Origin of the sequence: Pantoea sp. GL120224-02, from assembly GCF_900215395.1 — a bacterium.
Taxonomy (GTDB): domain Bacteria; phylum Pseudomonadota; class Gammaproteobacteria; order Enterobacterales; family Enterobacteriaceae; genus Pantoea; species Pantoea communis.
On record NZ_OBEC01000002.1, the window covers coordinates 114539 to 345224 of the forward strand.

217 protein-coding genes, 9 tRNA genes, 1 other RNA gene, 1 pseudogene and 1 other annotated feature (2 of these 229 cut by a window edge) are annotated in these 230686 nt (G+C 54.0%); of the genes and pseudogenes, 107 read left to right on the forward strand and 121 right to left on the reverse strand.

The genetic code is table 11. From position 1 onward, the window contains the following. From CRO33_RS05395 to sdhC, 21 genes are all read right to left on the reverse strand, one after another. A tRNA-Lys gene (locus CRO33_RS05395) sits at positions 1 to 16 on the reverse strand (it extends 60 nt beyond the left edge of the window). Between the two features lie 52 nt (positions 17 to 68). Then, a tRNA-Lys gene (locus CRO33_RS05400) sits at positions 69 to 144 on the reverse strand. A 165-nt stretch (positions 145 to 309) separates the two neighbouring features. Next, a complete protein-coding gene (gene cpoB / locus CRO33_RS05405; RefSeq protein ID WP_058962357.1) occupies positions 310 to 1119 on the reverse strand; it encodes a cell division protein CpoB in 810 nt (269 codons plus the stop codon). A 9-nt stretch (positions 1120 to 1128) separates the two neighbouring features. Further along, on the reverse strand, positions 1129 to 1644 hold the full coding sequence (gene pal, locus CRO33_RS05410) for a peptidoglycan-associated lipoprotein Pal (RefSeq protein WP_034829168.1): 516 nt from the start codon (positions 1642 to 1644) through the stop codon (positions 1129 to 1131). Between the two features lie 64 nt (positions 1645 to 1708). Then, positions 1709 to 3004, reverse strand: a complete 1296-nt coding sequence (gene tolB / locus CRO33_RS05415; protein WP_097117411.1) for a Tol-Pal system beta propeller repeat protein TolB — start codon at positions 3002 to 3004, stop codon at positions 1709 to 1711. Between the two features lie 115 nt (positions 3005 to 3119). Next, on the reverse strand, positions 3120 to 4382 hold the full coding sequence (gene tolA, locus CRO33_RS05420) for a cell envelope integrity protein TolA (protein WP_097117412.1): 1263 nt from the start codon (positions 4380 to 4382) through the stop codon (positions 3120 to 3122). Positions 4383 to 4407: 25 nt separating this feature from the next. After that, entirely contained in the window at positions 4408 to 4836 is a 429-nt protein-coding gene (gene tolR / locus CRO33_RS05425) for a colicin uptake protein TolR (RefSeq protein WP_034829164.1), read from the reverse strand. A gap of 13 nt (positions 4837 to 4849) precedes the next feature. Next, positions 4850 to 5536 carry a Tol-Pal system protein TolQ gene (gene tolQ, locus CRO33_RS05430; protein WP_034829162.1) on the reverse strand — a complete coding sequence of 229 codons (687 nt, stop codon included), beginning with the start codon at positions 5534 to 5536 and terminating at the stop codon, positions 4850 to 4852. Next, entirely contained in the window at positions 5533 to 5955 is a 423-nt protein-coding gene (ybgC, locus tag CRO33_RS05435) for a tol-pal system-associated acyl-CoA thioesterase (RefSeq protein WP_202404442.1), read from the reverse strand. The genes tolQ and ybgC overlap by 4 nt, the downstream gene beginning before the upstream one ends. Positions 5956 to 6133: 178 nt before the next feature. Then, the gene (ybgE, locus tag CRO33_RS05440) at positions 6134 to 6427 is read right to left on the reverse strand and encodes a cyd operon protein YbgE (protein ID WP_045833524.1); all 294 of its coding nucleotides are present in this window, start codon (positions 6425 to 6427) and stop codon (positions 6134 to 6136) included. Next, entirely contained in the window at positions 6427 to 6540 is a 114-nt protein-coding gene (gene cydX / locus CRO33_RS05445) for a cytochrome bd-I oxidase subunit CydX (RefSeq protein WP_058962355.1), read from the reverse strand. Before cydX ends, ybgE begins: the two co-directional genes overlap by 1 nt. A gap of 15 nt (positions 6541 to 6555) precedes the next feature. Continuing rightward, on the reverse strand, positions 6556 to 7695 hold the full coding sequence (gene cydB, locus CRO33_RS05450) for a cytochrome d ubiquinol oxidase subunit II (RefSeq protein WP_058962354.1): 1140 nt from the start codon (positions 7693 to 7695) through the stop codon (positions 6556 to 6558). 11 nt (positions 7696 to 7706) lie between these two features. Further along, a complete protein-coding gene (cydA, locus tag CRO33_RS05455; protein ID WP_097117413.1) occupies positions 7707 to 9278 on the reverse strand; it encodes a cytochrome ubiquinol oxidase subunit I in 1572 nt (523 codons plus the stop codon). 702 nt (positions 9279 to 9980) lie between these two features. Then, a complete protein-coding gene (gene sucD / locus CRO33_RS05460; RefSeq protein ID WP_034829155.1) occupies positions 9981 to 10856 on the reverse strand; it encodes a succinate--CoA ligase subunit alpha in 876 nt (291 codons plus the stop codon). Further along, positions 10856 to 12022 carry an ADP-forming succinate--CoA ligase subunit beta gene (gene sucC / locus CRO33_RS05465; RefSeq protein WP_097117414.1) on the reverse strand — a complete coding sequence of 389 codons (1167 nt, stop codon included), beginning with the start codon at positions 12020 to 12022 and terminating at the stop codon, positions 10856 to 10858. The genes sucD and sucC overlap by 1 nt, the downstream gene beginning before the upstream one ends. A gap of 61 nt (positions 12023 to 12083) precedes the next feature. Beyond that, positions 12084 to 13304 carry a 2-oxoglutarate dehydrogenase complex dihydrolipoyllysine-residue succinyltransferase gene (gene odhB, locus CRO33_RS05470; RefSeq protein WP_034829152.1) on the reverse strand — a complete coding sequence of 407 codons (1221 nt, stop codon included), beginning with the start codon at positions 13302 to 13304 and terminating at the stop codon, positions 12084 to 12086. A gap of 15 nt (positions 13305 to 13319) precedes the next feature. Then, the gene (sucA, locus tag CRO33_RS05475) at positions 13320 to 16127 is read right to left on the reverse strand and encodes a 2-oxoglutarate dehydrogenase E1 component (protein WP_097117415.1); all 2808 of its coding nucleotides are present in this window, start codon (positions 16125 to 16127) and stop codon (positions 13320 to 13322) included. 209 nt (positions 16128 to 16336) lie between these two features. Then, positions 16337 to 17053 carry a succinate dehydrogenase iron-sulfur subunit gene (locus CRO33_RS05480; protein WP_034829149.1) on the reverse strand — a complete coding sequence of 239 codons (717 nt, stop codon included), beginning with the start codon at positions 17051 to 17053 and terminating at the stop codon, positions 16337 to 16339. A gap of 14 nt (positions 17054 to 17067) precedes the next feature. After that, positions 17068 to 18834, reverse strand: coding sequence for a succinate dehydrogenase flavoprotein subunit (gene sdhA / locus CRO33_RS05485; RefSeq protein ID WP_097117416.1), 1767 nt, complete (start codon positions 18832 to 18834; stop codon positions 17068 to 17070). Continuing rightward, positions 18835 to 19182, reverse strand: a complete 348-nt coding sequence (gene sdhD / locus CRO33_RS05490) for a succinate dehydrogenase membrane anchor subunit (protein WP_058962135.1) — start codon at positions 19180 to 19182, stop codon at positions 18835 to 18837. Then, positions 19176 to 19565: a succinate dehydrogenase cytochrome b556 subunit gene (gene sdhC / locus CRO33_RS05495; RefSeq protein ID WP_034829146.1), complete on the reverse strand. Its 390-nt coding sequence runs from the start codon at positions 19563 to 19565 to the stop codon at positions 19176 to 19178. Before sdhC ends, sdhD begins: the two co-directional genes overlap by 7 nt. A 632-nt stretch (positions 19566 to 20197) precedes the next feature. Here sdhC and CRO33_RS05500 point away from each other — a divergent pair. Then, a complete protein-coding gene (locus CRO33_RS05500) occupies positions 20198 to 21481 on the forward strand; it encodes a citrate synthase (protein ID WP_034829145.1) in 1284 nt (427 codons plus the stop codon). Between the two features lie 77 nt (positions 21482 to 21558). On the opposite strand, the gene nei is transcribed toward CRO33_RS05500, so the two are convergent. The 11 genes from nei to CRO33_RS05555 form a co-directional block, all read right to left on the reverse strand. Continuing rightward, positions 21559 to 22347: an endonuclease VIII gene (gene nei, locus CRO33_RS05505; protein ID WP_097117417.1), complete on the reverse strand. Its 789-nt coding sequence runs from the start codon at positions 22345 to 22347 to the stop codon at positions 21559 to 21561. An 11-nt stretch (positions 22348 to 22358) separates the two neighbouring features. Further along, positions 22359 to 23006 carry a pyroglutamyl-peptidase I gene (gene pcp / locus CRO33_RS05510; RefSeq protein WP_058962137.1) on the reverse strand — a complete coding sequence of 216 codons (648 nt, stop codon included), beginning with the start codon at positions 23004 to 23006 and terminating at the stop codon, positions 22359 to 22361. 7 nt (positions 23007 to 23013) lie between these two features. Next, on the reverse strand, positions 23014 to 24030 hold the full coding sequence (locus CRO33_RS05515) for a DUF979 domain-containing protein (protein WP_097117418.1): 1017 nt from the start codon (positions 24028 to 24030) through the stop codon (positions 23014 to 23016). Beyond that, the gene (locus CRO33_RS05520; protein WP_034829137.1) at positions 24030 to 24758 is read right to left on the reverse strand and encodes a DUF969 domain-containing protein; all 729 of its coding nucleotides are present in this window, start codon (positions 24756 to 24758) and stop codon (positions 24030 to 24032) included. The genes CRO33_RS05515 and CRO33_RS05520 overlap by 1 nt, the downstream gene beginning before the upstream one ends. 57 nt (positions 24759 to 24815) lie before the next feature. Then, on the reverse strand, positions 24816 to 25553 hold the full coding sequence (gene pxpA / locus CRO33_RS05525) for a 5-oxoprolinase subunit PxpA (protein WP_097117419.1): 738 nt from the start codon (positions 25551 to 25553) through the stop codon (positions 24816 to 24818). Continuing rightward, complete coding sequence (gene pxpC / locus CRO33_RS05530; RefSeq protein WP_038648230.1) at positions 25543 to 26475, reverse strand: 5-oxoprolinase subunit PxpC; 933 nt, start codon at positions 26473 to 26475, stop codon at positions 25543 to 25545. The genes pxpA and pxpC overlap by 11 nt, the downstream gene beginning before the upstream one ends. Then, complete coding sequence (pxpB, locus tag CRO33_RS05535) at positions 26469 to 27125, reverse strand: 5-oxoprolinase subunit PxpB (RefSeq protein ID WP_097117420.1); 657 nt, start codon at positions 27123 to 27125, stop codon at positions 26469 to 26471. The genes pxpC and pxpB overlap by 7 nt, the downstream gene beginning before the upstream one ends. Before the next feature lie 150 nt (positions 27126 to 27275). Continuing rightward, positions 27276 to 28019 (reverse strand): type 2 GTP cyclohydrolase I, encoded by a 744-nt coding sequence (locus CRO33_RS05540; protein WP_097117421.1) that lies wholly within the window; start codon positions 28017 to 28019, stop codon positions 27276 to 27278. Positions 28020 to 28041: 22 nt separating this feature from the next. Beyond that, on the reverse strand, positions 28042 to 29469 hold the full coding sequence (phrB, locus tag CRO33_RS05545) for a deoxyribodipyrimidine photo-lyase (protein ID WP_097117422.1): 1428 nt from the start codon (positions 29467 to 29469) through the stop codon (positions 28042 to 28044). 12 nt (positions 29470 to 29481) lie between these two features. Then, positions 29482 to 30438: a YbgA family protein gene (locus CRO33_RS05550; protein ID WP_097117423.1), complete on the reverse strand. Its 957-nt coding sequence runs from the start codon at positions 30436 to 30438 to the stop codon at positions 29482 to 29484. 153 nt (positions 30439 to 30591) lie between these two features. Continuing rightward, positions 30592 to 30792, reverse strand: coding sequence for a YbfA family protein (locus CRO33_RS05555; protein ID WP_058962143.1), 201 nt, complete (start codon positions 30790 to 30792; stop codon positions 30592 to 30594). Between the two features lie 245 nt (positions 30793 to 31037). Here CRO33_RS05555 and kdpE point away from each other — a divergent pair, with 245 nt between their 5' ends. After that, positions 31038 to 31712 carry a two-component system response regulator KdpE gene (gene kdpE / locus CRO33_RS05560; protein ID WP_034829121.1) on the forward strand — a complete coding sequence of 225 codons (675 nt, stop codon included), beginning with the start codon at positions 31038 to 31040 and terminating at the stop codon, positions 31710 to 31712. A gap of 79 nt (positions 31713 to 31791) precedes the next feature. Here kdpE and pgm read toward each other — a convergent pair whose 3' ends face one another. Together pgm and seqA are read right to left on the reverse strand one after the other, a co-directional pair. Next, complete coding sequence (pgm, locus tag CRO33_RS05565) at positions 31792 to 33432, reverse strand: phosphoglucomutase (alpha-D-glucose-1,6-bisphosphate-dependent) (RefSeq protein WP_097117424.1); 1641 nt, start codon at positions 33430 to 33432, stop codon at positions 31792 to 31794. Positions 33433 to 33457: 25 nt separating this feature from the next. Beyond that, the gene (gene seqA / locus CRO33_RS05570) at positions 33458 to 34003 is read right to left on the reverse strand and encodes a replication initiation negative regulator SeqA (RefSeq protein WP_058962146.1); all 546 of its coding nucleotides are present in this window, start codon (positions 34001 to 34003) and stop codon (positions 33458 to 33460) included. Positions 34004 to 34251: 248 nt separating this feature from the next. Here seqA and ybfF point away from each other — a divergent pair, with 248 nt between their 5' ends. From ybfF to fur, 4 genes are all read left to right on the forward strand, one after another. Further along, a complete protein-coding gene (ybfF, locus tag CRO33_RS05575; RefSeq protein WP_097117425.1) occupies positions 34252 to 35016 on the forward strand; it encodes an esterase in 765 nt (254 codons plus the stop codon). A gap of 168 nt (positions 35017 to 35184) precedes the next feature. Further along, the gene (gene ybfE / locus CRO33_RS05580) at positions 35185 to 35460 is read left to right on the forward strand and encodes a LexA regulated protein (protein WP_097117426.1); all 276 of its coding nucleotides are present in this window, start codon (positions 35185 to 35187) and stop codon (positions 35458 to 35460) included. Positions 35461 to 35595: 135 nt separating this feature from the next. Then, positions 35596 to 36126, forward strand: coding sequence for a flavodoxin FldA (fldA, locus tag CRO33_RS05585; RefSeq protein WP_034829111.1), 531 nt, complete (start codon positions 35596 to 35598; stop codon positions 36124 to 36126). A gap of 355 nt (positions 36127 to 36481) precedes the next feature. Beyond that, on the forward strand, positions 36482 to 36931 hold the full coding sequence (gene fur, locus CRO33_RS05590; protein ID WP_058962149.1) for a ferric iron uptake transcriptional regulator: 450 nt from the start codon (positions 36482 to 36484) through the stop codon (positions 36929 to 36931). Between the two features lie 61 nt (positions 36932 to 36992). Here fur and CRO33_RS05595 read toward each other — a convergent pair whose 3' ends face one another. The 3 genes from CRO33_RS05595 to nagE all read right to left on the reverse strand — a co-directional run bounded on the left by CRO33_RS05595 (position 36993) and on the right by nagE (position 41466). Beyond that, positions 36993 to 37388 (reverse strand): hypothetical protein, encoded by a 396-nt coding sequence (locus CRO33_RS05595; protein ID WP_038648263.1) that lies wholly within the window; start codon positions 37386 to 37388, stop codon positions 36993 to 36995. Positions 37389 to 37622: 234 nt separating this feature from the next. Further along, entirely contained in the window at positions 37623 to 39290 is a 1668-nt protein-coding gene (glnS, locus tag CRO33_RS05600) for a glutamine--tRNA ligase (protein ID WP_097117427.1), read from the reverse strand. Positions 39291 to 39441: 151 nt separating this feature from the next. Next, on the reverse strand, positions 39442 to 41466 hold the full coding sequence (nagE, locus tag CRO33_RS05605; protein ID WP_045816530.1) for an N-acetylglucosamine-specific PTS transporter subunit IIBC: 2025 nt from the start codon (positions 41464 to 41466) through the stop codon (positions 39442 to 39444). 343 nt (positions 41467 to 41809) lie between these two features. On the opposite strand from nagE, the gene nagB reads away from it, so the two are divergent. The 11 genes from nagB to CRO33_RS05660 all read left to right on the forward strand — a co-directional run bounded on the left by nagB (position 41810) and on the right by CRO33_RS05660 (position 48607). Then, the gene (gene nagB, locus CRO33_RS05610) at positions 41810 to 42610 is read left to right on the forward strand and encodes a glucosamine-6-phosphate deaminase (RefSeq protein ID WP_034829102.1); all 801 of its coding nucleotides are present in this window, start codon (positions 41810 to 41812) and stop codon (positions 42608 to 42610) included. 60 nt (positions 42611 to 42670) lie between these two features. Continuing rightward, positions 42671 to 43819, forward strand: coding sequence for an N-acetylglucosamine-6-phosphate deacetylase (gene nagA, locus CRO33_RS05615; RefSeq protein ID WP_097117428.1), 1149 nt, complete (start codon positions 42671 to 42673; stop codon positions 43817 to 43819). Between the two features lie 7 nt (positions 43820 to 43826). Beyond that, the gene (nagC, locus tag CRO33_RS05620; protein ID WP_034829098.1) at positions 43827 to 45047 is read left to right on the forward strand and encodes a DNA-binding transcriptional regulator NagC; all 1221 of its coding nucleotides are present in this window, start codon (positions 43827 to 43829) and stop codon (positions 45045 to 45047) included. Positions 45048 to 45086: 39 nt separating this feature from the next. Next, positions 45087 to 45839, forward strand: a complete 753-nt coding sequence (locus tag CRO33_RS05625; RefSeq protein ID WP_034829095.1) for an HAD-IIA family hydrolase — start codon at positions 45087 to 45089, stop codon at positions 45837 to 45839. A 330-nt stretch (positions 45840 to 46169) separates the two neighbouring features. Next, positions 46170 to 47837 carry an asparagine synthase B gene (gene asnB, locus CRO33_RS05630; protein ID WP_034829093.1) on the forward strand — a complete coding sequence of 556 codons (1668 nt, stop codon included), beginning with the start codon at positions 46170 to 46172 and terminating at the stop codon, positions 47835 to 47837. A 215-nt stretch (positions 47838 to 48052) separates the two neighbouring features. After that, positions 48053 to 48129: transfer RNA gene (locus CRO33_RS05635), tRNA-Met, on the forward strand. Positions 48130 to 48136: 7 nt separating this feature from the next. Then, positions 48137 to 48221, forward strand: a tRNA-Leu gene (locus CRO33_RS05640). Positions 48222 to 48242: 21 nt separating this feature from the next. Beyond that, positions 48243 to 48317 (forward strand) — tRNA-Gln (locus CRO33_RS05645). Between the two features lie 28 nt (positions 48318 to 48345). Further along, positions 48346 to 48422 (forward strand) — tRNA-Met (locus tag CRO33_RS05650). A gap of 6 nt (positions 48423 to 48428) precedes the next feature. Beyond that, positions 48429 to 48503 (forward strand) — tRNA-Gln (locus tag CRO33_RS05655). A gap of 29 nt (positions 48504 to 48532) precedes the next feature. Further along, positions 48533 to 48607 (forward strand) — tRNA-Gln (locus tag CRO33_RS05660). Positions 48608 to 48693: 86 nt separating this feature from the next. On the opposite strand, the gene ubiF is transcribed toward CRO33_RS05660, so the two are convergent. Then, on the reverse strand, positions 48694 to 49866 hold the full coding sequence (ubiF, locus tag CRO33_RS05665; RefSeq protein WP_097117429.1) for a 3-demethoxyubiquinol 3-hydroxylase: 1173 nt from the start codon (positions 49864 to 49866) through the stop codon (positions 48694 to 48696). A gap of 169 nt (positions 49867 to 50035) precedes the next feature. On the opposite strand from ubiF, the gene miaB reads away from it, so the two are divergent. The 9 genes from miaB to CRO33_RS05710 all read left to right on the forward strand — a co-directional run bounded on the left by miaB (position 50036) and on the right by CRO33_RS05710 (position 59344). Further along, on the forward strand, positions 50036 to 51460 hold the full coding sequence (miaB, locus tag CRO33_RS05670; RefSeq protein WP_097117430.1) for a tRNA (N6-isopentenyl adenosine(37)-C2)-methylthiotransferase MiaB: 1425 nt from the start codon (positions 50036 to 50038) through the stop codon (positions 51458 to 51460). Positions 51461 to 51665: 205 nt separating this feature from the next. Next, entirely contained in the window at positions 51666 to 52739 is a 1074-nt protein-coding gene (locus tag CRO33_RS05675) for a PhoH family protein (RefSeq protein WP_058960793.1), read from the forward strand. Beyond that, entirely contained in the window at positions 52736 to 53209 is a 474-nt protein-coding gene (gene ybeY / locus CRO33_RS05680) for an rRNA maturation RNase YbeY (protein WP_097117431.1), read from the forward strand. Before CRO33_RS05675 ends, ybeY begins: the two co-directional genes overlap by 4 nt. Positions 53210 to 53293: 84 nt before the next feature. Next, on the forward strand, positions 53294 to 54175 hold the full coding sequence (gene corC, locus CRO33_RS05685) for a CNNM family magnesium/cobalt transport protein CorC (protein WP_034829075.1): 882 nt from the start codon (positions 53294 to 53296) through the stop codon (positions 54173 to 54175). Positions 54176 to 54179: 4 nt separating this feature from the next. Further along, complete coding sequence (gene lnt / locus CRO33_RS05690; protein ID WP_097117432.1) at positions 54180 to 55706, forward strand: apolipoprotein N-acyltransferase; 1527 nt, start codon at positions 54180 to 54182, stop codon at positions 55704 to 55706. A 439-nt stretch (positions 55707 to 56145) separates the two neighbouring features. Beyond that, positions 56146 to 57039 carry a glutamate/aspartate ABC transporter substrate-binding protein gene (locus tag CRO33_RS05695; protein ID WP_039330499.1) on the forward strand — a complete coding sequence of 298 codons (894 nt, stop codon included), beginning with the start codon at positions 56146 to 56148 and terminating at the stop codon, positions 57037 to 57039. Positions 57040 to 57200: 161 nt separating this feature from the next. Next, complete coding sequence (locus CRO33_RS05700; RefSeq protein ID WP_034829069.1) at positions 57201 to 57941, forward strand: amino acid ABC transporter permease; 741 nt, start codon at positions 57201 to 57203, stop codon at positions 57939 to 57941. Then, positions 57941 to 58618: a glutamate/aspartate ABC transporter permease GltK gene (gene gltK / locus CRO33_RS05705; protein ID WP_058960797.1), complete on the forward strand. Its 678-nt coding sequence runs from the start codon at positions 57941 to 57943 to the stop codon at positions 58616 to 58618. The genes CRO33_RS05700 and gltK overlap by 1 nt, the downstream gene beginning before the upstream one ends. Next, entirely contained in the window at positions 58619 to 59344 is a 726-nt protein-coding gene (locus CRO33_RS05710) for an amino acid ABC transporter ATP-binding protein (protein WP_034829065.1), read from the forward strand. Between the two features lie 74 nt (positions 59345 to 59418). On the opposite strand, the gene CRO33_RS05715 is transcribed toward CRO33_RS05710, so the two are convergent. Beyond that, on the reverse strand, positions 59419 to 59901 hold the full coding sequence (locus tag CRO33_RS05715; protein WP_097117433.1) for a zinc ribbon-containing protein: 483 nt from the start codon (positions 59899 to 59901) through the stop codon (positions 59419 to 59421). Positions 59902 to 60244: 343 nt separating this feature from the next. Between CRO33_RS05715 and leuS the strand changes: the two genes are divergently transcribed. From leuS to lipA, 13 genes are all read left to right on the forward strand, one after another. Beyond that, positions 60245 to 62827: a leucine--tRNA ligase gene (gene leuS / locus CRO33_RS05720; RefSeq protein ID WP_097117434.1), complete on the forward strand. Its 2583-nt coding sequence runs from the start codon at positions 60245 to 60247 to the stop codon at positions 62825 to 62827. A 14-nt stretch (positions 62828 to 62841) separates the two neighbouring features. Continuing rightward, positions 62842 to 63441 (forward strand): LPS assembly lipoprotein LptE, encoded by a 600-nt coding sequence (lptE, locus tag CRO33_RS05725; protein ID WP_097117435.1) that lies wholly within the window; start codon positions 62842 to 62844, stop codon positions 63439 to 63441. Then, positions 63438 to 64469, forward strand: coding sequence for a DNA polymerase III subunit delta (gene holA, locus CRO33_RS05730; protein ID WP_097117436.1), 1032 nt, complete (start codon positions 63438 to 63440; stop codon positions 64467 to 64469). Before lptE ends, holA begins: the two co-directional genes overlap by 4 nt. Next, positions 64462 to 65106, forward strand: a complete 645-nt coding sequence (gene nadD / locus CRO33_RS05735; RefSeq protein WP_097117437.1) for a nicotinate-nucleotide adenylyltransferase — start codon at positions 64462 to 64464, stop codon at positions 65104 to 65106. The genes holA and nadD overlap by 8 nt, the downstream gene beginning before the upstream one ends. Before the next feature lie 91 nt (positions 65107 to 65197). After that, complete coding sequence (gene rsfS / locus CRO33_RS05740) at positions 65198 to 65515, forward strand: ribosome silencing factor (protein ID WP_038648315.1); 318 nt, start codon at positions 65198 to 65200, stop codon at positions 65513 to 65515. Positions 65516 to 65518: 3 nt separating this feature from the next. Further along, a complete protein-coding gene (gene rlmH / locus CRO33_RS05745; protein WP_038648318.1) occupies positions 65519 to 65989 on the forward strand; it encodes a 23S rRNA (pseudouridine(1915)-N(3))-methyltransferase RlmH in 471 nt (156 codons plus the stop codon). A 34-nt stretch (positions 65990 to 66023) separates the two neighbouring features. Further along, entirely contained in the window at positions 66024 to 67928 is a 1905-nt protein-coding gene (gene mrdA / locus CRO33_RS05750; RefSeq protein WP_034829051.1) for a peptidoglycan DD-transpeptidase MrdA, read from the forward strand. 8 nt (positions 67929 to 67936) lie between these two features. Then, on the forward strand, positions 67937 to 69049 hold the full coding sequence (gene mrdB, locus CRO33_RS05755) for a peptidoglycan glycosyltransferase MrdB (protein WP_097117589.1): 1113 nt from the start codon (positions 67937 to 67939) through the stop codon (positions 69047 to 69049). A 10-nt stretch (positions 69050 to 69059) separates the two neighbouring features. Further along, a complete protein-coding gene (gene rlpA, locus CRO33_RS05760; RefSeq protein ID WP_097117438.1) occupies positions 69060 to 70160 on the forward strand; it encodes an endolytic peptidoglycan transglycosylase RlpA in 1101 nt (366 codons plus the stop codon). A 122-nt stretch (positions 70161 to 70282) separates the two neighbouring features. Then, a complete protein-coding gene (gene dacA / locus CRO33_RS05765; protein WP_034829047.1) occupies positions 70283 to 71494 on the forward strand; it encodes a D-alanyl-D-alanine carboxypeptidase DacA in 1212 nt (403 codons plus the stop codon). Positions 71495 to 71653: 159 nt separating this feature from the next. Continuing rightward, positions 71654 to 71917, forward strand: a complete 264-nt coding sequence (gene ybeD, locus CRO33_RS05770) for a DUF493 family protein YbeD (RefSeq protein ID WP_034829045.1) — start codon at positions 71654 to 71656, stop codon at positions 71915 to 71917. 69 nt (positions 71918 to 71986) lie between these two features. Next, on the forward strand, positions 71987 to 72637 hold the full coding sequence (gene lipB / locus CRO33_RS05775; protein WP_097117439.1) for a lipoyl(octanoyl) transferase LipB: 651 nt from the start codon (positions 71987 to 71989) through the stop codon (positions 72635 to 72637). A 176-nt stretch (positions 72638 to 72813) separates the two neighbouring features. Next, positions 72814 to 73779, forward strand: coding sequence for a lipoyl synthase (gene lipA / locus CRO33_RS05780; RefSeq protein WP_034829042.1), 966 nt, complete (start codon positions 72814 to 72816; stop codon positions 73777 to 73779). Between the two features lie 132 nt (positions 73780 to 73911). Here the strand turns inward: lipA and tatE are convergent, their stop codons facing one another. The 6 genes from tatE to CRO33_RS05810 form a co-directional block, all read right to left on the reverse strand. Next, positions 73912 to 74115, reverse strand: coding sequence for a twin-arginine translocase subunit TatE (gene tatE / locus CRO33_RS05785; RefSeq protein ID WP_034829040.1), 204 nt, complete (start codon positions 74113 to 74115; stop codon positions 73912 to 73914). A 106-nt stretch (positions 74116 to 74221) separates the two neighbouring features. Next, on the reverse strand, positions 74222 to 74992 hold the full coding sequence (locus CRO33_RS05790) for an amino acid ABC transporter ATP-binding protein (RefSeq protein WP_038648340.1): 771 nt from the start codon (positions 74990 to 74992) through the stop codon (positions 74222 to 74224). Beyond that, positions 74989 to 75939, reverse strand: coding sequence for an amino acid ABC transporter permease (locus CRO33_RS05795; protein ID WP_097117440.1), 951 nt, complete (start codon positions 75937 to 75939; stop codon positions 74989 to 74991). The genes CRO33_RS05790 and CRO33_RS05795 overlap by 4 nt, the downstream gene beginning before the upstream one ends. Continuing rightward, entirely contained in the window at positions 75936 to 76823 is an 888-nt protein-coding gene (locus tag CRO33_RS05800) for an ABC transporter substrate-binding protein (protein WP_097117441.1), read from the reverse strand. Before CRO33_RS05800 ends, CRO33_RS05795 begins: the two co-directional genes overlap by 4 nt. 21 nt (positions 76824 to 76844) lie before the next feature. Next, positions 76845 to 77639 carry a deaminated glutathione amidase gene (locus CRO33_RS05805; protein ID WP_034829032.1) on the reverse strand — a complete coding sequence of 265 codons (795 nt, stop codon included), beginning with the start codon at positions 77637 to 77639 and terminating at the stop codon, positions 76845 to 76847. A gap of 2 nt (positions 77640 to 77641) precedes the next feature. Further along, complete coding sequence (locus CRO33_RS05810) at positions 77642 to 78601, reverse strand: ABC transporter substrate-binding protein (protein WP_045816520.1); 960 nt, start codon at positions 78599 to 78601, stop codon at positions 77642 to 77644. Between the two features lie 135 nt (positions 78602 to 78736). On the opposite strand from CRO33_RS05810, the gene CRO33_RS05815 reads away from it, so the two are divergent. Then, positions 78737 to 80092, forward strand: coding sequence for an aminotransferase-like domain-containing protein (locus tag CRO33_RS05815; protein ID WP_097117442.1), 1356 nt, complete (start codon positions 78737 to 78739; stop codon positions 80090 to 80092). Here CRO33_RS05815 and CRO33_RS05820 read toward each other — a convergent pair. The 4 genes from CRO33_RS05820 to CRO33_RS25020 all read right to left on the reverse strand — a co-directional run bounded on the left by CRO33_RS05820 (position 80070) and on the right by CRO33_RS25020 (position 82475). Then, positions 80070 to 80501: a GNAT family N-acetyltransferase gene (locus CRO33_RS05820; RefSeq protein WP_034829026.1), complete on the reverse strand. Its 432-nt coding sequence runs from the start codon at positions 80499 to 80501 to the stop codon at positions 80070 to 80072. The genes CRO33_RS05815 and CRO33_RS05820 overlap by 23 nt on opposite strands. A gap of 357 nt (positions 80502 to 80858) precedes the next feature. After that, on the reverse strand, positions 80859 to 81068 hold the full coding sequence (gene cspE / locus CRO33_RS05825) for a transcription antiterminator/RNA stability regulator CspE (protein ID WP_034829024.1): 210 nt from the start codon (positions 81066 to 81068) through the stop codon (positions 80859 to 80861). Between the two features lie 150 nt (positions 81069 to 81218). After that, complete coding sequence (pagP, locus tag CRO33_RS05830; RefSeq protein ID WP_369682969.1) at positions 81219 to 81791, reverse strand: lipid IV(A) palmitoyltransferase PagP; 573 nt, start codon at positions 81789 to 81791, stop codon at positions 81219 to 81221. Between the two features lie 600 nt (positions 81792 to 82391). After that, on the reverse strand, positions 82392 to 82475 hold the full coding sequence (locus CRO33_RS25020; protein WP_017346848.1) for a membrane protein: 84 nt from the start codon (positions 82473 to 82475) through the stop codon (positions 82392 to 82394). 257 nt (positions 82476 to 82732) lie between these two features. On the opposite strand from CRO33_RS25020, the gene CRO33_RS05840 reads away from it, so the two are divergent. Together CRO33_RS05840 and CRO33_RS05845 are read left to right on the forward strand one after the other, a co-directional pair. Then, positions 82733 to 82978 (forward strand): hypothetical protein, encoded by a 246-nt coding sequence (locus tag CRO33_RS05840; RefSeq protein WP_008103719.1) that lies wholly within the window; start codon positions 82733 to 82735, stop codon positions 82976 to 82978. Between the two features lie 108 nt (positions 82979 to 83086). Further along, positions 83087 to 84169, forward strand: a complete 1083-nt coding sequence (locus CRO33_RS05845) for a malate/lactate/ureidoglycolate dehydrogenase (protein ID WP_058960811.1) — start codon at positions 83087 to 83089, stop codon at positions 84167 to 84169. Positions 84170 to 84216: 47 nt separating this feature from the next. On the opposite strand, the gene gntT is transcribed toward CRO33_RS05845, so the two are convergent. Next, positions 84217 to 85533: a gluconate transporter gene (gene gntT, locus CRO33_RS05850; protein WP_045816524.1), complete on the reverse strand. Its 1317-nt coding sequence runs from the start codon at positions 85531 to 85533 to the stop codon at positions 84217 to 84219. A 125-nt stretch (positions 85534 to 85658) separates the two neighbouring features. On the opposite strand from gntT, the pseudogene CRO33_RS05855 reads away from it, so the two are divergent. Further along, positions 85659 to 86970, forward strand: a pseudogene (locus CRO33_RS05855) (iron-containing alcohol dehydrogenase). A gap of 159 nt (positions 86971 to 87129) precedes the next feature. Here the strand turns inward: CRO33_RS05855 and CRO33_RS05860 are convergent. From CRO33_RS05860 to CRO33_RS24390, 3 genes are all read right to left on the reverse strand, one after another. Then, positions 87130 to 87957 (reverse strand): Cof-type HAD-IIB family hydrolase, encoded by an 828-nt coding sequence (locus CRO33_RS05860; protein ID WP_097117446.1) that lies wholly within the window; start codon positions 87955 to 87957, stop codon positions 87130 to 87132. A 108-nt stretch (positions 87958 to 88065) separates the two neighbouring features. After that, positions 88066 to 88539, reverse strand: coding sequence for an RcnB family protein (locus CRO33_RS05865; protein WP_034828301.1), 474 nt, complete (start codon positions 88537 to 88539; stop codon positions 88066 to 88068). A gap of 102 nt (positions 88540 to 88641) precedes the next feature. Then, on the reverse strand, positions 88642 to 89130 hold the full coding sequence (locus CRO33_RS24390) for a hypothetical protein (protein ID WP_141399004.1): 489 nt from the start codon (positions 89128 to 89130) through the stop codon (positions 88642 to 88644). A gap of 214 nt (positions 89131 to 89344) precedes the next feature. Here CRO33_RS24390 and CRO33_RS24545 point away from each other — a divergent pair, with 214 nt between their 5' ends. After that, positions 89345 to 89512, forward strand: coding sequence for a hypothetical protein (locus tag CRO33_RS24545; RefSeq protein WP_176505734.1), 168 nt, complete (start codon positions 89345 to 89347; stop codon positions 89510 to 89512). On the opposite strand, the gene CRO33_RS05870 is transcribed toward CRO33_RS24545, so the two are convergent. Further along, positions 89485 to 89724 (reverse strand): DUF1272 domain-containing protein, encoded by a 240-nt coding sequence (locus CRO33_RS05870; RefSeq protein WP_097117447.1) that lies wholly within the window; start codon positions 89722 to 89724, stop codon positions 89485 to 89487. The two genes, CRO33_RS24545 and CRO33_RS05870, sit on opposite strands and share 28 nt — an antisense overlap. A gap of 182 nt (positions 89725 to 89906) precedes the next feature. On the opposite strand from CRO33_RS05870, the gene CRO33_RS05875 reads away from it, so the two are divergent. Then, on the forward strand, positions 89907 to 91010 hold the full coding sequence (locus tag CRO33_RS05875) for an AI-2E family transporter (RefSeq protein ID WP_097117448.1): 1104 nt from the start codon (positions 89907 to 89909) through the stop codon (positions 91008 to 91010). A gap of 63 nt (positions 91011 to 91073) precedes the next feature. After that, on the forward strand, positions 91074 to 92075 hold the full coding sequence (locus tag CRO33_RS05880) for an AI-2E family transporter (protein WP_034828294.1): 1002 nt from the start codon (positions 91074 to 91076) through the stop codon (positions 92073 to 92075). A 1-nt stretch (position 92076) separates the two neighbouring features. On the opposite strand, the gene CRO33_RS05885 is transcribed toward CRO33_RS05880, so the two are convergent. Then, the gene (locus CRO33_RS05885; RefSeq protein ID WP_097117449.1) at positions 92077 to 94776 is read right to left on the reverse strand and encodes a cation-transporting P-type ATPase; all 2700 of its coding nucleotides are present in this window, start codon (positions 94774 to 94776) and stop codon (positions 92077 to 92079) included. A 739-nt stretch (positions 94777 to 95515) separates the two neighbouring features. On the opposite strand from CRO33_RS05885, the gene CRO33_RS05890 reads away from it, so the two are divergent. Together CRO33_RS05890 and CRO33_RS05895 are read left to right on the forward strand one after the other, a co-directional pair. After that, positions 95516 to 96139, forward strand: coding sequence for a response regulator (locus CRO33_RS05890; RefSeq protein ID WP_034828290.1), 624 nt, complete (start codon positions 95516 to 95518; stop codon positions 96137 to 96139). Positions 96140 to 96146: 7 nt separating this feature from the next. Next, positions 96147 to 99755, forward strand: a complete 3609-nt coding sequence (locus CRO33_RS05895; protein WP_097117450.1) for an ATP-binding protein — start codon at positions 96147 to 96149, stop codon at positions 99753 to 99755. A gap of 13 nt (positions 99756 to 99768) precedes the next feature. On the opposite strand, the gene CRO33_RS05900 is transcribed toward CRO33_RS05895, so the two are convergent. Both CRO33_RS05900 and CRO33_RS05905 read right to left on the reverse strand, forming a co-directional pair. After that, positions 99769 to 100395 carry a response regulator gene (locus CRO33_RS05900; RefSeq protein WP_097117451.1) on the reverse strand — a complete coding sequence of 209 codons (627 nt, stop codon included), beginning with the start codon at positions 100393 to 100395 and terminating at the stop codon, positions 99769 to 99771. A gap of 264 nt (positions 100396 to 100659) precedes the next feature. After that, positions 100660 to 101544, reverse strand: coding sequence for an alpha/beta hydrolase (locus CRO33_RS05905; protein WP_097117452.1), 885 nt, complete (start codon positions 101542 to 101544; stop codon positions 100660 to 100662). A 101-nt stretch (positions 101545 to 101645) separates the two neighbouring features. Between CRO33_RS05905 and CRO33_RS05910 the strand changes: the two genes are divergently transcribed. Further along, on the forward strand, positions 101646 to 102569 hold the full coding sequence (locus CRO33_RS05910) for a LysR family transcriptional regulator (RefSeq protein WP_097117453.1): 924 nt from the start codon (positions 101646 to 101648) through the stop codon (positions 102567 to 102569). A 1-nt stretch (position 102570) separates the two neighbouring features. Continuing rightward, positions 102571 to 102924 carry an acyl carrier protein gene (locus tag CRO33_RS05915; RefSeq protein WP_097117454.1) on the forward strand — a complete coding sequence of 118 codons (354 nt, stop codon included), beginning with the start codon at positions 102571 to 102573 and terminating at the stop codon, positions 102922 to 102924. Positions 102925 to 103211: 287 nt separating this feature from the next. Here the strand turns inward: CRO33_RS05915 and CRO33_RS05920 are convergent, their stop codons facing one another. The 4 genes from CRO33_RS05920 to CRO33_RS05935 are packed head-to-tail and all read right to left on the reverse strand — an operon-like array spanning position 103212 to position 109406. Further along, positions 103212 to 104186, reverse strand: coding sequence for a PD-(D/E)XK motif protein (locus CRO33_RS05920; protein ID WP_097117455.1), 975 nt, complete (start codon positions 104184 to 104186; stop codon positions 103212 to 103214). A 1-nt stretch (position 104187) separates the two neighbouring features. Further along, on the reverse strand, positions 104188 to 106446 hold the full coding sequence (locus CRO33_RS05925) for a Z1 domain-containing protein (protein WP_097117456.1): 2259 nt from the start codon (positions 106444 to 106446) through the stop codon (positions 104188 to 104190). Positions 106447 to 106449: 3 nt separating this feature from the next. Continuing rightward, positions 106450 to 108048 carry an ATP-binding protein gene (locus CRO33_RS05930; protein WP_217992805.1) on the reverse strand — a complete coding sequence of 533 codons (1599 nt, stop codon included), beginning with the start codon at positions 108046 to 108048 and terminating at the stop codon, positions 106450 to 106452. Beyond that, complete coding sequence (locus tag CRO33_RS05935) at positions 108045 to 109406, reverse strand: DNA cytosine methyltransferase (RefSeq protein WP_097117457.1); 1362 nt, start codon at positions 109404 to 109406, stop codon at positions 108045 to 108047. The genes CRO33_RS05930 and CRO33_RS05935 overlap by 4 nt, the downstream gene beginning before the upstream one ends. Before the next feature lie 1628 nt (positions 109407 to 111034). On the opposite strand from CRO33_RS05935, the gene CRO33_RS05945 reads away from it, so the two are divergent. Continuing rightward, positions 111035 to 111298, forward strand: a complete 264-nt coding sequence (locus CRO33_RS05945) for a hypothetical protein (protein ID WP_097117459.1) — start codon at positions 111035 to 111037, stop codon at positions 111296 to 111298. Between the two features lie 294 nt (positions 111299 to 111592). Here CRO33_RS05945 and CRO33_RS05950 read toward each other — a convergent pair. Next, positions 111593 to 111669, reverse strand: a tRNA-Arg gene (locus tag CRO33_RS05950). Positions 111670 to 111830: 161 nt separating this feature from the next. After that, positions 111831 to 112334 carry a DUF1198 family protein gene (locus tag CRO33_RS05955; RefSeq protein ID WP_097117591.1) on the reverse strand — a complete coding sequence of 168 codons (504 nt, stop codon included), beginning with the start codon at positions 112332 to 112334 and terminating at the stop codon, positions 111831 to 111833. Between the two features lie 176 nt (positions 112335 to 112510). Here CRO33_RS05955 and folD point away from each other — a divergent pair, with 176 nt between their 5' ends. Together folD and ybcJ are read left to right on the forward strand one after the other, a co-directional pair. Further along, on the forward strand, positions 112511 to 113377 hold the full coding sequence (folD, locus tag CRO33_RS05960) for a bifunctional methylenetetrahydrofolate dehydrogenase/methenyltetrahydrofolate cyclohydrolase FolD (protein ID WP_034828233.1): 867 nt from the start codon (positions 112511 to 112513) through the stop codon (positions 113375 to 113377). Then, the gene (gene ybcJ / locus CRO33_RS05965) at positions 113377 to 113589 is read left to right on the forward strand and encodes a ribosome-associated protein YbcJ (protein ID WP_097117460.1); all 213 of its coding nucleotides are present in this window, start codon (positions 113377 to 113379) and stop codon (positions 113587 to 113589) included. The genes folD and ybcJ overlap by 1 nt, the downstream gene beginning before the upstream one ends. 174 nt (positions 113590 to 113763) lie before the next feature. On the opposite strand, the gene cysS is transcribed toward ybcJ, so the two are convergent. Further along, the gene (gene cysS, locus CRO33_RS05970; protein ID WP_034828229.1) at positions 113764 to 115149 is read right to left on the reverse strand and encodes a cysteine--tRNA ligase; all 1386 of its coding nucleotides are present in this window, start codon (positions 115147 to 115149) and stop codon (positions 113764 to 113766) included. A gap of 218 nt (positions 115150 to 115367) precedes the next feature. On the opposite strand from cysS, the gene ppiB reads away from it, so the two are divergent. The 4 genes from ppiB (at position 115368) to purK (ending at position 118351) form a co-directional block, all read left to right on the forward strand. Beyond that, on the forward strand, positions 115368 to 115862 hold the full coding sequence (gene ppiB, locus CRO33_RS05975; protein WP_034828227.1) for a peptidylprolyl isomerase B: 495 nt from the start codon (positions 115368 to 115370) through the stop codon (positions 115860 to 115862). Beyond that, complete coding sequence (gene lpxH / locus CRO33_RS05980; RefSeq protein ID WP_097117461.1) at positions 115862 to 116578, forward strand: UDP-2,3-diacylglucosamine diphosphatase; 717 nt, start codon at positions 115862 to 115864, stop codon at positions 116576 to 116578. The genes ppiB and lpxH overlap by 1 nt, the downstream gene beginning before the upstream one ends. A 202-nt stretch (positions 116579 to 116780) precedes the next feature. Continuing rightward, positions 116781 to 117290: a 5-(carboxyamino)imidazole ribonucleotide mutase gene (purE, locus tag CRO33_RS05985; protein ID WP_097117462.1), complete on the forward strand. Its 510-nt coding sequence runs from the start codon at positions 116781 to 116783 to the stop codon at positions 117288 to 117290. Further along, complete coding sequence (gene purK, locus CRO33_RS05990; protein WP_034828220.1) at positions 117287 to 118351, forward strand: 5-(carboxyamino)imidazole ribonucleotide synthase; 1065 nt, start codon at positions 117287 to 117289, stop codon at positions 118349 to 118351. Before purE ends, purK begins: the two co-directional genes overlap by 4 nt. 44 nt (positions 118352 to 118395) lie before the next feature. On the opposite strand, the gene ybbP is transcribed toward purK, so the two are convergent. After that, positions 118396 to 120813: a putative ABC transporter permease subunit YbbP gene (gene ybbP / locus CRO33_RS05995; protein ID WP_097117463.1), complete on the reverse strand. Its 2418-nt coding sequence runs from the start codon at positions 120811 to 120813 to the stop codon at positions 118396 to 118398. Beyond that, positions 120810 to 121496 carry a putative ABC transporter ATP-binding protein YbbA gene (gene ybbA / locus CRO33_RS06000; RefSeq protein WP_097117464.1) on the reverse strand — a complete coding sequence of 229 codons (687 nt, stop codon included), beginning with the start codon at positions 121494 to 121496 and terminating at the stop codon, positions 120810 to 120812. The genes ybbP and ybbA overlap by 4 nt, the downstream gene beginning before the upstream one ends. Here ybbA and tesA point away from each other — a divergent pair. The 5 genes from tesA (at position 121464) to CRO33_RS06025 (ending at position 125265) form a co-directional block, all read left to right on the forward strand. After that, the gene (gene tesA, locus CRO33_RS06005) at positions 121464 to 122090 is read left to right on the forward strand and encodes a multifunctional acyl-CoA thioesterase I/protease I/lysophospholipase L1 (RefSeq protein ID WP_224934094.1); all 627 of its coding nucleotides are present in this window, start codon (positions 121464 to 121466) and stop codon (positions 122088 to 122090) included. The two genes, ybbA and tesA, sit on opposite strands and share 33 nt — an antisense overlap. 31 nt (positions 122091 to 122121) lie before the next feature. Next, entirely contained in the window at positions 122122 to 122895 is a 774-nt protein-coding gene (locus tag CRO33_RS06010) for an SDR family oxidoreductase (protein WP_097117465.1), read from the forward strand. Positions 122896 to 122974: 79 nt separating this feature from the next. Beyond that, complete coding sequence (locus CRO33_RS06015; protein ID WP_034828212.1) at positions 122975 to 123829, forward strand: thioredoxin family protein; 855 nt, start codon at positions 122975 to 122977, stop codon at positions 123827 to 123829. Positions 123830 to 123892: 63 nt separating this feature from the next. After that, complete coding sequence (locus tag CRO33_RS06020; protein ID WP_097117466.1) at positions 123893 to 124807, forward strand: SPFH domain-containing protein; 915 nt, start codon at positions 123893 to 123895, stop codon at positions 124805 to 124807. Continuing rightward, entirely contained in the window at positions 124807 to 125265 is a 459-nt protein-coding gene (locus CRO33_RS06025) for an NfeD family protein (RefSeq protein ID WP_097117592.1), read from the forward strand. Before CRO33_RS06020 ends, CRO33_RS06025 begins: the two co-directional genes overlap by 1 nt. On the opposite strand, the gene cueR is transcribed toward CRO33_RS06025, so the two are convergent. Beyond that, positions 125241 to 125657: a Cu(I)-responsive transcriptional regulator gene (gene cueR / locus CRO33_RS06030; protein WP_058960852.1), complete on the reverse strand. Its 417-nt coding sequence runs from the start codon at positions 125655 to 125657 to the stop codon at positions 125241 to 125243. The two genes, CRO33_RS06025 and cueR, sit on opposite strands and share 25 nt — an antisense overlap. A 110-nt stretch (positions 125658 to 125767) precedes the next feature. On the opposite strand from cueR, the gene copA reads away from it, so the two are divergent. From copA to ybaK, 4 genes are all read left to right on the forward strand, one after another. Next, complete coding sequence (gene copA / locus CRO33_RS06035) at positions 125768 to 128266, forward strand: copper-exporting P-type ATPase CopA (protein ID WP_097117467.1); 2499 nt, start codon at positions 125768 to 125770, stop codon at positions 128264 to 128266. A gap of 71 nt (positions 128267 to 128337) precedes the next feature. Further along, a complete protein-coding gene (locus tag CRO33_RS06040) occupies positions 128338 to 129138 on the forward strand; it encodes a TraB/GumN family protein (RefSeq protein WP_097117468.1) in 801 nt (266 codons plus the stop codon). Between the two features lie 233 nt (positions 129139 to 129371). Then, positions 129372 to 129548 (forward strand): hypothetical protein, encoded by a 177-nt coding sequence (locus CRO33_RS24550; protein WP_160832661.1) that lies wholly within the window; start codon positions 129372 to 129374, stop codon positions 129546 to 129548. A 24-nt stretch (positions 129549 to 129572) separates the two neighbouring features. Next, positions 129573 to 130052: a Cys-tRNA(Pro)/Cys-tRNA(Cys) deacylase YbaK gene (gene ybaK / locus CRO33_RS06045; protein WP_045816347.1), complete on the forward strand. Its 480-nt coding sequence runs from the start codon at positions 129573 to 129575 to the stop codon at positions 130050 to 130052. Here ybaK and CRO33_RS06050 read toward each other — a convergent pair. Beyond that, positions 130049 to 130918: a LysR family transcriptional regulator gene (locus CRO33_RS06050; protein WP_034828200.1), complete on the reverse strand. Its 870-nt coding sequence runs from the start codon at positions 130916 to 130918 to the stop codon at positions 130049 to 130051. The two genes, ybaK and CRO33_RS06050, sit on opposite strands and share 4 nt — an antisense overlap. A 90-nt stretch (positions 130919 to 131008) precedes the next feature. On the opposite strand from CRO33_RS06050, the gene CRO33_RS06055 reads away from it, so the two are divergent. Continuing rightward, positions 131009 to 131440, forward strand: coding sequence for a multidrug/biocide efflux PACE transporter (locus CRO33_RS06055; protein WP_034828198.1), 432 nt, complete (start codon positions 131009 to 131011; stop codon positions 131438 to 131440). A gap of 28 nt (positions 131441 to 131468) precedes the next feature. On the opposite strand, the gene ushA is transcribed toward CRO33_RS06055, so the two are convergent. Continuing rightward, a complete protein-coding gene (gene ushA, locus CRO33_RS06060; RefSeq protein ID WP_097117469.1) occupies positions 131469 to 133220 on the reverse strand; it encodes a bifunctional UDP-sugar hydrolase/5'-nucleotidase UshA in 1752 nt (583 codons plus the stop codon). 162 nt (positions 133221 to 133382) lie between these two features. Between ushA and CRO33_RS06065 the strand changes: the two genes are divergently transcribed. Beyond that, entirely contained in the window at positions 133383 to 134579 is a 1197-nt protein-coding gene (locus tag CRO33_RS06065) for an MFS transporter (RefSeq protein WP_097117470.1), read from the forward strand. 220 nt (positions 134580 to 134799) lie between these two features. Beyond that, positions 134800 to 136488, forward strand: coding sequence for a YbaL family putative K(+) efflux transporter (gene ybaL, locus CRO33_RS06070; RefSeq protein ID WP_034828192.1), 1689 nt, complete (start codon positions 134800 to 134802; stop codon positions 136486 to 136488). Between the two features lie 140 nt (positions 136489 to 136628). Here the strand turns inward: ybaL and CRO33_RS06075 are convergent, their stop codons facing one another. The 4 genes from CRO33_RS06075 to CRO33_RS06090 all read right to left on the reverse strand — a co-directional run bounded on the left by CRO33_RS06075 (position 136629) and on the right by CRO33_RS06090 (position 140691). Then, positions 136629 to 137930, reverse strand: a complete 1302-nt coding sequence (locus CRO33_RS06075) for an inosine/guanosine kinase (RefSeq protein WP_097117471.1) — start codon at positions 137928 to 137930, stop codon at positions 136629 to 136631. Positions 137931 to 137987: 57 nt separating this feature from the next. Continuing rightward, positions 137988 to 138947 carry a ferrochelatase gene (gene hemH, locus CRO33_RS06080; RefSeq protein WP_097117472.1) on the reverse strand — a complete coding sequence of 320 codons (960 nt, stop codon included), beginning with the start codon at positions 138945 to 138947 and terminating at the stop codon, positions 137988 to 137990. A 117-nt stretch (positions 138948 to 139064) separates the two neighbouring features. After that, a complete protein-coding gene (gene adk, locus CRO33_RS06085; protein ID WP_034828185.1) occupies positions 139065 to 139709 on the reverse strand; it encodes an adenylate kinase in 645 nt (214 codons plus the stop codon). A gap of 151 nt (positions 139710 to 139860) precedes the next feature. Then, positions 139861 to 140691 (reverse strand): DUF6024 family protein, encoded by an 831-nt coding sequence (locus tag CRO33_RS06090; RefSeq protein ID WP_097117473.1) that lies wholly within the window; start codon positions 140689 to 140691, stop codon positions 139861 to 139863. Positions 140692 to 140882: 191 nt separating this feature from the next. Here CRO33_RS06090 and CRO33_RS06095 point away from each other — a divergent pair, with 191 nt between their 5' ends. After that, the gene (locus CRO33_RS06095) at positions 140883 to 141752 is read left to right on the forward strand and encodes a LysR substrate-binding domain-containing protein (RefSeq protein ID WP_038648497.1); all 870 of its coding nucleotides are present in this window, start codon (positions 140883 to 140885) and stop codon (positions 141750 to 141752) included. Positions 141753 to 141841: 89 nt separating this feature from the next. Here CRO33_RS06095 and htpG read toward each other — a convergent pair whose 3' ends face one another. From htpG to CRO33_RS06125, 6 genes are all read right to left on the reverse strand, one after another. Further along, entirely contained in the window at positions 141842 to 143716 is a 1875-nt protein-coding gene (gene htpG / locus CRO33_RS06100) for a molecular chaperone HtpG (RefSeq protein ID WP_058962244.1), read from the reverse strand. Positions 143717 to 143815: 99 nt separating this feature from the next. Next, positions 143816 to 144421 carry a recombination mediator RecR gene (gene recR, locus CRO33_RS06105; RefSeq protein ID WP_097117474.1) on the reverse strand — a complete coding sequence of 202 codons (606 nt, stop codon included), beginning with the start codon at positions 144419 to 144421 and terminating at the stop codon, positions 143816 to 143818. Continuing rightward, entirely contained in the window at positions 144421 to 144750 is a 330-nt protein-coding gene (locus CRO33_RS06110) for a YbaB/EbfC family nucleoid-associated protein (protein WP_031377860.1), read from the reverse strand. The genes recR and CRO33_RS06110 overlap by 1 nt, the downstream gene beginning before the upstream one ends. A gap of 52 nt (positions 144751 to 144802) precedes the next feature. Beyond that, on the reverse strand, positions 144803 to 146890 hold the full coding sequence (dnaX, locus tag CRO33_RS06115; protein WP_097117475.1) for a DNA polymerase III subunit gamma/tau: 2088 nt from the start codon (positions 146888 to 146890) through the stop codon (positions 144803 to 144805). Next, positions 145400 to 145461, reverse strand: a sequence feature (DnaX frameshifting element). Its footprint overlaps the gene before it by 62 nt. A 285-nt stretch (positions 146891 to 147175) precedes the next feature. Next, on the reverse strand, positions 147176 to 147727 hold the full coding sequence (apt, locus tag CRO33_RS06120) for an adenine phosphoribosyltransferase (protein WP_097117476.1): 552 nt from the start codon (positions 147725 to 147727) through the stop codon (positions 147176 to 147178). A 153-nt stretch (positions 147728 to 147880) separates the two neighbouring features. Continuing rightward, positions 147881 to 148261 carry a DUF454 family protein gene (locus tag CRO33_RS06125; RefSeq protein WP_097117477.1) on the reverse strand — a complete coding sequence of 127 codons (381 nt, stop codon included), beginning with the start codon at positions 148259 to 148261 and terminating at the stop codon, positions 147881 to 147883. A 57-nt stretch (positions 148262 to 148318) separates the two neighbouring features. On the opposite strand from CRO33_RS06125, the gene priC reads away from it, so the two are divergent. The 3 genes from priC (at position 148319) to rsmS (ending at position 149419) form a co-directional block, all read left to right on the forward strand. Then, complete coding sequence (gene priC / locus CRO33_RS06130) at positions 148319 to 148831, forward strand: primosomal replication protein PriC (RefSeq protein ID WP_097117478.1); 513 nt, start codon at positions 148319 to 148321, stop codon at positions 148829 to 148831. A 174-nt stretch (positions 148832 to 149005) separates the two neighbouring features. Further along, on the forward strand, positions 149006 to 149251 hold the full coding sequence (locus tag CRO33_RS06135; RefSeq protein WP_034828157.1) for a GlsB/YeaQ/YmgE family stress response membrane protein: 246 nt from the start codon (positions 149006 to 149008) through the stop codon (positions 149249 to 149251). 12 nt (positions 149252 to 149263) lie between these two features. Next, positions 149264 to 149419, forward strand: a complete 156-nt coding sequence (gene rsmS, locus CRO33_RS06140) for a pleiotropic regulatory protein RsmS (RefSeq protein WP_064511361.1) — start codon at positions 149264 to 149266, stop codon at positions 149417 to 149419. Here the strand turns inward: rsmS and acrR are convergent. Next, on the reverse strand, positions 149416 to 150054 hold the full coding sequence (acrR, locus tag CRO33_RS06145) for a multidrug efflux transporter transcriptional repressor AcrR (RefSeq protein ID WP_097117479.1): 639 nt from the start codon (positions 150052 to 150054) through the stop codon (positions 149416 to 149418). The genes rsmS and acrR overlap by 4 nt on opposite strands. 142 nt (positions 150055 to 150196) lie before the next feature. Here acrR and CRO33_RS06150 point away from each other — a divergent pair, with 142 nt between their 5' ends. The 4 genes from CRO33_RS06150 to ykgO all read left to right on the forward strand — a co-directional run bounded on the left by CRO33_RS06150 (position 150197) and on the right by ykgO (position 155126). After that, the gene (locus tag CRO33_RS06150) at positions 150197 to 151387 is read left to right on the forward strand and encodes an efflux RND transporter periplasmic adaptor subunit (RefSeq protein ID WP_034828153.1); all 1191 of its coding nucleotides are present in this window, start codon (positions 150197 to 150199) and stop codon (positions 151385 to 151387) included. A gap of 17 nt (positions 151388 to 151404) precedes the next feature. Then, on the forward strand, positions 151405 to 154554 hold the full coding sequence (locus CRO33_RS06155; RefSeq protein WP_097117480.1) for a multidrug efflux RND transporter permease subunit AcrB: 3150 nt from the start codon (positions 151405 to 151407) through the stop codon (positions 154552 to 154554). Positions 154555 to 154713: 159 nt separating this feature from the next. Then, the gene (locus CRO33_RS06160) at positions 154714 to 154971 is read left to right on the forward strand and encodes a type B 50S ribosomal protein L31 (RefSeq protein ID WP_034828149.1); all 258 of its coding nucleotides are present in this window, start codon (positions 154714 to 154716) and stop codon (positions 154969 to 154971) included. 14 nt (positions 154972 to 154985) lie between these two features. Beyond that, positions 154986 to 155126, forward strand: coding sequence for a type B 50S ribosomal protein L36 (gene ykgO / locus CRO33_RS06165; RefSeq protein ID WP_008103894.1), 141 nt, complete (start codon positions 154986 to 154988; stop codon positions 155124 to 155126). Positions 155127 to 155170: 44 nt separating this feature from the next. Here ykgO and CRO33_RS06170 read toward each other — a convergent pair whose 3' ends face one another. The 3 genes from CRO33_RS06170 to CRO33_RS06180 are packed head-to-tail and all read right to left on the reverse strand — an operon-like array spanning position 155171 to position 157563. After that, a complete protein-coding gene (locus CRO33_RS06170; protein WP_097117481.1) occupies positions 155171 to 156049 on the reverse strand; it encodes a metal ABC transporter substrate-binding protein in 879 nt (292 codons plus the stop codon). A gap of 21 nt (positions 156050 to 156070) precedes the next feature. Beyond that, positions 156071 to 156910 carry a metal ABC transporter permease gene (locus CRO33_RS06175; RefSeq protein WP_097117482.1) on the reverse strand — a complete coding sequence of 280 codons (840 nt, stop codon included), beginning with the start codon at positions 156908 to 156910 and terminating at the stop codon, positions 156071 to 156073. Then, positions 156907 to 157563: a metal ABC transporter ATP-binding protein gene (locus tag CRO33_RS06180; protein ID WP_034828143.1), complete on the reverse strand. Its 657-nt coding sequence runs from the start codon at positions 157561 to 157563 to the stop codon at positions 156907 to 156909. Before CRO33_RS06180 ends, CRO33_RS06175 begins: the two co-directional genes overlap by 4 nt. Before the next feature lie 342 nt (positions 157564 to 157905). On the opposite strand from CRO33_RS06180, the gene CRO33_RS06185 reads away from it, so the two are divergent. The 3 genes from CRO33_RS06185 (at position 157906) to CRO33_RS06195 (ending at position 159026) form a co-directional block, all read left to right on the forward strand. Further along, complete coding sequence (locus CRO33_RS06185) at positions 157906 to 158259, forward strand: hypothetical protein (protein ID WP_097117483.1); 354 nt, start codon at positions 157906 to 157908, stop codon at positions 158257 to 158259. Positions 158260 to 158405: 146 nt separating this feature from the next. Beyond that, positions 158406 to 158783 carry an Hha toxicity modulator TomB gene (gene tomB, locus CRO33_RS06190; RefSeq protein ID WP_034828139.1) on the forward strand — a complete coding sequence of 126 codons (378 nt, stop codon included), beginning with the start codon at positions 158406 to 158408 and terminating at the stop codon, positions 158781 to 158783. 24 nt (positions 158784 to 158807) lie between these two features. Beyond that, entirely contained in the window at positions 158808 to 159026 is a 219-nt protein-coding gene (locus CRO33_RS06195; RefSeq protein WP_034828137.1) for an HHA domain-containing protein, read from the forward strand. Between the two features lie 128 nt (positions 159027 to 159154). Here CRO33_RS06195 and ffs read toward each other — a convergent pair. Then, an RNA gene (ffs, locus tag CRO33_RS06200) (signal recognition particle sRNA small type) lies at positions 159155 to 159251 on the reverse strand. A gap of 176 nt (positions 159252 to 159427) precedes the next feature. Here ffs and CRO33_RS06205 point away from each other — a divergent pair. After that, entirely contained in the window at positions 159428 to 159739 is a 312-nt protein-coding gene (locus CRO33_RS06205) for an MGMT family protein (RefSeq protein WP_097117484.1), read from the forward strand. 390 nt (positions 159740 to 160129) lie between these two features. On the opposite strand, the gene CRO33_RS06210 is transcribed toward CRO33_RS06205, so the two are convergent. Then, positions 160130 to 160687 carry a YbaY family lipoprotein gene (locus CRO33_RS06210; protein ID WP_034828134.1) on the reverse strand — a complete coding sequence of 186 codons (558 nt, stop codon included), beginning with the start codon at positions 160685 to 160687 and terminating at the stop codon, positions 160130 to 160132. Between the two features lie 204 nt (positions 160688 to 160891). Here CRO33_RS06210 and tesB point away from each other — a divergent pair, with 204 nt between their 5' ends. Beyond that, positions 160892 to 161755, forward strand: coding sequence for an acyl-CoA thioesterase II (tesB, locus tag CRO33_RS06215; protein ID WP_097117485.1), 864 nt, complete (start codon positions 160892 to 160894; stop codon positions 161753 to 161755). Between the two features lie 72 nt (positions 161756 to 161827). Here tesB and amtB read toward each other — a convergent pair whose 3' ends face one another. From amtB to CRO33_RS06240, 5 genes are all read right to left on the reverse strand, one after another. Continuing rightward, entirely contained in the window at positions 161828 to 163117 is a 1290-nt protein-coding gene (amtB, locus tag CRO33_RS06220; protein WP_038648536.1) for an ammonium transporter AmtB, read from the reverse strand. Positions 163118 to 163150: 33 nt separating this feature from the next. Beyond that, the gene (gene glnK / locus CRO33_RS06225; RefSeq protein WP_007886947.1) at positions 163151 to 163489 is read right to left on the reverse strand and encodes a P-II family nitrogen regulator; all 339 of its coding nucleotides are present in this window, start codon (positions 163487 to 163489) and stop codon (positions 163151 to 163153) included. Positions 163490 to 163748: 259 nt separating this feature from the next. Next, complete coding sequence (locus tag CRO33_RS06230; RefSeq protein ID WP_097117486.1) at positions 163749 to 165524, reverse strand: SmdB family multidrug efflux ABC transporter permease/ATP-binding protein; 1776 nt, start codon at positions 165522 to 165524, stop codon at positions 163749 to 163751. Next, on the reverse strand, positions 165517 to 167286 hold the full coding sequence (locus CRO33_RS06235) for a SmdA family multidrug ABC transporter permease/ATP-binding protein (RefSeq protein ID WP_097117487.1): 1770 nt from the start codon (positions 167284 to 167286) through the stop codon (positions 165517 to 165519). Before CRO33_RS06235 ends, CRO33_RS06230 begins: the two co-directional genes overlap by 8 nt. 24 nt (positions 167287 to 167310) lie before the next feature. Further along, entirely contained in the window at positions 167311 to 167772 is a 462-nt protein-coding gene (locus CRO33_RS06240) for an Lrp/AsnC family transcriptional regulator (protein ID WP_034828126.1), read from the reverse strand. A 115-nt stretch (positions 167773 to 167887) separates the two neighbouring features. Between CRO33_RS06240 and CRO33_RS06245 the strand changes: the two genes are divergently transcribed. After that, entirely contained in the window at positions 167888 to 168922 is a 1035-nt protein-coding gene (locus CRO33_RS06245; protein ID WP_097117488.1) for a PLP-dependent cysteine synthase family protein, read from the forward strand. Positions 168923 to 168956: 34 nt separating this feature from the next. Here CRO33_RS06245 and cof read toward each other — a convergent pair whose 3' ends face one another. Continuing rightward, positions 168957 to 169778: an HMP-PP phosphatase gene (gene cof, locus CRO33_RS06250; RefSeq protein WP_097117489.1), complete on the reverse strand. Its 822-nt coding sequence runs from the start codon at positions 169776 to 169778 to the stop codon at positions 168957 to 168959. A 93-nt stretch (positions 169779 to 169871) separates the two neighbouring features. Between cof and CRO33_RS06255 the strand changes: the two genes are divergently transcribed. Both CRO33_RS06255 and queC read left to right on the forward strand, forming a co-directional pair. Then, positions 169872 to 171587, forward strand: a complete 1716-nt coding sequence (locus CRO33_RS06255) for an SgrR family transcriptional regulator (protein WP_097117490.1) — start codon at positions 169872 to 169874, stop codon at positions 171585 to 171587. 26 nt (positions 171588 to 171613) lie between these two features. Next, a complete protein-coding gene (queC, locus tag CRO33_RS06260) occupies positions 171614 to 172309 on the forward strand; it encodes a 7-cyano-7-deazaguanine synthase QueC (RefSeq protein ID WP_058962234.1) in 696 nt (231 codons plus the stop codon). A gap of 236 nt (positions 172310 to 172545) precedes the next feature. Here queC and CRO33_RS06265 read toward each other — a convergent pair whose 3' ends face one another. The 9 genes from CRO33_RS06265 to bolA form a co-directional block, all read right to left on the reverse strand. Then, positions 172546 to 172953 (reverse strand): acyl-CoA thioesterase, encoded by a 408-nt coding sequence (locus CRO33_RS06265; protein WP_058962233.1) that lies wholly within the window; start codon positions 172951 to 172953, stop codon positions 172546 to 172548. A 101-nt stretch (positions 172954 to 173054) separates the two neighbouring features. Next, the gene (locus CRO33_RS06270; protein WP_034828115.1) at positions 173055 to 173378 is read right to left on the reverse strand and encodes a ComEA family DNA-binding protein; all 324 of its coding nucleotides are present in this window, start codon (positions 173376 to 173378) and stop codon (positions 173055 to 173057) included. A gap of 139 nt (positions 173379 to 173517) precedes the next feature. After that, positions 173518 to 175386, reverse strand: coding sequence for a peptidylprolyl isomerase (gene ppiD / locus CRO33_RS06275; protein WP_097117593.1), 1869 nt, complete (start codon positions 175384 to 175386; stop codon positions 173518 to 173520). Between the two features lie 237 nt (positions 175387 to 175623). Next, complete coding sequence (gene hupB, locus CRO33_RS06280) at positions 175624 to 175896, reverse strand: nucleoid-associated protein HU-beta (RefSeq protein WP_034828113.1); 273 nt, start codon at positions 175894 to 175896, stop codon at positions 175624 to 175626. Between the two features lie 213 nt (positions 175897 to 176109). Beyond that, the gene (lon, locus tag CRO33_RS06285; RefSeq protein WP_034828111.1) at positions 176110 to 178464 is read right to left on the reverse strand and encodes an endopeptidase La; all 2355 of its coding nucleotides are present in this window, start codon (positions 178462 to 178464) and stop codon (positions 176110 to 176112) included. A gap of 186 nt (positions 178465 to 178650) precedes the next feature. Next, the gene (clpX, locus tag CRO33_RS06290; protein WP_034828109.1) at positions 178651 to 179922 is read right to left on the reverse strand and encodes an ATP-dependent protease ATP-binding subunit ClpX; all 1272 of its coding nucleotides are present in this window, start codon (positions 179920 to 179922) and stop codon (positions 178651 to 178653) included. A gap of 127 nt (positions 179923 to 180049) precedes the next feature. Then, the gene (gene clpP, locus CRO33_RS06295) at positions 180050 to 180673 is read right to left on the reverse strand and encodes an ATP-dependent Clp endopeptidase proteolytic subunit ClpP (RefSeq protein ID WP_008103933.1); all 624 of its coding nucleotides are present in this window, start codon (positions 180671 to 180673) and stop codon (positions 180050 to 180052) included. Between the two features lie 336 nt (positions 180674 to 181009). Further along, positions 181010 to 182314: a trigger factor gene (tig, locus tag CRO33_RS06300; protein ID WP_045833927.1), complete on the reverse strand. Its 1305-nt coding sequence runs from the start codon at positions 182312 to 182314 to the stop codon at positions 181010 to 181012. 301 nt (positions 182315 to 182615) lie between these two features. Next, positions 182616 to 182930 carry a transcriptional regulator BolA gene (bolA, locus tag CRO33_RS06305; RefSeq protein ID WP_034828103.1) on the reverse strand — a complete coding sequence of 105 codons (315 nt, stop codon included), beginning with the start codon at positions 182928 to 182930 and terminating at the stop codon, positions 182616 to 182618. Positions 182931 to 183197: 267 nt separating this feature from the next. Here bolA and CRO33_RS06310 point away from each other — a divergent pair, with 267 nt between their 5' ends. From CRO33_RS06310 to CRO33_RS06345, 8 genes are all read left to right on the forward strand, one after another. Beyond that, complete coding sequence (locus CRO33_RS06310) at positions 183198 to 183776, forward strand: lipoprotein (protein WP_034828101.1); 579 nt, start codon at positions 183198 to 183200, stop codon at positions 183774 to 183776. A 54-nt stretch (positions 183777 to 183830) separates the two neighbouring features. Next, entirely contained in the window at positions 183831 to 185318 is a 1488-nt protein-coding gene (ampG, locus tag CRO33_RS06315; protein ID WP_097117491.1) for a muropeptide MFS transporter AmpG, read from the forward strand. Positions 185319 to 185758: 440 nt separating this feature from the next. Beyond that, positions 185759 to 186685: a cytochrome o ubiquinol oxidase subunit II gene (gene cyoA / locus CRO33_RS06320; RefSeq protein WP_034828097.1), complete on the forward strand. Its 927-nt coding sequence runs from the start codon at positions 185759 to 185761 to the stop codon at positions 186683 to 186685. Positions 186686 to 186689: 4 nt separating this feature from the next. Next, positions 186690 to 188672 (forward strand): cytochrome o ubiquinol oxidase subunit I, encoded by a 1983-nt coding sequence (gene cyoB / locus CRO33_RS06325; RefSeq protein ID WP_034828096.1) that lies wholly within the window; start codon positions 186690 to 186692, stop codon positions 188670 to 188672. Next, positions 188672 to 189286 (forward strand): cytochrome o ubiquinol oxidase subunit III, encoded by a 615-nt coding sequence (locus CRO33_RS06330; protein ID WP_038648564.1) that lies wholly within the window; start codon positions 188672 to 188674, stop codon positions 189284 to 189286. The genes cyoB and CRO33_RS06330 overlap by 1 nt, the downstream gene beginning before the upstream one ends. Then, complete coding sequence (locus CRO33_RS06335; RefSeq protein ID WP_034828092.1) at positions 189286 to 189615, forward strand: cytochrome o ubiquinol oxidase subunit IV; 330 nt, start codon at positions 189286 to 189288, stop codon at positions 189613 to 189615. The genes CRO33_RS06330 and CRO33_RS06335 overlap by 1 nt, the downstream gene beginning before the upstream one ends. 13 nt (positions 189616 to 189628) lie before the next feature. Beyond that, a complete protein-coding gene (gene cyoE / locus CRO33_RS06340) occupies positions 189629 to 190516 on the forward strand; it encodes a heme o synthase (protein ID WP_034828090.1) in 888 nt (295 codons plus the stop codon). A 256-nt stretch (positions 190517 to 190772) separates the two neighbouring features. Further along, on the forward strand, positions 190773 to 192137 hold the full coding sequence (locus CRO33_RS06345) for an MFS transporter (RefSeq protein WP_097117492.1): 1365 nt from the start codon (positions 190773 to 190775) through the stop codon (positions 192135 to 192137). Positions 192138 to 192198: 61 nt separating this feature from the next. Here CRO33_RS06345 and adhP read toward each other — a convergent pair whose 3' ends face one another. Beyond that, the gene (adhP, locus tag CRO33_RS06350; protein ID WP_034831060.1) at positions 192199 to 193239 is read right to left on the reverse strand and encodes an alcohol dehydrogenase AdhP; all 1041 of its coding nucleotides are present in this window, start codon (positions 193237 to 193239) and stop codon (positions 192199 to 192201) included. A gap of 30 nt (positions 193240 to 193269) precedes the next feature. After that, complete coding sequence (gene exaC, locus CRO33_RS06355; RefSeq protein ID WP_097117493.1) at positions 193270 to 194790, reverse strand: acetaldehyde dehydrogenase ExaC; 1521 nt, start codon at positions 194788 to 194790, stop codon at positions 193270 to 193272. A gap of 291 nt (positions 194791 to 195081) precedes the next feature. Here exaC and CRO33_RS06360 point away from each other — a divergent pair, with 291 nt between their 5' ends. Next, positions 195082 to 196854: a sigma-54-dependent Fis family transcriptional regulator gene (locus tag CRO33_RS06360; RefSeq protein WP_097117494.1), complete on the forward strand. Its 1773-nt coding sequence runs from the start codon at positions 195082 to 195084 to the stop codon at positions 196852 to 196854. Here the strand turns inward: CRO33_RS06360 and CRO33_RS06365 are convergent. Next, entirely contained in the window at positions 196851 to 197342 is a 492-nt protein-coding gene (locus CRO33_RS06365; RefSeq protein WP_034831052.1) for a YajQ family cyclic di-GMP-binding protein, read from the reverse strand. The two genes, CRO33_RS06360 and CRO33_RS06365, sit on opposite strands and share 4 nt — an antisense overlap. Positions 197343 to 197467: 125 nt before the next feature. Between CRO33_RS06365 and panE the strand changes: the two genes are divergently transcribed. Next, the gene (gene panE / locus CRO33_RS06370) at positions 197468 to 198388 is read left to right on the forward strand and encodes a 2-dehydropantoate 2-reductase (protein ID WP_045833921.1); all 921 of its coding nucleotides are present in this window, start codon (positions 197468 to 197470) and stop codon (positions 198386 to 198388) included. Next, a complete protein-coding gene (yajL, locus tag CRO33_RS06375; RefSeq protein ID WP_097117495.1) occupies positions 198342 to 198953 on the forward strand; it encodes a protein deglycase YajL in 612 nt (203 codons plus the stop codon). The genes panE and yajL overlap by 47 nt, the downstream gene beginning before the upstream one ends. A gap of 121 nt (positions 198954 to 199074) precedes the next feature. Here yajL and thiI read toward each other — a convergent pair whose 3' ends face one another. Further along, positions 199075 to 200523 carry a tRNA uracil 4-sulfurtransferase ThiI gene (thiI, locus tag CRO33_RS06380; protein WP_097117496.1) on the reverse strand — a complete coding sequence of 483 codons (1449 nt, stop codon included), beginning with the start codon at positions 200521 to 200523 and terminating at the stop codon, positions 199075 to 199077. Positions 200524 to 200756: 233 nt separating this feature from the next. On the opposite strand from thiI, the gene xseB reads away from it, so the two are divergent. The 4 genes from xseB to CRO33_RS06400 all read left to right on the forward strand — a co-directional run bounded on the left by xseB (position 200757) and on the right by CRO33_RS06400 (position 204820). Next, positions 200757 to 200999 carry an exodeoxyribonuclease VII small subunit gene (gene xseB / locus CRO33_RS06385; RefSeq protein WP_034831045.1) on the forward strand — a complete coding sequence of 81 codons (243 nt, stop codon included), beginning with the start codon at positions 200757 to 200759 and terminating at the stop codon, positions 200997 to 200999. After that, complete coding sequence (gene ispA, locus CRO33_RS06390; protein ID WP_034831043.1) at positions 200999 to 201898, forward strand: (2E,6E)-farnesyl diphosphate synthase; 900 nt, start codon at positions 200999 to 201001, stop codon at positions 201896 to 201898. The genes xseB and ispA overlap by 1 nt, the downstream gene beginning before the upstream one ends. 19 nt (positions 201899 to 201917) lie before the next feature. Next, positions 201918 to 203783 (forward strand): 1-deoxy-D-xylulose-5-phosphate synthase, encoded by a 1866-nt coding sequence (dxs, locus tag CRO33_RS06395; RefSeq protein ID WP_097117497.1) that lies wholly within the window; start codon positions 201918 to 201920, stop codon positions 203781 to 203783. A 62-nt stretch (positions 203784 to 203845) separates the two neighbouring features. After that, on the forward strand, positions 203846 to 204820 hold the full coding sequence (locus CRO33_RS06400) for an aldo/keto reductase (protein ID WP_097117498.1): 975 nt from the start codon (positions 203846 to 203848) through the stop codon (positions 204818 to 204820). Between the two features lie 149 nt (positions 204821 to 204969). Here the strand turns inward: CRO33_RS06400 and pgpA are convergent, their stop codons facing one another. From pgpA to nrdR, 6 genes are all read right to left on the reverse strand, one after another. Beyond that, entirely contained in the window at positions 204970 to 205458 is a 489-nt protein-coding gene (pgpA, locus tag CRO33_RS06405) for a phosphatidylglycerophosphatase A (RefSeq protein WP_034831038.1), read from the reverse strand. Then, positions 205448 to 206425 carry a thiamine-phosphate kinase gene (thiL, locus tag CRO33_RS06410; protein ID WP_097117499.1) on the reverse strand — a complete coding sequence of 326 codons (978 nt, stop codon included), beginning with the start codon at positions 206423 to 206425 and terminating at the stop codon, positions 205448 to 205450. Before thiL ends, pgpA begins: the two co-directional genes overlap by 11 nt. A gap of 47 nt (positions 206426 to 206472) precedes the next feature. Continuing rightward, the gene (nusB, locus tag CRO33_RS06415; RefSeq protein ID WP_038648596.1) at positions 206473 to 206892 is read right to left on the reverse strand and encodes a transcription antitermination factor NusB; all 420 of its coding nucleotides are present in this window, start codon (positions 206890 to 206892) and stop codon (positions 206473 to 206475) included. 19 nt (positions 206893 to 206911) lie between these two features. Further along, positions 206912 to 207382: a 6,7-dimethyl-8-ribityllumazine synthase gene (ribH, locus tag CRO33_RS06420; RefSeq protein ID WP_034831031.1), complete on the reverse strand. Its 471-nt coding sequence runs from the start codon at positions 207380 to 207382 to the stop codon at positions 206912 to 206914. A 93-nt stretch (positions 207383 to 207475) separates the two neighbouring features. After that, complete coding sequence (ribD, locus tag CRO33_RS06425) at positions 207476 to 208579, reverse strand: bifunctional diaminohydroxyphosphoribosylaminopyrimidine deaminase/5-amino-6-(5-phosphoribosylamino)uracil reductase RibD (protein WP_097117500.1); 1104 nt, start codon at positions 208577 to 208579, stop codon at positions 207476 to 207478. Between the two features lie 3 nt (positions 208580 to 208582). Continuing rightward, positions 208583 to 209032 carry a transcriptional regulator NrdR gene (nrdR, locus tag CRO33_RS06430; protein ID WP_034831027.1) on the reverse strand — a complete coding sequence of 150 codons (450 nt, stop codon included), beginning with the start codon at positions 209030 to 209032 and terminating at the stop codon, positions 208583 to 208585. 172 nt (positions 209033 to 209204) lie between these two features. Between nrdR and lysM the strand changes: the two genes are divergently transcribed. Then, positions 209205 to 209642: a peptidoglycan-binding protein LysM gene (gene lysM / locus CRO33_RS06435; protein ID WP_045833917.1), complete on the forward strand. Its 438-nt coding sequence runs from the start codon at positions 209205 to 209207 to the stop codon at positions 209640 to 209642. A 15-nt stretch (positions 209643 to 209657) separates the two neighbouring features. After that, complete coding sequence (locus tag CRO33_RS06440) at positions 209658 to 210221, forward strand: DUF3251 domain-containing protein (RefSeq protein WP_097117501.1); 564 nt, start codon at positions 209658 to 209660, stop codon at positions 210219 to 210221. Positions 210222 to 210280: 59 nt separating this feature from the next. On the opposite strand, the gene secF is transcribed toward CRO33_RS06440, so the two are convergent. Genes secF through queA form a run of 5 tightly spaced genes read right to left on the reverse strand, consistent with a single transcriptional unit; the run spans position 210281 to position 215724 of the window. Next, on the reverse strand, positions 210281 to 211249 hold the full coding sequence (gene secF, locus CRO33_RS06445; protein ID WP_038648607.1) for a protein translocase subunit SecF: 969 nt from the start codon (positions 211247 to 211249) through the stop codon (positions 210281 to 210283). Between the two features lie 10 nt (positions 211250 to 211259). After that, a complete protein-coding gene (gene secD, locus CRO33_RS06450; protein WP_097117502.1) occupies positions 211260 to 213107 on the reverse strand; it encodes a protein translocase subunit SecD in 1848 nt (615 codons plus the stop codon). Between the two features lie 25 nt (positions 213108 to 213132). Beyond that, positions 213133 to 213465 carry a preprotein translocase subunit YajC gene (gene yajC / locus CRO33_RS06455; RefSeq protein WP_034831018.1) on the reverse strand — a complete coding sequence of 111 codons (333 nt, stop codon included), beginning with the start codon at positions 213463 to 213465 and terminating at the stop codon, positions 213133 to 213135. A 25-nt stretch (positions 213466 to 213490) separates the two neighbouring features. Next, positions 213491 to 214615 carry a tRNA guanosine(34) transglycosylase Tgt gene (gene tgt / locus CRO33_RS06460; RefSeq protein WP_097117503.1) on the reverse strand — a complete coding sequence of 375 codons (1125 nt, stop codon included), beginning with the start codon at positions 214613 to 214615 and terminating at the stop codon, positions 213491 to 213493. Positions 214616 to 214653: 38 nt separating this feature from the next. Beyond that, positions 214654 to 215724 (reverse strand): tRNA preQ1(34) S-adenosylmethionine ribosyltransferase-isomerase QueA, encoded by a 1071-nt coding sequence (gene queA, locus CRO33_RS06465; protein ID WP_097117504.1) that lies wholly within the window; start codon positions 215722 to 215724, stop codon positions 214654 to 214656. A gap of 105 nt (positions 215725 to 215829) precedes the next feature. Between queA and CRO33_RS06470 the strand changes: the two genes are divergently transcribed. From CRO33_RS06470 to CRO33_RS06480, 3 genes are all read left to right on the forward strand, one after another. Further along, positions 215830 to 216411, forward strand: a complete 582-nt coding sequence (locus CRO33_RS06470) for an ACP phosphodiesterase (RefSeq protein ID WP_097117505.1) — start codon at positions 215830 to 215832, stop codon at positions 216409 to 216411. A 165-nt stretch (positions 216412 to 216576) separates the two neighbouring features. After that, complete coding sequence (locus tag CRO33_RS06475; RefSeq protein ID WP_097117506.1) at positions 216577 to 217386, forward strand: inositol monophosphatase family protein; 810 nt, start codon at positions 216577 to 216579, stop codon at positions 217384 to 217386. Positions 217387 to 217668: 282 nt separating this feature from the next. After that, positions 217669 to 219621 carry an acyltransferase family protein gene (locus CRO33_RS06480; RefSeq protein ID WP_097117507.1) on the forward strand — a complete coding sequence of 651 codons (1953 nt, stop codon included), beginning with the start codon at positions 217669 to 217671 and terminating at the stop codon, positions 219619 to 219621. A gap of 127 nt (positions 219622 to 219748) precedes the next feature. On the opposite strand, the gene proY is transcribed toward CRO33_RS06480, so the two are convergent. The 6 genes from proY to phoB all read right to left on the reverse strand — a co-directional run bounded on the left by proY (position 219749) and on the right by phoB (position 227199). Next, a complete protein-coding gene (gene proY / locus CRO33_RS06485; RefSeq protein WP_097117508.1) occupies positions 219749 to 221104 on the reverse strand; it encodes a proline-specific permease ProY in 1356 nt (451 codons plus the stop codon). Positions 221105 to 221171: 67 nt separating this feature from the next. Continuing rightward, on the reverse strand, positions 221172 to 222491 hold the full coding sequence (gene brnQ, locus CRO33_RS06490) for a branched-chain amino acid transporter carrier protein BrnQ (protein ID WP_097117509.1): 1320 nt from the start codon (positions 222489 to 222491) through the stop codon (positions 221172 to 221174). Positions 222492 to 222893: 402 nt separating this feature from the next. Then, positions 222894 to 223997 (reverse strand): cobalamin-independent methionine synthase II family protein, encoded by a 1104-nt coding sequence (locus CRO33_RS06495; RefSeq protein WP_097117510.1) that lies wholly within the window; start codon positions 223995 to 223997, stop codon positions 222894 to 222896. 173 nt (positions 223998 to 224170) lie between these two features. Continuing rightward, positions 224171 to 225091 (reverse strand): PstS family phosphate ABC transporter substrate-binding protein, encoded by a 921-nt coding sequence (locus tag CRO33_RS06500; protein ID WP_045833908.1) that lies wholly within the window; start codon positions 225089 to 225091, stop codon positions 224171 to 224173. Between the two features lie 92 nt (positions 225092 to 225183). Then, entirely contained in the window at positions 225184 to 226494 is a 1311-nt protein-coding gene (phoR, locus tag CRO33_RS06505; protein ID WP_097117511.1) for a phosphate regulon sensor histidine kinase PhoR, read from the reverse strand. Between the two features lie 15 nt (positions 226495 to 226509). After that, positions 226510 to 227199: a phosphate response regulator transcription factor PhoB gene (phoB, locus tag CRO33_RS06510; protein ID WP_034830536.1), complete on the reverse strand. Its 690-nt coding sequence runs from the start codon at positions 227197 to 227199 to the stop codon at positions 226510 to 226512. Between the two features lie 197 nt (positions 227200 to 227396). On the opposite strand from phoB, the gene sbcD reads away from it, so the two are divergent. Together sbcD and CRO33_RS06520 are read left to right on the forward strand one after the other, a co-directional pair. After that, entirely contained in the window at positions 227397 to 228608 is a 1212-nt protein-coding gene (gene sbcD, locus CRO33_RS06515) for an exonuclease subunit SbcD (protein WP_097117512.1), read from the forward strand. Then, positions 228605 to 230686, forward strand: partial view of an SbcC/MukB-like Walker B domain-containing protein gene (locus CRO33_RS06520; protein WP_097117513.1) — the 5' portion only. It continues 1596 nt past the right edge of the window; 2082 of the gene's 3678 nt are visible here — the first part of the coding sequence; it begins with the start codon at positions 228605 to 228607; its stop codon lies beyond the right edge, outside the window. Before sbcD ends, CRO33_RS06520 begins: the two co-directional genes overlap by 4 nt.

Genomic DNA, 230686 nt, shown 5'->3' on the forward strand with positions numbered 1-230686 from the left:
ACTGAGCTAACGACCCATCAAGGTTGTGAAGCTTCTGAAGAAAACATCTAACATACAGCAGGTTAAGATGGTGGGTCGTGCAGGATTCGAACCTGCGACCAATTGATTAAAAGTCAACTGCTCTACCAACTGAGCTAACGACCCATCTTCAGGCTGCCGGACGCTTTGTTAAACTGCCCGGGCAACGGCGGCATATATTACTGATTTAGCGGGAGGGCGCAACCCTTATTTATCACCAAATCACTCAATTGCTTACCTTTCATGCTGCAAGACCAGAAATCATACGAAATCCGGTCTCTGCTGCACGAATTACATCCCAGCCAGACGCTTTTGCGCCAGCTTGGCAGATTCGCTGGTCGGGAATTGTTTGATCACTTGTTGATAGACCGCTTTGGCTTTCGCCGTATCGTTCTTCTCTTGCATGATCACGCCAACCTTAAACAGCGCTTCCGGGGCTTTCGGCGATTTCGCGTAATTCTTTACCACAGTGGCAAAATAATAAGCGGCATCATCTTTCTTGCCCTTGTTGTAATACAACTGACCGAGCCAGTAATTGGCATTGGGCTGGTAGGTGGAGTCAGGATACTTCTTCACCCACGCCTGCAGGGCCGTGATGGCCTGATCGAACTGTTTCTTCTCAAGAATCAGCGCAACTGCCGCATTGTAATCGGTATTCGCATCGCCGGTTTGTGCAGGGGCAGCGGAACTTCCACTGGCATTGCTACCACCTGCATCAGCGTTTCCCGCTGCTGCACCTGCGCCCGCCGCTGCGGCATCACCGCCACCGCTCGCCTGTGCCCCCGCATTACCGCTGCTCAACGTATCGATCTGCTGATAGAGCTGCTTCTGGCGCTCAATCACCTGATTAAGTTGATAGCTGTTCTGCTGGATTTGGCCGCGCAGCGAATCGATATCGCTTTGGTTGTCACTCATCTGCTGCTGCAACTGCTGCAGAAGCTGAGCCTGGGCATTGGAGATACGTTCAAGATTGGTGACACGGTCTTCGACCGAGCCTGAGCCAACGCTACTGATTGACGCCTGGGCATTAGCGGCCCAGGGGGCCGCTACGCCAACCAGTAACGACAGACTCAATAAATGAAGTCTGAAGTTACTCATCATGTAATGCTCTTAGTAAACCAGTACGGCACGACGGTTTTTAGCGTAAGCCGCTTCGTCATGACCCAGTACAGCTGGTTTTTCTTTACCGTAAGAAACGATAGACATCTGGTCAGCAGAAACGCCTTTACCCTGCAGGTACATTTTCACTGCGCTAGCACGACGTTCGCCCAGGGCGATGTTGTACTCTGGGGTACCGCGCTCATCCGCGTGACCTTCGATGGTGACTTTGTAAGACGGGTTGCCGCGCAGGAATGCTGCGTGCTGATCCAGCATCTGAGCATAGTCAGAAGCCACGTCATACTTGTCCAGACCGAAGTAAACGATGTTGTTCTGCTGCAGCTGCTGCATCTGCAGACGCGCTTGCTCATCAGAAGACATGTTACCGTTCTGGCCAGCACCGTAAGCGCCGTTGTCTGCGCCCATACCAGTCTGGTCGTTGTTGTTGTTTTTGTGCGAGCTACATGCAGCTACCGCGATTACCGGCAGAGCCAGCATCAAACCCTTCAGCACTTTGTTCAGTTGCATTTCTTTATCCTATTATTTTGTTTGCTATACATTGTCATCCCCCGCTATGCAGGGGACTCATGCATTACAGATACGGCGACCAGGCAGGGAATTTGACCTGTCCATCAGTTGCCGGAAGACGCGCTTTGAAACGCCCATCTGTTGAAACCAACTGCAACACGGAACCCATCCCCTGAGTAGAGCTATAGATTACCATCGTGCCGTTAGGCGCCAGACTTGGCGTCTCATCCAGGAACGTGTCCGTTATTGTTTGAACGGCTCCCGTTACCAGATCCTGTTTGGCGACATGCTGAGCGCCACCGGCGCTGCTGATCATCACCATGGTTTTGCCGTCAGTTGACACATCCGCATCCTGGTTCTGAGAACCTTCCCAGGTAATACGTTGTGGCGCACCGCCGTTGATACCCACTTTATAAATCTGAGGCGCACCTGCCTGATCCGAGGTATAGGCCAGTGTCTGGCTATCCGGGAACCAGGTCGGTTCGGTGCTGTTGTAGCGACCGTCGGTCACCTGACGCGTCTGACCTGAGGCCAGATCCATCACGTACAAGTTCAGGCTGCCAGTTTTAGACAGCGCGAACGCCAGTTTTGAACCATCCGGCGAGAAGGCCGGTGCACCGTTATGGCGCGGGTAAGAAGCCACCTGACGGATGGCACCGTTTGCCAGCGTTTGTACCACTAACGCCGACTTACCACTTTCAAAGGTCACGTAGGCCACTTTGCTGCCGTCTGGAGACCATGCTGGTGACATCAACGGTTCTGGTGAACGGTGCACGGTAAACTGGTTGTAGCCATCGTAGTCAGATACGCGCAGTTCATACGGGAACTGGCCGCCGTTGGTTTGCACCACATACGCGATACGCGTACGGAATGCGCCTTTGATACCGGTCAGCTTCTCAAACACTTCATCACTGGCGGTGTGGCCTGCATAACGCAGCCATTGCTTAGTGACTTTATAAGAGTTCTGCGCCAGGACTGTTCCAGGTGCGCCGCCGGTGTCCACCAGCTGGTAAGCAATCTGGTAGCTACCATCTGGGTTCGGCGTGACCTGACCCACGACAACCGCATCAATACCCAATGCGCTCCAGGCAGCAGGTTGAACTTCCTGCGCGCTGGCGGGCTGCTGTGGCAGACGTGAACGATCCAGCGGGTTGAATTTACCGCTGTTGCGCAAGTCAGCCGCGACGATGCCGCCAATGTCTTCTGGCGCCGCGCCTGGGCCAGCCCATTTGAACGGCACCACACCAATTGGACGTGCGGTGTTCACGCCCTGCGTAATTTCAATGCGCACTTCTGCGTGCAGCATGGCTGCCCACAGCAGTACAAAAAAACCTAAGGTTACACGAAGTGCCTGCTTCATCTTTTCTCCCTTATCTGAACCTGAGTCCACGATAATTCGCACAGTTCCTGAAAAACACGAGTGTTCATAAATTACGGCAAGCTAACCTTAGTTCAACCTGCCGTGAGTTACTGCATTATTCCGGTTTGAAACGCATTGGGGCGTTTTTAAACACTTCATACACCGCTTGCGATGGCGGCTTAGGAATTCGAGCCTGCTTCGCGGCGGTGATTGCGGCCTGGCACAATGCCGGGTCGCCACCTTCTGCTTTGACATCAATCAGCAAACCGTCAGGTGCCAATTTAATACGCAGATTACACTCTTTACCCTTAAAGGTATCCGCATCGTAGAAGCGACTTTGAATCGCACCAACGACCTGTCCCATGTAAGAGTTAATCTCAGCGCCTGATGCACCCGCTTTCTTCTGATTCCCCTGCCCTGCCGCACCGCCAGAAGCCGTGCCACTTTTCGGTGCATTCTTACCGGACGAGAGACCACCTAACAGGTCATCAACATCACTTTCATTCTTGGCAGCTTCAGAAGCGGCTTTCTTTTTAGCATCTGCGGCTGCTTTCGCTTTGGCTGCTGCATCAGCTTTCGCTTTCGCATCGGCAGCCGCTTTCTCTTTCGCTGCCTCAGCGGCTTTCTCTTTTGCTTCTGCGGCAGCTTGCTCTTTAGCCTCTTTGGCTTCCTGAGCGGCTTTCGCCTTCGCATCAGCTGCAGCCTGCGCTTTGGCCTCTACGGCAGCTTGCGCTTTCGCTTCGGCGGCGGCTTTGGCTTGCTCTACCGCTTTCTCTTTCGCCGCTTCAGCAGCCGCTGCTTTGGCCTGTTCGTCCGCTTTCTTCTTCGCGTCCGCTGCAGCCTGCTTCGCCTCTTCTACCGCTTTGGCTTTGGCATCTGCCGCCGCTTTAGCTTGCGCATCCGCTTCAGCTTTGGCGTCGGCCTTAGCTTTTGCGGCAGCCGCTTCTGCAGCTTTCTGCTGATCCTGCGCCTGCTTCGCGGCCGCTTCAGCGGCTTTCTGTTGCTCAGCTTGCTGTTTGGCCTGCTCTTTGGCTTCCTGCTGCGCCTGCAAACGCTCTTTTTCCAGCTCTTTCAGACGCTGCTGCTCAGCGGCTTGCTTCTGCTGTAACTCTTCGGCCTGCTGCTGCGACTGTTTCTGACGCTGCTGCTCGGCACGCTGGCTGTCGCGTTGCTGATTCTGCTGGCGGTTGTACTGTTCAACCACCGCGCCGGAATCGACCATCACGGCATCAATGTCACTGCCGCCGCCACCGCCGCTGGATTCGATCTTTTCGTTAAACGAGCTCCAGATCAGCAGGGCGATCAGCACGATGTGCAGAATCACCGAAATGATTATCGCGCGTTTTAACTTGTCGTTCTGCTCGGTTACCTTCGACACTCTCGGATCCCAAAAACGGTTCGCTTTAAATCGGCTGTGTCATCAAACCGACAGATTTCACGCCTGCCTGATGTAACAGGTTCAACGCCTTGATGATTTCGTCGTAAGGCACATCCTTCGCGCCACCAATCAGGAATACCGTCTTCGGATTGGCTTCAATGCGGCGCTGTGCTTCGCTTACCACCTGTTCCGGCGGCAGCTGCGTCATACGATCGTGATCCACTACCAGGCTGTATTGCCCGACGCCAGCCACTTCAACAATGACCGGGGGATTATCATCCGTTGAGACCGTTTTCGAGTCGGTCGCATCAGGCAGGTCCACTTCCACGCTTTGCGTAATAATCGGCGCAGTTGCCATAAAGATGAGCAGCAACACCAACAGTACGTCCAGCAGTGGAACTATGTTGATTTCCGACTTAAGGTCGCGGCGCCCGCGACCACGGGTTCTGGCCATCGTTAACCTCGACTTACTTCGTGTTGTCGGTGGAGAAAGCCTGACGATGCAGGATAGCCGTGAACTCTTCCATAAAGTTGTCGTAGCCCTGCTCCAGCTTGTTGACGCGCTGGTTCAGACGGTTATACGCCATAACGGCAGGAATGGCCGCGAACAAACCGATGGCAGTGGCGATCAGCGCTTCGGCAATACCCGGCGCAACCATCTGCAACGTCGCCTGTTTCACCGCGCCAAGCGCGATAAAGGCGTGCATGATCCCCCACACCGTACCGAACAGACCGATATACGGGCTGATGGAACCAACGGTGCCAAGGAAAGGAATGTGGTTTTCCAGCGCTTCCAGTTCACGGTTCATTGAGATGCGCATCGCACGGCTGGCTCCCTCGACCACCGCTTCTGGCGCGTGGTTGTTAGCACGGTGCAAACGGGCAAACTCTTTGAAGCCCGAATAGAAAATTTGCTCAGATCCGCCCAGCTCATCGCGGCGTCCCTGGCTTTCCTGGTACAGGCGCGATAACTCGATGCCTGACCAGAACTTATCTTCAAAGGCTTCGGCTTCGCGACCCGCCGCATTCAGGATGCGCGTGCGCTGAATAATGATCGCCCATGAGGCAATAGAAAAGCCGATCAAAATCAACATGATAAGTTTGACCAGAAGGCTCGCCTTCAGGAACAAATCAAGAACATTCATGTCAGTCACTGCTTGAACTCCGCGACAATAGACTTGGGAAGCGCAATCGGCTTCATTAGATGTGGGTTGATGCAGGCAATCAGGACTTCTGCTTCATTCAGCACTTTGCCTTCTGCATTCACGATACGCTGCGAGAAGGTCATGGTGGCGCGAGTCATGGCGGTCACTTCACTCTGGATATCCAGAAGATCGTCAAGACGTGCTGCGGCAACAAAGTCTATCGTCATGCGTCGTACCACAAACGCCACCTGTTCTTCTAACAGGGCTTGTTGATTGAAATGGTGCTGGCGCAACATCTCGGTACGTGCTCGTTCATAGAAAGCAAGATAACTGGCGTGGTAAACCACACCACCGGCGTCGGTGTCTTCGTAATAGACCCTAACCGGCCAGCGAAACAGCGTTGTACTCACTCTACATCCCGGTCTCATTTTAAACGTTGCTACTATACGCAAGTGAGATCGGCTTGGGAATGGTCCGCCAGAGCCAGGAGAAAATAATTATCACACGTTAACAACTGGAAGGAATTTCAGGATATTTCTTGACCAGGCGCTGACATAAACTCACGTCAGCGCCCGAATGAAGCGGATAAAAAACAGCCTTGGGGGCTCAATGATAGAACCAATAGATTCCCAGAATCAGTACGATCATCGCAGGCAACGGTGAAAACACGGCTCGCCAGCGCGTTTGCAATGGACGGAAGCCCGTACCATGAATCACGCCGGTGCACACCGCCCAAATCATCAATAATCCATGCCAGATGGCTAAGTCGCTCGTGCGGGCGGCAAAGCGTGACGGTTGCCAGATAACACAGCCCGCCAGCCACAGCGCCAGTATCAGCGAAAGGGCCCGTAACGGGCCCTTGTCCATCAGACGATACAGCGTCTGAATCAGTGTGCGCATCAGTGTTGTTTATCCTTTGCGCCACTCTCTTCTGCTTGCTCAATCGCCAGCGCCGTGATCACGCCAAACGCACAGGCCAGCAAAGTGCCAAGAATCCAGGCAAAATACCACATGCTCAATCTCCTTAATCAGTACAGGGAGTGCGTATTGCTCTCAATGTGTTCTTTGGTGATACGGCCAAACATCTTGTAATAACACCACGCGGTATAGGCGAGGATAATCGGGACAAAGATGATGGCGGCGAAGGTCATCACTTTCAGCGTCAGCAGGCTTGAGGTGGCATCCCACATGGTCAGGCTAGTGCCCGGCACGGTGCTGGAAGGCATGATGAACGGGAACATCGCGATGCCTGCAGTCATGATGACGCATGCCAGCGTCAATGAAGAAAAGACAAACGCCCAGGCGCCCTTCTCCATGCGCGAACAGAGCACGGTCAGCAGCGGCAGCACCACGCCAAGCAGCGGGAACAGCCACAGGATTGGCGTCTGTTCAAAGTTCACCATCCACGCACCGGCTTCACGCACCACTTCTTTGCCCAGCGGGTTGGATGCAGCGTGATGATCGATGACGCTTTTCACCACATAGCCATCAATTCCGTATTTCACCCACACACCGGCTAATACGAAGCACACCATCATCACCAGCGCACTGATTTGCGCGGTGCCGCGCGCTCGCAGGTGCAGATCGCCGTTGGTACGCATCTGCAGATAGGTCGCACCTTGTGTCAGGATCATCGCGACGCTGATCACACCCGCCAGCAAGCCAAACGGATTGAGTAACTGGAAGAAGTTACCGGTGTAGAACAGACGCAGATACTCATCCGCATGGAAAGGTACGCCCTGCAGCAAGTTGCCGAAGGCCACGCCAATCACCAGTGGTGGTACAAAGCTGCCGATGAAAATGCCCCAGTCCCAGGTGTTGCGCCAGCGCATGTCCTCAATCTTCGAACGGTAGTCAAAACCCACCGGGCGGAAGAACAGCGAAGCCAGCACCAAAATCATCGCCACATAGAAGCCGGAAAACGCGGCGGCGTAAACCATTGGCCAGGCGGCAAACAGCGCGCCACCCGCGGTGATCAGCCATACCTGGTTGCCGTCCCAGTGCGGGGCGATGCTGTTAATCATGATACGTCGTTCGGTATCGGTACGGCCAAGGATGCGCGTCAGCATACCGACCCCCATATCAAACCCGTCGGTAACCGCAAAGCCAATTAGCAGCACGCCAATCAGCAACCACCAGACAAAGCGCAATACTTCATAATCAAACATGGTTGCTCTCCTTATCCACGAACGGGCTGAGCAGCCGCTTTCACGGTCTCATGATGGTAGCGGCCAGTCTTCAGGCTGCTAGGACCCAGACGGGCGAACTTGAACATCAGGTACATTTCCGCCACCAGGAAAATGGTGTAGAGACCGCAAATCAGAATCATTGAGAACAGCAGATCGCCAACGGTCAGTGAGGAGTTCGCTACGGCGGTTGGCAACACTTCACCAATCGCCCAAGGCTGACGACCGTACTCAGCAACAAACCAGCCCGATTCAATGGCAATCCATGGCAGCGGAATACCGTACAGTGCCGCCTTAAGCAGCCAGCGGCTCTTGCCAATGCGGTTACGAATCACGCTTAGGAATGACAGAGCGATAATGCCCAGCAGCAGCACGCCACACAGCACCATGATGCGGAAGGCGAAATAGAGCGGTGCCACACGTGGAATCGAATCCTGTGTCGCTTTCTGAATCTGCGCTTCAGTCGCATTCGCCACATCCGGGGTGTAGCGCTTCAGCAGCAAGCCATAACCGAGATCCTGTTTGCTGGCTTCGAACTGGCTACGCACCGCAGGATCTTTGCTGCCCGCGCGCAGTTCATTCAGCAACGCGTAGGCTTTCATGCCGTTGCGGATACGCACTTCATGCTGCGACAGCAGATCTTTCAGACCGGTGACCGGTGTATCCACCGATCGCGTCGCGATCAGCCCGAGCAAATACGGGATTTGAATCGCGTACTTGTTCTCCTGCGAATCCTGATCGGGAATACCAAACAGCGTGAAGGCCGCAGGTGCAGGCTGCGTTTCCCACTCGGCTTCAATTGCCGCCAGTTTGGTTTTCTGCACGTCACCCATTTCATAACCGGATTCATCACCCAGCACGATAACGGACAGAATCGCGGCCATGCCAAAGCTGGCTGCAATACCGAATGAGCGCTTAGCGAAAGCCACATCGCGGCCTTTCAGCAGATACCATGCACTGATACCCAGCACGAACATCGCGCCAGCGGTGTAACCTGCTGCCACAGTGTGGACAAATTTCACCTGCGCAACCGGGTTGAGCACCAGCTCGGAGAAGCTCACCATCTCCATGCGCATGGTTTCGAAATTGAATTCAGAAGCGATTGGGTTTTGCATCCAACCGTTCGCCACCAGAATCCACAGCGCAGACATGTTAGAACCGAGCGCCACCAGCCAGGTTACCGCCAGGTGCTGGACTTTGCCAAGGCGATCCCAACCGAAGAAGAACAGACCAACAAAGGTGGATTCAAGGAAGAACGCCATCAAGCCTTCAATGGCGAGCGGCGCACCAAAGATATCGCCGACGTAGTGGGAGTAATATGACCAGTTGGTCCCGAACTGAAACTCCATGGTGAGACCGGTTGCGACACCCAGCGCAAAGTTGATACCGAACAACTTGCCCCAGAACTTGGTCATGTCTTTATAAATTTGCTTACCCGTCAGGACATATACGGTTTCCATGATCGCCAACAAAAACGCCATACCCAGCGTTAAGGGGACGAACAGGAAATGGTACATCGCCGTCAGGGCAAACTGTAAACGCGACAGCTCGACAATATCTAACATGATGACTCCTTGCTCCTCGCATGAATTTACTCTGCGGCTGACAACGGTAAACAGCGAACATTGACGTGCAGAATAAGATCCAGGAACGACTGATTATTGATTCCAGTTTTATTACTGACAGAACAGAGAAATCTGTAGCCCGAAATGAGTGAGTAACAGTGGTGAAAATTTCCCGAAAAACCGATCGCTTCAATCTGTTTCGAGCAGGAGTGTGATCCAAGAAGGCGGCAGAATTGCGCTAACAACGCCTGGCTCAAACTCCTGAAAATTCGCGGAAAAGACTGAATTGATGCAGCGCAATTTATACCGTTTGTCGTGCGTGATGCCAGCAGTAAAGTTTGTTATATCTCACGCTTTATTGATCTGGATTAAGACAATAATTTTTCAGATATGTAGTGTTAGCGTTGTTGTTAATTAGTTGTCATGAACGCGTGATGCAATTAAGGAAATAATTACTTCTCCCGTATTTTTTTAACGTTAATACCGGATACTCAGGTTTAATTTCCCCTGTGAGATCACGCACATTTTCCTATCTTTACCTTACCAACTCAGTAAGCATAGCCGCAGATTGTATCTCCGTTACGGTTTTTCCCTGCTTTTTGTGTGCCTCTGCACAGGGCGCTGTTGCCACTGGCTATCCCTCTCTTCCAGACATAAAAAAAGCCACCCGAAGGTGGCTTCATGCACATCAACAGTGATGACTTATTTGATTGGCAGAACGGCTTTAACAGCGTCACCAATGTCAGCCAGGCTGCGTACGGTTTTCACACCGGCCGCTTCCAGCGCGGCGAATTTCTCGTCAGCGGTGCCTTTACCACCAGCAATGATGGCGCCTGCGTGGCCCATACGTTTGCCTTTCGGTGCAGTTACACCCGCGATGTAGCCGACAACCGGCTTAGTCACGTGCTCTTTAATGAAGGCTGCGGCTTCTTCTTCCGCGCTACCACCGATCTCACCGATCATGACGATCACTTCGGTCTGTGGGTCATCCTGGAACATTTTCAGGATATCGATGAAGTTTGAACCTGGGATCGGGTCACCACCGATACCGACGCAGGTTGACTGGCCATAGCCGATGTCAGTGGTCTGCTTAACCGCTTCATAGGTCAGGGTGCCTGAACGAGACACGATACCTACGCGACCTGGCTGGTGAATGTGACCTGGCATGATACCGATCTTACATTCGCCTGGGGTGATCACACCTGGGCAGTTCGGGCCAATCATGCGCACGCCAGCTTCATCCAGCTTCACTTTCACGGTCAGCATATCCAGCGTTGGGATACCTTCGGTGATGGTGATGATCAGTTTGATGCCTGCGTCGATGGCTTCCAGGATACCGTCTTTGCAGAACGGGGCTGGAACGTAGATCACGGTAGCAGTGGCGCCAGTGGCTTCTACCGCTTCACGCACGGTGTTAAACACTGGCAGACCCAGATGCGTGGTGCCGCCTTTGCCTGGCGTGACACCGCCAACCAGCTGCGTACCATAGGCCAAAGCCTGCTCAGAGTGGAAAGTCCCCTGGCCACCGGTGAAACCCTGGCAAATGACTTTGGTGTTTTTGTCGATAAGAATGGACATTATTTACCCTCCGCGGCAGCAACAACACGCTGCGCAGCGTCTGTCAGGCTGGTTGCTGCAATGATGTTCAGACCGCTGTCCGCCAGTTTCTGCGCGCCCAGCTCGGCGTTGTTACCTTCCAGACGTACCACCACTGGCACGTTCACACCCACTTCTGCAACTGCACCGATGATGCCGTCTGCGATCAGGTCGCAACGCACGATGCCGCCGAAGATGTTAACGAATACTGCTTTAACAGCATCGTCAGACAGGATGATTTTGAAGGCTTCGGTTACGCGCTCTTTGGTTGCGCCGCCGCCGACATCAAGGAAGTTAGCAGGCTGGCCACCGTGGTGTTTCACGATGTCCATAGTACCCATTGCCAGACCAGCACCGTTCACCATACAGCCGATGTTGCCATCCAGCGCAACGTAGTTCAGTTCCCACTGTGTTGCGTGTGCTTCACGTGGATCTTCCTGGCTTGGATCGCGCATTTCACGCAGCTCAGGCTGACGGAACAATGCGTTACCGTCGGCGCCCAGTTTGCCATCGAGGCAGATCAGGTCGCCCTGCTTGGTGATCACCAGCGGGTTGATCTCAACCATCGCCAGGTCGCGTTCCAGGAACATGGTCGCCAGACCCATGAAGATTTTGGTGAACTGGCTAACTTGCTTACCGGACAGGCCCAGTTTGAACGCCAACTCACGACCCTGGTATGGCTGAGGTCCGGCCAGCGGATCCAATGCCATTTTGTGGATCAGGTGCGGGGTTTCTTCCGCCACTTTCTCGATTTCCACGCCGCCTTCGGTGGAAGCCATGAAGATCACGCGACGGGTAGCACGGTCAACGACCGCACCCAGATACAGTTCCTGGTCGATGTCAGTCGCGGCTTCAACCAGAATCTGGTTTACCGGCTGGCCATCAGCATCAGTTTGGTAGGTCACCAGACGCTTGCCCAACCAATGCTCAGCAAATGCACGGATATCTTCCTTGCTGTTCACCACTTTCACGCCACCCGCTTTACCGCGGCCACCGGCATGTACCTGACATTTTACTACCCACGGACCTGCGCCAATTTTAGAGGCGGCTTCTTCTGCTTCACGTGGCGTAGCGCAGGCGTAACCAGTTGGAGCTGGCATGCCATAGCGAGCAAACAACTGCTTCGCCTGGTATTCATGTAAGTTCATGATGTTCTATCCATTCAGATATGAGTTTGGGCGCACCGTTGTGCGATGCGCCCGGCGAAAATTAGACGTCCAGCAGCAGACGCGCCGGATCTTCCAGCATCTCTTTCACCGCGACCAGATAGCCCACGGATTCGCGACCATCGATCAGACGGTGGTCATAAGAGAGTGCCAGATACATCATTGGCAGGATCACAACCTGACCATTGACCGCCATCGGGCGCTCTTTGATCGCGTGCATGCCCAGAATCGCGCTCTGCGGTGGGTTGATGATCGGCGTAGACATCAGGGAACCGAACACACCGCCGTTGGTGATGGTGAAGTTACCGCCGGTCAGCTCGTCAACCGTCAGCTTACCGTCACGGCCTTTCACCGCCAGTTCTTTAATTTTCTTCTCGATGTCAGCCATGCTCAGCGCATCAACATCTTTCAGCACTGGGGTTACCAGGCCGCGCGGCGTAGACACCGCGATGCTGACGTCGAAGTAGTTGTGGTAAACCACATCTTCGCCATCGATAGAAGCGTTCACTTCTGGATAGCGTTTCAGGGCTTCAACCACCGCTTTGATGTAGAAGGACATGAAGCCCAGACGCACACCGTGACGTTTCTCAAACGCGTCGCCGTACTGCTTGCGCAGATCCATGATCGGCTTCATGTTGATTTCGTTGAAAGTGGTCAGCATCGCGGTGCTGTTTTTCGCTTCCAGCAGACGCTCAGCCACACGCTTACGCAGACGCGTCATTGGTACGCGTTTTTCGCTGCGGTTAGCCACAGCAGCCTGTGGTGCCGCGGCCGCTGCTGCAGGCGCCGCTTTCGCGCCGTCAGCTTTCTTCGCGACATGCTTCTCAACATCTTCACGCGTCAGACGACCACCCACACCGGTGCCTTTAATCTGGCTCGCGTCGAGGTTGTTTTCAGCGATCAGGCGACGAACCGCTGGGCTCAGCGCATCGTTGCTCTCTTCTTCCAGAGACGCGGTTTTACGCTGTTCTGGTGTCGCTTCTTTCGTTTCTACTTTCGCAGAGGTCTCTTTACCACCGCTGTTGCCTTCCACCAGGCGGCCTAACAGCTGGCGCGAGAGCACCGTAGCGCCTTCGTCTTCCAGAATCGCTTCCAGTACACCGTCTGCTGAAGCAGGCACTTCAAGCACAACTTTGTCCGTTTCAATCTCAACCAGTACTTCATCGCGACTGACCGCATCGCCGGGTTTTTTGTGCCAGGTTGCAACCGTTGCATCCGCTACGGATTCAGGCAAATCGGGAACCAGAATTTCTACGCTACTCATTTTCTTTCCTTTTAATTAACCAAGGTTCAGCGCGTCGTTAACCAGGTCTTGCTGCTGTTGTTGATGTACGGACATGTAGCCCACGGCTGGTGAAGCAGAAGCCGGACGACCTGCGTAACGCAGTGACGCACCGAAGGGAACCACTTCGCGGAAATGATGCTGACTGCAATACCATGCGCCCTGGTTCAGTGGCTCTTCCTGACACCAGACGAAATCCTGCACATGCGCATAATTTTTCAATACGTCCTGCACCACTTTGTGCGGGAACGGATAGAGCTGTTCGATACGCACGATGGCGACATCGGTCTGCTCATTCTTGCGACGCTGTTCCAGCAGATCGTAATAAACCTTACCGGAACACATCACCACGCGTTTCACTTGTTTCGGATCCAGATCGTCAATCTCGCCAATCGCCGGTTGGAAGCTGCCATTGGCCAGCTCTTCCAGGCTGGAGACCGCCAGTGGATGGCGCAACAGCGATTTCGGTGACATCACAATCAGCGGACGGCGCATACCGCGCAGCGCTTGACGACGCAGCATGTGGTAAACCTGTGCTGGCGTTGACGGCACGCATACCTGCATGTTCTGTTCAGCACAGAGTTGCAGATAGCGCTCCAGACGCGCAGAGGAGTGCTCTGGCCCCTGGCCTTCATAACCGTGTGGCAGCAGCATCACGAGGCCACACATACGGCCCCACTTCTGCTCGCCGGAGCTGATGAACTGGTCGATCACCACCTGAGCACCGTTGGCGAAGTCGCCGAACTGCGCTTCCCAAATGGTCAGCACGCGCGGTTCTGCGGTGGCATAGCCGTATTCAAAGGCCAGTACCGCTTCTTCTGACAGCACGGAATCCCAGACCTTGAACTGACCCTGGCCGTTATGGACATGGTGCAGTGGGGTGTAGGTTGAGCCGTTGGTTTGGTTGTGGATCACCGCATGACGGTGGAAGAAGGTGCCGCGGCCGGAGTCTTCACCCGACAGACGAACAGGAATGCCTTCATCAACCAAGGTCGCGTACGCCAGGTTTTCCGCGCCGCCCCAGTCAAATGGCTTGTTGCCTTCCGCCATTTCTTTACGGTCATTGTAAATCTTCGCCACGCGCGACTGCACTTCGACGGCTTCCGGTACGCTGCTAATGCGACGCGCCAGCTCTTGCAAGCGTTTGTACTCAACCGTGGCAGGATAGTTTTCATCCCACTCGTGGTTCAGGTACGGCGACCATGTGAAGGAGTGCAGGCTCATCGGACGCCATTCTGGCACCACGCATTCGCCTTCATCCAACGCATCACGGTAGAGATTGACCAGTTCGGTCGCATCTTCTAACGTCGCCACACCTTCGCTCTCCAGCTGATCGGCGTAGATCTTACGTGGCGTTGGGTGTTTCTTGATTTTCTGGTACATCAGCGGCTGGGTTGCACTTGGCTCATCCGCTTCGTTATGGCCGTGACGGCGGTAGCACACCAGATCGATAAACACGTCGCGTTTAAAGGTGTTGCGATAATCCAGCGCCAGGCGAGTCACGAAGGCCACCGCTTCTGGATCGTCCGCATTCACGTGGAAGATTGGCGCCAGCACCATCTTGCCGATGTCGGTGCAGTAAGGCGTTGAACGCGCATCTTTCGGGTTCGAGGTGGTGAAACCTACCTGGTTGTTAATCACGATGCGAACGGTACCGCCCACTTCGTAACCGCGCGCCGCAGACATGTTCAGGGTTTCCTGCACCACGCCCTGGCCGATCACCGCCGCATCACCGTGGATGGTGATCGGCAGAACTTTGTTGCTGCCTGGCTCAGCCAGACGATCCAGACGTGCACGCACCGAACCCATGACCACTGGGCTTACGATTTCGAGGTGTGACGGGTTAAACGCCAGCGCCAGGTGCACTAAACCACCTTCGGTTTCAACGTCAGACGAGAAGCCCATGTGGTACTTCACGTCGCCGGTGCCGAGGTGCTCTTTGTGTTTGCCGGAGAATTCGTCAAACAGATCCTGTGGCTTTTTACCCAGTACGTTGATCAGGACGTTGAGACGACCACGGTGTGCCATCCCCAGTACCACTTCACGCGTACCGCTTTTGCCTGCATGGCGAATCATTTCGCGCAGCATCGGCACCAGAGCATCACCGCCTTCCAGTGAGAAGCGTTTTGCACCCGGGAATTTCGCGCCGAGGTATTTTTCCAGACCTTCAGCCGCGGTCAGCTCTTTCAGGAAACCTTTTTTCTCGTCGCTGCTGAATGACGCATGGCCGACCACCGATTCCAGACGCTGCTGAATCCAGCGTTTCTCATCGGTGTTGTTGATGTGCATGTACTCTGCACCAATCGAGCCACAATAGGTCTGCTGCAGTGCCGCGAACAGATCAGCCAGCTTCATGGTCTCTTTACCAATGGCAAAGGAACCTACGTTAAAGCTTTCCTGAAAATCGGCGTCGGTGAGATCGTGATAAGAAGGGTCAAGATCCGCCACCCGATCCTGTTTCCACAGGCCGAGCGGATCGAGGTTAGCGTGCTGATGGCCGCGGAAGCGGAACGCATTGATCAGCTGCAGCACTTTAACCTGTTTGGAATTAGTAGCCGGATCGGTGACTGAGGATGTGTAGCGGGTCGCATCTTTTGCCAGGCGGCGGAAGTAATCACGCGTGGTGGAGTGAAACTGCTCAGGTTTCACGCCAGTGCCGGGCAGCTGTTGGAACAGCTCGCGCCACATTTCATCAACTGAGTCAGGATCGGTCAGGAAATCCTCATAGAGTTGCTCTATGTAGGATTGGTTCGCGCCGGCCAGCCAGGAGGAGTCCAGCCAGGGTTTCATCGCGCTGTTCTGCATTGTGATCCCTTAAGCATTAATCTGCTTTTTATGAGGTTTCATTTGTTGCCGCTTTCGCGGCTTGCCGTAGTGAGTTCAGCGATACGAACCTGTGCGCAACCGGCGCCTGGCCCGTAAGGGAACCTTTATAAGCGTGGTCAGTACCGCGCTTATAAAGGCTTCCGTAAACTGCCGGGAACCTTAAGTTCCCGGACAGTGACTTCAGTGTGTTACGCCCCGCGTTGCAGCAGCATCGACTTAATATGGCCGATAGCGCGCGTCGGGTTTAGTCCTTTCGGGCACACGCTCACACAGTTCATGATGCTGTGACAGCGGAATACACTGAAAGCATCGTTCAGATTGTCCAGACGCGCATCGGTTTCGGTATCGCGGCTGTCGATCAGGAAACGGTAAGCGGCTAACAAACCTGCCGGACCGATGAACTTGTCCGGGTTCCACCAGAACGATGGGCACGAGGTTGAGCAGCAAGCGCACAGAATACACTCGTACAATCCATCCAGGTGCTCACGGTCTGCCGGGGTCTGCAGATGCTCGCGTGCTGGCGGATTTTCCCCATTATTCAACAGGAAAGGCTTAATCTTCTCATACTGCGTATAGAATTGTCCCATATCAACGACGAGGTCGCGGATCACCGGCAAACCAGGCAGTGGACGGATAACAATTTTCTTCGTGCCATTACCCAGCGCGGAGACTGGCGTGATGCAGGCCAGACCATTTTTACCGTTCATGTTGAGGCCGTCAGAACCGCACACACCTTCACGGCATGAGCGACGGAAGGCCAGCGTCGGGTCCTTCTCTTTCAAACGGATCAGCGCGTCCAGCAACATCATGTCACGACCGTCTTCTGACTCCAGCGTGTATTCCTGCATACGCGGTTTGTCATCGACTTCCGGGTTGTAACGATAGATAGAAAATTCGAGTCTCATGATGATCTCCGCAATTAGTAGGTACGCGCTTTCGGCGGGAAGGCCGCACGCAGTTTCGGTTGCATGTTCACCTCACGGCGCGTCATGCTTTCCGTTTGCGGAACATAGAGGCTGTGACACAGCCAGTTAGCATCATCACGTTCCGGGTAGTCGAAGCGGCTGTGTGCGCCACGGCTTTCGGTACGGAAGTTTGCAGCGACCGCCGTGGCGTACGCGGTTTCCATCAGGTTATCCAGCTCAAGGCACTCGATACGTTGGGTGTTGAAATCTGGCGAACGGTCATCAAGACGCGCTGACTTCAGACGTTCACGAATCACTTTCAGCTCTTCCAGACCTTCACGCATCGCATCACCTTCGCGGAATACCGAGAAGTTGTTCTGCATGCAACGCTGCAACGCTTTACGGATTTCAACCGGATCTTCACCCGTGGTGTTATTTTCCCAGCGGTTGAAGCGCGCCATGGCGGCATCAATGTTTTCCTGCGTGGCTTCGCGCAGTTCACCCTGCTCTTCCAGACACTCCAGCAGGTGCACACCCGCCGCGCGGCCAAATACCACCAGGTCGAGCAACGAGTTACCGCCGAGACGGTTAGCGCCGTGTACTGATACACAAGCAATTTCGCCTACCGCGAACAGGCCCGGAATCACTTCGTCTTCACCCTGCTCGTTCACGCGCAGCGCCTGACCGGTCACTTTGGTCGGCACGCCGCCCATCATGTAGTGGCAGGTTGGAATAACCGGAATCGGCTCTTTAACCGGATCGACGTGCGCAAAGGTACGCGACAGCTCAAGGATACCCGGCAGACGCGATTCCAAAACTTCTGCGCCCAGATGATCGAGTTTCAGCTTGATGTGCGGGCCCCATGGACCGTCACAACCACGGCCTTCACGAATTTCCACCATCATGGAGCGTGCGACCACGTCACGACCTGCCAGGTCTTTGGCGTTTGGCGCATAACGCTCCATGAAGCGTTCGCCGTGTTTGTTCAGCAGGTATCCACCTTCACCACGGCAACCTTCAGTGACCAGCACACCCGCACCGGCGATACCGGTTGGGTGGAACTGCCACATTTCCATATCCTGCACCGGCACACCGGCACGCAGCGCCATACCTACGCCGTCACCGGTGTTGATGTGCGCGTTAGTAGTGGACTGGTAAATACGGCCTGCACCGCCCGTTGCCAGAATGGTCGCTTTCGCTTTGAAGTAAACGGTTTCACCGGTTTCCATGCAGATAGCGGTACAGCCGACAATCGCACCGTCTTCATTTTTCACCAGATCCAGCGCATACCATTCGGAGAAGATGGTGGTTTTGTTTTTCAGGTTCTGCTGATACAGGGTATGCAGCAGTGCGTGGCCAGTACGGTCGGCTGCCGCAGCGGTACGCGCCGCCTGCTCACCGCCGAAGTTCTTCGACTGACCACCAAACGGACGCTGATATACGCGGCCGTCATCAAGACGGGAGAAAGGCAGACCCATGTGTTCCAGTTCCAGAATCGCTTCCGGACCGACGTGACACATATACTCGATCGCGTCCTGGTCACCGATATAGTCGGAGCCTTTGACGGTATCGTACATATGCCATTCCCAGTTATCTTCATGGGTGTTACCCAGCGCAACGGTAATACCGCCCTGCGCCGATACGGTATGAGAACGGGTTGGGAAAACTTTGGATAACAGGGCACAAGTCTGGCCCGATTGGGAGATTTGCAGAGCCGCGCGCATTCCCGCGCCACCCGCGCCGATCACCACGGCATCAAATTCTCTGACTGGCAAACTCATTTACACACCCCACACAACAACGATTCCATAAACGGCATACGACAACAGCGCGACCACAATCACAAACTGCAGCAGCAAGCGGGTTGCTACTGGTTTAACGTAGTCGGTCAGGACCTGCCACATACCAATCCAGCCGTGGACCAGAATCGAGAACAGCGTCAGTATCGTAAACACTTTCGTGAAGGCAGAGGCGAAGAAGCCGTGCCAGGCGTCATAGGTCAGGGTGCCGGTCATCACCACAAAACCAAGGAGGTAGATGATGTAGAGCGTCATTAAGATTGCAGCAGCACGCAGTAACAGCCAGTCATGAATACCGTTGCGTCCTAATGCAGAAGCATTGCTTACCATACGAGGACTCCAGCCAAAATTGAGAGCACGACAGTGATACCAAAAGCCGCTTGCGCGGAACGGGTTCCCACCTGCAGGGTTTCTTCCATAAAGCCAAAATCAGCCAGCATATGACGAATACCGCCCACGACGTGGTACGCCAGCGCAGTCAGGATGCCCCACATGATGAATTTGGCGAAGAAGCTGTCCATGATGGAAGCCGCTTGCTGGAAGCCTTCAGGAGAAGAGAGAGAGAGACCCAGTAACCAGAGCAGTATTCCGAGAGCGACAAAGGTGATCACGCCGGAGACGCGGTGGAGAATGGACGATATTGCAGTAACGGGAAACCGGATCGTCGAGAGATCCAAGTTAACAGGTCTTTGTTTTTTCACGGTTTTGCCCACACAGCTCTTTTTTATTTTGCTTCCTCCGGACCTGAGTCGCATCAGAGCACAGCGCGTGTTCAGACTGCAACCGCCACCAAAAAAGCAACATCCAGTGTTAAGTGAAGCGAAAAAAACGCTGGGTGGCTCCTGGTGTCAGGGTATTCCGGAGACCTGGCGGCAGTATAGGAGGATCACATTCTGATTACAATTCCCCTACAATCTCTTTGGTCACATTTAGGCTGAACAGTGATCCGACTCACGAATTTCACAATTCATACATTTTTAATTATCTGATTTGACAAAAGATCAACATTTCAGTTACAAACAAACGCATTAAAGCCCTATGATGCACAAAAGTTATGGGGATACACTTTCCCCTAAGCTCAAGTTATGTAACATTGCCTTTAGGAGCAACACAAAGCATCAGGTTATTGGTTACCAAGAAGTTATGTCGTGACAGGATCTTTAACATCCGCGCTGTTCAGCATGTCATGCCCGAACGCCACCGACTGGCCCTAATACATCTCCCTGTAACCCTGCACGACAAACGTTACCGCAGAGTGATACTGTGAAGATTGTGGTTTTATACAACATGAAGGCTATTCTGGTGTCTAAGATCCTTACCTACTAAGGCGCTATGGAGACGAAAAATGACAGATAAAAAAGTGACGCTAACCCTACAAGATAATGCTTCCGTTGAACTGGATGTGATGCAAGGTACGCTGGGACAAGACGTTGTTGATGTCCGCACACTTGGCAATCACGGCCTGTTCACTTTCGATCCCGGTTTCACCTCTACTGCGTCATGCGAATCTAAAATCACTTTTATTGATGGTGATGAAGGCATTCTGTTACACCGCGGCTTCCCGATTTCCGAACTGGCAACCCACTCCAACTACCTCGAAGTGTGTTACATCCTGCTGAATGGCGAAGCTCCGACCCAAGCCCAGTTTGAAGAATTCCGCACCACCGTTACCCGCCACACCATGATCCACGAGCAAATCACCCGACTGTTCCATGGCTTCCGCCGCGACTCGCATCCGATGGCGGTCATGTGTGGTGTCACTGGCGCCCTGGCGGCGTTCTATCACGACTCCTTAGACGTCAACATTGAACGTCACCGTGAAATCGCTGCCTTCCGCCTGCTGTCCAAAATGCCGACCATGGCAGCGATGTGCTACAAATATTCGATTGGCCAGCCGTTCGTTTACCCACGTAACGACCTGTCCTACGCAGGCAACTTCCTGCATATGATGTTCGCCACACCGTGTGAAGAGTACAAAGTGAACCCGGTGCTGGAACGCGCCATGGACCGTATTCTGATTCTGCATGCTGATCATGAGCAGAACGCCTCTACCTCAACCGTGCGTACCGCCGGTTCTTCTGGTGCAAACCCATTTGCCTGTATCGCTGCGGGTATCGCTTCACTGTGGGGACCGGCACACGGTGGCGCCAACGAAGCTACCCTGCGTATGCTGGAAGAGATCAGCACCGTTGAGCACATCCCAGAATTCGTACGTCGCGCGAAAGACAAAAACGATTCGTTCCGTCTGATGGGCTTCGGTCACCGTGTTTACAAAAACTATGACCCTCGCGCCACCGTGATGCGTGAAACCTGTCACGAAGTGCTGAATGAGTTGGGTATGAAAGATGACCTGCTGGAAGTGGCGATGGAGCTGGAACATATCGCGCTGAACGACCCGTACTTCATCGAGCGTAAACTCTATCCAAACGTCGATTTCTACTCTGGCATTATTCTGAAAGCGATGGGTATTCCTTCTTCCATGTTTACCGTTATTTTCGCGATGGCGCGTACCGTGGGTTGGATTGCACACTGGAAAGAGATGCACGACGAAGGCATGAAGATTGCGCGTCCACGTCAGCTGTACACCGGTTACACCGAGCGTCCATTTAACTCGGCGCTGAAAAAATAATCCACAGCTAAATGAGTGTGAAAGAAAGGCTGCCATTTCATTGAGATGGCAGCTTTTTTATTGATCGCATTATGGCGTCAAAACTGACATCCCGGGCACCAGTAAAATGGCCGCGACGATAGCGTGCCCTTCTCAATCAGCGTGCCGCAGCGCCGACATCTCTTGCCCTGGCGATGAAACACCTCAAAGCGAAACGCCGCATCGGCATGGTATTTCTTCATACTGCCGCGCATCTGATACGACAACCGTGGCACCGCCAGCATCGCCTCACTTAATGCATTGAGCTGTGCCTCAGTGAGATCCTGCGCCCGATGCGACGCCAGCAATCCGGCATGCCATAAAATCTCCACACGCAAATAGTTACCCAATCCCGCCAGAAAGGCCTGATCGAGTAACAATCCGCTGAACTGACGGCGACGAAAACGCGGCGATAGCAGCCGCTCACGCACCTCTGCCACCGTTAAAGTGGCATCGAGCACATCAGGCCCCACGCGCTGCAGAAAGGGATGTGCGCCGACGGTATCTGCATTGAGCAGTTCAATATCCGAAGCGCTATAGAGCAGGATGGTCTGTTCGGCGTTTGCCAGCCGTACGCGCAACTGCCGCGAAGTGTTGGGTTCAGTGCCGGTCGGCACCACACGCCACACGCCGTACAATTGATTATGGCTATAAAGAATTAAGCCATTCGAAAAATGCGTCAGCAGTGCTTTGCCACGTGTTTCAAAAGCCGTAATGGTTTCACCCATTAGTGCCGGTTCGTAGGTTTTCAGTTCAGGAAAGGCAAACCACACATCAGTGAGTGGCCTGCCTTCCATCGCCGCTGCCAGTTGATCCGCCGCACGGCGGATCTCCGGTCCTTCAGGCATAACGTCTCCTGTTAATGCGTCGATCCACCGACCACGCGGATGTCATTTTCAGTGCTCAGCATCACCTGCAACGAGGTTTCCAGCGCCAGGATCACGCTGGCCGTCGCCATACTGGCGACGCCGGGATGGTTCACCGCCTGTTCTGGCATATAGGGAATATGAATAAAGCCCCCGCGCGCCGGACTGTTGGTGGTCTTCAGCCAGTGCAACAGACTGTACATCACGTGGTTACAGGTAAATGTCCCGGCCGTTTGCGATACCGAGGCCGGCACACCCACTTCGCGCAGTGCTGCAACCATCGCTTTAATCGGTAAGGTGGAAAAATAGGCGGCAGGTCCATCCATCACGATGGGCTGGTCGATCGGCTGCTGCTGATCGTTGTCGGGAATACGCGCATCATCCACGTTGATCGCCACACGTTCGACGGTGATATCAACACGCCCACCGGCCTGGCCCACGCACAATACTCGGTCAGGTTGAATCTCATCCAGCGCTTGCGTTAGCACCTTTCCGCAGGTGGCAAACACCACGGGTAGCTGGCGCACCACAATTCGGGCTCCGGCAATCTCTTTACCGTCAAAACTGCGCACCGCTTCCCATGAAGGGTTAATGGTTTCGCCACCGAACGGCTCAAACGCCGTCATCAATACCGTTTTCATTGCGACCTCATAAGAACATCAGGAAGTAGAGCAGGAATACGTTTACCACCAACAGTAGCACACCGGTTGGCACCTGAGCCTTGATCACCCCGTTTCGATCCGGCAACTCCAGTAAGCGCGCGGGTACGATGTTGAAGTTCGCCGCCATCGGCGTCATCAAGGTGCCGCAATAGCCAGAAAACATGCCAATTGCCGCCATGACCGCCGGATTGCCGCCGTGTTGCAGCACCAGAATAGGAATCCCAATGCCAGCCGTCACTATCGGGAAGGCGGCAAACGCATTACCCATCACCATGGTCAGCAGCGCCATGCCAATCGCATACACCGCAACCGCAATCAGGCGATTGTCCACTGCCAGATACTGTTCAGTAAGATGTGAAATCGCAGTGCCGACGCCCGCGCTGGTGAATAACAGACCAAGCGTGGCAAGAATTTGCGGCAGAATAAATGCCCAACCCACTGCATCCAGCAGGCGGCGAGTTTCCTGCATCGACTGCAGCGGTTTTTCATGGGTGATTTGCAGCGCGATTATCCAGCCCAGCACGCAGCCGACCATCATCGAGAACAGGGTCACCAACGTTGAATGATTACCCGGGCCAAACACAGCATCTTGCAAGCCAGGGATGTTATTAAACGCCAGCACACCAATCACGGTGACCACCGGAATCGCCAGCGCGGGCAAAAACAGCTTATTACGCAAACGCTTCGCACTTTCGCGCTTCTGCTGATCGCTGCGCTGATGATAGCTGCCGAGGCGCACGCCGCCGAAACCGGCAATTAACGCCATCAACACCACCGCAATGCCGACGCCAATGTGCAGCATGCGTTTACCCGCAGCGGCATCGCCTGCCCACTGCCCCATTAGTTGATAAGCACCATCACCAATCAGGAACATCAGGCCATACAGCGCCCAGAATAAACCGGTCGTAAAGCGTCTTGGGTTAGCCGCATCACGCCAGGAGAGAACGGCGACCACCAGCAGGATCACCCCTGCCAGCCACATCAGATATTGTTGCTGAAACATTATTTCCCGCCTTTGGCGTGCAACGCCTGCTGATTAATGGCACCCAATTCACGCGCCAGCTGGCGGTCAAGGCGCACCAGTCGCGCCGAATGGATCAGGAAGGCACAGAGTGCGGTGGGAATACCCCACAAAGCGATATGCAGCGGCTCGGTGCTAATGCCTGCCGACTCCTGCATAAAGTTGTGCATGAAGATAATCGCGCCGAATGCGACAAAGATATCTTCACCAAAGAACAGCCCGACGTTATCGGTGGCTGCCGACATGGCGCGCAAGCGATGGCGCACTTCATCGGGCACTTCACCATAGCGGTTTTCTGTGGCGCCTTCTGCCATCGGTGCCAGCAGTGGACGCACCATCTGCGGATGACCTCCGAGGCTGGTTAAACCGAGTGCTGCGGTGATTTCACGCACGAACAGATAGACAATCAGCAAACGGCCCGCCGTCGCGGTTTTGATCTGCGCGATCCAGCTTTGTGCGCGCTCCTTCAAACCGTGGCGCTCCAGCAAACCGATCACGGCCAGCGGCAGCAGCAAAATCAGCGGCAAGTTGCGGGTGTTCAGGAAGCCGGAACCAAGTTTCTCCAGAATATCGGCCAGCGGCAGATGCGCGGCCAGGCCGGTCACAAAACCGGCAACAATCACCACCAGCACCGGGTTAAAGCGCAACACGAATCCCAGAACGATGGCGGCAATGCCGAGTAACGGCCAGAGATTGACCACGTTATCCATGTTTTTCCCCTCATCAGAAATAAAAAGCCCGATACAGATCGGGCGAGTTGTTATTTGTCATGCGCTGGTCACAGTAATTTGATGGTTAGCAAAAGCCGCACGCAACGTGCGCGCAAATTGCAGCGCGTGTGCACCATCGCCATGCAGACACACGGTTTCTGCATTCACCGGCACCCACTCCCCGCTGATACTCTTCACCTGACGCTGCTGCACCATAGTGAGCGTTTGCGCCAGCGCCTGCTCGGCTTCTTCAATCATCGCGCCTGGCTGGCTGCGCGGCACCAGTGCGCCGGTTGCCAGATAGCCACGGTCGGCGAACACCTCTTCCCGCGTGCGCAAGCCATGATGCGCAGCCGCCTTGATGGAAGCACTGCCCGCCAGACCGACCAGAATCAATGCGGGATCGATCGCTTTCACCGCGCGGGCAATCGCGTCGGCGAGCGTTGCGTCCGCCGCGGCCTGGTTGTACAGCATGCCGTGTGGCTTCACATGCACTAAACGCTCACCTTCACTTTCGGCGATGCTCTTCAGTGCGCCGATCTGATAGATCATCTGCGCATACACCGTTTCCGGTGGCAACTGCATCGCGGTGCGACCAAAATTTTCGCGATCCGGGAAGCTGGGATGGGCACCAATCGCCACACCCGAGGCTTTGGCCCAGCGCACCGATTGCAGCATGGTTTGCGCATCACCAGCGTGAAAACCACAGGCAATGTTGGCCGAACTCACCAGCGTCAGCAGTTCCTGATCGCTGGCGCTGCCTTCGCCGAGGTCAGCGTTAAGATCAATCTTCATGTGCAAGCCCCCAGGCAATTTGGTCAAAGGAGCGCTGTTGATGCTGCTTCGCCAGCAGCGCTTCTTCCAGAGTGCAATGGATAAAGTGAATCGGTTCGCCGAGTCGAATCTGCGCCAGTTGATACAGGTCAGCTTCGATAACACAGGCGATACGCGGATAACCGCCGGTAGTTTGCGCATCGGCCATGAGCACAATCGGTTGGCCATTAGGCGGCACCTGCACCACGCCGGGCACTAACCCATGTGACAACAAATCACGCGTGGCTTTACGCTGCAATTGACGCCCCTGCATGCGGTAACCCATACGATTGCTCTGCGGACTCAGCTTCCACGGGCTGCGCCAGAAACCTTCCTGCGCTTCGCGCGTGAACTCGTTATACTCCGGGCCCGGTAAAGCGCGAATGCGGTTGCCCCACAACAACTGACGAACGCCCGCTTTGCCTTTGAAGGTGCGGGAGGGTTTGCCCAACGGCAGCTGATCGCCATCCTGCAGCTTACGGCCCTGGAAACCGCCAAAAGCCGCTTTGAGATCGGTACTGTGTGAACCGAGCATCTCATCAATGGCGAAACCGCCATTGACCGCCAGATAACTGCGCATACCGCGCACCGGCATCGCCAGGGACAGCACCTGACCTTTTTTCACCGGCAGTCGCCAGCCAGTCCACACCGGTTTGCCATCCAGATCGGCATTACAGCCCGCCCCAGTGAGTGCAAACCAGCCGTCACGTTTGAATTCCGCTTTGAACTGGCCGAGCACAATCTCTAATACCGCGCTCTCTTCCGGGTTGCCCACCAGCATATTGGCGGTACGCATTGAGGGTTGATCCAGCGCTCCGCTGACGCTGATGCCATATTGCCGCCAGCCGGTACGGCCCTGATCCTGAATCGAGGTCATCAATCCGGCGCGTAGAATGTTTAACATACGCCCTCCTGTTGCGGCACAAAGCGCACGCTGTCACCGGGGCGCAGCAGTGTCGGCGGGTGTTGTAAGGGGTCAAACAGGCTGACGGGCGTATGGCCAATTAGCTGCCAACCGCCAGGTGCGGCCAATGGGTAGATACCCGTCTGACTGCCACCGATGCCGACTGATCCACTGGGAACGATAACTCGCGGTTCAGCACGGCGCGGCGTGTGCAGACGTTCATCCAAGCCGCCGAGATAGGGAAAACCAGGCTGGAAGCCGATGAAATAGACCACGTAATCAACACTGCTGTGCAGCTCGACGACCTGTTTTGGCGACAGGCTGGCCCCCTCAGCCACCACTTGCAGATCGGGGCCACCCGCGCCACCGTACACCACCGGAATCTCCACCCGACGTGATTCAGGAATCTGTTCCTCACTCTCTTCCCACCAGCGCTGAAGACGCTCAATGGCATCCAGCGCATTCAATTGCGGATCGCGCAGTAGCAGCGTCAGGTTATTCATCCCCGGAATCACTTCCTGAACCTGTTCATTGTGATGCAGGCGCTGGCACAGTCCCCAGATGCGCTGCTGGCTGGCGAGTGAAACGGGGGGGTCCAGCTCCAGCACCACCGCTCGCTCACCCAGTAGATAACAACGTGCTCGTTGCAAAACCCACCTCCCGGTCATGATTGGCGCGGACAAAAAATGTCCACAAATCGCTTTGCTTATAATGAAAGTCAATAAGTTATGCGAAAGTGACAGAGATGTGTCAACAGATTTGCGTCCTTAACGTGGGTTAAGGACGCGGAGAGAGAAAAATCAGGCAGGATTGTCGATATCAATAAAGGTTACGTCGAGGCCATAGCTCTGCGCCAGCCATTCGCCCAGCGCCTTGATACCAGCGCGCTCGGTGGCATGATGTCCGGCGGCGAAAAAGTGCAGACCTTGTTCACGTGCGCTGTGAATGGTTTGCTCAGAAACTTCGCCCGTGATAAATGCATCTACACCAAAAGCAGCCGCGCTATCGATAAATCCCTGTCCGCCGCCACTACACCAGGCGACGCGTTTGATCAGTGCCGGGGCATTATCACCACAGTGCAACGGTTTCCGGCCTAAACGTTCGGCGATTTTCGCTGCCAGCGCTTCACCGCTCAACGGTTCAGTCAATTCGCCCCACGGCACCAGCGGCTGAATTTCCCCTTTCACGTCAATATCAAATAACTTTGCCAGCTGTGCATTGTTGCCGAGCTGTGGATGTGCATCGAGCGGCAGGTGCCAGCCATACAGGTTGATATCATTGACCAGCAGCGTATGCAGACGCTGGCGTTTCATTCCTTTAATCAGCGGCGATTCGCTCTTCCAGAAATAACCGTGATGGACCAGGATAGCGTCAGCATTGCGCTTGACCGCTTCATCGAGCAGCGCCTGACACGCGGTCACGCCCGTGATGACAGTTTTCACTTCCGCGCGACCTTCCACCTGCAAACCATTAGGCGCATAGTCACTGAAGGCGCTGGTGTTCAGCTGCTGATTAACAATGTGTTCTAACTCGACATGATTCATTTAGTAGGGCTCCCTGACCGCCTCAGGCCGCGCTGCGCGCGCGCTCGAAGGCGTCTAGTGTCTTTTTACGTGCGTCCTTATGTTCCACGATTGGTGCGGGATAATCGAGTTTCTTATTATTTTTCTTCGCCCAAATCTGCGGTTGATGAATATCACTCTCCGGCACGTCTTTCAGCTCTGGCAGCCACTGGCGGATAAATTCGCCTTTTTCGTCGAAGCGTTCACCCTGAGTAGTGGGATTAAAAATACGGAAATAAGGTGCCGCATCGGTGCCGGTGGAAGCTGCCCACTGCCAGCCGCCGTTGTTGGCCGCCAGATCGCCATCGATCAATTGCTGCATGAAGTAGCGCTCACCTTCATGCCAGTCGATCAGCAGGTCTTTTACCAGAAAGCTGGCAACAATCATGCGCAGGCGATTGTGCATCCAGCCCAGTGTATTGAGTTGGCGCATTGCCGCATCGACGATGGGATAACCGGTTTTGCCCTGCTGCCAGGCCGTGAGATGTGCATCGTTTTTTTGCCACTGTACGTTATGCGTCCACTCCACAAACGGCTGGTGCTTACACAACGCCGGAAAGGCCACCATCAGATGACGGTAAAACTCGCGCCAGATCAGTTCATTCAGCCAGGTAAAGGCTTTACCTTCGTTCAGTGCATCTGGGTGTTCTTTCAGAATACGATGCAAACATTGGCGCGGAGACAGCACCCCAATCGCCAGATAAGGCGATAAGCGGCTGGTACCATCTAATGCCGGTAAATCGCGCACCTCGGGATAGTGCTGCACCGATTGTTTGCCGAAATGGCGCAATTGCTTCAGCGCTGCCTCTTCCCCAGCCGGAAATAGCGATGCATCGAAATCTTCCTGCGGATAATCAAAAGCAGGGATTTTCTTACCCGCACTGATCGGCGCATCACGGCGCGCTTTCGGTGCATGATGACACTCCGGTAACCCCTGATGCAGTCGACGGACAAAGGCGCGGCTGAACGGCGTGAAGACTTTAAACATGGTGTGATTGCCGGTCTGCACGCTGCCCGGCGGCAATAACAGGCTGTCATCAAAGCCCTGACAAATTACGCCCTGAGCATCGAGACGCTTTTCAGCTGCAGCATCACGTTCGCGCTCATTTATCTCGTACTGATAGTTGTAATAAAGCTCATCCACCTGATGCTGGTCGCAAAACTCACTCAGATAATCCACCGATGCGGCAAAGTCATCGCACTGATGGTAATGCAACGGAATACCTCGCTCGGCCAGTGAGTCTTGCAACGCACACAGATTCTGGTGAATAAAGGCCGCCTGCTTGGGTGCCATATGGTGTTGCTGCCACTGTTTAGGCGTGGCAATAAACAGCGCCAGCACCCTGGCATGGCTGTCGCGGCAAGCGGCAGCCAGCGCAGTGTTGTCATTGATGCGTAGATCGTTTCGCAACCAGACTAAGTGGGTGGTCATAATGCTCCGAAATTATTGTCCGTAGCGCAGACGCAGCGCTTCCGGGTAAGGATCAAAGTAACGTTGCTGCGCCAGCCACGGATGCGGATATTCCGCCATATAGTGTTTCAGCATGGTGATGGGAACCAACAGTGGCTGGACGCCAGTGCGATAACGATCGATTAGCTGCGCCAGTTCCTGGCGCTGTGGTGAGGACAACTGCGGGCGGAAGTAGCCCTGTACATGCATCAGCACATTGGTGTGATTACGGCGCGAAGCCTGGTGGGACATCAAATGCATCAGGCGAATCCGGTATTCAAAGGCGTAATCATCCAGCGAATCCCAATGTTCCATCGCCGCCACAAAACGCCCCATCTCGCGATACTCATCCTGCGCATGCGACAGCAGCAGCAACTTGTATCGACTATGGAAGGCGATCAGCTTGTGGCGGGTTAAACCGCTCCGCCACATTTCATTGAACTCATGCAGCGCATACACGCGCCCCATAAAGTTTTCGCGGATAGCATCATCATGTAAACGGCCATCTTCCTCTAAAGGCAGCCATGGCATCTCTTTTTGCAGAAAGGCAGTGAATACGCCGGTGCCCGCTTTGCGATTGTCATTGGTATCGGGCTGATAGACGCGCACGCGCTCAAGACCGCAGCTGGGTGATTTTGCGCAGAGAATATAGCCGCAAAGGTGATGCAGCGATTTCACACGATCGGCCGACCAGCGTTCCATCTCATCGGTCACCTCTTGCCCGCCATCTTTACTGAAACAAAGATGGATTTGATCATCCGACTCTTTGACCAGACGCAGTGCGGGACGCGGCGTGGGCAAGCCAATTGCCATTTCCGGACACACCGGTTCAAAGCGGATAAAGGGAGTCAGTTCTTCAGTTGCAAAAGCGAAACGCTTGTGGCCACCGTCAAAACGGACCTTATCCCCGAGCAGGCAAGCGCTGATACCGACAGGAATTTTTTCGCTCATACTTGCACAACCTCCAAATTCTTGTAGAGGTTTAAGTGTAGCTGAAACGGCGAGGGATAACAGCGGGTAACCGGGGAATACAGACAAAGTTTAGAATAAAAAAACCCGGCGCTTGATTGAAGCTGCCGGGTTCTTAGAGAGCCAAGAGAGCACTTACCAGTGGATGCTGCCTATCGCTTCTGTCTGCGCCAGCCAGACTGGCTTGGTGCTGGTCTTACACCAGACGCGGTGCAGATAGCTATAGAAACGGGCACGATCCTGGCGGAACAGCATCACGGGCAAGGCAAGTATGCCGACCAATACCGCCAGAAAACGGCGCAACACGATTTTATAGAGTGGATATGCCTGATACATGATTGCCTCCTGGGGTAATTTTTGCGTTGAAATGTGATCTGCCTCAGATATTACGCCTGGTTGTGTAATTTTACTACTCATCCGACCACTAATTTTGGTCTTTTTTTGTGCTTTACGGCTTAAGCTGAAAGTAAGTTACATAATTGTAAACGTAGGGATCTCGCAAGGTTACAAACATCATGACGGACGCGGTGACCAATTCTTGATAAAGTGCCGTGTTAACTTTACCTGTGGCAGGAGTCAGCGTGACGACCATCTTGATTGTTGAAGATGAAAAAGAGATTCGCCGTTTCGTGCGCCTGGCGCTGGAAAGCGAAGGTTTGAAAATTGTGGAAGCGGAGCAATTACAGCGCGGGCTGATTGAAGCAGCGACACGAAAGCCGGATTTAGTGATCCTCGATCTTGGGCTGCCGGATGGTGACGGCAACGACTTTATCCGTGAAGTGCGCCAGTGGAGCAGCATGCCGGTGATTGTGCTATCTGCGCGCAGTGATGAGCAGGACAAAATCGATGCACTGGATGCCGGTGCAGATGATTATCTGACTAAGCCGTTTGGTATCGGCGAGTTACTGGCCCGCGTGCGCGTGGCGTTACGTCGCCATCAAAGCAGCCAGCCTGAGCCGATCGTGAAATTTGGGGAAGTGAGTGTCGATCTGGCTGCGCGCCGCGTGCTGCGTAATGAACAGGAAATTCACCTGACGCCCACCGAGTTTCGCCTGCTGAGTTTGTTGCTGAACAATGCCGGGAAGGTTCTGACGCAACGTCAGTTGTTGAATCAGGTGTGGGGGCCGAATGCGGTGGAGCACAGCCACTATCTGCGCATTTATATGGGACATCTTCGTCAGAAGCTGGAAAGCAATCCCACCCAACCCAGCCATCTGCTGACCGAAACCGGTATCGGCTATCGGTTTATGCCATAAAAAAACGACCCATGTTGTCACATGGGTCGTTCCATAGAAAACGCGTGAAAAGGCGCACATAGCGCGCCTCGACGTTTAATTACGCGTTTTTCAGCACTTCGCTAACAATCTCTACAGCCTCTTTCTCGATCTGCTGGCGATGCTCAGCACCAAGGAAGCTTTCACAGTAGATTTTGTAAGCATCTTCCGTGCCTGACGGACGCGCAGCAAACCAGCCGTTTTCGGTCATCACTTTCAGACCACCGATTGACGCGCCGTTGCCCGGTGCAGCGGTCAGACGTGCAGTAATCGGATCGCCCGCCAGCGTATCAGCACTCACCATTTCCGGTGACAGCTTAGACAGTGCCGCTTTTTGCGCTGAGGTCGCCGGCGCCTGCAGACGGTTATAGCTTGGCGCGCCGAAGCGTGCTGCCAGTTCGTCATAGTGCTGCTGCGGGTTCTTGCCGGTCACCGCAGTGATTTCGGCTGCCAGCAGGCACAGGATGATGCCGTCTTTATCGGTTGACCAGGCGGAACCATCGAAGCGCAGGAAGGAAGCACCCGCGCTCTCTTCGCCGCCGAAACCGAAGCTGCCATCAAACAGGCCATCAACAAACCATTTGAAACCAACCGGCACTTCAACCAGCTTGCGACCAATGTCATTGACCACACGGTCAATCATTGCGCTTGAGACCAGGGTTTTACCCACAGCAACATCTTTGCCCCACTGCGGGCGATGCTGGAACAGGTAATTGATGGCCACGGCCAGATAATGGTTCGGGTTCATCAGGCCCGCAGGCGTGACGATGCCGTGACGGTCGTAATCCGGGTCGTTACCGAACGCCAGATCGAACTTATCTTTGTACGCCAGCAGACCCGCCATCGCGCACTCAGACGAACAGTCCATACGCACCACGCCATCTTTATCCAGATGCATGAAACGGAAGGTCTGATCGACCGCATCATTAACAATGGTCAGATCCAACTTATAGTGCTCAGCAATACGCTGCCAGTAAGCGATACCGGAGCCACCTAATGGATCAACGCCGATTTTCAGGCCCGCTTTCTGGATTGCCGGGAAGTCAATGACTTCAGCCAGACCTTCAACATAGGGCTGAATCAGATCCTGCTCAACGATATGGCCGCTTGCCCAGGCCTGATCCAGCGGCAGACGTTTCACGTCTTTCAGTTCGCCTTTGATCAGCTGGTTAGCGCGATCTTCCACCACCTTGGTGACGTTGGTATCAGCCGGACCGCCGTTTGGCGGGTTGTACTTGATGCCACCATCTTCTGGCGGGTTGTGTGAAGGCGTGATGACGATACCGTCCGCCTGCGCGCCACCGCGTTTGTTGTGTTCCAGAATGGCGTTGGAGATCGCCGGCGTTGGCGTGTAGCCATTATCCTGCTGCACGATCACATCTACACCGTTCGCCGCCAGCACTTCCAGCACCGACAGAATCGCCGGCTCAGACAGTGCGTGAGTATCTTTACCCACGTAGCACGGACCGGTGATGCCATTCTTTTTGCGCTCTTCTGCGATGGCTTGCGCAATCGCCAGAATGTGCACTTCATTGAAGCTTTGGCGTCCCGCGCTGCCGCGGTGGCCAGAAGTGCCAAATTTCACCGCATGGTCCGGGTTAGCCGTATCGGGCTTCAGGACGTAATACTGCGAGGTTAATTGTGCAACGTTAATCAAATCGCTCTGCTGGGCAGGCTGCCCGGCACGGGGGTGATTGGCCATTGACGCTTCTCCCTGACGCTTCAGTTTAAATGGTGCCGCGAACTTTCTCTGTCAGTTCCTGTGGGAACTGCATAGCCAGCATGATGTGTTCCACCATGCTGCATTTGCGGCCTGTATTGGTATTGGTGATCACCCAGTACGGTGTGCCGGGAACGTGCTTCGGCTTAGTATGGGTGCCATTTTGCAGCAGTGTGTGCTCGTCACCCGCAAAATAGACGCGAGTGCGGCCCTGCAGCGAGGCAGTGGCTTCAGCAAAGGCTGCTGGATCAAGACGATAGAGCGTTGACAGTACCAGCATAAAGCGATTAACCGCCTTATTCTGCTCAGCATACTCATCAGAGAGCAGCAGTTCACGCACGGCGCGTACGCGATCCTGAGGACGCGCTTCGCTGCGCACTGGCTGCGCTTCCTTGACCGAAGCCGAAGCCGCAGCGACAGGTGCAGTCGGTGCGGTCTGGCCCGCGGTAAACTTCAGCATGCGGCGCAAAATATCGGAGGCGCTTTCACCAATGTGCTGCGTGTGGCTGGCAATATAACGGTAGAGTTCTTCGTCAACTTCAATCGTTTTCATCTTATTCCGTACAATTCTGGCAAATGACAGAACCACGCATTATTGCAACGGCCTTAGCAAAATCGAGCTGTGCAAAACGTGAGCGGGCTCTAACATAAGGATTATAAAGTTAAATCCGTGGCAGCCGATAGCGCTGGCGTCGTTTCAGGGCAAAAGTCGGAATATGCCCTAATGCCTGGCCGGCTGGCTCCTGGACAGGTGAATCCATGATACCCTAAGCCAAGGTCACAACCGTAAGAACTTTAGCCATGATTTTGAACGCCCGTCTGCAAACTGAACAATCTCCCCCTGAAGCGTCCCCGATTCTGTTAATTCATGGCCTGTTTGGCAGCCTGGATAACCTTGGCGTGCTGGCACGCGGCGTACGGGATGCTCGCCCCACGCTACAAGTGGACGTACGCAACCATGGTTTATCTGAGCGCAGTGAGGTGATGAATTATCACGCCATGGCGCAAGATATCGTGGAGACGCTGGATGCACACCAGATTGAACGCGCTGGCGTGATAGGCCACTCGATGGGCGGTAAGATCGCCATGGCATTGAGCGCAGTGGCCCCCGAACGTATTGAGAAGATGGTGCTGATCGATATCGCGCCCGTGGATTACCAAACCCGCCGCCACGATGAAATCTTTGCCGGTATTCGCGCCGTCACCGCCGCGGGTGTAACGCGTCGTAGCGAAGCGGCCGAGGTGATGCGTCAACATGTCACTGAAGAGGGGGTGATTCAGTTTATCCTCAAGTCCTTTGTCGAGGGTGAATGGCGCTTTAACGTGCCGGTGCTGTGGGACAACTACACCACGATTTCTGGCTGGGAAGAAGTTCCCGCCTGGCCACATCCCGCATTGTTTATCCGCGGTGGCGATTCTCCTTACCTCGACAATCAGCACCGCGATGCACTGCTGCGTCAGTTCCCGCAGGCACACGCACACGTGATTAGCGGGGCCGGTCATTGGGTACATGCTGAAAAACCTGATGCGGTTTTGCGCGCAGTTCGTCGCTTTTTTAACCTGTAAAAGCAAAAGCTTGCCGTATGCGGTTTAGGGTTGGCGTCGCGGATGGTGCTGGAGTATGATGTCGCGCTAAAAATTTGCCGCGGATGATTTTTTCGCCGTGGTCGGGCCGATAATGTATAAATCGCGCAGCGCCTTTCCGCCGTTCGCGCCCACTCAGTTTCACAAATCATGGCAAAAGAACAGACAGACCGTACCACGCTTGATCTTTTTGCAAACGAGCGGCGTCCTGGTCGACCCAAAACCAGCCTGCTGACACGTGACGAACAGTTGCGTATCAACAAACGTAACCAGCTCAAGCGCGATAAAGTGCGAGGGCTGCGTCGTGTTGAGCTGAAAATGTCCAGCGAAGCGGTTGACGCCCTGAACACGCTGGCCGAGCAACAAAACATCAGCCGCAGCGAATTGATTGAACAAATGCTGCTGGCGCAACTCAAACTGTCTTAGCGCGCTGACCGCACGCAGGAACACAAAGTTCAAGCTTTACTCGTTCCGCCCTTTTCAACGGTCTGCTATCATTCGCTAACATGTGCAGTCAATTGACTTACTTTCACAATCAGGCTTTAAGAGGTTACTTAACCCATGGCAATCGTAGGCATTTTCTTCGGCAGCGATACCGGCAACACTGAAAACATTGCAAAAATGATCCAGAAACAACTGGGTAAAGATGTCGCCGAAGTGCATGACATTGCTAAGAGCACTAAAGAAGATCTCGCAGCGTTCGACATCCTGCTGCTGGGCATTCCTACCTGGTATTACGGCGAAGCACAGTGTGACTGGGATGACTTCTTCCCTACGCTGGAAGAGATCGACTTTAATGGCAAACTGGTGGCGCTGTTTGGTTGTGGCGACCAGGAAGACTACGCAGAATATTTCTGTGATGCGATGGGCACGATTCGCGACATCATTGAGCCAAATGGCGCGGTGATTGTGGGCCACTGGCCGACTGAGGGCTATCATTTTGAAGCCTCAAAAGGTCTGGCCGATGACAAACACTTCCTCGGCCTGGCGATTGACGAAGACCGTCAACCTGAGCTGACCAATGAACGTGTTGATGCCTGGGTGAAACAGATTTTTGATGAGCTGCAGTTAAAAGAGATCATTGAAGCCTGATGCCTCGCCTCCCCAATGTGAGCGCTGGCTCACATTGGGACAAAGGAATTTCCTATAAAAATAATAGCTACGGTTTTTTAACTTTTCCCCGCAAATCTGTAGAATACCCGCAATGGTCATCCGCTTATTCCTCTGATTGTTGACTGAGGCTGAGTGAAATGGAAACCCAAACCACACCGTTCCGCGCTGACGTAGGCGATGTTTAACCTTACGACTTTTGTTGATTTGCGCGATACCCCGGTTTTCATTTCACTGCTTGAGTTCTATAATGAGACGCAAATGAGAATACGCGTGACCTAAACATTCAAGGCCCCTGCGCCGTAAGTGACATGCAAAGTAACAGGACAATATCCGAATGACTGACAACAACTCCGCATTGAAGAAGGCTGGCCTGAAAGTCACTCTCCCAAGATTGAAAATTTTGGAAGTGCTTCAGGGACCGGGCCCCGAGTCCCATCACGTCAGTGCGGAAGATTTGTATAAGCGCCTGATCGATATGGGCGAAGAGATTGGCCTGGCAACGGTATATCGCGTTCTTAACCAGTTTGATGACGCGGGTATCGTCACCCGTCATAACTTCGAAGGCGGCAAATCCGTATTCGAACTGACTCAGCAGCATCACCATGACCACTTGATCTGCCTGGATTGTGGCAAAGTGATCGAATTCAGCGATGAATCAATCGAAACGCGTCAGCGTGAGATTGCCACTCGCCATGGCATTAAACTCAGTAACCACAGCCTGTATTTGTACGGCCACTGTGCACTGGGAGACTGCCGCGAAGACGAGACGCTCCACGATAAGTAATTGAGTGTGCTATGCAATATAAAAAAACCGGTGCTGGTCACCGGTTTTTTTATGCCTGTTATCAAGCGATAAAGGTCTCGTGGAGGTAGCGCCAGCGAGGAATGGTGGTGCTGCAATCCAGCACAGCCAAAGAGATGCGCGTTTGATGGGTGCCGTTCAACATCTGCAGTTCACGATACTGAATCGTCACTTCCTGGCTCTGTTGAGAAATGATGGCATGCTCACTGGTGGCAATGCGCAGCCCTTCCCGCTGACCGTGCAGTTTGCGAAACAGCACTTCGGTCTCATTCAGATCCAGCTGCTTACCCAGCGGCGTCACCATTTTGAAATCCGGGTGAAAGTGTGACAAAAGCAGTTCCATGCTGTCATCACTGCCTTCTACCTGGTTAAAAACACGTTCAATAAGCTGATGTAATACCACCACACTATGCTTAGCTTCCAGGGCGAGACTTGTCATTTTTTTTCCTTTGATAACCCGCAGAGCTCTATTTAAAGCGCATAGCCTACCTGAAATACAATTTTTCACACTCGCAAATGGGTTAATTTTGCTAAAGTCAGAATTCTCGCAAAATAGACAACAAGCTCAGCTTCCGGCCTTCAGCATAATTGATTGCCCGTGGCGAATTACAGGCAATAAAAAAGGGCGATTGCTCGCCCTTTCATGATCATATTGTGCTATCGACGAAAGATATTACTCGCCAATCTTCGCGAAAGTATCGCGCAGTCCAACCGTGCGGTTAAACACCAATTTACCCGGCTGTGAGTAGACGCTATCGGCACAGAAATAACCTTCACGTTCAAACTGATAAGCTGCGGTAGTGGCCGCTTCACGCAAACCAGACTCCACGAAGCCCTGTTTGATCTCCAGCGAGTTCGGGTTAATGGTGGTGAGGAAATCCTCAGCCGCCGCGGGGTTTGGCACGCTGAACAGACGGTCGTAAAGACGGAACTCAGCTGGCAGTCCATGAATGGCGGAAACCCAGTGGATCACACCTTTCACTTTGCGACCATCCGCCGGATCCTTGCTCAGGGTGTCAACATCACAAGTGGCATAGATGCAGGTAATGTTACCCTCTTCGTCTTTCGCCACACGCTCAGCACGAATCACATAAGCATTGCGCAGACGCACTTCTTTGCCCAGAACCAAACGTTTGTACTGTTTGTTGGCTTCTTCACGGAAGTCAGCGCGATCGATCCACACTTCACGGCTGAACGACACTTCACGCGTGCCCATCTCCGGCTTGTTTGGATGATTAGGCATGGTCAGCGTTTCTTCGTGGCCGGCGGGCAGGTTTTCGATCACCACTTTCAACGGGTCAAGTACCGCCATCGCGCGTGGTGCGTTCTCATTGAGATCGTCACGAATACAGGATTCCAGTGACGCCATCTCAACGATGTTGTCCTGTTTAGTCACGCCGATGCGGCGGCAGAACTCACGAATTGAAGCTGCGCTGTAACCACGACGGCGCAGGCCTGAAACGGTCAGCATGCGCGGATCATCCCAGCCTTCCACCACTTTCTCGGTGACCAGCTGCGTCAGCTTACGCTTCGACGTCACCGCGTATTCCAGATTCAGACGCGAGAATTCGTACTGGCGCGGATGCTGTGGAATGGTGATGTTGTCCAGCACCCAATCGTACAGACGACGGTTGTCCTGGAACTCCAGCGTACACAGTGAGTGCGTAATGCCTTCGATCGCATCCGAAATGCAGTGGGTAAAGTCGTACATCGGGTAGATGCACCACTTATCACCGGTCTGATGATGATCGGCAAACTTAATGCGGTATAGCACCGGATCGCGCATCACGATAAAGCTGGAAGCCATGTCGATTTTGGCACGCAGACAAGCTTTACCTTCCTCGAAACCGCCATCACGCATTTTCTGGAACAGCGCGAGGTTCTCTTCCACGCTGCGGTCGCGGTACGGGCTGTTTTTACCCGGCGCAGTCAGGGTGCCGCGATATTCACGGATCTCTTCCGCAGACAACTCATCAACGTAAGCCAGACCTTTATTGATCAGCTCAACGGCGTAGTTAAACAGTTGGTCGAAATAGTCTGAGGAGTAACGAATGTTGCCGCTCCACTCAAAGCCCAGCCATTGCACGTCACGCTTGATGGATTCAACGAACTCCAGGTCTTCTTTCACCGGGTTAGTATCGTCAAAACGCAGGTTGCACTGTCCTTGATAATCTTGGGCGATACCAAAGTTCAGGCAGATAGATTTCGCATGGCCAATATGCAGATAACCATTGGGCTCAGGCGGGAAACGGGTATGCACACTGCTGTGCTTACCGCTCGCCAAGTCTTCGTCGATGATCTGACGAATAAAGTTCGTTGGGCGGGCTTCAGCCTCACTCATCTCAAAATCCTCAAAACAATAGCGGGTGATTTGTACCACGAAGTAACGGAGTATGATCCACAAAGCGCAGGAGGGAAACAACCGTTTGTTGGTCGTTTTAAAACAAAAAAGGCAGGAATTGCTTCCTGCCTTCTGGCTAAATCACAAGGACTTAGTTTTTCACTTCATACAACGGTGTCACACCTGCAACCACTGAACCGCTGGCCAGCAGATTCAGTCCGGCGAAATCATCGCTGTTGCTGACCACCACCGGGCTAATCATTGAGCGCGCGTTGGCGTTGAGGAAGTCCAGATCCATCTCCAGAATCGGCTGACCGGCAGTGACGGTTGCCCCCTCTTCCACCAGACGTGTGAAGCCTTTTCCTTCCAGCGCCACGGTGTCCAGGCCCATGTGCACCACGATCTCAACGCCGTTAGCGGCTTCCAGACAGAACGCATGGTTGGTGTTGAAGATTTTCACCACGGTACCGGCAATCGGTGCCACCACGGTTTTGTCGGTTGGTTTGATTGCCAGACCATCGCCCACCGCTTTGCTGGCGAACGCCTCATCCGGCACCGCGTCGAGCGCGACAATCTCACCGGTCACTGGTGCCACCAGCGTAGCAATCACCGCTTTTTCAGTGTTCAGCACGGCCTGGGGTTTAGTCGCGACCGGCGCAGCGGCGGCAGGAGCGGAAGCCGCAGCAACCGGGCCTTTGCTCAATACCGTTTTCATTGCGGAGGCGATGCTTTCAGCCTGTGTGCCGACAATCACCTGTACGCTCTGCTTGTTCAAACGAATCACACCAGACGCACCCAAACGTTTCGCCACGCCTTCATTCACCTGGGCTGAGTCTTTGACGTTCAGACGCAGACGAGTAATGCAGGCATCGATGTTGGTCAGGTTGTCTGAACCGCCGATGGCGGCAATGTAACGACGTGCCAGTGATTCGGTCTGGCTTTCACCATTACCACTATGGTCGACGTTAACGTCATAACCATCAGTTTCATCACCCGCAGACAATTCGCGGCCCGGGGTCATCAGGTTGAATTTCTGAATAGTGAAACGGAACACCACATAGTAGATGGCGAAGAACACCAGACCTTGTGGAATCAGCATCCACCAATTCACCGCCAGCGGGTTACGCGTTGACAGCACCATATCCACCAAACCGGCACTGAAGCCGAAGCCTGCAATCCAGTGCATGCTCGCAGCAATAAATACCGAGATACCGGTCAATACGGCATGGATCACATACAAAACCGGTGCCACGAACATGAAGGAGAATTCCAGCGGTTCAGTGATCCCCGTGAAGAAGGCCGCGAAGGCCGCAGCCAGCATAATACCGCCGACTTTCGCGCGGTTTTCTGGACGTGCGCAGTGGAAGATAGCCAATGCTGCACCCGGCAAGCCAAACATCATGATCGGGAAGAAGCCCGCCTGATAGCGACCGGTGATGCCCGGGATACCCGTGCCATTCGCGATTGATTGTGCACCGCCAAGGAACTTAGGAATATCGTTAATGCCTGCCACGTCAAACCAGAATACGGAGTTCAGTGCGTGATGCAGACCGACCGGAATCAGCAAGCGGTTAAAGAAGGCGTACACGCCTGCGCCCACCGAGCCCATTTTCTGAATGTGCTCACCGAAGTTCACCAGGCCGCCGAAGATGATTGGCCAGATGTACATCAGGATAAACGCCACAACGATCATCAGGAATGAGACAAGGATCGGCACCAAACGGCGCCCGCTGAAGAACGACAGCGCTTTGGGCAACTCAACATGGCTAAAGCGGTTATACACTTCAGCGGAGAGAATACCGACCAGAATACCCACGAACTGGTTGTTGATCTTGCCGAAGGCAGCAGGCACCTGATCGACCGGAATCTTCTGAATCATCGCTACTGCGGCAGGTGAACAGAGTGTCGTCACCACCAGGAAGCCCACGAAGCCGGTTAACGCGGCCGCACCATCTTTATCTTTGGACATACCGTAAGCCACACCGATGGCAAACAGCACTGACATATTTTCGATAATGGCAGAACCGGACTTGATCAGCAGAGCGGCCAGCGCATTGCCTGCACCCCAACTGTCTGGATCAATCCAATACCCTACCCCCATCAAGATTGCCGCTGCCGGCAGTGTCGCTACCGGCACCATAAGCGCGCGGCCGACCTTTTGCAGATATCCTAAAATACTCACCTTTTTCTCCCCCTATGAGACTGGCGTTTTGCCGTAGCGCGGGTTGATTTTATTATCCCTACGCTCGGTACCTTGATGACATCTTTCACCACGAGGCGCAGTGTAAAGATAAATTAATTCGCCTCGCAAATTAAAACCACAGTAACTGTGACTTTAATCACCATAATGGACGTTTATCACTGCGAAATGCTAGCCACCACCACAAACTTATTTTATGATGAAAAATATCAGGTCGCACTTTTCCCTGCTGGTTGCGCTTAAACCGATTACGCTTAATGGCAGCAACCTAAACCAGCATCGGCGACAACATTTTCCTAATCTTAATTGAGGTGAAGACATGAGACTGATCCCTTTGGCCACACCGACCCAGGTGGGTAAATGGGCTGCACGCCACATTGTTAACCGCATTAATGCGTTTAAGCCTAGCGCAGAACGTCCTTTCGTGCTGGGCTTGCCAACCGGTGGTACGCCACTGGAAGCTTACAAGCACCTGATTGATATGCACAAAGCGGGCCAGGTTAGTTTCAAGCATGTGGTGACGTTCAATATGGATGAATACGTGGGCCTGCCAAAAGAGCATCCGGAAAGCTACCACAGCTTCATGTACCGCAACTTTTTCGATCACGTTGATATCCAACCAGAAAATATCAATCTTCTGAATGGCAATGCGCCAGATATTGACGCAGAATGTCGCCAGTACGAAGAGAAGATTCGCTCTTACGGTAAAATTAATCTGTTTATGGGCGGCGTGGGCAACGATGGACACATTGCCTTTAACGAGCCGGCTTCTTCACTCTCTTCCCGCACCCGCATTAAAACCCTGACGCACGATACCCGTATCGCTAACTCGCGCTTCTTTAATGGTGATGTGGATCAGGTGCCAAAATACGCCCTGACCGTAGGTGTGGGCACGTTACTGGATGCTGAAGAAGTGATGATTCTGGTGACGGGCCATCTGAAAGCGCAGGCGTTGCAGGCCGCTGTAGAAGGTAACGTTAATCACATGTGGACCATCAGCTGTCTGCAGCTGCATGCGAAATCTGTGGTGGTGTGTGACGAACCGGCCACCATGGAACTGAAAGTGAAAACCGTGAAATATTTCCGCGAAATGGAAGCGGAAAATATGAAAGGTGTGTGAGAACACGTTGTGAAAAACCTGCTGCCTTAATGCGGCAGGCTTAGCCGGGAGAGAAAAACGATGTACGCATTAGTGAACGGCCGGATTTTTACCGGTCATGAAATTCTGGACAATCATGCAGTGGTGATTGCGGATGGCCTGATTGAGCGAGTGTGCCCACGAGAGGCGCTTGACGCAACGATTGCACAGCAGGATGTGGCTGGTGCGTTTATCGCTCCCGGATTTATTGATTTACAGTTAAACGGCTGCGGCGGCGTGCAGTTCAACGATGATATCGACGCACTGAGCGTGGAAACGCTGGAAATCATGCAGCGTGCCAACGAAAAATCAGGCTGCACCAGCTATCTGCCAACGCTGATCACCAGCACCAATGCTTTGATGAAGCGTGCCATCGAAACCATGCGCGCCTATCTGGCCAAACACCCTAATCAGGCGTTAGGTCTGCACCTGGAAGGTCCATGGCTGAACAAAGCCAAAAAAGGTACCCATAATCCAGATTTGATTCGTCTGCCCGATGCGGAGATGGTCGATTTTCTTTGCGCCAACGCAGACGTGATCACCAAAGTGACGCTGGCGCCAGAAAATGCCGGTGCCGATGTGATTGGCAAGCTGCGCAATGCCGGCATTATTGTCTCTGCGGGCCATTCAAACGCCACTTACGAAGAAGCCAAAGCGGGCTTCAGTGCCGGTGTCTCTTTTGCCACTCACCTTTATAATGCCATGCCAACCTTTGCAGGGCGTGAACCTGGTCTGATCGGTGCGCTGTTTGATTCACCTGATGTATACTGCGGCATCATTGCGGATGGTTTACATGTCCACTACGCTAACGTGCGTAATGCAAAGCGCATCAAAGGTGACAAGCTGGTGTTGGTAACGGATGCGACCGCACCCGCTGGCGCGTCAATTGATAAATTCATTTTTGCAGGCAAAACAATATACTATCGCGACGGCCTTTGCGTTGACGAAAACGGTACCTTAAGCGGTTCTGCGCTCACCATGATTGAAGCGGTGCAAAACAGCGTAGAACATTGTGGTATCGCGCTGGATGAAGCTTTGCGCATGGCAACGCTCTACCCGGCCAAGGCAATGGGTGTGGAAAAACAGCTGGGTTCAGTGACAGCAGGAAAAGTCGCTAACCTCACTGTCTTTACCCGCGATTATCAAATCACTAAGACGTTAGTCAATGGAGACGACGTCCTCAGCGAGTAAGTACTGAATGACCACTGGCGGCCAGACTCAAATAGGAAATGTCGATCTTGTCAAACAACTCAATAGTGCAGCCGTTTACCGGCTAATTGATCAACAAGGGCCGATATCGCGTATACAGATTGCCGATCTCAGCCAGCTTGCGCCCGCCAGCGTCACGAAAATTACCCGCCAGCTTATTGAGCGCGGCCTGATCAAAGAGGTAGAGCAACAAGCCTCTACCGGTGGTCGCCGCGCCATTTCCATCATTACCGAAACTCGCCATTTTCATACCATCGGCGTTCGCTTAGGACGCAATGATGCCACGCTGACATTATTCGATCTGAGCGGAAAATCGCTGGCGCAGGAAGATTATCCCCTGCCTGAGCGCACCCAGGAAACGCTGGAGAATGCGCTGTTCAATGCCATCACGGCATTTATGGCGGCGCATCAACGCAAGATTCATGAATTAATCGCGATCGCGGTGATTCTGCCAGGCCTGGTGGACCCGATTAACGGCATTATTCGCTATATGCCGCACATCGCTGTCAGCCACTGGCCGCTGGTATCCAGCTTGCAGAAACGCTTTAACGTCACCAGCTTTGTCGGTCACGATATCCGTAGTCTGGCGCTGGCGGAGCACTATTTCGGTGCAAGTCGTGACTGTGCAGACTCCATTCTGGTGCGTTTACATCGCGGTACCGGCGCGGGCATCATCGCTAACGGCCATATTTTCCTTGGCAGCAACGGCAACGTGGGCGAAATTGGCCACATCCAGGTCGATCCATTGGGTGAGCGCTGCCACTGCGGCAACTTTGGCTGTCTGGAAACGATTGCCGCCAACGGCGCGATTGAGAATCGCGTGCGCCATCTGCTCAATCAGGGCTATCCGAGCACGTTGACGCTGGATAACTGTCTGATGCCACAAATCTGTCGTGCCGCTAATCAGGGAGACGCGCTGGCCTGCGAAGTGATCGAATACGTGGGACGCTACCTCGGGAAAGCGATTGCGATTGCCATTAACCTGTTCAATCCACAAAAGGTGGTATTGGCGGGGGAAATCACCGACGCAGACAAAGTGCTGTTCCCGGCAATTGAAGGCTGCATTAATACCCAGGCGCTGAATGCCTTCCGCAAAAACCTGCCGGTGGTGCGTTCCGAACTGGATCACCGTTCCGCTATTGGCGCCTTTGCCCTGGCGAAACGTGCGATGCTGAATGGTATTTTGCTGCAGCATCTGCTGGAAGAATAATTGAAGCCTGCCGTCTGGCGGGCCCGACCGGAAGCCAATATGACCATCAAAAGCGTAATCTGTGACATCGACGGCGTGTTGATGCACGACAATACCGCCGTGAAAGGCGCGAATGAGTTTCTGCAGCGTATCCTTGAAAAAGAGATGCCGCTGGTGGTGCTGACCAACTATCCGTCGCAAACCGCTCAGGATCTGGCAAACCGTTTTGCCAATGCGGGTGTCGAGGTACCGGATTCCGTGTTCTATACCTCGGCGATGGCGACAGCCGATTTCCTGCGTCGTCAGGAAGGCAAAAAAGCCTACGTGATTGGCGAAGGCGCGCTGATTCACGAACTGTATAAAGCCGGATTTACCATCACCGATGTGAATCCCGATTTTGTGATTGTTGGGGAGACGCGCTCCTTTAACTGGGAAATGATGCATAAAGCGGCTTTCTTTGTCGCTAATGGCGCACGCTTTATCGCCACCAACCCGGATACCCACGCACGCGGTTTTGTGCCAGCCTGCGGTGCACTCTGCGCCGGTATCGAAACCATCTCCGGTCGCAAACCGTTTTACGTCGGTAAGCCGAGCCCGTATATCATGCGTGCTGCGCTAAATAAGATGCATGCCCACTCGGAAGAGACGGTGATTGTCGGCGATAACCTGCGCACCGATATTCTGGCCGGATTCCAGGCGGGCCTGGAAACCATTCTGGTGCTCTCCGGGGTTTCGACGCTGAGTGACATTGATGCGATGCCTTTCCGCCCTGACTGGATTTACCCTTCAGTGGCCGATATCGACCTGTTCTAAACCTTCTCTTATCGCGTTTACTTATCGCCCTGCCCGTACGTCGTGTGAGCAGGGCGTTTGTTTTTACATCCCTTTATTATGATTCTGTGCACCATTAATTGCGCAGGAAATCATCCAAAACGCCAATTCATTAGACGCCATCTAATTTAATTGACATTTGATTAGATGAAATTCAATTTTTAAGCCATCACAACAATCTTTTTATCAAAAGATCGCAATTTAACTTGCGTTAACACCACCTGATAGCGCATTTTCTTATACATCACGCAGTCAAGGCTGCCGGACAAACGTAGAAATAACATCGCCGCAAGGTGAGATCAGGAGTCAGTTATGTGTTCGATTTTTGGAGTGCTGGATCTGAAATCCGATCCTGTTGAACTGCGCAAGAAAGCGCTGGAGTGTTCCCGTCTGATGCGTCACCGTGGACCGGATTGGTCTGGCGTGTATGCCGATGACAAAGCCATTCTGGTGCATGAGCGCCTGTCGATTGTTGACGTCAACAACGGCGCACAGCCGCTGTACAACGCTGACCACACCCACGTACTGGCCGTGAACGGTGAGATCTACAACCATCAGGCTTTGCGTGCTGAACTGAGCGATCGTTATGCGTTTCAGACCGGTTCTGACTGCGAAGTGATCCTCGCGCTGTACCAGGAAAAAGGTCTCGATTTCCTCGATGATCTGCAAGGTATGTTCGCCTTCATTCTGTGGGACAGCGTGAAGCAGCAGTATCTGATTGGCCGTGACCACATCGGGATTATCCCACTGTACATGGGCAACGATGAGCACGGAAACCTGTTTGTCGCCTCTGAAATGAAAGCGCTGGTGCCGGTTTGCCGCACCATCAAAGAATTCCCGCCGGGAAGCTTCCTGTGCAGCAGCGATGGCGAAATCCGTCGTTACTGGCAGCGCGACTGGATGGATTTCTCTGCCGTTGCCGAGAACACCACTGACGCTGCGGGCCTGAAGCATGCGCTGGAAGAGTCAGTGAAAAGCCACCTGATGTCTGACGTGCCTTATGGCGTGCTGCTGTCTGGCGGCCTCGACTCCTCTATCATTTCTGCCGTGACTAAGCGCTTTGCGGCAAAACGTGTGGAAGATGAAGATAAAAGTGATGCCTGGTGGCCACAGCTGCACTCTTTTGCGGTAGGTCTGGAAGGCTCACCTGATCTGAAAGCGGCCAAATCAGTGGCGGAACATCTGGGCACCGTGCACCACGAGATTCACTTCACCGTGCAGGAAGGTCTGGATGCGATTCGCGATGTGATTTACCACATCGAAACCTATGACGTCACCACCATTCGCGCCTCTACGCCGATGTATTTGATGTCGCGTAAAATCAAGGCAATGGGCATCAAAATGGTGCTGTCTGGTGAAGGCGCGGACGAAGTGTTTGGCGGCTACCTGTACTTCCACAAAGCACCGAACGCTCAGGAATTCCACGAAGAGAACGTGCGTAAACTGCTGGCGCTGCACATGTTTGACTGTGCGCGTGCCAACAAAGCGATGTCGGCATGGGGCGTTGAAGCGCGCGTACCGTTCCTCGACAAGAAATTCCTTGATGTGGCGATGCGCATCAACCCGGAAGACAAAATGTGCGGCAGCAACGGCAAAATGGAGAAACACATTCTGCGTGAATGCTTCTCTTCTTACCTGCCGGAGAGCGTGGCATGGCGTCAGAAAGAGCAGTTCTCTGATGGCGTAGGCTACAGCTGGATTGATAGCCTGAAAGAAGTGGCCGCGAAGCAGATCACCGATCAGCAGTTGTCTACCGCGCACTTCCGTTTCCCGTACAACACGCCGAACTCGAAAGAAGCGTATTTGTACCGCGAAATCTTTGAAGAGCTGTTCCCGATTGCCAGTGCAGCAGAGTGTGTTCCAGGCGGTCCATCTGTTGCCTGTTCATCGGCCAAAGCGATTGAGTGGGATGAAGCTTTCAAAAACATGGATGACCCATCTGGTCGTGCTGTCGGCGTGCATCAGTCCGCCTACAAATAAGCTTGTGAATGAGTAGGATAAGGGGTCTGTAAAGGCCCCTTTTTGTTTTCATCGTCGATGTGACGATAGAAAACTGCTGAATAAATCGCCACCCTGGTTACAAGCCAGTCAAACAGGCGTTTTAAGGCAAAAAACGGCAAAAAACTTGTTGACGCTACAAAGCTCAATACGCATAATGCGCCCCGCAACGCCGATGAAGGTTAGCGAAAAAAGATGGCTACGTAGCTCAGCTGGTTAGAGCACATCACTCATAATGATGGGGTCACAGGTTCAAATCCCGTCGTAGCCACCATCTTTTCGCGGGAGTGGCGAAATTGGTAGACGCACCAGATTTAGGTTCTGGCGCCGCAAGGTGTGCGAGTTCAAGTCTCGCCTCCCGCACCATTTCAGTCTTCGGCAGCCGGATGGGGTATCGCCAAGCGGTAAGGCACCGGTTTTTGATACCGGCATTCCCTGGTTCGAATCCAGGTACCCCAGCCAATACCAGATAAACTAAGCAGTAAACTCAGGCTACGTAGCTCAGCTGGTTAGAGCACATCACTCATAATGATGGGGTCACAGGTTCAAATCCCGTCGTAGCCACCAAATTTTTGGGGTGTCGCCAAGCGGTAAGGCTCTGGTTTCTGATACCAGCATTCCGGGGTTCGAATCCCTGCACCCCAGCCATATTAAAGATAATTTGTAACGCCATTAATTGGGGTGTCGCCAAGCGGTAAGGCTCTGGTTTCTGATACCAGCATTCCGGGGTTCGAATCCCTGCACCCCAGCCAAATTGCACAATAAAGCCCGCTTTTGCGGGCTTTATTGTTTTCTGCATCCGGGAAAATGCCAGGAGCGCCCTGCGACGCTCTGCCATCTATAAGCCCAACGCGTACTTCAGCGCCTTACGTTTCAGCGCTCCGGCATTCTCCGCTGCAATCAATCCCAGATTACGCACAAAACGCAATGGGGCCAGCGTGTTGCTAAAGGCAAAATAGAACAGATCCATCCCACCCTGCATTAGCAAATTATCGTTATAGCGTTGACGATGATAGCGCTTTAACACCGCATCCGATGACCATAACTGAGCCTGGCTGCGCGCCTCCACCAACGTATTGATCAACGCATCAACATCGCGATACCCGAGGTTTACGCCCTGTCCGGCAAGGGGATTGATGGTGTGTGCTGCATCACCCACCAGCGCCAATCCCGGCAAAACATAGCGCGTAGCGTGGCGCCGAACCAACGGGAATGAGGCTGCTTTCTTGACCTGAACCCGCCCAACGCGTGCCGGGAAATGGGCGTGAATCTCTTTTTCAAGCTGTGACAATGGCAACGCCTGTAGCTGGCGAATACGCGCCGGTGCGTCATACCACACCAGAGAAGCGTGGCGATCAAACAGCGGCAGAAAAGCACGTGGCCCCTCTGGCGTAAATTGCTGCCAGGTCGAATCCCCCGCATCATGCTCACATTCGACGCTAATCAGCATGCAGGACTGCGCGTATTGCCAGCCACGGACGCCAATTCCCGCCAGCTGGCGCACGCGCGAGTTGGCGCCATCCGCGCCAACCACCAGCCGCGTATCCAGCGTGGTACCATTATCCAGCTGGACCTGCCAGCCGCCACGATGCGATTGAAGCTGCTGCAGGCTGGCGGGACAAATCAGCGTGATCCCCTCTTCCTGCATCTTTTCCCACAGCGCACGTTGCAGCACGCTGTTTTCCACCATATATCCCAGCTCTGGCAAGCCCAGCGAGGCAGCATCAAAGGTCACATGTGCACTTTGCCACTCCCAGGTTTCGAGCTTGCGATAAGGCGCACAGCGCATCGCCAGCACGCGTTCCCACACATTCAACTGACGCAGCAGTGCTACCGACGATGCTCCAATCGCGGAAATGCGGACATCGGGCGGGCTTTCTGCATCAAACGCAGCGGGTTCGGCACGTTCAATCACCGCCACATGAAATTGCTGCTGTGCCAGTCCACAAGCCAGCGCGGCACCGACCATACCGCCGCCCACCACCACCACATCAAAATGTGAATCCTGCATTGACTCTAATCCTTCTGCTTGTCGTGATAGCTCACGTCATCACGTTGATAGATAAAGTGTACCGGAAATTTGCTGCACAATCTCAGACCCTGCTGTGCTGGTCACAACAGCAGCAAAGCATTACAATACGCGCCCTGCACTTCCCTGCTCTGAATCAATGGCTAGTTAGATGACCAAAAAACTGCATATTAAAACCTGGGGCTGTCAGATGAATGAGTACGATTCATCAAAGATGGCCGATCTGCTGAACAGCACGCACGGTTACACCCTGACCGAGGACGCTGAAGAGGCGGATGTCCTGCTGCTCAACACCTGCTCGATCCGTGAGAAGGCGCAGGAGAAGGTTTTCGCGCTGTTAGGACGCTGGAAGAAATTGAAAGCGATAAATCCTGACGTGATTATTGGCGTCGGCGGCTGTGTCGCTTCGCAGGAAGGTGAACGCCTGCGTGAACGCGCCAATTGCGTGGATATTGTATTTGGTCCACAGACGCTGCATCGCTTGCCAGAGATGCTGAATCAGGTGCGCGGGACGAAAAGCCCGGTGATTGACATCAGCTTCCCGGAAATCGAGAAATTTGACCGTCTGCCAGAACCGCGTGCAGAAGGCCCGACGGCCTTTGTCTCCATTATGGAAGGCTGTAACAAATACTGTACTTTCTGCGTGGTGCCTTACACCCGCGGTGAGGAAGTGAGCCGTCCATGTGACGATATTCTGTTGGAAATCGCGCAACTGGCTGCGCAGGGCGTGCGAGAAGTGAATTTACTGGGCCAAAACGTCAACGCATATCGCGGCACGACCTTTGATGACCAGCTCTGCAGCTTCGCGGAACTGTTGCGTCTGGTGGCGGCCATTGATGGCATCGACCGCATCCGCTTTACCACCAGCCATCCGATTGAATTCACTGATGACATTATTGATGTCTACCGTGACACGCCAGAGCTGGCGAGCTTCCTGCACTTGCCCGTTCAGAGCGGTGCCGATCGTATCCTGACGCTGATGAAGCGTGCGCACACCGCGCTGGAATATAAATCCATCGTCCGCAAACTGCAGAAAGCACGTCCTGATATTCAGATGAGTTCAGATTTCATCATTGGTTTCCCTGGCGAAACGCAGCAGGATTTTGAGCAGACCATGAAACTGGTGGGCGACGTGAATTTCGATGTCAGCTTCAGCTTTATCTACTCGGCACGTCCGGGTACGCCAGCCGCTGACTTGCCTGACGATGTGTCGGAAGAAGAGAAAAAGCAGCGCCTGTATATTCTGCAGGATCGCCTCAATCAGCAGGCGATGGCGTGGAGCCGCCGCATGCTCGGCACCACACAGCGTGTGCTGGTAGAAGGCATCTCACGTAAAAATGTCATGGAACTGACCGGACGCACCGACAACAACCGCGTGGTGAACTTCGAAGCGCCTGTTGAGATGATCGGTAAGTTTGTTGACGTGGAAATTGTCGATGTCCATGCCAACTCGCTGCGTGGCAAACTGATCCGCACTGAAGATGAAATGGCATTGCGTGTCAGCCTCAGCCCCGATGCGGTGATAGCCCGCACGCGCCGTGAAAATGACATCGGTGTCGGTCTTTACCAGCCTTGATACTCCAACTTTGCGCGGCAGTGCACAAGGTGCTGCCGCCTGTTTCATCCCGTGCCCCTTGCATTCCACCTGCAACGCCCAAATATCGCTTCTGTAACTTGCAGCCGGGCCTTGCCCCATAAATAATTCCGTATAGATGCTCAATCTGTGATGGAGCATTGGATACACCTTCTTCAACTGGCCCTGAGTGACCCAAAGGATTCATTTGAATATCGAAACTCGTGAAATCGCCCTTGAACCGGCTGATAACCGCCGACTGATGAGCCTGTGCGGTCCGTTTGATGACAATGTGAAGCAGCTGGAAAAACGCCTCGGTGTCGAAATCAACCGCCGGGACAACCATTTCAAACTGGTGGGCCGATCGCTCAGCGTTGACGCAGCCATCAACATTCTGCGTGACCTGTACGTGAGTACTGCGCCAGTGCGTGGCCAAATCCCGGATATTGAACCGGACCAGGTGCATCTGGCGATCAAAGAGAGCCGTGTACTGGAGCAAACCGCCGAAAGCGTGCCGGAGTTTGGTAAGGCGATTCACATCAAAACCAAGCGCGGTGTGATTAAACCTCGTACGCCCAATCAGGCGCAGTATGTGGCTAATATCCTCGACCATGACATCACCTTCGGTGTGGGTCCAGCTGGTACCGGTAAAACCTATCTGGCGGTGGCCGCTGCCGTTGATGCCCTGGAACGTCAGGAAATCCGCCGTATTCTGCTGACGCGCCCTGCGGTAGAGGCCGGTGAAAAACTGGGCTTCCTGCCGGGTGACCTGAGCCAGAAAGTCGATCCTTACCTGCGTCCGCTCTACGATGCTTTGTTTGAAATGCTCGGCTTTGAGCGCGTGGAAAAGCTGATGGAGCGCAATGTGATTGAAGTGGCTCCGCTGGCTTACATGCGTGGACGTACACTCAACGACGCCTTTGTGATTCTCGATGAGAGTCAGAACACCACCATCGAGCAGATGAAGATGTTTCTGACACGTATCGGTTTCAACTCCAAAGCGGTGATCACCGGTGACGTCACACAGATTGACCTGCCGCGCAGCACCAAATCCGGCCTGCGTCATGCCATTGAAGTTTTGGCGGAAGTCGATGAAATCAGTTTTAACTTTTTCCACAGCGAAGACGTGGTGCGTCATCCGGTTGTCGCACGCATCGTGAATGCTTATGAAGCGTGGGAAGAAGCCGATCAGAAGCGCCGTGACAAACTGGCAGAAGAGCGCAAGCGTGAAACGCTGGCGTCTCAACTTGCCGCCCCATCCAGCCCGCAGGAGCCTTCATGAGCGCGGTGATTTTAGATTTACAGTTGGCCTGTGCCGATGAAAATGGCCTGCCAGCCGAACCTGCTTTCCAGCGCTGGCTCGAAGCCGCCGTGACGCCTTTCCAGCCGGAAAGTGAAGTCACCATCCGTCTGGTGGATGAAGCGGAGAGTCATAAGCTTAATCTGACTTATCGCGGTAAGGATAAGCCGACCAACGTGCTCTCTTTCCCGTTTGAAGCGCCACCAGGGATTGAGCTGCCCCTGCTGGGCGATCTGATTATTTGTCGTCAGGTTGTTGAGCAAGAAGCGGAAGAACAAGGCAAAACCGTTGAAGCCCACTGGGCGCATATGGTAGTCCACGGCACGCTACACCTGCTGGGTTATGACCATATTGAAGATGAAGAAGCCGAAGAAATGGAGGCGCTGGAGACCGAGATAATGCTTGCTCTTGGTTATCCTGACCCGTACATTTCGGAGAAAGAAGACGCCTGATCCCCTTAGGTTCAGGTTATTGCGCTGCTGGCGCGGATGCCAGCAGTTCCTTTCCCTCACCAGAGAGAACGAAATAAAAACGCCATGAGCGACGACCATTCTCAAAACAGCGACGCACCCAGTAGTAAAAAGGGATTTTTCTCCCTGTTAATTAACCAACTTTTTCACGGTGAACCCAAAAACCGTGATGAGCTACTGGGACTGATCCGCGATTCTGAGCAAAAAGAGCTGATCGACCAGGACACCCGCGACATGCTCGAAGGGGTGCTGGATATTGCCGAGCAGCGCGTGCGTGACATCATGATCCCGCGCTCCCAGATGATCACCCTTAAACGCAACCAAAGTCTTGAAGAGTGCCTTGCGGTCATTATTGATTCCGCCCACTCGCGCTTCCCGGTGATCAGCGAAGATAAAGACCACGTCGAAGGCATTTTGATGGCCAAAGACCTGCTGCCGTTTATGAGCAGCGCGTCTGAACCTTTCAGCATTGAGAAAGTGCTGCGCACCGCCGTTGTCGTGCCTGAAAGTAAGCGTGTTGACCGCATGCTGAAAGAGTTCCGTTCCCAGCGCTATCATATGGCGATTGTCATTGACGAATTCGGTGGCGTTTCCGGGCTAGTCACGATTGAAGATATCCTCGAATTGATTGTCGGTGAAATTGAAGATGAATATGACGATGAAGAAGATCGTGATATCCGTCAGTTAAACCGCCATACCTATACCGTACGTGCGCTTGCGCCTATCGAGGATTTTAACGAGGTATTTGGTACCAGCTTCAGTGATGATGAAGTGGATACCATTGGCGGTCTGGTGATGCAGGGATTCGGCCACCTTCCCGCGCGCGGTGAGAGCATCGACATTGATGGTTACCAATTCAAAGTCGCGATGGCCGACAGCCGCCGTATCATCCAGGTGCATGTGAAAATTCCGGAAGACTCTCCACAACCGCAACTGGAAGACGAATAATTTTATGGCTTTAGCCTCTCTCTACTCGCAGCAGCGGGTTCGCCTGCTGCTGGCTTTGATTGCGGGTGCCGTTGGCACCCTTTCCTTTTCTCCCTATGATTTTTGGCCTGCCGCATTAGTTTCCCTGGCGGGACTGCAACTGTTGCTACTGGATCGCCGCAGCCCTCAAGCCGCCGCGATTGGCTTCGTCTGGGGCTTTGGGCTGTTCGGCAGTGGCATTAACTGGGTTTACGTCAGCATCGCCACCTTTGGTGGTATGCCTGGCCCGGTTAACATCTTCCTGGTGATATTGCTGGCCGCTTACCTGGCGATTTATCCGATGCTGTTTGCGGCGGTGCTTAATCGCCTGTGGCCACGTGCGACCTTGTGGCGTCTGGTGCTGGCGGCACCGGCATTGTGGCAAATCAGCGAATTTCTGCGTGGCTGGATCCTGACCGGATTCCCGTGGCTGCAGTTCGGCTACAGCCAGATCGACGGTCCGCTCAAAGGCCTTGCGCCGCTGGCGGGCGTTGAAACCATCACTTTCCTGTTAATGGTGATCGCCGGTCTGATGGTGCATGCGCTTTATCATCGTACGGTGAAGAGCCTGGTGGCGGCCGCGGTATTGCTGCTGCTGCCATGGCCACTGCGCATGTTGCAGTGGTATCAGCCGCTGCCGGAACGCAGCGTGGACGTGGCGATGGTGCAAGGCAACATTCCCCAGTCGATGAAGTGGGACCCACAGCAGTTGCTGAATACGTTGCGTGTGTACACCTCTTACAGCCAGCCTTATATGGGCAAAGCGCCCATCATTATCTGGCCGGAATCGGCGATTACCGACCTTGAAAGCAATCAGCAGCCGTTCCTCAAAGCGCTGGATGCCGAACTGCGCGAGCGCGGCAGCTCGCTAATTACCGGGATTGTCGATTCACGCATTGAAGGGGATAACCGCTACCACGATTACAACTCCGTGATTGTGCTGGGCGGCGAGCAGCCTTACAGCTATCAAAGCCATAACCGATATCAGAAAAACCATCTGGTGCCGTTCGGGGAGTTTGTGCCGCTGGAAGATCTGCTGCGTCCGCTGGCGCCGTTCTTCGATCTGCCAATGTCGTCGTTCAGCCGTGGTGCCTATGTGCAGCCGCAGTTGAAGGTGGCGGGTTATGATCTTACCAGCGCCATTTGCTACGAAATTGTGTTGGGCGAGCAGGTACGAGCCAACTTCCGTCCTGATACCAACTTCCTGCTGACCGTCTCTAACGATGCCTGGTTTGGTCACTCCATCGGCCCGTGGCAGCATTTCCAGATGGCGCGTATGCGTGCACTGGAATTGGGCCGTCCGCTGTTGCGATCCACCAATAACGGTGTCACGGCGGTGGTGAATGCCAACGGCGAGGTTGAAAAAGAGATCCCGCAGTTCACGCGTGACGTGCTGGAAGCCAGGGTAACACCCACCACTGGTGAGACCCCTTATGCCAAAGCAGGCATCTGGCCGGTATGGATTCTGACGTTAATCGGCATCGTCCTGGCGATTATTCGTCGTCGCCACTGACACTCCGATCACATTCTGACAGGCGAAGTGCTCACTTCGCCTTTTTTTTGCGCTGTTTTCCGCTCCCATCGGCTACGCTTTACCAGATTCTCTGCTGGCTTTTTCACGCATTTCACCGTGCTGGCACGATCATTGCTATTTATTTCAGTGATTTTCTCAACATCAGCGTTTTGTCAGCGTAATGCCATGTTCACGCACTATTATTTGGCACTGACACGCACCGAAACGGCGCAATGGCTTTTTATTGCCTCTAAATGGTGCGGAGCGGCTCGCAAAAAACAAACTTTTTTGTTTCATTGCGTTAACAATTCGCTATGTTAATCACTATCCTGCGCGCAGTTGCGCTAAGGGATAACTAAAAAAGCAGCACGAAATACACACAACATCACAATCTGCGCAGTTTATGTTCTGCGCAACATCCATTCAAAGGAGTAGGAACATGCAGACACGCAAAGTGGCATTATCTCTTCTGCTGTTGGGAGCAGCAGCGGGAGCGGCCCAGGCGGAAGATCTCACCGGCACCCTGAAAAAAATTAATGATAGCGGCGTGATCGTCGTTGGGCATCGTGAGTCATCAGTTCCCTTTTCTTACTACGACAACCAGCAAAAAGTGGTTGGCTATTCACAAGACTACTCAAACGCCATCGTAGCGGCGATCAAAGCCAAGCTGAACAAGCCTGATCTGCAAGTAAAAATGCTGCCGATCACCTCTCAGAACCGTATTCCACTGCTGCAAAACGGCACTTACGATTTTGAATGTGGTTCTACCACCAACAACCTGGAACGTCAGCAGCAAGCCGCATTCTCCGATACCGTCTTCATCATCGGTACGCGTCTGCTGGTGAAAAAGGGTGGCGACATCAAAGATTTCGCGGACCTGAAAGGCAAAACCGTTGTCGTGACCTCTGGTACCACTTCTGAAGTTCTGCTGCACAAGCTGAACGACGAGAAGAAAATGGATATGCGCATCATCAGCGCCAAAGACCATGGCGATTCTTTCCGTACGCTGGAAACCGGTCGTGCCGTGGCCTTTATGATGGATGATGCTCTGCTGGCAGGTGAACGTGCTAAAGCGAAGAAACCAGACGACTGGCAGATCACTGGCACACCTCAGTCAAAAGAAGCTTACGGCTGTATGCTGCGTAAAGAAGACCCGCAGTTCAAACAGCTGATGGATGACACCATTGCCAAAGCGCAGACCTCGGGTGAAGCCGCTAAGTGGTTCGATACCTGGTTCAAACAGCCAATCCCACCGAAGAATCTAAACATGAACTTCGAGCTGTCTTCTGACATGCAGGCGCTGTTCAAAGCACCAAACGATAAAGCACTCTGAATTAACAATGAAAACAAGGGCAGTCAGGCTGCCCTCTCGATTGCTGAACACGCGGTGCGGACAGACAGACTGCAACAGGTCGTTCCCCTGAAGCAGGACGCAAGACACCGCTCAACAATCTTATGGGTAGCCTCGCTACCCTTTTTTTACCGGAGCTCGTTATGGGTATCGATTGGAACTGGGGCATCTTTTTACAACAGGCCCCGTTCGGCAATACGACTTACCTCGGCTGGCTGTGGTCCGGATTTCAGGTTACCGTTGCGGTTTCCTGCTGCGCCTGGATTATCGCCTTCCTGGTAGGTTCCTTCTTCGGCATTCTGCGTACCGTGCCCAATCGACTGCTGTCGACCATTGGCACCTGCTACGTGGAACTGTTTCGTAATATCCCGCTGATCGTCCAGTTCTTCTTCTGGTACCTGGTGGCGCCAGAACTGGTGGGCGAAAAACTGGGGATGTGGTTTAAAGCAGAACTGGACCCCAATATTCAGTTCTTCGTTTCCTCAACCATTTGCCTCGGCTTGTTCACTGCTGCGCGCGTTTGTGAACAGGTACGTGCCGCGATTCAATCATTGCCACGCGGTCAGAAAAACGCAGGGTTGGCGATGGGGCTGACGCTGCCACAAACTTATCGCTACGTGCTGCTGCCGAATGCCTATCGCGTGATTGTGCCGCCGATGACCTCGGAAATGCTGAACCTGGTGAAAAACTCTGCCATCGCTTCGACCATTGGTCTGGTGGATATGGCGGCGCAGGCCGGTAAGTTGCTCGACTACTCGGCGCACGCCTATGAATCTTTCACCGCCATTACCCTGGCTTACGTGGGTATTAACCTGGTGATCATGCTGATTATGAGTTTGGTAGAACGTAAAATTCGCCTGCCCGGCAATCTGGGAGGCAAATAATGTACGAGTTTGACTGGAGTTCGATTCCTCCCAGCCTGCCCTATTTGTGGAATGGCTTGATCATCACCTTCAAGATTACCGCCGTCGCCGTGGTGTTCGGCATTATCTGGGGCACGATTCTGGCCGTGATGCGTCTGTCGCCGTTCGCGCCGATTCGCTGGTTCGCTAAGTTGTACGTCAACCTGTTCCGCTCCGTCCCGCTGGTGATGGTGCTGCTGTGGTTCTATCTGGTGGTGCCTGCATTACTGCAACAGGTATTGGGACTCTCTCCCAAAACTGACATTCGCCTGATTTCCGCCATGATTGCTTTTGCACTGTTTGAAGCGGCCTACTATTCGGAAATCATCCGAGCGGGTATCCAGAGCATCTCACGCGGACAGTCGAATGCTGCGCTCGCGTTGGGTATGACGCACTGGCAATCAATGAAATTGATCATCCTGCCGCAGGCGTTCCGCGCCATGGTGCCACTGCTGCTGACGCAGGGCATTGTGCTGTTCCAGGATACCTCGCTGGTGTATGTGCTAAGCCTGGCTGACTTCTTCCGTACCGCCTCGACGATTGGCGAGCGTGACGGTACCCAGGTTGAAATGGTTCTGTTTGCCGGTCTGGTCTATTTTGTGATCAGCCTGAGCGCTTCGCTGTTGGTTAGCTATCTGAAAAGAAAGAGGACGGTTTAAATGATTAGCCTGAAAAATGTTTCTAAGTGGTATGGTCACTTTCAGGTGCTGACCGACTGCTCCACCGAAGTAAAAAAAGGTGAAGTGGTGGTGGTCTGTGGACCGTCCGGCTCAGGTAAGTCAACCTTAATTAAAACGGTGAACGGTCTGGAACCGGTGCAGGAAGGCAGCATTCAGGTTAACGGTACCGAAGTGAACAACAAGAAAACCAACCTGGCACAACTGCGCAGCAAAGTCGGTATGGTGTTCCAGCACTTCGAACTGTTCCCGCACCTCAGCATTGTCGATAACCTGGTGCTGGCGCAGGTCAAGGTGTTAAAGCGTGATAAAGCCGCTGCGCGTGAGAAAGGTCTCAAGCTGCTGACGCGTGTTGGTCTGGCTGCGCATGCGGAGAAGTTCCCTGGACAACTCTCGGGCGGCCAGCAACAGCGTGTGGCGATTGCCCGCGCGCTCTGTATGGACCCCATCGCGATGCTGTTTGACGAACCGACATCTGCGCTCGACCCAGAGATGATCAACGAAGTGCTGGACGTGATGGTTGAGCTGGCGAACGAAGGCATGACCATGATGGTGGTGACGCACGAGATGGGCTTTGCGCGCAAAGTGGCCAATCGCGTGATCTTTATGGATGAAGGGAAAATTGTCGAAGACACTAACAAAGATGACTTCTTTAATAACCCGCAGTCCGACCGCGCAAAAGACTTCCTCGCGAAGATCCTGCATTAATTAGCGCTCTCAATTGCGCCGCTGTATGGATGGGGTTTCCCCATTAATCATGCAGCGGCGCGATTTTCCGCAAATCAAGGCTCAAAAGGCTGACGCTGGAAATGATCGTGCCCACACTCCGGGCAGCGCGTTAAGCTCTCCGGTGTATAGATCGCCCGGGTAAAACCGCACTTCTCACACACCAGGTTACCCAACCCCACCACTTCACCGCTTTGATAAACACCGTGATGTCGTAGATCCTGAAACACCTCGCGCCACTCTAATTGGCTTTTGTCCGTGATATCCACCAGTTCTTTCCATACGCTCTCGCGAATGACGCGCAAGAATACGGAGTCACCGAGCACATCTGAAGATTCCTGATAACTGAGCGCGAACTCATGTAAATCACGCCTGACCGCCCGCATCACCTCATTCACTTCAGAAGAGGTCAGCGTCTTTTTCGCTAATAACTCCTGCCGAGCCTCAGCGACCAGGGCATCAACATCACGCTCGCCCTGTTCCAGCCGCTGGGTTAATGCCGCTATCGTTGCACGATACTCCTGCGCCACGTTATTCATTTTGTTCTCCTTTCCGCGGGAATAGCTGATAGTAAGTTTAGCTGTTCTGTCATATTTGCCGTGACGAAAGCGGAGTAAATCGCAAAAGGGTGAAAGCGGCGGCGCATTGAGTAGAAATCCGCTCAGCCGGGGCGTGAAATGTTGTTGAGGAAGAGCCTTATGGGTATGCTATGCGGATCTAAATGTATGCGAACCCGTCATACTTCAAGTCGCAGGTGCGTTGGCTGCACGTGTTCACGCCGTCGCTTACTTCGTTAAGCGCGAGCGTATTCACACCTTTGCCGCCTGCCTGTGACGTGAACTATTCAGGGTTAACGATTTTCATAAAGGACCACAGGCAGCCATGCAAGAGCAATACCGCCCGGAAGAGATAGAATCCCGCGTCCAACAGCACTGGGACGAAAACGAAACCTTTAAAGTGACCGAGCAGGAAGGCAAAGAGAAATACTACTGCCTTTCTATGCTGCCCTATCCTTCTGGCCGCCTACACATGGGCCACGTGCGTAACTACACCATCGGCGATGTGATTGCGCGCTATCAGCGCATGCTGGGTAAAAATGTCCTGCAGCCGATTGGCTGGGATGCGTTTGGACTGCCAGCCGAAGGCGCTGCGGTAAAAAACAACACCGCGCCCGCACCATGGACTTATGACAACATCGAATATATGAAGAACCAGCTCAAACTGCTGGGCTTTGGCTATGACTGGAGCCGCGAATTGGCGACCTGCCAGCCAGAGTACTATCGCTGGGAACAGTGGTTCTTCACCAAGCTATATGAAAAAGGCATGGTCTATAAAAAGACCTCAGCGGTGAACTGGTGCCCGCATGACCAAACCGTACTGGCTAACGAACAAGTTATCGACGGCTGCTGCTGGCGTTGTGACACCAAAGTTGAGCGCAAAGAGATTCCTCAGTGGTTCGTGAAAATCACCGCTTACGCGGAAGAACTGCTCAACGATCTGGATAAGCTGGAAGACTGGCCTGAAACGGTCAAGACCATGCAGCGTAACTGGATTGGCCGTTCTGAGGGCGTGGAAATCACCTTCGATGTGGCGTACAGCGAAGAGAAATTAACGGTTTACACCACACGTCCGGACACCTTCCTCGGTGCCACCTACGTTGCTGTGGCAGCTGGCCACCCACTGGCGCGCCAGGCTGCGGCCAGCAACCCTGCGCTGTCTGACTTCATCGCAGAGTGCAGCACCACCAAAGTGGCTGAAGCAGATATGGCGACGATGGAGAAGAAAGGCATGGCCACCGGCCTGTTTGCTATCCATCCGCTGACGGGCGAAGAGATCCCAGTCTGGGTCGCTAACTTTGTCCTGATGGAATACGGCACCGGCGCAGTGATGGCTGTTCCAGGCCATGACCAGCGTGACTGGGAGTTCGCGACTAAGTACAACCTGAACATCAAACCAGTAATCCTGAATCTGGATGGTTCAACGCCTGATCTGAGCGAAGCGGCGATGACCGATAAAGGCGCGCTGTTCAACTCGGGTGAGTTCAACGGTCTGGATCATCAGGCGGGCTTCAACGCCATTGCTGATGCATTGGCGGCGAAAGGCGTCGGCGTGCGTAAAGTCAACTATCGTCTGCGCGACTGGGGTGTGTCCCGTCAGCGTTATTGGGGCGCGCCAATTCCAATGGTGACACTGGAAGACGGCACCGTGATGCCAACGCCAGAAGATCAGCTGCCAGTGATTCTGCCAGAAGATGTGGTGATGGACGGTATCACCAGCCCGATCAAAGCCGATCCTGAGTGGGCGAAAACCACGGTTAACGGCCAGCCAGCGCTGCGCGAAACCGATACCTTTGACACCTTTATGGAATCGTCCTGGTATTACGCACGTTACACCTGTGCCAATTACAACGAAGGCATGTTGGATCCTGCCGCTGCGAACTACTGGCTGCCGGTAGATCAGTATGTCGGTGGTATCGAACACGCCATCATGCACCTGATGTATTTCCGCTTCTACCACAAGCTGCTGCGTGACGCGGGCCTGGTGAACTCTGATGAGCCAGCCAAACGTCTGCTGTGTCAGGGTATGGTTCTGGCCGATGCGTTCTATTACACCGGCACGAACGGCGAGCGTAACTGGGTTTCTCCGGTTGATGTTAGCGTTGAGCGCGATGAAAAAGGTCGTATTGTTAAGGCTGTCGACAACGCAGGCCGCGAAGTGGTTTATGCCGGCATGAGCAAGATGTCCAAGTCGAAAAACAACGGCATCGATCCACAGCTGATGGTTGAACGTTACGGTGCCGATACCGTGCGTCTGTTCATGATGTTTGCTTCACCAGCAGAAATGACGCTGGAATGGCAGGAATCGGGTGTAGAAGGTGCGAACCGCTTCCTGAAGCGCGTGTGGAAACTGGCCTACGAACACGTAGCGAAAGGTGCCACCGTGGCGCTGGACCTCAATGCACTGAACGACGATCAGAAAGCGCTGCGTCGCGATCTGCACAAAACCATCGCCAAGGTGGCCGATGACGTGGGTCGTCGCCAGACATTCAACACCGCTATCGCTGCCATCATGGAGTTGATGAACAAGCTGACTCGTGCCCCGCAGGAGAGCGATCAAGATCGCGCACTGATGCAGGAAGCGCTGGTGGCGGTCGTTCGTCTGCTCTATCCGTTCACGCCGCACGCCAGCTATGTTCTGTGGCAGGCGCTGGGCGGAGAAGGTTGTGTCGATGAAGCCAGCTGGCCGGTTGCGGATGAATCCGCGATGGTGGAAGATTCACTGCTGGTCGTTGTACAGGTGAATGGCAAAGTGCGCGGCAAGATTACCGTTGCGCCGGATGCTACGCAGGAGCAGGTTCAGGCGCGTGCTGCGCAGGAGCACATTGTGGCGAAATATCTGGAAGGCGTCACACTTCGTAAAGTGATTTATGTCCCTGGCAAACTGCTTAACCTGGTCGTAGGTTAAGTTCAGGAGGAACTGTGCGACAACTGATTATCAGGCTGTTTGTCCTGCTCGCGGTGATGATCACCGCAGGCTGTGGTTTTCACCCGCGTGACACCACCATGGTGCCTAACGAGATGAAAACGCTGATCGTCCAGAGTGGCGATCCGTATGGCCCAATGGCGCGCACCGTGCGCCAACAGCTGCGTATCAATGATGTCACCATTGTTAATGACAGCAAACAGGCCAGTGCCAAATACCCGACTCTGCGCTTAGGCGCAGAAGTGCAGGGACGTGATACCGCGTCAGTGTTTATCAGCGGTACCACTGCTGAGTATTCACTGGTGATGACAGTGACCGCGCAGGTTCTGATCCCGGGCAAAGGCATCTACCCGATCAGCACCACCGTGTACCGTTCTTTCTTCGACAACCCGAATGCCGCACTGGCGAAGGATGCCGAGCAAGACATGATCGTGCAGGAGATGCGCCAGCGTGCCGCCGAGCAGCTGGTGCGTAAACTGTTAACGGTTCATGCCGCGCAGGAAAGCAACAAAGACACGTTGCCACAGCCGGAGATCATCGCACCAGGTGAGAATTCACCAGAAGTGCCCTCTTCGTCAGCAACCAGTCTGCAATGATCAGGATTTATCCTGAACAACTGAGCGCGCAGCTTCGTGAGGGGCTGCGCGCCTGTTATTTTCTGACCGGCAATGAACCGTTGCTGATTCAGGAAAGTGCCGATGCCATTCGCGCGGCCTCATCTTCTCAAGGCTTTGAAGAACACTTCAGTGTCACTCTTGATGCGCAAACCGACTGGGATGCGATCTTTTCCAGCTGTCAGGCACTCAGCCTGTTCACTCAACGCCAGACCTTAACGCTGCAACTGCCAGAAAACGGTGCCAATGCAGCGATGGCCGAGCAACTGGTTAAACTCGCCAGCCTGCTGCACAGCGATATCCTGCTGGTGCTGCGCATGGCAAAACTGACCAAAGCGCAGGAAAACAGCGCCTGGTTTAAAGCGCTCAGCGCTCATGCCGTGCTGGTTCCCTGCCATACGCCCGAACAAGCGCAGTTGCCGCGCTGGGTCGCGAGCCGTGCCAAAGCCATGAAGTTGAGTGTTGATGACGCGGCGATTCAACTGCTGTGCTACTGCTACGAAGGTAATCTGCTGGCGCTGGCGCAGGCGCTGGAACGTCTGTCACTGCTGTGGCCGGATGGCAAACTCACTCTGCCCCGCGTGGAAGACGCGGTAAATGACGCTGCGCATTTTACCCCTTTCCACTGGGTGGATGCCCTGCTGGCGGGCAAAAGTAAGCGCGCCCTGCATATCCTGCATCAGCTGGAAAAAGAGGATGCTGAAGGGGTGATTTTACTGCGTTCTCTGCAACGTGATTTACTGACGCTGCTGCATTTGCAGCGCAATCAGGGTAAACAGGGCCTACGCGCGCTAATGGATCAACAGCGCATCTGGCAAAACCGTCGCGCACTGTTTACCGATGCGCTGCAACGCCTTGATGCACGTCGTCTGCAACGCGCCGTTCATCTGCTCGCCGAACTGGAGCTGACCATGAAGCAGGATTATGGTCAAAATCTTTGGCCGCAGCTGGAGACCTTGTCGCTGCTGCTGTGTCACCGCGATTTTCCCCTGAGCTTCACTGATGTCTAAACTCTACGCGCTGTTCGGCGGCACCTTCGACCCTATCCACTTTGGCCATCTGCGCCCGGTGGAAGCGCTGGCGCAACAGGTGGGGTTGAAAAAGGTCACGCTGCTGCCGAATAACGTGCCACCGCATCGCCCACAGCCCGAAGCCAGTGCCCGGCAACGCGTGGAAATGCTGCGCTGTGCCATTGCGACCCGCCCCCTGTTTGATATTGATACGCGAGAGTTGGAGCGGGATACGCCGTCATGGACGGTGGCAACCCTTGAAGCACTCCGTGCGGAACGCGGTGCAGAACAGCCCCTCGGGTTTATCATCGGACAAGATTCTCTGCTAACGTTAGCCAAATGGCATCGCTGGCAGGATCTCCTCTCTTTGTGCCATCTGTTGGTCTGCCAGCGACCGGGCTATGCAACGCAGATGGAAACGCCTGAGATGCAGCAGTGGCTGGATGCGCATCGTGCACAGCACGCAGAACAGTTGCATCAAGCACCGGCAGGCCATATCTGGCTGGCTGATACGCCGCTGTTTGACATCTCCGCCACGGAAATACGCCAGCGTCGTCACCTTGGGCAATCCTGCACCGATCTGCTGCCCGATGCGGTTATCGACTACATCGATCGCGCTGGCTTATATCGCGGTTGATCGTTGCGTGCTATACTGCGCCGCTTCATTTTAGGCTATGTTTTCCGGGCATTCAGCCTTCTCGTAATCACCTGTTTTTAAGGGGAACCTTTTGCAAGGTAAAGCACTCCAAGATTTCGTTATTGATAAGATTGACGATATTAAAGGCCAGGACATCATTGCTGTTGATGTGCAGGGCAAATCGAGCATCACCGATTGCATGATCATCTGCACCGGCACGTCGACGCGTCATGTGGTTTCAATCGCCGATCACGTGGTTCAGGAATCCCGTGCCGCGGGTTTAAAACCGCTGGGCGTCGATGGTAAAGCTGCCGCTGATTGGGTCGTCGTTGATCTTGGCGAAGTGATCGTACACGTGATGCAGGAAGAGAGCCGCCAGCTGTATGAGCTGGAAAAGCTCTGGAGCTAAGCCTTGAAACTGCAGCTTGTGGCCGTCGGCACCAAAATGCCTGACTGGGTTCAGACCGGTTTCATGGAGTATCTGCGCCGCTTCCCCAAGGATATGCCGTTTGAACTGACCGAAGTGCCTGCGGGTAAACGCGGCAAGAACGCGGACATCAAGCGCATCCTGGAAAAAGAGGGTGAAGCGATGTTAGCGGCCGTCGGCAAAGGCAACCGCATCGTCACGCTGGATATTCCAGGGCAGCCGTGGGAAACCCCACAGCTGGCGCAACAGCTTGAGCGCTGGAAACAAGATGGCCGCGATGTCAGCTTGTTGATTGGCGGCCCGGAAGGACTGGCGCCGGCCTGTAAAGCCGCTGCCGAGCAGAGCTGGTCGCTGTCCACGTTGACGTTGCCACATCCGCTGGTGCGTGTGCTGGTCGCTGAAAGCCTGTATCGTGCCTGGAGCATCACCACGAATCATCCTTATCACCGTGAATAAACGCCTGACAACCTCCAGACAATAAACGCAGCGGATGAAATTACAGAGCAACGCCTTTCGCGATTACACTGCCGAACAGAAACTCTTTGTCCGCCGGGCTTTGGTGGCTTTTGTTGGCATTTTCCTGCTCTCCAGCGTGCTGGTGGTCAACCTCTATCACCTGCAAATCCTGCGTTTCGACGATTACAGCACCCGTTCCAATGAGAACCGCATCAAGCTGGTGCCTGTAGCGCCCAGCCGCGGCATCATCTTTGATCGTAATGGCGTCCCGCTGGCGCTGAACCGAACCATTTATCAGGCCGAATTGGTACCTGAAAAAGTCGATGACCTGAAGCAGACGCTGCAGGATCTGCGCCCGGTGCTGGATCTGACGGACGACGATCTCGACGCCTTTGAAAAAGAGCGTAAGCGCTCACGTCGTTTCACCTCCATTCCGGTAAAAACCGCACTCAACGAAGTGCAGGTGGCGCGCTTTGCCGTCAATCAGTACCGCTTCCCCGGTGTGGAAGTGAAAGGTTATCAGCGCCGCTATTATCCCTACGGTCAGACGCTGACGCATGTAGTGGGCTACGTCTCTAAAATTAACGACCGCGACGTTAAGCGCCTCGATGATGAAGGTAAATGGCCTAACTATGCCGCGACGCATGATATCGGCAAGTTGGGCATCGAGAACTATTACGAAGATGTGCTGCATGGCAAAACCGGCTACGAAGAGGTTGAAGTGAACAACCGCGGCCGGGTGATCCGCCAGTTGCACGAGCAATCCCCTCAGGCCGGTCGCGATATCTATCTGACCGTTGACCTGAAACTGCAGCAGTACATCGAAACCCTGTTGACCGGCAGCCGTGCCGCCGTGGTGGTCAGCGATCCACGCACCGGTGAAATTCTGGCGCTGGTGTCCACACCGAGCTACGACCCTAATCTGTTTGTCGATGGCATCTCCAGCAAGGATTACAAAGCCCTGCTAAGCGATGAGAACCGTCCGCTGTATAACCGCGCGTTACAGGCATCCTACCCGCCCGCCTCAACGGTGAAACCCTATGTTGCCGTCTCTGCGCTGAGTGCAGGGGTGATTAACCGCAATACCAGTCTGTTTGACCCCGGCTGGTGGCAGTTGCCCGGTTCGGAAAAGCGCTACCGCGACTGGAAAAAATGGGGACACGGCCGTCTGAATGTCACCAAATCGCTGGAAGAGTCTGCCGATACCTTCTTCTATCAGGTCGCCTACGACATGGGCATTGATCGCCTGTCAGAGTGGATGACCAAATTTGGCTATGGCCATCGCACCGGTATTGATTTGCCGCAGGAAAGTCCCGGCAACATGCCAACGCGTGAGTGGAAGCTGAAGCGCTTTAAGAAGCCGTGGTATCAGGGTGACACCATTCCAGTGGGCATTGGCCAGGGTTACTGGACCGCAACCCCGGTGCAGATGAACAAAGCCATGATGATTCTGATCAATGACGGCATTATCAAAGTGCCGCATTTACTGCGCGCTACCCGTGAAGGTCAGGCCATGGTGCCGTATCGCCAGCCGCCGGATGCGCCGATTGGCGACATCCACTCGGGATATTGGGAAATCGCCAAAGATGGCATGTACGGCGTGGCCAACCGCGCGAACGGGACGGCGCACAAAAGTTTTGCTGATGCACCTTACAAAATCGCTGCGAAATCCGGTACTGCGCAGGTATTCGGTCTGAAAGAGAACGAGACCTATAACGCGCACAAAATTGCTGAACGCTTGCGTGACCATAAGTTAATGACGGCATTCGCGCCTTACGACAAACCGCGCGTTGCCGTGACCATGATTCTGGAGAACGGCGGTGCCGGCCCGGCAGTGGGTACGGTGATGCGTCAGATTCTCGACCACATAATGTTAGGCGACAACAATACCGTGCTGCCTGAAGCCGCACCGACGCCGCCTGGCTACGAAGGTGAATAAAGATGTCCATGAACGATAGCCCGCAGAAAAGATCGATCTGGACGCGTATCCATATCGATCCCCTGTTTATGCTGATCATCCTTGCGCTACTGGCTTACAGCGCCATCGTCATCTGGAGCGCCAGCGGTCAGGATCCTGGCATGATGGAGCGTAAGCTCGGTCAGATTGCCATGGGTATCATTATCATGCTGGTCATGGCGCAAGTGCCGCCGCGCGTGTATGAAAGTTGGGCGCCCTATCTCTATATTGTCTGCGTGATATTACTGGTGGCGGTGGATGCCTTTGGCCATATCAGTAAAGGGGCTCAGCGCTGGCTCGATCTTGGCTTTGTGCGTTTCCAGCCCTCGGAAATCGCCAAAATAGCGGTGCCGCTGATGGTGGCGCGCTTTATTAACCGCGATGTCTGCCCACCGACGCTGAAAAATACCGGCATTGCGCTGGTGTTGATCTTCATGCCGACGCTGTTAGTGGCGGCACAGCCTGACCTCGGCACCTCGATTCTGATCGCCGCGTCCGGCCTGTTTGTGCTGTTCCTGTCGGGCATGAGCTGGAAGCTGATTGCCCTGGCGGTGCTGCTGGTGGCGGCCTTTATTCCGGTACTGTGGTTCTTCCTGATGCATGACTATCAGCGCGACCGTGTGATGATGCTGCTCGATCCAGAGAGTGACCCGCTCGGTGCCGGTTATCACATTATTCAGTCCAAGATTGCGATTGGATCCGGTGGTTTACGTGGCAAAGGCTGGCTGCATGGCACCCAGTCACAGCTGGAGTTTTTGCCTGAACGTCACACCGACTTTATCTTTGCGGTACTGGCAGAGGAACTCGGCCTGGTCGGCGTATTAGTGTTACTGGTACTGTATCTGCTGCTGATTTTGCGCGGCCTGATTATTGCGGCGCGCGCGCAAACCACCTTTGGTCGCGTGATGGCAGGTGGTTTGATGTTGATTTTATTCGTCTATGTTTTCGTTAACATTGGTATGGTAAGTGGTATCTTACCCGTGGTCGGTGTTCCGCTGCCGCTGGTGAGCTACGGCGGGTCGGCGTTGATTGTATTAATGGCCGGATTTGGCATCGTGATGTCGATCCATACTCATCGAAAAATGTTATCTAAAAGCGTTTAAGAGGCTGCACATGCGTAAGGATTGGCTTGGGGTTGCACTGGCATCATTGGTACTGGCTGCCTGTTCCGCACCGGAACAGCAGAATAATACTGCGCCACCGCAGCCGGCCTATAATGGCCCGGTGGTGGAAATCCCAGGCGTTGAACCGCGCTATGAACCGATCAATCCTTCTACCAGCCAGGATTACAGCGTTAATGGTAAAAATTATCGCGTAATCAAGGATCCTTCGAACTTCAGCGAAGTTGGGTTGGCCACCTGGTACGGTGCAGAAGCACAAGGTAATCGCACAGCGATCGGCGAAGCTTACGATCCAGACGCCTTAACTGCGGCACACCCTACTCTGCCACTGCCAAGCTATGTGCGCGTCACTAACCTCGCCAATGGTCGCCAGATCGTGGTGCGTGTTAATGACCGTGGCCCGTATACCCCCGGCCGCATCATTGACCTGTCTCGCGCGGCAGGCGACCGTTTGAATATCTCGAATAATTCCCGTGTTCGCGTGGATTACATCAAAGTCGCACCGGATGGTTCTGTTTCCGGCCCCGGCACCATTGGCACCACAGTGGCGAAGCAGAGCTACGCCCTGCCCGCGCGCCCGGATCTTAACGGCGGCATGGTGATGATGGGTGGCAGCGCCAATACCACGCCTGCACCTGCGCCACAGGATGTTCGCGCAGTCGATAACAGCACCCTGCAGAGTAACGGTGGACTCGGTGCCCCGGTGCAGAGCAGCGGTTTCCTCGGCGCGCCTCAGCCTTTAGCAAACGGTGTACTGGAAGGCAGTGAACCGGCCGCCACGCCTGTGCAGGCAACATCCGCTGCGCCTGTCGCGGCATCGGTTTCTGCTCCAGCCAGCGCTGCACCTCAGAGTACGCATACCGCCGGTGGTTATGTCGTTCAGGTCGGTGCGGTCAATGATGCGGCGCGCGCCCGTCAACTGGCGACCAGCCTGGGTAAACGTTTTGGCGTCCCCGGCAATGTGGAAGCCAATGGCAACGTTTATCGTATTCAACTCGGCGGCTACAGCAGCCGGGCGGAAGCCGCTGCGTTACAACAGCGCCTGACCACTGAAGCACAAATGAGCTCATTTATTACAACCGCCCGTCCGTAATGTTACGGGCAGTTACCTTTACTGCTGAAACTGATTTGCAAAGCAAGATGTCGCTCGATCGGGCGTTTGCTATAGTAAGGCACTTTTTTCACTCTTAGCCCACGGATGTTGTAGTCCTTAACATGAATACGCTGAAACCCTCTCGTTTTCTGAAACGCCTGACAGTGGGATCACTGGTCGCCCTTTCTCTCAGCCATGCCGCCTTTGCGGACGATGTTAACCTTAAGACGATGATCCCGGGCGTCCCGGAAATCGATGCTGAAGCTTATGTGCTGATCGATGCCAACTCAGGTAAAGTCCTGGCCGAAAAGAACGCCGATGCGCGCCGCGATCCCGCCAGTCTGACCAAAATGATGACCAGCTATGTGATTGGTCAGGCGGTCAAAGCAGGCAAAATCCATAACGATGATATCGTCACCGTCGGTAAAGACGCATGGGCCACCGGTAACCCGGTGTTCAAAGGCTCGTCACTGATGTTCCTGAAGCCAGGCGATCGCGTACCGGTTTCTCAACTGACGCGCGGTATCGTGTTGCAGTCAGGGAATGATGCCTGTGTGGCGATGGCCGATTACGTTGCCGGCAGCCAGGATGCGTTTGTTAGCCTGATGAACAATTATGTTGGCGCGTTAGGTCTGAAAAACACCCACTTCCAGACCGTGCACGGCCTCGATGCTGAAGGCCAGTACAGCTCGGCGCGTGATATGGCGCTGATCGGCCAGGCATTGATTCGTGATGTGCCGGACGAATACTCGGTCTACCGTGAAAAAGAGTTCACCTTCAACAATATCAAACAGATGAACCGCAATGGTTTACTGTGGGATACCAGCCTGAACGTTGACGGCATCAAAACCGGTCACACTGATGCGGCAGGTTACAACCTGGTGGCTTCTGCCACTGAAGGCCAGATGCGTCTGATCTCTGCCGTCATGGGCGGTCACACTTATAAAGGTCGCGAAACCGAAAGTAAAAAGCTGCTGACCTGGGGCTTCCGTTTCTTTGAGACCGTCGCACCTCTGAAAGCAGGCAAAGAGTTCGCCTCTGAGCCGGTTTGGTTTGGTAACAGCGATCGTGTCCAGTTAGGCGTTGAAAAAGATGCCTACCTGACCATTCCACGCGGCCGTATGAAAGACCTGAAAGCCAGCTATGTACTGACCAATACCGAACTGCATGCACCGCTGCAGAAAAACCAGGTGGTGGGTAGCATCAACTTCCAGCTGGATGGCAAAACCATTGAACAGCGTCCGCTGGTGGTGCTGAACGAAGTGCAGGAAGGCGGCTTCTTCAGCCGTATCATTGATTACATCAAACTGATGTTCCATCACTGGTTTGGCTAAGACGCTTGAAAAATCGTCTGTCTGATACCATATAATTAGAAACCCCCGTTTCAAACGTATAGGGGAGGCTGGAAAGCCTCCCTTATCGATTTTTATGCATCACCTGTTGTAGGGGCGGCCTTCGGGCTTCTCTTCTCAATTTTAAGCACCGGAGCCAACATGAAAACCAAACTGAATGAACTGCTCGAATTCCCTACCCCCTTCACCTATAAAGTAATGGGTCTGGCGCAACCGGAGCTGGTTGATCAAGTGGTTGAAGTGGTGCAGCGCCACGCCCCCGGCGACTATACCCCGGCAGTGAAACCGAGCAGCAAAGGTAACTACCATTCGGTTTCTATCACCATCACCGCAACGCATATCGAACAGGTAGAAACCCTGTACGAAGAACTGGGTAACATCGATATCGTGCGCATGGTCCTGTAATACCCGCGCTGGCAAAGGCGGCTTTGCCAGCGTTATACTCAGCCCTTCACTCTTTACCGGATCTCCGCTTTGTCAGCTAACACGCTTCTTGTTCGTCAACTGGGCCAGCGCGACTGGCAACTTGTCTCCGATGCGATGCATCAGTTTACCGATCAACGTGACAGCAGCACCGCCGATGAAATCTGGCTGGTGGAGCATCACCCCGTATTCACTCAGGGCCAGGCAGGCAAAGCCGAGCATCTGCTGATGCCAGGCGATATTCCGGTGGTACAGAGCGATCGTGGCGGTCAGGTGACCTATCACGGACCGGGGCAACAGGTGATGTACGTTTTGATTGATATTAAACGTCACAAAATCGGTGTCAGAGAGCTGGTCACTGCGCTGGAGGAAACCGTGATCGCCACCCTGGCGGATTATGGTATCGCTGCGCGCGCACGTGCCGACGCACCCGGCGTTTATATCGGCGATGACAAAGTGTGCTCATTAGGCCTTCGCATTCGCAAAGGGTGCTCCTTCCACGGCCTGGCATTAAATGTGGCGATGGATCTGGCACCTTTCCTGCGCATCAATCCCTGCGGTTATGCCGGCATGCGCATGACGCAGTTAAGTGAAAAGCAGCCGGGCGTCACAACCGCCGACGTACAACCCCGTTTGGTACAACATTTCGCCCGCTTAATGGGTTTCACCCAGCTTGAATGGCAAAATGAGGCCAGGGTCTGACCTTGACTGTCTGTGCTCATTTACAAAATTGTAACTTTAGCACTCGCATATCGGCTGCTTATGCGCAGACGAAATGATATAATTTTTGCCATATTTTCAAATAAAGTTGAAAGCCTGGTTCTCAGTTTGAGTGAGGAAGCTTTCAAATCGCAATCCCGACCGGAACCTGCAGATTTATGAGTAAACCAATTCAGATGGAACGTGGCGTCAAGTATCGCGATGCCGACAAAATGGCGCTGATTCCGGTGAAAACCGTGATGGTCGAGCGTGAAGAAATTCTGCGTAAGCCGGAGTGGATGAAGATAAAACTGCCTGCGGATTCCAGCCGCATTCAGGGTATCAAAGCCGCCATGCGCAAAAATGGTCTGCACTCAGTATGTGAAGAGGCCTCCTGCCCTAACCTCGCTGAATGTTTTAACCACGGCACCGCCACCTTTATGATCCTCGGCGCGATTTGTACGCGTCGTTGCCCATTCTGCGACGTCGCCCACGGCCGTCCAAATATGCCTGACGCCAACGAACCGCTGAAACTGGCTCAAACCATTGCCGATATGGCGCTGCGTTATGTGGTGATCACCTCGGTTGACCGCGACGATCTTCGCGACGGCGGGGCTCAGCACTTTGCCGATTGCATCACGGCCATTCGCGAAAAAAGTCCTAACATCAAAATTGAAACGCTGGTGCCTGACTTCCGTGGCCGTATGGATCGTGCGCTGGAAATCCTCACCGCCACGCCGCCAGATGTGTTCAACCACAACATGGAAAACGTGCCACGCGTTTACCGTCAGGTACGCCCTGGCGCCAACTACGACTGGTCGCTGAAGCTGCTGGAGCGTTTCAAAGAAGCGCATCCTGATGTGCCAACCAAGTCTGGCCTGATGGTCGGATTGGGTGAAACCAATGCGGAAATCGTAGAAGTGATGCGTGACCTGCGTCGTCATGGTGTCACCATGCTCACACTCGGCCAGTATTTACAGCCAAGCCGCCATCACCTGCCGGTACAGCGCTATGTGAGCCCGGCAGAGTTTGATGAGATGAAAGAGGAAGCCATGGCGATGGGCTTCACCCACGCGGCCTGTGGCCCATTCGTCCGTTCTTCTTATCATGCGGATATGCAAGCCAAAGGGCTGGAAGTGAAGTAATCGGTTTTGCGGGTCTGACGCCCGCAGCCAGGCTTTTTTCACCCGTGCCAAAAAACAAAAACCAGACTGGAAGCAGTCTGGTTTTTTTATCAACGTCATAAACATTTACACTTATTGACGTTTGAAGTCGGATTACTCTTTGTGGCTCACGCGTTCAGCCGGCGCTTCTTCAGCGGTGCTTTTGGTTGCGGTGGATTCATCGTCTTTCATGGCTTTCTTAAAGCCTTTAATGGCGGAACCCAGATCACCACCCAGTGAACGTAACTTGTTGGTACCAAACAGCAGTACAATAAGTGCACCGATGATCAGCAGTTTGGCAATGCTGAAACCTTCCATACTTTACCTTTCAACCTTAGCGAAAACAGACATAGCTATTAACGCGCAGTTTATCAGCTGTCACAACTGGAATCTGTAACAGATTACGATCAACATCCGCGCAACATTAAATAAAGCGGCTCAAAAAGGCCTGCGTACGCGGGTGCTGTGGATTACCGATCACCTGCTCCGGTGTTCCCTGCTCCACCACCACGCCGCCATCCATAAATACCACCCGATCCGCCGCCTCACGTGCAAAGCCAATCTCATGTGTCACCACGATCATGGTCAGACCACGATCGGCCAGCGTGCGCATCGTCGCCAGCACCTCTCCCACGAGTTCGGGGTCCAGCGCGGAAGTCGGCTCATCAAACAGCATCAACGCCGGTTTGATGGCTAACGCACGAGCAATCGCCACACGCTGCTGCTGGCCGCCGGAAAGATGGCGTGGCCACGCATCGGCTTTGTCACTCAATCCCACCGTTGTCAGCAGTTCGCGCGCATGCTGCAACGCTTCCTGGCGGGGAAACTTATGCACACCAATGGGCGCTTCAATAATGTTCTGCAGCACGGTCATGTGTGGATAGAGGTTGAATTGCTGAAACACCATGCCGATCTTCTGACGCTGGTGAGCAATCCGCCGTGCCGACAGGCGATGCAGAATCCCACGCTTCAATTCGTAGCCAATCTGCTCTTCACCCACCATGATGGAGCCGGCGTTCATATCTTCCAGATGGTTTATACAGCGCAGGAAGGTCGATTTGCCCGATCCCGATGGCCCGAGAATCACCACCACTTCACCTGGAAACACATCCAGATCGATCCCTTTCAATACCTCGTTATCGCCATAACTCTTCTGGACATTGCGCGCAGAGACCAGCGGCTGAATCTCACTCATACATCCTCCTTCAGCTGATGTGTGGCTGCGACAGCCGTGTCTGTCCGGCGTTTATTCACCACGGTACGTTTGGTGCCGCGTGCGTAGTAGCGTTCAATTGCTGACTGCCCAATATTCAGGATCGACGTGATCAGCAGATACCAAATCACGGCGACCATCAGCATCGGGATAATTTCAAAGGTGCGGTTATACACGGCCTGCACCGAGTAAAGCAGATCGCCCATGGCTATTACGCTCACCAGCGAGGTCGCTTTAATCATACTGATCAGCTGATTGCCGGTCGGAGGAATAATGGATCGCATCGCCTGCGGAATGATAATGCGGCGTAATGCACGGCTGCGGCTCATGCCAAACGCCTGAGTGGTTTCCACCTGTCCCTGATCCACAGACAATAGCCCGGCGCGAATGATCTCCGCCATATACGCCGCTTCATTCAGTGCCAGTCCGGCAAACGCAGCGGTCAGCGGCGTAATCAGATCGTTGGTATTCCAGCTGGCGAAGGTAATATCCGTCCAGGGTACGGTAATCGAAATATTCGGAAACAGCGTCGACAGGTTGTACCAAAAGATCAGCTGTACCAGCAGTGGCGTACCCCGGAAAAACCAGATGTAAAGCGACGAGATGCCGCTCAGCATTTTATTTTCCGAAAGACGCCATACCGCCAGCAGCAGGCCCAGCAGCGTACCGAGGATCATCGAGACCACCGTCAGCCCGAGCGTCACCTGCAGCCCTTTCATCACCGAACCTTCGGTGAACCACTGCAACACCACTTTCCATTCAAAATTGGGATTGGTCGCCACCAGCCAGAGAAAGTTGGCCGCGACCACCAGTACCACAATCCATGAGATCCAGCGTCCATAGGTGGGCGCACTGCGGGCGAAAGCGACATCGCGCTGCTGCACGTTGGCCTTATCCCTGGCTCGCGTATTGTGGGTGACCGGATTCATTTTGCTGTCCCCTGCGCCAGATTACGACCCGGCTGCTGCAAGATATTGCCGTCGAGTTTCCACTTCTTCATGATCGCCGCGTAGGTGCCGTTGGCGAACAGCTCTTTATAGGCGTCGAGTACTACGTTGCCCAGTTCGGAACCTTTTGGTACTACCGTGCCCTGGAAAATATCGCCAAAGCCGTTTTTCTGCCCTTTACCGGAAAGCTCCAGCTGGCCATTGGCTTGCTCGATAAAGTAGGTCAGCGGTGCCTGTGAAGAGAAGAATGCATCAGAACGCTTAGATCGTACTGCCAGAATCGATGAAGGCTGATCGGTGAAAGATTGCACCACCACCGCAGGTTTGCCCGCGGCAACGCAAGCGTCCGACTGCTTACGAATCACCTGCTCAGCTGAACCGGCTGCCATCACAGCAATACGCTTGCCGCAGGTGTCTTCCAGACCGTTAATTTTCGCTGGATTGCCCTTCTGCACGCCGAACACCACGAACTCCTGCACAAAATCGATGAAGTCGACTTTCTGCTGACGATCGGGATAGTCGCCAATCGGCCCAATCGCCATCTGATAACGGCCCGAATTAATGCCAGCTAAAACACCCGACAAACCGCTGACTGTGGCATGTTCAATTTTCACACCCAGCAATTGAGCCAAAGCATTCGTCAGGTCGGCTGAGGCGCCGTCCATCGAATGTGGACCGTTCACGATCTCATAAGGAGGAAACGATCCGTTGTTTACCGAAATCATTTTTCCAGCGCTTTTAATCTCTGCTGGCAAGCGGTCATGCAGCGCCTGATCAACTTTCTGCGTTGGGATAGTTTCCGCTGCCTGCACTGCGCTGACTGTCAGCCCCAGCGCCAACGTTATTGCTGTTGTAAGTTTATTCATGAGCCAGTTCCCCAAAATCTATCAAAGTGGTTTCAGTTCAGGACGAGCAAAACGGCGGTTTTCCAGCACCGGCAGTACGCTACGTGCGTAGGCAATACGTTGTGGATCGAGGTCGGCGAACACCAGTGCCGCCGACTCTGGCGCTTTGGCTATCGCCACGCCAAGAGGATCGATGACCAGACTGTTGCCGATGTTACGCGGGCCACATTCGCCCACGGCCACCATGTAACAGGTGTTTTCCAGTGCGCGTGCCGTACACAGCAATTCCCAATGCATCTCTTTCAGCGGGCCTTTGACCCACGCGGCAGGCAATACCAGCACATCAGCACCGTCCAGCACCAGACGGCGCGCCAGCTCCGGGAAACGCACGTCGTAGCAGGTCATCAGGCCCACTTTCATCCCGGCCACTTCCACCAGCGGTGGGATTTCGTTGCCTGGATTCACGCGCTGTGACTCCTGCATCGCAAACGCATCATAAAGATGCAGCTTTTCGTAGGCGGCGATGAGTTCACCGTTGCGAATGGCAATCAGCACGTTGAGCGCTTTGTTGCCTTCAGTTGGCACGTGCACGCTCATCATGGTGGTCAAATCGTTGCCTTTGCTGACTGCCAGCAGCTGCGTGATGAAAGGACCATCCAGCGGTTGTGCGGCTTTCAGTACCAGATCAGGGTCGGCAATATCACGCGCCAGCACGCCTTCTGGCAGGACCAGTAAATCCGCGCCTCCGGCCAGTGCATTGTTCATTAAACCGATGCAGATATCGGTGTTTTCCTGCCATTCCCGGCTGACAGCAAACTGCCCCATTGCAACTTTCATCTTCACTCCCCTTGCACTGCTGCCGGGAAAATCGCTTCCGGCGTCAGTAATGTTTTGGTTAAGCCTTGCTGGAACAGCTCGTTAGCAAAATCGGCGATCATCTTTTTGTTAGCGGAGAATCCGTTTTGATTCCAGTCCGCCGGTAATTCCTGCGCGGTACGTCGCAAATCATCCAGCAGCCACGGTGTGGTGTCGGCGTATTTCTCGCGTTTCTGCATCCACATCTGGTACGAACGATCGATGATTTCGCTTAACGCCTGCGGCAGCCAGGGATGCATTTCCGCCAGTGCCGGTTTCATCGCCAGCAGATGGATACCCGGCACGTAGCCGACGCGATTAAAGTAGTCGCGCTCGGCGGTCACAAAGTCGTTTTGCAATTGACGCAGGCCAGAATTTTTCAGGAAGAAACCTTCTGGCATAAAGGGCGTGAACACCGCATCCAGCTCACCGGCCTTCAGCAGTTCGATCAGCGGGCGCTCACCCGGTGCCGGCTCAATGCGGCCCGGACGACCGAATCCCGCGAGGCGATCCACAATCGGATGTTCTTCGGTCAAACGGCCGGCAAACCAGTACGCATCATCGATCTCCACGCCAGCTTCACGCAGCACGGTGCGCGTCCAGGTGTTGCCAGAATCCTGCCAGCCGGTCACCCCGATTTTCTTGCCTTTCAGTTGAGCGGGCGTGGTAATCGGGCTGTCAGCGGTGGTGATGATGCAGCGCTGGCGGAAGCCGCGCATCAGGAAGTGCGGCAGGCCGAGCAGTGCGTTATCGCCTCTGGCGCATGCCTGAGCATAGCGGCTGAATGACACTTCACCCGCGTCGTATTTGTCGCTGGTCGCGAGGTTATCAACCAGCGTGCCCACGCGGTCAATCTCTAACGTGAAGCCTTCCGGTTTGATGTCGCCGAGTGCCAGCGGGGTGAAATAATCCCAGTCACGCACCGCCAGTCTGATGGTTACCATAATTGTGCTTACCCCGTTTTCGGCCAGAGATCTGGCGCTGTTTATTTATTCAGCAAATAGTGCTTGAATTTGAGTCTAAAACGCGAATACTAATCTGAACAATCAATTCTTTGTTACTGAACAAATGATTTTCTTATGACGCAAACGGTAGATGTCGAGTGGCTTAGCCATCAAATAGACGATGCTTCGGTAAAGGGAATAACGCTTACCGCCTCATCCTTAATTCGGGACGGCCAAATTGCTGTTGGCATGCAAATGCCTGCGGTGCGCGAACTGGCGGAGCGGCTGGGCGTCAGTCCGGCAACCGTTTCTGCTGCCTGGGCGCAACTGAAGAAGCAGAAAGTGCTGGCGGGTAAAGGACGCAGTGGCGTGTGGGTGTGTGGCAACAGCGTACTGCCACGCCCTATCCGCTTTGAGAAGATTGGTAACTACGGCGAGAACATCCGGGCGGCGCTGGCGATGGCGTCACCCGATCCGGCGTTGCTACCCGATCTTAAACGGGCGATCCTCGCGGGGATTGCCTCACCTGAGTTAAACAGCTATCAGCGCGAAGCGATCTCCCCGCAATTGCAAGCGGCCATCAGTCCACGCTGGCCCTATCCGGCGGAAGCCTGGTTAGCCACTGATGGCGGTTTTGATGCCATGAACCTGATTGTGCAGACGCTGTTGTCGCCGGGCGATCGGGTGGTGATTGAAAATCCCACGGCCACCCGTTTGCTGGATATGCTGGAAAATATCGGCGCAGAAATTTTGCCGCTGCCCTGTGATGATCAGGGGCCTATACCCACGGCGCTGGCCGCACATCTGCAAAAATCACCGGCGATGTTTATCTATCAGCCGCGCACGCATTCGGCCACCGGCTACAGCGTGACTCAGCGTCGCAGCGCCGAGTTAGCAAGGGTGCTGGCGAACTGTACCACGATGATTGTCGAGGATGATGGCATTGGCGATCTGTCGCGCTGGCCGGCCTGGAGCCTCGGTTTTCACTTCCCGGAACGGGTCATTCACGTTCATTCTTTTTCCAAAGCCTATGGTCCCGATCTGCGCCTGGCGGCGTTATCCGCGACGGCAGACATGGTGAAACGCTTACAGTCGTGGCGTAACTTCGGCGTCAGCTGGACCAGCCGTATCTTGCAGGATGCGGTGGCATGGATGCTCACCGATGAGGCCACACAGCAGAGCGTTCAACAGGCGAAGACCGTTTACGCGCAGCGTCGCCAGCAGTTACTGGCGGCACTGGCAAAACGCGGAGTGGTGCTGGAAGAGCGAGATGGGTTGAGCGTACAGATCCCGGTGGAATCAGAGCAGTACGCCATGATCACCCTGGCAGCACGCGGCATTGCTGTACTGCCGGGAGAACGCTGTTGCCTTAACGGCGAGCCCTTTATTCGCGTCAGTGCTTCACTGCTCCCGTTCGATCAGCTTGAAAGCATTGCTGACGCGCTGGTCATCGCCACCGGGCGTGAACTTAAAGCGAGCCCAGATCTTTGATGTGATAACGCGGAGATTCTACATAGCCTTCACGCGAGTAGAACTGGTTGGCTTTAAGGCGGGAAGCGTGACAATGCACTTCCATGCGATCGCAGCCCCGTTCACGCGCTAGCTGCTCGGCATGACTGAGCAGCTGTTGGCCACTGCCTTTACTGCGCTCGCCTTCCGCAATGCAAAAATAGCTGATGCGGGCGAAATCACCGGGCAGCGCCAGTTGGGGGATAAAGTGCAAAGAGAGAAACCCCAGAACCTGATTACCGTGTTCTGCCACCAATAAAATTTCGTCGGGATGGCTGCATAACTGCGCCAGACGCGTATCAATAAACTTTTCAGTGCCGCTGTAACCCAGTTCGGTTAACAGCGCACTCAGGGCAAAACTGTCTTTTGCCAGTGCCTGACGTATATTCATCCTGCCTCCTCATGAGTCCTTGCATGCAGTTATATAGCGTTGTTGCGTAAAAAGCTGCAAGTAAGGATTGTTATGAGAATGTTACTGCCACGTTCTGTGAAATACGCCGCAGAATGTGCCCTGTCATCAGACTGTCATCACGGCTTAAGGTTGGCTTAACCTGGCTTTGCGATGCTGAGTGAAATACACCTCTGGGGCGCGCACATGAAAAACCTGATTCCACGTAGCTACAATGAAGTAATGGCGCTTTTCGTCGCCATGGCGGCCGTGTTGGGCTATTCCCTGACCTGGTGGCACATGTAAAAAGGACAAAAAAAACCCGCCATTAGGCGGGTTTTCAAAATTCTAACTGTTAACTTACAGAGCGATAACGTTAGCAGCAGATGGGCCTTTAGCGCCGTCAGTGATTTCGAACTCTACACGCTGACCTTCAGCCAGAGTTTTGAAACCATTGCTCATGATTGCAGAGAAGTGTACGAATACATCTTTGCTGCCATCTTCTGGAGTAATGAAACCGAAGCCTTTCGACTCATTAAACCACTTAACGTTACCTTTGATCTTGGACATCTATATTACCTTTACATGAAAAATGGACACTAAACTGTGTCGGCATCTAGTACAGCAATTGCGGTGACATTTGTCCAGTGAGAATTGATGAAAAAGTGATAAATATTGATTTTTTGCATCCCCTTCACACTTTTTGACGCTTTTCACACGCTAAAACTGGAATCTCAGCCAGGCAAAATAGACGTTGCCGTTATTATAAGTCCCTGGAATATAAGTCATTTGGAAAGTGGCTGGCCCATATCCTATTGATGCTAATGGCAAAACCAGTGGAACCGGGATATAGCGCCAGTTATCTCTCGCGGTGACGCCCGCGGTGTAGCCTGCACCGATGTGGAAATTCTGGTCGTTCAATGGCCGCCAGGTCGCTTCCCAGCCATAGCCAGCTATAGGCTCCCATTTGTTGAACGAGTCTTTGAACACCATGGCATAGAGCCCATGCCAGTTGCCTTTCTCATCCCAACGAGAGACACCGCCACCTGCACCCCACGGCCGCTCGTTGTACTTTTCGATATGCTCGTCATCATAGGTCCAGCGGTTATGCCAGGTGATAGCGGGCAGGTAAAAGTCATGATGCTGTGGCTGCGACCAGGTTTGCTCAACATTGGTGCTAAATGTGTTCCATCCCGCCTCAACGGCTTGCGATGTTGTGACTGCTGATGCCGAAAACGTCATGGGTAACGTCAAAATTCCGCCCAAAAGTGCGGATAAAATGTGCCGATTCACAAAAAAATCCTATTAAGTCATCTCTTAAATTCGCCCCAGTAAAAGGCGCATTCGGTGAGTGGGCGATTATTAGCGCAACAACTTAAAACGATATCTAAAAAAGCGGCTAAAAACTCCAGGGATAGTCTGTGTTACACCATTATTTTCCGATGATTTAGATTAGGTTGTGGTTTTTCTATAGGAAAGAAATATCCCGGTCTTAAGGAAAAATGCACATTAAATGCACTCTCAGCGTGATAATCACCCAGAGAGACAACTTAATTTTCAGCAACTTAACGACAATCATTTATATCTGAAATAAATTAATTAAATTTATGAATTGAACTCTAAGGGTGAATAAGATAAATCTCATCTTTCCAGGATGGAGAGGGAGGAACATTGAAATGACGATTCGCTGTCGACGCTGCGGCTGCGCTAAATTTTATTTCACAGTGCCGAAAGTGGAAGAGGATAGAAATAACCCACACCATGGTGCGTGTTGCGCGGGTTGTGATAAACCGATTGACTGGCGGGACATGATTCCGGCAATGCTGACATTAAGCGAATTCGCCGCGTCCCGGGCAGAATAAAGAATTCAGGCACCTCAGGTGCCTGTTCATGCTAAAAAATCAGTTTGAATACACCCGTAATCGTCAGTAATCCCACGATAAAAATGATGGCAATAATCCACAGAATTATTTTCATTGTTCGCTCCTTCAGTGATGAAAAATAACGCGCCTGTTAACCAGTATAGATGATCCTTCTGCGTTCGCTGTGCAGTGCGAGCACTGTCACGCATGGTGATGAGCGTTGCCTTCCGTTCAGTTTTATTTCTGCGAGACGGGTCGCATGTCGCGATTTTATCTCTCTCCCGCTGCGCACCGCCAGCTCGTGCTGTCTAAACTTACAGCGCCTCTAGCAGGCCTCAATTGTTATTACTGCCTACGTAACAAGGAGATCTTATGAGCACGATTAATACCAGCATGGGGCGTTACAGCCTGAAGGCAAAGGATTACGGCAACCACATCAGTGGCAGCATTGCTATTAACGATGAAGGTGGCACCCAACTCACCATGCAAGAGTTTGAAGAGCATTACCTTGACGATGTCGTCAACAATGTCATTTATCCGGTCACGGGTGGGAACCGTGAAATTACCCGCGCGTTGCGCGATCAGATGGTGAAAGCGGGCTTTGAACAGCCGCATTGAGTTTTTGGGCCACAGATTGTGGCCCTTTGCTTTTGATAACACTCACTTGCGGTAATGATAGCTTTAAGCGCAGGATGCATTATCGAACATGACAAGGAGATTGACCGCGTGAGTGCCCTTTACCGACTTCCCCCTTCCCAGTTACATCAATTTGTTCAGGCCATTTGGTTACATGCCGGCAGCAGCGCCGAAGAGTCACGTTTAGTGGCTGACCATCTGGTGGCCGCCAATCTGGCCGGTCACGATTCCCACGGCGTAGGAATGATCCCGAGCTATATGAGTTCGCTGAAGCAGGGATTCCTGCAACTGAACCAGCACACCACCATTGAAAAGGATGCCGGTGCGGTGCTCACCCTGCACGGTCATAACGGCTTTGGTCAGGTGGCGGCACATCAGGCGATGCAGTTGGGTATTGAGCGTGCAGCGAAGCTGGGTATCGCTGCGGTCGGCTTACACCACTCCCACCATATTGGTCGTATCGGTCATTGGGCGGAACAGTGCGCAGCTGCGGGATTCGTCTCTTTCCATTTCGTCAACGTGATGGGTGATCCGATGGTTGCGCCCTTTAACGGTAGCGACCGTCGTTTTGGCACCAACCCCTTCTGTGCCATCTTCCCACGCCAAAATGCCAAACCGCTGCTGCTCGATTTCGCTACCAGCGGGATTGCTTACGGCAAAACACGCGTGGCGTGGAACAAAGGGCAACAGGTCGCGCCCGGTTATCTGATCGATCATCAGGGGCAGCCCACCACCGAACCCGGTGTGATGCATCAGGCACCTTATGGCTCGCTGATGCCCTTCGGTCTGCACAAAGGTTACGCGCTGGCCACGATGTGCGAAATTCTGGGCGGTGCGCTTTCCGGTGGTCGCACCACGCACGATGCCACGCTGGTCAGCAGCCATGACGCCATTTTCAACTGCATGACCACCATCATCGTTAATCCCGAAGCGTTTGATGCCCCGGCGATGCAGGAAGAAGCAGAATCGTTCCTCGAATGGGTAAAACGCTCGCCACAAAGCGGCGATGCACCGATTCAGGTGCCGGGTGAATGGGAAGAACAGAATCGTATCGAACGCGATCGCGAGGGGATTCCGCTCGACAGCAACAGTTGGGAACAGATTTGTGCAGCCGCATTACAAGCGGGCATGTCCGATGAAGAGCTGGCGGCCTTCCGCGCGCTGGCGCAGTAGACCCCAGTAATAAGAAAGCTGAGGCACATCGCCTCAGCTAATTTCCTTCAGATCACGTTAGCCAGCAGCAAACAGCCGACCAAACCACACACCGAAATAATGGTTTCCAGCGCGGACCAGGAGCGGATGGTTTCACCGATGGTCAGGTTGAAGTATTCCTTGAACAGCCAGAAGCCCGGATCGTTGACGTGAGAGAAGATCACGCTGCCGGAACCCACGGCAATCACCATCAGTTCCGGGCTGGCACCGCTGGTGGCAATCAGTGGTGCAACGATCCCGCCGGCGGTAATCGCCGCCACGGTGGCTGAACCCAATGCGATACGCAACACCGCCGCGATGGACCACGCCATAAAGATCGGCGATACATTGGTCTCGTGCATCATACTCGCGATGTATTTATCGACACCGCTGTCCACCAGCACCTGCTTGAACGCCCCGCCGCCACCAATGATCAACAGCATCATGGCGATGATTTTGATCGAGTCGGTGATGGTGCCCATCACTTCATCCATGCTACGTCCACGGTTCAGACCAAAGGTGAAGATGGCGATCAGTACCGCAATCAGCGTTGCCATAATCGGGTCACCAAAGAACTCCGCATACGGCAACAACAGATGCCCTTTCGGCAACACCATCTCCGCCACGGCACGCAAGGCCATCAGCACTACCGGCACTAACGCCGTCCAGACGCTGACGCCAAAGCCGGGCATTTCCGCTTCGGTAAAGGTTTTCGGGTTCCACAAACCTTCAGGAATCGGTTTGTCGATGCCTTTCAGGAAGCGCGCATACACCGGGCCCGCCAGAATCACGGTCGGAATACCCAGCAGGGTGCCATACAGCAGCGTTTTACCCATATCGGCGTTGAACAGCGTCGCAATCGCGGTAGGGCCAGGATGCGGAGGCAGGAAACCGTGTGTCACAGAGAGTGCCGCAGCCATCGGCACGCCGACGTACAACAGCGGTACGCGCGCGGATGCCGCAATGCTGAACACCAGCGGCAGCATCAACACAAAGCCCACTTCATAGAACAGCGCGAAGCCCACCGTGAAGCCGGTTAAGACCAGCGCCCACTGAATGTGTTTTTGACCAAATTTAGCAATCAGCGTGGTGGCAATACGCTGGGCACCGCCGCAGTCAGCCAGCAGTTTTCCCAACATCGCGCCAAAGCCCATGATCAGCGCCAGACTACCAAGTGTGCCGCCCACGCCGGTTTTGATCGATCCAATCACTTTGTTGACGGGCATACCCTGCATCATGCCCACCGCCAGCGCGACCAGTATCAGCGCAATAAATCCGTTCAGCTTGAAGCGAATCATTAACAGCAGCAGTAAGGCTACGCCAATCGCCACATAGAGTAATGGCATAATTTTTCTCCACTTTTGCGCACGACAGCATGTCGGCAGCGGTTTGTTTTGTTGATCCCAAAGGACAGTCGATTCGTTGACATCGCTGAGAGGCACGCGGTCTGCCGCACAATGTTACGGGTATCATGTTAAGGGTAACATTGCGCACAAAGCATCAGCCGTGCGGGGGGAATTTCTGTTTTGCGAAGGTGATCAACTTTTTGCCAGGCAGTTATCAGAATGTTTGCAGCGGGGGCGTCACCACTTTTGGTTACACTAAGGTCTCTACGCCCTTCAAAAAAGGATCTGCAGGTGAGTGAGAATCTGATCGAGTTGTACAGTAATCAACAAACCCTGTTTGGACGTGGCAGCATTGACCGATTATTGCCGCTGCTGGCTGCCCATCCCCAACCGACATTGCTGTTTTGTGGCCGATCTTTCCTTAACGGTCCCGCCTGGCAAAGACTGGGTGCGGCACTCAATGACCAGATTTTGGGCTATGAAATTGTCAGCCATGAAGCCTCGCCCGATGAAATTGATGCCTGGGTGAATCGCTGGCGCGGCCATGTGGATCGCGTAGTGGCGATCGGCGGCGGCAGCGTGCTGGATGCCGCTAAAGCTTTCAGCGCCATGATGCAGCATCCGCTGAATACCGCACGTTACCTGGAGAAAGTGGGTGATACGCCGGTTCAGGCGATCACTCTGCCGCTGATCGCCATTCCCACCACAGCGGGAACGGGCAGCGAGGCGACGCAAAACGCCGTGGTGACCGATCAGCAGCATATTCAGGTGAAAGCCTCGTTGCGCCATCCGGTGTTTGTACCACAGGTGGCCATTCTGGATGCCGATTTGCTCAAGGGCACACCAGATAGCGTACTCGCCACCTGCGCCATTGATGCATTTACCCATCTGTTTGAAGCGTATCTGTCGCGCAAAGGCAATCTGTTTACCCAACAAACGGCGCTAAATGGGTTGCGGCTGTTCTTTCAGGCGTGGCCAAACCTGAATCGTGACGATGCACAAGGTGATGAAGCACGAGAAGCGATGATGATGGCTTCCTGGCTGGGCGGTGTCTGCCTGAGCAGTGCGGGATTGGGCGTGATTCATGGGATTGCCGGTGAACTGGGCGCCATCAAACCTTTCCATCACGGAGAAGTGTGTGGACGTTTGCTGTTCCCATTCCTCGATGTGCTGGCGGAAACCGAGCACGCTGAACAGCAGCGTTTGATGGCACAGCTGGGGCAAGCGCTACTACCGGACGATCCGGCGCCGCCAGCGTTAGCGCTGAAAGCCTGGCTGCAGCAGCATGCGATTGTGCCCTTCTGGCAGGATGGGCCGACCTTGAGCGCCACCGACGTTGACTGGATTGTCGCGCGCGCCAACAGTAAAAACGGCTGGGTCAGTTACGATGCCCCCACCCTCACCGAGATGATTACTGCGGCCTGGCACGTTGCATAACATCGGTTGATTTAGACGGTGCGGGCGCGCCAAAGCACACCCGCACAACATGACTTTCCCGCCACTTTACAGCGCAATGTCGTGCAGCTTCATCTCGCCGCGCCTGCATACGCCTCGCGCATCGGCTAAGCAAACAATGAATTAAGTGTCAGATGACGCTCAGAGGCTAAACGGCGGTTTGCCCGCCAGCATCTGTTCGATCACCTGCAGCACGCCCTCTTCATTGTTGCTGGGCGCTTCATAGCGTGCGGCATCTTTCACTTTTTGCGGTGCATTCGCCATGGCGAAGCTAAATCCCGATTGCTGCAACATCTCCAGATCGTTACCGCCATCGCCAAACACCAAAATCTCGCTGCGATCGATGCCCCAACGTTTGCCGAGCAGATCGAGCCCATGGCCTTTGTGATTGCCTGGCACAATCAGATCCACAGATCCGTGGCCGCTGGAGGTCGCTGCGGCCGAACCCTGATGCAGGCGTTCGATATCGGCCATTAACGGTTCAACATAATCATCGGAGAGATTGAGGGCGAACTTGAAGAGTTTGTCATCCGCGACCTCATCGAGGCTGCGAATCGGCTTCAGACGGTGGCAGTAGTGGCGCATCTTCACCAGCCAGCTCTCGTCGAGACCTTCGAAGTAGTAAGCACTTTCACGTCCGCAGAGGATATAACGCAGTTCCGGGTAGTGCCCGTTGTGCAGGGTGTCGAGTACCGCATCGATATCGTCACGGCTGAATGCGCCGCAGAACAGCTCTTCATCGCGATCGATGATCCATGCACCGTTTTCGGCGACGAAGGCAATTTCGCTGGAGATATCGGGGAAGAAGGATTTGAGTTGGTAATATTGATTGCCACTGGCGACCACAAATTTGATGCCGCGCCGTTTCATCTCTTCATAACAAGCCTGAAAACGAGCCCGGTTGTACTGCTTTTTATCGTCGAGAAAGGTGCCGTCCTTGTCTACTGCCACCATTTTTACCACGGTCATCATGACTCCTTAGCGCGTTGTAGGGAAAAAAGGGTCGCATAGAGAATAACCTGGTGAGGGCATAAAGCAGAGAGAAACACGGATGGCCGTAGCCATCCGTGGGGGTGATTAGTTAAATGCGCCGTTCAGCAGCAGCGAGGTGATCACGCCAGTGGCGGCAGCAATCAGGACGTAATTACCGTCAATGTAAGACCAGTACTCACCGCGCGGCGGCTCTGGCAGACGGCGTTCACGCCAGTCATCTACGCGATAGTGCGGGCCACGGAATTCTGGCGGCATCGGGTGACCGCGACGGAAGTCATGGCCGTTCCAGGCGAAGTGATCGCCGTCATGGTGTCCATCTGGGCCACGATGGTCGGCATAACGGTCATGGTGATCCGGGCCACGGTCCGGGCCATGGTTGTAGCCATGATCGGGGCCGCGATCGCCGCCATGGTCAGGGCCGCGCCCATGATCCTGATGCTGGTCGCCGCCGTGCTGCTGCCAGCGCTGGTCGCCCGGGCCATCTGCCCAGGAGACGGAAGAGAACAGTGTGCTGCATGCAATAAGTGACGCAATAAGACTTAATGTTGTTTTTTTCATGATGTTGCCTCCAATGATAACGGCAGTTACTGCGCCGTCGAGAGACACTATTCACCAATCAAAAGCAAAAGAGGATTTCCAAAACTCTTAAAAACCGCAGACTTACATTAAATTACTGCAAATTATCGATTTCTTAACGGTTGTGTCTTTTCTGACATTATCTGGTCTTAAAGTCAGCGGATTCATACTACAGCGGAGAGGAAAGAAACCCGATCGCGAGGATCGGGTGGAGAATGCTATTTCCATAAATTGCATAAAGCGGGTAAACCCTAAAATTGAGGGTAAAACTGAAGCACACAACGCCACATCACTAGCATTGCGGATAAACAATACCATTTTAAAATGCAAAATTCTTTTAAAAACCCCTGCTTTTCGGAAAAAACCGTAAAAATAAAATGGCGCAGAAAAATAATCTGCTGTGCGAGGGATCTGATGCACAAATAAGGTCTGTGCTCTGACCAGAATAGCGGTTTGATAAATTTCGCACCGTCGTGGTGATAGAAACGAACCTGCCCCCAACGATAACCACACAACCACCATTCGATAAAACACTGCTAAATCAATACCATTCCCTTCAACCTGCGTCGGCAAACCCTTTCATTAACCAGACTTCAGCGTTATTCATCAATTTACCCGGCATTAATACGTTAGAATCCTGCAGCACCTCGATTAATTCACAATCGTGATTAATATCGCGCTAAATATAGGGCAGGCTTTAACTCGCTTAATGGATTTTTATTTCAACTTCGATATCAGCGTTAGAATATTACGTTACCGCTGCGATTTATTTCCGAAGGATGGAGTCATGGAAAGAATATTAGTCAGTGCCTGCCTGATGGGATTGACGGTTCGTTATAATGGCAGCGATAAGTTGCTCATCTCTCGCACGCTGCTGCGCCAGCACGGCATTGAAGTCTTCAACGAAGCGCAGTTGCGCGAACTCATTCAGCGTGTCGCGGCAGCCGATAAATGACGCGTGGTCGAGGCCGGATGACGTGCTAACGCTGCGGCCGGGCGCACCGGACGGCGCACCAGTTCTCCCTCACAGTTCGGGCAGCGATGATTCAGCGTAGTTTCCACGCAGTCGACACAAAAGGTACATTCGAACGAGCAGATGCGCGCATCGGGTGAGTCCGGCGGTAAGTCTTTATCGCAGCATTCGCAGTTGGGACGCAGTTCCAGCATGGTTCATCTCCAGTCAGATTTTTCACCATCATCACCGTGTTACCTCAAACGCGCCAGCCCGGTTGCAGACATCAGCAGGACAAATCGGGACATCCGATGTCCGCACGCGTGGCTTAAAAGCATTACATTCCGCTAATCACGTTCTATAGTTCAATCGCCACGTTTACTCACGAGACAATTGAATGCGTATTAAAGGACTTAACTTCGGCTTCTTTATTGTTATTTTGGCGATAGTCACCTACGCCTTTTTTGATGTGCTGACACCATACTTCTCTGCCATTTTTTGGGCAGCCATTCTGGCGGTGATCTTCCATCCGCTGAAGTCATTGCTGCGCCGCAAAATGGGTGATCGTAACGGGCTCGCTGCCTTTGCCACTCTGGCGATCATCTGTCTGATCGTGTTCACGCCATTAGCGATTATCACCTCGTCGATGGTAGTTGAAGTCAATACGGTGTACAGCAAACTGCAGAACAGTTCGTCACAGTTCCCGACGGTGTTTGCCGAATTAATGCAGCACTTACCGAACTGGGCACAGAGTTATCTCGCGGAACACAACCTCAACAATGCCGGCCAGATTCAGCAGAAACTGTCTGAATTTGCCCTCAAAGGCGGCCAATACATGGCAGGCAGCGTGTTCATGATCGGTAAAGGAACGTTCACCTTTACGGTTGGCTTCGGCGTGATGCTGTATCTGCTGTTCTTCCTGTTGAAGGATGGCCCATGGCTGGTGAATCTGATACTGGAAGCACTGCCGCTCTCTACCTATGTGAAGCATCACCTGATGGTGAAATTTGCCGCCGTCTCACGCGCTACCGTCAAAGGCACGGTGGTGGTCGCGGTGGTTCAGGGCGTGTTGGGCGGTCTTGCCTTCTGGTTCACCGGCATTGACGGCAGCTTGCTGTGGGGTGCGTTGATGGCGTTCCTGTCGCTGATCCCGGCGGTCGGTTCCGCCATCGTTTGGGTGCCTGCGGCGATCTTCTTCTTCGCCACCAGCGCGATATGGAAGGGTCTGTTCCTGGTCGGCTTCTTTGTGGTAATCGTCGGTCTGGTAGACAACATTTTACGTCCGCTGCTGGTCGGAAAAGACACCAAAATGCCTGACTACTTGATCCTGATCTCGACGCTGGGCGGCATGGAAGTTTACGGTATCAATGGCTTTGTCATCGGCCCGTTGATTGCCGCGCTGTTTATCGCCTGCTGGAACCTGCTCTCCGGGCGCGACAACCGCGACAATGTCGAGGAGATCGACGAAGAGTTTATTGAAGAGGGGAAATCTCGCGAGTAAGGCCTTTCCCTGTCAGGCGGTTGCTGCACACGGCAACCGCCCGTTTACCGGAGAACTGCATCGATGTACCAGGGTTGGTTAAAATCTTTCGCGCCGCTAGCGCAGGCGCTTATTTTGCTCGCATGTCTGACCCTTGTGCTGTTTGGGCTGCGCCTTGGTGCGCCGCTGATCAACCAGGTGCTGCTGGCGATATTTCTTGCCGTGATGCTCGATCCACTGATTAGCCGCCTGGCGCGACGCGGCATCCCACGTACGCTCTCTTCTCTGCTGGTGATTGTGATTTTGCTGCTGCTGATCGTCATCACCATCATGTCACTTAGCGCCTCCGCGCCCGACCTGATCAAACTCAGCCGTCAGGCACCCAATCTGGTAGCAGCCAAGCTGCAATACCTGACGCTCTCTCTGAGCCAGATGGGCATTGCCCTCACCGCCGATGAGATGCTGAATTTTGTCGATGCCGGTGCGGTGGTGCGCTTTGTCACCTATCAACTGTCGTTAATCCCCGGCCTGCTTTCGTGGTGGCTGATGGTGTTCCTGATGCTGCTGTTTATGCTGATTGAGCTGCCGCTGCTGAAACGCACCCTGCGCGCCAGTAAACAGCACACTGCGCTGTTTATCGCTTTGGAAGAAGGGATTCAGAGTGTGATTGTTTATGCGCGGGTGAAAACGCTGACCGGCCTGCTGGGCGGCGTGATTGTCTGGGGCATGGCGCATCTGCTGGGATTGAAGTTCGCCTTTTTGTGGGGCGTGCTGATGTTTATCTTCAACTACATTCCGGTGCTCGGTTCCTTTCTCGCGGCCATTCCGCCGGTGATACAAACCTTTATCCTGTTCGATACTCAAACCAGCCTGATGATGGTGGGATTCTTTGTGGTGCTGAACCTGCTGCTCAGTTCGGTGCTGGAACCGCTGATGCTCGGCAAGCGCCTCAATCTCACCCTGACCGTGCAGCTGCTGGCCTTCCTGTTCTGGCAAGCGCTGCTGGGCATGACCGGTGCGATACTGGCGATTCCTCTCACCTTCTTGCTGAAAAAAGTCTGGCTGGCACTGCGCCAGCCAGAGTGAGTTATCGGGCGACGCGCCAGCCGCGCGTCAGATGCTTCTCAATTTCCACCAGCACAAATATCCCGGCGCTGACCGCCAGCGAAATAAACCAATATTTAACCGGCAGTGGCTCGGTGCCAAACAGCGTATTCATCAGCGGCAGATAAATAATCATCGCCTGCAGCGCCACCAGCACCAGCGTCACCAGCCAGATACCGCGATTTTTCAGCAAGCCAGCATCCAGTGAGAAGCTATTGCTATTGCGGCAGTTGAGCATATACGCCCACTGGGCAGTCACCAGCATCTGCAACAGCACCGTGCGGATAAACTCCGGCGAATAACCACGCGGCTGCAACCAGGCTTCCAGTACAAAGGCGCTAATCGAAATCAGTAACCCGACAAAAACCACTCGCCAGATGGCGTAACCATCCATCACATGGCTGCGTACGTTACGCGGCGGCCGACACATGATATTACGCTCGGCGGCTTCGAATGCCAGCCCAAATGAGAGTGTTGCTGAGGTCGCCATATTCATCCAGAGAATCTGCACCGGCGTCAGCGGTAATAGATTGCCCATCAGAATGGCGATGATGATCAACAGCCCCTGCGCGAGGTTGGTCGGCATCACAAACAGGATAGTTTTCTTCAGGTTATCGTAAACGCGACGCCCCTCTTTCACCGCCGCCGCGATAGTCGCGAAGTTATCATCCGCCAGAATCATATCCGCCGACTCTTTGGTCACCTCGGTGCCTTTGATGCCCATGGCGATGCCGACATTGGCCTGTTTCAGCGCAGGGGCATCATTCACGCCATCGCCGGTCATCCCGACGATCTCCCCGCTCTCTGCCAGCGCTTTCACCAGACGCAGCTTATGTTCCGGGCTGGTGCGTGCGAAAATGTCGTACTCACGAGCCGCTTTGCCCAGTTCCGCATCATCCATGTGCTCCAGCTGATAGCCGGTGACGGCGCTGTCACTGTTGCCGATGCCTAACATCTGACCGATGGCCATCGCCGTTTCCGGGTGATCGCCGGTGATCATTTTGACGCGAATCCCGGCCTGCTGGCAGTCGCGTATGGCGGTAATCGCTTCCGGACGAGGCGGATCCATCATGCACGCCAGACCCAGCATCATCATGCCCTCGCGCAGATCGGCGTGATCGATCTGCTGTCGGCCTTCCGGTAGCCAGCGCCAGGCGGCGGCCACGGTGCGCAACCCTTCGCTGGCATAAGTGGTGATTGCGGCGTTCCAGTAATCACGATCAAGCGCTTCGGCGCCGTTTTCGCCTTGCTGCTGCTGGCACAGCGCGAGCAGCACATCCGGTGCACCGGTCAGCAGCAGACACGCCTTGCCATCAATCAAACAGCTCACGGCCATGTATTTGTAGGCCGAGTCAAACGGCAGCTTGCTCAGTACCTGCACGGATTCCGAGTTGATGCCCGCTTTCGCCGCCAATACTTTGAGCGCGCCCTCGGTGGGGCCACCGACAATCCCCCAGTGCCCCTGATTATCCTGCCTCAGTTGGCTCTCGTTGCAGATATCTACCGTCTGTAAAAAGCCGTTGAGCAGCGCCTCATCACGCTGGCCGCTTTCCAGATGAAACTCCCCTTTCGGCTCATAGCTGTTGCCACTGATGCGCCAGTGACTGTTGGCCAGCACCAGCGCTTTCACCGTCATTTCGTTCATGGTGAGCGTGCCGGTTTTATCGGAGCAGATCACCGACATGGCGCCGAGAGTTTCGACCGTTGGCAGCTTACGAATGATGGCGTGATTGCGCGCCATCGACTGCACGCCGAGTGAGAGAATGATTGAGATAATCGCCGGTAAACCTTCTGGCACCGCCGCGACCGCCAGGCTGATCACCGCCAGCAGCAACTCCGCCAGCGGGATGTCGCGCAGCAGATAACCGAACACGAACAGCGCGGCCATCATCAGCAAAATGATGTAGAAAATCGCCTTACCGAGTTTTTCAATCTGCACCAGCAATGGCGTTTTTGCTTCTTCGATGGAGGAGATCATCGCGTTGATGTGCCCCAACTCGGTATCACCGCCAGTGGCGATCACCACACCTGCGGCAGTGCCAGAACTCACCGTAGTACCGGAATAAGCCAGATTCAGCCGATCGCCGAGCGACTTTTCGCCTTCCAGCGCATCGCTTAATTTGGACACCACCGTGGATTCCCCAGTGAGGATGGCTTCTTCTACCCGCAAATTGTGCACGTCGAACAAACGCAGATCGGCAGGGATTTTGTCGCCAGGACGCAGCAACACCACGTCACCGACCACCAGCTCTTCGGTCGGTACCGTCATCTGCCGTCCATCCCGCAATACCATCGCTTCGTTCGACAGCATGTTCTGAATGCTTTTCAATGACTTCTCGGCGTTACTTTCCTGGATAAATCCAATCAGTGCATTGATGACAGCAACGCCGAGAATGACAAAGGTATCCACCCAGTGGCCCATCACCGCGGTAATCAGCGCTGCCGCCAGCAGGATGTAGATCAGCACATCTTTAAAATGCGCCAGAAAGCGCATCAGCAGTGATTTTTCGGCTTTCTGTGGCAGCACGTTGCGCCCGTTAGCCGCCAGACGCGCCTGCGCCTCTTCGGTCGGCAAGCCACTGGGCGAGCTGTTTAAACGGATAAAAGCGCTGGCACTGTCGAGCTGATATAAGGGTCGATCAGATGAATCCGATCGATCTGGACGAAAAGGAACAACGGTCATATTTCACCCCGTGCGGTTGACAATAAAATGGAAAAAGGAGAGTAAAAACAAAAGCCCAGTTTAATATTGTTTATTTGTAACGAGATGACCGGGGTCATGTTTTGGTTAATTAGACCGTTAATTAACATCGCTAATAACCATTCAGTGTTGAATTAATCACACTCTGGAAATCAGAGGTGATGATGCTTTATTTACCGATAAAAAATCACAACAAAAACATAAATTTAATCATTTAAAACAGCATATTGGTCCAACTTCACTTGTTTATTTATGCAAGGTTACTTACTGGCATGACTATGAGTTTAGTGACATTTTATGACGTTACTCTTAGGATCACATAAATAACTTTACCTTCAGGTAAAATTAAACCCAATCTAAACAAGGTCACACTTCGTCTTTCCGACGCGAGACTCTGATTTCTCTTCTCGCCCCGATAAGACCACTACCTGCACACCTTAACATTTACCCACAGTGATAACTTTTTACTGCTTTCACGTCGAAATCATCACCTTAACACCCAGTGACATCACTGAATTTAAAAGACTCACCGCATAATTAGAAAACTGATTAAAAACCATAGTGAATATATAAATAATCCGTCAGGTCATGATATTTATTGCATCAGGAAAACCTTACAAAATAATTATTTGCGCCATTTAAACTTTACTCTTAAAATCTGCTAACCAATAAAACCAATCCTTATGAATATTCCATTCACCGCAATAAACAGGACAGCCATATGAAGGAAGTTCTTATCGTTGATGACCATCCGGTGGTTCGGATGGCATTAAGACTGCTGCTTGAAACGGACAACATGAATGTGGTGGGCGAAACGGATGACGGATTTGAAGCATTAGCGCTAACCAAAAAACTGTCGCCGGATTTGATCATCGTGGATATCGATATGCCCTCTTACAACGGCATCGATCTGGTACAGAGGCTGCGCCACAACGGCTTTAACGGCGGCATTCTGGTGCTGACCGGCAAGGACGTTGACCACTACATCAAGCGCAGCGCCACTGCCGGTGCCGATGGTTTTATTAGCAAGCGCAATAACATGACCGAATTGCACGATGCCATTCGCGCGATTAATGCCGGTTATGGCTTCTTTCCTTTAAATCGCCGACGTCAGGGTTTACCGGATGATATTCAGGAAGACAAAAATAAAATTGCCGGCCTCTCCAGTAAAGAATTGCAGGTGCTGGTGTATTTATCCAAAGGAATGAAAGTGGTGGAAATGGCACAGCGGATGAAAATCAGTGATAAAACGGTAAGCACTTACAAACGCCGATTAATGGAAAAGCTCGACATTCAAAATATGGTCGGCCTTTACGAGTTTGCCAAACGCAATAATATCGCCTGACAGAGTGATGGTTAAATTACTCCTCCTGATTGGCCTGATGCTCTGCCTGATGAGCCAGCCAGTCAGGGCTGAAGATCCCCGCATCATGCAGTTGGTCAGCCGTGAACAAAATGTCCTGCTGACCTTTGATCTCCCCGACAACGACTGGCGCTGGCTGGGCGAAAAGCGCGAAGTCAGCGTTGCGATTTACGCGCCTGAAAATCCGCCGTTCGATATGGTCATCGATGCCAACACGCTGGAAGGTATCTCCGCCGACTACACCGCTTTAGTTCTGCATTACCTCGGTTTACACATCAACACGCACTATTACAGCAGTCGCAGTGCGGCGCTCGATGCGCTGCAGCAAGGCAAGGTCGATATGCTGGTGGACAGCGCGGGCAGCCCGGAACCCACTGGCGCAGAGCTATTATTAAGTACCCCGTTTGCCTCTGATTACCCTGCGATGGTGTCACGCGATAACATCATGTCTGAAATGAGTGATGATAATTCGCCGATGCAGATCGCCATGCCGCGAGGCTACCTGAGCGACGCCTGGATCGAGGCGCGCTATCCGGAAGCGAAAATCACCCGCTATCCTTCTGCGCTCAGTGCGTTGGCGTCATTAGCCTTTGGCGAAAACGACTACTTTATTGGCAATCTCAACACCGCCAATTACCTGATTGAACGCAACTACGCCTCGACGCTCTCCGTGATACGCATTTTTGAGCCCACCGATGCTGGACCGCGCTTTGTCTTTCCCATCCGCAATGCGCCACTGTATCGGGGCGTCAATGCGGTGCTGAATGCCATTCCCTTGCAGCAGCACAAAGCCATCTTCCATCAATGGGTGCAAAGCATGCCGCCGATGATGGCGGCGGCGCCTCTGCAACTCACTGACCGTGAGCGACGCTGGCTGGCTCAGCATCAGACGCTGCGCGTGGTGATGAACCCGCTCGATGCGCCTTTCACGCTAAAAGATCGGCACAACAAATTTAACGGTATGACTGCAGACTTACTGCGTTTGATTCATCTGCGCACCGGTATCGACTTCACCATGATCGAAGCCTCTTCCGTCAACGCAATGTTCGACCGGCTCAGCCGCCATGAAGTTGAGCTGGTTGGCTCGCTGGCCCACAGCCCGCAGCGTGAAGCGCGCGCCCTCTTCTCCCGCCCTTACGTGCTGCCGCCGTATGTGCTGGTGAGCAAAAACACGCTGGGTGCGCCCAAATCACTCAATGACACCGACACGCTGGCGATTACGCCCCAGCATGAGCTCACCGGCTGGCTGACGGAAAATTTCCCCCACATCAAGTTGGTCACCGTTGAGAACGCCAGTATTGCACTACAGATGGTGAATGAAGGTCGGGTGGATAGCGCGGTGAATAACCTGATTGCCGCGCGCTACATGATCGATCGTTACTTCAGTAATCGCCTGCAGATTGTCTCGCGCCTCGGGGAAAATCCCGCGCGGATCGCCTTTGCCGTAGGGCGCGATAACCCGGAACTGCTGAGCATCCTGAACAAGGTGCTGGCGACCATCCCGCCGCGCGATATCTCGCTGCTGGCGATGAAATGGCAGGGCACGCCCGATGTCAAACTCGACACCTGGATGGCCTATCGACACGAGTTTTACTGGCTGGCGGGAATCTTCGCGGTGCTGGTGATCACCTCACTGTTCTGGAACTACCATCTGCACCGCGCGGTGCGTCAGCGTAAAGAGGCGCAGGCGCGACTGCAGGAACAGGCCACCTTCCAGAAAACCCTGTTCAACGGCACGCCGGTGCCGATTTACGTCATTGACCACAAAGGCGAGATGACCAACAAAAATCCGGCCTGGAGCCAGTTCTTCAACGATGCACACTCCAATATCAGCCAATTGCCGCTCAGCGACAGCGCGCATCCGTTGCACGCTATTTGCCAGGCGCAAATGGCCTTACTGGCGGAACAAACGTCAATGGAGATGACACCACAGCGCGGCCAGATCGATAACGGCCACGAACTGCGTGATGTCATCCACCGCGCAGTGGCGTTTCGCGATAATCACGGCAACATCGCCGGAATGATTTGCAGCTGGCAGGATGTGACGGAACATGAACAACTGACCCGCGATCTGCTGCAGGCCAGCGAGCGCGCCGAACAAGCTAACCGCACCAAAAGTACCTTCCTCGCCACTATGAGCCACGAAATCCGCACGCCGATCAGCGCGATTATTGGCTTACTGGAGCTGGCGGTCGCCAATCGTCTGCAACAACCGTGCGATAAAGAATCGGTGCGCGTCGCCTATGAATCCGCGCAATCGCTGATGGGGCTGATTGGCGATATCCTCGACATGGCGAAAATCGAATCGGGCAAGCTGGAACTGTCGCCGGAATGGGTGCGCTTCGATACGCTGGCCGAACCGGTGGTGCGCGTGTTCGAAGGGCTGGCGCGCCAGAAAGGATTGCTGCTGCACTATCAGATTGATGTGCTGCATCCAGATGAACTGCTGCTGGATCCGATGCGTCTGCGGCAAATCCTTTCCAACCTGATCAGCAACGCCATCAAATTCACCGAGCGCGGCACGGTGGAAGTACAAGTGCGTAGCAAACCTGGAGAAGGCGATCGCGCTACGCTGGAACTCACGGTGCAGGATACCGGCATCGGCATCAGCGAAGAGGATCAGCAACTGATATTCAATCCTTACGAACAGTCCGCATCGGGCAAAAAACAGCGCGGCACCGGACTTGGATTGGCGATTTGCGAACAAATGGTGGCGATGATGGCGGGCAGCCTGACGCTGCACAGCCAGCCGGGGCGCGGCACCCGCATCTGCGTACGCATTCCGGTAGATTGCCGTGAAGCGGTCAGCGTGCCAGTGGAACCGATACGCCAGCAGGATGCCTGTGGCCTGCCGTTAACCATCCTGACGGTGGATGATCATCCCGCCAACCGCCTGCTGCTGAAACGCCAGCTCACCCGACTGGGACACAAAGTGATCGAAGCCGAGGATGGCGAACAGGCGCTGTGGCTGTGGCAGGAAAACCAGATTGATTTGGTGATCACCGATTGCAGCATGCCGGTGATGGATGGCTTCACCCTGACGCGCGAACTGCGTAAAAAACAACGCGAGCCGCTCACCATTATGGGACTGACCGCCAACGCACAGCCGGAAGAGCGTTCCCGCTGCCTCGAAGCAGGCATGGATGACTGCCTGTTCAAACCGTTGCGCCTGCCGCAGCTGGAAGCACTGCTGCAAAGAGTGCCGCGCCCGACTGTTGTGCCCTATCCCGGCCATGTCGCACTGAATCATCTGCTCGACCTCAACGCCCTGCGCGAACTGGCTCATCAGGACAACGAGATGCTGCAGCGCCTGCTCAGCGCTACCCGCGATGAAAATTTGCATGATATGCAGGTTGCCTGCGCCTGTTTCGACAATCGCGACTGGCCCGCGCTGGAGCGCAGCCTGCACCGTCTGGCAGGTTCGGTGCAGATCATCGGCGCAGTCTCGATTGCCGATCAGTGCCGCGAATTAGAGCAAGCCTGTAGCGCCCCAGCCGATGAACGCCATCTCGGCCAGATGCTTGATGAAACGCTGGGCTGCGTGCATGTGTTGAATCAGGCTATCGAAACCTTTCTCAAAGACGAGTTCAGCGCATGATATGCCCAGCGCCTCAATCCAGGTTGTGCCGCTGGGCAAAATCGAGCACATCCACCAGGTTCTTTAACTCCAGCTTCATCATCAGCCGGCTTTTATAGGTGCTGACGGTCTTATCGCTGATGTTCATGCCTCGCGCAATATCCACCACTTTCTCGCCGCGCGCCAGCTGCCGCAATACATTCAGCTCTTTGGGCGACAGTTCGTCAATTTTGCGCTGGTCGCTGTTTTCATCCTCAAGATGCAAGCCCTGACGCGCACAATTCATCGGGAAAAAGGCATATCCTTTGCTGATAGCGCGAATCGCATCTCTCAGCTCGGTTAACTCTTTGCACTTACTGATAAATCCGTTGGCACCCGCTATGGCACAGCGACGGATATAGTGCTCGCTGTCTTTGCCGGAGAGCACCAGAATGCCTCTCTTGTGCCCGCTCTGGCGCACACGCTTGATGACATCGATACCGTTGAGCACCGGGATATCGATATCAATAATCACTAAATCCGGCTGCAGTTTTTTCACAAACTTTATAGCCTGAATGCCATCGCCCACTTCACCTACGACTACCCGATTATCTTCTTCAAGCAGTATCTTGAGCGCTAATCGCGTGATTGGATGATCGTCAACAATCAGTACCTTTTCCATTTTTCACCCCGTCCCGCGCATTGACCGATAAAGTAGAGCGGCTGGGTGAATTGACGTGCGTCATTAACCGTCAGGCATCAGCTTCAAATTGACTCTCCCTTGTCTCGCCAGCCACCACTCTCCGAAAACGATCCCTTAACGGTTATATCGGTGGATGTGGGGATCGCTAAAATAAATGCGTGTGGGGTGTGATGGGACGGGAATGTGAGGAGGGATTTGTGCCCGGCCAGAATTGCGGGAATCACTGACCGGGCACGCGAAGTGTTACTGATGCTGGCGAATAAAGCTGGCGGCGGAATCCAGTGCGTGAAGCGCGGCATCCAGGCGGATATCCCGTTGAAACACGTGGTGCATGCCTTGAAAGATATCCAGCTGCACTTCACCGCCCTGTTCAGCTAATTGAGCCGCTAAGCGCGTGGCGTCATCCAGCAACAGTTCTTCGGTGCCAACCTGAATCATCAGCGGTGGTAAGTGGCTGTATTGCGCCAACAATGGCGAGGCGCGTTGATCCTCCGCCGATGCGCCCTGCAAATAAGCCGCAGCAGCATCCCGCAGGATCGATGGCTGGAAAATCGGATCGCGTGTGCTGGGATCATTAAACGAATCGCCGCTGAAGGTCAGATCGGTCCATGGCGAAAACAGCACGGCAGATCGGATTTTATGCACCAGCTGATGATGTTGTAGCGCCACCAGTGACAGCGCAGCACCGGCTGAATCCCCAACCAGCGCGATATGTTCAATGCCGCTGTCGACTAGCCCGTTTAATATCTCAATCACCCTGTCCGGCGCGGCCGGGAATGGATGTTCCGGTGCTAGCGGATAGTCCAGCACAAAGGTTGAATAGCCGGTGCGCATCGCCAGCTGGCTGGCGAATCCGCGATAGGCCTGCGCGCTGCCAAGCATATATGCCCCGCCATGGATGAACACGATAACCTGCTCGGTACGCGTCTCCTGCGGATACAGCCACCAGCCAGAATCCGCGACGTGCTCACAGTGCACGACTGCTGCCAGCGGTGTCTCTGCAGTCATCTCGTAATAATACTCGCGCATTGTGCCGCTAAAGTGCTCGCGATGCGCTTGCTGCTCGGCCAGTGATTGCTGCACCTGCAAACGGTCGTGATCGGTTAAGGAATGCTGTGTCTTGTTCATAAGTTGCTCCGGTAAAAGGGTGAGAAGCAACCTTATGCCATTCCAATTTCTGCAACTAGCTGGCTTAATGGAATACCATCTATTCCTATCAGGACTACTGAGTGGATCGACTTGATGCTATCCGGCTGTTTCTGCGCGTGGTCGAATGCGGCAGTTTCTCCGCCGCCGCCAAAGAAGCCGGTATCGGCCAATCTGCGGTCAGCAAACAGATCGCCGCGCTGGAGAAGCAGTTCAATCATCCGTTACTGAAACGTTCCTCACGCGGCATCGCCTTAACTGACTCAGGCCGAACCTTTTATGACGGCGCACTGCGCCTGCGTGATGAATTCGACCAGCTAGAATTAAACGTTAAATATGGCGCAGATGAACCGGCTGGCGCGCTGCGCATCTCAGTGGCACCGGTGTTTGGCCGCTTCTACATCGTGCCGCGTCTGCCCGCGCTACTGGCGCGCTATCCTGCGCTGAATGTGGAGCTGCGCGTCTCCGAGCGACATGTGGATTTGATTGAAGAAAATATCGATGTCGCCATCCGCCACGGCGAACTGCAGGACTCGGCGCTGACACAACGCAAGCTGGCTGATAGTCCGCTGATCACGGTGGCTAGCCCGGATTATCTGGCGAAGTATGGCGTACCCGCCTCACCTGCTGAACTGAGTGAGCATCAGTGCATCTCGTTTAATGCCGGACGCGGCATGCATCCGTGGCGGTTTGTGGATGAGCACGGTAAGGCGATTACGCTGATGCCTCAAGGGCGGTTTCAGAGTAATGATGGTGAGCAACAGCGTGCCGCGGCGCTGGCGGGGTTGGGCATTACGCAGTTTCCTGCCTGGCTGGCGGGACCGGATTTGGCATCGGGGGCGTTGGTGCCGGTGCTGAGGGAGTTTGCGGTGGGATCGATGCCGGTGAGTGCGGTGTTCGCAACAAAGCAGACGGCTAATAGTAAGGTAAGGGTGTTTGTGGAGTATTTGCTGGGGACGTTGGATGAGGATTTGCCGTTGGTGGCTGGGGTGAATCGGGGAGGTTAGTGTGAAGCCTACTTTGGAAGAGGTGATTGAGTTTGTGCGTGAGTTTTCGGGGGATCACAAGTCTGTGATCACTGAGCATACCCGGCTGGATGCTGATCTGGGTATTACCGGAGATGATGGAGTTGAGCTGCTGGAGGACGCGGAGAAGAGGTTTGGGGTTTCGTTTGTGACCGAGGAGAGATCGATTCATGAGACTTTTGGGCTTGGGGATAATGAGTATCTGTTTAATTCGGAGGGGCTGGATTTGTTGGGGATTGGGCGGTTAGTGAGTTGGTTGAGGAAGGAGCCACGTCCGGTGGTGAGGGATTTGAGTGTGGGGGAATTGTGGCGGGTTTTGGGAATGGTGAAACTGTAAGGTGCGAAGGCCGGACTCGACTTTCACTCCTAATAGACTGATATTATCGAAATTTACAAGCAGGAATAAATGGCCATACCCGAGGTTTTCCCACAAGATGAAATCCGTATAAAATATAGACATTGCGAGCGGGTATAAAGCCATACCAGCAGAACGCTGATATGGCGATCAAAACAAATTTTAATTTTATTAAAGATTTTATCATCGACACTGAAGTTTCAATAATCTTGATTATTTGCCACTAATAACCAAAATAGAAATTATCTGCTTTAATTTATAACTATCTGTCACAATACAGATTCAAAAATGTCGCACAATGATGGCAAAGCACTTTTTTTAAGTGAGGACGATGTAGCCGTAAGATCTGCGGTAAACCGAATTGCCATCACACGCGGATCATTTGGTTTTTCAGGCCTTGGAACGTCATCCATTGCGTACACAATGACATTACGTTCGGCATAAGAGATATCAAACCGCTTATCCAGTTTTTCAGAAAAATCTCCCCCCAAAGCTTTAGCCAAATTTTTCCAAAGCTTCAGCTTTAGTGCCGATGAATGCTTGACTTCCATTTCAATCAAATTCGCAAGATCAATCAAACCGAATCCTGCGGTCAAAGGTTGTAATAGCAATGACGTAACATAACCAATTCCTTGTTTGGGGTTCATCAATTGTTCAAGTGAAAAGGTATGAAGCCTAGCTGATTGCATGGAAGCCTTCACCTCAAGGCATCCATGCTCCCATGAGAAATCAAAGCGATCGAATGGATCTTCGTGCCAACTTGCCATGGCGCCCGTAATGTTGCCGCTATTTGCGATTACGTAAAGTTCGCCCCACATACCCAGAACGTCTTTCCCACTTGGCTGAGAGAGGGACCTGAAAAGATCCACTAGTTTCTGAATACAAGTATTCAACTCTCGCGTGCCAGAATTTACAGGAAGTTCCTCGATCGCAGCGCTGAAACAACGCACAAATATTTCATGAAGTTCTGTCACAGCGCCATCGCAAGAAACGAGGGCAAATTGATCCTGTAGCACCTTATCATCGGTATGAATTCTGCAAGTAGCATGAAACTGCGCACTCAAATACCTGAACTGCATACTAGGGCTATATTGTGCCTCGCTGGCATCATGCAATAAAAAAATGGGGGAGCCATCAGAGCCTTTTGCGAGAAAATCATTACGGTGTGCGGATAAGGGGACCGCCGTAAAAATCGTCTCTGACGTGGCACAGGGCAAATTTAAGAAATTATCGAAGATACTCATACTAACAGCGCTCCTCGATTAGTAAATCCGTCCTCAACTTGCTTGGCACATGTAATGCAAACCAAGTTATATTTTTAATATCGGCACTAACGGAGTCACGCAGCGTCGTACCTAAATTGAATCGACGTAGCTGAATAGAGACACGTTCATTAGAGCAAAAACTCCTGTCATTAACAGTGTCTGCACTTTGGCTGAAATATTGGTTAATTGGTGCAAAGCGGTGCTTAGCTTCTACACCACGTCCAGTGGATCGTGTTCGATAACCCGCCACTAAGTTGTTCATAAGAAATACATCGGCCTTGAGATCTGGACTCTTCCTGAGAAGTGCTGCTATCGCGAGCAACATCGCACTATGTTCCTCAGCATCTGAGGGATCTTTAACTTTTACCTCAAGCAGAAAATCTTGAAGCACCGATTTTAACGGGATAGGGTCAAACATGAAGTGCGGTGATAAATTTTTACCGCCTTTTAATTGAGAAAATTCTGCTGCGTTAATAGGTGCACCATATTCAGCAGTCCATTTCTTTACCACGCAAGAAAGCAACTCTCGATTGGCTATAACAGCATCATCATCCCTTTGCAGAACATCAGGCACCATCCAGCCATTGGCTGGAATACGACGCGTACCGAGTCCAATTACGTTCGCACGAGTAGCCTTAAGCATGGATGTGAGCACAAAATCTCGGCGCCAGTCAGAAAGAGGTTTGCCCCGCGAATTCTCTAAGGCCTCTCGAACAAACTCCTCATGCTCTACATACTCGGTGAAAGCATCGCTCACATTCCGCTGAACAAAAACACGACAGAGCCCCAAGTATGATTTCTTATATCCGAAAAACCGAGCTCGCTGCTGCAGAGTATCTGCTGCAGGTGAAGTACCTAAGGGACGTGGCATATAGGTCACGCAAAGGCCTTCGATTGTATAACCTCGATCTAGCTTAGCGCCGCCCACTAGAATCCAGTATGGCGTGGCTTTCCAGTCAATATTTTTCTCCGCATCCTTAGTTCCATTGACCACGACATGATTCATTTCGCTGAATACTTCATCAACCATTGCGGAAATCAAGTCACTCAATGGTTTAATTTTGGGATATGTTTTTTTAAGCGAATCATATTCCGATTGAAACATCTGAGTCACAGCATCGATTTTATTAATATATTGCTTTTCGACGAATGACTTTAGCGTCTTTAAGGACTTATCAAGCCAATCCTTATAATGAGTATGGGAAGTGGTCGCCATCGCCGGATGAATCATCATTGAGCGGTTTCTGTCTTTCTTTCGCTCACGCGTCAACGCATGATGAGCACATGCTAATAAGAAGTAACGTAAGGCACTCAGTAAACTTTTAGGTGACGCTTTCAATATATTCGTGGGTCCGGGTACTTCCTCTGATGGAATGTCTCTGACGAGGGGGGTATTCTTTCCGAAGAAAGACTTTCCACCTGTATAAGCCTCACCAGGTGTCACCAGCTCTGCAAACGAAGCATTCAGTAAATCAGTTTGTGCCAATAGAAGATTTGCTTGTGGTGTAGCTGTGTACTGCAGATATGAATGATGTGGGAGTTTGTCACGTAGCTTACAAATTTTTTCGTAGGTCGTACTCATTTCTGAAGGTGCAATTTTACCACTACGAATCTTAGCCGACTTCGTATTTAAACTTGCCTGGTCACTCTCATCATCAATAACCAAAGATGGAACATCTGATACCGACAACTTTTTAACTAAAGTAGCTAAATTTTCCAGATGGCCACCATGTTTGAGTACGGTAACTAAAATGGCTTTTTTTGTAGGTTTTTTCTTCCAAGCAACAAGTTTATCTTCGATCTGTCTTTTAACGTTATCGGTGGGATTGGAATAGTGATACCAATTCTCTCCATCATCGATACCAAGGTCTTTCTTCAAGCGATTTTCAGATTGATCACGAAGGTTATTCTTCGTACCTGCTAAAACAATTACAAGTCCATAACCGTTATCTCGCGCTAGAGAAATTACTGTTTCGAAAGATAATGTTTTGCCGCTTTGCACATAACCCACTACTAATCCAGTTTCTCTCCCTGAGGGCTCTGTCGGAGGCAAGCAACGACCAAGAATTCTTTGTGCTTCTTGAAGCACAGAGTTCATACCATCAGTTAAATCCTCGTAGCTAGGACCATTAGGATCATTGGATTTGCTTCGAAGAAAATCCTCAGTAATGTCTTTTTTTTCCGGCACCCAACGTAAAGGTGGTTGAAGAGTTTTTAAGATTTCGATAGAGGTTGCCATATTTTATTTCTCTAACGAGGTTCTCAACAGAGCCCCTCTCATCAAGTAGTTGAAATGATAAAGAAAACTCTCTGGTGACACTCCTGAAACATCCTCCGTTAAGATCAAAGCAATGCATATCGATGTTGAAACACGCAGCAATACTTCAACGTTCTCATTGTTCACGCCCAAAAATTCAATGGAAAAAGGATGAGCCAATGAAAGATCAATAGTCAAACGCCGGATGTCCTCGCCAGAGTCAGTGGGTTTCTGAGTAACTGCGACTGAAACCCAATCCTCTGTTGCAGGATCTACAGAGGTTCTCAAAGTTATGACCCATTGATAATTGCCATCATTAACTTCGACAATACGCTCAGAAGCCTGGAGTTCTCCAGCAACGAGCTCGGAAGGCAACCCATCTACATCTGTTGGATATTTATTAGCCTCAATCAACAGTGGGGCAACTTCTTTTTCGACGTACTTTGCAACAGCGGCAGTCGCTGCAACAGCTCGTGTCTCAATAGTTTTTCGCGAAGGAAGTGCCCGATAATTTTCGGCTTGAGCGAGTAAATTCAGTGGGGGATCTTCGATTTGAGCTTTCAAATACTCCAGAAAAATATCTTCGTATTCTTCCCAGCGAAAGCCATCTTTCGTATGACTAACCTCGAATCCTTCGACATGCAGTTCACCAAACAATCTTTGATAGGGATAGCTGTTAGTTTGTTTAAATACATAGCTAGGCCGATAGCTCTCGTCCAAGCTACCTTCTATTAATCTGTCACGACGAAATAAAGCAAAGCCGGCCAATGGTGTTGAACCAACTTCACGTAGTGCGGCAAAACCTGTGACACGCTGATTTCCACCAAAATCCAAATCGATATCTTTCCGCCATTCAACAGGTACTACGTTATCACCGTACGCCTGTACCCCGGGAGATGTATAAGCAACAGCAGTGAGTATATTAGGACATTTATATGAAAGCGGTGAACCATTTAATTTTAGTGACAGCCGTCCATCTCTTAGAAACATTCGATAAATACTGGCTAGGTGGTCTCGAATCTTGCTTACCGTTCGCCCTTGTGGAATGTGATGTAGACCTCGGAGAGTCACCACTGTGTAATGTGACGATGGGTCGACCTTACGAACTTCAGTATTCAAAATTTCAATCTTGTTTTCGACAATATTTCTAACATCGAAATATATTGTGCGTTCTATTGATTCGCCAATTGCTTTGGTACGAACACTCCATTTCTCTGCAAACCAGCATGCCGCGCTCTTCATCCCCATGCCGAACTCAGAAAGCCCACTACGATCCTCTGGAACTTGAGCAGCCCGAAATGCTCTAGGAAAATCAACTTCTGATATTCCAGCAGCATTGTCACTAATAACAATCATACCAGGACCAGAAGTATCTATTTTTACATCCACCTTGAGTTGAAATTTACCACCATGCAGCAATCGCAATTGATCGTTGTTGGCGATCATACTTTGAATTGAGTTATCGACGAACTCGGCCATGGCAAACCATGGCTTGTAATTTAGATGGCGTAGCACCGAGAGCATCGTTACTTCGGGCCGGATTTCAATAGCTGGTAATTGACTAGACTTCTGACTATCCGTCATGCATCGACCTTTCCATTGCTAATTTTAATGTCTCCAGTTACCGGAGGTTGTCCTATAAAATCCCCCAAAAGAGCACGGGAAACCAGCTCAACAACTGTCGAGTTAACAGCATTCCCAAGTGCATGGAAAGCCTTAGTAGGTGTAGATGGCAGCGCCTTCAATTCGTCTAAACTCTGCAGACGAGCGCATTCCTCCGGGGTCATGTAACGCCTCTGCCATGCAATTATGGGCACTTGCGTGTCAGTCATTGCAATTAAGCTAGGGGCGGTGTTACGGCGTTTCACCCTTACTCCTGATGCACGGAATTGCAGAACGTACTCCCACAGATCGCGCTTACCACCCTTGACATTCCATTCTAATTTTTGAAGGCTTGACGGAAATTTCAAGATACTTTTCAACCAAGGATCAATCCATTCCTTATTGTCAGAGTAGAACTGGCGGTTCTGGCGAATGAAATCTACCTTCCACTTGGGAAACTTTCGCTGAGGGGTACGGGCATGGCTAGGCAACGCCAACCAACGATCTTCGAGAGTGCGCAGGTAGCCGATTTTGCGTCCATGGCTCCCCGAAAACCCCTTAAGACCGTCAATACCATGATCCTCTTTTAAAGCGTAGGGTGTTTCCTGTTCGTATGGATATGTTGCCCCCCACTCCATTGACCATAGCGGATAAGAAGGCAATTCAACATCTACTGGGCAGCGTTTCAAAAAATCTGCCCAGACATTTAGACAGTCTAAAACCTGCGTAGAAAGCAGCTTCGCATTAGCTGGATGATCATCTAGGATGCTATCAATGTTTGTCTCTACCGGATTTCTTTGAGGCCAAGAAAAATCATTTAGAGGCTTTCGTGAACCAATGATATATACGCGCTCTCGAATCTGCGGGATACCAAAATGGTGCGGTGAGAAGCGTTCAGCAGCAATGTGATATCCTAGTCCCTTTGGACCTAACCCTAAGATCTCCTGAATAGCTTCCCAGGTTCGACCTTCATCATGCTTGAGCAGATTCGGTACATTTTCAAGAATAAAGAAGCTCGGCTTCTTCTGCTCGAGTATTGCTGCCACATTGAAAAACAAGTCACCTTGTTTCGTGCACTCAAACCCAAGCTGCTCTCCAGCTTTGGAGAATGGCTGGCAGGGAAAACCCGCAGTCAGCACGTCATGTGTAGGCACATCACAGGGAGATATCAAAGTGATATCTCCTTCAGGACGAAGATTGAAATTAATCTGGTAAAGATCCTGCAGATGTTTTTGCCACTCAGCTGCAAAAACACACTGCCCACCGAGCCTATTTAGGGCAAGGTGAAATCCGCCCAAACCGGCGAACAAGTCGATAAATTTAAACGATGGTGACTTCATATTTTTTAGCCAATTCTAGTTGATGGAAGTAGCCATCGGATTAACTTATTACAGCAAAAATCGCACAACGATGAAGCTTTTCTATACAGTAACTTATCTCTATAAACATGAATGCCTCACTCGATTAAAGCAGATGTTGCTGCATCGCTCAGGTTACTTTTATCGTCATTGTAAATGGGTTGACACATCTCTTCAAAAACGTGAAACACTTGAAGAAAACATGCCACCTCCATATAACTGTATGCAATCACAGTAGTCAACTCGAGTAAAGCTCTAACATTTAGTGTGCATTTAGACAGCACTCGATGATGTGTATGATAATTTTCGTTTAATGGTGAATCGAAAGCAAGCAACTCCCCACTCGGGACATGGTTACAACTGAACTCAATTTAAAATTGTGGAGTAACCACACAATCGTAGACATATACTGTCCGCGCGACGAGGCGTGTTCGAAGTCCTCTGGACTGTCGCCGCCGAATTGAATGTAAAGGCGGGCCGGTTGTGGAACACTTCAATGTAATCGAAGATGTCAGAGCCTCTTCGACCGACAATGCATAGCTACCATTGCGAGTTACTTCTGCACGGTTTATCAGATCACGTAAACCATGGCAACATTCCAACCCTCTGAAGCGGATTAATGGGTTTGTGTTCTTCAGCTTTACAGCACTTCACCTTGAGGATCATATTCGGGGTCAGGGTCACCTTCCCCCCGTTGTCAGTGGGTTGCATTACCCTGCGGGCATGCCGCAGATCACTACCGCTCATGTTCACCACCGTTACAATCGGCGGGACTTTTGTGTTACTCATCGTGAGTGACCTGTTCAGTATTCCATACAGACTCGTGGTTCATTTGAGCATCCATGCTCGCCCTGAACTCCTGGCACACTATAGGCAAAATCGGTGACACAGACTTGAATGGCCCGCACGACGTTAAACTGCCGCTGTACGCGATTAGGGGAGTCATTATCATGCCGGAGTTCTGTTTCTAAATGGAGCAGGATTTCGGGTCAGGGTCACCTAATAGTGAGATATCATGTTTTGCAAAGGGCTTATGTCGTGAGCCCCTTTTTAAAGCAGAGTAGCTTACATCGCCGACCCAAGCAGGGAACCAGAGAACAGGTTGCAACTTCGGAAGCCTGATTAGCCAAGGATCTCACTGCAAAGCATCGCATTGATCCCTTGGGCTAATTTGCCCCAAAGAAGAGGTTTAACAAAACATATAAAAAACAATAAATTAACAAAAAAACAATTCAAGAACCCAATTCTTGTTGTCTTGAAGTTTCAGCTTCCCCTAACCTACACGACAAAAGCTACCGGAAAAATTGTCGCGCCGAAAAGAGGAGATCCTAGGTTTGGAAGCGCCCCTTTCGGGAATTGCGTTCAAAACTACGGCGGTTGCAGGCTTTTCCTTATATAGGCAAACAGCCTAGAACGTTAAGCGGCGCGGTAAAACTCGCCCAGATTTCTCAGTAATTGCTCGATCTCTGCTATCTGCTGTCACCCTTGATACCCATCAATTCTGTTAGTTCATGTTTTTTTTTATCAAGGCATTGATCTTTAAAACTGTCATCCCCAATTATATTCCGCAGTCGATAACTTTGGGATTCGGACTATTGAAGGGGTGTTAAATGTTTGACCGTGATGCAGATGGTGCCCGCGAAGCTACTGAACGTGGCAAAAGGGATATGCGTTTTAAAGAGCTAATGGATTCAATCTTTTATGAATTAAATGATTGCCAAAAAGTTGGTCAATCTAGCGCAAGCTACAGACTTAGCGAAGAGGATATCAATGAATTTCTCGATGATGTTACCGAGTCATTGCAAGCGCGTGGCTACGAAGTCACCTTCGAGCATCCCTCATTAAAAATTTCTTGGGAGCTATCCGAAGAATAGTCAAAAGTTGCTGAGTTTCAGGCTTATTATTAGCTGTTACTCAGCTTTTGTTCTCCCCACCATATTGATGGGCCTATGCAAGCCTATCGGGATAATTTTTAACAAATGGATAAATAGGATTTTTAGGGTTGAGTGTTGCTAAATCATTTAATTCCCATTCGATGGGGTGAGCCAATCTCTCAACAAACTACTAAATTGGTGCTCATTGAATTAGCATTTATAGGATCTCAACATAAAAAATCAGCTATCAGGGGAAATAAAGAAAAGTTTTTTTGAAATGTGTTATCTGAAATTTGGCACGCCCTACAGGATTCGAACCTGTGACCTACGGCTTAGAAGGCCGGTGCTCTATCCAGCTGAGCTAAGGGCGCATAGTGGTTGCGTCGGATTATACGTTTGCACGCTCTCGCGTCAACGTTTTTGCCGCCCTGCGGCTCCAGAGTGTTGAATCATTGAACAATTCGTCCTAAAGAACGAGCAGTACGCCCCATACCGCGCCTTCCGCCCTCAATTCCCAACAATCCCCATCCCATCAATGCCGCTTACGCCACTCACTCATCGACACCAGATTGCTCACCTCGCCAGACTCCCCTTCCAGCTCGATCCCCTGCTGCGTAAACCGCGCATTATACTGCTCGCGCAGCGCATGCAGTTCCGCACTCTCCGGCTCCAACTGACGCAAAAATCCCAACGCCAGCAAAAGCTGCTGCCGCAAGATCAGCCCCGAAAACCCAGCTTTAGTCAAAATCCCGTGCCAGCGCACTGCGTTCTCGTCGCTGCCATCGACAATCAACACCTGCCAGATCAGCATCACTGCTGCGCCGTTAGCCAAATGGGTTTCGTTATCACCCGCGATGTAATCGGTGAACTCTTTGGCCGCGTCCTTACCCATCAGCGACAGCATCGATTCGATGTGAACTGGCGGCAGTTGCAGCCGTTTACTTAGCCCTTGCGCAGCATGGCGCGAACCGGCCGTCAGTAGTTGAAACCCTACAACAAACACCACCGCCAGCGTGGCGAGTATTAACCAAATCATCACGGCATCCACATAATTTCCTGAGGGACATAATACGCGTTAAGGCGGCCTCACGTCACTGCGGAAAGTCGTGAAACGCACAGGCGAAATGAATCTCTACCTGACAGCCGCACGCGCTTCTGACAGAATAGGCGCCAATCCCCGATTTAACTCTCTACAGATGGATCTCCTCTCTGATGGCAGCAAAAATTATTGACGGTAAAACGATTGCGCAGCAGGTGCGCCTTGAGGTTGCCGAAAAAGTACAGCAGCGTCTGGCAGCCGGTAAACGTGCGCCAGGTTTGGCAGTGGTGCTGGTGGGTGAGAACCCCGCTTCGCAGATCTATGTCGCCAGCAAACGTCGTGCCTGTGATGAAGTGGGCTTTATCTCCCGCTCTTACGATCTGCCTGCGACCACCAGCGAAGCCGAACTGCTGGAACTGATCGATACGCTGAACAATGACAGCGAAATCGACGGTATTCTGGTTCAGCTGCCGCTGCCTGCCGGCATCGATAATGTCAAAGTGCTGGAACGTATCGTGCCGGACAAAGATGTCGATGGCTTCCATCCGTACAACATCGGTCGTCTGTGCCAGCGTGCGCCAAAGCTGCGTCCTTGTACGCCACGCGGCATCGTCACGCTGCTGGAGCGCTACAATATCGATACTTACGGCCTGAACGCCGTGGTGGTTGGCGCATCCAATATCGTCGGTCGTCCGATGAGCATGGAGCTGCTGCTGGCGGGCTGCACCACCACCGTCACGCACCGTTTCACCAAAGATCTGCGTCATCACGTTGAGCACGCCGATCTGCTGGTGGTGGCGGTCGGTAAACCAGGCTTTATTCCGGGTGACTGGATCAAGCCAGGCGCGGTGGTGATTGATGTTGGCATCAATCGTCTGGAGAGCGGTAAAGTGGTGGGCGATGTGGATTTTGCGAGCGCTTCTGAGCGTGCGTCTTATATCACCCCGGTTCCCGGTGGCGTCGGTCCCATGACCGTTGCGACCCTGATTCAAAATACATTAGTCGCGTGCGAAGAGTATCACGACGTGGAGGAGGCATAATGGCCAGTTTTTCTTTGGGCGAACATGCTCACGTTGATTTGTGTGACCTGCTGAAACTCGAAGGTTGGGTGCAGAGCGGTGCGCAGGCAAAAGTGGCTATCGCGGATGGCGAAGTGCGTGTTGATGGCGCAATCGAAACGCGTAAGCGCTGCAAGATTGTGGCAGGCCAGCAAGTTGAGTTCGCCGGTTATAAAATTACCGTTGTAGCTTAAGCATTCAGGCAAATAAAAAAGGGGCGAACTGCGGTTCGCCCCTTTTGCTATTCTGCGGCTGGTAAATTCCGGTACGCATCAACGTGAACCCTGCGACCTGAGAATTTGGGTGCTGATGAAAGCGCACCCTTCAAACTGCCTATTCGAGTGCCGACAAACGCGCACCCGACGCTATCACTTACGACGCCAGCTCGAACCCTGCGGACCATCTTCGACAATCACGCCCAGCTCATTCAGCTTGTCACGCGCCACATCCGCCTGTGCCCAATCTTTTGCGGCACGTGCATCAGAACGCGCTTTGACCCAATGCTCGATCTCTGCCACTTCGTCATCATTCACCTGCGCACTGCTCTGCAGGAACTGCTCTGGATCCTGTTGCAGGATGCCCAGCACGTTCGCCAGCTGACGCAGTTTCGCGGCCAGGGCATCAGAGGCGGCTTTGTCTTCAGTTTTCAGGCGATTCACTTCACGCGCCATGTCGAAGAACACCGAGTAGGCTTCCGGCGTGTTGAAGTCGTCATCCATTGCGGTGCGGAAGCGCGCTTCAAACTCTTCGCCGCCTGCTGGCGTAGCGCTGGCATCGGTGTGACGCAGCGCGGTGTAGAGACGCTCCAGCGCCGCACGTGCCTGATTGAGGTTATCTTCGCCGTAGTTAAGCTGGCTGCGATAGTGGCCCGACATCAGGAAGTAACGCACGGTTTCCGCATCGTAATGCGCCAGTACATCGCGCACGGTGAAGAAGTTGCCCAGTGATTTCGACATCTTCTCGCGGTCGACCATCACCATGCCGGAGTGCATCCAGTAGTTGACGTAATCGCCGTCGTGCGCACAGGTTGACTGCGCCACTTCATTTTCATGGTGCGGGAACATCAGATCCGATCCACCGCCATGGATATCGAAGTGGGTGCCGAGTTGTTTGCAGTTCATCGCGGAACACTCAATGTGCCAGCCTGGACGACCATTGCCCCACGGCGAATTCCACGCGGGCTCGTTAGGTTTGGACATTTTCCACAACACGAAGTCCATCGGGTTGCGTTTGATTTCGGTGATTTCAACGCGCGCGCCCGCCTGCAGCTGAGTCAGATCCTGACGCGACAACACGCCATAACCTTTGTCGCTCAGCACATCGAACATCACGTCGCCGTTATCGGCCACATAAGCGTGTTTGCGTTCGATTAAACGCTCTACCAGTTCGATGATTTCAGGGATATGGCGCGTGGCACGCGGCTCCAGATCCGGCGGCAGAATGCCCAGTGCATCAAAATCTTTGTGCATTTCAGCGATCATACGGTTGGTCAGTGTTTCGATGCTCTCACCGTTTTCGTTGGCACGTTTGATGATCTTGTCTTCAATATCGGTAATGTTACGCACATATTTGAGCTGATAGCCCACATAGCGCAGATAACGTGACACCACATCAAATGCAACGAAGGTCCGCCCATGGCCGATATGACAAAGGTCATAAACCGTAATTCCACAGACGTACATGCCGATCTGACCAGCGTGGATCGGTTTGAATTCCTCTTTCTGACGGCTCAGGGTGTTATAGATCTTCAGCATTGAACGATTCCGTTATTAACGTTTGCGGGATACGCCTTTCCAGCGTAGCTGGGTATTGTGCCGTATTTTTCTCAGTTGTGCATCGCTCGCTTACCTTCTGTGGCTGCCTTACTGACGAGCCATCGGAATTTGTGATATAAGAGGCGTCTACAAAAATGCCCCGCCGCTTAGCAGGCGCGGCAGTTGATACTGACGACACCCGTAACAGGACGAATATAATGGTCACTTTCCAGACGAACCATGGCGACATCGTAATCAAAACCTTCGATGACAAAGCGCCGGCTACCGTGAAAAACTTCCTGGACTACTGCCGTGAAGGTTTCTACGACAACACCATCTTCCACCGTGTTATCAACGGTTTCATGATCCAGGGCGGCGGTTTTGAGCCCGGCATGAAGCAGAAAGACACCAAAGAAGACATTCGTAACGAAGCCAACAACGGCCTGAAGAACACCAAAGGTACGCTGGCAATGGCCCGTACTCAGGCGCCACACTCAGCGACTGCACAGTTCTTCATCAACGTAGCTGACAACGACTTCCTGAACTTCCGTGACGAAAGCCTGCAGGGCTGGGGTTACTGCGTGTTCGCCGAAGTGGTTGAAGGCATGGACGTGGTTGAGAAAATCAAAGCGGTGAAAACGGGCCGCAGCGGCATGCATCAGGACGTTCCGGTTGACGACGTTGTCATCCAGAAAGTGACTGTTAGCGAGTAATGTCGCGCACGCTGTTTATCGCAGATTTGCATCTGTGCACAGAAGAACCGGCAATGACTGCCGGTTTTCTGCATTTTTTGCAGGGTGAAGCGCGCGATTGCGATGCGCTTTACATCCTCGGCGATCTGTTTGAAGCCTGGATTGGTGATGACGATCCTAATCCGCTACATCGTGAAATCGCCGCAGCACTGAAAGCCCTGCCGATCCCCACATTCTTCATCCATGGCAATCGAGACTTCCTGCTTGGTAAGCGTTTTGCGCGTGAAAGCGGGATGACGTTGCTGCCGGAAGAGCAAGTGCTCAGCCTGTACGGCCATCGCGTGCTGATCATGCACGGCGATACTTTATGTACTGACGATGAAGGCTATCTACGCTTCCGCGCCAAAGTGCATCAGCGCTGGTTGCAACGCTTGTTCCTCGCCCTGCCGTTGCGCATCCGCATGCGCATTGCCGCACGTATGCGCGCCGACAGCAAGCAAGCCAACCAGCACAAGTCGATGAGCATCATGGATGTTAATCAGCAAGCCGTGATCGATACGATGACGCGCCAGCAGGTGCGGATTCTGATTCACGGGCATACTCACCGTCCGGCGGTGCATGAGCTGATTGTGCAAGGTGAAAGCGCCCAGCGCGTGGTACTCGGTGCCTGGCATGAAAAGGGCTCGATGATTCAGGTCGATGCCGATGGCGTGCAGCTGATCGAATTCCCGTTTTAAAATCGAATCCTGAAATAGTCGGGCGCGCCAGTGCTCGGCACTCAGCGGGATGAAGATTCATCATCTGCCCATCTTCACGCACCATTGCCCGTTTTCCGGCCACGCAACCGTTTTCCTTGCTCTCTTCTCATGCTATTCTCTGTGCCCTTCTTTACCTGCCCGCCCGGCCAGGTTCGTTTGACTATTCACAGGAGTTGACCGCATGTCATCCAACGCCACCCCGGCTCGTATCGCCATCGTCATGGGTTCTAAAAGTGACTGGGCTACCATGCAGTTCGCCGAGGAAATTCTTAACAGCCTGGATGTTCCGTTCCACGTTGAAGTGGTCTCTGCTCACCGTACGCCAGACAAACTGTTCAGCTTTGCCGAAACCGCCGCAGATAACGGTTTCCATGTGATCATTGCCGGAGCGGGCGGTGCTGCGCATCTGCCGGGCATGATTGCTGCCAAAACCCTGGTGCCAGTGCTGGGCGTGCCGGTACAAAGCGCCGCGCTGAGCGGTGTGGATAGCCTCTACTCCATCGTGCAGATGCCGCGCGGTATTCCTGTCGGCACATTGGCGATCGGTAAAGCCGGTGCGGCTAACGCTGCGCTGTTGGCGGCACAGATTCTGGCGGTGCATGACAAAGAGCTGGCGGCGCTTCTCGCCACCTGGCGTCAAACTCAGACTGACGAAGTGCTGAACAACCCAGATCCGCGGGTGGATGCATGAAACCGGTTTGCGTACTCGGCAACGGTCAGTTAGGCCGTATGCTGCGCCAGGCGGGCGAACCGCTGGGCATCGCGGTGTATCCGGTAGGTCTGGATGCTGAACCTTCTGCCCTGCCGATCGCCGAAAGCGTGATCACCGCAGAGATTGAGCGTTGGCCGGAAACCGCGTTAACGCGTGAGCTGGCGTTGCATCCGGCGTTTGTGAACCGCGATATCTTCCCGCGTCTGGCCGATCGCCTGACGCAGAAACAGCTGCTCGATCAGCTGAACCTGGCGACGGCGCCATGGCAGTTGCTGGCGGATAAAAGCGAGTGGTCGCAGGTGTTCAGCTCGCTGGGCGAACTGGCGATTGTGAAACGTCGCACCGGCGGTTATGACGGTCGCGGTCAGTGGCGTTTGCGCGCCAACGAGACCGATTCTTTGCCGGACGAGTGCTACGGCGAATGCATCGTTGAGCAGGGCATCAACTTCAGCGGTGAAGTGTCGCTGGTCGGTGCGCGCGGTCAGGATGGCACCACGGTGTTCTATCCGCTGACGCATAACCTGCATCAGGACGGCATTCTGCGCACCAGCGTGGCGTTTCCGCAGGCCGATGCCGCGCAACAGCAACAAGCGGAAGCGATGCTCAGCGCGATCATGCATGAGCTGAAATACGTTGGTGTGATGGCGATGGAGTGTTTCATTACGCCAGAAGGCCTGCTGATCAACGAACTGGCGCCGCGCGTGCACAACAGCGGTCACTGGACGCAAAACGGCGCGTCGATCAGCCAGTTTGAGCTGCATCTGCGTGCGGTGCTGGGTTTGGCGCTGCCGAAGCCGGTGGTGTTCGCGCCATCTGTGATGGTGAACCTGATTGGTACCGACGTGAATGTCGACTGGCTGCAACAGCCGCTGGTGCATCTGCACTGGTATGACAAAGAAGTGCGTCCGGGCCGTAAGGTTGGGCACTTAAATCTCACCGATAGCGATCAGGCACGCCTTGCGGCGGCGCTGAACGCGCTGGTGCCGCTGCTGCCGGAAGAGTACGCCAGCGGAATTGCCTGGGCGGTTGAGAAACTGTGAATGAAAAAGGCCGCGCAAGCGGCCTTTGATTTTTGTGCACTAGATTAAGCCGCTTCAAACCGCCTGAATAGCGCCTTCCCTTTCAGCAATCGCACGCCCAGCCAGCCGCCGCACAGCGACAACAACAGCGCGCCGCAAATCGGTAATGCCATCCACAGCGTCCAGTCCGGCTCCCAGGGGAAATCGAAGATCTTACGCTGTAATCCCCACAGCGCCGCTTCTGCGCCCAGTGCCGCTGCAATACCCGACACCACGCCAAGCAAGGCAAACTCACACCATAGCGTGCCGCGCAGCAGGCGTTTACTCGCGCCCAGCGTGCGATACACCACCAGCTCTTGCCTGCGCTGTCGCATACCGACCTGAATCTGCGCCAGCAGCAGTAACACACCACAGATCGTCACCAGCACCACCATGATCTCCAGCGCCTGACTGACCTGCGCCAGCACCAGACCGATCTGCTTCAGCATGCTGCCGACATCCAGCAAGCTCAGCGTCGGGAAGGCACGATTAAGCTGGGCCAGCAGCGTCGGATTGCTGTCCATGCGGAAACTGGTGAGCCAGGTTTGCGGCTGTTGATCCAGCGCGCCCGGCGGGAAGATAAAGAAGAAGTTCGGCCGCAGGCTTTCCCAATCCACTTTGCGCAGGCTGGTAACTTTGGCGCTGAACTTCTGGGTATCACCGCTGAAGGTGAGCGTATCGCCGAGCTTCAGGCCAAGGCGATCCGCCAGCTCCACTTCCATTGATACTTCACCGGCTTTCGGCGGCCAACTTCCGGCCAGCAGCGGATTGTGATCCGGACGCTCTGCTTGCCACGTCAGATTCAGCTCGCGGTTCAGCGCGTTATCCATCTTCGGATCGGCTTCTTTGCCGTTCAGCTCCGTCAGACGCGCACGCACAATCGGATAGTAGGATTCCGGTTTAACGTGATGCTGATTGAGGAAGTCGCGCACCTGCGGCACCTGTTCCTGCGTCATGTTGAGCAGGAAGTAGTTCGGCGCATCCGGCGGTAACTGCTGCTGCCAGCGATCCAGCAGATCGCCGCGCATCACCAACAGTAACGCCAGCAGCATAAAGGAGAGCGAAAATGCCGCCAGCTGACTCAGCGTCATCACCGGCTGCCGTAGCAGACGATTGATCGCCAGACGCATCGCCAGATTGCGCACCACCAGCTTACGCAGCAGCAACAGCGTGCCCCAGCCGAGCAGTGACAGCAGCAGCGCCAGCATCACCACGCCCGCCAGCAGCGCCCACAGCATTTTGCTGCCGCCCATCAATAACGCCAGCAGGCCAACCACCACCAGCGCCATGGCGGGCAGATAAAACCGCAGCGGCCAGACATTCGCCACCGCATCACGCCGGAGCACACGCAGCGGCTGAGTTGCCATCAGCAGGCGATACGGACGCAATCCCACCAGCAGCGAAATCACAAACATCGCGCCAATCGCCCACAGCCACGGCCAGAAGCTGGCGGCAGGCAAGGCGGCAGGCAGCACTGGTTTGAGCATCGCCAGCAGGATGACCTCAATCCCCTGCCCCAGCACGCTGCCCGCTATCGCCGCCAGCAGCAACACCGCCAGCCACTGGCCGATGATCAACCGTTGCAAGGCTTTGCGCGTCGCGCCCAGCGTTTTCAGCACTGCCACCAGATCGTAGCGGCTGCGGCAGTAATGGCTCATCGCCACCGCCACGGCGGCAATCGCCAGCATCAGCGTCAGCAGTGCCGATAACAGGAGAAATTGCTGGGCGCGTTGCATCGAGCGACCCAGCGCATCTTCGGAGTTCTCGACGCTGATCCAGCGCTCACCGGATTTTAACTGCGGCTGGATCCAGCTGTCATAACGCGCCAGCGGAGCCGGATCGCCGGAGAACTTGTAGCGCCAGCTGAGTCGACTGCCGGGCTGAATCGCACCGGTTTTATCGACATCCGCGAGGTTCATCAGCAGGCGCGGCGCCGTCTGGAACGGATTAAAGCCGCCATCCGGCTCCTGAATCACTTTACCGGCAATACGCAGCGTGGTGTCACCGACATCAACATTGTCGCCAACTTTCAGATTCAGCAGCGCAAGCAAGCGTGGCGCGGCCAGCACCGTGCCCGCCTGCGGTTTTAATCCCGGCGGATCGGTCTGCAAGGTGCCGAACATCGGATAGGCATCATCCACCGCTTTCACGTCCGCCAGCTGCGGCGTCTGATCGGCGAAGGTCATGGTCATAAAGCTGAGCTGACGAGTGACAGAGAGCCCTTCATCGCGCGCTTTGTTCAGCCAGGCTTCCGGCGCGGGCGCGCTGCTGCGCAGGGTACGATCGCCCGCCATAAAATCACGGCTCTGCTGGCTCAGCCCTTTCTCCATGCGATCGCTGATCGAGCCCAGCGCCAGCACGCAGGCCACCGCCAGCGTCAGTGCCAGCCAGACAATCAGCAGCGACGGCGAGCGCCATTCACGCCAGAACCAGCGCCAAATCATGTCTCCTCCCACAGCTTGCCGTCGCGCAGGCGCAGCCGACGATCGCAGCGCGCCGCCAGTTGCTCATCATGCGTCACCAGAATCAGCGTGGTGGCGAAATCGCGGTTGAGAGAGAAAAGTAAGTCGGCGATGCGATCGCCGGTTTTGCGGTCCAGGTTACCCGTCGGTTCATCGGCGAACAGCAAACCCGGACGGCCACTAAACGCGCGTGCTAGCGCCACACGCTGTTGTTCCCCGCCGGAAAGCTGCGCGGGCAGATGATGCAGACGATCTTTCAGACCAAGTTGCGTTAAGAAATCCACCGCCTGGGCGCGGCTATCGTGATCGCTGTCACCGCGCAGCAAGGCAGGCAGCTGCACGTTCTCCAGCGCATTGAGCGTTGGCACCAGCATAAAGGACTGGAACACAAAGCCGACTTCCCGCGCGCGCAACGCGGCACGTTGCTCTTCGTTCATATTATGCAGCGGCTGGCCGAGAAGATTGACCTCGCCGCTGCTGCCATCGTCCAGCCCGGCCAGAATGCCCAGTAATGTAGATTTGCCGGAACCCGATTCGCCAATCAGCGCGATGGTCTCAGCTGGTTTGACAACCAGCTCAACTCCGGTAAGGATGGTCAGCTGATGCTCTCCCTGACCGACGGACTTAGTAAGATGATGAACTGCAACAATGTTTTCCGCTGGCATTATCCCTTCCTGTTGTTATTGCTTCTGCTGGTGTCCCGCATCGCCGCCGCCGATACCTTGCTGGTACTGGGCGACAGCCTGAGCGCCGGGTATCGCATGTCCGCCACTGCGGCATGGCCCAGCCTGCTCAATAAAACCTGGCAACAGCAGCCCCAGATTATTAACGCCAGCATCAGCGGAGATACCGCCGGACAAGGGCTGGCGCGTTTGCCTGGCCTATTAAAACAGCATCAACCCCGTTGGGTGTTAATCGAATTGGGCGGTAACGATGGCTTGCGCGGCTTTCCGCCTGCCAATATCGCGCAGGATCTGAGTAAAGTGATCGACGAAGTCAAAGCGGCTAAAGCACAGCCGCTGCTGATGCAAATTCGTTTACCCGCTAATTATGGACGTCGTTATACCGAAGCGTTTAGCGCGATTTATCCGCAGCTGGCCCAGCAGTACAACATTCCTCTGGTGCCCTTCTTTATGGAGCAGGTCTATCTGAAGCCGGAATGGATGCAGCAGGACGGTATTCACCCCAATCCGGATGCGCAGCCGTTTATCGCCAATCTGATGGCCAACGAACTGGCTCCGCTAGTAAAGCAGAATTAAAGCAGGCGTGTGATTTTTAACAGGTAAAGAAATGCAAAAAACAATTGTAATCACTGGCTGCTCCAGCGGCATCGGCTTAGCGGCCGCCAACGATTTGCAGTCTCGCGGTTATCGCGTGATTGCCGCCTGCCGTCGCGCGGATGATGTGGCGCGCATAGAGGCGCTGGGCTTTATTGGCGTGCTGCTCGATCTTGATGATGAAGCCAGCGTGGATGCCGCAGCCGACCATATTCTGGAATTGTGCGAGCATCGCCTGCATGGCCTGTTCAACAACGGCGGCTTTGGTCAGTATGGTCCGTTGAGTAGCGTGTCACGCGCGCAGCTGGAAAAACAGTTCTCCACCAACCTGTTTGGTACGCACCAACTGACGATGCGCCTGCTGCCTGCCCTGCAAGCCAGCGGCAATGGGCGTATTATCAATACCAGCTCGGTGCTGGGGCTGATCTCCACGCCCGGGCGCGGTGCCTATGCCGCCAGCAAATGGGCGCTGGAAGCCTGGAGCGATGCGCTGCGCATGGAAGTCCGCGCTTCCGGCGTGCGCGTGAGTTTGATCGAGCCGGGGCCGATTGCCACGCGTTTCACCGACAATGTGCATCAGGGCGAGCAGGACAAACCGGTGCGCAATCCCGGCATTGCCGCACGCTTTACGCTGCCGCCGGAAGCCATTTTACCCAAGCTGCGCCACGCGCTGGAAAGCAAACATCCGCGGCTGCGCTATCCGGTGACGCTGGTCGCATGGGTAATGAGCCTGCTGAAACGCTTGTTACCGGGCTGGATGCTGGATCGCATCTTGCGCAGCAACTGATCGACAAGCTAGATTTGAACTTGAAGCGGGGCAGCTTGCCCCCATATTCTCAACACACTTTCTGCAAAGAGACGTATTCATGTCACACGCTTTGATTATCGACATCAACGAATCCAATCTGCACCAGACGCTGGAACAATCCACGCAGATGCCGGTGCTGTTCTATTTCTGGTCCGATCGCAGCCAACACTGTCAGGAGCTGACGCCGGTGCTGGAGCGTCTGGCACAGGAGTATGCGGGTCAGTTCATTTTGGCCAAACTGGATTGTGATAAAGAGCAGATGGTGGCATCGCAGTTTGGTCTGCGCTCGATTCCAACCGTGTACCTGTTCCAGAACGGGCAGCCGGTGGATGGCTTCCAGGGCCCGCAGCCGGAAGAGGCGATCCGCGCGCTGCTGCAAAAAGTGCTGCCGCGTGAAGAAGAGATCAAAACCCATCAAGCGATGCAGTTGATGGAAGAAGGCAAACCGCTGGATGCGCTGCCGTTGCTGAAAGATGCCTGGGCGCTGAGCAACCAGAACAGTGAAATTGGTTTCCTCTTGGCAGAAGTGCTGATCACCCTGAGCCGCAGCGAAGAAGCAGAAGCGGTGCTGGCGGTGGTGCCATTGCAGGATCAGGACACCCGTTATCAAAGCCTGGTATCGCAAATCGATCTGCTGAAACAAGCTGCGGATACCCCTGAAATTCAGCAACTGCAGGAACAACTGGCAGCCGAGCCCGCGAATGCGGAACTGGCTGCTAAACTTGCATTACAGCTGCACCAGGTGGGCCGTAACGAAGAAGCGCTGGATCTGCTGTTCAGCTTCCTGAAGAGCGATCTCAGTGCCGGAGAAGGTCAGGTACGTAAGATGTTCCAGGAGATTTTGGCCGCGCTCGGCACGGGCGATGCTCTCGCCACACGCTATCGCCGCCAGCTGTACTCGCTGCTGTACTGATCGGTACCGCGCGTGCAACGGGCCGAACGACTCGGCCCGATAATCTGACAACCAGGAGGTTATATGTTGACTGTGATTCCCGTCATTATCGTGCTCGCACTCGTTACGGTATGGGCCGGTGTAAAAATTGTGCCACAAGGCTATCAGTGGACGGTGGAACGTTTTGGCCGTTACACCAAAACCCTGCCCCCCGGCCTGAGTTTAATTGTCCCGTTCATGGATCGTATTGGTCGCAAGATCAATATGATGGAACAAGTCCTCGATATCCCCTCGCAAGAAATCATCTCCAAAGATAACGCCAACGTCACCATTGATGCCGTGTGCTTTATTCAGGTGGTTGATCCTGCGCGCGCGGCCTATGAAGTCAGCAATCTTGAGCTGTCGATCCTCAATCTGACCATGACCAACATCCGTACGGTACTGGGTAGCATGGAATTGGATGAGATGCTGTCGCAGCGCGATAATATCAATACCCGCCTACTGCATATCGTCGATGAAGCCACCAATCCGTGGGGCGTGAAGATCACCCGTATCGAAATTCGTGACGTGCGTCCACCGCAGGAATTAATCGCGGCAATGAATGCGCAGATGAAAGCCGAACGTACCAAGCGTGCTGACATCCATACCGCAGAAGGCGTGCGCCAGGCGGCGATACTGCGTGCTGAAGGTGACAAGCAGTCGCAGATTCTGAAAGCCGAAGGTGAACGTACTTCCGCCTTCCTGCAGGCCGAAGCGCGTGAACGTCAGGCGCAGGCGGAAGCCAACGCCACGCGTGCCGTATCGGAAGCGATTGCCGCAGGCGATATTCAAGCGGTGAACTACTTTGTGGCGCAGAAATATACCGATGCGTTGCAGAAGATCGGTGAATCTCATAACAGCAAAGTGGTGATGATGCCGCTGGATGCCAGCAGTTTGCTGGGTTCTATTGCCGGGATCGGCGAATTGTTGAAGGAGAGCCGTCAGGAGCGTAAACCGTGATCCTGATTGAGCTGATTGCCCATCCGCACTGGTTCTGGCTGACGCTGGGCGGCCTGCTGCTGGCGGCTGAAATGCTCGGCACCAGCGGTTATCTGCTGTGGAGTGGATTAGCGGCGGTGCTGGTCGGTCTGATTGAATGGCTTTTCCCGTTCTCGTGGACGCATCAGGGCATTTTGTTCGCGGTGCTGACGTTGCTGTGCGTCTATTTCTGGTATCGCTGGATGCGCTACCGCGAGGTTGCTCAGCAGCCTAACACCCTGAATCAACGCGGATCGCAGCTGATCGGGATGCACCTGACCCTTGGTAACACCCTTAAGGATGGGTTAGGCCATGTGCGCATAGGCGACAGCAGTTGGCGAGTGCAGGCGACAGAAGATTTGCCCGCCGGAACGCCCGTGATCGTCACCGGTGTGATCGGTATCACGCTGCAGATTCAACCGCGTTTCCCTTCGCCCTGATGGCAACAGCCCGCCAGATGATTGATGATCGGGCACTCGGCACTGTCATCGCCGGGGCAGGCTTCAGCAAGTTCCAGCAGTCGCGCGCGCATTGCATGCAATTCTTCGATGTGCGCAGCGATTTCATCCGCTTTCTGCAAGGTGCGCGCTTTGACATCCGCGCTGTGGCGTGCGGGATCGTTGAACAGCGTCACCAGCTCGCGGCATTCATCCAGCGTAAATCCGACCTGACGCGCCTGACGCAGCAGATTCAGCTCATCAATATGATGCGCGGCATAGCTGCGATAGCCATTGTCACTGCGTAACGGCGGCGTCACCACGCCCTTCTCTTCATAAAAACGGATCGCCTTGCTGGTTAGCCCGGTTTTTTTTGCCACATCGCTGATGTTCATCTTTTGTCTTCACCTCATGACCGCTTGACCTTCCCCTGAATGGAAGGTTTAGGCTCTATAACTAATGCAAAGTTTGCAGACAGTCAAACCTCTCGTTTAAGGAGTTTAAGATGTCACACACACAATTACTGGCGCTGGACGGTTTATCCTGTGGCCACTGCGTCAAACGGGTGAAAGAAGCGCTGGAGCAGCGCGACGATGTGGAACAGGCGGATGTCACGCAGCAGGAAGCGCGCGTTACCGGTGCCGCCAGCGCCAGCGATCTGATTGCGACCGTTGAACAGGCCGGCTATCACGCGGCGGTGAAAGACAGCCCAAAGCCTGAGCCGTTGACAGCAACAGAGCCGCCGCCGGAGGCGCTGACAACGGTGTCGCAACCGGCAGAAGAAAACCTTCCTGTTCACCATTTGCTGATCGGCGGCATGAGCTGCGCCAGCTGTGTGAGCCGGGTGGAACAGGCGTTGCAGAAAGTGCCTGGCGTCAGTCAGGCCCGCGTCAACCTCGGGGAGCGCAGCGCGCTGGTGTTAGGCGATGCGCAAGCCGAGGCGCTGATTGGCGCAGTGGATCAGGCGGGCTATTCCGCTGAAGTGATCGACGATGAACAGACGCGCCGTGAACGCCAGCAGGTCAGCGCACAGCAGGCGATGCGCCGCTTTAGCTGGCAGGCGGCATTGGCGCTGCTGCTCGGCGTGCCCATGATGATCTGGGGCATGCTCGGCGACAACATGATGTTGAGTGACGCCAACCAAACGTTATGGCGCTCGCTCGGCGTGATCACTTTGCTGGTAATGGTGATCGCAGGCGGCCATTTCTATCGCAGTGCGTGGCGCAGCCTACAGCACGGCACCGCCACCATGGATACGCTGGTGGCCTTAGGCACTGGCGCCGCCTGGCTCTATTCGATGAGCGTGGCGCTGTGGCCAGAATTTTTCCCGATGCAGGCGCGACATCTCTATTTTGAAGCCAGCGTGATGATCGTCGGTTTGATTAACCTCGGCCATGCGCTGGAACAACGAGCACGCCAGCGGGCATCCAAAGCCCTCGAACGCCTGTTGGATCTCACCCCTGCTCAGGCGCGTGTGATCGGTGAACAGGGCGAAACGCTGATGCCGTTGAGCGAGGTCCAGCCCGGCATGCTGCTGAAGCTGGTGACGGGCGATCGCGTGCCGGTGGACGGCGAAGTCGAAAGCGGTGAAGCCTGGTTTGATGAAGCGATGTTGACCGGTGAAGCAGTGCCACAGGCGAAACAGCCTGGCGATAAAGTCTATGCCGGGACGCTGTTGCAGGATGGCACGCTGCGCTTCGTAGCGCGCGCCACCGGCAGCCACACCACCCTGGCGCGTATCATCAATTTGGTGCGCCAGGCGCAGAGCAGCAAACCCGACATTGGCCGCCTGGCCGATCGCATCTCAGCGGTATTTGTGCCGGTGGTGGTGGCGATTGCCCTGCTGGCGGGTCTGGTGTGGTATCTGGTCGGCCCGCAGCCGCAGTTGGCCTACACGCTGGTTATTGTCACCACGGTGCTGATTATCGCCTGCCCTTGCGCGCTGGGGCTGGCGACGCCAATGTCGGTGATTGCCGGCGTCGGTCGCGCGGCAGAATTGGGCGTGCTGGTGCGCGATGCTGATGCGCTACAGCGTGCCAGCGAAGTCGATACCATCGTGTTGGATAAAACCGGCACGCTGACACGTGGCACCCCGCAGGTGAGCGATGTGCTGGTGTATGGCGACTGGAATCGTCAGCAGGTGCTGAGCGCTGCGGCGCAACTGGAACAAAGTTCGAACCATCCGCTGGCGAAAGCGATTCTGGCGGCAGTACCCGATCTCAGCGATGAGCCGACTAAGCAATTTCGTACAATACGCGGCAAAGGCGTGAGCGCTAAAGTGGCAGGCAGAACGCTGCTGCTCGGCAATCAGGCACTGCTGGATGAACAACAGATTGATTACCGCGCCGCACAACAAGATATCGACCGTTTCGCCGCGCAAGGCACTACGCCAGTGCTGCTGGCCGATCATCGTCAGTTGCTCGGCCTGATCGCTCTGCGTGACAGCCTGCGCCCGGAAAGTGCGGAGGCGTTACAGCGCCTGCACCAATTGGGCTATCGGTTAATCATGCTGACCGGCGATCACCAAAAAACCGCGCAGGTGATTGCTGCCGAAGCCGGTATTGATGAAGTGATCGCGGGCGTGCTGCCCGAAGGCAAAGCGCAGGCGATTGCGCAGTTGCAGCAGCAGGGGCGCAAAGTGGTGATGGTCGGCGATGGCATCAACGATGCGCCCGCGCTGGCGCAGGCCGATGTGGGGATTGCCATGGGTGGCGGCAGCGATGTGGCCGTTGAAACCGCCGCCATGACGTTGATGCGCAACGATTTGCACTGTGTTGCCGATGCGCTGGCGATGGCAGGCGCGACACTGCGTAATATGCGCCAGAACTTGCTCGGGGCTTTTGTCTATAACAGCCTGGGGATTCCAATTGCGGCGGGCGTGCTCTACCCGTTCACGGGTTTGCTGCTTAGCCCAATCGTGGCGGGCGCGGCGATGGCGCTGTCTTCGATTACCGTGGTGAGTAACGCGAATCGTTTGTTGCGCTTTAAGCCAGCAAAACGCTAATCGCCCTCTCTGCCCTGTTTTTCAGTGACTGAAATCGCTAGCATGGATTTTTGACTTCAAAAGGACAGGGCATGAGACGCAGTCTGTGGCACAGCTTCCAGCAGATGGCCGCCAGCCTCTTCCCGGCACGCTATACCTGGCCGGCAATGGATATCAAATTGGGCGATCGACGCCTGCATCTGGCGGGCAGTATTCATATGGGCACGCGCGATATGCAGCCGTTGCCAGCGGGCCTGTTACGCCAGTTGAGTCGCGCCGATGCGCTGATTGTCGAAGCGGATATTACCCAGGGTGCATCGCCCTTCACCCATGACGATGCCTGTACGCCGTTGGCGATGCGTCTGGATGCAGAGGTGTTGCAGCGACTGGATGTGCTGTGCGATGAGCTTTCGCTTTCCATGGCAGTGTTCGACACGCTGCCGTTCTGGCAAATCGCCTTGATGCTGCAGGCACAACAGGCGCAGCGTCTGGGGTTACGGCCGCAATATGGCATTGATTACCAACTGCTGATGGCGGCGAAATCGGCTAACAAGCGCATTATTGAACTGGAAGGCCCGGAAACCCAGATCGCACTGCTGAAGTCGCTACCGCAAGAGGGTTTATCGCTGTTACTGGACACGCTGGAGCATTGGCACACCAACGCCCGCCTGCTGCAAACCATGATCAGCTGGTGGCTGGATGCACCGCCCACGCAGCAACCGGTGGCCCTGCCGACCACCTTTAGCAGCGATCTCAATGACACGCTGATGCGCAATCGTAATCAGCACTGGCGCGAGTTATTGCAGGCGCTGCCGAAAGGCCGCTATGTGGTGGCCGTGGGTGCGCTGCATCTGTATGGCGAGGATAACCTGCCAGGATTGTTGAAATCGTAACAAATGCCGTCACCGCAAGACATTATGCATCCTCATGTCCTGAAAGCGATCAGATCGATGACGTGCGTCTCTCTGATTGTGCGGAAATGTGCTTTGCCGGATGCGCGGCGAAGGGTTGGCACAGCGGATGAGCAGTAAGGAGTTGAGCCGTTGAGCCGTTGAGCCGTTGAGCCGTTGAGCCGTTGAGCCGTTGAGCCGTTGAGCCGTTGAGACGTTGAGACGTTGAGCAGCAGATGACAAACAAAGCGGATGCGCGGCGAATTACAGGCAAAAAAGAAGGCCAATATCGCTATCGGCCCGTCAAAGAGGAATTTGTTTATGATTTTGGTTATCACCAGCATTGCTGGCGCGGGCCAATTTTCGCGCAAAGTTCAGAATTTCGCCAGTATTATTCACCAAAACTGAAATAAGAATTTTCGTAGCAAGGACAGAACATGACACCCGCCGTAAAACTGCTGGAAAAACAAAAGGTCGCCTTTACCCTTCATCCTTATGAGCATGACAGCCACGAAACAAATTTTGGTGATGAGGCGGTGCGTAAGCTCAATCTCGATGCACGCCAGGTGTTCAAAACCCTGCTCGTGGCGCTCAACGGCGATGCCAAAGCGCTGGCGGTAGCCGTGACGCCAGTTTCCTCGCAGCTCGATTTGAAAAAAGTGGCAAAGGCGCTGGGCGCCAAAAAAGCGGATATGGCCGACCCGCAACTGGCACAGCGCGTCACCGGCTATCTGGTGGGTGGCATCAGCCCGCTGGGGCAGAAAAAACGTCTGCCAACGGTGATTGATCAGCAGGCTGCAGAATTTGCCACCATCTTTGTCTCCGGCGGTAAGCGCGGGCTGGATATAGAACTGGCGGCGCAGGACCTGGCACGACTGCTGGATGCCACACTGGCCGACGTGGCGCGCCGCGATTAATCCGGCTGCTGGGCGCAGAGTTGATCAATCATCCAGCGCCCGGCAGGACCTGGCGGATTGCGTCGCGACCAGATTACATCCACCGCGATGCGCTGTGGCCAGCCTGGCACCGGCAACTCTTTCAACACCTGATGACCAAACTGCTCCACCAGCCAGCGCGGTAATACGCTCCAGCCAAAGCCCTGCTCCGCCATTTCCAGCAGCAATAAATAAGAAGGCGCCGACCACACTCGGCCAGCAGGCAAGGGTTCACGGTTTTGCACCCAGGTATTAAGCCGTAAATGACGTAATTCACCGAGTTGAGCTTCACTCACCTGTTTTGACTGCGCCAGCACATGCTCCTGATGCAGATAGATCGCCATTTCGGCCCCCACCTGTAAACGTGCCACCGCTAAATCAGGCGGCAACTGCGGCTGCGCACGCACCACGCCGAGATGCACGCGACCGGCCTGCAGCAGGTCCAGCGCGTCCGCGTCCTCAGCAATCATGCATTCAAATTCAATATCCGGATAACGCGCTTCAAAGCGGTTGAGCAGATTTTCATGATGATCGGCCTGCCAGAAATCAGAAATCGCCAGACTGAGTCGCGGTTCCACGCCCTGTGACAGCCGCACCGCCAGCTCATCCAACCGCTGGCTGGCCGCCAGAATCTGCTGTACCTGCGCCAGTGCGCGCTGTCCTTGCTCGGTTAGTACCGGCTGACGACCGCTGCGATCGAACAGAGTGAAACCGAGATCGTCTTCCAGATTCGCCACGGCGCTGCTGATGGTGGACTGGCTTTTGGCCAGCGCACGCGCCGCCGCAGAAAACGAGCCGCTGGCGACAGTCTGGACAAAGGCCTCAAGGGATTCCGGGGAGTATTTCATGGTGAACCATCGCTTTTATCGATAGGTAATCATTTTATCTTAGCATTTTGCGGTGAGAAAATGTGTCGCGTTACCCAAAAGGAGGTTTATATGCGTACCCGTTCGCTGAAAGAACGTTTTTATCATGCTGCAGGATTTGAAGTGCTGGCGATTCTCACTGTGGCTCCGCTGGCCGCCTGGATTATGGAAAAGCCGCTGTTTCAGATGGGCGCGCTGGCGATTATGTTGTCAACGGTCGCCATGCTGTGGAACATGATCTATAACACCGGTTTTGATCGCATCTGGCCGCCGCAGAGAAAACGCGGCCTCGGCCTGCGCGCCATCCACGCGCTGGGCTTTGAAGGGGGCTTTATCGTTATCGGTTTGCCGATTGCCGCCTGGATGCTGAAGATCACGCTGCTGGAAGCCTTCATGCTGGAAGTGGCGTTCTTCCTGTTCTTCCTGCCCTATACCATGGCTTATAACTGGATGTGGGATAAATTGCGCCAGCGCTGGCTGACGCAGAAATCCTGTCAGGCATAAAACAACGGCGCCCAATCGGGCGCCGTTTTTAATTGTGCAGCGCACGCGGCCAGATCCACGCCAAAATGGCTTGCGGGTAGCTGCGCTTCCTGGGTTTTTCCTGCGCTTTGTCGCGCTCCTGTACCTGCTGCTCCGTCAAATGCACGATGCCGGTTGGCGCATAGTCGGCGATTTTCAGCGGTGAGTGCGCCGTGACAAAATCGCGCAGCACATCTGCATCGCGCAGTCCGGTATTGCTGAAGCCCGCATGCGCTTCGATGTTGGGATAACCATCACCGCCGCTGGCATTAAAGCTGTTGGTGGCCATGCGATAGGTTTTGTCTTTTTGCAGCGGCTCGCCATTGATCTTCACCTCACTCACCGCTTTGCCATCTGCCACCAGACTGATATTGCTGAATTGCGCGAAACCACCGGAGTTGGTCTTGATATTGGCAACCGTGGCAAGATACTTCAGTAATTCGTCTCCGGTCAGCGTGACTGACACCACCTGATTACCAAACGGCTGCACCTGCAACAGATCGCGCCAGCTCAGTTTGCCCGCGGCCAGTGAAGTGCGAATGCCACCGCCACTGATCACCGCGAAATCCGCTTGGGTCGCTGCCATCTGCGCGCGCAGAATCAGCTGCCCTAGGTTGGTTTGTTCAAAGCGCACTTTGTCGCGTTCGCCCACGAACACGCCATCACTGCTGCCAACCGTGACGTCGAGTTTCTTTGCCGCGCGCAGTTGATACGGCGTCAACAATTTCATCATTGCGCTGTTGGGTGGGATCTCTTCCTGCCAGGTAAGCCAGGAAACGCTGCCATCCAGATTCTTCACCTCGTGCTTGAGATTCACCGGGATCAGCTGATAGCTGTCCAGCGTCAATTCGCCGTTGCGGAAGGTGAAATCGCCGCGTCCGACATATTTGCCCCACTCTTTCGCCTGCATGATCCACACGCCATTTTGGCGATCGGGCTGACAAGGCTGGCCGGGCTGATAATCTTTCACGCTGACGTTATCTTTTTCCATGCACACCGCATCCTGCGAGTGGCCGCCGATGATCACATTGATAGTGCCCGGCGGCAGGCTGCGCGCCAGTTCCACATCACCCGGCGCGTTGCTACCGTGCTGTCCATCGTCGTAATGGCCCATGTGCGTCAGCGCCACAATCACATCGGGTTTTTCACTGGCACGCAGTTCCGCCACCGCTTTTTCCGTCTCTTTCACCGGATCGCGGATGTCGATATTGGCAATATTTTCCGGATTGGAAATTTTCAGCGTATCGGTGGTGGTCAGGCCAATCACCGCGATCTTCAGCCCCATGCGATTAAAGATCGCCCACGGCTTGAACAGACGCTGGTCGCTGCCCTTTTGATAGATATTGGCAGAGAGGAAGGGAAATTTGGCCCACTTCTGTTGCTGTTGTAGCACGCTGAGCGGCTTATCAAATTCGTGATTGCCGAGCGCCATGGCATCGTAGCCGATGAGGTTCATGCCACGAATATCGGGTTCGGCATTGAGCAGATCCGATTCCGGCACGCCTGTATTCACGTCTCCGGCGGAAAGGATCAAGGCACCACCGCCTTTGGCCTGCACATCATAACGCTGTTTATCCATCAGCGTTTTCTGCGCCGCCAGACCGTATTCGCCCTGCGCATTGGTCCAGTAGCGACCGTGATGATCATTGGTGTGCAGAATACTGAATCGATAACTGCGATCCGTCTGCCATGCCTGCGCCAGCATCGGCAGCAACAGCATGATCAGCGCCAGCCAGCGCCCTCTCCGCGGGAATAACAACAAAGCCGATCTCCTTATTCTGCGTCTTTCCACTTTGCCGTGGACTTAATGTGCTTTATCACCCTTCTGTGTCGCACAGATGGCACTTTAACTCAAGACTAAAGGCTTATAGAGTCATGCGGTAGTAACAAACTGATAACGATAACCGCACTCTTCAGGATTTTTATGGCAAGTGACATCGCAACCCCGGCACGCGCACCGGGACGGACCGCTTTTGGCATTTTAGGTGCCATCAGCCTCGCGCATCTGCTCAACGATATGCTGCAATCGCTGCTGCTGGCGATCTACCCGATGCTGCAAAAAGATTTTAGCCTTAACTTCGTCCAGATAGGTCTGATAACGCTAACCTTTCAGGTCACCGCTTCGCTGCTACAGCCGATCATCGGTCATTACACCGACAAATACCCAAAACCCTGGTCTTTGCCGGTGGGGATGGGCTTTACGCTGTGTGGTCTGGTGCTGCTGACGTTCTCCAGCACCTATCCGCAGGTGCTGCTCGCTGCCGCGCTGGTGGGCAGTGGTTCCTCGGTGTTTCATCCGGAATCTTCGCGCGTGGCGCGTATGGCCTCCGGTGGACGTCATGGCCTGGCTCAATCCCTGTTCCAGGTGGGCGGCAACTTTGGTAGCGCGTTAGGCCCACTGTTAGCAGCGATGATCGTTGCCCCGTACGGCAAAGGGCATCTTGCCTGGTTCGTGCTGGCGGCACTGCTCGGCATTATCGTGCTGCTGCAGGTCAGCCGCTGGTATAGCCACCAGCAGCGCGCCAGTAAGGCAAAGGCAACGGTTGCGCCGGTTAACCCGCTGCCGCGTAAGAAAGTGGCGTTGGCGATCAGCATTTTACTGCTGCTGATCTTCTCTAAATACTTCTATCTCACCAGCCTGAGCAGCTACTACACCTTCTATTTAATCCAGAAGTTCGGACTTTCTGTTCAGGCCTCGCAATTCCATCTGTTTGCCTTCCTCGGCGCGGTGGCTGCGGGCACCATTATTGGCGGGCCGATTGGCGATAAAATCGGCCGTAAATACGTGATTTGGGTATCGATTCTTGGCGTTGCGCCCTTCACTTTGTTGTTGCCCCACGCCAACTTAATGTGGACCAGCGTGTTGAGCGTGAGCATCGGGTTGATTCTCGCCTCGGCGTTTTCTGCCATTTTGGTGTATGCGCAGGAGCTGATGCCAGGGCGTATTGGTATGGTTTCCGGGCTGTTTTTCGGTTTTGCCTTTGGTATGGGTGGGCTCGGTGCCGCCGTGTTGGGCGTAGTGGCAGACCACACCAGCATCGAATGGGTATATCAAATCTGTGCCTGGCTGCCTTTAATCGGCCTTTTAACCGCTTTCTTACCTGATAACCGCCACGCGTAAGCCACTTTTGGGGGGCAACGCTTTTTCCTCGCCCCCCTCCATTCTGCGTAAAACCTGCCGATAGTATAAGATAACTGAGGAAAATGCTGCTTAAGCTGCGTTTTCTTCTTAATTTTTCAATTTAATCGCTTTTCACCGCTCAAATGTTTAAACGTGGTTAGCGATTGTGCATTACACTAGGTTGTTACAAGCGGATACATTTGCACACAAGGAGACAGGCATGCATCACACCACACCGTTGATCACCACCATTGTCGGGGGCCTGGTCCTCGCCTTTATCCTTGGAATGATTGCCAACCGTCTTCGAATCTCCCCGCTGGTCGGTTATCTGCTGGCTGGCGTGCTCGCCGGTCCCTTTACCCCGGGCTTCGTCGCCGATACTAACCTCGCGCCTGAGCTCGCCGAACTCGGCGTTATCCTGCTGATGTTTGGCGTGGGTTTGCACTTCTCGCTGAAGGATTTGATGTCGGTAAAGTCGATCGCCATTCCCGGCGCCATCGCGCAAATCGCGGTGGCCACGCTGCTGGGAATGGGGCTGTCGTGGGCGATGGGCTGGTCGTGGATGACCGGTCTGGTGTTTGGCCTCTGTCTCTCCACCGCCAGTACCGTGGTGTTACTGCGTGCGCTGGAAGAGCGTCAACTGATTGATAGCCAGCGGGGGCAGATCGCCATTGGCTGGCTGATTGTTGAAGATTTGGTGATGGTCCTGACGCTGGTGCTGCTGCCCGCCATTGCCGGGATGCTGGAAGAAGGCAACGCCAGCCCCTCTCTGCTGTTCTGGGACCTGATGCTGACCATCGGCAAAGTCGTCGCCTTTATGGTGCTGATGATGGTGGTCGGCCGTCGCGTGGTGCCGTGGATTCTGGCAAAAAGTGCCGCCACCGGATCGCGTGAACTCTTTACCTTATCCGTACTGGCCCTGGCGCTGGGTATCGCTTTCGGTGCGGTTGAATTCTTCGATGTCTCCTTCGCCCTCGGCGCCTTCTTTGCCGGTATGGTGCTTAACGAATCCGAACTCAGCCACCGTGCCGCGCACGATACCCTGCCACTGCGCGATGCGTTTGCGGTGCTGTTCTTTGTCTCGGTCGGTATGTTGTTTGACCCGATGATTTTGATCGAGCAGCCGCTGGCGGTGCTGGGCGCGCTGGCGATCATCGTGCTCGGGAAATCCATCGCCGCCTGGCTGCTGGTGACGCTGCTCGGCCACTCGCGCCGCACCGCCATGACCATTTCAGTGAGTCTGGCGCAGATTGGGGAATTTGCTTTTATCCTTGCCGGATTAGGTATTTCACTCGGCATGTTGAGTGATGAAGGACGCAATCTGGTGCTGGCGGCTGCGATCCTCTCGATTATGCTCAACCCGATTCTGTTTACCCTTCTGGAGCGCTACCTCGATAAGACTGAAACCATCGAAGAACAGACGCTGGAAGAGGCGATTGAAGAAGAGAAGCAGATTCCGCTGGATATCTGTAATCACGCGGTCATTGTGGGTTATGGCCGCGTTGGCAGCTTGCTGGGCCAGCAGCTGATGGAAGCCGATGTGCCGCTGGTGGTGGTGGAAAATTCCCGTCCGCGCGTTGAAGCGCTGCGTGAGCAAGGGATCAAGGCGGTGCTGGGCAATGCGGCTCGCGTCGATACCATGGAGTTAGCCCGACTCGACTGTGCACGCTGGCTGCTGCTGACCATTCCAAACGGTTACGAAGCCGGGGAAATTGTCACCGCCGCGCGTGAGAAGCGTCCGGATATCGAAATTATTGCCCGCGCGCATTACGACGATGAAGTGAATTACATCATGGAACGCGGTGCCAATCGCGTGGTGATGGGCGAGCGTGAGATCGCCAACAGCATGTTGAACGTGCTGCAGGAAGAGATTGCGCAGAACCCGATTGTGCGGGAGTGCCCGATATAACAGACACCTTAGCGCCATAATTCAACTGATACCGTAGCGCCGCTATTCAACAGACACCGTAGCGGCGGGATTAATCGCGCAATTCAAGCAGCACCGCTGCCAACAAACGCGCGATAAATCGCGCCGTTACGGGTTCACTGTTACCTGTCCCAGTACGACTCTTCTAAACTGTCTTCCCGCTCAGGCAGCCCGCGCATCAGACGCGGTGAATGCTGATTCAGCACCTGATAACTCACCCGGTTGGCATACTTACACACCTGCGCCAGCGACGAATAGGTGAGATAACCGCGTGCGTGTTTGCTGGAGTTCGGCACTTTCTGGCGGTGGAAATTATTGGCAGTGATGTCGTGCAGCAGCGCGGCCAGAGCACCATCGCCCGCGCCGTTGGTGTTCATGATCTTCTCAGGGCCGCCCATATAAGGCGCGATGTGCGAGAAGATGCGCAGCGGCTGCTGGCAATCCTGATGACGCATAGCGCGGCTGAACTCATATTGGTTGAACTCGGCAATTGCGCCCGGCAGCAGCGGATGATTGGTTTTGCGCTTGAATTCATCTTCGGTGAAGCCAGCCATATACAAACCGGTAGGGCCAGCAGTGCACAGCACCAGATCCACCCAGTCCAGCGCAATATTCGACGCCAGCAGCGGATCCTGCTCACCCGTCAGCGCCAGCGCCTCTTCTTCGTTCATCGCCACGATCGACACATGATCACGCAGGAAATCGCGCCAGAACTGCGGATCGTCCTGAATCACGTATTTGGTTCCCAGCGTCAGCACCACCGGCACGTTATGTTTTTTCGCGTAGTCGATGGCACGCAGCGTGGCCGCTGGCATCGGTTCACCCGGCTGGCAGCGCACCAGATAGGAAGTCAGCACCAGCGCCGACGCCCCGGCAATCACCTCTTCCGGAATGCTGTCCGCCTGCAGTTGGTTCATTAAACCCGGGCTGATGGCAAAGGTGCGTTCGCCCTGCTCACCAATCAGAGTGAAGCAGCGGCCAATCGCGCCATCCACGCCCTGCAGGAAGTTGAGATCCATACGGCTGGAGGTGTTGCACAGATAGCGATAAGCGTAGCCGCCAATCTGGATGTTGTTGCACATCACGCCGAGCAATACGGAACGGTCATCGGCCAGCACGGAATAGTTGTGCAGCGTATTACCGATGGTGCCGCCGGCAAATTGATGGCTGATCAGCGCATCGCGCATTAGCTCGTCATACAAAGCTTCTGCGGTAGCATCGTCGATCACCAGCGAGTGGCCGGCGCTCAGCCCGTAGCGTTGCAGAAAGTCATCATCAACTTTGGCTTCAATATCCACCAGCGTCTGGTCGATACCCACCACCCAACTGCCCTCTTCCTGCTCTTGAGGTGTGGCTTGCAGCAGCGGATCGCGCGCGTTAACGGGGAAATAGTGTTTGGATTTGCGTTTGCCGGGAAATTTCATCGTGGCTGCCGTAAGGGAAATCTGACAGAGAATGATATCACACTCTCTGCCAGCACTTTATCGGCGTGCGTTGACCAACTGAACCATCATCTCGATGTGCTCGTCATCGGCGTTGAGCGCGGGAATGTATTCGAACTTCTCGCCACCGGCGTGCAGGAAGAACTCACAGTTCTGCTCGCTGATCTCTTCCAGGGTTTCCAGGCAGTCTGCGGAGAAGCCGGGACTCATCACCTGCACATGTTTGATGCCCTTGGCCGGTAAACCTTGCATGGTTTCGTCGGTGTACGGTGTCAACCATGGCTCGCGACCAAAGCGTGACTGGAAGGTCATCATGATTTTGTGCGGCGCGATGCCCAACGCGGCAGCCAGCCCCTCGGTAGTGTCTTTGCAGCGCTGCGGATAATCATCACCTTCGTCGGCAAAGCGCTGTGGGATGCCGTGATACGACAGCACCAGCAGGTCCGGTTCGCCATGCTGCGCAAACGAACGCTCAACCGAAGCCTTCAGTGCTGCGATATAGGCAGGATGCTCGGCATAATCGCGAATGAAAGCCACTTCAGGCAGGGAGCGCAGCGGTTTAAAGCTGGCGGATAATCCGTCCCAAACGGCAGCCACCGTCGAGCACGAGAATTGCGGATAGAGCGGCAACACAATCAGTTTGGTGACACCCTGGTCCAGCAAACGCTGTACCGCCCCGTCGAGGCTTGGCTGGCCGTAGCTCATGCCCAGCTCAACCGGCATATCCACGCGCTGCGCCAGCGCATCGCGCTGCTGCTTGCTGAACACCATCAGCGGAGAGCCTTCTTTCATCCACACCGAGGCGTACAGTTTCGACACGCGCGGCGAACGGAACGGCAAAATGGCGAAATTGAGAATCGGCCACCACAACCAACGCGGTGTATCCACCACGCGCGGGTCGCCAAGGAACTGTTTTAGATAGCGCTTAACGGCAGGTGTTGTAGGCGCATCAGGTGTGCCTAAGTTGACCAGCAAAACCCCAGGCTTTTCTTGCCTCATTGGTATTTCCTTGATGTCAAAACGAATGGATCAAAATCAGGGGGAAATTGTAGCGGAAATCGTGGGAGGGGAAAGCAATTGCTGCAAAAGGGCCGGACAACCGGCCCCTGATCCGCATTAACCGAGAATACCGGCCAGCTGCGTGCTCACTTCAGCCACCTTACGGGTGCCGTCGATCTTGTGATACTGGGTGTTACCGGCTTCCGCTTCTTTGCTGTAGTAAGCAATAAGCGGTGCAGTCAGCTGATGGTATTCCACCAGACGCTTACGCACGGTTTCTTCCTGGTCGTCTTTACGCGTGGTCAGCTCTTCGCCGGTCACGTCATCTTTGCCTTCCACTTTTGGAGGATTATAGGTGACGTGATACACGCGGCCAGACGGCGCATGCACGCGACGACCAACAATACGATCCACAATCAGTTCGTCCGGTACGGCAAACTCCAGCACGAAGTCAACATTGATACCCGCGTCTTTCATGGCATCAGCTTGTGGGATGGTGCGTGGGAAGCCATCGAGCAGGAAACCGTTTTTGCAGTCTTCCTGCGCGATACGCTCTTTAACCAGCGCAATCACCAGCTCGTCTGTCACCAGTTTACCGGCATCCATGATGGCTTTCGCCTGTTGGCCCAGTTCGGTGCCTGCTTTAACTGCCGCACGCAACATGTCACCGGTGGAGATTTGCGGAATACCGTATTTCTCCATGATGAATTGAGCCTGAGTGCCTTTACCTGCGCCCGGTGCCCCGAGCAGAATAATACGCATTGCGTAATTCCCCTTGCGAATCGCATTGATCAATCTGAGAAGGCCAAGAACATACCATTATGACCCGCGCACCACAAGGAAACGGGCGCGCTTCCGGTGAAAGCTTTACTTTGACTTGCTTTAGCGCAAAACACCAGCAGAGTGCCCGTTTTTAAGAATCAAGGCTAACGCTTAACACGTCTTTCAGACGTCTCTTCAGGATCGGCGTGACGTTTTGATTTTTGTTCACACCGCCGCGCACGTTGGCATGCAGGCGCAATCGGTGAGGAGCGGGAAGCAGATGCATATCCTGCGGTAAGTCGGGCAAGGTAAGACTGACCGGCATGGGGAACAGGGCGAACGGTAAGCCGTGCTGCTGAATCGATTGCAGCTGAACCGGGGCCTCAAGCGTAATATTATCCACGCTAGCGATATTAAACGGCCGCCAGTCGCTCTTTTCCATCATTTCAAGGGTTTGATCCAGTGACGAGCCAAAGGCCAGTCCCTGCTCAAATAACCGCAATTCGCTGCGCACCAGCGTGCTGAAATCGCAGGTTTTCAATGCAATTAACACCAGGTCACTGCTTAACGCCGCATGACGATCGAGCCGCGCCACAAACAATCGCGCATCACTGATTAATCGTTTATGCAACAAGGTGGCAAAGGATTCCGAGGCGTCGGTCACGCCCTGACTTTGACACTCCGCCAGCGGACGCACCCGACCCTGCAGCATGTCGACATGCTCCACCAGCGCAATGTTACCAGCCATCATCGGCACTGCGGGTAACACACTCAGTTCACTGACCGGATATTGCGAAGCGTAACGCGTTTGATTGCGCGCCTGTTCCTGACGTAAAAACAGTTGTGAGAGCAGCACCCGCGAAATATGCAAAGAAGGTGCAAAGAAGAGGTCGTAATTTTCCAGCCGATAGTGACGTGAAAGCAAGCCGCGAAGTCGATCGCGCGCTGCCGCCGCCCTGGCAGAAGCATATTGGTGATCCATCGCGTGAGATTTCTCTAATTATAAAGATGCTGTGTGTGTCGCAGATTGAGGGGGAACATTAGCCGCGTTAAACACAGACAACGCCATCCGTCAACCCGCCATAATCTGGGGGAAAGGTTAGGCCAATGCGGCTGGACATTAAAATGATATAAACTGACAATCCCTGTTAGGTTTTTACACAGGGGATGAGTATGACCGCGCTTCCGTCGTTACGTGCACTGCACTATTTTCATCAGGCAGCACTGCACAGCAGTTTTAGCGTGGCGGCCGAGCGTCTTCATGTGACACACAGCGCCATTAGCCATCAGATTCGACAGCTGGAAAGCTGGATGGGAAAGCCCTTATTCGTCCGTACCAATGGGCGCGTCAAATTAACCTCACACGGCGAGCGCTTGCTGGTGAGTTGTCAGAAGGCGTTTAGCGAACTCTCCACCACCTGCGAAAGCATTCGCACCGGCATGCGTCATCACCTCAGCGTCTCTTGCGCGCCCAGTTTTCTCTCGCAATGGCTGATTCCACGTATTAGCAGTTTTTATCAACGCTATCCCGATATTGAAGTGCAGTTTCAGCCGCTGGTGGAGATCGACCAGTTGCGCAGTGAACACACCGATGTGCTGATTCTCAGCTATGAGCAGTCACCGGATGAGGATATTGATGCTACGCTGATCAGCGATGACTACATCGGCCCGCTGTGCGCGCCTCAATACGCGGCACGTTTTCACAATGAGCAGGATTTAGCGTCATTGCCGCTGCTGCATGCCGATACACGACTGCACGCCTGGGCCGAGTGGGCGAAAACCAGCGGTGCGCGTGGCAATTATTGGGTCGGTAAGCATTTCGATAATCTCACTCTGGGCATTCAGGCGGCGAGAAATGGCTTAGGGGTGATCATGGCCCCGCGCTTACTGGTCAGGCAGGAGTTAAGCGACGGTACGCTTATCGCCCCATTGGGATTTGTGCGTGTGGACCGCGCCACCTGGATGATGACGAAAATGTCACGTCAGCATGATGCGGAGATAACGTTATTCCGGGATTGGCTGCGCGATCAGGCGCTGCATTAAAAAAAGGTCGGCATTCAATGCCGACCTTTTTTGTCTCTTGCCAACCCTGCCGCCGGTATTGATGCCAACCGGCGCGGGCGCTGAATGGCTTACGCCGTCAGCAGTTGGTTCATACGACGGATAAACTGGTTAGGATCGTCCAGCGTGCCGCGCTCAGCCAGCAGCGCCTGATCCAGCAGCAGCTCAACCCATTCAGCAAAATGCGCTTCGTCATGGGTATCCGCCACGCGTTTCACCAGCGTATGCTCCGGGTTGATTTCGAAGATGTACTTCACATCCGGCACTTCCTGGCCCGCAGCAGCAAACAGCTTCGCCATCTGGGTGGTCATTTCGTTGGCGTCGGTGGTGACAATCGCCGGGGTGTCGGTCAGACGATGAGTCAGACGCACCTCTTTCACACGCTCGCCCAGCAGCGTTTTCACGCGCTCAACAAACGGCTCCAGCGCTTTTTCCGCTTCCTTCTGCTCTTCGGTCTCTTCATCGGCCAGTTTGCTCAGCGACTCATCCGCTTTGCTCACTGACTGGAAGGTTTTACCGTCGAACTCGGTCAGGTAGCTCATCATCCACTCGTCGATACGATCGGACAGCAGCAGCACCTCGATACCTTTTTTGCGGAACAGTTCCAGATGCGGGCTGCTCTTCGCGGCGGCATAGCTGTCAGCAGTGATGTAGTAAATCTTATCCTGCCCTTCCACCATGCGGCTCAGGTAATCGTCCAGCGAAATGGTCTGCTCAGCGCCTTCACTCTGCGTGGTGGCAAAGCGCAGCAGTTTAGCAATCGCCTGCTGATTGGTGTTGTCTTCGGCGGGGCCTTCTTTCAGGACCAGACCAAACTCTTTCCAGAACTGCTGGTATTTTTCGGCGTCGTCTTTAGCCAGTTTTTCCAGCATCTGCAGGCTACGCTTGGTCAGCGCGGCACGCAGGCTCTGGGTGACACGGCTGTCCTGCAGGATTTCACGCGAAACGTTCAGCGGCAGATCGTTGGAATCGATCAGGCCACGCACAAAGCGCAGGTAGTTCGGCATGAACTGCTCGGCATCGTCCATGATGAACACGCGCTGCACATACAGCTTCAGGCCGTGTTTGCTGTCGCGGTTAAACATGTCGAATGGCGCACGCTGCGGGATGTACAGCAGGCTGGTGTACTCCTGCTTGCCTTCCACACGGTTGTGGCTCCAGATCGCCGGATCGCTGTAATCATGGGCGATGTGTTTATAGAACTCGTTGTACTCTTCATCGCTGATTTCAGACTTGTTGCGCGTCCACAGCGCCTGGGCTTTGTTGATCTTCTCCCAGGTGGTGGTGTCGTTCTCTTCGTCTTTGGTCTCAATCTCAACCGGCAGCGCAATGTGATCGGAGTATTTGCTGATCACGTTGCGTACGCGCCACGCATCGAGGAAATCATCCTCGCCTTCGCGGAAGTGCAGCGTGATTTCGGTACCGCGATCGGCTTTCTCAATTTCTGCCAGAGTGTATTCACCCTCGCCCGCCGATTCCCAGAACACGGCTTCATCGGCTTTCGCGCCCGCAGCACGAGTACGCACGGTGACTTTATCTGCAACGATAAACGCCGAGTAGAAGCCCACGCCAAACTGACCGATCAGCTGACTGTCTTTCGCCTGGTCTGAGCCCATGGATTCAAGGAAGGATTTGGTGCCGGACTTCGCGATGGTACCGAGGTTCTCAATCACCTCATCACGGCGCATACCGATACCGTTATCGCTCAAGGTCAGCGTACGATTATCCTTATCGACCGAGATACGCACGCGCAGGTCGCCATCGCCTTCATACAGATCCGGCGTGGACAGGGCGCGGAAGCGCAGTTTGTCGGCGGCATCCGAAGCGTTGGAGATCAGTTCACGCAGGAAAATCTCTTTGTTTGAATAGAGGGAGTGAATCATCAGGTGCAGAAGTTGTTTTACCTCTGACTGGAAGCCACGCGTCTCTTGTCCTTTCATGGTCATTGCTACCTCAACTAAATCGGGGTTGATCATAGGTTGAGAGAGAAATGGGGATGATGATGGGAATTTCAAGCCGATGTCGGTGAAGACATCGGCAAGTGATTAGAATTTAAACTTGTGGCGTCCAGCGAGCGAGTGCGACAGCGTGGTGCCATCGACCATTTCCAGCTCACCACCGACCGGCACACCGTGTGCAATGCGGCTGGCATCAACGCCATATTGCCCGCACAGCTCAGCGATGTAATTGGCCGTGGCTTCACCTTCCACCGTTGGGTTGGTGGCGAGGATCACTTCGGTCAGCGTTTCACGCTCCAGGCGCTGCTCTAACCGATCCAGACCGATATCTTGCGGACCGATGCCATCCAGCGGTGACAAGTGGCCCATCAGCACAAAGTAACGGCCGCCAAACTGGCCGGTTTGCTCAATGGCGTGGATATCGGCAGGACTCTCCACCACGCAAATCTGGCCGTTTTGTTGACGGCGCGGATTGGCGCAGATGGTGCAAATTTCCTGCTCGGTGAAAGTGCGGCAATCGGCACAGTGGCCGATTTCCGACATCGCGCGGGTCAAAGCCTGCGCCAGACGCATACCACCGCTACGATCGCGCTGTAACAGCTGAAAAGCCATGCGCTGCGCCGATTTCGGGCCCACGCCCGGAAGGCAACGCAGCGACTCCATCAAAGATTCAAGCAGTGGACTGGTTTGCATCAGAACGGCATCTTGAAGCCAGGTGGCAGCTGCATACCAGAAGACACAGAAGCCATTTTCTCTTTCTGCGTTTCATCGATACGACGTGCTGCATCGTTGAAGGCTGCCGCAATCAGATCTTCCAGCATGTCTTTGTCGTCTTCCAGCAAGCTTGGATCGACTTCAACACGGCGGCAGTTATGTGCACCGTTAATGGTGACTTTGACCAGGCCAGCGCCTGATTCACCGGTCACTTCCAGCGCGGCAATCTCTTCCTGAACTTTGGCCATTTTGTCTTGCATCTGCTGGGCCTGTTTCATCAGGTTGCCCAATCCGCCTTTACCAAACATAGTCTTCTCTCTCTGCTGGGGCTGCGCGCCACTCACGCGCGACAGCGGGTGTTCAAACGGGTCGAATACTCTCTTCATCCAGATCGGCATCGAAGAATCGACGCAATGTCTGAATGTGAGTATCGCTTTCAATCGACTGGCGCGCCTGCACCAGTTTCTCTTCATAAATGGCCTGACGCCATTCCAGTGGCGTCAACACCGCAGGATTATCGTCTTCAACGATGGTCAGTTCAACCGTTTGTCCGGCTGCCTGACTGAGCGCTTCCGTCAACGCCTGTTTTGCCGACGCTGAATTCAGGTGACGCTGACTGCTGCGCAAATGCAGCGTGACGGCGTTCTCGCCCACCTCTTTCCACGCGTTTAACGCCACCTGCTGCACCAGTTTTGGCAACGTCAGTGCGGCTATTTCGGCGGCCCACGCATCGCGCTGCTGGGCTTCTTCGGCCAGACGAAGCGCCAGCTCAGGCGTTTTCTCATGCTCCAGAGCGGAACGCAAGGCTTTTGGCGTTGCGATGGGCTCCGCTTTTACCTCGACCGTTTGCTGGGCTTTCCAGCGATAGGCTTCTGGCTTCGCGGGCGTTTTTACCGCGGGTTCAGACGCACGCTGCTGCACGCGTTCGGTGACACTGGCAAGACGTTCCAGCGCCGGGTTCGCCGGCCGCGCGGGACGCGCTGCCGGCTCACTCTTTTTTGCTTTGCCGGCTCCCTGACGCAGCAACTGCGTTCGCGCCTGTAACAGTTGGCTGGTGGAGTCGGACATATGTTCTGGCGCCGGTTGCATATCGGCGTAGTCATCAGCCATCGGCGGCGCGTCCTGCATTGGCGGCGCCATCTGCGGCTGCGCGGCAGAGGCGGTGCGAGGTGCCGAAGAAGTGGCTGCAGGTCCGGGAGCGGAAGCCGCTGGCGTTGCTGACGCTGCAGTGTTGGCTGACGAAGCTGGAGCAGTAACCTGAGCGGAAGAGGCCGGCGCAGCAACGCCTGCGGATGCAGCAGACGCTTGCGGTGCCGCCTGCGGGATCAGACTGGGTCGCGCAACCGGCTCGGCAATGGTCGCCTGCGGATGGAACGCCAGCGCGCGCAGCAGCGTCATCTCGACGCCGAGGCGACGATCCGGTGCCAGCGGCAGATCTTTACGTCCCATCAACAAAGTTTGGTAGTAGAGCTGCACATCGGCGGGCGGTAAGACGCGCGCTAAATCGCGCAAGCGATGTGCCTGATTTACATCATCCTCACCCAGCGAAGCCGGCAGCAGTTGCACCATCGCCACACGATGCAGCAATCGCAGCATCTCGACCAGCAACGCTTCCCACTCGACACCACGGGATGCCGCCTGATTCAGCAGTGCCATCACCTGTTCACCCTGGCCCTCCACCAGCGCTTCAATCAGCGCCAGCGGCTGTTCGTCGTCCAGCGTGCCCAGCATTTGCGCCACGGTTTCACGCGTCACGCTACCCTGCCCCATGGCAATTGCCTGATCGGTGAGACTCAGGGCATCACGCATACTGCCGTCTGCGGCGCGCGCCAGCAGATGTAGTGCACGCGGCTCGGCGGCAATCTGCTCCTGCTGCAATATATGCACTAACTGCTGCTGAATTTGCTCGACGTCGAGCGCCTTAAGATGGAACTGCAGGCAACGCGACAGAATAGTGACCGGCAGTTTTTGCGGATCGGTAGTCGCCAGCAGGAATTTGACGTGCGACGGCGGCTCTTCCAGCGTTTTCAACAGCGCATTAAAGCTGTGACGCGAGAGCATGTGCACTTCATCGATCAGATAAACCTTGAAGCGACCGCGCGCCGGGGCGTACTGCACGTTATCCAGCAAATCGCGCGTGTCTTCGACTTTGGTGCGTGACGCGGCATCGATCTCAATAAGATCGACAAAGCGCCCCTGCTCGATTTCACGGCAGTTATCACACTGACCACATGGCGTGGAGGTGATACCGGTTTCGCAGTTAAGACCTTTCGCCAGCAAACGGGCGATCGAGGTTTTCCCCACGCCGCGTGTACCGGAGAAGAGATAAGCATGATGGATTCGTCCCAGTGACAATCCGTTGGCCAGCGCAGTCAGCACATGTTCCTGACCGACTACGTCAGCGAAAGCCTGGGGACGCCATTTTCGCGCAAGTACCTGATAGCTCATGTGGATTCAATCACTGGAATTTATTGAGTTGGCACAGCGGTGCGGCTAAATGAACCGGGTTCCGCCACAAGACAAAGAGGAAAAATGCAGCTTCGCAACCCCTGTTTATATGGGCAGTAGTCTAACAGCCACAACAGGATATGCCTATACCCGCGCTGCAGGCGCTGAATTTCATCGCGCATCCGCTTGAGCGGTACGATTTATCAGATATTGATACCAAGGTACGACGGCAGGAACGCGCAATGAAATGCGCCGCGATGGCCAAGGCCAGCGGCGCACAGGGCCTTAGTGGCCGGGGAAATTCACGAGGCTGTAGCAATCAATGCCGATCGCGTTAAGGCGCGCTTCACCGCTCAGATCAAACAGGTTGATCACGAACGCAGCATCTTTCACTTCACCACCGGCACGGCGGATCAGTTTCACTGTGGCTTCCAGCGTACCGCCGGTGGCCAGCAGATCGTCCACAACCAGCACCACATCACCTGGCTTAATGGCATCTTTGTGCAGCTCCAGCGCATCAGAACCGTACTCCAGCTCATAGCTCTCGCTGTAGGTTTCACGCGGCAGCTTGCCCGGCTTACGCACCGGCACAAAACCGACACCCAGACCCAGTGCCACCGGTGCACCAAACAGGAAGCCACGTGCTTCGGTGCCCACCACTTTGGTGATACCTTTGTTACGATAGCGTTCAACCAGAATGGCAATCGACGCGGCATAGGCCTGCGGATCTTCCATCAAACTGGTGACGTCACGGAACAGGATGCCCGGCTTAGGGTAGTCAGGGATGCTTTTGATGCTGTTTTTGATGAGTTCAAGCTGCTGAGCAGTTGCGGTCATAAGTGTTACGCCTGGAAAAATATCTAATACGCGCAGCATCCGACAGCGCCAATACCCGGAAACCGGGTTAAGCGAAGACGTTTAAAAAGGGAAGCCACGCACGAAGATGCCCAAATCTATGCAAATACCTGTCTAAATGCAACCCTGGCGCACTTAATCGCCGCTGTCAGCATTTTCTGCCACTACCGGGATACGCCACATAAACAAAAGCAGCGCGCACAACATGATGCCCAGCATAATCCGCACCCACAGCATGTTAACCAGATAAATAGAAGCGGCAAAGGTGATGACAATCAGCAACATGGCGCGGCCTTTGGCGCCGGGCGGCATGGCGCGATGCTGTTGCCAGTGGCGGATGTAGCGACCAAACGGCGAGCGCCACAGCAGCCAGTGGTGAAAACGCGGTGACGAACGGGCAAAGCACCAGGCGGCCAGCAACACAAATGGCGTGGTCGGTAACAAAGGTAATACAATGCCCAGCGTGCCCAGCACAATCGCCAGCCAGCCAAGACACAGAAGAAAAATTCGTTGCATGCCTGATGCCTGATAAAATCGGAACTGCGCTACGTTAACACAGTCGGAATCAGAGTGATGCCCCAACCGCCCGCACATCAACGTCTGCTCGCCATTGTCGATCAGCTACGACAGCAAATCGCGCAGCAACGCGATGGTGCCTGCCGACAGCCCCGTTTTGACGCCCAACTGTTCCATTGCAAAGGCACGCGGCTCGCTGATTATCTCGCTGAGCTGGAGCAAAATTTAACCCAGCTTGGCACAGCCGATACTGATGTGATGCGCCGCCAGTGGCTGGCGGAGAAAGTGCTGGACCAGATTGCCGCCCTGCAACGCGAATGCCAGAGCCAGCAACTGCGCCCCCCGCGTGAGCGTCCTCGCGTTGATCCGCGCCAGTCGAAGCGCGAAGAATATCAGGGCTATGAAACGCGCCTGCTGGCAATGATCGAACAACGTGAGCAACATCTGGCGCGCACCGAAACCCTCAGCGTGCAGCAGCAGTTGATCCGCGATATCGAAGTGCTGCACGAGCGGCTGGCACGCTGTCGCCATGCGATGCACAAACTGGAAATGTCAGGCCCGGCACGGTAATCACCGCCCACTTTCCTCTATACCCGTCATACTTCACACGGCAGGTGTGTTGGCTACGCTCATTCCCCCCATCTCTTACCTGAGTAAGCGCTTGCGGGTTCATTCCTTTGCCACTTGCCTGCACCTGAAATTATTTAGGATATATACTCCCCCTATGAATGAAGGAGGAAAATCATGACCCTAATTATGTGGATAGCGATTGGCGTGGTGGCTGGCTGCATCAAGCGCATGGTTTTTCCCGGTCGGCCGGGTGGGTTTGTTCCGACGCTGGTGCTGGCCGTGATTGGTGCGTTAATTGGGGGTTACATCGCGACTTATTTTACAACGGGTGATTTAGCGACGTTGCACCCCGCTGGCTTTGGGGTGGCACTGCTGGGTTCCATTTTGATGCTGCTGGTGGCGGCAAAATTACGTATTTAACAAGGAGAGATCATGTCACTGGAAACTGCATCCGATGAGATCAAACTGGCAGTGGATTTGATACAACTGCTGGAAGAGAACCAGGTGCCGACCGCAACCGTGTTAGCCGCGCTGGCGATTGTCCAACGCGATTATCAGCAGAAACAGGCGGCAGAGGGCGTTAATTAACGCGCCGAAGAGAGAGTGGGACTGAGCCGCAGCATATCAATAAAGGCATCCACCAACTGCGGCGCATCTGCCGCCAGATCAAACGCCTGCGGGTTAAACAGCCAGTTTTCCATCATACCGTTGATATAACCGCACATCAGACGCGCCGATTGCAACGTGTTCAATCCCGCAGGCAACTGGCCCACTTCGATACACTCACGTAGCACCAATTCAATTCGGTCGTAACACTCAAGCAGTAAACTTTGACGCATATCCTGTAATGTCGACATTTCGCCAACGAATTCACATTTATGGAAGATAATCTCCATTAATGCGCGTCTTTGTGGATCCTTTGCTGTGGCGTCAAGGATATAGATCAACATTGAACGGATAACAGAAAGTGGATCGTCCGGGTATTTTGTCTGATACTCAAGTTCCACATCGTCAAGCCCAGCGTCACACCGAAGCCAGATTTCATGCAGAACATCGGCTTTATTTTTGAAATGCCAGTAGATAGCACCGCGCGTGACGCCGGCCGCTGTTGCGATATCTGCCAGGGATGTGGCAGCCACACCGTGTTCAGAGAAGTGTGCTAAAGCGGCATCCAGAATTTGGTTCCGCGTTTCAAGTGCTTGCGCTTTGGTTTTTCGTGCCATAGAGGACTTTTTTTACAAACTGGCAAGTTTACATACATTTGTGAATGTATGTACCATAGCACGACCCGTGTTTTAACGCAGCAATGGGTTTATCGGTTTGTGATCCATTGATCATTTGATATCGGACACTAGAGGTTTATTTATGAATAAAAACAGAGGATTAGCGCCTCTGGCGGCCGTCCTGATGCTTTCAGGCAGCTTTGTGTTAACAGGATGTGATGATAATAAATCCCAGCAAGCCGCCCAGCAGCAGCCCCCAGAAGTGGGTGTTGTGACGTTAAAAAACGAGCCTTTGAAAATTACCACCGAACTTCCAGGACGTACTTCGGCATTCCGCGTGGCAGAAGTACGCCCTCAGGTGTCAGGCATTATTCTGAAGCGTAATTTTGAGGAAGGAACGGATATCAAAGCAGGCGTGTCCCTGTATCAGATCGATCCGGCAACTTACCAGGCGGCTTATGACAGCGCCAAAGGCGATTTAGCACAGGCGCAAGCCAATGCACACGTCGCGCAGTTAACCATCAAACGTTATAAGCCGCTGCTGGGTACTAAGTACATCAGTCAGCAGGACTATGACACCGCGGCGGCCACCGCTGCACAGACGGCTGCAGCCGTTCAGGCAGCCCAGGCCAATGTGGAAACCGCCCGCATCAATCTGGCTTACACCAAAGTGACGTCGCCGATCAGCGGTCGCATTGGTAAATCGTCAGTCACTGAGGGCGCTCTGGTTTCCAGCGGTCAAACCACTGCGCTGGCAACCGTGCAGCAGCTCGATCCAATGTATGTCGATGTGACCCAATCCAGTGATGATTTCCTGCGTTTGCGCGCAGAACTGGAATCCGGTCAGCTGAAACAGAATGACGGCAAAGCCAACGTCACGCTCTTGATGCAAAACGGTAACGCATACACGCAGACAGGCACATTGGAATTCTCTGATGTGACCGTGGATGAAACCACCGGCTCCATCACGCTGCGCGCCATCTTCCCGAACCCGGACCATCGCCTGCTGCCAGGGATGTTTGTGCGTGCGCGTCTGGATGAAGGCACCAACCCAACCGCACTGCTGGTACCGCAACAGGGCGTAACCCGTACCCCAACCGGTCAGGCAACTGCGATGGTGGTGGGCGCAGATAATAAAGTGGAAGTCCGTAATATCACCGCTAATCAGGCATTTGGTGACAAATGGCTGGTAACGGATGGCCTGAAAGAAGGCGATCGCGTGATCACCGTCGGTCTTCAGCGTGCCAAGCCAGGTGCGCAGGTGACACCACAAGAAGTCAAAGATGATGCCAAAGCAGCACCGGAATCACAGTCTGCTAAATCATCGTCCTAAACAGGAGCCACTGATACATGGCTAAGTTCTTTATCGATCGCCCCATTTTTGCCTGGGTGCTTGCCATCATCATTATGCTGGCAGGTACTCTTGCAATTATCAGCTTGCCGATTGAGCAATATCCCAATGTTGCGCCGCCGGCCGTTGAAATCCAGGCAACCTACCCGGGTGCTGATGCGAAAACGCTGCAGGATTCGGTAACCCAGGTTATCGAACAAAACATGAACGGCATCGATGGCCTGATGTATATGGCCTCGAGCAGTGACTCGTCCGGTACTTTAACCCTGACGCTGACCTTCCAGTCCGGTACCAACGCCGATATCGCGCAGGTACAGGTACAGAACAAGCTGCAGCTGGCGATGCCACTGCTGCCGCAGGAAGTACAGCAGCAAGGTATTCAGGTTAAAAAATCCTCCAGCAGCTTCCTGATGGTAGCGGGCTTTGTCAGTGATGACGGCAGCATGACGCAGAATGATATCTCTGACTATGTTGCTTCAAACATCAAAGACCCGATCAGCCGTACGCCTGGCGTCGGTGATACGCAGGTGTTTGGTGCGCAGTACGCGATGCGCATCTGGCTCGACCCGCACAAACTGAACAACTACCAGCTGACGCCGGTCGATGTCATCAGTGCGTTGGGCACCCAGAACACCCAGGTCGCCGCCGGTCAGTTAGGGGGTACACCGCCCGTGCCTGGCCAGCAGTTGAACGCCTCGATCATTGCGCAGACCCGTCTGACCAATACCGAAGAGTTCGGCAACATCATGCTGAAAGTGAACCAGGATGGCTCACAGGTGCGCTTGCGTGACGTGGCGAAGATTGAACTCGGTGGTGAAAACTACGAGATCATCGCCCGCTACAACGGCAAACCGGCTTCGGGTATCGGTGTGAAACTGGCAACCGGTGCGAATGCATTGGATACCGCCAAAGCGGTGAAAGATGAGCTGGCCAAACTGCAGCCGTTCTTCCCGGCTGGCATGAAAACCGTTTACCCGTACGACACCACGCCGTTCGTGAAGATCTCGATCTTCGAAGTGGTGAAAACGCTGTTTGAAGCGATCGTGCTGGTGTTCCTGGTGATGTACCTGTTCCTGCAGAACTTCCGCGCCACGCTGATTCCGACCATTGCGGTGCCGGTGGTGCTGTTGGGTACGTTTGCGATTATCAGTGCCTTTGGTTACTCGATAAACACTCTGACGATGTTCGGGATGGTACTCGCCATCGGCCTGTTGGTGGATGACGCCATCGTGGTGGTAGAGAACGTTGAGCGTGTGATGGCGGAAGAAGGTTTACCGCCGAAAGAAGCGACGAAACGTTCGATGGAGCAGATTCAGGGTGCGCTGGTGGGTATTGCCCTGGTGCTGTCCGCAGTATTCATCCCGATGGCCTTCTTCGGCGGCTCGACCGGGGTTATTTATCGTCAGTTCTCGATCACCATCGTTTCCGCGATGGCACTGTCAGTACTGGTGGCGTTGATTCTGACGCCGGCACTCTGTGCCACCATGCTGAAACCGATCAACAAAGGCGATCACGGTAAAACCACTGGCTTCTTCGGCTGGTTCAACCGCTTGTTCGATAAGAGCACCAACCACTACGTCGATAGCGTAGGTCACATCGTGCGTAGCACCGGTCGTTATCTGGTGATTTACCTGGTGATCGTGGTCGGCATGGCGTATCTGTTCCTGAAACTGCCTACCTCCTTCCTGCCGGAAGAGGATCAGGGTCTGTTACTGGCGCAGGCGCAGTTGCCAGCCGGTGCAACCCAGGAACGTACACAGAAAGTGCTGGATCAGGTGACTGATTACTTCCTGAACAAAGAGAAAGACAGCGTTAACTCGGTATTTACCGTTAACGGCTTTGGCTTTGCGGGTCGTGGTCAGAACACCGGTATTGCCTTCGTCAGCCTGAAACCGTGGGATGAGCGTGGCGATGCCAGCCTGAAAGTGCCAGCGATTGCCGGACGCGCCATGCAGGCGTTGGGTCAGATCAAAGATGCGATGGTCTTCCCGTTCAACCTGCCAGCGATTATCGAGCTGGGTAACGCCACCGGCTTCGACTTCATGCTGACGGACCAGGGTAACCTGGGTCACGAGAAGTTAACCGCCGCGCGTAACCAGCTGTTTGGCATGATTGCCCAGCATCCGGATACGCTGGTGGGCGTGCGTCCAAACGGTATGGAAGATACGCCACAGTACAAACTGATCATCGATCAGGAAAAAGCGCAGGCGTTGGGTGTGTCGCTGTCTGACATCAACACCACGCTGGGCGCGGGCTGGGGTGGTTCGTACGTCAATGACTTCATCGACCGTGGTCGTGTGAAGAAAGTGTACGTCATGGGCCAGGCTGACTCGCGTATGTTGCCAGATGACATCAGCAAATGGTTTGTGCGTAACAGCTCCGGCACTATGGTTCCGTTCTCAGCCTTCTCTTCGGCGAAGTGGCAGTACGGTTCACCACGTCTGGAACGTTACAACGGCTTACCATCAATGGAGATTCTGGGTCAGGCTGCACCAGGCAAGAGCTCCGGCGATGCCATGAACCTGATGGAAGAGCTGGCGGGCAAACTGCCTGCGGGTATCGGCTATGACTGGACCGGTATGTCTTACCAGGAACGTCTGTCCGGTAACCAGGCCCCTGCCCTGTACGCCATCTCGCTGATTGTGGTGTTCCTGTGTCTGGCGGCATTGTATGAGAGCTGGTCGATTCCGTTCTCCGTTATGCTGGTGGTGCCGCTGGGTGTGGTCGGTGCATTGATCTTCACCACCCTGCGCGGACTCAGTAACGACGTCTACTTCGTGGTGGGACTGCTGACAACCATTGGCTTGTCGGCGAAGAACGCCATCCTGATCGTTGAATTCGCCAAGGATTTGATGGAGAAGGAAGGGAAAGGTTTGGTGGAATCAACTCTGGAAGCAGCACGTATGCGTCTGCGTCCAATTCTGATGACCTCACTGGCCTTTATCCTCGGTGTTCTGCCGCTGGCCATCAGTACCGGTGCTGGTTCCGGCGCACAGAACGCCGTGGGTACTGGCGTAATGGGCGGCATGGTAACCGCAACCGCGTTGGCGATCTTCTTCGTGCCCGTGTTCTTTGTGGTGGTACGTCGCCGCTTTGGTAAAAACAAAGCGGAGATTGAGCAAGGCCATCCGGTCGAGCACAAACACTAAGTTGTCACCTGTTGAAAAGGCCGCGCAAGCGGCCTTTTTTATTGCCTGAACACCGCCCTTCACCCGACCGTTCAATACCCTTACTGCGATCGCGGTTGCAATCAATTCTCTGCAGGTTCATACTATTGTTATATTATAACATAACATGAGAGTGCAGTTATGAAAGCCAATATCCATCCTCATTACCGTCCCGTGGTGTTCCACGACACCTCTGTCGATGAGTATTTCAAAATCGGTTCCACCATTAAAACCGAACGCACCATTGAGTTCGAAGGCGAAGTGCTGCCGTACGTGACGCTGGATGTCTCGTCTAAATCCCACGTCCACTACACCGGCAAGCAAAAAGATCTCACCAAAGAAGGCAGCGCCGCACGCTTCAACAAGCGTTTCGGCAGCTTCCTGACGCGCGGCAATTAATCAGGAGTTAACGCATGCAGGTTTTAAGTTCATTACGGTCTGCCAAGACCCGTCACAAGGATTGCAAAGTCGTGCGTCGTAAAGGTCGCATTTACGTGATCTGCAAAACAAATCCGCGCTTTAAGGCGGTTCAGGGAAGAAAAAAGAAAAGGTAGGAAAGTGTCGTGATAATTGGCCGGGATGCTCCCCGGCCTTTTTTTTACTTCATGCTCTGCAACATGATATCGACGTTGTGCTTGAAGGCAGCAACATAGGTCGCAGCAGGACCGTTCGCCTCGGACAACGCTTCAGGATAGAGTTCACCACCTGGCTGTGCGCCAGTTTCGCTGGCAATCTGTTTCACCAAACGCGGATCGGTCTGATTCTCCATGAAGTAAGTCTTGATGTGCTCAGCCTTCAGCTGCTTGATAATCGATGCCACATCGCTGGCACTGGCTTCGGCTTCCGTGGAGAAACCGACTGGCGCCAGGAAACTCACACCGTAACGCTGGCCAAAGTAACCAAAGGCATCATGGCTGGTCAGCACTTTACGCTTGCTTTTCGGCACTGCAGCAAACTCCGTTTTTGCCCAGCTATCCAGTTTTTCCAACTGCTGAATGTAGCTTTCACCGCTCTTGCGGATATCCGCCGCATCTTGCGGGTCGGCTTTAATCAGCGCATTCATCACGTTGGTGGCATAAATCACGCCATTGTGCATGCTATTCCACGCGTGTGGGTCAGTCACGGTTTTGCCGTCTTCTTCCATTTTTCGTGTGTTGACGCCGTTGGAGGCGACCACAATCGTGCCTTTATACCCGGAGGCGCTGATCAGGCGATCCATCCACCCTTCCATCCCCAAACCACTCACAAATACCACATTGGCTTTAGCCAATGCCTGGCTATCCTGTGGCGTTGGTTCGAAGGTATGAGGATCGCCGTTAGGCTGCACCAGCGACTTCACGTTAACGTGATCGCCGCCCACCTGCTTAACGATATCCGCCAGCACGGTGAAACTCGCTACCACATCCACGGTTTTCGCCATGGTCAGTGGGCTAATCAACATGGCGCCAATCGCCAGACTCAACGGTAACTTCTTCATTCGTATCCCCTAATTGTATAGTTATCGACGGCGCAGCAGGCCGCCACACGGTCCTGTTAAAACAGAAAGCAAAAACAGTACGGCCGCACTCAGCACTACCGCAGGTCCGGCTGGCAGTGAGAAGTGCCAGGAAAGAATTAAACCTACCAGCGCGGCGATCATCGCCAGCAGCATGGCGATGCCGAGCATGCAGGCGAGATGGCGACTCCAGAAACGCGCGCTGGTCGCCGGTAACATCATCAATCCCACCGACATCAACGTGCCGAGCACCTGAAAACCCGCAACCAGATTCAGCACCACCAGCATCAGGAAGATGCCGTGGACGATCGGCGCGCTCCACTTGCCTTGCGCACGCAGGAAATCCGGATCGAACGCATCGATCACCAGCGGACGAAAAATCACTGCCAGCATCATTAAAGTGAACGCCGCAATGCCGCCCACCAGCAGGATGGCCGCGTTATCGACGGCCAGCAGTGAACCGAACAGCACGTGCAGCAGATCGACGCTCGATCCACGCAATGACACCAGCGTCACGCCCAGCGCCAGCGAGCCGAGATAAAAGCCAGAGAAACTGGCGTCCTCTTTTAAGGGGGTGTACCGACTGACGGCACCAGAAAGCAGCGCAACGGCTAACCCCGCAATCAACCCGCCGATGCCCATCGCCACCAGCGATAAGCCGGAAACCAGATAGCCAATCGCCGCGCCAGGTAGCACCGCGTGGGAGAGCGCATCGCCCACCAGACTCATACGGCGCAGTGAAAGGAATACACCCAGCGGCGTGGCGCTCAGCGCTAATGCCACACAAGCCACTAATGCACGGCGCATAAAACCAAATTCGATAAACGGTTGAATCAATGTCACGAAGCCACCCTGCGCAGCAGTGGAGTTTGAGCGGAGTCAGCATCATCAAGTGACAACACATCTTTGAAGTAACGCGCGACCAGTGGTCGATCGTGCAACACGACTAATAAGGTGGTGCCCGCCTGCTGCTGCTGCTCGAGGATTGACATCAACAGCGTGACGGTTTGCGTATCGATGCCATTAAAGGGTTCATCCAGCAGCCAGACTTTACTTTGCTGCAGCATCAGGCGCGCAAACAGCACCCGCTGCAACTGGCCGCCGGAAAGCATTGAAGGCTGCGCATCGGCGAAATCACGCATCTGCACGGCATCCAGTGCGGCATCGATCTCCTGTCGCATCGCACGATTGATGCCACCAAACCAGCCGCAGCGCGGCCAGCATCCCATCGCAACCAGCTCATAAACGGTAAGCGGGAAACGGGTTTCTAACTCACTACGCTGCGGTAACCAGCCAAGCGCCTTAGGCGAAATTTTTAATTCGCAAGTCCCTGCAATCGGCGGCAACAGACCGGCGATGGTTTTCAGTAGCGTGGATTTTCCGGTGCCGTTCGCGCCGATTAATGCCGTCATGCTGCCTGCCGCCAGTTCTCCGGTCACTATCGGCGTCACCGCTTGTCCCTGATAGCCGCCCTGCAAGCGGTTGAAATGCATCATTTCTGCATTCCCCAATAGATAGCCAGCGCCAGGAACGCGATAAGCAGCAGCGCGACCAGCAGACGGCCGCTAAGTGAGAGGAGTAAACCACTGTGATTCATGGAGGGAGACCAAAAACGTTATAACATAACAATTATACTACCTGATTTTCCCCGCGCGATACCCGAGAGAAAGTGTTTCAAAAGTTAACCATTTGGCGCTTACTCTGTGGCTATCACTGGATCTGAATCGATTGAGCGATAAATCCCATCGCAACGATTACGTATTCTGCACAGAGTTAACTTGCAATATTTGGCCAGAACCCCAATGATAGATTCATCCTCCTTTTTTACCGGAAGCGAAATGCAGTCTATTATTCATTGTGATATTGCTATGGATGAGGACGATTGCGAGAAGTTGCAGGCTATTATCCAGGGGAATATTCTCAAAATAGCCGAAGCCCTGGCAGGTGATTTACAGTGGTATTCTCAAAACGCGCAATTAGTTCCCGACAGTTTTAAGATTATTTCCATTCAACCGCACGATAACAATCGATTTAAAATGCTTTACGATTTTAAGTGGGATTTATTTAATCCTTGCCTGGATTTAAACGAAACATCTACTCAGCATGAAGAGATTTTGTTCCAGATAGTACCGGGCGCACTGGTGTTTTCAGTGATAGACAATACCCGCCCCTCGCCAGCCGACGAATTGTAATATTTAGTAATCGAGGTGAGCAAAGCTAATGAATGTGGATTATATTTAAAAAGTCGCTGAATTCTTAATATTCGTGATCGCTTCCTGATAGCTTTTCCAAATCTCGCCGCGCTGCGGTCACTGTGCAAGCTCTGGAGGGGAAAAAGATGGACGAATACTCACCAAAACGGCATGATATTGCCCAGCTTAAATTCCTGTGTGAGAACCTGTTTGACGAAAGTATGGCGACACTGACTGACAGCCATCACGGCTGGGTGAATGACCCTACTGCGGAAAGCAATTTACAGCTCAACGATTTGATTGAGCATATCGCGTCTTTCACGATGAATTACAAAATTAAGCACGTTGAAGATGAAGCGCTGATTACGCAAATCGATGAATATCTTGACGATACCTTTATGCTGTTTAGCAGTTATGGAATCAATACTCAGGATCTTCAACGGTGGCAACGTTCAGCAAGACGCTTATTTAATCTGTTTGCCGAAGAGTGCGCTTTTCTCCAACAACCCAGCCATTCCTTTTAGCATCACAGTGAGACCGGTTTATTTATGAGCAACCAAGCCTTAACCAAAACAGACTATTTGATGCGACTGCGTCGTTGTCGCTCAATTGACACCCTTGAACGGGTGATTGAAAAAAACAAGTACGAATTATCTGACAACGAACTCGCGGTATTTTATTCTGCGGCCGATCATCGTCTCGCTGAACTGACGATGAATAAGCTTTACGACAAAGTACCGGTTTCTGTCTGGAAGTTCGTCCGCTAACTATTTTTACCCGCTGTTCGTTACGCCATCTTTTCCCTTCAGGGAATGATTCACAGGCAAAGGAGTGCCAGCGTTTCGCTGTGTACTGATTTCTTGAGGATTTTTTCGGGGAGTAGAAATGGTGGAGGCCCTGCCAGCTACATCCCGGCACACGCGTCGCCTGCTGCGGCTGCTTCCTTCCGGACCTGACCGAGTTCACAAGTTAGCGTTGCGGGAGAACCAACAGGGCCCCCATTGACGAGCTCTCTTTCGAAAGCGCAGGCATTATCAAGTAACCCCCTGGCAATTGCAAGCGCAGGCCGGGTGACCGTTGTTTTCTTGAACAGCTCGCCAGTAAAACCCTGATTCTCGCCCTCCCGGCATGTTAAAGTCGCCCTTTATTCGCTGAATCCGGTGCGTGTATGAATGACACAAGCAATTTCTCCGAGCGCGTCTGGCAAATCATTGCCGCGATCCCCAGAGGCAAAGTCACCACCTACGGCGATATCGCCCTGCTTGCCGGTTCACCGCGCGCAGCCCGACAAGTCGGCGGCGTATTACGTCGCTTGCCCGAGGGCAGCAAATTACCGTGGTTCCGCGTCATCAATCGCCATGGCCGCATTTCTCTGCAGGGCGATGATCTCTTCCGCCAGCGCGATGCGCTGGAAGCCGAAGGCATCGAAGTCAGTGATGCCGGTGAGATTGAATTAGAGAAGTATCGCTGGGAGTACTAAGCGCCCCCCTGCTGAGGTGCGGGCAGGCAACACTGTGGAGTAAAGCATCCCCGCCAAAGATGAAAGTGACGAGTAATCAGAGGCAGTCCGCCGATGCCACTCCACAAATTCGCGCCCATGCTGAGGTACGGGCAGTCAACACTGTGAAGTAAAACATCCCCGCCAAAGATGAAAGCGACGAGCAATCTGTAACAATCCGCCGATGTCATTCCACAAATTCGCACCCATGCTGAGGTGCGGGTAGGCAACACTGTGGAGTAAAGCGTCACACGCCAGGGATGGCGTGTGCCGAGCGATCAGGGACGAGGCAGCGACTTTACGCAACAGTGTTGCCTATCCGCACACTCCCCCGCCCTGTTTTTAAGCGTAAACTCCCCGCCCCTGCTTTTATCACATACTCGTCGGCGCAGGCACCGAAGCAGAAGGCACCACCTGCGTTGGCGACGTTGACGGCACCGTTGTCGCCGCGCCTGGCGTGGTCTGCATCGCCATATTGGTCACAGGTACCAACAGCAGTTCCGCTTTCGTACCGCCCTGATTGATCACCGGCTTCACAGTATCGGTAATGAACGCCAGTTTGCCATCAATAGCGATAGCCGCACTCAACAGAATCCGCGCATTCGGCTGAATATCAGCCGGGTTAAACGGCAGCACAAACTGGAACGGCGCCTGCTTCCCTTCAGTGCGCACCACATGCTGCGCCAGCACTTTCGATGGTGCATCGGCCAGTGAAGCGTCGGACAGCGTAACGGTCAGCACCGCATCCGGCGGCAACGCAATGCGCTGGCGAATGTACACCGAACCACTAACATTAGGCTGCGTAATCGCAGCCTGCTGCCCCGCAACGGCGGAGCCCAGCGTTGGGGTGGCTACCGGCTTACTGTGATCGGCACAGCCAGCCAATGCTGCCGCCAGCGTCACACCGCTAATAACATGCCAGAGTTTCATCGATGTCGTCTCCTTATGAACACTATGATTGTCGGCGGACAAATTGTTGGGTAGCTTTTCAACCGCCGAATGCCCTTAATTCTGGCACAAAAAACCGGATTGCGCCCAAAAGCACTGCCAGCTCGCTGAAATCACGGCAAAATCATTGACGGAAACTGGTCGGATCTTTCACACTGACGCGATTGCCCCCCAGAGGAATCTGCTATGAGCCAGGCACTGCAAAACCTGCTTAATTTACTCGATCTCGAAAAACTCGAAGAAGGCCTGTTTCGCGGCCAAAGTGAAGATCTCGGCCTGCGCCAGGTGTTTGGCGGCCAGGTCGTCGGTCAGGCGTTATACGCAGCAAAACAAACCGTGCCGGAAGAGCGCATCATCCACTCGTTCCACAGCTACTTCCTGCGTCCTGGTGATAGCGAAAAAGCCATCATTTACGATGTCGAAACCCTGCGCGATGGCAAAAGCTTCAGCGCGCGTCGCGTCAGCGCGGTGCAAAACGGACAGCCGATCTTCTATATGACTGCCTCTTTCCAGGCGCCGGAAAGCGGATTTGAGCACCAGAACCGTATGCCGTCGGTGCCAGGCCCGGACAATCTCCCCTCGGAGCAGGATCTGGCGCAAAAACTGGCGGCCCATTTACCTCTCAAACTCAAAGAAAAGTTTCTCGCTGAACGTCCACTGGATATCCGGCCGGTGCAAATCCATAACCCGCTCAAGGGCCGTGTTGATGAGCCGATGCGCCAGGTGTGGATTCGTGCCAACGGCAAGCTGCCGGACGATCGCCGCATTCATCAATACCTGCTGGGTTACGCCTCGGATCTCAACTTCCTGCCTGTGGCACTACAGCCGCACGGTAAAGGATTTTTAGAGCCTGACATGCAGGTGGCGACGATTGACCACTCCATGTGGTTCCACCGCCCGTTCGACCTTTCAGAGTGGTTGCTGTACAGCGTGGTGAGCACCTCAGCTTCAGGTGCACGTGGGTTTGTACGTGGGGAGTTCTACACGCAGGATGGGACACTGGTCGCGACTACCGTTCAGGAAGGAGTCATGCGCCAACGCGACGCATAATAAAAGGGGGCGATATTATCGCCCCCTCGTCTTTTTATAGTTTTAGCGCACTGCTCTTTTACCGCGCATTTCTTACTGGTTGTAAGCGTTCTCGCCGTGGCTGTTCACATCCAGACCTTCACGTTCCTGATCTTCTGGAACACGCAGGCCAACGATCATATCCGCCAGTTTGAAGCCGATGAAGGCGACAACACCTGACCAGACAATGGTCACGCCGCAGCTGAACAGCTGAACCCAAACCTGATGGCCCATGGTCACGCCTTCTGCGTAGCCCACGCCGCCCAGTGAAGAGGAGGCGAACACACCGGTAAGAATACAACCCAGGATACCGCACACGCCGTGCACACCGAACACATCACACGGGTCATCCACACGCAGCCATTTCTTCAGGGTGGTCACACCCCAGATACCTGCCAGGCCACCGGCCAGACCGATAATCAGCGCACCGCCGACACCGACATAACCACAAGCCGGGGTGATAGCAACCAAACCGGCGATAAAGCCAGAACACGCACCCAGCAGAGAAGGTTTGCCACGCATTGCCCACTCACCGAACACCCATGACAGCACCGCACCTGCAGTCGCCACAACAGTATTCAGGAAAGCCAATGCTGCGATTTCGTTAGCTGAAGAAGCAGAACCGGCGTTGAAACCGAACCAGCCCACATACAGAATCGCAGTACCGGTGAAGACCATTGGCAGGTTGTGCGGCTTGAACGCTTCTTTACCGAAGCCAGCACGTTTGCCCACCAGATAAGCACCCACCAGACCCGCAACGGCTGCGTTGATATGAACAACGGTACCGCCAGCGAAGTCCAGCGCGCCGTCTTGCGCCAGCAGACCGCCAGCCCACACCATGTGTGCGATTGGCAGATAAGAGAGCGTCAACCAGACCACCACAAAAATCAGTACTGCTGAGAAGCGAATACGTTCAGCAATCGCGCCCACAATCAGGCCCACGGTGATACAGGCGAAGGAAGCCTGGAACGCGACGTGAATATACTGATAGAAGCTGCCCATCACTGCTTTCAGCTCGATATTTTTCAGCATCGCCCACTGGAAGTTACCGAAGAAGGCGTTGCCCTCGCTGAAGGCCAGTGAATAACCGTAAATCACCCACAGCACGCAGACTAATGCGAAGGTCACGGCAACCTGGGTCAGCATCGACAGGACGTTTTTACCGCGAATCAAACCGCCGTAAAACAGGGCGATGCCCGGAATCGTCATAAACAGTACCAGAGCGGTACAGATCATCATAAAGGCGTTATCCGCTTTGTCCGCAACGGCAGGTGCTGCCGCCATGGCCAGAGACGGTAACAGTGCCAGGCTGGTGAGGCCCAACTTAGTCATCATTTTATTCATTTCTTTCCATCCCATCACAATTCAGAGCCCCAGTTACAGTGCTGCTTCGTCGGTCTCGCCGGTACGAATACGAATAACGCGCTGCAGTTCTGCGACGAAGATTTTGCCGTCGCCAATTTTGCCGGTGTAAGCGGCTTTGCTGATGACATCCACCACTTCATCGAGTTGATCGTCCGCAATCGCGATATCAATTTTAACTTTTGGCAGGAAGTTCACGCTGTACTCGGCACCGCGATAAAGCTCTGCGTGACCTTTCTGGCGACCAAACCCCTTCACTTCGGTAACAGTCAGTCCCTGAATGCCAATGGAGGATAAAGCTTCACGCACGTCCTCCAGCTTAAATGGTTTGATTACCACGGTAACCAGCTTCATACGTTCCCCTCCAGATAATAAATTGAGTGAGTCTCGCGGACACGAGGAGATATAAGCAAACGCTGTGCCATAAATGAAAAAAGGTGAGCAGTCAGTGGCCTGGACGCGCTGTATCGCGCTTCGTTATGTGATGGGTGGCTCAGTTTGGAAACAGGACAAAAGAAAGGTGTTGCAATATTGCACCCCTTTGGTGCTTTCAGCCTCAAAGGAGTGCATCAATACAGAACAATCCGATAAATCTGCGCAAAAAAGGTGCAATTCACCCTTCTGCTTGTGCGGGGATGCTCGCCGCGAGTTCATCACCCGCCTGCTGTAGCTGATACATCTGCCAGTAACGACCCTGTTGAGCCAGCAACTGTGCATGCGTGCCACGCTCGGCAACCTGACCACGGTGCAATACCAGAATCTGATCCGCTTCGGTGATGGTAGAAAGGCGGTGTGCAATCACCACCAGCGTGCTGTGCTGGCGTAGTGCACGCAGCGCATGCTGAATCGCCTGCTCGGTGCCGGAATCGATATTGGCGGTCGCTTCGTCAAGAATCAAAATCTGTGGCAGCGAAACCAGCACCCGCGCCAGCGCCAGTAACTGTTTTTGCCCGACCGACAAATTGTTGCCCTGCTCGCCCAATCGCGTGTGGATGCCCTCCGACATCGAGCGAGCCAGCGGCGCGAGCTGCACCTTTTCCAGTGCCTGCCACACCTGCTCTTCCGGGATATCACGCCCGAGCCGCACGTTGGCTAACAAGGTATCTGCCAGCACCACCGGATCTTGCTGCACCATCGCGACACTTTGGCGTAACGCTTCATGCGACAACTGCGGTAAGGGACGACCATCCAGCTCGATGCTACCGCGTGTCACCGGGTAATATCCCATCAGTAAATTCGCCAGCGTACTTTTGCCACTGCCTGTATGCCCCACCAGCGCCACAAACCCACGCGCCGGAACCTCCAGACTAATGTGGCTCAGCACATCCCGATCATCGCGGTAGGCAAAACTGACATCGTGCAAGGCAATGCGCCCAGAAGCCAACGGCTGGTTATCGCCACCGTAGCCCTGCTGTGTGGCATCCATCAGTTCAAAAATACGCTCGCCGGAAACCACCGCCTGTTGCAGCATCGATTGCTGCGTGGTGAGCTCTATCAACGGTTCATTCAGGCGTCCCAGATAGGTGATAAAGGCGTACAGCACGCCGACCTCAAACACCCCGGGCGTGGCAAAGCTGAACAGCATCAGCAGCCCACAGAGGATCATCGCCGAAAACAGACTCAACAGCGGACGCAACAAGAAACCGTCCAGTCGCAGAGTTTCCATGCGCGCCAGATAGTGTGAGCGGCTGGCCTCGCCCATGCGTTCACCAAAGCGCGCCTGCTGGCGAAACTGCTGGATCACGCTCATGCCGTTGATCACTTCATTGAAACCATTATTGATATCCGCCAGATAGCTACGCACACGACGTGCAATCGGCGTGCTGTAACGCTGATAAATCAGCATCACCGTGAGTACCAGAGGGAAGATGACAATCGCCACCAGCGCCATGCGCCAGTCGAGCGAGAACATCGCCACCAGCATTGCGCCAATCAGTGCCGCACTGCGCAGCACGGTGGCTACCACCGTGACGTAGAGATCTTTAATCACTTCAGTATCGTTGGTGACGCGCGAGATAATCTGCCCCACCGGCTGGGTATCAAAGGCGCTAAGCGGCTGACGCAGTGCCGCGTTCATCACGTCCACGCGCAACTGCTGCACCACACCAATCGCCGCGCGATTAAACAGCAGCGCCTGGAAATAGTGCAAACCCGCAGCCAGCAGTTGCAGCAAAATAAAGCACACCAGCAGCCCGATGGCGATGCCCCAAGGCATCTGGTGTTTCGCCACCAGATTATCAATGAAGTAGCTCACCAGCACCGGACCGGTGACTTCTGCCGCCGCCGCAATCCAGAGCATGCCAACCGCCAGCCACAGCGATTTGCGCCAGGGTTTGCCGTATGACAGCAGGCGTTTCAGGGTTGGCCACAAACGTTGCGATTTAGCCATGATTCGCCTCCTCTGTGGCTTCGTCTTCATCCAGCGCCGCTTCGAGTTGCTGATAGCGGTACATATCGCGATACCATCCCTCTTTCGCTAGCAGGCTGTCATGATCGCCGCGCTGAGTCACCGCACCTTGTTGCAGCACCAGAATTTCACTGGCCTCGGTCAACGCCGATAAACGATGCGCACTGATGATCAATGTGCGGCCTTTGCCCCACTGCCGCAGGTTGTGCAGGATTTCATGCTCTGTGCGACCGTCCACCGCGGATAGTGCATCGTCGAGGATCAGGATTTCCGCATTCAGCAACAGCGCGCGGGCAATGGCTATACGCTGTTTTTGACCGCCGGAAAGCATCACACCGCGCTCACCCACTTCGGTGTCATAGCCCTGCGGCAGACGCAGAATATCATCGTGTACACAGGCCATGCGCGCCACACGCTCAATTTCTTCCTGAGACGCATTCGGACGCCCCAGTGCCAGGTTATTGGCCACGGTATCGGAGAACAAAAATGGCGTCTGGCTCACCACCGCCAGCCGACTGCGCCAGCTATCAAGTCGCAGCTGCGTTAGCGGCAGGTTATGGTAGCGAATGTCACCCTGGTCGATGTCGAAATGACGTTGAATCAGACTTAACAGCGTGCTTTTACCACAGCCGGTTGGACCGCACAGCCCCAACATTTGCCCCGGTTTCAGTTGAAAATTAACATGGCTCAGCGCCGCGCCTGCGTTGGCGGGATAATGGAATTCACGAATGGCGACCTGTAAATCTCCAGCGTCGGCGGGCAGGACTTTCTGCCCATCCTCCACCGCCGGCGCTTCCGCCAACAGCGAGCGAATGCGACTCCATGCCGCGCTCCCACGTTCAACGATGTTGATCATCCATGCCAGCGCCAGCATCGGCCAAATCATCAGCCCGAGATACATAACGAAGCTGGTGAGCTGACCGAGCGTCAGGCTACCGTTCCACACCATCCAGCCACCACCGGCAATCGCCAACAGGTTAGAGAAACCCACGGCGATATAGATGATGGGATCAAAGCGTGCATCAACCCGCGCTACATGCAGGTTCTTTTTACCCGTATCGCGGGCAATGCCTGCAAACTGCTGTGATTGATGATCTTCCAGACCAAACGCTTTGATCATGCGGATGCTGGTGAGGCTCTCCTGCGTTTGATCGTTCAGGCTGGAGAAGGCGGCCTGCGCCACTTTAAAGCGCTGGTGCAGACGCGAACCATCTTTCTGAATGGCAATCGCCATCAGCGGCATCGGGATCAGCGCCAGCAGCGTCAATTCCCAGCTGATTTGCACGCTCATCACTACCAGCACCACTAAGCCCATCACCAGCGAATCCACCAGCGTCAGGACGCCTTCACCGGCGGCAAACACCACGCGATCCACATCATTGGTGGCGCGTGCAATCAAATCACCAGTTCGATGACGCAAGTAGAACGCCGGATGCTGGCGACTCAGCTGGCGATAGAAATCTTCGCGTAATTCAACCGCGAGTTGGTAGGACGCACCGAACAGCAGCACGCGCCAGACATAGCGCAGCAGATAGACGATGACCGCCGTCACCAGCATCACGCCGATCCACATGAAAATTTTGCCGCTGCTTAAAGTGTGTTGCGTCACGCCATCGACAATCACGCCGACCACATGCGGCGGCAGCAGTTGCAATAACGCAATCACAATCAGCAAGCTGACGGCACCCAGATATCGCCGCCACTCGCGCAGGAAATACCAACTTAATTGGCTGAATAATCGCACAAGACGCTCTCTTTCTGTGCCCGTTCAGGGCGCTACCGGCAACGCGGTGGTGTATTTAATCTCTTCCATGGCGAAACTGGAGGTCACATCAATCAGGCCTGGCACGCCATTCACCAGACGTTTATAAAATGCATCGTAACTTTTCATATCGGCCACCTGGATGCGCAGCAGATAATCGTACTCTCCGGCCATGCGATAGAATGCCATCACTTCAGGCATCTGCTGTACCACGGCAACAAATTGCTGAAACCAGTCGCTGCTGTGCTGTTGTGTTTTGACAAACATGAAAGCGGTGAGAGAAAGGCCCATCTTCTCCCCATCCAGCAAAGCCACGCGCGCACGAATAATGCCATCATCTTCCAGCTTTTTCAGGCGTTTCCAGCACGGCGTGGTAGTGAGATTCACCGCATCCGCCAAGGCCTGCAGTGATAACGTGCAATCCTGTTGCAGTATCGCCAGCAAAGTGCGGTCAGTTTTATCTAGCATTCGGCGCTCCGGGAGAAAAATTTTCTCTTATTCGGGCATTATACCCGGATTAAAGCAACCTTATTTTCCTGCCAGTGCCTTACACTGTGCACAATAATGATTACGGATTCGTCACATGCAAACGCCCTGGGTTCGCCACGCCATCAATGAAATTAACGCCGATTTTCAACGCTCTGCGGATACGCATCTTATTCGCTTTGCGCTGGAGGATTTTCCGGGCATCCGCTTTTACCTCAAAGATGAAAGCACCCATCCGAGTGGCAGCCTGAAGCATCGCCTGGCGCGGTCGCTGTTCCTGTATGGGTTGGCCAATGGCTGGATCCGCGAAAATACGCCTATCATTGAGGCGTCATCCGGTAGCACGGCGGTGTCAGAAGCCTATTTTGCGCGTTTGTTGGGTCTGCCATTTATTGCCGTGATGCCCGCCAGCACGGCGAAACGCAAAATTGAAATGATCCGTTTTTACGGCGGCGAGTGCCATTTCGTTGCCGATCCTTGTCAGCTGTATAGCGAATCGGAACGTCTGGCGCGTGAACTCAACGGTCATTTTATGGATCAGTTCACCTATGCCGAGCGCGCGACTGACTGGCGCGGCAACAACAACATCGCAGAAAGTATTTTCCGTCAGATGGCGCATGAGCCTTTCCCGGTGCCGCATACCGTGGTGATGAGCGCGGGAACCGGCGGGACTTCGGCCACACTGGGCCGCTATATCCGTTATCAGGGGCACGATACGCGTCTGCTGTTGGTGGATCCGCAGCACTCCGTGTTCTTTGATTTCTGGCATAGTCGTGACAGCGCGCTGCGCAGCGATCGCGGCAGCATGATTGAAGGCATCGGACGTCCGCGCGTGGAGCCGTCGTTTTTACCGGATGTGATCGACGAAATGATCAAAGTACCCGATGGCGCGACAGTGGCTGCGATGCTTCATCTGGAGAAAATTCTGGGTCGTCGCCCTGGCGCTTCAACCGGCACCAACTTCTGGGGCATGCTGCAGGTGGCGAAACGCATGCGGGAAAATGGCGAGCAAGGTTCGCTGGTGACACTACTGTGCGACAGTGGTGAGCGTTATCCGGACACCTATTACAACCCGGAGTGGGTCGCGCAGCATATCGGGGATATTCAGCCGTGGCTGCGTGAGATGCAATAAAAAACCGGACATCCTGTCCGGTTCACTGTAAGCCTCAGCATTCGGGGGAATAATCGAGGTGTGGTGTGCTCATCCAGTGATTTAAGTAATGAGACACCGCCTGTGTCTCGCAATGTCCAATAATCGGCAAATGCGGCAGCGACGATTTCAATTGATGCATGGCGTTGCCCATGATGAACCCGCTGCCAACGCGCTCCAGCATTTCGCGATCATTCATCGCATCACCAAACGCCATACAATCCGCCATTGATAGCGACAGATGCTGGCACAGATGCGCCAGCGCCGCGCCTTTGTGGCAGTCCAGCGGCAGAACTTCCAGACAATCCCATGCGGAAAAACAGATATTGGCGCGCTCACCCAGGGCTTGCTGCAACTCTACTTTTAACGCCTGCAGCATCTCATGCGGCGCAATAAAGCAAATTTTGGTCACCTCATGCGCCGACATCTGACGCAAATCGCGCAGCTGATAATGGAAGCCGCTCATCACGTGTGCTTCCAATGCTCCCAGCAACGGTTTATCGGTGAACCAGCCCTCATCGTTGAAGATATGAATCGATGTCAGCGTTTGCCAATGCGTGTGGATCACCTCTTCGGCTACAGAAGAGGACAGATCACAGCCAAACAGCTGCTGACCTTCCAGATCGTGAATGCGTGTGCCATTGCCGGTGATCAACCAGGCCGGCAGGGTGAGCTGTTCACGTACCACCTGCACATCCATCAGATGGCGGCCCGTGGCAAAGGCAATGGTGATATCGCGCTGATGCAAGGCATGCAGGGTGTCGATGGTTTCATTCCCTAACCGATGCGTCGGCAGTAACAACGTGCCATCCATATCAAATGCCGCGAGGCGAGCCATGCAATGTCTCCTGTCTGAGTGAGGAATCTACTATCGCCTGGTAATTACGGAACTAATAGTGAATACTTTCAGGAAACTGTTCCGGGTTTAGCCATGCGCCAACTTCATCGGGTTAATCAATTTCAGCGCCTATGGCAACTCAGCCAGGGCGAGCCTCTGCGTTTGAGCGTAGCCTCCATGGCACAACACTGTTTTTGCAGTGAGCGCCATGTACGTACCTTATTACGCCAGTGGCAGGATGCAGGCTGGCTGCACTGGCGCGGCGAGTCCGGCCGGGGAAAACAAGGCGAACTGACATTTCTGATCTCACCTGAACAACTTCGCCAACAGCTGCTAACCCAGCAACTGGAAGCGGGCGAAGCGATACAAGCGTTGCAGGTATTGGATCTTCATCCTGAGCGGCTGGTGAAAATGCTGCGACCGCTGATGGGCGGCCAATGGCAGAACCAGGCACCGGTACTGCGTATTCCCTATTATCGCGCGATGGAGCCGCTGCGGCCGCTGCGTCTGACCGGAAGGGCTGAGCAGCACCTGGTACGGCAGATTTTCTCTGGCCTGACGCGCTTTAATGGCGACGATGTAGAAGGCGATCTTGCGCATCACTGGCAACATGATGGCAGCGGCTGTGACTGGTATTTCTGGTTACGACCTCAGCTCAGCTGGCACAACGATGAGCCAATTCAAGCTGCGCAGCTGGTTGCTCAGTTACAGCAGATTATGCAAACCGTGCGCGGCAGCCGCCTGCTGGCCTCTATCGAACGCATCGAGGCGCCACATCCGCTGGCTCTGCGTATTCAATTGCGTCAGAGCGACTACTGGCTGCCGCAGCGTCTGGCACATCAATACTGCCTGCTGCCACATCCTGATGCAGTGGATATAGGCAGTGGCCCCTGGAAGCTGACCCATTTCACCGATGAGCTGGTTCGCCTGGAAAGTCATGCCCGCTGGCATCTGCAACGACCGCTGATTCAGCGGGTGGAATACTGGATTACTCCACAGCTGTTTGCCCATGGTCTCGGCACCAGCTGCCGCCACCCGGTGCAAATCGCCATTGGTGATCCTGACGAGCTGGACGCATTGCGCCCGGTCGATCACAGCATCAGCCTCGGCTTCTGTTATCTGGCACCGCGCATTTCCGCCAGTTTCACTGCTGCTCAGGCAACAACACTGATTGCATTAATACAACACAGTGGCGTGATTCAGCAGTTACCGTTGGATGAAGGCTTGATTACCGCGAGCAAGGAGTTGCTGCCCGGTTGGCCCGTTCCCTCTGCCGGGATGACCACCGTCAAGCTGCCCGAAAAACTCACACTGCACTACCATCTTCCTATCGAACTGCATGTGATGGCGCAGGCGCTGGTGCCTTTGCTGGCCCATCAGGGCTGCGAATTAACCTGCGTTTTTCATGATGTGAAAAACTGGCGTGACGATATCGACCTGAGCGATGCCGATGTGGTGATGGGTGACCGGTTAATTGGCGATGCGCCGCTGTTTACCCTGGTGAACTGGCTGGAGAACGATCCCGTATGGACTCCCTTACGTGCCCCGGTACTACAAGCGCCACTCATCGCTATCGCCCATCAGCCCGACCCAGAGCAACGCGCAGCATTAACACAGCAATTGTTCCAGCAGCTGATGGGTGACGGACATCTGTTGCCGCTGTTTAACTATCGCTATCAGGTGTTTGCCCCGCCCGGCGTTGAAGGCATCCAGCTCAATACATTGGGCTGGTTTGATTTCACCCGCGCCTGGATTCCACCGCCCGCAACCGCAGGGGCTGTTCAGCCCGCGCCCGAGCCAGTACCATAGACGCACTGATTTTTGGGGAAATTGAGATGAAACGAGCCGTTGTCGTATTCAGTGGCGGACAAGATTCCACCACCTGCTTGATTCAGGCACTGCAGCAGTATGATGAAGTGCACTGTGTCACCTTCGATTATGGTCAGCGCCATCGCGAAGAGATTGAAGTCGCGGCAGAACTGGCGCACAAACTGGGGGCGCGTGCACACAAAGTACTGGATGTGACGCTGCTCAATGAGCTGGCAGTCAGCAGCCTGACGCGCGATAACATTCCAGTGCCCACTTACGATCCTGACGCCAGCGGGTTGCCGAGCACTTTTGTGCCGGGCCGCAATATTCTGTTCCTGACCTTAGCCTCTATCTACGCCTATCAGGTGGAAGCCGAGGCGGTGATTACCGGTGTCTGCGAAACAGATTTCTCCGGCTACCCTGATTGCCGCGATGAGTTCGTTAAAGCGCTCAACAATGCCGTGAGTCTCGGTATGGCGCGCAACGTTCGCTTCGAAACGCCACTGATGTGGCTGAATAAAGCGGAAACCTGGGCGCTGGCCGATTACTGGCAACAGTTGCCACTGGTGCGGGCGGAAACCCTGACCTGTTATAACGGTGTGAAAGGCGATGGCTGTGGTGAATGCGCGGCTTGCCATCTGCGCGCGCGCGGGTTGGCGGATTATCAGGCTAATGCTTCAGCCGTCATGGCAGCGATGAAACAAAAAAGCGGCCTTAACTGATTGCGCTAAATCGGTGGCTCGCAGTGATTGCGCGGCCTGGCTGGTTGGGAGGGTTTAGCTGATTCGCTAGCAGGAAATAATTGAGCTGCTTCGCTAGCAGGAACTGTTTGAGCGTCTTCGTTCGCTGCAACTCATTGGGCTACTTAACTAGCTGGAACTTATTAAGCGGCTTCGCTGGCTGGAACTTATTAAGCGGTTTAGCTGGCTGGCGTTTCTGACGCCAGCTCGCTCCGCTGTTAATGGCTTTCTACCATCAATGCCGACAAACGGTCGCGCAGCTCCCCTTCCATCGGTACCGCTTTTTGCGTACGCAAATCGATGCAGACGAAAGTTAACGCGGCGTCTGCCACCACGGTGTTATCACCCGCCAGCAGCACGCGCTGCGAAATAATGCCGCTTTTGCCATTCAACTGTGACACTTCGCTCTCAATATGTAATACGTCGCCCAGCACCGCCGGACGACGATAGTTAATATTGATATTGACCACCACAAACGCCAGCTTCTGATCCATCAGCCAGTGAAAAGCATCGACATCCTCCAGCCATTGCCAGCGCGCCTCTTCCAGAAATTCGAGATAGCGTGCGTTGTTCACATGCTGATAAACGTCCAGATGATAGCCGCGTACTTTGATGGTGGTTTGCATTGTTGCTCCTGTTCAGACTGTGAATACTAACTGGTATGACCTGTTGAGCATAGCACAGCCTGATTGGGTGCTTTATCAATCCTTCAAAGTCGCGACCCGCCTCACAGTTTCAGGCGATCGCTGTTACGTTCGACCAGCGCATTGCCGATGCCCGGTATTTCCTTAAGCTGATCGATGGCGGTAAACGGACCATATTGCTCGCGGTAACTGACAATCGCCTGAGCTTTCTTCAGGCCGATGCCGTTCATTGCGGCTGCGAGCTGTTCAGCGCTGGCTTGATTGATGCTGACCTGTCCCTCTTGCGGCGAGGATACTTGCGTCGCCTGCGTTTCGCTGGGGCTTTCGGCCGCAGACAGTCCGGTGGTATAGAGTGCGCCACCCAGCGCCAGCGTGATACATAGAGCGCGAAAAGTTGATTTCACCATGCTGTGTTTCTCCTTGTGTTTGACAGCCACAGCAGAGTGTCACAGCGTGTTTTCAGGCTCAAAAGGGCAATTTCAGAAATGGAAAAGGCCGCAGAAGCGGCCTTTGAGTGTTGCAGCGGATTCACATTTTTTGTGAGGCTTACTGGTTTTGTACAGCCGCGCCGTATTTGATTTTCGCGTCTTTGCGCAGGTTTTCCAGCAGCGCTTCAAACGCAATCTGTGCGTTATTCTGCGTCACGCCTTTCACCATCTCATCAATCTGCGCCTGCGGCATATTACCCGGGCTGACTTTATCCAGTGCGACCAGCACCACGTTGCCCTGCATATCTTCGCTCACGCCCCAGGACGGTTTGTTCTCCGCGGGTTGTGGCAAGTTAAAGGCAGACTGCGCAACCGGATCTTGTGCATTACGATCAAAGGATTTGCTGGCGCTCAGGGTCAAGCCTGCCGCTTTCAGCGCATCTTCTTTACCGGCTTTCAGATCAACCAGCAGCTTATCGGCCTGCGCTTTAGCCTGCTGTGTGGCTTTGTCATGCTTCAGCGTGTCGGCAATCTGCGCTTTCACCTGGTCCAGCGGTTTCACGGCTTCAGGCTTGTGCTCACTGATGCGCAGCACGAATGCACGATCGCCATCGACGCTGATGATGTCAGAGTTATTACCCGGCGCACCGTTTTGGCCCACCAGTCCACCGTTGAAGATCGCCTGCTTGACCTGATCGAAATCGAGTTCAGCCGGAACATTATCACGCGTGATCCAGCCGGTTTCCGTGACTTTCAGACCGGAAGCCTGTGCCGCACCCGCCAGCGACTCGTTGTCATTGCTGGCCGCTTCACTGACTTTCTGCTGCAGCTTGTAAAAGGCGTCGACTGCTTTTTCCTGCTTCACCTTGTCAGCAACGGCGTCATGGATCTCAGCCAGCGGCTTAATCTGCTCGGCCTGGATATCATCCAGACGTACCACCAGGAAACCGACTGAAGATTTGATCACGCCAGACAGTTGGCCTTTCTGCGTCAGGTTGGCATTTTTCAGCTCATCCGGCGTGGTACCCGGCTCCAGCCAACCCATATCGCCGCCTTTGCGTGCCGAAATTGGGTCAATGGATTTGCTTTTTGCCAGCGTAGCGAAGTCTTCACCCTTCTTCAGCGCTTCCAGAACGGCATTGGCATCCGCTTCAGTTTTGGTCTGAATCAAGCTGTAGCGATTGCGCTGCGGCTGTGAGTAGTCAGCTTTGTGTTGATCGAACCAACTCTGAATGTCCGCTTCGCTCACGGTTTCCTGCATGCTGGCAGCATCCATTTTGATGTAGCTGACGCGGAACTGCTCAGGTGCCATGAAGCTGTTCTGATGCTGCTGGTAATACTGATTGATCTCATCATCACTGGCCGTTTGTTTCGCTGCCAGCGCGTTAACATCAATCACCGCCTGACGAATTTCACGCTGCTGCGAGACCAGGTCTACCAGCTTGCTGGTTTCACCTTTCAGCATGAAATCGGTATTAGCGATCGCATTGATCAACTGCTGAGTGGCCAACTGCTTACGCAGCGCCGCCGCGTACTGATCCGGCGTAAAGCCCATCTGAGTGATTAAGCCGTTGTATTTCGCGTTATCAAACTTGCCGTTAGTCTGGAAAGCTTTTTGATTGAAGATCGCCTGCTTGATCTGATCATCGCTAATGCCAATCTTCAGATCTTTGATGTATTGATCAAGCAACGCCTGATCAATCAGCTGAGACAGCGCCTGCTGACGCATCTGCTGCATGTAACCTTCGTTGCTGGCCAGCTGCGAGAATTGATCGCCCAGCATCTGCTGCTGACGATTACGCTCGTTGTTAAAGCCCTGCTCAAGCTCTGCACGGCTAATTTCATGGCCATTAACTTTGGCGGCATAATCGCTGCCACCGCCGATCAGGTAGTTGCCCACCCCGGTCAGTACGAAAGACAGGATGATCAACCCCAGAATGATCTTGAGCACGACATGATTCGACGCCGCGCGTAAATTGTCCATCATGGTATGACAACACTCCGCTGTAGTGTGAATGTAAAGCTCTGACACGATGTCATCATCGTGCAACTGCTGTTCAGGCTGGCAGTTGGCAACCATGCGGAGACAATAGCCTGTGGCCATCGCCGCGCATCAAGAATAAAAAAGGCACATCAAAAATGATGTGCCCGTATGTTACATGAGAACGGCTTTTTCGTCCTCAATCCATAGAAGAAAATGCTTCAATGGATGTGTCAGCGGTCATTAATTGACTGAGTCTTTCAGTGCTTTACCTGCACGGAAGCCCGGAACTTTACCAGCCGGGATGGTGATCTCTTTACCGGTTTGCGGGTTACGGCCTGTACGAGCAGCACGCTCACGTACAGAGAAAGTACCGAAACCAACCAGTGCCACTTCATCACCGCCTTTCAGCGCGTCAGAAACGGAGCCCATGAATGCATCTAACACACGTCCCGCTGCTGCTTTAGAAATGTCAGCGTCTGCAGCAATTTTGTCGATCAACTGTGACTTATTCACTCTATTCATCCCCTCTTTTATTATTCACATCGCACCCGCGCTTCCCGCCCGGTGCGAACGCGCAGCCAGTTATATCAAGCCTGTGGAGCTGAAACAACGGTATTCATCTTAATCGTTGATTCAACAGCCCCCTAAATTAGCGGCACAAAAAAAAGCTGGCAAGCACCATTTGGCCTGCCAGCTTCGCTTTTTAACGGTTTTTGCCGTTAATCACTATTTTGCCGTCGCAACCTGCATGCCGTAAGGCGCATTTTCCAGTGCCAGGTTCAGCACTTCTTCAATACGCTTCACAGGATGGATGGTCAGATCGGCAATCACGTTCTGTGGAATCTCTTCCAGATCGCGCTTATTTTCATCCGGGATTAACACGGTTTTGATGCCACCGCGATGCGCGGCCAGCAGCTTCTCTTTCAGACCACCAATTGGCAGCACCTGACCGCGCAGAGTGATCTCACCTGTCATCGCCACATCAGAGCGCACCGGATTTCCGGTCAGACAAGAAACCAGCGCCGTACACATGGCTATACCAGCACTTGGACCATCTTTCGGCGTTGCCCCTTCCGGCACGTGCACGTGGATGTCACGTTTCTCATGGAAATCCCCGTTGATGCCGAGCTTCTCCGCACGTGCGCGAACCACTGTCAGCGCAGCCTGGATAGACTCCTGCATCACTTCACCCAGTGAGCCGGTGTAAGTCAGTTTGCCTTTACCCGGTACACAGGCGGTTTCAATGGTCAGCAGATCGCCCCCCACTTCCGTCCATGCCAGACCGGTGACCTGACCTACGCGGTTTTCAGTGTCCGCTCGACCATAATCAAAGCGCTGCACGCCCAGGAAGTCGTGAAGGTTTTCACCATTAATCTTGATGCTCTTCTTACTTTTGTCCATCAGCAGCGTTTTCACTGCTTTACGGCACAGCTTGGAGAGTTCACGTTCCAGACTACGCACGCCCGCTTCACGGGTGTAGTAGCGAATAATGCCGATGATGGCGCTATCGTCAACACTGATCTCTTTTTCTTTCAGTGCATTACGCTCAATCTGTTTCGGCAGTAAGTGCTGTTTGGCAATATTCAGTTTTTCATCTTCGGTATAACCCGAGAGACGAATCACTTCCATACGATCCAGCAGCGGTGCCGGGATGTTCATGGAGTTGGAGGTCGCCACAAACATCACATCGGAGAGATCGTAATCCACTTCCAGATAGTGATCGTTGAACGCAATGTTCTGCTCTGGATCCAGCACTTCAAGCAGTGCCGAAGCCGGATCGCCACGCATATCGGACGACATCTTATCGATCTCATCCAGCAGGAACAGCGGGTTCTTCACGCCAACTTTCGCCATTTTCTGGATCAGTTTGCCCGGCATAGAACCGATGTAAGTACGGCGATGTCCACGGATTTCCGCTTCATCACGTACACCGCCCAACGCCATACGCACATATTTACGACCGGTGGCTTTCGCGATCGACTGACCCAGCGAGGTTTTACCCACGCCTGGCGGTCCGACGAGGCACAGAATTGGGCCCTTAATTTTGCTAACGCGACTCTGCACCGCAAGATACTCAAGAATGCGGTCTTTCACGCGTTCCAGACCGTAATGATCGGTATCCAGCGTTTCCTGCGCCTTCAGCAGGTCTTTTTTCACTTTGCTGCGCGCGACCCACGGAACCTGAACCATCCAGTCGATATAACCGCGTACCACGGTGGCTTCTGCAGACATCGGCGACATCATTTTCAGCTTCTGCAGTTCTGCTTCGGCTTTTTCGCGCGCTTCAGTCGGCATTTTTGCCGCTTCAATTTTACGTTTCAGCGCTTCGTATTCGTCCGGCGCATCATCCATTTCGCCCAGCTCTTTCTGAATGGCTTTCATTTGCTCATTCAGATAGTACTCACGCTGGCTTTTCTCCATCTGCTTTTTCACGCGATTGCGAATGCGCTTCTCAACCTGCAGCAGATCGATTTCGGATTCCATCATCGCCATCAGATATTCAAGACGTTCGTTGATGTCGGACATTTCCAGCACTGACTGCTTATCAGCCAGCTTCAGCGGCATATGCGCTGCCACGGTGTCGGCGAGACGCGCCGCATCGTCGATGCTGTTCAGTGAGGTCAAAACCTCAGGAGGAATTTTTTTATTCAGTTTGATGTAGCCTTCAAACTGATTAATCGCCGTACGCACCAGCACTTCCTGCTCGCGCTCTTCAATTTCTGGCGAGATCAGGTATTCGGCCTGGGCAACAAAATGGTCACCATTATCAGCCAGTGTTGTGATGTGCGCACGCTGCAAGCCTTCAACCAGCACTTTCACCGTGCCATCGGGCAGCTTGAGCATCTGCAATACGGAAGCGACGGTCCCTACAGAGAAGAGATCGTTAATACCAGGTTCATCCGTTGAAGCCTCTTTCTGGGCAACCAGCATGATCTTCTTGTCATGATCCATTGCCGCTTCGAGGCAACGAATCGATTTTTCCCGACCAACAAACAACGGAATTACCATGTGCGGATAAACCACCACGTCGCGCAAAGGCAACACGGGGATTTCAATGCGTTCAGAACGCTCAGGATTCATAGAGCTCTCTCTTAGTTTAATGTCCGCCAGGTGATGGGTACCGCGTAAAAGAAGTTTGCAGTTCAACCCACAGGATATTGAGTATATGGGGATGCTTGGTCGACATTCAATGTCAGGGGAGAGAGAAAAACAAAAGGGGAAACATTTTCCCCTTTTTTAAGATAACAACATGGTTAGATTGTTTATTTATTCGCCAGAAGCCTGAGCTTCGTGCTTACCATAAATCAACATCGGCTCGGATTGACCGTCAATCACTGACTCATCAATCACCACTTTTTCCACGTCATCCATCGATGGCAGATCGTACATGGTTTCCAGCAGCGCACCTTCTACGATAGAACGCAGACCACGCGCGCCGGTTTTGCGTGACATCGCTTTCTTAGCGATCGCCGTCAGCGCTTCATCACGGAACTCCAGCTCCACACCTTCAAGGTTAAACAGAGCCTGGTACTGTTTGGTCAACGCATTCTTCGGTTCGCGCAGAATCTGAATCAGGGCTTCTTCACTCAATTCACTCAGCGTCGCCACCACCGGCAGACGACCAATGAATTCTGGAATCAGACCAAATTTGATCAGATCTTCTGGCTCAACCTGCGACAGCAACTCGCCTTCGCTGGCTTTTTGCGATTTACCTTTCACCGTAGCGCCGAAGCCGATACCGGATCCGGTTTCCACGCGCTGGGAAATCACTTTGTCGAGGCCAGCAAAAGCACCACCACAAATGAACAGGATCTTAGACGTATCAACCTGCAGGAACTCCTGCTGTGGATGCTTACGTCCACCCTGCGGCGGAACCGCGGCAACGGTACCTTCGATAAGCTTCAGCAACGCCTGCTGTACGCCTTCACCGGATACGTCACGCGTGATTGACGGGTTATCTGACTTACGAGAAATCTTATCGATTTCATCGATATAAACGATACCGCGCTGTGCTTTCTGCACATCGTAATCACACTTCTGCAGCAATTTCTGGATGATGTTTTCCACATCCTCACCCACATAACCGGCTTCGGTCAGGGTAGTGGCATCCGCCATGGTGAACGGAACATCCAGCAAACGCGCCAGGGTTTCAGCCAGCAAGGTTTTACCGCTACCGGTTGGACCGATCAGCAGAATGTTACTTTTGCCCAGTTCGATTCCATTACTGGTATCGCCGTTGCGCAGACGTTTGTAGTGGTTATAGACCGCTACCGCCAGCACTTTTTTCGCCCTTTCCTGACCGATGACGTAATCATCTAAATGATGACGGATTTCATGCGGTGTCGGCAGTGCACTGCGCTCACGGTGCGGAGCCACTTCTTTAATCTCTTCGCGAATGATGTCGTTGCATAAATCAACACATTCGTCGCAAATATACACTGACGGCCCGGCAATCAGCTTACGGACTTCATGCTGGCTTTTGCCGCAGAAAGAGCAGTACAGCAACTTACCTGAACCGTCTTTGCGCTTATCTGTCATCAGCTAACCTCTTTTCGTTCTCAGACCCAATTTGGTGTACGGCACTGGCCGCACATCAACGGCCGATATTCATGCAACTCATCGTGCTGCCCCGTTAACTATAGCGTAAGGGGCAGCCAGATGTGTCTTATTGGCGATGCGTCAGGATGGAATCGACCAAGCCATACTCTACCGCTTCGCTGGCAGAGAGGAAACGATCGCGCTCAGTGTCGCGTTCGATCTCTTCCAGTGATTTGCCGGTATGTTCAGCCATCAACTCATTCATACGCTGCTTCACTTTCAGAATTTCACGCGCATGGATTTCGATATCCGTCGCCTGGCCCTGATAACCGCCCAGCGGCTGGTGAATCATGACGCGGGAATTCGGCAGGCAGAAGCGCTTACCTTTGGTACCTGCAGTCAGCAGGAACGCACCCATCGAACAAGCCTGACCCATACAAATGGTGCTGACGTCCGGCTTGATAAATTTCATAGTGTCATAAATCGACATCCCGGCAGTAATCACGCCGCCTGGCGAGTTAATGTAGAGATAAATGTCTTTTTCAGGATTCTCAGCTTCCAGAAACAGCATCTGCGCCACGATCAGGTTGGCCATATGATCTTCAACCTGGCCAGTCAGGAAGATCACACGCTCTTTGAGCAGGCGGGAGTAAATGTCGTATGAACGCTCGCCGCGCGAGGTTTGTTCGACCACCATTGGCACCAGCGCCATGTGCGGTGCAGTAAATTCACGATCGCCACTGTATGACATTACCGTCTCCTGATAAATTTCATTGGCAACATTCTGTACCGATATTACGTGAGGCGCGTCGGGAAAACTATGCGCTGCCTTCTCACTCCGACATAACAGGACGGTTAATCAGCCAGTCTCACTGTTTTCATGCATTCTCCCTGTATCTGGGGATGCTGCCCAGTTGTTTCAAGCATAACAACCTTTTGCCCATTCGCTAACACGGAAAAAGAGCTTAGCGAACAATTTGCCGATTAATTAGGCAAATAGAGGACAAATCTGTGCGATTAGCGCCTTAAAACGAAAAAGCCCGCGACTTTTCAGTCGCGGGCTTCGCACTTTCGGTTAACTAACGAATCAGGCCGCTGAGGTCTGGTTCATCAGTTCCTGGAAGTTGGTTGCTTTATCGGTCACTTTGGCTTTCGCCAGAACCGCTTCAACAGCCTGCTCTTCCAGTGCAACGTTGCGCATGTTGTTCATCAGCTCGTTGTTCTTGCTGTAGAACTCGATCACTTCCTGCGGATCTTCGTATGCAGAAGCCATCTCTTCGATCAGCGCTTTAACGCGGTCTTCGTCAGCTTTCAGCTCGTTGATGCGAATTACTTCGCCCAGCAGCAGACCGACAACAACGCGACGTTTAGCCTGCTCTTCGAACAACTCACGTGGCAGTTCGAAAGCTTGCTTCTCGTTGCCACCAAAACGCTGAGCAGCCTGACGACGCAGAACGTCGATTTCGCTGTCGATCAGTGCCACTGGCACGTCGATGTCGTTGGCTTCAACCAGACCATCAATCGCCTGAGATTTTACGCGGTTACGAATAGCGCCTTTCAGCTCACGATCCATGTTCTTACGCACTTCTGCACGCAGACCGGCAACGGAACCATCTTCAACGCCAAAGCGCTTGATGAACTCTTCAGTCAGTTCTGGCAGCTCGCGAGTTTCCACTTTTTTCAGCACGATTTCGAACTTCGCGTCTTTCCCTTTAAGGGTTTCAGCGTGGTAATCGTCCGGGAATTTCACGTCGATAGTGAAGGTTTCGCCCGCTTTGTGGCCAACAACACCTTCTTCGAAGCCTGGGATCATACGACCCTGGCCCATCGCCAGTACGAAGTCAGACGCTTTGCCGCCTTCGAACTCTTCGCCGTCTACTGAACCGGAGAAGTCGATGGTTGCGCGATCTTCAGCAGTCGCTGCTGCATCGCTCTCTTTCCAGGTCGCCTGCTGCTTCTGCAGGGTTTCCAGCATGGTATCAACGTCAGCATCGGTGACTTCAACCACTGGCTTCTCGACTTCGATAGCATCCAGGCCTTTCAGCTCAACTTCAGGATACACTTCGAACTCAACCGCGTAGGTGAAATCTTCACCTTCTTTGTACTCACCTGGCACGTAGTTTGGTGCGCCAGCTGGGTTGATTTTCTCTTTGATGATGGCGTCAACGAAGTTGCGCGTCATCAGCTCGCCCAGCACGTCCTGGCGAACAGAAGCACCGTAGCGCTGAGAAATGATGTTTGCCGGCACTTTGCCTTTACGGAAACCGTCGATACGGACTTTCTTAGCCACTTCCACCAGTTCTTTCTTCACTGCGCTTTCGATGCTGTCAGCTGCAACAGTAATCGAAATGCGACGGCCCAGACCCTGAGTGGTTTCTACTGAAACTGTCATCTTGTTACCTCAAAAAATCACGTGCTCGGTCAACTTCAGACACCACACATTAAATGCGCCGTATCCAACAATCGGGACGGCCTCTGCAGGCAGAACCTAATCCCTGTCACCAGAAGCGTCCCGAAGACATTCCGGAAAAATAGACGCCGCATTATAGCGGCATCGCTGGAATGAGTCGAGGCTGCAAACTCACCACTTTTTAGCGGTTTTGCTGCTTTTTTGCGCCATGGATCGCGTTTGAGGGTAATAGATGAAAAGAAAACGGCCCGCAGGCCGTTTTGAGAGAGGATGAAGTGTGAACTCAGGCGAGGGTACCCGCTCCACGACAGTTCGGTGACGCCAGCACGGTATCTTGCAAGCCATCCCACTCTTTTTGCGTGTAAGTGTGTAGTGCCAGTGCGTGCACGCTCCCTGCTAACTCTTCGGTCAATTCGCCATAAATGGCGCGATGACGCTGCAGGAATCGCTGGCCGGTAAACACATCGCTGACAATCACCACTTTAAAGTGACTTTCAGAACCAGCGGGCACGTTATGACGATAGCTTTCATCATGCACTTCGAGATGTGCAGGTTCGAACGCCTTACGCAGCTTTTCTTCTATTTGTTCGCGAATCATTGTTAACACTCCTCAACGGCGAGCGCTGTGCCCATCTGTTTAAATATTAGTAGGTTTTTTGCCCAACCCGCAGGCGCGCCGGAAATAATTCCTGATCTGCTGCGCATCTTAACGGGCTCATGCGTCAGGTCAATGCTGTTGCATGAGCGCCTGTCCGAAAAAAGCCTTTACAATCAATTTCCACTGGCACGGGGCTTTTTTCGCCGTCGCGCAATGCTATGATGGCCGCAGTTTTGCAAACCAACCCATATGCTAACGAGAATGAGTATGTTGAAAAAACTGTTATTCCCTCTGCTGGCTGCGTTTATTTTAGCCGGCTGTGCCAGCAATAACACCACCCTGAACATTCAGCCTAAGATCCAGCTGCCACAGCAAGATCCCGGTCTGATGGGTGCCACCATCAGCGTTAACGGTGCCGATCAGCGTTCCGATCAGGCACTGGCAAAAGTGAATCGTGACGGTCAGTTAGTCACCTTAACACCATCGCGCGATCTGCGTTTCCTGTTACAGGAAGTGCTGGAGAAGCAGATGACAGCACGCGGTTATATGATCGGACCAAACGGTGCGGTTGACCTGCAGATTGTCGTCAATGGTCTTTACGCTGATGTGACACAAGGTAACGTGCGTTACAGCATTACCACCAAAGCTGACATTTCCATCATTGCAACCGCGAAAAACGGTAACAAGCAGGTTAAAAACTATCGTCAGACTTACAGCGTAGAAGGCGCATTCACCGCCACTAACGCGAAGATCACCAACGCGGTCAACTCTACCCTGAGCGACGTGATTGCTGATATGGCGCAGGACACCAGCGTTCACGAATTTATTAAACAGAACGCCCGCTAATTCCTCAGCTATTCTGCCCGGTCATCTTTGGACGGGCATCATTTCAGGTTGGTTATGACTTCTCACTATCTGCGCATTTTCACCCAACGTAATGCAGCCGTATTACTGCTGCTCGGTTTTGCTTCCGGACTGCCTTTAGCACTCACGGCCGGGACCCTACAGGCGTGGATGACCGTAGAGAATGTCGACCTGAAAACCATCGGTTTCTTCTCCCTTGTCGGCCAGGCATACGTGTTTAAGTTCCTGTGGTCGCCGATGATGGATCGCTATACCCCGCCGTTTCTTGGCCGTCGCCGTGGCTGGCTACTGGTCACTCAACTCGCACTGATCGCCGGTATTATCGCCATGGGCTTTATGCAGCCTTCGCGCGATCTGACGCTGCTGGCTGCCCTGGCCGTGCTGGTTGCCTTCTGTTCTGCATCGCAGGATATCGTGTTTGATGCCTGGAAAACCGATGTGCTACCGCCAGAAGAACGGGGCAGCGGCGCGGCAATTACCGTGCTGGGTTATCGCCTGGCGATGCTGATTTCAGGCGGACTGGCGCTGTGGCTGGCCGATCGCTATCTGGGATGGCAGGCGACTTACTGGTTAATGGCACTGTTGATGTTGCCAGGTTTGATTGCGACATTGCTGGCCAAAGAGCCCGCAGTACCCGCGCGCGAGCCGCACACCCTGCGTCAGGCCGTTTCGTTCCCGCTCAAAGACTTCTTCCTGCGTAACAATGCCTGGCTGCTGATCACCTTAATTATCCTTTATAAGCTGGGTGATGCTTTTGCTGCGTCGCTCACCACCACCTTCCTGATTCGCGGTGTAGGTTTCAGCGCCGGCGATGTCGGACTGGTGAATAAAACGCTGGGATTGCTGGCAACCATCATTGGTGCGCTGTACGGCGGTGTGCTGATGCAACGCCTGAGCCTGTTCCGTGCCCTGATGATTTTCGGCATTCTTCAGGCCGTTTCCAACTTCGCTTACTGGCTATTGGCCGTGACGCCACCTCATTTATGGAGCATGGCGAGCGCGGTGTTCATAGAAAATCTTTGCGGCGGGATGGGCACCGCCGCGTTTGTGGCGCTGCTGATGACATTGTGCAATAAGTCGTTTTCCGCAACGCAGTTCGCGCTGCTCTCGGCGCTTTCTGCCGTCGGGCGTGTCTATGTCGGACCGGCAGCGGGATGGCTGGTTGAGCTGTGGGGCTGGCCGACCTTCTACGCTTTCACTGTGTTCGCTGGCGTGCCTGGCTTATTGCTGTTGTGGATCAGCCGCGGCACTCTGCAAGCCATTCAGCAAGACGGACGTTTTGTCATGCGAAGCCTGTGGCCGCAAGGCTATCGCTGGACAGTGCGCCTGTTTAGCGCCGGCTGTGGCCTGCTGGCGCTCTGGTTAGTGCTGCTGGCACTAAATGCGGCTGACGTCTGGCATGTCAATGCCTTGCTGACTCCGCTTTTTGAGTGGGGCATGGCACTAGCGCTGGTGGCCGTGGCGCTAGGTATGATTCTGGATTGTCTGGCGTTAAGAAAAATGCCGGGAAAAAATCTGAGTTAAGTAATGATAATTTGCCAGCGGCTAAATATTTGGCTAAAAAAATAACAACGAACTCATTTTAACGAATAGCATTTTTTTCATCGCGAAAAAGAAACATTAAATTAACAACCCTGGATTATATTTAAATCCGGTGCGCAATTACTTTGTAGAAAACTCATCACCCAAATGCTACATAATTGTTAAATAAATGGGCATTAATAGTACGGTTTATGCTTTCCCTGATTTTTCTGCGGTTTCTATCATTGTTTTTTGTTATATTGACGCCAACTGCTTGTCGCAATTAATAATTTGTCACCCTGCGCAACATCTGTGACACCCTTAGCAAAAGGTGTCAACAGCCTTCTGACACATCCTTAAGCTGGTTTACACTGCATAAACCTTCCCGTAAAATGCGCGCACACTTAAACGACAATAGAGCCCTTTGTCATTGAGGTCGTTAAATGAGACTCAGGAAATACAATAAAAGTTTGGGGATTTTGTCATTAATTGCAGGCGCTGTATTACTCAGTGGCTGCGATAGTGCGTTGTTAAATCCCAAAGGACAGATTGCACTGGAGCAACGTTCGCTGATTCTGACAGCTTTTGGCTTGATGATGATCGTGGTTATCCCGGCAGTCTTCATGGCAGTATTCTTTGCCTGGAAATATCGGGCAACCAATACTAATGCGACTTATAGCCCTAACTGGTCACACTCTAACAAAGTGGAAGCCGTGGTCTGGACGATTCCAATCCTGATCATTATCTTCCTCGGCGTGCTGACCTGGAAATCAACCCACGCACTTGAGCCAAGCAAACCGCTGGTCTCTGATGTGAAGCCGGTTGAGATCGATGTGGTTGCGCTGGACTGGAAATGGCTGTTTATCTACCCGGAACAGGGTATTGCAACCGTGAACCAGATTGCCTTCCCGGCAAATACTCCGGTGAACTTCAAGATCACCTCCAACTCCGTAATGAACTCCTTCTTTATTCCTACGCTCGGTAGCCAGATCTACGCCATGGCGGGCATGCAGACTAAACTGCACCTGATCGCCAATGAGCCAGGAACATTCGACGGTATCTCTGCGAACTTCAGTGGTCGCGGTTTCTCTGGCATGAAGTTTAAAGCTATTGCAACCAAAGACGATGCGGAATTCCAGCAGTGGGTGGCTAAAGTTAAAGCAGCACCTAACGCGCTGACCACCATGGATGATTTCGAGAAACTGGCTGCGCCAAGCGAAAATCACCCGGTGGAATATTTCTCAACTGCGAATCCAGAACTGTTCAAGCAGGTTATTGATAAGTTCATGATGAGCCACGGGAAGATGGACATGCCAGAGCACAAAGGCATGGACATGAATCACGCCGCTGCTGCGGGAGCCGAGGAATAATACGATGTTCGGAAAATTAACACTGGATGCAGTGCCATACCACGAACCCATTATCGTGGTAACGGTAGCCGCAATCATCTTAGGTGGTCTGGCACTGGTTGCCGCGATTACTTATTTTGGTAAGTGGCAATACCTGTGGTCAGAATGGTTCACCTCCATTGACCACAAAAAACTGGGTATCATGTACATCATCATGGCTTTCGTCATGCTGCTGCGCGGCTTTGCCGATGCAGTAATGATGCGTACCCAACAAGTGATGGCTTCCGCAGGCGAAGCCGGCATATTACCACCGCACCACTACGACCAGATCTTCACCGCGCACGGCGTGATCATGATCTTCTTCGTGGCGATGCCTTTCGTGGTAGGTCTGATGAACATCGCGGTACCGCTGCAAATCGGTGCACGTGACGTTGCCTTCCCGTTCCTGAACAACCTGAGCTTCTGGTTTACTGCGATCGGTGTGATCCTGGTGAACATTTCTCTGGGTGTGGGCGAGTTCGCACAGACTGGCTGGTTGGCTTATCCACCGCTTTCGGGCGCGGAATACAGTCCTGGCGTCGGGGTCGATTATTGGATCTGGAGTCTCCAGCTATCCGGTATCGGTACGACACTGACCGGTATCAACTTCTTCGTGACCATTCTGAAGATGCGTGCACCGGGTATGGACCTGTTCAAGATGCCTGTATTCACCTGGGCATCACTGTGTACCAACGTCCTGATCATCGCTGCGTTCCCGGTTCTGACCGTCACGCTGGCACTGTTGACGCTTGACCGTTACCTCGGCTTCCATTTCTTCACCAATGAAATGGGCGGTAACATGATGATGTACGTCAACCTGATTTGGGTCTGGGGTCACCCGGAAGTATACATCCTCGTTCTGCCGGTATTCGGTGTGTTCGCGGAAGTCACTGCAACCTTCTCCAAAAAGCGTCTGTTCGGTTATACCTCTCTGGTGTGGGCGACCATCGCAATTACCGTTCTGTCGTTCATCGTTTGGCTGCACCACTTCTTCACCATGGGTGCCGGCGCCAACGTTAACGCCTTCTTCGGTATTATGACGATGATTATCGCCATTCCGACCGGCGTGAAAATCTTCAACTGGCTGTTCACCATGTATCAGGGTCGCGTTGAGTTCCACTCAGCGATGCTGTGGACAATCGGCTTCCTGGTCACCTTCTCTATTGGTGGTATGACCGGTGTTCTGCTGGCCGTTCCAGGTGCGGACTTCATTCTGCACAACAGCTTGTTCCTGATTGCACACTTCCATAACGTGATTATCGGTGGTGTGGTGTTCGGTTGTATGGCTGGCGTGACCTACTGGTTCCCGAAAGCATTCGGCTTCACCCTGAACGAAAAATGGGGTATCCGTGCATTCTGGTTCTGGATCATTGGTTTCTTCGTTGCCTTCATGCCGCTGTACGCACTGGGCTTCATGGGTATGACCCGTCGTATCAGCCAGGACATCGATCCTCAGTTCCACTCACTGCTGGTTGTTGCAGCAGGCGGTGCGGCACTGATTGCATGCGGTATCCTGTGCCAGCTGACTCAGTTCTACGTTTCTGTGCGTGACCGCGACCAGAACCGCGATCTGACCGGTGACCCGTGGGGTGGTCGTACGCTGGAGTGGGCAACCTCTTCACCGCCTCCGTTCTATAACTTTGCTGTTATCCCTGAAATCCACGAGCGCGATGCGTTCTGGGAAATGAAAGAGAAAGGCGAAGCCTATAAGCAACCAGAAAAATATGAAGAAATTCATATGCCGAAAAACAGCGGCGCAGCCCTGATTATCGCAGCCTTCATGACTGTGTTTGGTTTCGCGATGATCTGGCACATCTGGTGGCTGGCTGGCCTTACCTTCCTGGCCACAATTGTGACCTGGATTGTGAAGAGCTTCGATGAAGACGTGGATTACTACGTTCCGGTTGCTGAAGTCGAGCAGATCGAGAAGAAGCACTTTGACGAAATCAGCAAAGCAGGTCTGAAATAATGTCAACTGAAACTGCAAAACACCACCACGACGCCCATGCGGAGCATGGGCATCACGATGCAGGAGCCAATAAAGTCTTTGGCTTCTGGATCTACCTGATGAGTGACTGCATTATCTTCGCAACCCTGTTTGCGACCTATGCAGTTATGGTCAATAACACTGCCGGTGGTCCGGCAGGTAAAGACATCTTTGAACTGCCGTTTGTGCTGGTTGAAACCGCGCTGCTGCTGCTCAGCTCCATTACTTATGGAATGGCAGTGATCGCGATGAACAACCAGAACAAAGGTTCAGTCATCAGCTGGTTGGCTCTGACCTTCCTGTTTGGTGCTGGATTCATCGGCATGGAAATCTATGAATTCCATCACCTGATCCTGGAAGGCTTCGGTCCTGACCGCAGTGGTTTCCTGTCCGCGTTCTTTACGCTGGTCGGTACCCACGGTCTGCACGTGACCTCTGGCCTGATCTGGATGGCAGTGATGATGTTCCAGATTTCTAAACGTGGTCTGACTGCAACCAACCGCACCCGCATCATGTGCCTGAGCTTGTTCTGGCACTTCCTGGATGTGGTTTGGATCTGCGTATTCACCGTTGTCTATCTGATGGGAGCCATGTAATGAGTCATTCAGTTAACGAACATGGCGCTTCTCACGGTAGCGTGAAGTCTTACATGATCGGCTTCATCCTCTCTATCATCCTGACCGGTATTCCGTTCTGGATGGTAATGGATGGCGGCGCATCACACGGCACGATTCTGGGTGTGGTTCTGGTGTGTGCGGTGGTTCAGGTGTTAGTGCACCTGGTCTACTTCCTGCACTTAGACAGCAAGTCAGAGGGTGGCTGGAACATGGTGGCGATAGTCTTCTCAGCACTCATCATTCTGATTGTTGTTGTCGGCTCACTGTGGATCATGTGGAACCTCAACTACAACATGATGGCCGACTAAAGAGTCACACGTAATGATTAAGCAATACCTGCAAGTAACAAAACCAGGAATTATTTTCGGCAACTTAATTTCTGTGATCGGTGGATTCTTGCTGGCTTCGAAAGGCAGCATTGATTACCCCCTGTTTCTCTATTCACTGGTGGGCGTTTCGCTGGTTGTCGCATCGGGTTGTGTATTCAACAATGTGATTGACCGCGATATCGATATCAAAATGGAGAGAACGCGGAACCGTGTTCTGGTCAAAGGCCTGATCTCGGCGAAAGTAAGCCTGGTTTATGCAACCGCATTGGGTATTGCTGGCTTTGCGTTGCTGTATTTCGGCGCTAACCCGCTGGCCATGTGGCTGGCGGTGATGGGCTTCGTTGTCTATGTGGGCATTTATAGCCTGTATATGAAACGCAACTCCGTGTATGGCACGCTGATCGGTAGCCTCTCTGGTGCAGCACCGCCAGTGATTGGCTACTGCGCAGTGACCAACCAGTTTGATGCTGGCGCCCTGATCTTATTGGCTATCTTTAGCCTGTGGCAGATGCCGCACTCGTACGCGATTGCGATTTTCCGCTTCAAAGATTATCAGGCGGCTAACATCCCGGTTCTGCCTGTCGTGAAAGGTATCTCGGTAGCCAAAAATCATATTACGCTATACATCCTGGCGTTCATGATTGCTACGCTGATGCTGACACTCGGCGGTTACGCGGGTTACAAGTATCTGGTGGTCGCCGCGGCAGTGAGTGTGTGGTGGTTGGGCATGGCGCTTTCAGGTTACAAAACCTCAAACGATAAAGTTTGGGCGCGTAAACTGTTTGTGTTCTCGATTGTCGCTATCACAGCATTGAGCGTGATGATGTCGGTTGATTTTATGACGCCGGCCTCTAAAGACCTGCTGACTTACGTCTGGTAATACAGCTCCGCAACACCAGAAAGGGCGCGAATTTCGCGCCCTTTCTTTTTGTTACCACTGCTTAACAACAATTGTTTTACCCGCCCTGCCCTGCTCCCTAAAATGAGAGCTAAATGCCCGGAATAATTCGAGATGCAGGAAGGCGGCAAGTGCATGAATCCCTGGGAGCTGACTAAAGTAAGTGACCTGGGTGAACGTGCGCAGCCAACGCATCTGCGGCTTGAAGTATAAAGGGCATAAACTTACAGAGGTTGGAATGAACGACAATAAAATGACGCCAGTAGAGCTTCGGGCTACATGGGGTTTAGGCACAGTTTTTTCCCTGCGCATGCTGGGAATGTTTATGGTCCTGCCGGTACTCACCACGTACGGTATGGCGTTGCAGGGAGCCAGTGAAACCTTAATTGGTCTGGCAATTGGCATCTATGGTCTGGCGCAAGCCGTATTCCAGATTCCGTTTGGTCTGCTGTCCGATCGCGTCGGTCGCAAACCGCTCATTGTTGGCGGGCTGTTAGTGTTCGTGCTGGGCAGTATTATCGCGGCGATGACCACCTCAATCTGGGGCGTGATCCTGGGTCGTGCTTTGCAAGGCTCTGGCGCAATTGCCGCTGCCGTCATGGCGCTACTCTCAGATCTCACTCGCGAACAAAACCGCACTAAAGCAATGGCGTTTATTGGCATCAGTTTCGGTGTGACCTTTGCTATTGCGATGGTGGTAGGCCCAATTGTCACCCATGCTCTGGGTTTGCATGCACTGTTCTGGATGATCGCTATTCTGGCCTCGCTGGGCATTGTTATCACGCTATTGGTGGTGCCGAGCGCACCGAATCACGTGCTGAATCGTGAATCCGGCATGGTAAAAGCCAGCATTCGTGAAGTGTTAGCCAACCCTAAACTCCTGAAATTAAACATCGGTATTCTTTGCCTGCATATCCTGCTGATGTCGAGTTTTGTGGCTTTGCCAGGCCAGTTTGAACAAGCGGGCTTCCCGGCATCTGAACACTGGAAAGTCTATCTGTTCACCATGCTGGTCGCTTTCGTTCTGGTGGTGCCTTTCATCATCTATGCCGAAGTGAAACGCCGCATGAAGCGCGTTTTTGTTACCTGCGTGGCACTGATCATTATCGCGGAAATCGTACTGTGGGGTGCGGCTGGTCATTTCTGGACGCTGGTGATTGGCGTGCAGCTATTCTTCCTCGCCTTCAACCTCATGGAAGCCATTCTGCCTTCGCTGATCAGTAAAGAATCACCGCCGGGCTACAAAGGTACAGCGATGGGCATTTACTCCACCAGCCAGTTCATTGGCGTGGCGATTGGCGGCAGCATGGGCGGTTGGATCTTCGGTCACTTTGATGCGCAGACGGTGTTTCTGGTGGGTGCGATTGTCGCGGCAGCCTGGCTGTTTGTGGCTATGTCGATGCAGGAGCCGCCTTACGTCAGCAGCCTGCGCATGGTACTCAGTGATGCCGTATTAGCGGTGCCTAACCTTGAGAAGCGTTTAAAAGCGCAGCCGGGTGTCTCTTCAGTATTTATCGTGCCGGAAGAGAAAAGTGCTTACATCAAGATCGACAGTAAAGTGACGAGCCGCGTCGAAATCGAAGCGCTGCTCGCCAGCTGTTAGTTAGTAGTCACACACTCTGTGGCGGCGCGATTAACCGCTCCGCCACAAACCATCACGCTAATTAAAGCGACATATCCACCACGATACGCCCTTCAATTTTTCCCGCATGCATACGCGCAAAAATGTCGTTAATGTTGGTCAGCGGTTCTACCGCCACGTTGGCTTTCACTTTGTGACGACCGGCGAAATCCAACGCTTCCTGGAGATCTTTACGCGTGCCCACAATTGAACCGCGCACCGTAATCCCGTCCAGCACCATATCGAAAATCGACAAATCAAATTTGCCCGGTGGCAGACCGTTCAGCACCATGGTGCCGCCACGGCGCATGGTGCCAATCGCCTGCTCAAACGCTTTAGGTGATACGGCCGTAACCAGCACACCATGCGCGCCGCCAAAACTTTCCTGGAACACTTTTGCGGGATCGACGTTCTTCGCATTCGCTACCACACTGGCACCAAGCCGCTTAGCAAACGCCAGCTTCTCATCGTCGATATCAACCGCAGCCACATTCAGTCCCATCGCCACCGCGTACTGCACCGCCATATGACCTAAACCTCCAATACCGGACACCACTACCCAATCGCCTGGCTTGGTATCGGTCATTTTCAGGCCTTTGTACACCGTCACGCCGGCACACAGAATTGGTGCGATTTCGTTGTAATCGATGTTTTCCGGAATGATGCCGACATAATTCGCATCCGCGAGGCAATATTCTGCGAAACTGCCGTTCACCGAATAACCGGCATTCTGCTGTGACAGGCACAGGGTTTCCCAACTATCCAGACAGTGCTCGCAGTGGCCACATGCGGAATAGAGCCACGGCACGCCCACACGATCGCCCAGTTTTAAATGCTTCACACCTTCACCGAGCGCCACTACCTGCCCTACGCCTTCGTGGCCAGGAATAAACGGGGGATTGGGTTTAATCGGCCAGTCGCCTTCGGCGGCATGTAAGTCGGTATGGCACACCCCAGTCGCCGCGATTTTCACCAGAATCTGACCCGGTCCCACTTGCGGTACTGGCACCTGCTCAATCACTAACGGTTCACCAAAGGCTTTAACAACGGCGGCTTTCATGGTGGTTTTGATTTGCATATTCATCTTTCACTCTCCATTTGATCGGATGCAGACTCAGAACAGGCCCAAAGGCGCGGTGCCATAGCTGACCAGCAGATTTTTGGTTTGTTGGTAGGCGCTAAGCGCCATCTTGTGCGTCTCGCGTCCCACGCCCGATTGCTTGTAGCCACCGAAAGCCGCGTGTGCGGGATAGATGTGATAGCAGTTGGTCCAGACACGACCGGCTTTGATGCCACGTCCCATGCGATACGCCAGATTGGTATCACGCGTCCATACGCCCGCCCCGAGGCCAAACTGGGTTTCGTTGGCAATCGACAAGGCTTCCGCTTCGTCTTTAAAGGTGGTGATGCCGATAACCGGCCCAAAAATCTCTTCCTGGAAACACCGCATCTGGTTGGTGCCTTTAATCAGGGTTGGCTGGATATAGAATCCGTTATCCAGTTCGGCAGCGACGCTGGCGCGATCGCCTCCGGTAAGAATTTGCCCCCCTTCGTCGCGCGCGATGTTGATGTAAGACAGGATTTTGTCGAATTGCTGACGGGAAGCCTGAGCACCGATCATGGTGTCGGTATCCAGCGGATCGCCCCGACGGATGTTTGCCACTTTCTCCATCACCCGCGCCATAAACGGCTCATAGATCGATTCATGGATCAACGCACGCGACGGACAAGTGCAGACCTCGCCCTGGTTGAAGAAACCGAGCACCAGCCCTTCCACCGCTTTTTCGATAAAGTCCGATTCACCGTCCATCACATCGGCAAAGTAGATGTTCGGCGACTTGCCGCCCAGCTCAACGGTACACGGAATGATGTTTTCAGCCGCGCACGCCATAATATGACGGCCCACTGGCGTAGAACCGGTGAACGCGATTTTGGCGATACGTTTGCTGGTGGCCAGCGCTTCACCGGCTTCACGGCCAAAGCCCTGCACCACGTTAAGCACGCCGGCCGGGAACAGATCGCCGATCAGCTCCATCAGCAAGGTGATTGCCAGCGGGGTTTGCTCAGCCGGTTTCAGCACCACGCAGTTACCCGCCGCCAGCGCCGGAGCCAGTTTCCATGCCGCCATTAACAGCGGGAAGTTCCACGGGATGATCTGCCCGACCACGCCCAGCGGTTCATGGAAGTGATAGGCAACGGTGGTTTCATCAATCTCAGCGGTGCTGCCTTCCTGCGCACGCAGACAACCGGCGAAGTAGCGGAAGTGATCCACCGCCAGCGGTAGATCGGCGTTGAGGGTTTCACGGATCGGCTTGCCGTTGTCCCAGCTCTCCGCCACAGACAACATTTCGAGGTTTTGTTCAATGCAGTCGGCCACCTGCAGCAGCAGATTGGCCCGATGTTGCACGCTGGTTTTTCCCCAGGCGTCAGCGGCCTGATGAGCAGCGTCCAGTGCTAAATCGATATCCCGCGCGTCAGAACGCGGAAACTGCGCAATATCGCTGCCATCAACAGGCGAGGTGTTCGTAAAATACTGGCCGCTGAGCGGCTCTGTGAATTTGCCCGCAATAAAATTGCCGTAGGTCGCTTTAAAAGTGACCAAAGCGCCGGGCGTGCCGGGATGTGCATAACGCATCGCAAACTCCTTCGTGTAGGGTCGTTTATTGTTAGCTGGCAGCGGCAACCTGTGGGTCAACAGATTGAACAGCCCGCTGCCGTACATATCTACTGCAGCGGGCGTGCCAGTTTTTTTCAGCTTGCGAATTTTCGAAAAATCGTTTTATCTATCATCAATTTATAAAACCAATAGCCCTTTTAAACGCACGGTTTCTGCCACCAAAATCCTCATCTGTGTTGCGTATCGCAACACCGCAGAAACCAACCCGCTACAATGCTGCAACACTTTCGCTTAGGCATGAGGTTACCAATGCAGGGAAATTCAGCCGCGTCTGCCGTTAATACCAACCCGCTTTTGAGCGACTCCTGGTTTCGTAGCCAGCTGTATGGTCTCGACCGCACCGCCGATGATTTTCCTCGCGTCCGCCAGGGTGAGCTGGCTGATGTGCTGGCCAGTAATGCCGGGCTGCAACAATTTGCCCAACCGGTGATCAAACAGCTGGCGCAGAAACTGGCGGAAAAACAATCCGTAGTGATTCTTTCTGATGCCACCGGACTGGTACTGAACACCTTTGGCGACATGCAATCGATGGAGAAAGCGCAGCGATTCGCCCTCGCCCCTGGCAATTTGTGGAGCGAATGCGGGCGCGGCACCAATGCGATTGGCACCGCGCTAGCGATTGACGATGGCTGTGAAATTGAAGGCCAGCAACATTTTCTCACCTTGAATCAGGGGCTGTACTGCGCCGCCATGCCGTTGCAAATGCCCAACGGTCAGATTGCGGGCGTGCTGGATATCTCTGGCCCAGCGCACTTCCCGCATCCGCAAACGTTTCAATGGGTCAAAGCCGCCGCTAAACAGATCGAGTATTTGTGGGTTAAGCAAAGCCTGCATCCCCAACAATGGTTGATGAGCCTGCACGTTGAGCCGCACGGCATTGATACCAGTGATGAGTTGCTGCTGGTGTTCTCCGATAATGTGCTCACCGCCGCAAACCGCCTGGCGATGCGTGAACTCAATCTCACCACCGGGCAGTTGGGCACCCTGACATTCCAGCAGCTGTTTGATCAGCTCGAACAGCAGGCCAACACCATTCCTTTACCGATTCATTTTGCACAACAGCGCTACTACTTCCGCCTGCGCGCTCCGCACCGCACCCACTTTGCTACGCCAAGTGAACCCAGCGTGGATCTTCCCTTCTCACTGGGTCGCGATGGCGAGAAAATGGTGCGTCTGATGAATGCCGGTGTGTCGTTGTGCATTCACGGTGAAACCGGCAGCGGTAAAGAGTATGTCAGCCGTGCGCTGCATCAGCAGAGTCGCTGGCGTGATGGGAAGTTTGTCGCCATCAACTGTGCTGCCATTCCGGAAGCGTTGATTGAATCCGAGCTATTTGGTTATCAGCCTGGTGCCTTTACCGGAGCCAGCAAAAATGGCTACATCGGTAAAATCCGCGAGGCGGATGGTGGCGTGCTGTTTCTTGATGAAATTGGAGATATGCCGCTGGCGCTACAAACCCGTTTGCTGCGCGTGCTGCAAGAAAAAGAGGTCGCGCCGCTCGGTTCCAGTCGCAGCTGGCCGGTGAATTTTGCCGTGATCTGCGCCACGCACCGTGATTTGGCGCAGCGTGTGGCCGAGGGCGAGTTCCGCGAGGATCTTCTCTATCGCTTGCAGGAATTTTCCATGACCATCCCGCCGTTGCGTGCCTGGCCAGATATCGAAGACTTTATTGGTCGGTTGTGGATTGAGCTGGGCGGCGCAGATCGCGATATCCAGCTTTCTCCCGCCTTGCTGGCATCGCTGGCACAATTGCCATGGCCGGGCAACGTGCGGCAATTGCGCAGTCTGTTGCGCGTGCTGCTGGCGTTGGCGGACGAAGGGGAAGAAGTCACTGATGTGCATTTGCCAGCCGAATATCGCCGAGCAGCGGCGGTGCCAGCGGAAGATAAGCAGAGCCATGATGAGCGGCTGATTAGCGAAACGCTCCAACGCTTCAATGGCAATATCAGTAAAACGGCGGAGGCATTAGGTGTCGCGCGCAGCACGCTCTATCGTCGTGCCGCACGCGACAAACGCGATTAGTCGCGGAAGTTCTTGAACTGGAAGGGCTGACCAAGGTTGCCACCGCGCACCAGCGCCATTGCACCCTGCAAATCGTCGCGTGATTTACCGGTCACGCGCAGCTCTTCACCCTGAATCTGCGTTTGCACTTTCAGCTTGCTGTCTTTAATCAGCTTCACCAGCTTTTTAGCGATATCGCTTTCGATACCCTTTTTCAGCTTGGCTTCTACGCTCCAGCTTTTACCGCTGTGAATGATCTCTTCTGGCACTTCAATCGCTGCGCCTTCAATGCCGCGTTTCAGCAGCTTTTCACGCAAAATATCCACCAGCTGTTTAACCTGGAAATCAGATTCGCTGGTGATTTTGATGGTCTCATTCTTTTCGTTAAGCTCAATGCTGGCGCTCACGTTGCGGAAATCGAAACGGGTTGAGATTTCACGGCTGGCATTCTCCACCGCATTACGCACTTCCGGCAGTTCGACTTCGGAAACGATATCGAAAGATGGCATCTTTTCTTCTCCTGATACTAAAGTGACATGCATAATACGCGTCTTATGGCGCTAATTAAACACGATACGCGGAAAGCTATACTTAACGATGTCGTGAAATTGAGAACCCGTCAGCGGGAGGCAAAATGAAAATTACCGTGTTGGGTTGTGGCGCCCTGGGTCAAATTTGGCTCGCCGCGCTCGCACGTCAGGGACATGAGGTTCAGGGCTGGTTGCGCGTGCCGCAGCCCTATTGCTCGGTGAACGTCATTGATCCGCAAGGACAAGTCAGCAATCACACGTTTATCGCCAACGATCCGCTGTTTCTTGCCGAAAGCCAGCTGTTGCTGGTGACACTTAAAGCGCCACAGGTTTCCCCGGCGGTCAAAAACCTGCAAAGCATCCTGCCTGCTCATGCTGCCATTTTGTTATTGCACAATGGCATGGGCACGCTGGAAGAGCTGAAGGAGTTGCAGCAACCGCTGCTGCGCGGCATTACCACCCACGCGGCGATGCGCGATGGCACGGTGATCAAACACGTTGCGCAGGGCATCACACATATCGGTCCCACCGGACGTGAAAGTGCCGCGATGAGCGATATCGCCGATATCCTGCATCAGGCGCTGCCGGACGTGGCCTGGCATGACAACATTGCTTCTGCCAGCTGGCGCAAACTGGCGGTGAACTGCGTGATTAATCCGCTTACCGTTGAACACGATTGCCAGAACGGTGCCCTGCGTGCCTGGCCGCAGCAGATTGCCACGCTGTGTGAAGAGATTGCCTGGGTGATGGAGCGTGAAGGCCAGCACATTGCGGTCGATAACCTGCGCGACATCATTTATGACGTCATCGACAGCACCGCAGCGAATACCTCCTCAATGTTGCAGGATGTGCGCGCCCAGCGCCTGACAGAAATTGACTACATCACCGGCTACCTGCTGCGCCGCGCTCGCGCGCAGGGCATTGCGCTGCCGGAGAACACCCGTTTGTACGATCTGATTAAACGCAAGGAGTCCCAATATGAGCGCGACCGCATCGGTTCTGGTTTGCCTGGCACATGGCAGTGAAGAGATTGAAGCTGTCACCACTATCGACCTGCTGGTCCGCGCGGGCTTAAGCGTCACCACCGCCAGTGTCGAAAGCGATGGCACGCGCGAGATCGTCTGCTCACGCGGCGTGCGCCTGCTGGCCGATGCGCCACTGGTTGAGGTGGCGGATAACGATTATGACGCCGTGGTGCTGCCCGGCGGCCTCAAGGGCGCAGAGACCTTCCGTGACAGCCCACTGCTGGTGGAAACCGTACGCCAGTTTCATCTGGCAGGGAAAATCGTTGCCGCGATTTGTGCCGCACCTGGCACGGTGCTGATTCCGCACGATCTGTTCCCGGTAGGCAATATGACCGGCTTTCCTGGCTTGCGCGACACCATCCCTGACAAACACTGGATGGATCGCCGTGTGGTATGGGATCCGCGCGTCAACCTGCTATCCAGCCAGGGTCCAGGCACTTCGATTGATTTTGCACTGAAGCTGATTGATCTGCTGGTGGATAAAGAGAAAGCGCGTGAAGTGGCGTCACAGTTGGTATTAGCGGCGGGGATTTATAACTATCAGGAATTTGAAGAGCGTGAATAACCGCATTGTAATGCAGTAAAAAGCACTTAACGGTAGCGGCGCAATGTATTGCGCATGTCACAGTGGCAAGGTGCCGAGTGTGACACGCGCGATGAATCACGCCGTTACCAGGTTATCACCGTTACGGACGATAGACCTTCACGTTTTTAAAGCCTTGCTCATGCAGATACAACGCCTGTAAACGGCTCATCACGCCGCGATCGCAATACAGCAGCCAGGTTTTGTTCTGATCCAAATCGCCAAACTGTGTGCTCAATTTGTAGAACGGCAGAGATTTCACATCCACGCCTTCCAGCGCCAGCGGTGATGCCTCTTGCTCATCCACAGAACGGATATCCAGCACCACATCATCTGCGGTGAACGAGACCACCGTCTCCACTTCCACCACTTCTTCCTGTGCCTTCTCCGCAATCTCGCGGATATCGACGTTGCTGGCTTCCTGCACCATGCGATTGAGGATCTCGAAATCGAAGTTTTGCTCTTCTGCTTCGATCTTCGCCTTCACCGCTTTTACCGTTGGGCTTTTCGAAATCACACCGCAGTATTCCGGCATGGTTTTGGCGAAATCTTCGGTGCCGATATGGCGCGCCAAATCGATGATGTGCTCTTTATCATGCGAGATTAGCGGACGCAGGATCAGGGTATCCGAGGCGTTATCAATCAGACGCAGGTTGGTCAGTGTCTGGCTCGATACCTGGCCCAGCGCTTCACCGGTCACCAGCGCCTGCACGCCGTAACGCTCAGCGACCATCGATGCCGCACGCACCATCATGCGTTTCAGCACCACGCCCATCTGGCCGTCATCCACTTTCTCAAGAATCTCGCCTACCACCGGCTCGAAGTTGATCGCCACGAAGCGCACGCGATGCGAACGACCATAACGCTGCCACAGATAATGCGCGACCTGACGCACGCCGATTTCATGCGCGGCACCGCCGAGATTGAAGAAGCAGTAGTGCACGCGGCAACCACGACGCATCAGCATATAGCTGGAAACGCCGGAGTCGAAGCCACCTGAAATCAGTGACAGCACATCTTCTTGCGTCCCGATCGGGAAACCACCCAGCCCTTCATAACGGCCGGTGATCAGCAGCAGACGATCGTCTTCGATCTCGAGATTGACCGTCACATCGGGATTTTTCAACTGCACGCGTGCAGTCTCAATGTGCTGATTGAGACCGCCACCCACGTAACGCTCAACCTCAATCGAGCTGAAGCTGTGTTTGCCACGACGCTTCACGCGCACGCAGAAACTTTTCCCTTCCAGACGTTCGCGATTCAGTGCCAGCGTCTGCTCGAAGATATCGTGCATATCGGTGTAAGGCTGATCCTCAACCTCCAGTACATGGTGAATACCGGGGATGCGCGTCAGTTCATCAATAACGACGGTACGCAGCGCTTCTTTCTTAGCGCGCACTTCAATATGGTCCCAGTGGCGCACCACGGCGATTTCGTCGTCGACAGTACGCAGGGTATTGCGGATGTTACCGGTCAGGATCTTGATAAAGCGCAAACGCACCGACTGACTTTTGATGGTGATTTCAGGGAAGAGCTTAATGATAAACTTCATGGCGACACAGCTTCGTTGGGCAAATAAGTGCTAAAACCATCGGCACTTAACTGGTAAAATCATATAATTACGGGTAACGCAGAGGCGCCCGCATCCGAGGCGCAAAAGTATACCACCTTTGTCAGATGACCGCTTCTGCAACCGCAATCACATTCATTATTTTGCTAATTAATCCTCGTCGGCTACCATGACCGATTGCAAGATGATTCCTAACCTGTGAGTCGACACTGATTATGCCGAAAAAAGCCGAAGCGCCAGCCAGTTTTGAAAGCGCATTACAGCAGCTGGAACAAATCGTCAGCCGTCTGGAAAGTGGTGAACTGCCGCTGGAAGAAGCACTGAACGAATTTGAACGCGGCGTACAGCTGGCACGCACCGGTCAGCAAACCCTGCAGCAGGCTGAACAGCGCGTGCAGATCCTGCTCAGCGATGACAAAGATGCCGCGCTCGCGCCGTTCACGCCGGAAAATGACTGATGGATTTCGCCAAATTACTCAACGCGTATCACGAACGCGTCAATCTGGCGTTGACACGCTTAATAGATCCACTTCCTTTTCAGAGTTCTCCTCTGGTGCAATCCATGCAATATGGGGCACTATTAGGCGGTAAGCGTCTGCGTCCATTTTTGGTTTACGCCACGGGCGAGATGTTAAAGGCCGATGCGGCCAGCCTGGATGCCCCGGCCGCTGCCGTTGAGTGCATTCATGCTTACTCTCTGATTCATGATGATCTGCCCGCGATGGATGACGATGCGTTACGTCGCGGACAGCCAACCTGCCATATAAAATATGGTGAAGATACAGCAATTCTCGCTGGTGATGCGTTGCAAACCCTGGCGTTTTCGATTCTGGCCGATGAGCCGATGCCCGGCGTCAGCCCGCAAGATCGCATTGCGATGATCTCCGAACTGGCTCAGGCCAGCGGTGTGGCAGGCATGTGCGGTGGCCAGGCGCTGGATCTCGCCGCAGAAGGCAAGCACATTGACCTCGCCCAGCTCGAGCAGATTCATCGTCATAAAACTGGCGCTTTGATTCGCGCTGCAGTGCGTCTTGGCGCATTGACGGCGGGTGAACGTGGCCGTGCGGCACTTCCGGTCCTGGATACCTACGCCAACGCCATCGGACTGGCGTTCCAGGTGCAGGATGACATTCTTGATGTGGTGGGCGATACCGCGGTGCTGGGCAAAACTCAGGGCGCGGATCAGGCATTGGGTAAGAGCACTTATCCGGCGCTGATGGGACTGGATAATGCCCGCAGTAAAGCGTGGGATCTTTATCAGGAAGCACTGGGCGCGTTAGAGATTCTGGCGGCGCAGTCCTACAACACCACCGCATTACAAGCACTGGCAAGCTTCATAATTGAACGCGATAAATAACTTTCATAATGAGTCTCTGATGAGTTTTGATATTGCAAAATACCCGACACTGGCATTAGCGAGCACGGTTCAGGAATTACGTTTACTACCGAAAGAAAAACTTCCGGTACTGTGTGACGAGCTGCGTCAGTATCTGCTGGATAGCGTGAGCCGGTCTTCCGGCCACTTTGCTTCGGGTCTGGGCGTCGTCGAACTAACAGTCGCGCTGCATTATGTTTACAACACCCCGTTTGACCATCTGGTGTGGGACGTTGGTCATCAGGCCTATCCGCACAAAATTCTGACCGGACGCCGCGATCGTATCGGCACTATCCGCCAGAAAAATGGCCTGCATCCGTTCCCGTGGCGCGGCGAAAGTGAATACGACGTATTGAGCGTCGGTCATTCATCGACCTCGATCAGTGCCGGATTGGGCATGGCGGTTGCCGCTGAGCGCGAAGGCAAAGGACGTCGTACTGCCTGTATTATTGGCGATGGCGCCATCACCGCAGGTATGGCGTTCGAAGCCATGAACCACGCTGGCGACATCAAACCTGACATGCTGGTGATCCTTAACGACAACGAGATGTCGATCTCGGAAAACGTTGGCGCACTCAACAATCGTCTGGCCCAGATTCTCTCCGGTAAAACATACTCACGTCTGCGCGAAGGCGGCAAGCGTGTGTTGGGCGGCCTACCTCCGATCAAAGAGCTGGTGAAGCGCACCGAAGAGCACCTGAAAGGCATGGTGGTGCCGGGCACGCTGTTTGAAGAGCTGGGCTTTAATTACATCGGTCCGGTTGATGGCCACGATGTGCTGACGCTGGTGAGCACGCTGAAGAATATGCGTGACCTGAAAGGCCCGCAGTTCCTGCACATCATGACCAAAAAGGGCAAAGGCTACGCGCCTGCCGAGCAAGACCCTATCGCCTGGCATGCGGTACCGAAGTTCGATCCGGCCAGCGGTTCTCTGCCGAAAAGCGCGCCAGGCCTGCCGAGCTACTCGAAAATTTTCGGTAGCTGGCTGAGCGAAATGGCGGCGGACGATCCGCGTTTAATGGCGGTGACGCCGGCGATGCGTGAAGGTTCTGGCATGGTCAGCTACTCTCGTGACTATCCGCAACAGTACTTTGACGTGGCGATTGCTGAACAGCATGCGGTGACCTTTGCTGCAGGTATGGCGATTGGCGGTTACAAGCCGGTGGTGGCGATTTACTCCACCTTCCTGCAGCGCGCTTACGATCAGCTGATTCACGATGTGGCGATCCAGAAACTGCCGGTGCTGTTCGCTATCGATCGCGGCGGCATCGTTGGCGCCGATGGGCAAACGCATCAGGGCGCATTCGATATCGCCTTCCTGCGCTGTGTGCCCGAAATGGTGATCATGACGCCAAGCGATGAGAACGAATGTCGCCAGATGCTTTACACCGGCTATCACTATCAGGCGGGGCCAAGTGCAGTGCGCTATCCGCGCGGCACGGGCACCGGTGCCACGCTGGAGCCGTTGGCCAGCCTGCCGCTGGGCAAAGGCATTGTGAAGCGCCGTGGTGAAAAGCTGGCGATCCTCAGCTTCGGCACGCTGTTGCCTGAAGCACAGGCTGCCGCTGAAGCGCTGAACGCCACGCTGGTAGATATGCGTTTTGTGAAGCCCCTGGATGAAGCCTTGATTGCCGAACTGTCCACCAGCCATGATTCACTGGTGACGCTGGAAGAAGGCGCGATCAAAGGCGGAGCCGGTAGCGGCGTCAACGAATACGTGATGGCTAAACGCCTGCGTGTGCACGTGCTGAACCTCGGCCTGCCAGATGAATTTATTCCACAGGGCACGCAGGAAGAAGTTCGTCAGGATTATCAGCTGGATGCCGCCGGTATTCAGCAGCAAATCACTGACTGGCTGGCACAGTAATCCCCTCCCCGCTCCTGCTGCTATGCTTAGGGCATTCCTAACGCATAAGAGCAGGAGCTCCCATGAAAACCATTCGTTTAGGCCAAACCGACTTACAGGTTTCGCGTCTCTGTTTAGGCTGCATGACTTACGGCGATCCGATGCGCGGTAATCACGCATGGACCCTGCCCGAAGAGAGCAGTCGACCGCTGATCAAGCAGGCGCTGGACGCGGGCATCAACTTTTTCGACACCGCCAACAGCTACTCCGATGGCAGCAGTGAAGAGATTGTCGGGCGTGCGCTGAAAGATTTCGCCCAGCGCGACCAGGTTGTTGTCGCCACCAAAGTCTATTTCCCGCTCAGCAACCTTTCTCAGGGGCTGTCACGCAAGAACATTCTGCAATCCATCGACGATAGCCTGACGCGTCTCGGCATGGAGTATGTCGACCTGCTGCAGATTCACCGCTGGGATTACGACACGCCGATCGAAGAGACGCTTGAGGCGCTGAATGAGGTGGTGAAATCGGGTAAAGCGCGCTACATCGGCGCTTCTTCGATGCATGCTGCACAGTTCGCTCAGGCACTGGATCTGCAAAAGCAGAATGGCTGGGCACGTTTTGTCAGCATGCAGGATCAGTACAACCTGATTCAGCGCGAGGAAGAGAACGAAATGCACCCGCTGTGTGAACGTGAAGGCATCGCGGTGCTGCCGTGGAGCCCGCTGGCACGCGGCAAATTGACACGTCCATGGGGCGAAACCACCGCACGTTCGGTATCGGATAACGTGATGGAAAAACTCTATACCGGCACCGAAGAGAACGATGCGGCGATTGCAGAGCGTCTGGCGACCATTGCCGCTGATAAAGGCGTGACGCGTGCACAGGTGGCGCTGGCGTGGCTGCTGCATAAACCGGTGGTCACAGCCCCGATTATCGGTGCATCGCGCGAGCAGCAGTTTGCAGAGTTGGTTAAAGCAGTGGATGTGGAGCTGAGTTCAACGGATATCGCCGAGCTGGAGACGGTATATCAACCACATCCGGTTGTAGGATTCGAGTAATGATTTAATAGCCCGCGTCCTGCGGGCTATCCTGGCAGACTCGTTCCGTTCAGCGCTGCGGATTGCCAGCCCCTGAACGGCACCAGCTTGCTCTGAAGCTTTGGTGCGCATTATGACAGAAGACACGTGAGTTAGGCGCATCTGCCGAATTAAAGCACCAGCCCCAATCCATACAAAATCGCCGCTGATATCACGCCCGCGATAATGTCATCGACCATAATGCCCATGCCGCCATGCACGTTCTGATCGAACCAGCGAATCGGCCAGGGTTTCCACATATCAAAGATGCGGAAGATAACAAACCCGGCCAGCACCCACTGCCAGCTCATCGCCGGAATCGCCATCAGCGTAATCCACATGCCGATAAACTCATCCCAAACAATGCTGCCGTGGTCGTGCACACCCATGTCTTTCGCCGTGCGATGGCACAGATAAACGCCCACGCTAATGCCAATCAGCACCAGCAGAGAGTAAATCTGCAACGGCAGAAAGGTCATCAACCACCAAAAGGGAATAGCGGCAATCGAACCGGCAGTACCCGGCATGATCGGGCTCAGGCCACTGCCAAAACCGGTTGCCAACAGATGCCAGGGATTGCTCAGGCGCAGGCGGCTTTTCGCTACATCTTTACTTCGCATTAAAGTGATTAAATCCCTTGTGATTAAAACGACGTGGCTTGCCATTTTCCAGCAGCGTCAACCCGTCGGCTTCAGGCGCAATCTGCCCGATGCAGGTATAAGGCACACCAAGATGACCCAGCGCCACGTCCAGCGCACCACGATTGACTTCCGGCACGGTAAAGCACAGCTCGTAATCTTCGCCGCCGCTTAACGCCCAGGTCAGCACCTGTTCCGGCTCAAAATGATCGCGCAACGCAGCGGACAGCGGCAACGCTTCCAGATTGAGACGCGCACCGACGCGGCTCGCCGTGAGAATATGGCCGAGATCGGCAATCAAACCATCGGAGATATCAATCGCCGAGGTCGCCAGATTGCGCAGTGCCTGGCCCTGCAACACGCGTGGCATGGGGCGCAGATGGCGCTTGATCAACACTTCATGGACAGCCGGATCGTTCAGGCGATGACGATGTTGTAGCAGCGACAGGCCAGCCGCGCTGTCACCCAGCGTACCGGTGACAAAGATCCAGTCGCCAGGTTTGGCACCCGAACGCTTTAATGCGCGTCCTGTCGGCACCAGACCGTGAATCCCCAACGTCAGGCTCAGCGGTCCGCGCGTGGTATCACCGCCAATCAGCTGCATATCATAGTAATCCAGCAGCTCAAACAGGCTGTCGCTAAATGCGGCCAGCCAGCTTTCATTCACTTCAGGCAAGGTAATCGCCAGCGTCAACCACGCCGGATCGGCACCCATTGCCGCCAAATCACTGAGATTCACGGCCAGCGCTTTGTAACCCAGATCGGCAGGATGGATATCACGCAGGAAGTGCACGCCCGCCACCAACGTATCGGTGCTAATGGCCAGCGTCTGTTTTTCGGGCACGTTCAGTAACGCACAGTCGTCACCAATTCCCTTCTCCACATCGCGGCGGGAGCTGGTAACGCGGTTAAAATAACGTGCGATCAGTTCGAATTCACCACAGGACATAAGTCAGGTCTCAATGAGAAAAAGGCCGGTAAACCGGCCTTTCGCATTTATTTTTTATTGGGTCGAATTTGTGGGGCTGCTTTATCCAGCACGCCGTTGACAAACTTGTGGCTGTCTTCGGCGCCAAACACTTTGGCCAGTTCGATGCCTTCGTTGATGGCCACTTTATAAGGCACATCAGAACGTTTGCTCAGCTCATACAGCGAAAGACGCAGAATGGCTTTTTCCACCTGACCCAGCTCTTCCAGCTGACGTGACAGGTAAGGCTTCATCAGACCGTCCAGGTACGCGCTGTTAGTCGCCACACCGGCCAGCAATTCGCGGAAATAGCTAATATCGACGTCTTTGACGTCTTGTTCCGCCAGAAACTGGTATTCCACATCGGCAATGTCGTTGTTCGACAGCTGCCAGGAGTAAAGCGCCTGGACAGCGCACTCACGGGCGCGACGACGAGCAGCAGGTTTCACAAAATTCCCCTTCCAAAAATCAGGCTTTGATGGCTTTCAATACGTTAATCATTTCGAGTGCAGTCAGGGCCGCTTCGGCGCCTTTATTACCTGCTTTGGTGCCGGCGCGTTCAATCGCCTGCTCGATGTTTTCGGTGGTTAACACGCCGAAAGTCACCGGAATTTCGCTGGTCATCGCCACGTTGGCAATGCCAGAGCTGGCTTCACCTGCCACATACTCGAAGTGGGCGGTGCCGCCACGGATCACGGTTCCCAGAGCCACGATTGCATCGTGCTTACCGGCTTTTGCCAGTGCGCGCGCTGCCAGAGGCAGTTCGTAAGCGCCTGGAACCCAAACCACAGTGATGTTTTCTGCTTTGACCTGGCCAATACGCTTCAGCGCATCCACCGCGCCATCCAGCAGGCTGTCATTAATGAAGTTGTTAAAACGCGCAATAACGATGGCAATGTGAGCATCAGGCGTGGCAACAGGAGCTTCGATAACTTTCATACATATCCTTTGGGTGTTTGATTTATGGCCCCGCAGAAGGGGGCGGATTCTATCATACTCTTTGGCGACGCGCTCAGGCTTTTCAGTCGGTGCTTAAGCGGGCGTCAGGGTCAGCCGCAGGTCCGCGCCAACCCTGCGCACATCGCTGAACTTCAGCTCTGGCGCATCAGCCAATTGTTCCAGTCCAGGCAGCTCACACAGACCGCGTGCCGCATTGCCCAGTAGTTTCGGTGCCACATAGACAATCAGTTCATCGACCAGTCCAACCTGTAACAGTGCCCCCGCCAGACTGGCGCCAGCTTCAACCCACACCGAGTTAATCTGACGCTGGCCGAGTATCATCATCATCGCCACCAGATCCAGTTGCTCTCCGCGCAGCGGCACCGCAATCTGGCTGACGCTGTCTGGCCAGGTTTGCTGATCGATTTCACTGCGCATCAGCCAGGTTTCGCCCGGCTGACTCATCAGTCGATGTTGCGGCGTCACACGCTGCTGGCTATCAATCACCACGCGAATCGGCTGACGCAGCGTGGCTTCATCCAGCTGCTGGCGTGCATCTTCATTCAGTTCGCCCCAGCGCACGGTTAATGACGGATCGTCTGCCAACACGGTGGCGCTGGAGGTAAGAATAGCCGAACTCTGGGCACGTAATTGTTGCACATCGCGCCTTGCCGCCGCCGAGGTGATCCATTGACTTTCGCCACTGGCCATCGCGGTGCGCCCATCAAGGGATGCGCCGAGTTTGAGCTGAATCCACGGGAAGCCAGTGCGCATACGTTTCAGAAAACCACGATTCAATGCTTCAGCTTCGCTCATCATTAAGCCGTGGCTGACTTCAATCCCGGCCTGCTGCAAACGATACAAGCCGCGTCCCGCCACTTGCGGATTGGGATCCTGCATTGCCGCCACCACGCGACTGACGCCCGCAGCGATCAACGCATCGCAACACGGCGGCGTGCGGCCATGATGGCTGCAGGGCTCCAGCGTGACATAAGCGGTCGCACCTTTAGCTTTTTCACCCGCCATGCGCAGCGCGTGCACTTCAGCATGCGGCTCGCCCGCACGGTGATGCCAGCCTTCGCCGACAATCTCGCCGTCGCGTACAATCACGCAGCCAACATTAGGATTAGGTGTGGTGGTAAAACGTCCGCGACGCGCCAGTTCCAGCGCACGCGCCATGTAGCGTTCGTCAGTCATGGCTTAGTCCTGTAAGCGGGCGATCTCTTCGCCAAAATCACGGATATCTTCGAAGCTGCGGTACACCGAAGCAAAGCGGATGTAAGCGACCTTATCGAGTTTCTTCAGCTCTTCCATCACCAGATTACCGACCAGCTTGCTGGGAATTTCGCGCTCGCCAGTGGCACGCAGTTGCGTTTTAATGTGGTTGACGGCGTTATCCACCGCATCGGCGCTCACCGGGCGCTTCTCCAGCGCCTTCATCATGCCGCTGGCGAGCTTATCTTCGTTAAAGGGTTCACGCACATCGTTGCTTTTCACCACGCGCGGCATCACCAGCTCAGCCACTTCAAAGGTGGTAAAACGCTCATGGCACACCAGACACTGGCGGCGGCGACGCACCGATGAACCTTCACTGACCAGGCGAGAATCAATCACTTTGGTATCCACAGCGGAGCAGAAGGGGCAATGCATGACGTTTCCTGTCGCGAGATAAATAGGCCACACAGTGTAGCGCGATCTTCAAAGCAACTGAATACACGCGACCGAATCACCGCCTGGCTCACAGATGCAGGATGTCACGCTCTGTAAACAAGAAAAGCCACTAAGCTTAAACAGCCAATCCGGCACATTTGCAGGAGGTCACATGGGTCTGTTCAATTTCGTGAAAGAAGCAGGTGAAAAGTTATGGGATGCCGTCACTGGCGCTGACGATCCCAGCAAAAAACTACAGGATCATATTAATCAACTCGGCTTACCTGACAGCGATAAAGTCAAAGTCGATGTGCAAGGCGACACCGTTACCGTGAGCGGTGATGGCATTTCACAGGAGCTGAAGGAGAAAATCCTGGTGGCCGCCGGTAACGTGGCAGGGATTACCAAGGTCGATGACAAGGTCACCGTCACCGACAGTGCGCCAGAAGCCGATTTCTATACGGTGAAAAAAGGCGACACCCTGAGTGCGATTTCCAAACAGGTCTACGGGAATCCCAATGAATACAACAAGATTTTCGCAGCAAACAAGCCAATGCTGACGCATCCTGATAAGATCTACCCCGGCCAGGTATTACGTATTCCGAAATAACAGAAAGGACAATGCATGACGATCAGGACGTTTTGGGCGCCCGCCGCACTTTCGCTGCTGGTGCTCAGTGGTTGTAGTTCAACGCCGACTTCACCGCAGGTCAAAGAGTTACATCAGGAAGTCAGCCAGCTTAACCAGCAGATGCGCAAGCTCACCAATCAGGCAACGGCGCTGGAAATTCAGGGTCAACTCAATGGGCAATCAACCCAGGGGGCATGGCTGTTGCCGCAAGCCAACACTCCCGTCGAGTTACAGACGCAGGTGGGCAAATTGCGCCTGTCACTGTCTCGCGTCGAGGGGGAAGCCAGTGGTAGTCGCGCCAACCTGAATATCCGTTCCACCGATGACCAGCCGATCCCCGCGCTGAGCGCCACGGTGGTGTGGGGTGAGCTGGATCCAGCCAGTGGCAAACCGCTGAATGCGGAGAGTCTGAGCCAGACCATTCAGGTTGAGGCGAGTCTGATGCCACGCAGTTCGGTAACAGTGCCGCTGCGCCTGAGCGGACTGACGCCGGAGCAACTCGGCTTTGTGCGCGTGCATGATGTGCAGAGCACAGCAGCCACCAAAACCGCGCCCTGATCAGCAGGCATAAAAAAACGGGCTGCCCTTAGGCAGCCCGTTTCATTTCATCAGCAGAATTAAGGCAGGATAGAAGGCTGATCTGCGCCCTCTTTCTCCACTTTCTGCACCAGCATGTGTTCACGCTTCATACCCAGTTTCAATGCCAGAGCAGAAGAAACATAGATCGATGAAACGGTACCGATGGTGACACCGATCAGCATGGTCAGCGAGAAGCCTTTCAGCAGCGCACCACCAAAGATGAACAGAATCAGAATCATCGCCAGCGTGGTCAGCGAGGTGATCAGGGTACGGCTCAACGTCTGGGTCAGCGACACGTTAGTAATATCGTAGGAAGAACCGCGACGAATTTTGCGGAAGTTCTCACGAATACGGTCGGAAACCACGATTTTATCGTTAAGCGAGTAACCAATCACCGACATCAGTGACGCGACAATCGTCAGGTCGATCTCGATGTGTGACAACGCCAGAATGCCGCAGGTGATAATGACGTCATGCGCCAGTGCCAGCACGGTACCCAGCGCCAGACGCCACTCAAAGCGGAAGCCGATATAGATCAGAATCGCAATCAGTGCCGACAGCAGCGCCATCGCACCGGCTTGCGCCAGATCGCTACCCACGCTTGGGCCGACGAACTCAATGCGCTTCACGGTCGCGTTCTGCTGCGTCGTCTCATTGATGGAGGTCACGACTTTGTTGCCGAGCTCCTGACCTGCTGCACCGGTGGCTGGCGGCATACGCACCATCACGTCACGGCTGCTGCCAAAGTTCTGCACCAGCGGCTCCTGGAAGCCCGCTTTCACCAAACCTTCACGCAGTGCGTCCAGATCGGCCGGTTTTTCCAGGTTAATCTCAATCACCGTTCCGCCGGTAAAGTCGAGGCCCCAGTTGAAGCCTCGCACACCGATAATGGCGATAGACGCCACAATCAGCAGACCGGAGATGATGAATGCCAGCGTATCCCAGCGCATAAAGTCGACGACCTTACGCCCGTGGTTTAGCTGCTCAATACTATATTCCTGTGCCACAACGCACTCCTCAGATGGACAGCTTGTTGATGCGTTTGCCGCCGTAAACCAGGTTAACGATGGCACGGGTGCCGACGATAGCGGTGAACATTGAGGTCGCGATACCGATAGCGGTGGTGATCGCAAAGCCTTTAATGGAGCCGGTACCGACCGCATAAAGAATGATAACTTTGATCAGCGTAGTGACGTTGGCATCGACGATACTGGAGAAGGCGCCTTTGTAGCCTTCGTGAATCGCCTGCTGTACCGAGCGTCCGTTACGCAGTTCTTCTTTAATACGTTCGTTAATCAACACGTTGGCATCGACAGCAACCGCCAGCGTCAACACGATACCGGCAATCCCCGGCATGGTGAGTGTCGCACCCGGCAGCAGTGACATGATGCCGACAATCAGCACCAGGTTGCACAGCAGCGCGCTGGTCGCAATCAAACCAAATTTCTTATAGAACACCACCATAAACAGAATGGACGCGATCAGACCCCACAAGCAGGCTTCGAGACCCTGAGTGATGTTCTGCTGGCCCATTGTTGGACCAATGGTACGCTCTTCCACAATCTGAATTGGCGCGATCAACGCACCGGCACGCAGCAGCAGCGACAGCTGACGCGCTTCGTTCGGGTTGTTGATACCGGTGATGCGGAAGCTGTTACCGAGGCGCGACTGAATGTTCGCCACGTTAATCACTTGCTCCTGTTTCACCAGGATTGCACGACCGTTGGCGTCTCTCTTACCGCTGTCCTTGTACTCCACAAACAGGGTCGCCATCGCTTTACCGATGTTGTCCTTGGTGAAGTTCGACATCATGTTACCGCCCGCGCCATCCAGTGAAATGTTCACCTGCGGCTGGTTGTACTCGTCCATACTGGACGTCGAATCGGTAATATGGTCACCGGTCAGAATCACACGCTTGTACAGCACCACTGGCTGGCCTTCACGCGTCTCTTTCACTTCCGAATCACCCGGCACACGGCCACTCGCCGCGGCAGTTGGATCAACGGTGGTGTTTACCAGACGGAATTCCAGGGTTGCAGTGGCACCCAGAATCTCTTTGGCACGCGCCGTATCCTGAATACCCGGCAGTTCCACCACGATGCGGTCAGAACCCTGACGCTGCACCAGAGGCTCGGCAACGCCAAGCTGGTTCACACGGTTACGCAGGATATTGATGTTCTGCTGAACCGCATACTCACGGGCTTCGCTCAGACGCGCATCGGTCATCACCGCACGCAGCGTATCGCTGCCGACGCTGGAGATCACCAGATCGCGATGACGCGGTGACAGGTAGCTGATCGCCGCATCACGGCTGGCACCGTCGCGGAAACGCACTTCTACACCGTAGTTAGCGATTTTATTGACGTTGGTATACGGGATGCTTTTGTCGCGCAGGTCACTGCGCAGGCCATCGGCATTCTGCTCTTGCAGCTTGCCCAGAGCGGTATCCATATCCACTTCCATCAGGAAGTGTACGCCGCCACGCAGATCAAGACCGAGTTTCATCGGCTGTGCAGCCAGCATGGTCAGCCAGCGCGGAGTAGCCGGCGCGAGGTTGAGTGCCACAACATAGTTGTCGCCCAACGCGGTAGTGATGGCATCACGCGCGCGCAGCTGCGCATCCTGATTGTCAAAACGGGCCAGAATGGCGCCATTTTCCAGAGCGAGGGATTTGCTCTGGATATTATCTTGTTTTAATAAAGTCTGGACCTGATCCAACGTCTGTTCACTGGCGGCGCCACCGCGCGCACCAGTGATCTGAACGGCCGGATCCTCTCCATAAAGGTTAGGAAGCGCATAGAGCAGGCCGACGAGAATCACGACGACCAGCATGATGTACTTCCACAAAGGATAACGGTTTAACACGGCAGTTCCCTTCGGGAAGAAAAAATTACAGCGCCTTCATAGTACCTTTCGGCAGAACGGCGGCCACGAAATCACGTTTTACAACTACTTCAGTGGTGTCGTTCAGGGCGATAGAAACGTAGCCGTTGTCAGCCACTTTGGTCACACGACCTACCAGGCCACCGCTGGTTAACACTTCATCACCTTTAGAGATGGAATCCATCAGCTTCTTGTGATCTTTAGAACGTTTCTGCTGCGGGCGCAGAATCATGAAATAGAAGATCAGACCAAACACCACCAGCATGATCACCAGAGAATAAGGACTTCCCTGAGACGGAGCGCCTGCTGCGGCAACGGCGTCAGAAATGAAAAAGCTCATTAAATTTCCCTCATTGATAGAATTATCAGACGTTTAACGGTGGAACCGCTTTACCCGTCCGTTGGTAGAACTCGCTAACAAAGTGCTCTAATTTACCCTCTTCGATGGCCTTACGTAAACCCGCCATCAGACGCTGGTAATAGCGCAGATTGTGAATCGTATTCAGACGTGCGCCCAGTATTTCGTTACAACGATCAAGATGATACAAGTAGGCGCGGCTATAATTGCGACAGGTGTAACAATCACAATCCGCATCCAGCGTTGCCGTGTCATCTTTATACCTGGCGTTACGGATTTTCACCACGCCATCGGTCACAAACAGGTGACCATTACGCGCATTACGCGTTGGCATGACGCAGTCAAACATATCGATACCGCGGCGAACGCCTTCCACCAGATCTTCTGGCTTGCCGACGCCCATCAAATAACGCGGTTTATCTTGCGGAATTTGCGGACAGACGTGTTCCAGGATACGGTGCATGTCCTCTTTAGGTTCACCCACCGCCAGGCCGCCCACAGCGTACCCATCAAAGCCGATATCTACCAGACCTTTAACCGAGACATCTCGTAAATCTTCGTAAACACCGCCCTGAATAATGCCGAACAGCGCATTTTTATTCCCGAGTGAATCAAAGCGATCGCGGCTACGCTGCGCCCAACGCAGTGACATCTCCATCGAACGTTTGGCGTAATCCCAGTCTGCTGGATACGGCGTACACTCGTCGAAAATCATCACCACGTCTGAACCGAGGTCGTACTGAATTTCCATCGATTTTTCCGGATCGAGGAAAATCGGGTCGCCGTTGATCGGATTACGGAAATGCACGCCCGCTTCGGTGATCTTACGAATGTCACCGAGGCTGAACACCTGGAAGCCGCCGGAGTCAGTGAGGATCGGTCCCTGCCAGTTCATGAAATCATGCAGGTCACCGTGCAGTTTCATAATCTCCTGGCCCGGGCGCAGCCACAGGTGGAAGGTATTACCGAGCAGGATCTGCGCGCCGGTGTCTTTCACTTCTTCCGGCGTCATGCCCTTCACGGTGCCGTAGGTGCCCACAGGCATGAATGCCGGGGTTTCCACCACACCACGATCGAACACCAAACGGCCACGGCGCGCGCGCCCGTCGGTGGTATCTAATTCAAATTTCACATTGACCTCATTAGATAATCAGAGAAACAGTCTGATTATTAAGCTCCAACCACTTCGTCAGGAGCCTGTGGATTACGGGTGATGTACATGGCATCCCCGTAGCTAAAGAAACGGTACTGCTCTGCCACCGCGCTTTGGTAAGCCGCCATGGTATTTTTGTAACCGGCAAATGCTGACACCAGCATAATCAGCGTCGATTCCGGCAGATGGAAGTTGGTGATCAGCGCATCAATCACCTGATAGTGATAGCCGGGATAGATGAAGATCTGCGTGTCGTCGAAGAAGGGTGCAATCAGCGCATCCTGAGCCGCCTGCGCCGCGCTCTCCAGAGAACGCACGGAGGTGGTGCCCACCGCGACCACTTTGTTGCCACGCGCTTTACACGCCAGCACCGCATCCACCACATCCTGCGGCACTTCGGCATACTCAGAGTGCATGATGTGGTCATTGATGTTCTCGACGCGCACCGGCTGGAAGGTACCTGCGCCAACGTGCAGCGTGACAAATGCCATTTCGATGCCTTTCGCGCGCAGCGCGTCCAGCAACGGTTCATCAAAATGCAAACCGGCGGTCGGTGCGGCTACCGCACCCGGACGCGCACTGTAAACGGTTTGATAAAGTTCGCGATCCGCTTCTTCGTCCGGACGATCAATATACGGCGGCAGCGGCATATGACCGACGCTGTTAAGGATATCCAGCACTGCGCGGTCATCGGCAAATTCGATTTCAAACAGCGTATCGTGGCGCGCGACCATGGTGGCTTTGACGCTTTCGTCATCGCCCAGCAGCAGCTCTGCACCCGGCTTCGGCGCTTTCGAGGCACGCACATGCGCCAGCACGCGTTTGTCATCCAGCATGCGCTCCACCAGCATCTCGATTTTGCCGCCACTGGCTTTTCGGCCGAAGACACGCGCCGGAATAACGCGGGTATTGTTAAACACCAGCAGGTCGCCCGGATTGAGTTTATCCAGTACGTTGGTAAACACTTCATGGCTTAACGCCCCACTTGGGCCATCCAGCGCCAGCAAGCGGCAACCGCTGCGCTGCGCCTGCGGATAGTGGGCGATCAAAGATTCTGGCAACTCAAAAGCAAAATCGGCTACACGCATGCATCACTTCTTTCAGGACTCAAAAAACAGGCGGCATAGTTTAGCGGAAAAGCGGCAAATTCTGAACAACTGGCTGCATATCTGTGATTCTGCCTATAATGCGCCATGAACTTTCTCGCTCACCTTCACCTCGCACAGCTGGCAGACAGCTCCCTGCTGGGCAATCTGATGGCCGACTTCGTGCGCGGCAATGTGCAATCGCAATGGCCGGAACCGGTTGTGGCGGGCATCGCTATGCATCGCCGACTGGATGTTTTGACGGATAACCTGCCGGAAGTGCGTGAAGCGCGGCAATTCTTTCGCGCTGAAACTCGTCGCGTTGCGCCCATCACGTTGGATGTCATCTGGGATCATTTCCTCGCGCTGCACTGGGACCAGCTGCACCCTTCCCAATCGCTGGTCGCGTTCACGGCGGCAGCCGAGCGTGAAATCATGCCGCAACTGCCCGGCACGCCAGAAGGATTCATCGAACTCAATTCGGTGATGTGGCGCGAGCGCTGGTTTGAGCACTATGCCGAACCAACGCGGCTGGCCCGCGTATTGAGCGGTATGGCACATCGCCGCCCGCGTCTGGCAGCACTGCGCGACTCCTATCAGGATTTTGTCGATCATTATCAGCAACTTGAACCGCTGTTCTTCCAGTTCTATCCGCGCCTGATGGACGCTGCGCGCCACCAGCAACTCTAAACCCGCTTTTTTTTCACAATCCCAGCATTTACGCCTCTTGCCAGCCGCACTCATCTGCGGCTTAATGAAACCTTTCTTAACTTTTGTTAAGTAGGTCACACCGCCAGGTCGCCTGTTTCGGCGTTTTTTGTCACTTCGTTTGTCAGAAAATGATAAGAGGGAAAGATGTCATCAGCTACGCTAACCGAACTTGACGCGCGTTATCACTTTGCCTGTGATGTCGCTAAAACTGCAGCCAGCCGCGCTTTATCCTGGTATCAGCAGCGTCATCAACTGGTGATTGAGCATAAAAAGGATTTACAGGATGTGGTTAGCGAAGCCGACCGCAACGTGGAAGAATTGGTCAAGCACCTGATTTACGAACGCTTTCCCGATGACGCCGTGCTGGGTGAAGAGAGCGGTGGTGAAACTACAGGTGCGCGCTTTGTCTGGGTGATTGACCCGATTGATGGCACCAGTAACTTCCTGAATGGATTACATAACTGGTGCGTGTCACTGGCGATTGTCTGCGAAAATGAACCGGTAATTGGCGTGGTCTGCGATCCCAACCATCATGAAACCTTCCACGCCTGCCGTGGTAAAGGCGCATGGGTTAACGAAAAACGTATTCAGGCGCACAGCGCTCAGCATCTCAATCAGGGCGTGCTCGGCATCAGCAGTTCGAACAGTCAGCCGGTAGAACCGCTGACAGCCTTTATTGGTGGCTTGCTGTCACAGGGCGGGATGTTCATCCGTAATGGCTCTGGCGCATTAATGAGTGCCTGGGCCGCCGCTGGTCGTTTAATTGGTTATTACGAAGCGCATATGAATCCGTGGGACGGTTTACCTGGGATTGTATTGATGCGTGAGGCCGGCGGCATAACCAATGATTACCTTGGTCACAACGGTCTGCAGCAGGGCAATCCTGTGCTGCTCGCCAATAGCGTTATCTACCCCCAGCTTAAAGCACTGTTACCCGCGCATATCAGCCTGTAGCCGATTCACCACATCATGAAAGATAAGCCTGAAGGATAATCCGGGCTTATCTTTTCGCTATTTATGCTTCAGCGGTGTAAATACAAATACCACCTTAATCTGCGATTATTCTAATTTTCTTCCGCCCTGATATTTAGCGGCTAAAAGCGCGTATTCTGTCAGCGTCAATCATCCCTTGTAATACCCATTTTTCTCCTTTGTAACTTTTATCGGCGACAGGATGCGCCGATTTATTTTTTCTGGAACGCATAACCATTCTTATCCTAACTTCTGGGTTAAATTATGACTGCGAATGCCTCTCACCGTTATCGGGCGGATATTGACGGCCTGCGCGCCGTCGCCATCATTCTGGTGGTACTCTTTCACTCCGGCGTCACCTCGCTGCAGGGTGGCTTTATTGGTGTCGACCTCTTCTTTGTTATTTCCGGCTTTCTGATCGGCGGTATTATCAGCAAGGAAATATCCGAGGGTCACTTCTCATTTTATCAATTTTATTTACGCCGCATTAAACGTATCGCTCCCGCGTTATTTTTCATGATGACGATATTGCTGCTACTGGGCTTCATCCTGCTCTCACCGCTAGAGTTCAGCCAGCTGGCCAAATACAGCCTGGCGGTATTTATCGCCGTACCCAATATGCTGCTACTCAAGAGCGGTGACTATTTCAGTACCGATTCCGATTTAAATCCCCTGCTCATGACCTGGTCATTGGGAATAGAAGAACAGTTCTATATTGTGCTGCCATTCATTCTGCTTTTGGCCGTACGACTCAAACGTTCGATGCGCTCTGTGGTACTGATACTGAGTGTGATCTCTTTGGTGGCCTGTATCGGGATCACACCGTTTGCCACCACCCACGCCTTTTATCTGTTGCCAACCCGCGCCTGGGAACTCGGTGCCGGTGTGCTGCTGGCGCTGTGGAAACCACAACCCCTCACCGGCCGAGCGGCCAGCCTGCTCAATCTGCTGGGCTGGGTGATGATTATCGCCGCCAGCCTGTTGCTTAGTAGCCATAGCCAATTTCCGGGCTGGTTGGCGATCATTCCCGTGCTGGCGGGTTGCCTGATGATCGGTGCGCGCAGCGAGCTTAACCAGTTACTGTTAGAATATCCGCTGATGCGCTTTATCGGCAAGATCTCTTATTCCTGGTACCTGTGGCACTGGCCGCTGCTAAGTCTGGCGCGCATCTGTAGCGATCACCCCCTTACCGTCTGGCAAGGTTTGATGATCTGCGGTGCAGCGCTGGGTCTGGCCTGGTTTTCGTGGCGCTTTGTCGAGCAGCCCTTCCGCCAGACGCGCATGGGCACGCGTTGGGTAATCCCCGGCTACTGTGCCTCATCCCTGATTGCGGCGGGTGCGATGCTGCTGTTGTGGCAAACCGGGGGCATGAAATCGCGGGTTAGTGAACTCGTCGTGAATGCGGACAGCTGGAAAATCTCGGCGCAGCGTAATCCGTGCTTGCTTGATTACGGGGCTAACCTGCCCTCCGGGCATGAGGAGTGTCATCCAAACACCGATCGCCCCGGTATCGCCTTAATTGGCGACAGTCACGCTGCCGCACTACGTGCTTCGGTGTCGGGCTATGCACAACGTCAGCATAAACCGCTGTATCAACTCACCAAAGCCTCCTGCCCGTTTCTGATTGGTGCCACGCGCGTGGTGAGCCAAATGCCACATCATGCGCAGCAATGCATCACTTTTAATCAGGAAGTGCTGAAGATGGTGCTGAGCGACAAGGTGGACGAAGTGGTGATCAGCGCCTATTGGGCATCGGGTATGAGCCTGTTGCCCGGTGCCGGTTTCCGCGAAACCGATCATCCTGAAAAGAGTAATCTTGAGGCGCTGCAAGCGGGTATGGATCGCGTGGTGGCTCAGCTGACTCAGGCGGGCAAAAAGGTCACGGTAATAGAGGATGCGCCTTCAGTGGACGTTGACCCGCTGCGCTACAGCAATAACCGTAATATCCCGATTCGTCGCGAACTGAGCGCCTGGCTGAGCAAGTGGGAAGCCCCGCCGCTGCTCTCTGAGCGCACCAGATTGTTCCAGTTCCCGGAAGAGGCCTTGGAGAAATTATTGCAGCGCTATAAGCAACAAGGCGTACGCGTGTTATCGCTGCGAGAGAATCTGTGTAATGAGCAGGGTTGTTTGATCACCAGCGGAGGATTGCCGCTCTATTATGATGACAATCACCTGAGCCCGGCGGGCGGAGAGATTGCGTTGGGTAGCAACTGGTAGTCGTGCTTCGCCCTGCGCTTTTCATCATACTTAAAAGCTCAGGGCGAGAATCTCTCCCGCCCTGAACACTACCTATCCTTCCACGCTTAACGGGCAAACATCCCACCCGTTATGCGCATCAGAATGATCAGGCTTTCCGCTTTTTCGCCAGCGGCCAGGCCAGCAACAGCAGCACAATCCACGCGAAGCCAACATACAGCGACACGCGCGTGTCAGGGAAATAACCGATCAAGGCAATGATGAACACCAGGAAAGCCACGCCAAACCAGGCGGTTTTGCTGCCGCCAGGCAGGGCGAATTGCAGTTTACCCGCCTGCTCTTTGCCAATTTTGCGGCGAAACGCGATTTGCGACAGCAGAATCATGATCCACACCCACACCGTGGCGAAGGTCGCCAGCGACGCGATCACCAGGAACACTTTTTCCGGCATCAGGTAGTTGAGATACACGGCGATCAGCATCGCCACCATCATCACCAGCACGGTGACCCAAGGAATCCCGCGATCCGAGACCTTCTGGAACATCTTCGGCGCATGGCCCTGCTGCGCCATGCCGTGCAGCATACGCCCGACGCCAAACACATCGCTGTTGATCGCCGACAGTGACGCCGTCAGCACCACGAAGTTAAGAATCGATGCCGCCGCCGCGATGCCCAGATGCTGGAAAGTCAGCACAAAGGGACTGCCGGAGGTGCCGACCTGGTTCCACGGATAGATCGACATGATGACAAACAGCGTGCCGACATAGAACACCAGAATACGCAGCGGAACGGAGTTAATGGCGCGTGGAATCGACTTCTCAGGCTCTTCCGCTTCACCGGCGGTGATACCGATAATTTCAATGCCGCCATAGGCAAACATCACCATCTGCAGTGACAGCAGCATACCGACAATGCCGTGAGCGAAGAAGCCACCGTTGGTCCACAGGTTATGGATACCCGTAGGCTGACCGCCGTTGCCGATGCCCCAGAAAATCATGCCAAAACCGGCGATGATCATGATGATAATGGTGGCGACTTTGAAGAAGGAGAACCAGAACTCGACTTCACCAAACACCTTCACGCTCATCAGGTTAATGGCACCGATAATCAGCACCACCGACAGCACCCAAATCCAGTGCGGTACTTCCGGGAACCACACGCCCATGTAGATACCAAAAGCCGTCACGTCGGCAATCGCCACAATCAGGATTTCAAAACAGTAGGTCCAGCCGGTGATGTAACCTGCTAACGGCCCCAGATAGTCCTGCGCGTAGCGCGAAAACGAGCTGGCCTGCGGGTTATTCACTGACATCTCACCCAAGGCACGCATGATGATGTACGCCACCGCACCGCCGATGATGTACGCCAGCAGCACGCTGGGGCCTGCCATTTTGATCGCATCCGCCGAGCCGTAAAACAGCCCGGTACCGATTGCCGATCCCAGCGCCATAAAACGGATGTGGCGCGTGCTCAGTCCGCGTTTGAGCTTGTTGGTTTCTTGCATAACACCAATACCTTGTAAATGAAAAAACCACGGGCAAGCCCGTGGTTGAAATTAACAGCAATGTCGATTACGAGTGGGCAGCGACCTGTTCGCGTCCTTTTGCCCGATCGACCACCGCGGCAATCACCAGCATCACCAGCGATGGCGGCAACCAGGAGAGTCCCTGATCGGCCAGTGGCAGATGCTGGCTAAACAGCGGCAGCACATCTTTAAAATTGGTGGTTTTGATGGCATCAACGATGCCAAACAGCAGGCTCACCAGCATGGTTGGCGCGATAATACGCGTGCTCTTATTCCACCATTTCAGGGTGAAGCTCAGCACCACCAGCACGATGCACGGTGGATAAATCGCCGTCAGCACCGGAATCGAGATCTGAATCAGGTGGCTCAGGCCGAGATTCGACACCACCATCGAGAACAGACCCAGAATAAACACCAGCGTCTTATACGACAACGGCAGGTATTGCGCAAAGAATTCCGCACAGGCGCAGGTCAGGCCAACCGCCGTCACCATGCAGGCCACGAAGATCAGTGCTGCCAGGAAGAAGCTGCCCATGCCGCCAAAGGTCTGCTGCACATACGCATGCAGAATCGCTGCACCATTGGCATTCTGATCAACCAGGCCAGCACTGCCAGAACCGAGTTTGAACAGGCTCAGGTACACCAGCGTCAAGCCAACACCGGCAATCACGCCCGCCAGCATGGTGTAACGGGTCAGCAATTTCGCATCTTCAACGCCGCGAGAACGTGCCGCATTGACGATAACAATACCAAACACCAGCGCACCCAGCGTATCCATGGTCAGATAGCCGTTAACGAAGCCGCTGGAGAAGGCCGCACGCTGGTAATCAGCCGTAGCAGGCGCGATACCACCGGCCGGCCACAGCAGTGCTGCCAGACCGAGAATGGTCAGCGCCACGATTTTCAGCGGAGCGAGGAAGTGGCCGACAGTGTCCAGCAATTTGCCAGGATACAGGGAAATGCCAATCACCAGCGCAAAATAAATCAGGCTGTAGATAAACAGCGGCAGCGCGCCATCACCAGTCAGCGGAGCAATCCCCACTTCAAACGACACGGTCGCCGTACGCGGCGTAGCAAACAGCGGACCGACCGCCAGGTAGCAAACCGTTGCCAGCAACAGACCTGCGGCTTTACCAATTGGCGAGCTGAGGGCATCAATGCCGCCGCCCACGCGCGCCAGGGCGATAACGGTCATCACCGGCAAGCCAACGGCCGTAATCAGAAAGCCGAAAGCGGCAACCCAGACGTGTTCGCCAGACTGAATCCCCACCATCGGTGGAAAGATAATGTTTCCTGCGCCTACGAACAGGGCAAACGTCATGAAGCCCAGCGCCAGGATATCCTTGGAGGTTAAACGATGTGTCATAAACTTCTGTACTGCCTGTAGCTGATGTTGCGGTGGAAGTTGAGTGCGTGTTGTCCTCTGCATGCACAAAAACAAAGGCTTATCTGATGAGTTCAGAGCGTTATGCGGGCCTAATCGTTAAAGCGCAGGTGATTTAATCTACTTTTCTTCTGTTCGCAGAGGGATAAATCGACAACGGCGCAAATTAAAACGTTTATAGCGAAGAAAGGCAATACGGGATCGGAAAACCAGAAGGATATAACAAGAAAGTGACGCAAAGCAGTTTATCAGCGGGGAATAGCGTGAAAACACCTCAGATGATTTGCTTAAAGTTTCCGCATCACGGGAGATCTCCTCGCAAAACCGGGCTCTTAAATGCACAAAAGGCGCGATTTACGCGCCTGTTTGCACAAGTTTACAGCATCACCACACCTGATTGGCGATATCGACCACCAGACGAATCTTCTGCCACTGCTGCGCTTCCGTCAGGCTGTTGCCCTCTTCTGTCGAGGCAAAGCCACATTGTGGGCTGAGGCAAATCTGGTTCAGACTCACAAACTGAGAAGCTTCCTGCAGGCGCGCTTTCACCTGCTCCGGATCTTCCAGTTCACCGTTCTTAGTCGTGATCAGACCCAATACCACTTGCTGATGGCCGGGTTTGATAAAGCGCAGCGGCTCAAAACCACCGGAACGCTCGTTGTCATATTCGAGGAAGTAAGCATCGATATTCACCTGACCAAACAGAATCTCGGCCACCGGCTCATAGCCACCTTCGGAAATCCAGGTTGAGCGGAAGTTGCCGCGGCACACATGCAGACCAATGGTCAGGTCAGCTGGTTTATCTTCCAGCGCTTTGTTCAGCACCTCAGCGTAAATACGCGCCAGTTCCTGCGGATCTTCACCGCGCTCACGGATCTGCTGCTGCTGATCCGAAGAGCACAGGTAAGCCCAAACAGTGTCATCCAGCTGCAGAAAACGGCAGCCCGCCGCGTAGAAAGCCGCGATCGCATCTTTGTATGTCTGCGCCAGGTCAGCAAAGTACGCTTTCAGATCGGGATAGACGGTGGCATCGATCACTTTACGGCCACCACGGAAGTGCAGCACGCTTGGGCTTGGGATGGTCATTTTCGCCACGGCGTCGCCCGCAATGCTTTTCAGGAAGCGGAAGTGATCCAGCATCGGGTGATGTGAATTAAAGGCCACCTTGCCGGTGACTTTCACGCCGTGCGCTTTGGTTTGCACGCCGTTGAACTGGATGCCCTGCTCCGCTTCAAATAGCTCAACGCCTTGCAGATCGCCAAAGAAGTCAAAGTGCCACCAGGCGCGACGGAACTCGCCGTCGGTGACCACTTGCAGGCCGTTGGCGCGCTGCTGCTCGACCACGTGGCGGATTTCTTTATCTTCTACCTGACGCAGCTGCTCAGCCGTGATCTCGCCATTGGCAAACTGCACGCGCGCTTGCTTGATCGCCGCAGGACGCAGAAAACTGCCGACGGTATCGGCACGGAACGGTTGTTGTTGTGGCATGTTCACTCCTGGCTAAACGCATAATTGCGTCAGGGTATAATTTCACCCGGTTATTTATAGCCATCTGGATGGCTAAATGTCCATAAAGAGTGACATGCTGAAACAAATTGGGCAATGGAAGAAAATTCAGGTGACGTGAATAAAATTCATGATCGGGTGCTCGTTCTTCCATTTTACTCAATGGCGGCACGTGCCTGGGCCATCTGGCTTTCGGAAAGTGGCAAATAACCGGCTTCAGTTACCCGGCGCTGCCCTTCAGGTGATAACACCTGATGCAGAAACGCATTCACCAGCGGCGGCAGCGGTTTGCCCGGCGCTTTATTGACGTAAATATAGAGCGGACGCGACCACGGATAGCGGCCGCTGCGAATGGTTTCGGCGTCCGGCATCACGCTATCGCCGCTGGCAGTGACGATGGGCACCATCTTCACGCCGCTTAAGTGAAAACCAAAACTGGCATAACCAATGCTGTTGGGTGTTGCCGCGACGGCCTGCACCACCGCCGCCGAGCCGGGAAACTCCGCGACGTCTGAGCGGAAATCCCCTTTACACAGCGCCTGCTGTTTGAAGAAGCCCCAGGTACCTGATGCCGAATTACGGCCAAAACGCTGAATACTGCGTCGCGCCCAATCTCCCTGGTTGAGGCCAAGATCGCCCCAGTGCTGCGGCACCGAGTGCGCACCACACAGACGAGTGACAGAGAAAAGGGCATCGAGTTGCGGTTGATCGATACGCGTTAGCGGGTTGTCCTGATTGACCACCACCACTAGCGCATCCATCGCCACCGGCACCGCCAGCGGGGGATAGCCGTAGCGCGTGGTAAACAGTTGGCGTTCATCAATTTGCATCGGGCGGCTCATCGCCCCGAGCTGGGCAGCGCCTGCCGCCAGCGCGGTGGGTGCGGTTGAGGATCCAGCCGCCTGTACCTGAACGTTAACGCCCGGTGACTGGCGGCTGAAATCCTCGCCCCATAAGGTCATCAGATAGCCGAGGGTGTCGGAACCGACGCTGCTCAAATTGCCGGTGAGCATGGTTTGTTGGCTTTGTGCCAGCGTAGAGCACAGCAGCAACGTGAACAGCAACAGCGATCTCATCAGGTCTTCCGCAAATCAGGTCAGGAACATTGAACTGCACATTCTGTCGCGCCGCGATTCATCACGCAATCAATTGCGCCACTTCATCGTGCTTAACTGACCTTACTGTGCACGCTCTTCGCCACAATCAAACGTGGCGGCAGCACGAACCTAAAACAGGTTTCCTGATGCGGAATACTGGTGATTTCCAGCCGTGCATTATGGTGACTCAATGCATGCTTAACGATCGCCAGCCCTAAGCCACTGCCGCCGGTGGCGCGCGATCGGGCTTTATCCACCCGATAGAAACGCTCGGTGAGGCGCGGTAAATGCTCCTCGCTGATCCCCGGTCCGTTATCGCACACTTTGAACTCCGCGCCCTCTTTGGTGCGCAGCCAGCTGATATCCAGGCGCGTCCCTTCCGGCGTGTGATTCACCGCGTTGTACACCAGATTAGAAATGGCGCTGCGCAGCTGTTCATCATTACCGAAGACTTTGAGGTGCGGATCGGTGCGGAAATGGATGCTGTGTCGCCCCTGGCTCAGCGTTTCCGCCTCGCGCTGCAACAGTTGCAGCATGCCCGGAACATCCACCGTCTCTTTGAGATCGATAGCCGGTGCGGCCTCGATACGCGACAAGGTCAGCAACTGTTTCACCAGGCTATCCATGCGACGCGTTTGCTCCTGCATGGTATGCAACGCCTTGCCGCGCGTGCGCTCGTTCATCGTCGCATCGTCCATCATCTCCAGATAGCCCTGTAGCACCGTTAACGGCGTACGCAGTTCATGACTGACGTTGGCAAAGAAGTTACGCCGCGCCCCTTCCAGCTGGTGCATTTGGGTGACATCGCGCGCCACCATCAACCACTGCCCTTCGCTGTAGGGCATCACACGGAATTCCATATGATGTTGATTGTTCAGCACCAGCGTCAGCGGCTTGTCAAAATCGCGTTGGCGGATATAGCGGGAAAACTCAGGATAGCGCAGCAAGTTGAGGATGTTCTGGCCATTATCTTCTGGCCAGCGCAGCCCGAGATGCTGTTGTGCCAGCCCGTTGCACCAGAAAATGGTGCCCTCTTCGGTGGTCAGGATCACTGCATCCGGCAGGGATTCCGCGCCGCTACGAAAGCGCTTAATCAGGTTACCCAGCTCGCGACGTCGACGGCGGTTACGCAGTTGCATCTGGTACAAGCCGTAGAACAAGGGCTCCCAGCTACCGCGACCGGCGGGCGGCGTCATAGAACGATCGACCCACAGCCAGTGCGACAGACGCATCAGATTTCTAAAGTGCCAAAACATCACACCTGACACCGCGATCAGCAGTAGCCAGGGCAGATAACCGAACAACAGACCAAGCACCAGCGCGGGCAAACAGACCAGCGCCAGCTCAGTCAATAATCTCTTCCAGGAGAGTCGTTCCAGCACGGTAAAAGACTCCGTTTAGTAGCGGGCAGAGAAACGATACCCTGTTCCGCGTACGGTTTGAACCATGCGATCGTGGCCAGATACTTCCAGTGCTTTACGTAAACGACGGATATGCACATCAACGGTACGATCTTCAACGTAGACGTTGGTGCCCCATACGTGGTTCAGCAGTTGTTCACGGCTGTAAACACGCTCCGGATGCGTCATAAAGAAGTGCAGCAATTTATATTCGGTGGGTCCCATTTCCAGCGGGGTACTTTCCGACATCACGCGATGCGAGGAAGGATCGAGGCTCAGACCCTGCATCTCAATCACCTCTTCCACCGCCATCGGTGAAATACGGCGCATCACCGCTTTGATACGTGCCATCAGCTCTTTCGGTGAGAAAGGCTTGGTGATGTAGTCATCGGCGCCGACTTCCAGACCGCGTACGCGATCTTCTTCTTCACCGCGTGCCGTCAGCATCATCACCGGGATGTCGCGCGTCATGGCTTCACGTTTCAAATGTTTAATAAACTGAATACCGCTGCCGCCAGGCAACATCCAATCCAGCAGAATTAAATCAGGCCAGGGTTCGATCAGCTTACCAATCGCGCTGTCATAGTCTTCTGCCTCAATAGGCTGGTAATCATTCTGTTCCAGCACGAAACATAACATTTCACGGATGGGAGCTTCGTCTTCCACAACCAAAATGCGCTTAGCCATTATAACTCCTGCTTTTGTGACAATAGGTCACTGGGATTTGCGGCGCCATTATGCGTCAGTTTTATGACACTTTTATGAAAAACCCTCCCTATGATAGATAGTGATAAAACAGAAATGTGACAACGACTATCGCTTTTTTTTCTTTGCGATCTGAAGAGGTTATAATTCGCCTTCGCTTAACGAAGCAGGGAGTATTCATGCGCATCATTCACACCGCGGATTGGCATCTTGGTCAGTTCTTTTACAGCAAAAGCCGGGCGGCCGAGCATCAAGCCTTCCTCGACTGGCTGCTGGCACAGATTACGCAGCATCAGGTGGATGCCTTAATCATCGCGGGAGACCTGTTTGATACCGGTTCGCCACCGAGCTATGCGCGTGAAATGTTTAACCGCTTCGTGGTGGCGCTACAGCCAACGCACTGTGAATTGATTGTGCTGGCGGGCAACCATGATTCTGTCGCTACCCTGAATGAATCACGCGAGTTACTCGCCTGTTTAAATACGCGAGTGATCACCAGCGCCACACCACAGGGCGAACAGCAGGTGCTGACGCTGCATCAACGCGATGGCACGCCGGGCGCACTGCTGTGCGCGATTCCCTATTTACGTCCGCGCGATATTTTGCGCAGCCAGGCGGGACAATCCGGGCGCGAGAAGCAGATCTCACTGCTGGAAGCGATTGAGCAGCATTATCAACAGTGTTATGCCGCAGCGCTGGCCGAGCGGGCAGATCGCGCACTTCCCATCATTGCCACCGGTCATCTCACCACCGTTGGCGTGACCAAAAGCGACTCGGTGCGCGATATCTATATCGGCACGCTGGATGCCTTCCCGGCGCAGGCGTTTCCCGCCGCGGATTACATTGCCCTTGGCCATATTCACCGTGCCCAGCGCATTGCTGATAGCGATCATATTCGCTACAGCGGTTCACCGATTCCGCTGAGCTTTGATGAATTAGGTCGCGAGAAAAGCGTGTTCCTGCTGGAGTTCAGCGCTCAGCTGGAAAGCGTCACTCCCCTCCCGATCCCGCAGTTCCAGCCAATGCAGATGCTAAAAGGCTCAATGGCGGAGATCGAACAACAGCTGAGCGAATTTAGCGAGGGAGATCGCGAGCAGCCCGTCTGGCTTGATATTGAAATCACCACGCAAGAATATCTCAGCGATTTACAGCGCCGTGTTGAGCAACTGACCGAAGCCCTGCCGGTGGAAGTGCTACTGGTACGCCGCAGCCGCGAACAGCGTCAGCGCAGCCTGGCACGCATGGATAATGAAACGCTAAGCGAATTGAAAGTCGAAGAAGTGTTCGCCCGCCGTCTGGCGCAGGAAGATCAGTTAGATGCCGAACAAGCCGAGCAACTCACCCAACTGTTCCGCACCACCCTCGCCGCGCTGGAGAACCCGTCCGCATGAAAATCCTGACGTTACGCTTTAAAAACCTCAATGCGCTGCGCGGTGAATGGTTTATCGATTTCCGCCGTGAACCCTTTGCCAGCAACGGCTTATTTGCCATAACCGGCGCGACCGGCGCGGGGAAAACCACCTTGCTGGATGCCATTTGCCTGGCGCTTTATCACCAGACGCCGCGCCTTGGCGTGCTATCCCAGACGCAAAACGAACTGATCACCCGTGACACCGCCGAATGTCTGGCAGAAGTGGAATTTGAGATCAAAGGCGAAGCCTGGCGCGCCTTCTGGAGCCAGAACCGCGCACGCGGCCAGGCGGATGGCAAATTGCAGGCACCGCGTGTCGAGCTGGCGCGCGTGGCGGATAACCAGATTGTGGCCGATAAGGTGGGTGACAAACTCAAGCTCATCGAAACCCTTTCTGGCCTCGATTTTGACCGTTTCACCCGTTCAATGATGCTGTCGCAAGGCCAGTTCGCTGCCTTCCTCAACGCCAAGCCGGGCGAACGCGCCGAACTGCTGGAAGAACTCACCGGCACCGAAATTTACGGCCAAATCTCGATGCAGATTTACGAGCGCTGGCGCACCGCACGCAGCGATCTGGAGACACTGCGCGCCCGCGCTGGCGGCATGATGCTGCTGGATGAGACGCGTCGCACAGAGCTGATGCAGCAGGTTGAAGCCTTAACGGCGCAGGAAAAAACGCTGAGCGAGCAGCTTGAGCAAGCGCAACAGCAACAACAGTGGCTGACGCACTCGCAACAGCTGGCGCAGGAGCAGCAGCAAGTCGAACAGGCGAACCTGGATGCCGAACAGGCATGGCAGCGGGCGGAAAGCGATCGCCAACGCCTGGCACGCGCGGAACCGGCTGAAAAGCTGCGAGAAAAACTTCAGCAGCGTGAGCAGTTGCAACAAGATTACCAGCTCGCAACCCAGCAGGCGCAGCAGCTCCACACGCAGCAGCAAAATGCGCAAACCGCGCTGCAGCAGGGTGAAAAAAGTTATCAGACGGCACAGCAAGCGCGTGAGCAGGCACTCGCCGATCAGCAGCAGCTGGAAACCTTGCTTACCGAACAGGTGATTCCGCTCGACCAACAGCTCGCCAGCCGAGCACAGCAGTTGGCGGAGCAGCAGCGCCTGCATGCGCAACAGTCACAGACAGTGCAGCAAAGCCAGATCGCGCTCAGTCAGCATCTGCTAACACGTGAGCGCTTACAACAGCAGCTGGCAGAACAGCAGACATTTCGCAGCCGTGAAGCGACGGTAGCAGACTGGGGGCCAGAACTGACGCGCTGGCAAGCTGATATCGCCCGTTTCGATGAACGCGAGCAGGCGCTGACACAACTTCGTGCGCAACAGCAGCAGCAAAACGCGCAACTGACCCAGCAGCAGCAGGCGATTGCCGAAGGTAATCGCAGGTTACAACCTCTGCAGCAGGCTGAGACGCAGGCCAGCCAGCAACGTCAGCAAGCGGAGCAGGTACTCACTTCACTTGAGACTGAAATCAGCAGCACCTCACTGCGTGACGCGCTGACACAGCATCAACAGCAGCGCGCGGCACGCCACCAGCTCAGCTTACTGGCGGCGCGCTGGCAATCGTTGCAGCCGCAGTTGCAACAGCGGCAACAAAAACTCACGCTGTTACAGCAACAGCATCAGCAAGACGAACGCGCTTTGCAGGCACTGCGCGACGATTACAAACGTGAGAACCAGACGCTGCTCGATCTGCGCAAAATCTGCGAGCTGGAGCGCACCATTGCACAGTTGGCTGATGAACGCGCCCGGCTGCAGCCCGATCAGCCCTGCCCGCTGTGCGGTTCGTGCCAGCATCCGGCTATTGCGCAGTATCAGCAATTACAACCGGGTGAAAACCAACAGCGGCTGGCGGCACAGGAAGCGCGGGTTAACAAGCTCAAAGAATCAGGCACGGCGAAAAGTGAACAGCACAAGCTGTCGCTGCAGCAGCAGCAGGTGCTGCAACAGGAGATTGCCGAATTCGAACAGCAACTCGCGGTGGCGCGCGAGCAGTGGCAAGCTTTCAGCGGTGAGCTGGCACTTACCTGCACGTTAGATCAGCAGGAAGTC

Excerpts from the sequence above, each read along its gene's own strand:
- cpoB (WP_058962357.1), bottom strand. The coding sequence starts at position 1,119 with ATGATGAGTAACTTCAGACTTCATTTATTGAGTCTGTCGTTACTGGTT.
- pal (WP_034829168.1), bottom strand. The coding sequence starts at position 1,644 with ATGCAACTGAACAAAGTGCTGAAGGGTTTGATGCTGGCTCTGCCGGTA.
- tolB (WP_097117411.1), bottom strand. The coding sequence starts at position 3,004 with ATGAAGCAGGCACTTCGTGTAACCTTAGGTTTTTTTGTACTGCTGTGG.
- tolR (WP_034829164.1), bottom strand. The coding sequence starts at position 4,836 with ATGGCCAGAACCCGTGGTCGCGGGCGCCGCGACCTTAAGTCGGAAATC.
- ybgC (WP_202404442.1), bottom strand. The coding sequence starts at position 5,955 with ATGAGACCGGGATGTAGAGTGAGTACAACGCTGTTTCGCTGGCCGGTT.
- ybgE (WP_045833524.1), bottom strand. The coding sequence starts at position 6,427 with ATGCGCACACTGATTCAGACGCTGTATCGTCTGATGGACAAGGGCCCG.
- cydX (WP_058962355.1), bottom strand. The coding sequence starts at position 6,540 with ATGTGGTATTTTGCCTGGATTCTTGGCACTTTGCTGGCCTGTGCGTTT.
- cydB (WP_058962354.1), bottom strand. The coding sequence starts at position 7,695 with ATGTTTGATTATGAAGTATTGCGCTTTGTCTGGTGGTTGCTGATTGGC.
- cydA (WP_097117413.1), bottom strand. The coding sequence starts at position 9,278 with ATGTTAGATATTGTCGAGCTGTCGCGTTTACAGTTTGCCCTGACGGCG.
- sucD (WP_034829155.1), bottom strand. The coding sequence starts at position 10,856 with ATGTCCATTCTTATCGACAAAAACACCAAAGTCATTTGCCAGGGTTTC.
- sucC (WP_097117414.1), bottom strand. The coding sequence starts at position 12,022 with ATGAACTTACATGAATACCAGGCGAAGCAGTTGTTTGCTCGCTATGGC.
- odhB (WP_034829152.1), bottom strand. The coding sequence starts at position 13,304 with ATGAGTAGCGTAGAAATTCTGGTTCCCGATTTGCCTGAATCCGTAGCG.
- sucA (WP_097117415.1), bottom strand. The coding sequence starts at position 16,127 with ATGCAGAACAGCGCGATGAAACCCTGGCTGGACTCCTCCTGGCTGGCC.
- CRO33_RS05480 (WP_034829149.1), bottom strand. The coding sequence starts at position 17,053 with ATGAGACTCGAATTTTCTATCTATCGTTACAACCCGGAAGTCGATGAC.
- sdhA (WP_097117416.1), bottom strand. The coding sequence starts at position 18,834 with ATGAGTTTGCCAGTCAGAGAATTTGATGCCGTGGTGATCGGCGCGGGT.
- sdhD (WP_058962135.1), bottom strand. The coding sequence starts at position 19,182 with ATGGTAAGCAATGCTTCTGCATTAGGACGCAACGGTATTCATGACTGG.
- CRO33_RS05500 (WP_034829145.1), top strand. The coding sequence starts at position 20,198 with ATGACAGATAAAAAAGTGACGCTAACCCTACAAGATAATGCTTCCGTT.
- nei (WP_097117417.1), bottom strand. The coding sequence starts at position 22,347 with ATGCCTGAAGGACCGGAGATCCGCCGTGCGGCGGATCAACTGGCAGCG.
- pcp (WP_058962137.1), bottom strand. The coding sequence starts at position 23,006 with ATGAAAACGGTATTGATGACGGCGTTTGAGCCGTTCGGTGGCGAAACC.
- CRO33_RS05515 (WP_097117418.1), bottom strand. The coding sequence starts at position 24,030 with ATGTTTCAGCAACAATATCTGATGTGGCTGGCAGGGGTGATCCTGCTG.
- CRO33_RS05520 (WP_034829137.1), bottom strand. The coding sequence starts at position 24,758 with ATGGATAACGTGGTCAATCTCTGGCCGTTACTCGGCATTGCCGCCATC.
- pxpA (WP_097117419.1), bottom strand. The coding sequence starts at position 25,553 with ATGAAGATTGATCTTAACGCTGACCTCGGCGAAGGCAGCGCCAGCGAT.
- pxpC (WP_038648230.1), bottom strand. The coding sequence starts at position 26,475 with ATGTTAAACATTCTACGCGCCGGATTGATGACCTCGATTCAGGATCAG.
- CRO33_RS05540 (WP_097117421.1), bottom strand. The coding sequence starts at position 28,019 with ATGAATCATGTCGAGTTAGAACACATTGTTAATCAGCAGCTGAACACC.
- phrB (WP_097117422.1), bottom strand. The coding sequence starts at position 29,469 with ATGACCACCCACTTAGTCTGGTTGCGAAACGATCTACGCATCAATGAC.
- CRO33_RS05550 (WP_097117423.1), bottom strand. The coding sequence starts at position 30,438 with ATGAGCGAAAAAATTCCTGTCGGTATCAGCGCTTGCCTGCTCGGGGAT.
- CRO33_RS05555 (WP_058962143.1), bottom strand. The coding sequence starts at position 30,792 with ATGTATCAGGCATATCCACTCTATAAAATCGTGTTGCGCCGTTTTCTG.
- pgm (WP_097117424.1), bottom strand. The coding sequence starts at position 33,432 with ATGGCCAATCACCCCCGTGCCGGGCAGCCTGCCCAGCAGAGCGATTTG.
- seqA (WP_058962146.1), bottom strand. The coding sequence starts at position 34,003 with ATGAAAACGATTGAAGTTGACGAAGAACTCTACCGTTATATTGCCAGC.
- ybfF (WP_097117425.1), top strand. The coding sequence starts at position 34,252 with ATGATTTTGAACGCCCGTCTGCAAACTGAACAATCTCCCCCTGAAGCG.
- ybfE (WP_097117426.1), top strand. The coding sequence starts at position 35,185 with ATGGCAAAAGAACAGACAGACCGTACCACGCTTGATCTTTTTGCAAAC.
- fldA (WP_034829111.1), top strand. The coding sequence starts at position 35,596 with ATGGCAATCGTAGGCATTTTCTTCGGCAGCGATACCGGCAACACTGAA.
- fur (WP_058962149.1), top strand. The coding sequence starts at position 36,482 with ATGACTGACAACAACTCCGCATTGAAGAAGGCTGGCCTGAAAGTCACT.
- CRO33_RS05595 (WP_038648263.1), bottom strand. The coding sequence starts at position 37,388 with ATGACAAGTCTCGCCCTGGAAGCTAAGCATAGTGTGGTGGTATTACAT.
- glnS (WP_097117427.1), bottom strand. The coding sequence starts at position 39,290 with ATGAGTGAGGCTGAAGCCCGCCCAACGAACTTTATTCGTCAGATCATC.
- nagB (WP_034829102.1), top strand. The coding sequence starts at position 41,810 with ATGAGACTGATCCCTTTGGCCACACCGACCCAGGTGGGTAAATGGGCT.
- nagA (WP_097117428.1), top strand. The coding sequence starts at position 42,671 with ATGTACGCATTAGTGAACGGCCGGATTTTTACCGGTCATGAAATTCTG.
- nagC (WP_034829098.1), top strand. The coding sequence starts at position 43,827 with ATGACCACTGGCGGCCAGACTCAAATAGGAAATGTCGATCTTGTCAAA.
- CRO33_RS05625 (WP_034829095.1), top strand. The coding sequence starts at position 45,087 with ATGACCATCAAAAGCGTAATCTGTGACATCGACGGCGTGTTGATGCAC.
- asnB (WP_034829093.1), top strand. The coding sequence starts at position 46,170 with ATGTGTTCGATTTTTGGAGTGCTGGATCTGAAATCCGATCCTGTTGAA.
- ubiF (WP_097117429.1), bottom strand. The coding sequence starts at position 49,866 with ATGCAGGATTCACATTTTGATGTGGTGGTGGTGGGCGGCGGTATGGTC.
- miaB (WP_097117430.1), top strand. The coding sequence starts at position 50,036 with ATGACCAAAAAACTGCATATTAAAACCTGGGGCTGTCAGATGAATGAG.
- ybeY (WP_097117431.1), top strand. The coding sequence starts at position 52,736 with ATGAGCGCGGTGATTTTAGATTTACAGTTGGCCTGTGCCGATGAAAAT.
- corC (WP_034829075.1), top strand. The coding sequence starts at position 53,294 with ATGAGCGACGACCATTCTCAAAACAGCGACGCACCCAGTAGTAAAAAG.
- lnt (WP_097117432.1), top strand. The coding sequence starts at position 54,180 with ATGGCTTTAGCCTCTCTCTACTCGCAGCAGCGGGTTCGCCTGCTGCTG.
- CRO33_RS05695 (WP_039330499.1), top strand. The coding sequence starts at position 56,146 with ATGCAGACACGCAAAGTGGCATTATCTCTTCTGCTGTTGGGAGCAGCA.
- CRO33_RS05700 (WP_034829069.1), top strand. The coding sequence starts at position 57,201 with ATGGGTATCGATTGGAACTGGGGCATCTTTTTACAACAGGCCCCGTTC.
- gltK (WP_058960797.1), top strand. The coding sequence starts at position 57,941 with ATGTACGAGTTTGACTGGAGTTCGATTCCTCCCAGCCTGCCCTATTTG.
- CRO33_RS05710 (WP_034829065.1), top strand. The coding sequence starts at position 58,619 with ATGATTAGCCTGAAAAATGTTTCTAAGTGGTATGGTCACTTTCAGGTG.
- CRO33_RS05715 (WP_097117433.1), bottom strand. The coding sequence starts at position 59,901 with ATGAATAACGTGGCGCAGGAGTATCGTGCAACGATAGCGGCATTAACC.
- leuS (WP_097117434.1), top strand. The coding sequence starts at position 60,245 with ATGCAAGAGCAATACCGCCCGGAAGAGATAGAATCCCGCGTCCAACAG.
- holA (WP_097117436.1), top strand. The coding sequence starts at position 63,438 with ATGATCAGGATTTATCCTGAACAACTGAGCGCGCAGCTTCGTGAGGGG.
- nadD (WP_097117437.1), top strand. The coding sequence starts at position 64,462 with ATGTCTAAACTCTACGCGCTGTTCGGCGGCACCTTCGACCCTATCCAC.
- mrdA (WP_034829051.1), top strand. The coding sequence starts at position 66,024 with ATGAAATTACAGAGCAACGCCTTTCGCGATTACACTGCCGAACAGAAA.
- mrdB (WP_097117589.1), top strand. The coding sequence starts at position 67,937 with ATGAACGATAGCCCGCAGAAAAGATCGATCTGGACGCGTATCCATATC.
- rlpA (WP_097117438.1), top strand. The coding sequence starts at position 69,060 with ATGCGTAAGGATTGGCTTGGGGTTGCACTGGCATCATTGGTACTGGCT.
- dacA (WP_034829047.1), top strand. The coding sequence starts at position 70,283 with ATGAATACGCTGAAACCCTCTCGTTTTCTGAAACGCCTGACAGTGGGA.
- ybeD (WP_034829045.1), top strand. The coding sequence starts at position 71,654 with ATGAAAACCAAACTGAATGAACTGCTCGAATTCCCTACCCCCTTCACC.
- lipA (WP_034829042.1), top strand. The coding sequence starts at position 72,814 with ATGAGTAAACCAATTCAGATGGAACGTGGCGTCAAGTATCGCGATGCC.
- tatE (WP_034829040.1), bottom strand. The coding sequence starts at position 74,115 with ATGGAAGGTTTCAGCATTGCCAAACTGCTGATCATCGGTGCACTTATT.
- CRO33_RS05790 (WP_038648340.1), bottom strand. The coding sequence starts at position 74,992 with ATGAGTGAGATTCAGCCGCTGGTCTCTGCGCGCAATGTCCAGAAGAGT.
- CRO33_RS05795 (WP_097117440.1), bottom strand. The coding sequence starts at position 75,939 with ATGAATCCGGTCACCCACAATACGCGAGCCAGGGATAAGGCCAACGTG.
- CRO33_RS05800 (WP_097117441.1), bottom strand. The coding sequence starts at position 76,823 with ATGAATAAACTTACAACAGCAATAACGTTGGCGCTGGGGCTGACAGTC.
- CRO33_RS05805 (WP_034829032.1), bottom strand. The coding sequence starts at position 77,639 with ATGAAAGTTGCAATGGGGCAGTTTGCTGTCAGCCGGGAATGGCAGGAA.
- CRO33_RS05810 (WP_045816520.1), bottom strand. The coding sequence starts at position 78,601 with ATGGTAACCATCAGACTGGCGGTGCGTGACTGGGATTATTTCACCCCG.
- CRO33_RS05815 (WP_097117442.1), top strand. The coding sequence starts at position 78,737 with ATGACGCAAACGGTAGATGTCGAGTGGCTTAGCCATCAAATAGACGAT.
- CRO33_RS05820 (WP_034829026.1), bottom strand. The coding sequence starts at position 80,501 with ATGAATATACGTCAGGCACTGGCAAAAGACAGTTTTGCCCTGAGTGCG.
- cspE (WP_034829024.1), bottom strand. The coding sequence starts at position 81,068 with ATGTCCAAGATCAAAGGTAACGTTAAGTGGTTTAATGAGTCGAAAGGC.
- CRO33_RS25020 (WP_017346848.1), bottom strand. The coding sequence starts at position 82,475 with ATGAAAATAATTCTGTGGATTATTGCCATCATTTTTATCGTGGGATTA.
- CRO33_RS05840 (WP_008103719.1), top strand. The coding sequence starts at position 82,733 with ATGAGCACGATTAATACCAGCATGGGGCGTTACAGCCTGAAGGCAAAG.
- gntT (WP_045816524.1), bottom strand. The coding sequence starts at position 85,533 with ATGCCATTACTCTATGTGGCGATTGGCGTAGCCTTACTGCTGCTGTTA.
- CRO33_RS05860 (WP_097117446.1), bottom strand. The coding sequence starts at position 87,957 with ATGACCGTGGTAAAAATGGTGGCAGTAGACAAGGACGGCACCTTTCTC.
- CRO33_RS05865 (WP_034828301.1), bottom strand. The coding sequence starts at position 88,539 with ATGAAAAAAACAACATTAAGTCTTATTGCGTCACTTATTGCATGCAGC.
- CRO33_RS24545 (WP_176505734.1), top strand. The coding sequence starts at position 89,345 with ATGGAAAGAATATTAGTCAGTGCCTGCCTGATGGGATTGACGGTTCGT.
- CRO33_RS05870 (WP_097117447.1), bottom strand. The coding sequence starts at position 89,724 with ATGCTGGAACTGCGTCCCAACTGCGAATGCTGCGATAAAGACTTACCG.
- CRO33_RS05875 (WP_097117448.1), top strand. The coding sequence starts at position 89,907 with ATGCGTATTAAAGGACTTAACTTCGGCTTCTTTATTGTTATTTTGGCG.
- CRO33_RS05880 (WP_034828294.1), top strand. The coding sequence starts at position 91,074 with ATGTACCAGGGTTGGTTAAAATCTTTCGCGCCGCTAGCGCAGGCGCTT.
- CRO33_RS05885 (WP_097117449.1), bottom strand. The coding sequence starts at position 94,776 with ATGACCGTTGTTCCTTTTCGTCCAGATCGATCGGATTCATCTGATCGA.
- CRO33_RS05890 (WP_034828290.1), top strand. The coding sequence starts at position 95,516 with ATGAAGGAAGTTCTTATCGTTGATGACCATCCGGTGGTTCGGATGGCA.
- CRO33_RS05895 (WP_097117450.1), top strand. The coding sequence starts at position 96,147 with ATGGTTAAATTACTCCTCCTGATTGGCCTGATGCTCTGCCTGATGAGC.
- CRO33_RS05900 (WP_097117451.1), bottom strand. The coding sequence starts at position 100,395 with ATGGAAAAGGTACTGATTGTTGACGATCATCCAATCACGCGATTAGCG.
- CRO33_RS05905 (WP_097117452.1), bottom strand. The coding sequence starts at position 101,544 with ATGAACAAGACACAGCATTCCTTAACCGATCACGACCGTTTGCAGGTG.
- CRO33_RS05920 (WP_097117455.1), bottom strand. The coding sequence starts at position 104,186 with ATGAGTATCTTCGATAATTTCTTAAATTTGCCCTGTGCCACGTCAGAG.
- CRO33_RS05925 (WP_097117456.1), bottom strand. The coding sequence starts at position 106,446 with ATGGCAACCTCTATCGAAATCTTAAAAACTCTTCAACCACCTTTACGT.
- CRO33_RS05930 (WP_217992805.1), bottom strand. The coding sequence starts at position 108,048 with ATGACGGATAGTCAGAAGTCTAGTCAATTACCAGCTATTGAAATCCGG.
- CRO33_RS05935 (WP_097117457.1), bottom strand. The coding sequence starts at position 109,406 with ATGAAGTCACCATCGTTTAAATTTATCGACTTGTTCGCCGGTTTGGGC.
- CRO33_RS05945 (WP_097117459.1), top strand. The coding sequence starts at position 111,035 with ATGTTTGACCGTGATGCAGATGGTGCCCGCGAAGCTACTGAACGTGGC.
- CRO33_RS05955 (WP_097117591.1), bottom strand. The coding sequence starts at position 112,334 with ATGATTTGGTTAATACTCGCCACGCTGGCGGTGGTGTTTGTTGTAGGG.
- folD (WP_034828233.1), top strand. The coding sequence starts at position 112,511 with ATGGCAGCAAAAATTATTGACGGTAAAACGATTGCGCAGCAGGTGCGC.
- ybcJ (WP_097117460.1), top strand. The coding sequence starts at position 113,377 with ATGGCCAGTTTTTCTTTGGGCGAACATGCTCACGTTGATTTGTGTGAC.
- cysS (WP_034828229.1), bottom strand. The coding sequence starts at position 115,149 with ATGCTGAAGATCTATAACACCCTGAGCCGTCAGAAAGAGGAATTCAAA.
- ppiB (WP_034828227.1), top strand. The coding sequence starts at position 115,368 with ATGGTCACTTTCCAGACGAACCATGGCGACATCGTAATCAAAACCTTC.
- lpxH (WP_097117461.1), top strand. The coding sequence starts at position 115,862 with ATGTCGCGCACGCTGTTTATCGCAGATTTGCATCTGTGCACAGAAGAA.
- purE (WP_097117462.1), top strand. The coding sequence starts at position 116,781 with ATGTCATCCAACGCCACCCCGGCTCGTATCGCCATCGTCATGGGTTCT.
- purK (WP_034828220.1), top strand. The coding sequence starts at position 117,287 with ATGAAACCGGTTTGCGTACTCGGCAACGGTCAGTTAGGCCGTATGCTG.
- ybbP (WP_097117463.1), bottom strand. The coding sequence starts at position 120,813 with ATGATTTGGCGCTGGTTCTGGCGTGAATGGCGCTCGCCGTCGCTGCTG.
- tesA (WP_224934094.1), top strand. The coding sequence starts at position 121,464 with ATGATGAACTGCAACAATGTTTTCCGCTGGCATTATCCCTTCCTGTTG.
- ybbA (WP_097117464.1), bottom strand. The coding sequence starts at position 121,496 with ATGCCAGCGGAAAACATTGTTGCAGTTCATCATCTTACTAAGTCCGTC.
- CRO33_RS06010 (WP_097117465.1), top strand. The coding sequence starts at position 122,122 with ATGCAAAAAACAATTGTAATCACTGGCTGCTCCAGCGGCATCGGCTTA.
- CRO33_RS06015 (WP_034828212.1), top strand. The coding sequence starts at position 122,975 with ATGTCACACGCTTTGATTATCGACATCAACGAATCCAATCTGCACCAG.
- CRO33_RS06020 (WP_097117466.1), top strand. The coding sequence starts at position 123,893 with ATGTTGACTGTGATTCCCGTCATTATCGTGCTCGCACTCGTTACGGTA.
- cueR (WP_058960852.1), bottom strand. The coding sequence starts at position 125,657 with ATGAACATCAGCGATGTGGCAAAAAAAACCGGGCTAACCAGCAAGGCG.
- copA (WP_097117467.1), top strand. The coding sequence starts at position 125,768 with ATGTCACACACACAATTACTGGCGCTGGACGGTTTATCCTGTGGCCAC.
- CRO33_RS06040 (WP_097117468.1), top strand. The coding sequence starts at position 128,338 with ATGAGACGCAGTCTGTGGCACAGCTTCCAGCAGATGGCCGCCAGCCTC.
- CRO33_RS24550 (WP_160832661.1), top strand. The coding sequence starts at position 129,372 with ATGACAAACAAAGCGGATGCGCGGCGAATTACAGGCAAAAAAGAAGGC.
- ybaK (WP_045816347.1), top strand. The coding sequence starts at position 129,573 with ATGACACCCGCCGTAAAACTGCTGGAAAAACAAAAGGTCGCCTTTACC.
- CRO33_RS06050 (WP_034828200.1), bottom strand. The coding sequence starts at position 130,918 with ATGAAATACTCCCCGGAATCCCTTGAGGCCTTTGTCCAGACTGTCGCC.
- CRO33_RS06055 (WP_034828198.1), top strand. The coding sequence starts at position 131,009 with ATGCGTACCCGTTCGCTGAAAGAACGTTTTTATCATGCTGCAGGATTT.
- CRO33_RS06065 (WP_097117470.1), top strand. The coding sequence starts at position 133,383 with ATGGCAAGTGACATCGCAACCCCGGCACGCGCACCGGGACGGACCGCT.
- ybaL (WP_034828192.1), top strand. The coding sequence starts at position 134,800 with ATGCATCACACCACACCGTTGATCACCACCATTGTCGGGGGCCTGGTC.
- CRO33_RS06075 (WP_097117471.1), bottom strand. The coding sequence starts at position 137,930 with ATGAAATTTCCCGGCAAACGCAAATCCAAACACTATTTCCCCGTTAAC.
- hemH (WP_097117472.1), bottom strand. The coding sequence starts at position 138,947 with ATGAGGCAAGAAAAGCCTGGGGTTTTGCTGGTCAACTTAGGCACACCT.
- adk (WP_034828185.1), bottom strand. The coding sequence starts at position 139,709 with ATGCGTATTATTCTGCTCGGGGCACCGGGCGCAGGTAAAGGCACTCAG.
- CRO33_RS06090 (WP_097117473.1), bottom strand. The coding sequence starts at position 140,691 with ATGGATCACCAATATGCTTCTGCCAGGGCGGCGGCAGCGCGCGATCGA.
- CRO33_RS06095 (WP_038648497.1), top strand. The coding sequence starts at position 140,883 with ATGACCGCGCTTCCGTCGTTACGTGCACTGCACTATTTTCATCAGGCA.
- htpG (WP_058962244.1), bottom strand. The coding sequence starts at position 143,716 with ATGACCATGAAAGGACAAGAGACGCGTGGCTTCCAGTCAGAGGTAAAA.
- recR (WP_097117474.1), bottom strand. The coding sequence starts at position 144,421 with ATGCAAACCAGTCCACTGCTTGAATCTTTGATGGAGTCGCTGCGTTGC.
- CRO33_RS06110 (WP_031377860.1), bottom strand. The coding sequence starts at position 144,750 with ATGTTTGGTAAAGGCGGATTGGGCAACCTGATGAAACAGGCCCAGCAG.
- dnaX (WP_097117475.1), bottom strand. The coding sequence starts at position 146,890 with ATGAGCTATCAGGTACTTGCGCGAAAATGGCGTCCCCAGGCTTTCGCT.
- apt (WP_097117476.1), bottom strand. The coding sequence starts at position 147,727 with ATGACCGCAACTGCTCAGCAGCTTGAACTCATCAAAAACAGCATCAAA.
- CRO33_RS06125 (WP_097117477.1), bottom strand. The coding sequence starts at position 148,261 with ATGCAACGAATTTTTCTTCTGTGTCTTGGCTGGCTGGCGATTGTGCTG.
- priC (WP_097117478.1), top strand. The coding sequence starts at position 148,319 with ATGCCCCAACCGCCCGCACATCAACGTCTGCTCGCCATTGTCGATCAG.
- CRO33_RS06135 (WP_034828157.1), top strand. The coding sequence starts at position 149,006 with ATGACCCTAATTATGTGGATAGCGATTGGCGTGGTGGCTGGCTGCATC.
- rsmS (WP_064511361.1), top strand. The coding sequence starts at position 149,264 with ATGTCACTGGAAACTGCATCCGATGAGATCAAACTGGCAGTGGATTTG.
- acrR (WP_097117479.1), bottom strand. The coding sequence starts at position 150,054 with ATGGCACGAAAAACCAAAGCGCAAGCACTTGAAACGCGGAACCAAATT.
- CRO33_RS06150 (WP_034828153.1), top strand. The coding sequence starts at position 150,197 with ATGAATAAAAACAGAGGATTAGCGCCTCTGGCGGCCGTCCTGATGCTT.
- CRO33_RS06155 (WP_097117480.1), top strand. The coding sequence starts at position 151,405 with ATGGCTAAGTTCTTTATCGATCGCCCCATTTTTGCCTGGGTGCTTGCC.
- CRO33_RS06160 (WP_034828149.1), top strand. The coding sequence starts at position 154,714 with ATGAAAGCCAATATCCATCCTCATTACCGTCCCGTGGTGTTCCACGAC.
- ykgO (WP_008103894.1), top strand. The coding sequence starts at position 154,986 with ATGCAGGTTTTAAGTTCATTACGGTCTGCCAAGACCCGTCACAAGGAT.
- CRO33_RS06170 (WP_097117481.1), bottom strand. The coding sequence starts at position 156,049 with ATGAAGAAGTTACCGTTGAGTCTGGCGATTGGCGCCATGTTGATTAGC.
- CRO33_RS06180 (WP_034828143.1), bottom strand. The coding sequence starts at position 157,563 with ATGATGCATTTCAACCGCTTGCAGGGCGGCTATCAGGGACAAGCGGTG.
- CRO33_RS06185 (WP_097117483.1), top strand. The coding sequence starts at position 157,906 with ATGCAGTCTATTATTCATTGTGATATTGCTATGGATGAGGACGATTGC.
- tomB (WP_034828139.1), top strand. The coding sequence starts at position 158,406 with ATGGACGAATACTCACCAAAACGGCATGATATTGCCCAGCTTAAATTC.
- CRO33_RS06195 (WP_034828137.1), top strand. The coding sequence starts at position 158,808 with ATGAGCAACCAAGCCTTAACCAAAACAGACTATTTGATGCGACTGCGT.
- CRO33_RS06205 (WP_097117484.1), top strand. The coding sequence starts at position 159,428 with ATGAATGACACAAGCAATTTCTCCGAGCGCGTCTGGCAAATCATTGCC.
- CRO33_RS06210 (WP_034828134.1), bottom strand. The coding sequence starts at position 160,687 with ATGAAACTCTGGCATGTTATTAGCGGTGTGACGCTGGCGGCAGCATTG.
- tesB (WP_097117485.1), top strand. The coding sequence starts at position 160,892 with ATGAGCCAGGCACTGCAAAACCTGCTTAATTTACTCGATCTCGAAAAA.
- amtB (WP_038648536.1), bottom strand. The coding sequence starts at position 163,117 with ATGAATAAAATGATGACTAAGTTGGGCCTCACCAGCCTGGCACTGTTA.
- glnK (WP_007886947.1), bottom strand. The coding sequence starts at position 163,489 with ATGAAGCTGGTTACCGTGGTAATCAAACCATTTAAGCTGGAGGACGTG.
- CRO33_RS06230 (WP_097117486.1), bottom strand. The coding sequence starts at position 165,524 with ATGGCTAAATCGCAACGTTTGTGGCCAACCCTGAAACGCCTGCTGTCA.
- CRO33_RS06240 (WP_034828126.1), bottom strand. The coding sequence starts at position 167,772 with ATGCTAGATAAAACTGACCGCACTTTGCTGGCGATACTGCAACAGGAT.
- CRO33_RS06245 (WP_097117488.1), top strand. The coding sequence starts at position 167,888 with ATGCAAACGCCCTGGGTTCGCCACGCCATCAATGAAATTAACGCCGAT.
- cof (WP_097117489.1), bottom strand. The coding sequence starts at position 169,778 with ATGGCTCGCCTCGCGGCATTTGATATGGATGGCACGTTGTTACTGCCG.
- CRO33_RS06255 (WP_097117490.1), top strand. The coding sequence starts at position 169,872 with ATGCGCCAACTTCATCGGGTTAATCAATTTCAGCGCCTATGGCAACTC.
- queC (WP_058962234.1), top strand. The coding sequence starts at position 171,614 with ATGAAACGAGCCGTTGTCGTATTCAGTGGCGGACAAGATTCCACCACC.
- CRO33_RS06265 (WP_058962233.1), bottom strand. The coding sequence starts at position 172,953 with ATGCAAACCACCATCAAAGTACGCGGCTATCATCTGGACGTTTATCAG.
- CRO33_RS06270 (WP_034828115.1), bottom strand. The coding sequence starts at position 173,378 with ATGGTGAAATCAACTTTTCGCGCTCTATGTATCACGCTGGCGCTGGGT.
- ppiD (WP_097117593.1), bottom strand. The coding sequence starts at position 175,386 with ATGATGGACAATTTACGCGCGGCGTCGAATCATGTCGTGCTCAAGATC.
- lon (WP_034828111.1), bottom strand. The coding sequence starts at position 178,464 with ATGAATCCTGAGCGTTCTGAACGCATTGAAATCCCCGTGTTGCCTTTG.
- clpX (WP_034828109.1), bottom strand. The coding sequence starts at position 179,922 with ATGACAGATAAGCGCAAAGACGGTTCAGGTAAGTTGCTGTACTGCTCT.
- clpP (WP_008103933.1), bottom strand. The coding sequence starts at position 180,673 with ATGTCATACAGTGGCGATCGTGAATTTACTGCACCGCACATGGCGCTG.
- tig (WP_045833927.1), bottom strand. The coding sequence starts at position 182,314 with ATGACAGTTTCAGTAGAAACCACTCAGGGTCTGGGCCGTCGCATTTCG.
- bolA (WP_034828103.1), bottom strand. The coding sequence starts at position 182,930 with ATGATTCGCGAACAAATAGAAGAAAAGCTGCGTAAGGCGTTCGAACCT.
- CRO33_RS06310 (WP_034828101.1), top strand. The coding sequence starts at position 183,198 with ATGTTGAAAAAACTGTTATTCCCTCTGCTGGCTGCGTTTATTTTAGCC.
- ampG (WP_097117491.1), top strand. The coding sequence starts at position 183,831 with ATGACTTCTCACTATCTGCGCATTTTCACCCAACGTAATGCAGCCGTA.
- cyoA (WP_034828097.1), top strand. The coding sequence starts at position 185,759 with ATGAGACTCAGGAAATACAATAAAAGTTTGGGGATTTTGTCATTAATT.
- cyoB (WP_034828096.1), top strand. The coding sequence starts at position 186,690 with ATGTTCGGAAAATTAACACTGGATGCAGTGCCATACCACGAACCCATT.
- CRO33_RS06330 (WP_038648564.1), top strand. The coding sequence starts at position 188,672 with ATGTCAACTGAAACTGCAAAACACCACCACGACGCCCATGCGGAGCAT.
- CRO33_RS06335 (WP_034828092.1), top strand. The coding sequence starts at position 189,286 with ATGAGTCATTCAGTTAACGAACATGGCGCTTCTCACGGTAGCGTGAAG.
- cyoE (WP_034828090.1), top strand. The coding sequence starts at position 189,629 with ATGATTAAGCAATACCTGCAAGTAACAAAACCAGGAATTATTTTCGGC.
- CRO33_RS06345 (WP_097117492.1), top strand. The coding sequence starts at position 190,773 with ATGAACGACAATAAAATGACGCCAGTAGAGCTTCGGGCTACATGGGGT.
- adhP (WP_034831060.1), bottom strand. The coding sequence starts at position 193,239 with ATGAATATGCAAATCAAAACCACCATGAAAGCCGCCGTTGTTAAAGCC.
- exaC (WP_097117493.1), bottom strand. The coding sequence starts at position 194,790 with ATGCGTTATGCACATCCCGGCACGCCCGGCGCTTTGGTCACTTTTAAA.
- CRO33_RS06360 (WP_097117494.1), top strand. The coding sequence starts at position 195,082 with ATGCAGGGAAATTCAGCCGCGTCTGCCGTTAATACCAACCCGCTTTTG.
- CRO33_RS06365 (WP_034831052.1), bottom strand. The coding sequence starts at position 197,342 with ATGCCATCTTTCGATATCGTTTCCGAAGTCGAACTGCCGGAAGTGCGT.
- panE (WP_045833921.1), top strand. The coding sequence starts at position 197,468 with ATGAAAATTACCGTGTTGGGTTGTGGCGCCCTGGGTCAAATTTGGCTC.
- yajL (WP_097117495.1), top strand. The coding sequence starts at position 198,342 with ATGAGCGCGACCGCATCGGTTCTGGTTTGCCTGGCACATGGCAGTGAA.
- thiI (WP_097117496.1), bottom strand. The coding sequence starts at position 200,523 with ATGAAGTTTATCATTAAGCTCTTCCCTGAAATCACCATCAAAAGTCAG.
- xseB (WP_034831045.1), top strand. The coding sequence starts at position 200,757 with ATGCCGAAAAAAGCCGAAGCGCCAGCCAGTTTTGAAAGCGCATTACAG.
- ispA (WP_034831043.1), top strand. The coding sequence starts at position 200,999 with ATGGATTTCGCCAAATTACTCAACGCGTATCACGAACGCGTCAATCTG.
- dxs (WP_097117497.1), top strand. The coding sequence starts at position 201,918 with ATGAGTTTTGATATTGCAAAATACCCGACACTGGCATTAGCGAGCACG.
- CRO33_RS06400 (WP_097117498.1), top strand. The coding sequence starts at position 203,846 with ATGAAAACCATTCGTTTAGGCCAAACCGACTTACAGGTTTCGCGTCTC.
- pgpA (WP_034831038.1), bottom strand. The coding sequence starts at position 205,458 with ATGCGAAGTAAAGATGTAGCGAAAAGCCGCCTGCGCCTGAGCAATCCC.
- thiL (WP_097117499.1), bottom strand. The coding sequence starts at position 206,425 with ATGTCCTGTGGTGAATTCGAACTGATCGCACGTTATTTTAACCGCGTT.
- ribH (WP_034831031.1), bottom strand. The coding sequence starts at position 207,382 with ATGAAAGTTATCGAAGCTCCTGTTGCCACGCCTGATGCTCACATTGCC.
- ribD (WP_097117500.1), bottom strand. The coding sequence starts at position 208,579 with ATGACTGACGAACGCTACATGGCGCGTGCGCTGGAACTGGCGCGTCGC.
- nrdR (WP_034831027.1), bottom strand. The coding sequence starts at position 209,032 with ATGCATTGCCCCTTCTGCTCCGCTGTGGATACCAAAGTGATTGATTCT.
- lysM (WP_045833917.1), top strand. The coding sequence starts at position 209,205 with ATGGGTCTGTTCAATTTCGTGAAAGAAGCAGGTGAAAAGTTATGGGAT.
- CRO33_RS06440 (WP_097117501.1), top strand. The coding sequence starts at position 209,658 with ATGACGATCAGGACGTTTTGGGCGCCCGCCGCACTTTCGCTGCTGGTG.
- yajC (WP_034831018.1), bottom strand. The coding sequence starts at position 213,465 with ATGAGCTTTTTCATTTCTGACGCCGTTGCCGCAGCAGGCGCTCCGTCT.
- queA (WP_097117504.1), bottom strand. The coding sequence starts at position 215,724 with ATGCGTGTAGCCGATTTTGCTTTTGAGTTGCCAGAATCTTTGATCGCC.
- CRO33_RS06470 (WP_097117505.1), top strand. The coding sequence starts at position 215,830 with ATGAACTTTCTCGCTCACCTTCACCTCGCACAGCTGGCAGACAGCTCC.
- CRO33_RS06475 (WP_097117506.1), top strand. The coding sequence starts at position 216,577 with ATGTCATCAGCTACGCTAACCGAACTTGACGCGCGTTATCACTTTGCC.
- CRO33_RS06480 (WP_097117507.1), top strand. The coding sequence starts at position 217,669 with ATGACTGCGAATGCCTCTCACCGTTATCGGGCGGATATTGACGGCCTG.
- proY (WP_097117508.1), bottom strand. The coding sequence starts at position 221,104 with ATGCAAGAAACCAACAAGCTCAAACGCGGACTGAGCACGCGCCACATC.
- brnQ (WP_097117509.1), bottom strand. The coding sequence starts at position 222,491 with ATGACACATCGTTTAACCTCCAAGGATATCCTGGCGCTGGGCTTCATG.
- CRO33_RS06495 (WP_097117510.1), bottom strand. The coding sequence starts at position 223,997 with ATGCCACAACAACAACCGTTCCGTGCCGATACCGTCGGCAGTTTTCTG.
- CRO33_RS06500 (WP_045833908.1), bottom strand. The coding sequence starts at position 225,091 with ATGAGATCGCTGTTGCTGTTCACGTTGCTGCTGTGCTCTACGCTGGCA.
- phoB (WP_034830536.1), bottom strand. The coding sequence starts at position 227,199 with ATGGCTAAGCGCATTTTGGTTGTGGAAGACGAAGCTCCCATCCGTGAA.
- sbcD (WP_097117512.1), top strand. The coding sequence starts at position 227,397 with ATGCGCATCATTCACACCGCGGATTGGCATCTTGGTCAGTTCTTTTAC.